This window comes from Bradyrhizobium tropiciagri (assembly GCF_018130545.1).
Lineage (GTDB): Bacteria > Pseudomonadota > Alphaproteobacteria > Rhizobiales > Xanthobacteraceae > Bradyrhizobium > Bradyrhizobium tropiciagri_A.
In genome coordinates this window covers 446,704-669,353 of the sequence record NZ_JAFCKF010000003.1, presented here as the reverse complement: position 1 = coordinate 669,353, position 222,650 = coordinate 446,704, and the positions used below count along the sequence as shown (strand labels likewise).

At 64.8% G+C, this 222,650-nt stretch carries 215 protein-coding genes and 1 riboswitch (2 of these 216 only partly in view); of the genes, 124 read left to right on the top strand and 91 right to left on the bottom strand.

What is annotated here, in order from left to right:
* Positions 1-1,026, bottom strand: partial view of an MFS transporter gene (locus JQ616_RS15915; protein WP_212015742.1) — the 5' portion only. Its footprint begins 312 nt before the window's first position; 1,026 of the gene's 1,338 nt are visible here — the first part of the coding sequence; its start codon is at positions 1,024-1,026; its stop codon lies off the left edge, out of view.
* Between the two features lie 374 nt (positions 1,027-1,400).
* Between JQ616_RS15915 and JQ616_RS15910 the strand changes: the two genes are divergently transcribed.
* The 3 genes from JQ616_RS15910 (at position 1,401) to JQ616_RS15900 (ending at position 5,044) form a co-directional block, all read left to right on the top strand.
* The gene (locus JQ616_RS15910) at positions 1,401-3,098 is read left to right on the top strand and encodes an NAD-dependent malic enzyme (RefSeq protein WP_212015740.1); all 1,698 of its coding nucleotides are present in this window, start codon (positions 1,401-1,403) and stop codon (positions 3,096-3,098) included.
* Positions 3,099-3,295: 197 nt separating this feature from the next.
* On the top strand, positions 3,296-4,642 hold the full coding sequence (locus JQ616_RS15905; RefSeq protein ID WP_212015738.1) for an MFS transporter: 1,347 nt from the start codon (positions 3,296-3,298) through the stop codon (positions 4,640-4,642).
* 24 nt (positions 4,643-4,666) lie between these two features.
* Complete coding sequence (locus JQ616_RS15900; RefSeq protein ID WP_212015737.1) at positions 4,667-5,044, top strand: SPW repeat protein; 378 nt, start codon at positions 4,667-4,669, stop codon at positions 5,042-5,044.
* Here the strand turns inward: JQ616_RS15900 and JQ616_RS15895 are convergent.
* Positions 5,041-5,313, bottom strand: a complete 273-nt coding sequence (locus JQ616_RS15895; RefSeq protein WP_249136806.1) for a hypothetical protein — start codon at positions 5,311-5,313, stop codon at positions 5,041-5,043. The two genes, JQ616_RS15900 and JQ616_RS15895, sit on opposite strands and share 4 nt — an antisense overlap.
* Before the next feature lie 209 nt (positions 5,314-5,522).
* On the opposite strand from JQ616_RS15895, the gene JQ616_RS15890 reads away from it, so the two are divergent.
* The gene (locus JQ616_RS15890; RefSeq protein ID WP_212015735.1) at positions 5,523-5,744 is read left to right on the top strand and encodes a hypothetical protein; all 222 of its coding nucleotides are present in this window, start codon (positions 5,523-5,525) and stop codon (positions 5,742-5,744) included.
* Positions 5,745-5,927: 183 nt separating this feature from the next.
* Positions 5,928-6,194: a hypothetical protein gene (locus JQ616_RS15885; protein ID WP_212015733.1), complete on the top strand. Its 267-nt coding sequence runs from the start codon at positions 5,928-5,930 to the stop codon at positions 6,192-6,194.
* A gap of 59 nt (positions 6,195-6,253) precedes the next feature.
* On the opposite strand, the gene JQ616_RS15880 is transcribed toward JQ616_RS15885, so the two are convergent.
* A complete protein-coding gene (locus tag JQ616_RS15880; protein ID WP_212015731.1) occupies positions 6,254-6,955 on the bottom strand; it encodes a fumarylacetoacetate hydrolase family protein in 702 nt (233 codons plus the stop codon).
* Between the two features lie 147 nt (positions 6,956-7,102).
* Between JQ616_RS15880 and JQ616_RS15875 the strand changes: the two genes are divergently transcribed.
* Positions 7,103-8,296: a dipeptidase gene (locus JQ616_RS15875; protein ID WP_249136805.1), complete on the top strand. Its 1,194-nt coding sequence runs from the start codon at positions 7,103-7,105 to the stop codon at positions 8,294-8,296.
* Positions 8,297-8,302: 6 nt separating this feature from the next.
* Here JQ616_RS15875 and JQ616_RS15870 read toward each other — a convergent pair whose 3' ends face one another.
* Together JQ616_RS15870 and galE are read right to left on the bottom strand one after the other, a co-directional pair.
* The gene (locus JQ616_RS15870; RefSeq protein WP_212015729.1) at positions 8,303-10,114 is read right to left on the bottom strand and encodes an ABC transporter ATP-binding protein; all 1,812 of its coding nucleotides are present in this window, start codon (positions 10,112-10,114) and stop codon (positions 8,303-8,305) included.
* Positions 10,115-10,221: 107 nt separating this feature from the next.
* Entirely contained in the window at positions 10,222-11,235 is a 1,014-nt protein-coding gene (gene galE, locus JQ616_RS15865; protein WP_212015727.1) for a UDP-glucose 4-epimerase GalE, read from the bottom strand.
* Between the two features lie 131 nt (positions 11,236-11,366).
* Between galE and JQ616_RS15860 the strand changes: the two genes are divergently transcribed.
* On the top strand, positions 11,367-12,413 hold the full coding sequence (locus tag JQ616_RS15860) for a glycosyltransferase family 4 protein (RefSeq protein ID WP_212015725.1): 1,047 nt from the start codon (positions 11,367-11,369) through the stop codon (positions 12,411-12,413).
* Here the strand turns inward: JQ616_RS15860 and waaF are convergent.
* Complete coding sequence (gene waaF, locus JQ616_RS15855) at positions 12,395-13,459, bottom strand: lipopolysaccharide heptosyltransferase II (protein WP_212015723.1); 1,065 nt, start codon at positions 13,457-13,459, stop codon at positions 12,395-12,397. The two genes, JQ616_RS15860 and waaF, sit on opposite strands and share 19 nt — an antisense overlap.
* A 137-nt stretch (positions 13,460-13,596) precedes the next feature.
* Here waaF and rfaD point away from each other — a divergent pair, with 137 nt between their 5' ends.
* The 6 genes from rfaD to JQ616_RS15825 all read left to right on the top strand — a co-directional run bounded on the left by rfaD (position 13,597) and on the right by JQ616_RS15825 (position 21,557).
* Positions 13,597-14,577: an ADP-glyceromanno-heptose 6-epimerase gene (gene rfaD / locus JQ616_RS15850; protein WP_212015721.1), complete on the top strand. Its 981-nt coding sequence runs from the start codon at positions 13,597-13,599 to the stop codon at positions 14,575-14,577.
* Positions 14,578-14,595: 18 nt separating this feature from the next.
* A complete protein-coding gene (gene rfaE1 / locus JQ616_RS15845) occupies positions 14,596-16,068 on the top strand; it encodes a D-glycero-beta-D-manno-heptose-7-phosphate kinase (protein ID WP_212015719.1) in 1,473 nt (490 codons plus the stop codon).
* 8 nt (positions 16,069-16,076) lie between these two features.
* A complete protein-coding gene (locus tag JQ616_RS15840) occupies positions 16,077-17,357 on the top strand; it encodes an O-antigen ligase family protein (protein ID WP_212015717.1) in 1,281 nt (426 codons plus the stop codon).
* A gap of 84 nt (positions 17,358-17,441) precedes the next feature.
* Positions 17,442-19,355, top strand: coding sequence for a nucleoside-diphosphate sugar epimerase/dehydratase (locus JQ616_RS15835; RefSeq protein WP_212015715.1), 1,914 nt, complete (start codon positions 17,442-17,444; stop codon positions 19,353-19,355).
* A gap of 49 nt (positions 19,356-19,404) precedes the next feature.
* A complete protein-coding gene (locus JQ616_RS15830) occupies positions 19,405-20,619 on the top strand; it encodes a glycosyltransferase family 4 protein (RefSeq protein ID WP_212015713.1) in 1,215 nt (404 codons plus the stop codon).
* Positions 20,616-21,557: an NAD-dependent epimerase/dehydratase family protein gene (locus tag JQ616_RS15825; protein WP_212015711.1), complete on the top strand. Its 942-nt coding sequence runs from the start codon at positions 20,616-20,618 to the stop codon at positions 21,555-21,557. Before JQ616_RS15830 ends, JQ616_RS15825 begins: the two co-directional genes overlap by 4 nt.
* Before the next feature lie 5 nt (positions 21,558-21,562).
* Here the strand turns inward: JQ616_RS15825 and JQ616_RS15820 are convergent, their stop codons facing one another.
* Together JQ616_RS15820 and JQ616_RS15815 are read right to left on the bottom strand one after the other, a co-directional pair.
* Positions 21,563-22,573, bottom strand: coding sequence for a glycosyl transferase (locus tag JQ616_RS15820; RefSeq protein ID WP_212015709.1), 1,011 nt, complete (start codon positions 22,571-22,573; stop codon positions 21,563-21,565).
* Between the two features lie 10 nt (positions 22,574-22,583).
* Positions 22,584-23,549: a lysylphosphatidylglycerol synthase transmembrane domain-containing protein gene (locus tag JQ616_RS15815; RefSeq protein WP_212015707.1), complete on the bottom strand. Its 966-nt coding sequence runs from the start codon at positions 23,547-23,549 to the stop codon at positions 22,584-22,586.
* A 346-nt stretch (positions 23,550-23,895) separates the two neighbouring features.
* Between JQ616_RS15815 and JQ616_RS15810 the strand changes: the two genes are divergently transcribed.
* The 6 genes from JQ616_RS15810 to JQ616_RS15785 all read left to right on the top strand — a co-directional run bounded on the left by JQ616_RS15810 (position 23,896) and on the right by JQ616_RS15785 (position 32,319).
* A complete protein-coding gene (locus JQ616_RS15810; RefSeq protein ID WP_212015705.1) occupies positions 23,896-25,308 on the top strand; it encodes a mannose-1-phosphate guanylyltransferase/mannose-6-phosphate isomerase in 1,413 nt (470 codons plus the stop codon).
* Between the two features lie 251 nt (positions 25,309-25,559).
* Positions 25,560-26,576, top strand: coding sequence for a Gfo/Idh/MocA family protein (locus JQ616_RS15805; RefSeq protein WP_212015703.1), 1,017 nt, complete (start codon positions 25,560-25,562; stop codon positions 26,574-26,576).
* A gap of 30 nt (positions 26,577-26,606) precedes the next feature.
* On the top strand, positions 26,607-27,758 hold the full coding sequence (locus tag JQ616_RS15800; protein WP_212015701.1) for a DegT/DnrJ/EryC1/StrS family aminotransferase: 1,152 nt from the start codon (positions 26,607-26,609) through the stop codon (positions 27,756-27,758).
* Positions 27,759-27,800: 42 nt separating this feature from the next.
* A complete protein-coding gene (gene murJ, locus JQ616_RS15795; RefSeq protein WP_212015699.1) occupies positions 27,801-29,330 on the top strand; it encodes a murein biosynthesis integral membrane protein MurJ in 1,530 nt (509 codons plus the stop codon).
* Between the two features lie 128 nt (positions 29,331-29,458).
* Entirely contained in the window at positions 29,459-31,768 is a 2,310-nt protein-coding gene (locus JQ616_RS15790; RefSeq protein ID WP_212015697.1) for a xanthine dehydrogenase family protein molybdopterin-binding subunit, read from the top strand.
* A 104-nt stretch (positions 31,769-31,872) separates the two neighbouring features.
* On the top strand, positions 31,873-32,319 hold the full coding sequence (locus tag JQ616_RS15785) for a c-type cytochrome (protein WP_212015695.1): 447 nt from the start codon (positions 31,873-31,875) through the stop codon (positions 32,317-32,319).
* A gap of 107 nt (positions 32,320-32,426) precedes the next feature.
* Here JQ616_RS15785 and JQ616_RS15780 read toward each other — a convergent pair whose 3' ends face one another.
* Positions 32,427-32,849: a CHRD domain-containing protein gene (locus JQ616_RS15780; RefSeq protein ID WP_212015693.1), complete on the bottom strand. Its 423-nt coding sequence runs from the start codon at positions 32,847-32,849 to the stop codon at positions 32,427-32,429.
* Positions 32,850-33,015: 166 nt separating this feature from the next.
* Between JQ616_RS15780 and JQ616_RS15775 the strand changes: the two genes are divergently transcribed.
* A complete protein-coding gene (locus JQ616_RS15775; protein ID WP_212015691.1) occupies positions 33,016-33,945 on the top strand; it encodes a c-type cytochrome in 930 nt (309 codons plus the stop codon).
* Between the two features lie 365 nt (positions 33,946-34,310).
* On the opposite strand, the gene JQ616_RS15770 is transcribed toward JQ616_RS15775, so the two are convergent.
* The gene (locus JQ616_RS15770; RefSeq protein ID WP_016845986.1) at positions 34,311-34,556 is read right to left on the bottom strand and encodes an Lrp/AsnC ligand binding domain-containing protein; all 246 of its coding nucleotides are present in this window, start codon (positions 34,554-34,556) and stop codon (positions 34,311-34,313) included.
* A gap of 193 nt (positions 34,557-34,749) precedes the next feature.
* Between JQ616_RS15770 and thiD the strand changes: the two genes are divergently transcribed.
* The 4 genes from thiD to JQ616_RS15750 all read left to right on the top strand — a co-directional run bounded on the left by thiD (position 34,750) and on the right by JQ616_RS15750 (position 38,775).
* Entirely contained in the window at positions 34,750-35,547 is a 798-nt protein-coding gene (gene thiD / locus JQ616_RS15765) for a bifunctional hydroxymethylpyrimidine kinase/phosphomethylpyrimidine kinase (RefSeq protein ID WP_212015689.1), read from the top strand.
* Between the two features lie 295 nt (positions 35,548-35,842).
* Positions 35,843-36,655 carry a UDP-2,3-diacylglucosamine diphosphatase gene (locus tag JQ616_RS15760; protein ID WP_212015687.1) on the top strand — a complete coding sequence of 271 codons (813 nt, stop codon included), beginning with the start codon at positions 35,843-35,845 and terminating at the stop codon, positions 36,653-36,655.
* Positions 36,652-37,743, top strand: a complete 1,092-nt coding sequence (locus JQ616_RS15755; protein WP_212015685.1) for a glycosyltransferase family 4 protein — start codon at positions 36,652-36,654, stop codon at positions 37,741-37,743. The genes JQ616_RS15760 and JQ616_RS15755 overlap by 4 nt, the downstream gene beginning before the upstream one ends.
* Positions 37,744-37,785: 42 nt before the next feature.
* On the top strand, positions 37,786-38,775 hold the full coding sequence (locus JQ616_RS15750; protein WP_212015683.1) for a threonine/serine dehydratase: 990 nt from the start codon (positions 37,786-37,788) through the stop codon (positions 38,773-38,775).
* A 69-nt stretch (positions 38,776-38,844) separates the two neighbouring features.
* Here the strand turns inward: JQ616_RS15750 and JQ616_RS15745 are convergent, their stop codons facing one another.
* Together JQ616_RS15745 and JQ616_RS15740 are read right to left on the bottom strand one after the other, a co-directional pair.
* Positions 38,845-40,416: a caspase family protein gene (locus JQ616_RS15745; RefSeq protein WP_212015681.1), complete on the bottom strand. Its 1,572-nt coding sequence runs from the start codon at positions 40,414-40,416 to the stop codon at positions 38,845-38,847.
* A gap of 119 nt (positions 40,417-40,535) precedes the next feature.
* Complete coding sequence (locus JQ616_RS15740; protein WP_212015680.1) at positions 40,536-41,876, bottom strand: hypothetical protein; 1,341 nt, start codon at positions 41,874-41,876, stop codon at positions 40,536-40,538.
* Positions 41,877-41,951: 75 nt separating this feature from the next.
* Here JQ616_RS15740 and JQ616_RS15735 point away from each other — a divergent pair, with 75 nt between their 5' ends.
* Complete coding sequence (locus JQ616_RS15735) at positions 41,952-43,151, top strand: MFS transporter (protein WP_212015679.1); 1,200 nt, start codon at positions 41,952-41,954, stop codon at positions 43,149-43,151.
* Here JQ616_RS15735 and dgcA read toward each other — a convergent pair.
* Positions 43,121-44,122, bottom strand: coding sequence for an N-acetyl-D-Glu racemase DgcA (gene dgcA / locus JQ616_RS15730; protein WP_212015678.1), 1,002 nt, complete (start codon positions 44,120-44,122; stop codon positions 43,121-43,123). The two genes, JQ616_RS15735 and dgcA, sit on opposite strands and share 31 nt — an antisense overlap.
* 141 nt (positions 44,123-44,263) lie before the next feature.
* Between dgcA and JQ616_RS15725 the strand changes: the two genes are divergently transcribed.
* From JQ616_RS15725 to JQ616_RS15715, 3 genes are all read left to right on the top strand, one after another.
* Entirely contained in the window at positions 44,264-45,397 is a 1,134-nt protein-coding gene (locus JQ616_RS15725; RefSeq protein WP_212015677.1) for an MlaE family lipid ABC transporter permease subunit, read from the top strand.
* A gap of 2 nt (positions 45,398-45,399) precedes the next feature.
* Complete coding sequence (locus JQ616_RS15720) at positions 45,400-46,170, top strand: ABC transporter ATP-binding protein (protein WP_212015676.1); 771 nt, start codon at positions 45,400-45,402, stop codon at positions 46,168-46,170.
* A 120-nt stretch (positions 46,171-46,290) separates the two neighbouring features.
* Complete coding sequence (locus JQ616_RS15715) at positions 46,291-47,166, top strand: MlaD family protein (RefSeq protein WP_212015674.1); 876 nt, start codon at positions 46,291-46,293, stop codon at positions 47,164-47,166.
* Between the two features lie 164 nt (positions 47,167-47,330).
* Here JQ616_RS15715 and JQ616_RS15710 read toward each other — a convergent pair whose 3' ends face one another.
* On the bottom strand, positions 47,331-53,270 hold the full coding sequence (locus JQ616_RS15710) for a negative regulator of septation ring formation (RefSeq protein WP_212015672.1): 5,940 nt from the start codon (positions 53,268-53,270) through the stop codon (positions 47,331-47,333).
* A gap of 250 nt (positions 53,271-53,520) precedes the next feature.
* Here JQ616_RS15710 and JQ616_RS15705 point away from each other — a divergent pair, with 250 nt between their 5' ends.
* Together JQ616_RS15705 and JQ616_RS15700 are read left to right on the top strand one after the other, a co-directional pair.
* The gene (locus JQ616_RS15705) at positions 53,521-54,027 is read left to right on the top strand and encodes an Hpt domain-containing protein (RefSeq protein WP_433995973.1); all 507 of its coding nucleotides are present in this window, start codon (positions 53,521-53,523) and stop codon (positions 54,025-54,027) included.
* A gap of 151 nt (positions 54,028-54,178) precedes the next feature.
* Positions 54,179-54,499, top strand: a complete 321-nt coding sequence (locus JQ616_RS15700) for a 2Fe-2S iron-sulfur cluster-binding protein (protein ID WP_021078007.1) — start codon at positions 54,179-54,181, stop codon at positions 54,497-54,499.
* 97 nt (positions 54,500-54,596) lie between these two features.
* Here JQ616_RS15700 and JQ616_RS15695 read toward each other — a convergent pair whose 3' ends face one another.
* The gene (locus JQ616_RS15695; RefSeq protein ID WP_212015670.1) at positions 54,597-55,058 is read right to left on the bottom strand and encodes an acyl-CoA thioesterase; all 462 of its coding nucleotides are present in this window, start codon (positions 55,056-55,058) and stop codon (positions 54,597-54,599) included.
* A 162-nt stretch (positions 55,059-55,220) separates the two neighbouring features.
* Here JQ616_RS15695 and JQ616_RS15690 point away from each other — a divergent pair, with 162 nt between their 5' ends.
* Entirely contained in the window at positions 55,221-56,249 is a 1,029-nt protein-coding gene (locus JQ616_RS15690; RefSeq protein WP_212015668.1) for an NAD(P)/FAD-dependent oxidoreductase, read from the top strand.
* Between the two features lie 127 nt (positions 56,250-56,376).
* Positions 56,377-56,940 carry a DUF2147 domain-containing protein gene (locus JQ616_RS15685; protein WP_433995979.1) on the top strand — a complete coding sequence of 188 codons (564 nt, stop codon included), beginning with the start codon at positions 56,377-56,379 and terminating at the stop codon, positions 56,938-56,940.
* A 63-nt stretch (positions 56,941-57,003) separates the two neighbouring features.
* Here the strand turns inward: JQ616_RS15685 and JQ616_RS15680 are convergent, their stop codons facing one another.
* The 7 genes from JQ616_RS15680 to JQ616_RS15650 form a co-directional block, all read right to left on the bottom strand.
* On the bottom strand, positions 57,004-58,047 hold the full coding sequence (locus JQ616_RS15680; RefSeq protein ID WP_212015666.1) for an ABC transporter ATP-binding protein: 1,044 nt from the start codon (positions 58,045-58,047) through the stop codon (positions 57,004-57,006).
* Positions 58,040-59,020 carry an ABC transporter ATP-binding protein gene (locus tag JQ616_RS15675; protein ID WP_212015664.1) on the bottom strand — a complete coding sequence of 327 codons (981 nt, stop codon included), beginning with the start codon at positions 59,018-59,020 and terminating at the stop codon, positions 58,040-58,042. Before JQ616_RS15675 ends, JQ616_RS15680 begins: the two co-directional genes overlap by 8 nt.
* Entirely contained in the window at positions 59,017-59,838 is an 822-nt protein-coding gene (locus tag JQ616_RS15670) for an ABC transporter permease (protein ID WP_212015662.1), read from the bottom strand. Before JQ616_RS15670 ends, JQ616_RS15675 begins: the two co-directional genes overlap by 4 nt.
* A 67-nt stretch (positions 59,839-59,905) precedes the next feature.
* A complete protein-coding gene (locus JQ616_RS15665) occupies positions 59,906-60,841 on the bottom strand; it encodes an ABC transporter permease (protein ID WP_212015660.1) in 936 nt (311 codons plus the stop codon).
* A 59-nt stretch (positions 60,842-60,900) separates the two neighbouring features.
* The gene (locus JQ616_RS15660; RefSeq protein WP_212015658.1) at positions 60,901-62,490 is read right to left on the bottom strand and encodes an ABC transporter substrate-binding protein; all 1,590 of its coding nucleotides are present in this window, start codon (positions 62,488-62,490) and stop codon (positions 60,901-60,903) included.
* 299 nt (positions 62,491-62,789) lie between these two features.
* Positions 62,790-64,751 (bottom strand): hypothetical protein, encoded by a 1,962-nt coding sequence (locus JQ616_RS15655; protein WP_212015656.1) that lies wholly within the window; start codon positions 64,749-64,751, stop codon positions 62,790-62,792.
* Positions 64,752-64,854: 103 nt separating this feature from the next.
* Positions 64,855-65,931: a lysylphosphatidylglycerol synthase transmembrane domain-containing protein gene (locus JQ616_RS15650; protein WP_212015654.1), complete on the bottom strand. Its 1,077-nt coding sequence runs from the start codon at positions 65,929-65,931 to the stop codon at positions 64,855-64,857.
* Between the two features lie 203 nt (positions 65,932-66,134).
* Here JQ616_RS15650 and JQ616_RS15645 point away from each other — a divergent pair, with 203 nt between their 5' ends.
* The 5 genes from JQ616_RS15645 to JQ616_RS15625 all read left to right on the top strand — a co-directional run bounded on the left by JQ616_RS15645 (position 66,135) and on the right by JQ616_RS15625 (position 74,139).
* On the top strand, positions 66,135-66,311 hold the full coding sequence (locus JQ616_RS15645) for a hypothetical protein (RefSeq protein ID WP_212015652.1): 177 nt from the start codon (positions 66,135-66,137) through the stop codon (positions 66,309-66,311).
* Between the two features lie 254 nt (positions 66,312-66,565).
* Complete coding sequence (locus tag JQ616_RS15640) at positions 66,566-67,954, top strand: MFS transporter (protein ID WP_433995978.1); 1,389 nt, start codon at positions 66,566-66,568, stop codon at positions 67,952-67,954.
* A gap of 78 nt (positions 67,955-68,032) precedes the next feature.
* Positions 68,033-70,039, top strand: coding sequence for a S9 family peptidase (locus JQ616_RS15635; protein WP_212015648.1), 2,007 nt, complete (start codon positions 68,033-68,035; stop codon positions 70,037-70,039).
* 147 nt (positions 70,040-70,186) lie between these two features.
* Positions 70,187-72,589: an EAL domain-containing protein gene (locus JQ616_RS15630; protein ID WP_212015646.1), complete on the top strand. Its 2,403-nt coding sequence runs from the start codon at positions 70,187-70,189 to the stop codon at positions 72,587-72,589.
* A gap of 305 nt (positions 72,590-72,894) precedes the next feature.
* The gene (locus tag JQ616_RS15625; protein WP_212015644.1) at positions 72,895-74,139 is read left to right on the top strand and encodes a hypothetical protein; all 1,245 of its coding nucleotides are present in this window, start codon (positions 72,895-72,897) and stop codon (positions 74,137-74,139) included.
* A gap of 110 nt (positions 74,140-74,249) precedes the next feature.
* Here JQ616_RS15625 and JQ616_RS15620 read toward each other — a convergent pair whose 3' ends face one another.
* The gene (locus JQ616_RS15620) at positions 74,250-74,684 is read right to left on the bottom strand and encodes a hypothetical protein (protein ID WP_212015642.1); all 435 of its coding nucleotides are present in this window, start codon (positions 74,682-74,684) and stop codon (positions 74,250-74,252) included.
* Positions 74,685-74,800: 116 nt separating this feature from the next.
* Between JQ616_RS15620 and JQ616_RS15615 the strand changes: the two genes are divergently transcribed.
* The 3 genes from JQ616_RS15615 to JQ616_RS15605 all read left to right on the top strand — a co-directional run bounded on the left by JQ616_RS15615 (position 74,801) and on the right by JQ616_RS15605 (position 76,482).
* Complete coding sequence (locus tag JQ616_RS15615) at positions 74,801-75,379, top strand: hypothetical protein (protein ID WP_212015640.1); 579 nt, start codon at positions 74,801-74,803, stop codon at positions 75,377-75,379.
* 69 nt (positions 75,380-75,448) lie between these two features.
* A complete protein-coding gene (locus JQ616_RS15610) occupies positions 75,449-76,042 on the top strand; it encodes a YdcF family protein (RefSeq protein ID WP_212015639.1) in 594 nt (197 codons plus the stop codon).
* A gap of 83 nt (positions 76,043-76,125) precedes the next feature.
* Entirely contained in the window at positions 76,126-76,482 is a 357-nt protein-coding gene (locus JQ616_RS15605; protein ID WP_212015638.1) for a hypothetical protein, read from the top strand.
* Between the two features lie 49 nt (positions 76,483-76,531).
* Here JQ616_RS15605 and JQ616_RS15600 read toward each other — a convergent pair whose 3' ends face one another.
* Positions 76,532-77,875: a PLP-dependent aminotransferase family protein gene (locus JQ616_RS15600; RefSeq protein ID WP_212015637.1), complete on the bottom strand. Its 1,344-nt coding sequence runs from the start codon at positions 77,873-77,875 to the stop codon at positions 76,532-76,534.
* 182 nt (positions 77,876-78,057) lie between these two features.
* Between JQ616_RS15600 and JQ616_RS15595 the strand changes: the two genes are divergently transcribed.
* Positions 78,058-78,294 carry a DUF1127 domain-containing protein gene (locus JQ616_RS15595; RefSeq protein ID WP_212015636.1) on the top strand — a complete coding sequence of 79 codons (237 nt, stop codon included), beginning with the start codon at positions 78,058-78,060 and terminating at the stop codon, positions 78,292-78,294.
* A 209-nt stretch (positions 78,295-78,503) separates the two neighbouring features.
* Positions 78,504-81,047 (top strand): bifunctional diguanylate cyclase/phosphodiesterase, encoded by a 2,544-nt coding sequence (locus JQ616_RS15590; RefSeq protein ID WP_212015635.1) that lies wholly within the window; start codon positions 78,504-78,506, stop codon positions 81,045-81,047.
* 205 nt (positions 81,048-81,252) lie between these two features.
* Here the strand turns inward: JQ616_RS15590 and JQ616_RS15585 are convergent, their stop codons facing one another.
* Positions 81,253-81,489 carry a hypothetical protein gene (locus tag JQ616_RS15585; RefSeq protein WP_212015633.1) on the bottom strand — a complete coding sequence of 79 codons (237 nt, stop codon included), beginning with the start codon at positions 81,487-81,489 and terminating at the stop codon, positions 81,253-81,255.
* Between the two features lie 399 nt (positions 81,490-81,888).
* Here JQ616_RS15585 and JQ616_RS15580 point away from each other — a divergent pair, with 399 nt between their 5' ends.
* Positions 81,889-82,683 carry an LON peptidase substrate-binding domain-containing protein gene (locus tag JQ616_RS15580; protein WP_212015632.1) on the top strand — a complete coding sequence of 265 codons (795 nt, stop codon included), beginning with the start codon at positions 81,889-81,891 and terminating at the stop codon, positions 82,681-82,683.
* Between the two features lie 256 nt (positions 82,684-82,939).
* Here the strand turns inward: JQ616_RS15580 and JQ616_RS15575 are convergent, their stop codons facing one another.
* Both JQ616_RS15575 and JQ616_RS15570 read right to left on the bottom strand, forming a co-directional pair.
* A complete protein-coding gene (locus JQ616_RS15575; protein ID WP_021077991.1) occupies positions 82,940-83,365 on the bottom strand; it encodes a universal stress protein in 426 nt (141 codons plus the stop codon).
* Positions 83,366-83,519: 154 nt separating this feature from the next.
* Positions 83,520-84,062 carry a SixA phosphatase family protein gene (locus JQ616_RS15570; RefSeq protein ID WP_212015630.1) on the bottom strand — a complete coding sequence of 181 codons (543 nt, stop codon included), beginning with the start codon at positions 84,060-84,062 and terminating at the stop codon, positions 83,520-83,522.
* Positions 84,063-84,157: 95 nt separating this feature from the next.
* Here JQ616_RS15570 and JQ616_RS15565 point away from each other — a divergent pair, with 95 nt between their 5' ends.
* The 5 genes from JQ616_RS15565 to JQ616_RS15545 all read left to right on the top strand — a co-directional run bounded on the left by JQ616_RS15565 (position 84,158) and on the right by JQ616_RS15545 (position 92,153).
* Positions 84,158-85,654, top strand: coding sequence for an NAD(P)/FAD-dependent oxidoreductase (locus JQ616_RS15565; RefSeq protein WP_212015628.1), 1,497 nt, complete (start codon positions 84,158-84,160; stop codon positions 85,652-85,654).
* A 74-nt stretch (positions 85,655-85,728) separates the two neighbouring features.
* A complete protein-coding gene (msrB, locus tag JQ616_RS15560; protein WP_212015626.1) occupies positions 85,729-86,229 on the top strand; it encodes a peptide-methionine (R)-S-oxide reductase MsrB in 501 nt (166 codons plus the stop codon).
* Positions 86,230-86,508: 279 nt separating this feature from the next.
* Positions 86,509-88,341: a flagellar hook-basal body complex protein gene (locus JQ616_RS15555; RefSeq protein WP_212015624.1), complete on the top strand. Its 1,833-nt coding sequence runs from the start codon at positions 86,509-86,511 to the stop codon at positions 88,339-88,341.
* A gap of 46 nt (positions 88,342-88,387) precedes the next feature.
* Positions 88,388-90,265, top strand: coding sequence for a flagellar hook-associated protein FlgK (gene flgK / locus JQ616_RS15550; protein WP_212015622.1), 1,878 nt, complete (start codon positions 88,388-88,390; stop codon positions 90,263-90,265).
* Positions 90,266-90,272: 7 nt separating this feature from the next.
* Entirely contained in the window at positions 90,273-92,153 is a 1,881-nt protein-coding gene (locus JQ616_RS15545; protein ID WP_212015621.1) for a flagellar protein, read from the top strand.
* A gap of 78 nt (positions 92,154-92,231) precedes the next feature.
* Here JQ616_RS15545 and flbT read toward each other — a convergent pair whose 3' ends face one another.
* The gene (gene flbT / locus JQ616_RS15540) at positions 92,232-92,651 is read right to left on the bottom strand and encodes a flagellar biosynthesis repressor FlbT (RefSeq protein ID WP_212015620.1); all 420 of its coding nucleotides are present in this window, start codon (positions 92,649-92,651) and stop codon (positions 92,232-92,234) included.
* A 357-nt stretch (positions 92,652-93,008) separates the two neighbouring features.
* Between flbT and JQ616_RS15535 the strand changes: the two genes are divergently transcribed.
* From JQ616_RS15535 to JQ616_RS15525, 3 genes are all read left to right on the top strand, one after another.
* Positions 93,009-94,175 carry a flagellin gene (locus tag JQ616_RS15535; RefSeq protein ID WP_433995972.1) on the top strand — a complete coding sequence of 389 codons (1,167 nt, stop codon included), beginning with the start codon at positions 93,009-93,011 and terminating at the stop codon, positions 94,173-94,175.
* A gap of 206 nt (positions 94,176-94,381) precedes the next feature.
* Entirely contained in the window at positions 94,382-94,747 is a 366-nt protein-coding gene (gene flaF, locus JQ616_RS15530) for a flagellar biosynthesis regulator FlaF (protein ID WP_212015618.1), read from the top strand.
* Between the two features lie 28 nt (positions 94,748-94,775).
* A complete protein-coding gene (locus JQ616_RS15525) occupies positions 94,776-95,141 on the top strand; it encodes a hypothetical protein (protein ID WP_212015617.1) in 366 nt (121 codons plus the stop codon).
* Positions 95,142-95,164: 23 nt separating this feature from the next.
* Here JQ616_RS15525 and JQ616_RS15520 read toward each other — a convergent pair whose 3' ends face one another.
* From JQ616_RS15520 to JQ616_RS15505, 4 genes are all read right to left on the bottom strand, one after another.
* Positions 95,165-95,551, bottom strand: coding sequence for a hypothetical protein (locus JQ616_RS15520; RefSeq protein ID WP_212015616.1), 387 nt, complete (start codon positions 95,549-95,551; stop codon positions 95,165-95,167).
* Between the two features lie 163 nt (positions 95,552-95,714).
* Positions 95,715-96,212 (bottom strand): hypothetical protein, encoded by a 498-nt coding sequence (locus JQ616_RS15515; RefSeq protein WP_212015614.1) that lies wholly within the window; start codon positions 96,210-96,212, stop codon positions 95,715-95,717.
* A gap of 16 nt (positions 96,213-96,228) precedes the next feature.
* The gene (flgJ, locus tag JQ616_RS15510; RefSeq protein WP_212015612.1) at positions 96,229-96,585 is read right to left on the bottom strand and encodes a flagellar assembly peptidoglycan hydrolase FlgJ; all 357 of its coding nucleotides are present in this window, start codon (positions 96,583-96,585) and stop codon (positions 96,229-96,231) included.
* Complete coding sequence (locus JQ616_RS15505; protein WP_212015610.1) at positions 96,585-97,709, bottom strand: flagellar basal body P-ring protein FlgI; 1,125 nt, start codon at positions 97,707-97,709, stop codon at positions 96,585-96,587. The genes flgJ and JQ616_RS15505 overlap by 1 nt, the downstream gene beginning before the upstream one ends.
* A gap of 266 nt (positions 97,710-97,975) precedes the next feature.
* Between JQ616_RS15505 and JQ616_RS15500 the strand changes: the two genes are divergently transcribed.
* Positions 97,976-98,389: a flagellar assembly protein FliX gene (locus JQ616_RS15500; protein WP_212015609.1), complete on the top strand. Its 414-nt coding sequence runs from the start codon at positions 97,976-97,978 to the stop codon at positions 98,387-98,389.
* A gap of 36 nt (positions 98,390-98,425) precedes the next feature.
* Here the strand turns inward: JQ616_RS15500 and JQ616_RS15495 are convergent, their stop codons facing one another.
* Positions 98,426-98,812 (bottom strand): winged helix-turn-helix transcriptional regulator, encoded by a 387-nt coding sequence (locus tag JQ616_RS15495; protein ID WP_212015608.1) that lies wholly within the window; start codon positions 98,810-98,812, stop codon positions 98,426-98,428.
* A 104-nt stretch (positions 98,813-98,916) separates the two neighbouring features.
* On the opposite strand from JQ616_RS15495, the gene JQ616_RS15490 reads away from it, so the two are divergent.
* Together JQ616_RS15490 and dksA are read left to right on the top strand one after the other, a co-directional pair.
* Positions 98,917-99,528, top strand: coding sequence for an NAD(P)-dependent oxidoreductase (locus tag JQ616_RS15490; RefSeq protein WP_212015607.1), 612 nt, complete (start codon positions 98,917-98,919; stop codon positions 99,526-99,528).
* 222 nt (positions 99,529-99,750) lie between these two features.
* Complete coding sequence (gene dksA / locus JQ616_RS15485) at positions 99,751-100,116, top strand: RNA polymerase-binding protein DksA (protein ID WP_021077973.1); 366 nt, start codon at positions 99,751-99,753, stop codon at positions 100,114-100,116.
* 240 nt (positions 100,117-100,356) lie between these two features.
* Here the strand turns inward: dksA and JQ616_RS15480 are convergent, their stop codons facing one another.
* On the bottom strand, positions 100,357-100,785 hold the full coding sequence (locus JQ616_RS15480) for a winged helix-turn-helix transcriptional regulator (protein ID WP_212015606.1): 429 nt from the start codon (positions 100,783-100,785) through the stop codon (positions 100,357-100,359).
* A 95-nt stretch (positions 100,786-100,880) separates the two neighbouring features.
* Here JQ616_RS15480 and JQ616_RS15475 point away from each other — a divergent pair, with 95 nt between their 5' ends.
* Together JQ616_RS15475 and JQ616_RS15470 are read left to right on the top strand one after the other, a co-directional pair.
* Positions 100,881-101,909, top strand: coding sequence for an SDR family oxidoreductase (locus tag JQ616_RS15475; RefSeq protein ID WP_212015605.1), 1,029 nt, complete (start codon positions 100,881-100,883; stop codon positions 101,907-101,909).
* 108 nt (positions 101,910-102,017) lie between these two features.
* Positions 102,018-102,803, top strand: a complete 786-nt coding sequence (locus JQ616_RS15470) for a 2-keto-4-pentenoate hydratase (RefSeq protein WP_212015604.1) — start codon at positions 102,018-102,020, stop codon at positions 102,801-102,803.
* A 214-nt stretch (positions 102,804-103,017) separates the two neighbouring features.
* Here the strand turns inward: JQ616_RS15470 and JQ616_RS15465 are convergent, their stop codons facing one another.
* Together JQ616_RS15465 and JQ616_RS15460 are read right to left on the bottom strand one after the other, a co-directional pair.
* Positions 103,018-103,410, bottom strand: a complete 393-nt coding sequence (locus JQ616_RS15465; RefSeq protein ID WP_212015602.1) for a ClpXP protease specificity-enhancing factor SspB — start codon at positions 103,408-103,410, stop codon at positions 103,018-103,020.
* Between the two features lie 54 nt (positions 103,411-103,464).
* A complete protein-coding gene (locus tag JQ616_RS15460; protein ID WP_212015600.1) occupies positions 103,465-104,217 on the bottom strand; it encodes a carbonic anhydrase in 753 nt (250 codons plus the stop codon).
* A gap of 466 nt (positions 104,218-104,683) precedes the next feature.
* Between JQ616_RS15460 and JQ616_RS15455 the strand changes: the two genes are divergently transcribed.
* From JQ616_RS15455 to JQ616_RS15430, 6 genes are all read left to right on the top strand, one after another.
* Entirely contained in the window at positions 104,684-105,007 is a 324-nt protein-coding gene (locus JQ616_RS15455; RefSeq protein ID WP_163154645.1) for an ArsR/SmtB family transcription factor, read from the top strand.
* Positions 105,004-105,435, top strand: coding sequence for an SRPBCC family protein (locus tag JQ616_RS15450; protein WP_212015598.1), 432 nt, complete (start codon positions 105,004-105,006; stop codon positions 105,433-105,435). The genes JQ616_RS15455 and JQ616_RS15450 overlap by 4 nt, the downstream gene beginning before the upstream one ends.
* A 38-nt stretch (positions 105,436-105,473) precedes the next feature.
* Positions 105,474-105,686, top strand: coding sequence for a hypothetical protein (locus tag JQ616_RS15445; RefSeq protein WP_212015596.1), 213 nt, complete (start codon positions 105,474-105,476; stop codon positions 105,684-105,686).
* A gap of 33 nt (positions 105,687-105,719) precedes the next feature.
* Complete coding sequence (locus JQ616_RS15440) at positions 105,720-106,166, top strand: DUF1801 domain-containing protein (protein WP_212015594.1); 447 nt, start codon at positions 105,720-105,722, stop codon at positions 106,164-106,166.
* Positions 106,167-106,200: 34 nt separating this feature from the next.
* Positions 106,201-106,692 (top strand): GNAT family N-acetyltransferase, encoded by a 492-nt coding sequence (locus JQ616_RS15435; RefSeq protein ID WP_212015593.1) that lies wholly within the window; start codon positions 106,201-106,203, stop codon positions 106,690-106,692.
* A gap of 144 nt (positions 106,693-106,836) precedes the next feature.
* On the top strand, positions 106,837-107,493 hold the full coding sequence (locus JQ616_RS15430; RefSeq protein ID WP_212015591.1) for a hypothetical protein: 657 nt from the start codon (positions 106,837-106,839) through the stop codon (positions 107,491-107,493).
* A gap of 105 nt (positions 107,494-107,598) precedes the next feature.
* On the opposite strand, the gene JQ616_RS15425 is transcribed toward JQ616_RS15430, so the two are convergent.
* The 6 genes from JQ616_RS15425 to flgF form a co-directional block, all read right to left on the bottom strand.
* The gene (locus JQ616_RS15425) at positions 107,599-107,892 is read right to left on the bottom strand and encodes an antibiotic biosynthesis monooxygenase (RefSeq protein WP_212015589.1); all 294 of its coding nucleotides are present in this window, start codon (positions 107,890-107,892) and stop codon (positions 107,599-107,601) included.
* A gap of 96 nt (positions 107,893-107,988) precedes the next feature.
* Positions 107,989-108,423, bottom strand: a complete 435-nt coding sequence (locus JQ616_RS15420; protein ID WP_212015587.1) for a hypothetical protein — start codon at positions 108,421-108,423, stop codon at positions 107,989-107,991.
* A gap of 272 nt (positions 108,424-108,695) precedes the next feature.
* Positions 108,696-109,448: a flagellar basal body L-ring protein FlgH gene (gene flgH / locus JQ616_RS15415; RefSeq protein ID WP_212015585.1), complete on the bottom strand. Its 753-nt coding sequence runs from the start codon at positions 109,446-109,448 to the stop codon at positions 108,696-108,698.
* Positions 109,449-109,453: 5 nt separating this feature from the next.
* Positions 109,454-110,509, bottom strand: coding sequence for a flagellar basal body P-ring formation chaperone FlgA (flgA, locus tag JQ616_RS15410; protein ID WP_212015583.1), 1,056 nt, complete (start codon positions 110,507-110,509; stop codon positions 109,454-109,456).
* 2 nt (positions 110,510-110,511) lie between these two features.
* Complete coding sequence (gene flgG, locus JQ616_RS15405) at positions 110,512-111,300, bottom strand: flagellar basal-body rod protein FlgG (protein WP_212015582.1); 789 nt, start codon at positions 111,298-111,300, stop codon at positions 110,512-110,514.
* A 16-nt stretch (positions 111,301-111,316) separates the two neighbouring features.
* Entirely contained in the window at positions 111,317-112,081 is a 765-nt protein-coding gene (gene flgF, locus JQ616_RS15400; RefSeq protein WP_212015580.1) for a flagellar basal-body rod protein FlgF, read from the bottom strand.
* 381 nt (positions 112,082-112,462) lie between these two features.
* Here flgF and fliL point away from each other — a divergent pair, with 381 nt between their 5' ends.
* The 5 genes from fliL (at position 112,463) to JQ616_RS15375 (ending at position 119,499) form a co-directional block, all read left to right on the top strand.
* Positions 112,463-112,951: a flagellar basal body-associated protein FliL gene (gene fliL / locus JQ616_RS15395; RefSeq protein ID WP_212015578.1), complete on the top strand. Its 489-nt coding sequence runs from the start codon at positions 112,463-112,465 to the stop codon at positions 112,949-112,951.
* Between the two features lie 18 nt (positions 112,952-112,969).
* Positions 112,970-114,169 carry a flagellar motor switch protein FliM gene (gene fliM / locus JQ616_RS15390; RefSeq protein ID WP_076858773.1) on the top strand — a complete coding sequence of 400 codons (1,200 nt, stop codon included), beginning with the start codon at positions 112,970-112,972 and terminating at the stop codon, positions 114,167-114,169.
* Complete coding sequence (locus tag JQ616_RS15385; RefSeq protein ID WP_212015576.1) at positions 114,166-114,630, top strand: DUF6468 domain-containing protein; 465 nt, start codon at positions 114,166-114,168, stop codon at positions 114,628-114,630. Before fliM ends, JQ616_RS15385 begins: the two co-directional genes overlap by 4 nt.
* The gene (locus tag JQ616_RS15380) at positions 114,627-115,439 is read left to right on the top strand and encodes a MotE family protein (protein WP_212015574.1); all 813 of its coding nucleotides are present in this window, start codon (positions 114,627-114,629) and stop codon (positions 115,437-115,439) included. The genes JQ616_RS15385 and JQ616_RS15380 overlap by 4 nt, the downstream gene beginning before the upstream one ends.
* Before the next feature lie 268 nt (positions 115,440-115,707).
* Positions 115,708-119,499 (top strand): tetratricopeptide repeat protein, encoded by a 3,792-nt coding sequence (locus tag JQ616_RS15375; RefSeq protein ID WP_212015572.1) that lies wholly within the window; start codon positions 115,708-115,710, stop codon positions 119,497-119,499.
* A gap of 12 nt (positions 119,500-119,511) precedes the next feature.
* Here JQ616_RS15375 and JQ616_RS15370 read toward each other — a convergent pair whose 3' ends face one another.
* Entirely contained in the window at positions 119,512-120,357 is an 846-nt protein-coding gene (locus JQ616_RS15370; RefSeq protein ID WP_212015570.1) for a glyoxalase superfamily protein, read from the bottom strand.
* Between the two features lie 267 nt (positions 120,358-120,624).
* On the opposite strand from JQ616_RS15370, the gene JQ616_RS15365 reads away from it, so the two are divergent.
* The 4 genes from JQ616_RS15365 (at position 120,625) to JQ616_RS15350 (ending at position 124,020) form a co-directional block, all read left to right on the top strand.
* Positions 120,625-120,861, top strand: a complete 237-nt coding sequence (locus JQ616_RS15365; RefSeq protein WP_212015569.1) for a hypothetical protein — start codon at positions 120,625-120,627, stop codon at positions 120,859-120,861.
* A gap of 24 nt (positions 120,862-120,885) precedes the next feature.
* Positions 120,886-121,851, top strand: a complete 966-nt coding sequence (locus tag JQ616_RS15360; RefSeq protein WP_212015568.1) for a LysR family transcriptional regulator — start codon at positions 120,886-120,888, stop codon at positions 121,849-121,851.
* Between the two features lie 87 nt (positions 121,852-121,938).
* A complete protein-coding gene (locus JQ616_RS15355; RefSeq protein ID WP_212015567.1) occupies positions 121,939-122,649 on the top strand; it encodes an SDR family NAD(P)-dependent oxidoreductase in 711 nt (236 codons plus the stop codon).
* 129 nt (positions 122,650-122,778) lie between these two features.
* Positions 122,779-124,020: a YbfB/YjiJ family MFS transporter gene (locus JQ616_RS15350; protein ID WP_249136801.1), complete on the top strand. Its 1,242-nt coding sequence runs from the start codon at positions 122,779-122,781 to the stop codon at positions 124,018-124,020.
* On the opposite strand, the gene JQ616_RS15345 is transcribed toward JQ616_RS15350, so the two are convergent.
* The 4 genes from JQ616_RS15345 to JQ616_RS15330 form a co-directional block, all read right to left on the bottom strand.
* Positions 124,017-125,168: an aminotransferase class V-fold PLP-dependent enzyme gene (locus JQ616_RS15345; protein WP_212015566.1), complete on the bottom strand. Its 1,152-nt coding sequence runs from the start codon at positions 125,166-125,168 to the stop codon at positions 124,017-124,019. The two genes, JQ616_RS15350 and JQ616_RS15345, sit on opposite strands and share 4 nt — an antisense overlap.
* 54 nt (positions 125,169-125,222) lie before the next feature.
* The gene (locus JQ616_RS15340) at positions 125,223-126,110 is read right to left on the bottom strand and encodes a hypothetical protein (protein ID WP_212015565.1); all 888 of its coding nucleotides are present in this window, start codon (positions 126,108-126,110) and stop codon (positions 125,223-125,225) included.
* An 85-nt stretch (positions 126,111-126,195) separates the two neighbouring features.
* Entirely contained in the window at positions 126,196-126,948 is a 753-nt protein-coding gene (gene fliP / locus JQ616_RS15335; protein WP_212015564.1) for a flagellar type III secretion system pore protein FliP, read from the bottom strand.
* Entirely contained in the window at positions 126,945-127,886 is a 942-nt protein-coding gene (locus JQ616_RS15330) for a flagellar biosynthetic protein FliO (RefSeq protein WP_212015563.1), read from the bottom strand. Before JQ616_RS15330 ends, fliP begins: the two co-directional genes overlap by 4 nt.
* A gap of 371 nt (positions 127,887-128,257) precedes the next feature.
* Between JQ616_RS15330 and flgB the strand changes: the two genes are divergently transcribed.
* The 9 genes from flgB (at position 128,258) to JQ616_RS15285 (ending at position 136,385) form a co-directional block, all read left to right on the top strand.
* Positions 128,258-128,668, top strand: coding sequence for a flagellar basal body rod protein FlgB (gene flgB / locus JQ616_RS15325; protein ID WP_212015561.1), 411 nt, complete (start codon positions 128,258-128,260; stop codon positions 128,666-128,668).
* 27 nt (positions 128,669-128,695) lie between these two features.
* Positions 128,696-129,121, top strand: coding sequence for a flagellar basal body rod protein FlgC (gene flgC / locus JQ616_RS15320; RefSeq protein WP_212015560.1), 426 nt, complete (start codon positions 128,696-128,698; stop codon positions 129,119-129,121).
* Positions 129,122-129,147: 26 nt separating this feature from the next.
* Positions 129,148-129,468: a flagellar hook-basal body complex protein FliE gene (gene fliE / locus JQ616_RS15315; protein WP_212015559.1), complete on the top strand. Its 321-nt coding sequence runs from the start codon at positions 129,148-129,150 to the stop codon at positions 129,466-129,468.
* Positions 129,469-129,500: 32 nt separating this feature from the next.
* Positions 129,501-129,764, top strand: coding sequence for a flagellar biosynthesis protein FliQ (gene fliQ, locus JQ616_RS15310; protein ID WP_021077937.1), 264 nt, complete (start codon positions 129,501-129,503; stop codon positions 129,762-129,764).
* An 18-nt stretch (positions 129,765-129,782) separates the two neighbouring features.
* Entirely contained in the window at positions 129,783-130,553 is a 771-nt protein-coding gene (fliR, locus tag JQ616_RS15305) for a flagellar biosynthetic protein FliR (protein WP_212015558.1), read from the top strand.
* Between the two features lie 10 nt (positions 130,554-130,563).
* Positions 130,564-131,637: a flagellar biosynthesis protein FlhB gene (gene flhB / locus JQ616_RS15300; RefSeq protein ID WP_212015557.1), complete on the top strand. Its 1,074-nt coding sequence runs from the start codon at positions 130,564-130,566 to the stop codon at positions 131,635-131,637.
* Positions 131,638-131,778: 141 nt separating this feature from the next.
* A complete protein-coding gene (gene cckA / locus JQ616_RS15295) occupies positions 131,779-134,358 on the top strand; it encodes a cell cycle histidine kinase CckA (protein WP_212016318.1) in 2,580 nt (859 codons plus the stop codon).
* Positions 134,359-134,593: 235 nt separating this feature from the next.
* On the top strand, positions 134,594-135,556 hold the full coding sequence (locus JQ616_RS15290) for a Tim44 domain-containing protein (RefSeq protein WP_212015556.1): 963 nt from the start codon (positions 134,594-134,596) through the stop codon (positions 135,554-135,556).
* A gap of 151 nt (positions 135,557-135,707) precedes the next feature.
* On the top strand, positions 135,708-136,385 hold the full coding sequence (locus JQ616_RS15285; protein WP_212015555.1) for a lectin: 678 nt from the start codon (positions 135,708-135,710) through the stop codon (positions 136,383-136,385).
* Between the two features lie 156 nt (positions 136,386-136,541).
* Here JQ616_RS15285 and JQ616_RS15280 read toward each other — a convergent pair whose 3' ends face one another.
* Positions 136,542-136,973, bottom strand: a complete 432-nt coding sequence (locus JQ616_RS15280) for a DUF3606 domain-containing protein (protein ID WP_212016317.1) — start codon at positions 136,971-136,973, stop codon at positions 136,542-136,544.
* 153 nt (positions 136,974-137,126) lie between these two features.
* Here JQ616_RS15280 and JQ616_RS15275 point away from each other — a divergent pair, with 153 nt between their 5' ends.
* On the top strand, positions 137,127-137,834 hold the full coding sequence (locus JQ616_RS15275) for a glutathione S-transferase (RefSeq protein ID WP_212015553.1): 708 nt from the start codon (positions 137,127-137,129) through the stop codon (positions 137,832-137,834).
* A gap of 115 nt (positions 137,835-137,949) precedes the next feature.
* On the opposite strand, the gene JQ616_RS15270 is transcribed toward JQ616_RS15275, so the two are convergent.
* A complete protein-coding gene (locus JQ616_RS15270) occupies positions 137,950-138,309 on the bottom strand; it encodes a GFA family protein (RefSeq protein WP_212015551.1) in 360 nt (119 codons plus the stop codon).
* A gap of 9 nt (positions 138,310-138,318) precedes the next feature.
* A complete protein-coding gene (locus JQ616_RS15265; protein ID WP_212015549.1) occupies positions 138,319-138,993 on the bottom strand; it encodes a methyltransferase family protein in 675 nt (224 codons plus the stop codon).
* Between the two features lie 155 nt (positions 138,994-139,148).
* On the opposite strand from JQ616_RS15265, the gene JQ616_RS15260 reads away from it, so the two are divergent.
* Together JQ616_RS15260 and JQ616_RS15255 are read left to right on the top strand one after the other, a co-directional pair.
* Positions 139,149-139,475, top strand: a complete 327-nt coding sequence (locus JQ616_RS15260; protein ID WP_212015547.1) for an ArsR/SmtB family transcription factor — start codon at positions 139,149-139,151, stop codon at positions 139,473-139,475.
* Positions 139,475-139,915 carry an SRPBCC family protein gene (locus tag JQ616_RS15255; RefSeq protein WP_212015545.1) on the top strand — a complete coding sequence of 147 codons (441 nt, stop codon included), beginning with the start codon at positions 139,475-139,477 and terminating at the stop codon, positions 139,913-139,915. Before JQ616_RS15260 ends, JQ616_RS15255 begins: the two co-directional genes overlap by 1 nt.
* Positions 139,916-140,023: 108 nt before the next feature.
* Here the strand turns inward: JQ616_RS15255 and JQ616_RS15250 are convergent, their stop codons facing one another.
* Entirely contained in the window at positions 140,024-140,512 is a 489-nt protein-coding gene (locus JQ616_RS15250) for a hypothetical protein (protein ID WP_433995971.1), read from the bottom strand.
* A gap of 72 nt (positions 140,513-140,584) precedes the next feature.
* Entirely contained in the window at positions 140,585-140,902 is a 318-nt protein-coding gene (locus JQ616_RS15245; protein ID WP_212015543.1) for a Kazal-type serine protease inhibitor family protein, read from the bottom strand.
* Positions 140,903-141,136: 234 nt separating this feature from the next.
* Between JQ616_RS15245 and JQ616_RS15240 the strand changes: the two genes are divergently transcribed.
* Both JQ616_RS15240 and JQ616_RS15235 read left to right on the top strand, forming a co-directional pair.
* Positions 141,137-142,792 carry a fumarate hydratase gene (locus tag JQ616_RS15240; RefSeq protein ID WP_212015541.1) on the top strand — a complete coding sequence of 552 codons (1,656 nt, stop codon included), beginning with the start codon at positions 141,137-141,139 and terminating at the stop codon, positions 142,790-142,792.
* Positions 142,789-143,463, top strand: a complete 675-nt coding sequence (locus tag JQ616_RS15235; RefSeq protein ID WP_212015540.1) for a DUF429 domain-containing protein — start codon at positions 142,789-142,791, stop codon at positions 143,461-143,463. Before JQ616_RS15240 ends, JQ616_RS15235 begins: the two co-directional genes overlap by 4 nt.
* Before the next feature lie 10 nt (positions 143,464-143,473).
* On the opposite strand, the gene JQ616_RS15230 is transcribed toward JQ616_RS15235, so the two are convergent.
* From JQ616_RS15230 to JQ616_RS15215, 4 genes are all read right to left on the bottom strand, one after another.
* Entirely contained in the window at positions 143,474-143,770 is a 297-nt protein-coding gene (locus JQ616_RS15230) for a hypothetical protein (RefSeq protein ID WP_212015539.1), read from the bottom strand.
* A 77-nt stretch (positions 143,771-143,847) separates the two neighbouring features.
* Complete coding sequence (locus JQ616_RS15225) at positions 143,848-144,402, bottom strand: inner membrane-spanning protein YciB (RefSeq protein ID WP_212015538.1); 555 nt, start codon at positions 144,400-144,402, stop codon at positions 143,848-143,850.
* A 58-nt stretch (positions 144,403-144,460) separates the two neighbouring features.
* Positions 144,461-145,036, bottom strand: a complete 576-nt coding sequence (locus tag JQ616_RS15220) for a hypothetical protein (protein ID WP_212015537.1) — start codon at positions 145,034-145,036, stop codon at positions 144,461-144,463.
* A 297-nt stretch (positions 145,037-145,333) separates the two neighbouring features.
* Positions 145,334-146,737 (bottom strand): carotenoid oxygenase family protein, encoded by a 1,404-nt coding sequence (locus tag JQ616_RS15215; RefSeq protein WP_212015536.1) that lies wholly within the window; start codon positions 146,735-146,737, stop codon positions 145,334-145,336.
* A 112-nt stretch (positions 146,738-146,849) separates the two neighbouring features.
* Between JQ616_RS15215 and JQ616_RS15210 the strand changes: the two genes are divergently transcribed.
* Positions 146,850-147,575, top strand: coding sequence for a TetR/AcrR family transcriptional regulator (locus tag JQ616_RS15210; RefSeq protein WP_212015535.1), 726 nt, complete (start codon positions 146,850-146,852; stop codon positions 147,573-147,575).
* On the opposite strand, the gene JQ616_RS15205 is transcribed toward JQ616_RS15210, so the two are convergent.
* Positions 147,572-148,174: a hypothetical protein gene (locus JQ616_RS15205; RefSeq protein ID WP_433995977.1), complete on the bottom strand. Its 603-nt coding sequence runs from the start codon at positions 148,172-148,174 to the stop codon at positions 147,572-147,574. The two genes, JQ616_RS15210 and JQ616_RS15205, sit on opposite strands and share 4 nt — an antisense overlap.
* Before the next feature lie 163 nt (positions 148,175-148,337).
* Between JQ616_RS15205 and JQ616_RS15200 the strand changes: the two genes are divergently transcribed.
* Positions 148,338-149,060, top strand: a complete 723-nt coding sequence (locus JQ616_RS15200) for an SET domain-containing protein (protein WP_212015534.1) — start codon at positions 148,338-148,340, stop codon at positions 149,058-149,060.
* A 29-nt stretch (positions 149,061-149,089) separates the two neighbouring features.
* Here JQ616_RS15200 and JQ616_RS15195 read toward each other — a convergent pair whose 3' ends face one another.
* The gene (locus JQ616_RS15195) at positions 149,090-149,524 is read right to left on the bottom strand and encodes an RrF2 family transcriptional regulator (RefSeq protein ID WP_212015532.1); all 435 of its coding nucleotides are present in this window, start codon (positions 149,522-149,524) and stop codon (positions 149,090-149,092) included.
* 83 nt (positions 149,525-149,607) lie between these two features.
* Here JQ616_RS15195 and JQ616_RS15190 point away from each other — a divergent pair, with 83 nt between their 5' ends.
* The gene (locus tag JQ616_RS15190) at positions 149,608-150,069 is read left to right on the top strand and encodes a group III truncated hemoglobin (RefSeq protein WP_212015530.1); all 462 of its coding nucleotides are present in this window, start codon (positions 149,608-149,610) and stop codon (positions 150,067-150,069) included.
* On the top strand, positions 150,066-150,224 hold the full coding sequence (locus JQ616_RS15185) for a hypothetical protein (protein WP_212015528.1): 159 nt from the start codon (positions 150,066-150,068) through the stop codon (positions 150,222-150,224). The genes JQ616_RS15190 and JQ616_RS15185 overlap by 4 nt, the downstream gene beginning before the upstream one ends.
* A gap of 59 nt (positions 150,225-150,283) precedes the next feature.
* Here the strand turns inward: JQ616_RS15185 and JQ616_RS15180 are convergent, their stop codons facing one another.
* Together JQ616_RS15180 and JQ616_RS15175 are read right to left on the bottom strand one after the other, a co-directional pair.
* Positions 150,284-150,682, bottom strand: a complete 399-nt coding sequence (locus tag JQ616_RS15180) for a hypothetical protein (protein WP_212015527.1) — start codon at positions 150,680-150,682, stop codon at positions 150,284-150,286.
* A 31-nt stretch (positions 150,683-150,713) separates the two neighbouring features.
* Complete coding sequence (locus JQ616_RS15175) at positions 150,714-150,938, bottom strand: hypothetical protein (RefSeq protein ID WP_212015525.1); 225 nt, start codon at positions 150,936-150,938, stop codon at positions 150,714-150,716.
* A 94-nt stretch (positions 150,939-151,032) separates the two neighbouring features.
* Between JQ616_RS15175 and JQ616_RS15170 the strand changes: the two genes are divergently transcribed.
* The 3 genes from JQ616_RS15170 to JQ616_RS15160 all read left to right on the top strand — a co-directional run bounded on the left by JQ616_RS15170 (position 151,033) and on the right by JQ616_RS15160 (position 153,311).
* Positions 151,033-151,857: a helix-turn-helix domain-containing protein gene (locus JQ616_RS15170; RefSeq protein ID WP_212015524.1), complete on the top strand. Its 825-nt coding sequence runs from the start codon at positions 151,033-151,035 to the stop codon at positions 151,855-151,857.
* Positions 151,858-151,919: 62 nt separating this feature from the next.
* A complete protein-coding gene (locus JQ616_RS15165; protein WP_212015522.1) occupies positions 151,920-152,585 on the top strand; it encodes a DsbA family oxidoreductase in 666 nt (221 codons plus the stop codon).
* An 84-nt stretch (positions 152,586-152,669) separates the two neighbouring features.
* Positions 152,670-153,311, top strand: coding sequence for an NIPSNAP family protein (locus tag JQ616_RS15160; protein ID WP_212015520.1), 642 nt, complete (start codon positions 152,670-152,672; stop codon positions 153,309-153,311).
* A 231-nt stretch (positions 153,312-153,542) separates the two neighbouring features.
* Here the strand turns inward: JQ616_RS15160 and JQ616_RS15155 are convergent, their stop codons facing one another.
* The 3 genes from JQ616_RS15155 to JQ616_RS15145 form a co-directional block, all read right to left on the bottom strand.
* Positions 153,543-154,370, bottom strand: a complete 828-nt coding sequence (locus JQ616_RS15155) for a transglutaminase-like domain-containing protein (protein WP_212015519.1) — start codon at positions 154,368-154,370, stop codon at positions 153,543-153,545.
* Between the two features lie 83 nt (positions 154,371-154,453).
* Positions 154,454-155,638 (bottom strand): GNAT family N-acetyltransferase, encoded by a 1,185-nt coding sequence (locus JQ616_RS15150; protein ID WP_212015517.1) that lies wholly within the window; start codon positions 155,636-155,638, stop codon positions 154,454-154,456.
* A 153-nt stretch (positions 155,639-155,791) separates the two neighbouring features.
* Complete coding sequence (locus JQ616_RS15145; protein ID WP_212015516.1) at positions 155,792-157,363, bottom strand: alpha-L-arabinofuranosidase B; 1,572 nt, start codon at positions 157,361-157,363, stop codon at positions 155,792-155,794.
* A gap of 238 nt (positions 157,364-157,601) precedes the next feature.
* Here JQ616_RS15145 and JQ616_RS15140 point away from each other — a divergent pair, with 238 nt between their 5' ends.
* Entirely contained in the window at positions 157,602-158,351 is a 750-nt protein-coding gene (locus JQ616_RS15140; RefSeq protein ID WP_212015514.1) for an SDR family NAD(P)-dependent oxidoreductase, read from the top strand.
* A 51-nt stretch (positions 158,352-158,402) separates the two neighbouring features.
* Here JQ616_RS15140 and JQ616_RS15135 read toward each other — a convergent pair whose 3' ends face one another.
* The gene (locus JQ616_RS15135; protein ID WP_212015513.1) at positions 158,403-158,855 is read right to left on the bottom strand and encodes a hypothetical protein; all 453 of its coding nucleotides are present in this window, start codon (positions 158,853-158,855) and stop codon (positions 158,403-158,405) included.
* A gap of 160 nt (positions 158,856-159,015) precedes the next feature.
* Here JQ616_RS15135 and JQ616_RS15130 point away from each other — a divergent pair, with 160 nt between their 5' ends.
* The 3 genes from JQ616_RS15130 (at position 159,016) to JQ616_RS15120 (ending at position 162,926) form a co-directional block, all read left to right on the top strand.
* Positions 159,016-159,243 (top strand): hypothetical protein, encoded by a 228-nt coding sequence (locus tag JQ616_RS15130; protein ID WP_050401150.1) that lies wholly within the window; start codon positions 159,016-159,018, stop codon positions 159,241-159,243.
* 139 nt (positions 159,244-159,382) lie between these two features.
* Positions 159,383-160,831 carry a caspase family protein gene (locus JQ616_RS15125; protein WP_212015511.1) on the top strand — a complete coding sequence of 483 codons (1,449 nt, stop codon included), beginning with the start codon at positions 159,383-159,385 and terminating at the stop codon, positions 160,829-160,831.
* A 64-nt stretch (positions 160,832-160,895) separates the two neighbouring features.
* Complete coding sequence (locus tag JQ616_RS15120) at positions 160,896-162,926, top strand: pyrroloquinoline quinone-dependent dehydrogenase (protein ID WP_212015509.1); 2,031 nt, start codon at positions 160,896-160,898, stop codon at positions 162,924-162,926.
* A 540-nt stretch (positions 162,927-163,466) separates the two neighbouring features.
* On the opposite strand, the gene JQ616_RS15115 is transcribed toward JQ616_RS15120, so the two are convergent.
* Entirely contained in the window at positions 163,467-165,422 is a 1,956-nt protein-coding gene (locus JQ616_RS15115) for a serine hydrolase domain-containing protein (RefSeq protein ID WP_212015507.1), read from the bottom strand.
* Positions 165,423-165,545: 123 nt separating this feature from the next.
* Positions 165,546-166,640 carry an AraC family transcriptional regulator gene (locus JQ616_RS15110; RefSeq protein WP_249136799.1) on the bottom strand — a complete coding sequence of 365 codons (1,095 nt, stop codon included), beginning with the start codon at positions 166,638-166,640 and terminating at the stop codon, positions 165,546-165,548.
* Positions 166,641-167,007: 367 nt separating this feature from the next.
* Between JQ616_RS15110 and JQ616_RS15105 the strand changes: the two genes are divergently transcribed.
* The 3 genes from JQ616_RS15105 (at position 167,008) to JQ616_RS15095 (ending at position 169,634) form a co-directional block, all read left to right on the top strand.
* Positions 167,008-167,736, top strand: a complete 729-nt coding sequence (locus tag JQ616_RS15105) for a thermonuclease family protein (protein WP_212015505.1) — start codon at positions 167,008-167,010, stop codon at positions 167,734-167,736.
* A gap of 275 nt (positions 167,737-168,011) precedes the next feature.
* A complete protein-coding gene (locus JQ616_RS15100; RefSeq protein WP_212015504.1) occupies positions 168,012-168,482 on the top strand; it encodes a lysozyme inhibitor LprI family protein in 471 nt (156 codons plus the stop codon).
* Positions 168,483-169,340: 858 nt separating this feature from the next.
* Positions 169,341-169,634: an HdeA/HdeB family chaperone gene (locus JQ616_RS15095; protein WP_028339845.1), complete on the top strand. Its 294-nt coding sequence runs from the start codon at positions 169,341-169,343 to the stop codon at positions 169,632-169,634.
* A 273-nt stretch (positions 169,635-169,907) separates the two neighbouring features.
* Here JQ616_RS15095 and JQ616_RS15090 read toward each other — a convergent pair whose 3' ends face one another.
* Entirely contained in the window at positions 169,908-170,369 is a 462-nt protein-coding gene (locus JQ616_RS15090; protein WP_212015503.1) for a PaaI family thioesterase, read from the bottom strand.
* 44 nt (positions 170,370-170,413) lie between these two features.
* Positions 170,414-171,889: an amidase gene (locus JQ616_RS15085; protein ID WP_212015502.1), complete on the bottom strand. Its 1,476-nt coding sequence runs from the start codon at positions 171,887-171,889 to the stop codon at positions 170,414-170,416.
* 240 nt (positions 171,890-172,129) lie between these two features.
* On the opposite strand from JQ616_RS15085, the gene JQ616_RS15080 reads away from it, so the two are divergent.
* The 3 genes from JQ616_RS15080 (at position 172,130) to JQ616_RS15070 (ending at position 172,983) form a co-directional block, all read left to right on the top strand.
* Entirely contained in the window at positions 172,130-172,261 is a 132-nt protein-coding gene (locus JQ616_RS15080; protein WP_212015501.1) for a peptidylprolyl isomerase, read from the top strand.
* Between the two features lie 86 nt (positions 172,262-172,347).
* Positions 172,348-172,653, top strand: coding sequence for a hypothetical protein (locus JQ616_RS15075; RefSeq protein WP_212015499.1), 306 nt, complete (start codon positions 172,348-172,350; stop codon positions 172,651-172,653).
* Between the two features lie 99 nt (positions 172,654-172,752).
* A complete protein-coding gene (locus tag JQ616_RS15070) occupies positions 172,753-172,983 on the top strand; it encodes a hypothetical protein (protein WP_212015497.1) in 231 nt (76 codons plus the stop codon).
* 17 nt (positions 172,984-173,000) lie between these two features.
* Here JQ616_RS15070 and JQ616_RS15065 read toward each other — a convergent pair whose 3' ends face one another.
* Positions 173,001-173,207 carry a hypothetical protein gene (locus JQ616_RS15065; RefSeq protein WP_212015495.1) on the bottom strand — a complete coding sequence of 69 codons (207 nt, stop codon included), beginning with the start codon at positions 173,205-173,207 and terminating at the stop codon, positions 173,001-173,003.
* A 1,485-nt stretch (positions 173,208-174,692) separates the two neighbouring features.
* On the opposite strand from JQ616_RS15065, the gene recA reads away from it, so the two are divergent.
* Together recA and JQ616_RS15055 are read left to right on the top strand one after the other, a co-directional pair.
* Positions 174,693-175,781: a recombinase RecA gene (gene recA, locus JQ616_RS15060; RefSeq protein ID WP_016848520.1), complete on the top strand. Its 1,089-nt coding sequence runs from the start codon at positions 174,693-174,695 to the stop codon at positions 175,779-175,781.
* Positions 175,782-175,886: 105 nt separating this feature from the next.
* A complete protein-coding gene (locus tag JQ616_RS15055) occupies positions 175,887-176,849 on the top strand; it encodes a hypothetical protein (RefSeq protein ID WP_212015494.1) in 963 nt (320 codons plus the stop codon).
* Positions 176,850-176,854: 5 nt separating this feature from the next.
* Here the strand turns inward: JQ616_RS15055 and JQ616_RS15050 are convergent, their stop codons facing one another.
* The 4 genes from JQ616_RS15050 to gcvT all read right to left on the bottom strand — a co-directional run bounded on the left by JQ616_RS15050 (position 176,855) and on the right by gcvT (position 181,909).
* Positions 176,855-177,292, bottom strand: a complete 438-nt coding sequence (locus JQ616_RS15050; RefSeq protein WP_212015492.1) for an acyl-CoA thioesterase — start codon at positions 177,290-177,292, stop codon at positions 176,855-176,857.
* 191 nt (positions 177,293-177,483) lie between these two features.
* Positions 177,484-180,357 carry an aminomethyl-transferring glycine dehydrogenase gene (gene gcvP, locus JQ616_RS15045; protein WP_212015490.1) on the bottom strand — a complete coding sequence of 958 codons (2,874 nt, stop codon included), beginning with the start codon at positions 180,355-180,357 and terminating at the stop codon, positions 177,484-177,486.
* A 21-nt stretch (positions 180,358-180,378) separates the two neighbouring features.
* Positions 180,379-180,744, bottom strand: coding sequence for a glycine cleavage system protein GcvH (gene gcvH / locus JQ616_RS15040; RefSeq protein WP_212015488.1), 366 nt, complete (start codon positions 180,742-180,744; stop codon positions 180,379-180,381).
* Between the two features lie 19 nt (positions 180,745-180,763).
* Complete coding sequence (gene gcvT, locus JQ616_RS15035; protein WP_212015487.1) at positions 180,764-181,909, bottom strand: glycine cleavage system aminomethyltransferase GcvT; 1,146 nt, start codon at positions 181,907-181,909, stop codon at positions 180,764-180,766.
* Between the two features lie 141 nt (positions 181,910-182,050).
* Positions 182,051-182,143: riboswitch (glycine riboswitch) on the bottom strand.
* A gap of 200 nt (positions 182,144-182,343) precedes the next feature.
* Here gcvT and alaS point away from each other — a divergent pair.
* Together alaS and JQ616_RS15025 are read left to right on the top strand one after the other, a co-directional pair.
* Positions 182,344-185,019 (top strand): alanine--tRNA ligase, encoded by a 2,676-nt coding sequence (gene alaS, locus JQ616_RS15030; RefSeq protein WP_212015486.1) that lies wholly within the window; start codon positions 182,344-182,346, stop codon positions 185,017-185,019.
* Positions 185,020-185,030: 11 nt separating this feature from the next.
* Positions 185,031-186,281: a cyclic nucleotide-gated ion channel gene (locus JQ616_RS15025; RefSeq protein WP_212016314.1), complete on the top strand. Its 1,251-nt coding sequence runs from the start codon at positions 185,031-185,033 to the stop codon at positions 186,279-186,281.
* Between the two features lie 57 nt (positions 186,282-186,338).
* Here the strand turns inward: JQ616_RS15025 and JQ616_RS15020 are convergent, their stop codons facing one another.
* The 3 genes from JQ616_RS15020 to JQ616_RS15010 all read right to left on the bottom strand — a co-directional run bounded on the left by JQ616_RS15020 (position 186,339) and on the right by JQ616_RS15010 (position 189,990).
* Positions 186,339-186,839 (bottom strand): DUF3455 domain-containing protein, encoded by a 501-nt coding sequence (locus JQ616_RS15020; protein WP_212015485.1) that lies wholly within the window; start codon positions 186,837-186,839, stop codon positions 186,339-186,341.
* A 36-nt stretch (positions 186,840-186,875) separates the two neighbouring features.
* On the bottom strand, positions 186,876-188,090 hold the full coding sequence (locus tag JQ616_RS15015) for an NADP-dependent isocitrate dehydrogenase (RefSeq protein WP_212015484.1): 1,215 nt from the start codon (positions 188,088-188,090) through the stop codon (positions 186,876-186,878).
* Between the two features lie 172 nt (positions 188,091-188,262).
* Positions 188,263-189,990 (bottom strand): alpha/beta hydrolase family protein, encoded by a 1,728-nt coding sequence (locus JQ616_RS15010; protein ID WP_249136797.1) that lies wholly within the window; start codon positions 189,988-189,990, stop codon positions 188,263-188,265.
* A gap of 333 nt (positions 189,991-190,323) precedes the next feature.
* On the opposite strand from JQ616_RS15010, the gene JQ616_RS15005 reads away from it, so the two are divergent.
* Positions 190,324-191,523, top strand: a complete 1,200-nt coding sequence (locus JQ616_RS15005) for a TrmJ/YjtD family RNA methyltransferase (protein ID WP_212015483.1) — start codon at positions 190,324-190,326, stop codon at positions 191,521-191,523.
* A gap of 526 nt (positions 191,524-192,049) precedes the next feature.
* Positions 192,050-193,783, top strand: a complete 1,734-nt coding sequence (locus tag JQ616_RS15000) for a serine hydrolase (RefSeq protein WP_212015482.1) — start codon at positions 192,050-192,052, stop codon at positions 193,781-193,783.
* Between the two features lie 94 nt (positions 193,784-193,877).
* On the opposite strand, the gene JQ616_RS14995 is transcribed toward JQ616_RS15000, so the two are convergent.
* From JQ616_RS14995 to JQ616_RS14985, 3 genes are all read right to left on the bottom strand, one after another.
* On the bottom strand, positions 193,878-194,027 hold the full coding sequence (locus JQ616_RS14995; RefSeq protein ID WP_212015480.1) for a hypothetical protein: 150 nt from the start codon (positions 194,025-194,027) through the stop codon (positions 193,878-193,880).
* Between the two features lie 90 nt (positions 194,028-194,117).
* A complete protein-coding gene (locus tag JQ616_RS14990) occupies positions 194,118-195,344 on the bottom strand; it encodes an ABC transporter substrate-binding protein (RefSeq protein WP_212015478.1) in 1,227 nt (408 codons plus the stop codon).
* A gap of 231 nt (positions 195,345-195,575) precedes the next feature.
* Positions 195,576-196,031, bottom strand: a complete 456-nt coding sequence (locus tag JQ616_RS14985) for a PACE efflux transporter (protein ID WP_212016312.1) — start codon at positions 196,029-196,031, stop codon at positions 195,576-195,578.
* Positions 196,032-196,123: 92 nt separating this feature from the next.
* On the opposite strand from JQ616_RS14985, the gene JQ616_RS14980 reads away from it, so the two are divergent.
* Both JQ616_RS14980 and JQ616_RS14975 read left to right on the top strand, forming a co-directional pair.
* The gene (locus JQ616_RS14980) at positions 196,124-197,014 is read left to right on the top strand and encodes a LysR family transcriptional regulator (RefSeq protein ID WP_212015475.1); all 891 of its coding nucleotides are present in this window, start codon (positions 196,124-196,126) and stop codon (positions 197,012-197,014) included.
* 92 nt (positions 197,015-197,106) lie between these two features.
* Complete coding sequence (locus JQ616_RS14975; protein ID WP_212015473.1) at positions 197,107-197,835, top strand: SDR family oxidoreductase; 729 nt, start codon at positions 197,107-197,109, stop codon at positions 197,833-197,835.
* A 5-nt stretch (positions 197,836-197,840) separates the two neighbouring features.
* On the opposite strand, the gene JQ616_RS14970 is transcribed toward JQ616_RS14975, so the two are convergent.
* Positions 197,841-199,058, bottom strand: a complete 1,218-nt coding sequence (locus JQ616_RS14970; RefSeq protein ID WP_212015471.1) for a GGDEF domain-containing protein — start codon at positions 199,056-199,058, stop codon at positions 197,841-197,843.
* Positions 199,059-199,242: 184 nt separating this feature from the next.
* Between JQ616_RS14970 and JQ616_RS14965 the strand changes: the two genes are divergently transcribed.
* A complete protein-coding gene (locus JQ616_RS14965; RefSeq protein WP_212015469.1) occupies positions 199,243-200,277 on the top strand; it encodes a DUF21 domain-containing protein in 1,035 nt (344 codons plus the stop codon).
* On the opposite strand, the gene JQ616_RS14960 is transcribed toward JQ616_RS14965, so the two are convergent.
* The gene (locus JQ616_RS14960) at positions 200,274-200,936 is read right to left on the bottom strand and encodes a TetR/AcrR family transcriptional regulator (RefSeq protein WP_212015467.1); all 663 of its coding nucleotides are present in this window, start codon (positions 200,934-200,936) and stop codon (positions 200,274-200,276) included. The two genes, JQ616_RS14965 and JQ616_RS14960, sit on opposite strands and share 4 nt — an antisense overlap.
* A gap of 267 nt (positions 200,937-201,203) precedes the next feature.
* Between JQ616_RS14960 and JQ616_RS14955 the strand changes: the two genes are divergently transcribed.
* From JQ616_RS14955 to cynS, 4 genes are all read left to right on the top strand, one after another.
* A complete protein-coding gene (locus JQ616_RS14955) occupies positions 201,204-201,746 on the top strand; it encodes an OsmC family protein (protein WP_212015465.1) in 543 nt (180 codons plus the stop codon).
* Between the two features lie 36 nt (positions 201,747-201,782).
* Positions 201,783-202,910, top strand: coding sequence for an acyl-CoA dehydrogenase family protein (locus JQ616_RS14950; protein ID WP_212015463.1), 1,128 nt, complete (start codon positions 201,783-201,785; stop codon positions 202,908-202,910).
* Positions 202,911-202,979: 69 nt separating this feature from the next.
* Positions 202,980-203,858, top strand: coding sequence for a sulfurtransferase (locus tag JQ616_RS14945; protein WP_212015461.1), 879 nt, complete (start codon positions 202,980-202,982; stop codon positions 203,856-203,858).
* A 101-nt stretch (positions 203,859-203,959) separates the two neighbouring features.
* Positions 203,960-204,448, top strand: a complete 489-nt coding sequence (cynS, locus tag JQ616_RS14940; RefSeq protein ID WP_212015459.1) for a cyanase — start codon at positions 203,960-203,962, stop codon at positions 204,446-204,448.
* A gap of 49 nt (positions 204,449-204,497) precedes the next feature.
* On the opposite strand, the gene purB is transcribed toward cynS, so the two are convergent.
* The 3 genes from purB to JQ616_RS14925 form a co-directional block, all read right to left on the bottom strand.
* On the bottom strand, positions 204,498-205,928 hold the full coding sequence (gene purB / locus JQ616_RS14935) for an adenylosuccinate lyase (RefSeq protein ID WP_249136794.1): 1,431 nt from the start codon (positions 205,926-205,928) through the stop codon (positions 204,498-204,500).
* Between the two features lie 201 nt (positions 205,929-206,129).
* The gene (locus JQ616_RS14930; protein WP_212015457.1) at positions 206,130-207,020 is read right to left on the bottom strand and encodes a hypothetical protein; all 891 of its coding nucleotides are present in this window, start codon (positions 207,018-207,020) and stop codon (positions 206,130-206,132) included.
* Between the two features lie 252 nt (positions 207,021-207,272).
* A complete protein-coding gene (locus JQ616_RS14925; RefSeq protein WP_212015456.1) occupies positions 207,273-208,100 on the bottom strand; it encodes an isocitrate lyase/PEP mutase family protein in 828 nt (275 codons plus the stop codon).
* 111 nt (positions 208,101-208,211) lie between these two features.
* On the opposite strand from JQ616_RS14925, the gene JQ616_RS14920 reads away from it, so the two are divergent.
* Entirely contained in the window at positions 208,212-209,156 is a 945-nt protein-coding gene (locus JQ616_RS14920; RefSeq protein ID WP_212015455.1) for a LysR family transcriptional regulator, read from the top strand.
* Between the two features lie 28 nt (positions 209,157-209,184).
* On the opposite strand, the gene JQ616_RS14915 is transcribed toward JQ616_RS14920, so the two are convergent.
* Complete coding sequence (locus tag JQ616_RS14915; protein ID WP_212015454.1) at positions 209,185-209,508, bottom strand: DUF1476 domain-containing protein; 324 nt, start codon at positions 209,506-209,508, stop codon at positions 209,185-209,187.
* A gap of 348 nt (positions 209,509-209,856) precedes the next feature.
* On the opposite strand from JQ616_RS14915, the gene purC reads away from it, so the two are divergent.
* The 6 genes from purC to JQ616_RS14885 all read left to right on the top strand — a co-directional run bounded on the left by purC (position 209,857) and on the right by JQ616_RS14885 (position 214,090).
* Positions 209,857-210,624: a phosphoribosylaminoimidazolesuccinocarboxamide synthase gene (gene purC / locus JQ616_RS14910; protein ID WP_016843454.1), complete on the top strand. Its 768-nt coding sequence runs from the start codon at positions 209,857-209,859 to the stop codon at positions 210,622-210,624.
* A 15-nt stretch (positions 210,625-210,639) separates the two neighbouring features.
* On the top strand, positions 210,640-210,882 hold the full coding sequence (purS, locus tag JQ616_RS14905; RefSeq protein ID WP_029083848.1) for a phosphoribosylformylglycinamidine synthase subunit PurS: 243 nt from the start codon (positions 210,640-210,642) through the stop codon (positions 210,880-210,882).
* A 70-nt stretch (positions 210,883-210,952) separates the two neighbouring features.
* The gene (locus JQ616_RS14900) at positions 210,953-211,477 is read left to right on the top strand and encodes a hypothetical protein (RefSeq protein WP_249136792.1); all 525 of its coding nucleotides are present in this window, start codon (positions 210,953-210,955) and stop codon (positions 211,475-211,477) included.
* A 4-nt stretch (positions 211,478-211,481) separates the two neighbouring features.
* Positions 211,482-212,183 carry a phosphoribosylformylglycinamidine synthase subunit PurQ gene (gene purQ, locus JQ616_RS14895; protein ID WP_212015453.1) on the top strand — a complete coding sequence of 234 codons (702 nt, stop codon included), beginning with the start codon at positions 211,482-211,484 and terminating at the stop codon, positions 212,181-212,183.
* Between the two features lie 5 nt (positions 212,184-212,188).
* On the top strand, positions 212,189-213,151 hold the full coding sequence (locus JQ616_RS14890; protein ID WP_212015452.1) for a tripartite tricarboxylate transporter substrate-binding protein: 963 nt from the start codon (positions 212,189-212,191) through the stop codon (positions 213,149-213,151).
* Positions 213,152-213,352: 201 nt separating this feature from the next.
* Positions 213,353-214,090 (top strand): tetratricopeptide repeat protein, encoded by a 738-nt coding sequence (locus JQ616_RS14885; RefSeq protein WP_212015451.1) that lies wholly within the window; start codon positions 213,353-213,355, stop codon positions 214,088-214,090.
* Between the two features lie 6 nt (positions 214,091-214,096).
* On the opposite strand, the gene JQ616_RS14880 is transcribed toward JQ616_RS14885, so the two are convergent.
* The 3 genes from JQ616_RS14880 to JQ616_RS14870 form a co-directional block, all read right to left on the bottom strand.
* Positions 214,097-215,074, bottom strand: a complete 978-nt coding sequence (locus JQ616_RS14880) for a DMT family transporter (RefSeq protein WP_212015449.1) — start codon at positions 215,072-215,074, stop codon at positions 214,097-214,099.
* A gap of 187 nt (positions 215,075-215,261) precedes the next feature.
* Positions 215,262-215,495, bottom strand: coding sequence for a putative quinol monooxygenase (locus JQ616_RS14875; protein ID WP_212015447.1), 234 nt, complete (start codon positions 215,493-215,495; stop codon positions 215,262-215,264).
* A gap of 58 nt (positions 215,496-215,553) precedes the next feature.
* Entirely contained in the window at positions 215,554-215,928 is a 375-nt protein-coding gene (locus JQ616_RS14870) for a winged helix-turn-helix transcriptional regulator (protein ID WP_212015445.1), read from the bottom strand.
* 107 nt (positions 215,929-216,035) lie between these two features.
* Here JQ616_RS14870 and JQ616_RS14865 point away from each other — a divergent pair, with 107 nt between their 5' ends.
* Entirely contained in the window at positions 216,036-216,749 is a 714-nt protein-coding gene (locus JQ616_RS14865) for a glutathione S-transferase family protein (protein WP_212015443.1), read from the top strand.
* Positions 216,750-216,884: 135 nt separating this feature from the next.
* Here JQ616_RS14865 and JQ616_RS14860 read toward each other — a convergent pair whose 3' ends face one another.
* The 3 genes from JQ616_RS14860 to JQ616_RS14850 all read right to left on the bottom strand — a co-directional run bounded on the left by JQ616_RS14860 (position 216,885) and on the right by JQ616_RS14850 (position 221,136).
* Complete coding sequence (locus JQ616_RS14860; protein WP_212015442.1) at positions 216,885-217,895, bottom strand: methyltransferase; 1,011 nt, start codon at positions 217,893-217,895, stop codon at positions 216,885-216,887.
* A 248-nt stretch (positions 217,896-218,143) separates the two neighbouring features.
* Positions 218,144-220,372: an alkaline phosphatase family protein gene (locus JQ616_RS14855; protein WP_212015441.1), complete on the bottom strand. Its 2,229-nt coding sequence runs from the start codon at positions 220,370-220,372 to the stop codon at positions 218,144-218,146.
* Between the two features lie 272 nt (positions 220,373-220,644).
* The gene (locus tag JQ616_RS14850; RefSeq protein WP_212015440.1) at positions 220,645-221,136 is read right to left on the bottom strand and encodes a PaaI family thioesterase; all 492 of its coding nucleotides are present in this window, start codon (positions 221,134-221,136) and stop codon (positions 220,645-220,647) included.
* A 194-nt stretch (positions 221,137-221,330) separates the two neighbouring features.
* Here JQ616_RS14850 and purL point away from each other — a divergent pair, with 194 nt between their 5' ends.
* A protein-coding gene (gene purL, locus JQ616_RS14845; RefSeq protein ID WP_212016309.1) for a phosphoribosylformylglycinamidine synthase subunit PurL crosses the window boundary here: on the top strand, positions 221,331-222,650 show its 5' portion. Its footprint extends 891 nt past the window's final position; 1,320 of the gene's 2,211 nt are visible here — the first part of the coding sequence; it begins with the start codon at positions 221,331-221,333; its stop codon lies beyond the right edge, outside the window.

Sequence of the window (222,650 nt, the reverse complement as noted above, 5' to 3'; positions counted from 1 at the left end):
GAACAACGAGATCGAGATGAAGGCGATCGCGAGCGCGTTGCTCTCGACATAAGCGGCGGCCACCGTGCAGGCCGCCGTGCCGAGCAAGGCGATCGCGGCCGGATAGCGCCGGCTCCTCAGCGGCTCGACGCCGCGCCGCACCAGGAAATCGGCGATGTATCCGCCGATGACGCCGCCGACGACGCCGCAGGCGAACGGCACCGCGGCGGCCCATCCGGTGTATTTCACGCTCATATGACGTTCGATCTCGAGATAACCTGGCAGCCAGGCGGTGTAGATCCAGGTCAGGTAGATGCAGCCGAAATAGCCGAAGATCATGCCCCAGGTGGTGCGGAAGCGGAACAGCTGTGACCAGTCGCGGAACGTGACCTTGGTGCGCCGGCCGGGCGGATCGCCCTGCGTCCGGTAGGCATTCTCCTGCGCCGTGAGCGCGACCTGTTCGGGATTGCGATAGAGCAAATACCAGCAGGCGGCGACGACGAGGCCGGCGACGCCCATGATCACGAACATGATGCGCCAGCCGAATGTCAGCATCAGGTAGGTCAGCAGCGGCACGGCGATCGCGGTGCCGAGCGATGACGCGCAATTGAATACGCCGGTGGCAAGCCCGCGGTCGCGCTGGTTGAACCAGTCGCGGACCACGCGCGCGCCGGTTGGAAATTGCGGGGCTTCGCCAATTCCGAGCAGGACGCGAGCCCCGAAGAACTGACCGAAATTCTGCACCAGGCCGCCGACGAGCTGCGCCAGCGACCACAGGCTGAGGCCCATGGTGAGCAGCAGGCGCGGGCCGAGCCGGTCGACCATCGCGCCGGTGGGGAGCTGAGAGAACGCGTAGGCCCAGAGGAACGCGGAAAGCAGATAACCCATGTCCGCAATGGACAATCCGAGTTCCTCGCGGATCAGCGGATTGGCAACCGCAAGCGTCGCGCGATCGATGTAGTTGACGACCCCGGCAACGACCAGCAGAGCCAGTGCGACGCGCTGAATCGATTTCAGACGTGGCGTCGCAAATTCCATTCCCGACATGATTCGTTTTTCCTCACCTGTTGTTTTGCCGGACAGTATCGGCGTGTGCGGCGTCGAACCAGAATGGAAGTTGCCCGACCTGCGTTGCGAATTTGACATGGGCGAAATGTTGTCCGGCTCCGATTGCTTCGCCTTCATCGCGCGCTCGCGATGATGTGATCGGTCATGGCACAACGATCCACAGCGGCGACGCGGCCGATGCACGTGATCCGGGCATAGCTGCCGGCTTCATCGCGCTGTCATCAATGGCTGCGAGGCAACCGGCGCGGCCGCGCGGCCTGACAAGAAGCTGGCGAGCAGGGCGCTTCGGGTTCCGGTCGCTGGTGTCGAGGTGCTACAGTGCCGACCGGGATTCCGTATCGAAAGGCCTTCTCATGTCCGAGTCCACTGCAGATTTCGCCACCACCGCGCTGAGCGGCTACGAGCTGCTCGCCGATCCGCAGTTGAACAAAGGCACGGCATTCTCCGAGGCCGAGCGCGAGGCGTTCGACCTGCATGGCCTGCTGCCGCCCAATATCCTGACGCTCGACGAGCAGGTCTCGCGCCGCCTCGAGGCGTTGCGCGGCTACGAGTCCGACATCGAGCGCTATGCCTTTCTGCGTGAACTGCAGGACACCAACGAGACGCTGTTCTACGCGCTCCTGGTCAGCAATCTGGAAGAGCTGCTGCCGATCGTCTACACGCCGACCGTCGGCGAGGGCTGCCAAAAATTCAGCCGGTTGTTTCGCAAGCCGCGCGGGCTGTTCCTCAGCATCCCGCACCAGCACCGGATCGACCGCATTTTCGCCCATCCGCGCTTCGATCATGTCGAGGCGATCGTCGTGACAGACGGCGAACGGATTCTGGGCCTCGGAGACCAGGGCGCCGGCGGCATGGGCATCCCGATCGGCAAGCTCGCGCTCTATACTGGCTGCGGCGGGCTGCACCCGGCGACGACGCTGCCGATCATGCTCGATGTCGGTACCGACAATCCCGACTGCCTGGCCGATCCGCTCTATATCGGCTGGCGCAACGAGCGTGTCCGCGGCCAGCAATATGACGACTTCATCGAGGCGTTCGTCTCGGCGGTGGTGAAGCGCTGGCCGCGCGTGCTGCTGCAGTGGGAAGATTTCGCCAAGAACAACGCGACGCGGATGCTCGAGCGCTACCGCGACCGGCTCCTCACCTTCAACGACGACATCCAGGGCACGGCGGCGGTGGCGACCGGTGCCTTGCTCTCGGCGATCAACGTCACTGGCGTGCCGCTGACCGAGCAGCGCGTCGCCGTGCTCGGCGCCGGCTCCGCCGGCTGCGGCATCGCCAGCCTGATCCGCGCTGCGATGGTCGATGCCGGCCTGTCGGAGAGCGAAGCTGCAAAACGCTTCTTCATGGTCGACCGCGACGGGCTGCTGCTCGAGGGCATGAGCGGGCTCGCCCCGTTCCAGCTGCCGTTCGTGCAGAGCCGGCAGGCGATCGCGGGCTGGCAGCTCAGCCATCCCGACAAGATCGCGTTGCTCGACGTCGTGCGCAACGCCAGGCCGACCGTCCTGATCGGCGTCTCCGGCCAGGCCGGCGCGTTCTCCGAGCCGATCGTCCGCGCGATGGCCGAGTGCAACAAGCGGCCGGTGATCTTCCCTCTGTCGAATCCCACCTCGCGCGAGGAGGCGACGCCTTCCGATATCGAAGCCTGGACCGAGGGGCGGGCGCTGATCGGCGTCGGCAGTCCGTTCCCGCCGATCACCCGTGACGGTGCGCGCTTCAAGGTCGACCAGACCAACAACTCCTACATCTTCCCGGGCGTCGGCGTTGGCGCGCTCGCGGTCGGTGCCAGCCGGGTCAGCGACGGGATGTTCATGGCGGCGGCCAAGGCATTGGCCAGTGTCTCCCCCGCGCGCAACAACCCGAAGCACAATCTGCTGCCGCCGGTCAGCGCGCTGCGCGAGGTCTCGCAGACCGTTGCGCTCGCGGTGGCCTTGCAGGCGCACAAGGAAGGCTTGGCCAAGGATATTCCGATCGACCAGGTCGAGGCGCGCATCCAGGCCAAGGTCTGGACCCCGCGCTACGTGCCGTATCGGCGCGGCGATCGACCGTAGGATTCGCGAGGCGTGGCAACGGGGCGCCGTCCTTGGCGCCGCGTGCGGCAGGCGATGGCCTCACAGGTCACCGCGGCCGACTAAAGTTCTAGGCGCCGCGTTCCATTCTGTTGGAACCTTCGGCGCCGCGATGTCGTTCGTATTCAAACGACCCACACTCAAGAGATCCATCCGGGGGCTTCGAGGGAGACGCTCCCATGACGACATTTGGCCCAACCTCCGGTCTCGACGCCGGTCAACTCGCGCCAGCCGAGCATCAGCTCCAGCTCCGCCGCGCAGTGATCGCCTCCACGGTCGGCACCGCGATCGAGTGGTATGACTTCTTCCTCTACAGCACCGTCACCGGCCTGGTGTTCGCAAAACTGTTCTTTCCGCATTCCGACCCCTGGGTCGGCACGCTGGAAGCGTTCGCGATCTATGCGGTCGGCTTCATCGCGCGGCCGATCGGCGCTGCGATCTTCGGCCATTATGGCGACCGCATCGGCCGCAAATCGACGTTGATCGCGACGCTGCTCCTGATGGGCCTTGCGACCGCGGCGGTCGCATTGGTGCCGACCTATTCCAGCATCGGCATCTGGGGTGCGGTGATCCTCACCGTGCTGCGCTTCATCCAGGGCGTTGGCGTCGGCGGCGAGTGGGGCGGTTCGGTGCTGATGTCGATGGAATGGGCGCGCAACGATCGCTCGCGCGGCCTGATCGCGTCCTGGCCGCAATTCGGCGTGCCCTGTGGGCTGTTCCTTGCCAATCTTGCGGTGCTGGCTTTCAGCCAGATGTCGGGCGAGCAGTTCCTGGCATGGGGCTGGCGCGTTCCGTTCGCGCTCAGCATCATCCTGGTCGGTGTCGGCCTCTACATCCGGCTCGGCATTCTGGAAACGCCTGTATTCAGCAAGCTGCTCGCCGAGCGCAAGGTCGACCGCACGCCGATGCTGACGGTGATCCGCGACCATCCGAAGGAGATCCTGCTGTCCGCCTTTGCGCGCATGGCCGAGCAGGCGCCGTTCTATATCTTCACCGCCTTCGTGTTCTCCTACGGCGTCGGCACGCTGAAGATGTCGAGGGACATGTTGTTGACGGCGGTGCTCGCCGCGTCGGTGGTCTCGTTCGTCTCGATCCCGGTGTTCGGGCATCTGTCGGACCAGATCGGCCGCAAGAACATGTACATGATCGGCGCGGTGGTGACCGGCATCTTCGGCTTCATCTACTTCGCGATGCTGAACACCGGATCGATGCCGGTCATCTTCCTGGCGATCATCCTCTCGCTGGTTCCGCACGACATGATGTACGGGCCGCAGGCTGCCCTGATCGCGGAGAGCTTCACCGGGCGCCTGCGCTACAGCGGTGCCTCGCTCGGCTACCAGCTCGCATCGGTCATCGCCGGTGGTCCGGCGCCGCTGATCGCGGCCTGGCTGTTCGGCACCTATCATTCGTCGACCGCGATCGCGATCTATATTGCGCTCTGCGCCGTCATCACGCTCGTCGCAACCGCGTTGATGACCGACTTCACCGGCAAGGACATCAATGCCGCAGCCGCACATCAGCGGTGAGTTCGAGACAGCAAGGAGGAGACGATGGTGAAATGGCGAAAAGAATCCGCGCTCGATCTCTATAACCTCGTCGCGGCGATCTTCCTGCTCGCTGCGCCGTGGCTGTTCGCACACGCCAACCCCACGGCGGCGATCGATCTGCGGATCAGCGGAGCCGCGATCGCGATCATGTCGCTGGCGGCGATCGCAGCATTCTCGATCTGGGAGGAATGGATCAACCTGGTCGTCGGATGCTGGCTGATCGCCTCGCCCTGGCTGCTCGGCTTCACGCACACCCGCGCGATGCATTTTGCTATCGCCGCGGGTGCAGTGGTCGCGTTCATGGCGCTGCTCGAGCTGTGGCTCGAGTACGAGAAGACGCATCTCGGCCCGGCGGCGCCGCAGCAAAGCATTGGAAGCTAGCAACCGCGGCAAATGCCCCTGATCTTGCGATCGACGATTGCGTCTTCCTGATCGATGAGCTGCTGCGACGTGGATGTCGCCGCCGGAATGTCGGCGGCGCGCGGCTGGCGGTGGCCGACCGGCGCCGACCATGGCCGCGTCGCAGTTTCGTTTGATGCGTAGGCGTTAGGCTCCTGCACCGACACCTGTGCGAAGCAAGACGTCGCCATCGCCGCAGACAGGATTGCAGCCAGACCAACCTGTCTGCCAAGTCGCCGACAATTGCTCATGCGAATCTCCATGCCGTCATCGCCGCGCTTGCGCGCGGCCTCAATGAAATGGAGTGCCTGGGTCGTTCGGCTATTCCCTGACCCGTCTCAGATGATGACGCGCTCGCGGTTCGGTGATCGCGCGTGATGAAATAATGATGGGGCGCTGACGCTCCTTGGTCACAGGAGCCGAGCTTGGTCGGCTTCATGCATCGGGCGGAGAAACCCCAATGACCAAATTGACTTTCGTGACGCTTGCGTTGGTTGCAGCAGCTGCGTATTCGGCTCAGGCATCAGCCGCCAGCAACAATGCTGCGATGCGGCGCGCCCATGCTCAGGCGACGACACCGGTCAGCAGCAAGACCACTGATTGCGTGCGGGCGCCGAACGTCGGATCGTTCGCGACCGCGCCCTTCACCGAGCCGCCCTGCATGCCCGGCACCATGCGCTGACCGCGCCGCGCTGCGAAAAACCCCGGACCTCTGGTCCGGGGTTTTCCCGGCGATGCGAGGTCGTCTCGACGTGGGCAGGATCGAGCGTGACCCGCCTCACAGGCAGGTTGGTGCGGTCATGCGAAGACCACGGTGTCGGAGCTGGCGCGTGGTGCCCCGGCCCGAGATCCAAGGAGACGACGCATGACACGCAATTCGCTTGTTGCTTTCGCTGCCGTTGTCGCGTTCAGCGTGACCGCGCTGGGCTCCGCGCAGGCGGGCAGACTTCCCATGGCGCCGCCGAAAATGGTCGGCGCGAAACTGCCCCCGGGCGGCTCGGGCGGCCCGCATCGCCAGCCGGTCGATCCGTCGCCCGGCCTCGGAAGTGGTTACAGCGGTGACAGCGCGGGTGGCAGCGGAGGCGGCGGATATTTGGGCGATCCCAATCATCCCGGCCACGAGCAATTCTGAAAACGCAAACGGCCCCGAACCAGGTTCGGGGCCGCAGTCTGATGGTAGGGCTCCGGGGTCTATTCCGGCTTGCCGATCGTCACCGCGAGCTTGCCGACGCCATCGACGCCGCATTCGAGCTTGTCGCCCACCTGCAGCTGCGAGACGCCGGCGGGCGTGCCGGTCATGATGAGGTCGCCTGCGGCGAGCTTCACCTGCTGCGACAGCTGCCAGATGATCTCAGGCACGTTCCAGATCAGCTCGGTGAGGTCGCCCTTCTGGGCTTCCTTGCCGTTGACGGTGAGCCAGATCTTGCCCGCGGTCGGGTGACCGATCTTGGAAGCTGGCTGGATCGCGGAGCAGGGCGCCGAATAGTCGAACGACTTGCCGACCTCCCAGGGCCGCTCCTTCTTGCGCGAGGCGATCTGCAGGTCGCGGCGGGTCAGGTCAATGCCGACTGCATAGCCGTAGACATGCTCGAGCGCCTTGTCGGCGGGAATGTTGAGCCCGCCGCTCTTCATCGCCACGACCAGCTCGACCTCGTGATGCAGGTCCTTGGTCAGCGGCGGATAGGGGATCGTCGCACCATCCGGCACCAGCATGTCGGCATGCTTGCCGAAGAAGAACGGCGGCGCACGCTCGTCATTGCCCATCTCCCTGATATGCTCGAGATAGTTGCGCCCGACACACCAGATGCGGCGGACCGGATAGGTGCCGGATTCGCCGACGACGGGAAGCGAGGGCTGCGGGGGAAGCGGAATGACGGTGGAAGCGGCGTTCATGAACGGGTCCCGAAGGGTTGAAGGAAGCAGCGCGGGCCGTGTTTACGCGGTTACGGCGCTGGGGGCTAGGGGCTGCGGCTGCACCAGACGCAGACGTGAGGCGAGCTTTCCGCCGGGCCTGGCGGTCGCTGGCCGGCGAGAGCGGTGATGCCGGTGCGGAAATGGCTTTCGATCGGCCTTGCGCTGCTTGCCGTGGCCCTGGTCTCGGCCGCTGTCCGCTTCTTTGTGATCACCCCGGAACGGATCGACCGCGGACAGAACAGGGTCCAGCATGTGGCCGTGGACATCACGCCCGGCGCACAGGCCTTGCAGGCGACGCTCGACGTGGCGGATATGCATGCCGACAGCCTGTTGTGGAAGCGCGACCTGCTCGCGCGATCCGACCGCGGCCATATCGACCTGCCCCGCCTGATCGAGGGGCGCTACGCGCTGCAGGTGTTCTCATCGGTGACCAAATCGCCGAAGGGGCAGAACTATGACGCCAACGGCGGCGACAGCGACACGATCACGAATCTCGCGATCATCGATCTGCAACCGCCGCGGACCTGGTTCTCGCTGCTGCAGCGCTCGCTGTGGCATGCCGAGAAATTGCAAGACTTCGCCGAGCAGTCCGACGGGCGGCTCCGCGTGATCAGGACACCGGCCGATATCGATCGCCTGCTCGCCGACCGCAAGAGCGGCGTGACCGTGGTCGGCGGCATGCTCTCGATCGAGGGCCTGCATGATCTCGAGGGCAAGATCGACAATCTCGACGTGCTCTACGCCGCAGGCTTCAGGATGGCTGGCCTCGCACATTTCTTCGACAATGATGTCGCGGGCTCGATGCATGGCGTGGCCAAGGGCGGGCTGACGCCGCTCGGCCGCCAGGTGGTGCAGCGGATGGAGGCGATCGGCATGATCGTCGACCTCGCCCATGCCAGCCACGCGGCGGTCGCCGACGTGCTGGCGATGGCAACGCGGCCGGTGGTGTCGAGCCATGGCGGCGTTCAGGCGACCTGCAAGATCAACCGCAACCTCACCGACGACGAAGTCAGGGGCATTGCGCGCACCGGCGGCGTGGTCGGCATCGGCTTCTGGCAGGGCGCGGTCTGCTCGCTCGATCCGAACAATGTCGCGAAGTCGATCGCCCATGTCCGCGACCTGGTCGGGATCGACCATGTCGGCCTCGGCTCGGATTTCGACGGCTCGACCACCACGGGCTTTGATGCCGGCGGGATCGTAGCCATTACCCAGGCTCTGATCTCGCGTGGGTTCTCCGACGACGACATCCGCAAGGTGATGGGCGGCAATGTCCTGCGCGTGTTGCGCGCAGGCCTTGCCGCCAGGGACGCGAAGGGCTGATGAGACCTAGCCGGTGGCGCTGATCGGCGCCAGCGCCAGCGGCGACGGATCGTGATGGTGCTGCAGACGGAAGAACGAGGCGTAGCGGCCGCCGCGGCGCAGCAGCTCCTCATGTCGCCCGCGCTCGACGATCGTGCCACCCTCGACCACCAGGATCGCATCGGCATGCATGATGGTGTGCAGGCGGTGCGCGATCACGATCGTGGTGCGGCCCTGGCAGAGATGCTCGATCGCCTCCTGCACCTGCTTCTCGGACTCCGAGTCGAGTGCGGCAGTGGCCTCGTCGAGCAGGATGATCGGCGCGTTCTTGATCAGCGCGCGGGCGACCGCGATGCGCTGGCGCTGGCCGCCGGACAGCTGCGTGCCGTGCTCGCCGACCGGCGTGTCGTAGCCGAGCGGGAAGCTCATGATGAAATCGTGCGCGCAGGCCGCCTTGGCGGCGTCGACGATCTCGGCCTCGGTGGCGCCCTGCTTGCCGAACGCGATGTTGGAGCGGATGGTGTCGCGGAACAGATAGACGTCCTGGCCGACATAGGCGGTCTGCCGGCGCAGCGACTTGCGCGAGACCGACAGGATCGACTGTCCATCGATCAGGATCTCGCCCTCGCGCGTCTCGTAGAAGCGCAGCAGGAGGGCGAGCACGGTCGACTTGCCGCCGCCGGAGGGGCCAACCAGCGCGGTGACCTTGCCGGGCTCGGCCGTGAAGCTCATGTGGTTCAGCACCGGCTCGCTCGGTCGGTAGGCGAAGCTGACATCGCGCAGCTCGATCCGTGCGTCGGACAGTTTCAGCGCCGGTTTGTCGTCGTCGGCCTGCTCGCTCGCCGGGCTGTCGACGACTTCGAGCAGCATGCGCGCGCCGACCAGCTGGCTGTTGAGATCGATATTGAGCCGCGCCAGCCGCTTGGCCGGCTCGGTCGCCATCAGGAAGGCGGTGAGGAAGGTGAAGAACTGGCCGGGCGTCGAGCCGAGCGCCACCACGCTGTAGCCGCCATAGAGCAGGCAGCCGGCGACCGCGAAGCCGCCGAGCATCTCCATCAGCGGGTTGGAGCGGTTGGCGACATGCGCCATCTTGTTGGCATTGCGCTCGACGATCGCGATGTTCTCGTCGATCCGCTGCTGCATGGCATCTTCCAGCGTGAACGCCTTCACGGTGCGGATGCCCTGCAGCGATTCCTGCATCGTCTCCATGATGTCGGCGGTGCCGGTGAACTGGTTATAGGCGAGGCCCTTGATCCGCTTCACCAGCTTGCGCAGCACCAGCATCGCCGGCGGCACCGCGACGAGCCCGATGAACGACATCAGCGGATCCTGCCAGACCATGACGGCGACCATGCTGATCAGCATCAGGAAGTCGCGGCCGATCGCATTGACCAGCATGTTGAGCACGTCGGTGATCGATTTCGCGCCGGCCGTGAGCCGCGCCAGGAACTCCGACGAATGCCGCTGTGAGAAGAAGCCGATGCTTTCGTTCATCAGCTTGGCGAACAATTGCCGCTGGTTCCACGCAAGGATGGCGTTGCTGATCTTCGACAAGATCACCATGTGGCCGTAGGTCGCCACACCCTTGATGAAGAGCAGGATGACCGTGATGCCGGCGAACATCGCGATGCCGGGGATGTTCTTGTCGACATAGGCCTGGTTGATGACCTGGCCGAGCACGTAGGTGGCGCCGGCCGTCGAACCGGCCGCAACAGCCATCAGGGCGAACGCCGTCAGATAGCGCCGCCAGTAGGTGATCCCCTGTTCCGTGACCAGGCGGCGAATCAGGATCGCCGCGCCATAGGGATCGTCGGTAATTTTCTTTGGAAACTGAGCCATCCGCGTTCCATTGACGGCGGGCAGCGCCGGCCGTCAGGTTGCGGTCCTCCTTGCCCGCTTGGCGGGGCTTTTTCAAGCCCAATAACGGCTTGATAACGGCTTGATTTTTAGGCCGATTCTGCCTGTCGCGCGGCGCCGCCCCGCTCCCGGAACAGCTTCTCCTCCCAGGCCAGCGCGTGGCTCGCGATGGTCTCGAGATCATCATACCGCGGGGTCCAGTCGAGAGCCGAGCGGATCCGCGTCGTATCGGCCACCATGGTCATGATGTCGCCGGGCCGGCGTCCGGCGTAGGCGACCGCGAAATTGCGCATCGAGACCCGGCGCACCGCCTCGATGGTTTCGAGCACGGAATAGCCGCGGCCGTAGCCGCAATTCATCGTCACCGATTGCCCGCCGCCGCGCAGATAGGACAGCGCCGAACGATGCGCCTCGACCAGGTCGCTGACATGGATGAAGTCGCGCACGCAGCTGCCGTCCTGGGTCGGATAGTCGGTGCCGAACACGTCGATCTTGGCGCGCTGGCCGGTCGCGGCCTCGACCGCGATCTTGAGCAGATGGGTGGCGCCGATGGTGGACAGGCCGACACGACCCTTCGGGTCGGCACCGGCGACGTTGAAATAGCGTAGCACGACGTAGCTCATGCCGTGGGCCGAGGCGACATCGTGCAGCATGATCTCGGTCATCAACTTCGATGAGCCATAGGGTGACAGCGGACGCGTCGGCGCGATCTCCGGCACCGGCACCTGGTCCGGATTACCGTAGACCGCTGCGGTCGAGGAGAAGATGAAGCGGTTGACGCCGCCCTTCACCGCCGCATTGAGCAGGCTGCGCGTCGTCATGGTGTTGTTGCGATAATAGCCGAGCGGGTCGCGCATCGAATCCGGCACCACCACGGAGCCGGCGAAATGGATGATGCTGTCGATGCCGTGCTGCGCGATCACGCCCTCGACGAGGTTCTCGTCGCCGGCATCGCCGATGAACAGCGGAACACCTTCGGGCAGGAACGCGGAGAAGCCGGTGGAGAGATTGTCGATCACGACGACGCTCTCGCCGGCATCGACCAGCGCATGAACCATGTGACTTCCGATATAGCCGGCACCGCCGGTCACGAGCACCGTCATGGATAGAGCTCTCCCGATATCTTTAACTGTCGATGCTAGCGGGAGTGCGGTGAAGAGGGGGTTTCGCCGCGGCCGAACTGGCCACTATGCTTAATGTTGCGTATAGGAACTGGCACGAAACGGAGACTTGCGTGCCGATCGAGAACACAGAAGCCGGCGAGCTTGAGCTCATCGTGCCCAACCTGCACCGACGTTATTCCGGTGTCACCGCGACCAACCGCATGGTCGCGCCGAAGCTTGCCAAGATGTTTCGCGCAGGCTGGCTCGGCTCGCATCGCCCCGATGGCATCGACGCGATGGGATTTGCCGATCTGATGCGGCTGTGGCGGCGCGCGCGGCCCGTGATCTGGCACGCGCGGCGCAATGACGAGATGATTGCAGGCCTCGTGCTGCGCGCGCTCGGCTGGCCGCTGAAACTGCTGTTCACGTCAGCGGCGCAGCGCCATCACACCTGGCTGACGCGCTGGCTGATCCGCAACATGGATGCGATCATCGCCACCAGCCCGCTGTCGGCCTCGTACCTGAAGCGCGAGGCGACGGTCGTGATGCACGGCGTCGACACCGATCGTTATACGCCGCCGGCCGATCGCGCCGCGGCCTTCGCCGATAGCGGATTGCCGGGACGCTATGCGATCGGCTGCTTCGGGCGGGTGCGCGCGCAGAAGGGCAGCGATGTCTTTGTCGAAGCAATGTGCCGGCTGCTGCCGCGCTATCCCGATTTCACCGCGATCATCGTCGGCGCCGTGGTGCCGGAGCAACTGGCCTTTGCCAACGAGCTGAAGCGCAAGATCGAGGCCGCCGGGCTGCAATCGCGCATCGTTATCACGGGTGAATTGCCGATCGAGGAGGTCGTGCGCTGGTATCAGCGGCTGACGATCTATGCCTTCACCTCACGCAATGAAGGTTTTGGCCTGACCTTGATCGAGGCGATGTCGGCAGGTGTGGCGCTGGTGGCCGCGCGTGCGGGTGCTGCCGAATTCGTCGTCGAGGATGGCACGACCGGCCTGTTGATCCCGCCCGGCGACGCCGACGCGCTGGCGGCGGCGCTCGAGCCGTTGATGCGCGATCCGGCATCGGCCGCTTCATTGGGGGGGCGGGCACGGCAACGAGTTGTGGATAAGTTCAGCCTCGATGCGGAAGCGAACGCGATCGCTGCGGTCTATCGCACGCTGATCTGAGCCAGCACGCGCTGTGCGATCTCCACGACCTCTTCGGGGGCGATGTCGCGCATGCAGCGATGGTCGTTCATGGTGCAGACCGTGCGCTGGCACGGCTGGCACGGCAGCTTGCTTTTGGTCTGCCGCACCGTCGCGGCGAGGCCGTTGAGGGGCGCCCAGAGATAGGGATCGGTTGGGCCGAAGATGCCCATGGTCGGTGTGCCGATCGCGGCCGCGATGTGCATCAGCCCGGAGTCATTGGTGATGGCGACGCTGGCCGCGGCCATCGCCAGCGCGCCGTTGCGCAAATCGGTGCCGGTGAGATCGCGGACCCGCGGGCCGCCTTTAGCCGCGATCTCCTCCGCCATCGCCTTCTCGCCAGGCCCGCCGACCACCCAGACGTCGAAACCGCGTTCGGCGAACAGCCGTGCGGCCTCCGGGTAATAGGTCCAGCGCTTCGAGACGCCGACCGAGCCGGGGCCGAGCGCGATGGCCGGACCGCTGCCGAGGCCGTTGGCCTGCCGCCAGCGCCCGATCTCGTCTGCGGGAACCCGAAGCTGCGGCACCGGCCATTCCGGTGGGCGGGCGGAGCCGTGAGGCAGCGCCAGGATGGCGTTCTTGTCGATGAAGCGCGGCTGCTGCTTTTCGCCCCAGCGCATCGCGTTGATCAGGCCGAACCGGGCCTCGCCGAAGAAGCCGACCCGCTCGGGGATCCCTGCCAGCGCCGGTGCGATCGCCGCCTTCCAGGTGCGCGGCAGCACCAGCGCGGTAGCATAGTTCCGCTTGCGAAGCTCGGCGGCGAGCGTGCGTTGCCGGCCGAGGGCCAGCTGGCTGCGCGGCAGGTCGGACACGATCCCGGCCCGGACCCCGGGCATGTAGTCGACCAGCGGTGCGCATTGGCGGGTGGTCAGCAGGTCGACCGGCCGGTTGGGCCAGCGCTTGCGCAGCACCCTGACCACGGTGTGACCGCGCACGAAATCCCCGATCCAAACATAGGGCACGACGAGGATAGGTCTGGTATCCTCGGTATCCTGTGTTTCGATATCAGATATTGAATCAATATTCATTTCTAAATGGGCCAAAGCCGGACCGGGGGCGGCCAAGTCGGTAACCGGTTCGCGATGAGAGGTAAAGCCGTCGTTGCCTGTGGCGCGGGACTGGGGCAAAGCTGGCGGCTGGCAAAGGAATCTGGCGGGATTTCATCATGTTTCTGGTAACCGGGGGCGCCGGTTTTATCGGGTCGAACGTCGTGGCCGCGTTGAATGACGCCGGGCGCAGCGACGTTGCGGTCTGTGACATTCTTGGGGACGACGGCAAGTGGCGGAACCTGGCGAAGCGCCAGATCGCCGATTTTGTGCCGCCGGGCGAGCTGATCGCCTGGCTGCAGGGCCGTCGGCTGGATGCCATCCTCCATCTCGGCGCGATCTCGTCGACCACCGCGACTGATGGCGATGCGGTCATGGAAGCCAATTTCAGGACGCCGCTACGTCTCCTCGACTGGTGCACCGCGACCGCAACCCCGCTGATCTATGCCTCTTCGGCCGCGACCTACGGCGACGGGGAGCGGGGGTTCGACGACGATGGCTCGGTCGAGGCGCTCAAGCGACTGCGGCCGATGAACCTGTACGGCTGGAGCAAGAACCTGTTCGATCTCGCCGTCGCCGAGCGTGCGGCGAAAGGCGAGCCGCTGCCGCCGCAATGGGCAGGGCTGAAATTCTTCAACGTGTTCGGCCCCAACGAATATCACAAGGGCTCGATGATGAGCGTGCTGGCGCGCCGCTTCGACGACATCAGGGCGGGCCGCGTCGTGCAGCTGTTCAAATCGCATCGCGAGGGCATCGCCGATGGCGACCAGCGCCGCGACTTCATCTATGTCGATGACGTCGTGCGGGTGATGATGTGGTTGATCGCGACGCCGCGGGTCTCCGGCCTGTTCAATGTCGGCACCGGCAAGGCGCGCAGCTTCAAGGACCTGATCGTCTCGGCCTATGGCGCGCTCGAGCTAGAGCCGAACATCCAGTATGTCGACATGCCCGAGCAGATTCGCGGCAGTTACCAGTACTTCACCGAGAGCCTTGTCGATCGCCTCGCGCGCGCCGGATACAATGGCGGTTTCACGCGGTTGGAAGACGCGGTCGGGGCCTATGTCAAAGGCTTCCTCGATCGTGCCGATCGCTATCGCTAGAGCGGATGACGGTGGCTGATGTTCGATTTTGAAACGATCTCGCATGCCATGTCGGGCCAGACCGTGCTCTGCGTCGGCGATCTCATGCTCGACGAGTTCGTCTATGGCGAAGTGTCGCGGATCTCGCCGGAAGCGCCGGCGCCGGTGATCGCGGTCAGGCGCAGCGAGATCAATATCGGCGGCGCCGGCAACGTCGCGCGCAATATCGCTTCCCTCGGAGGCCGCTGCATCTTCGTCGGCCTGATCGGCGAGGATGCCGCCGGCACGGTGCTATCAGAGGCGCTGGCGAAGCAGGCCGGCATCGAAGCCGTGCTGGTGCGCGACGCCGCGCGTCCGACCACGCGCAAGGTGCGCTTCGTCTCCGAACAGTTCTCGACGCATATGCTGCGTTCCGATTGGGAGCTCGCCGCGCCGGCCGCGCCCGCGATCGAGCAGCAGCTGATCGACGCCATCCTGCCGCGTCTTGTGCGCGCCGACATCGTGCTGCTGTCCGACTACGCCAAGGGCGTGCTCACCGCGCGCGTGATCCGCAACGTGATCGATGCCGCGCGCCAGGCCAGCAAGCGCGTGATCGTCGATCCCAAGAGCGCCAATCTGGCGATCTATCGCGGCGCGACCGTGCTGACGCCGAATCGCAAGGAATTCGCCGAGGCGACCCGCAGCCGCGCCGACAGCCAGGACAGCATCGCACAGGCCGCGCCCGATGCGATGGTCCTCGCCGATTGCGAAGCGATGCTGGTGACGCAGGGCGAGCGCGGCATGACGCTGGTGACGCGGGACGGTGGCTCGATCCATGTGCCGGCGCTGCCGGTCAAGGTGCGTGACGTCTCCGGGGCTGGCGATACCGTTGCCGCGGCGCTGGCACTGGCGCTGGCGGGCGGTGCCGATTGGGAAGCCGCGTTGCGGATCGCGAGCGCCGCCGCCGCGGTCGCAGTCGGCAAGACCGGCACCGCGATCGTCAAGTCCGATGAATTGCGGCGACGGATCCTGCCGCATGCTTCGCTGGTGGCCGAGGAGAAGATCGTTCCGGCCGGCGGTGATATCGATGCGCATCTTGCGGAATGGCGGAGGCAGGACCTACGCATCGGCTTCACCAATGGCTGCTTCGACATCCTGCATCCCGGCCACGTCAAGGTGCTGACCGCCGCGCGCGGCGCCTGCGATCGCCTCATCGTCGGCTTGAACAGCGACGCCTCGGTGAAGCGGTTGAAGGGCGAGGGCCGTCCGGTGCAGAACGAGCGTGCCCGCGCCGAGGTGCTGGCGGGGCTGGAGGCCGTCGACCTCGTCGCCATCTTCGAGGAGGACACGCCGATCAACCTGATCACGAAGGTGCGGCCGAGCGTGCTGGTCAAGGGTGGCGACTATACCCGCGAGCAGGTGGTTGGCCACGAGATCGTCGAGGCCGCCGGCGGCGAGGTGGTGTTGATCGAGATCCTGCCCGGCCACAGCACGACGTCGCTGGTGGCCCGCGCCCGTGAGGGCAAGACGTGAGCGCGAGCGTGGCATCCCCGGCAGGCGCCGCGGCGTGCCCGGCCTGGCGCGATCCGGTGCGCTGGCAGGCCACGACCGACGTGGTCGCGGTGCTCATTGCGCTGTCGCTGCCGTGGTCGACCTCGCTGGTCGGCATCTTCGGCGTGGTGCTCTTGATCGCGATCGCGCCGACGGTCGATCTGAAGGCGTTCTGGTCGCTGCTGCAGCGGCCGGTCTGCGTGGCGCCGATCGCGCTGTTCTGCCTCGCGCTCGTTGGCACACTCTGGTCCGATGCCGCCTGGGGAGCGAGATTGTATGCGGTCGGGCCGACCGCGAAGCTCCTGGTGCTTCCGGTCCTGCTCTATCATTTCCAGCGCTCGACCCGCGGCAACTGGGTGTTCGTGGCCTTCGTCGTGTCCTGCACGCTGTTGATGCTGATGTCCTGGCTGGTGCTTGCCTATCCGCACCTCGCGCTGAGGGCGCCAGCTCCGGGCGAGCAGGGCGTCTTCGTCAAGAACTACATCGACCAGAGCCAGGAATTCACGCTGTGCGCGGTCGGGCTGGCCTATCCGATCGTGATGCTGCTGCGGGCCAAGCGCGTCCTGCCGGCCATCCTGTTGATCGCGGTCGCGCTCAGCCTGTTCGCCAACATGGCGCTGGTGGTGGTGTCGCGGACTGCGATCGTGACGGTTCCGATTATGTTCGCGGTGTTCGCGCTGCTCCATCTGCGTTGGCGCAGCATCGTCGTGATCCTTTGCGCGGCCGCCGCGGCGGCCATGGTGGCGTGGCACGCATCGCCGCAATTGCGCTGGACGGCCGAGTCGTTCCAGCGCGACTACAAGCTCTACATGGAGCGCAACGAGCCGACCTCGCTCGGTCTGCGGCTCGAATTCTGGCGAAAGTCGCTCGGATTCTTCGCCGAGGCGCCGGTCATCGGCCACGGCACCGGAGCGACGCGGGGACTGTTCGAGCGCGTCGCGACCGGCGGTGTGACCCAGGCCTCGGGCGAAGTGATCGGCAACCCTCACAATCAGACGTTGAACGTCGCCGTGCAGTGGGGCATTGTGGGTGTAGCGATCCTGTATGCGATGTGGCTACTGCACCTGTTGCTGTTCCGCGGCGACGGTCTCGTCAACTGGATCGGACTTCTCGTCGTGGTGCAGAATATTTCAAGTTCGTTGTTTAATTCCCACATCTTCGACTTCCACGAAGGCTGGATGTATGTGCTGGGCGTCGGGGTTGCCGGCGGCATGGCGTTGAAGGGGCGATCCGGGACCGATATGGAACCCGGGCCTCCGATCCGTCCATGATCGCTGGCAAGGGCCCTGCAGATAAGCTATCAGCCAGCCAATGTCCCATCGCGAATTCCCAGTTGCCGGCAACCCGTCCATTAGATGACGCGTCTTTCACAATTTACCCTGCGCAACTTCCTGATCCTGGCGCATGACGCTCTGGCGACGACGTTTGCGTTGCTGGCGAGCTTCTATCTGCGTTTCGAAGGCAGCCTCCTGACCGATCGACTGCCGCATTTGCTGCGCATTCTGCCTTGGTTCGTGCTGTTCAGCATCGTCGTCAGCTATTTCTCCAATCTGACCACGGCGAAATGGCGTTTCACCTCGCTGCCGGACGCGGTGAACATCCTGCGGGTCGCGGCGGTGCTGACTCTGGCACTGGTCGTGCTGGACTACGTCTACTTCTTCAAGGGAGCGAACTCGCACAGTCCGGTGTTCCTCGGCAGGATCACGATCGTCCTGTTCTTCTTCCTCGAGGTGTTCGCGCTGAGCGCGCTGCGGCTCGGTTATCGCTATTTCCGCTATTCCCGCACGCGCCTGCATGCCCGCTCCGACAACGCCGCGCCGGCGCTGCTGGTCGGACGCACCGCCGATGCGGAAGTCGTGCTGCGCGGTATCGAGAACGGGGCCATCAAGCGGCTCTGGCCGGTCGGCGTGCTGTCGCCGTCGGTCGCGGACCGCGGCCAGATGATCCGCAACATTCCCGTGGTCGGCGGCGTCGACGACATCGAGGCCGTGATTCGGGACTTCGAGAACCGCCAGCGGCCGATCAAGCGCGTGGTGATGACGCCCTCGGCCTTCGAGCCGGATGCGCATCCGGAAAGCGTGCTGATGCGCGCCAAGCGGCTCGGCCTGATGGTCAGCCGGCTGCCGTCGCTGGAGGGCGGCGACGCGCCGCGGCTCACCAATGTCGCGGTCGAAGACCTGCTGCTGCGCCCGAGCCAGAAGATCGACTACGCACGGCTCGAGACGCTGGTGAAGGGCAAGTCCGTCATCGTGACCGGCGGCGGCGGCTCGATCGGCGCCGAAATCTGCGAGCGGGTCGCGACCTTCGGCGCGGCGCGCCTGCTGGTCGTCGAGAACTCGGAGCCGGCGCTTTATGCGGTGACCGAGGCGCTGGCCGCGCGCGACACCGGCCCCGAGATCGAAGGGCGGATCGCCGACATCAGGGATCGCGAACGCATCACGCGCCTGATGAGCGAGTTCAAGCCGGACATCGTGTTCCATGCCGCGGCGCTCAAGCATGTGCCGATCCTGGAGCGTGACTGGAGCGAAGGGGTCAAGACCAACATCTTCGGGTCGGTGAACGTGGCCGACGCTGCGCGCGCTGCGGGCGCGAGCGCGATGGTGATGATCTCGACCGACAAGGCGATCGAGCCGGTATCGATGCTGGGCCTGACCAAGCGTTTCGCCGAGATGTACTGCCAGGCGCTGGATCATGACCTGATGACCGAGGCCAAGGGCAAGCCGCATATGCGGTTGATCTCGGTGCGGTTCGGCAACGTGCTGGCTTCCAACGGATCGGTGGTGCCGAAATTCAAGGCGCAGATCGAGGCCGGCGGCCCGATCACGGTGACCCATCCGGACATGGTTCGTTACTTCATGACGATCCGCGAGGCCTGCGATCTCGTGATCACCGCCGCGACGCACGCCGTGACGCCGGCGCGGCCCGATGTCTCGGTCTATGTGCTGAACATGGGCCAACCGGTGAAGATCGTCGATCTCGCCGAGCGGATGATCCGCCTGTCCGGCCTGCAACCCGGCGTCGACGTCGAGATCGTGTTCAGCGGTATCCGGCCCGGCGAGCGGCTCAACGAGATCCTGTTCGCGAGCCAGGAGCCGACGCTCGAGATCGGCGTCGCCGGCGTCATGGCGGCCAAGCCGAACCAGCCGCCGATGTCGACGTTGCGCAAATGGCTCGCGGCGCTGGAGGATGCGATCGAGCGAGACGACCGCGTGACCATCCGCGCCGTGCTGCAGGATGCCGTGCCCGAGTTCGGATCGAATGCCGCCTGACCGCGCCGTCCCTGCGGACGATGGGGCAGGACCAGTTCGAAAGCCATTGATGCCTCATTCCCGAAAAGTCGTGGTCGTCAGCCAGCATTATCCGCCGGACCACAGTACGACCGCCGCGATCATGGCCGCGATCGCCGAACGGATCGCGCAGGAGACGGATGTGATGGTGGTCTCGGGGATGCCGGGCTCGGCGCGGGCACCCGCGCCGGGGCGCCCGGTGGTCGTCGAGATCAGGAATTGGCTGCCGGGCAAGGCGGCGCTGGTGAAGCGTGCGCTGGCCGAGGCGCTGTTCACCGGCAGAATCTTTTTCGCGCTGTTGTCGCGGCTCAAGCGCGGCGATGTCGCGCTGACGGTGACCGCCCCGTTTGCGCTGCCCTACGCGGTTGCCGCCGCGGCACGGTTGAAGGGGGCGAAGTCGGCGCTGATCCTGCACGACCTGTTTCCCGACGTGCTTGTGATGGCCGGGCTGCTGCGGCCGGCCTCGCTGGTGGCGCGGGCGATGCGCGCGATCAACGCGCTGATGTTCCGTGCCTTGAACATCGTCATCGTCATCGGCCGCGACGCCGAGAAGCTGCTGCTGCGCTATGGCGGCATGACACAGGACAAGATCAGGTTCATTCCGAACTGGGCGACGCTCGCCCCGGGCAACCGTCCTGTCAGCCCCGACAATCCGTTTCGCAAGGCGATCGGCGCCCGTTTCGTCGTCGGCCTGTCCGGCAATCTGGGCTTCACCCACGATCCGGACATCGTCTTCAACGCAGCGCAGCTGTTGCGGAACGAGAACGACATCCATTTCCTGCTCTCGGGGTGGGGCATGGGCTTTGTACGATTGAAGGAGATGCAGGCCTCAGCGCAGCTCGCCAACGTCACGCTGGTCGAACGCGTCGCCGACGGCGAACTGGATGCGCTGCTCTCCAGTGCGGATGTCTGGCTGATTCCCTATCGCAAGGATGTCGCCGGCGTGTCGGTGCCGAGCCGGTTCTACAACCTGCTTGCCGCCGGACGGCCCGTCATCCTGGTCTCCGAGCCCGAGGCCGAGGCGGCGCTGACCGTCAGCGAAAACCGGCTGGGCTGGGTCGTCGCGCCGGGCAGGCCGGATCAACTCGCCGACGCCATCCGCCTGGCGTCGCGATCGCAGGACGCAGCGATGGCCGAGCGTGCCGTCGCGGCCGCGCGGACCTTCAGTCCGGAGCGGGCGCTGGCGAGCTACGCCGCGCTGGTTGCGGAGCTGCTATCCAATCGCGAAGTGGAGCGGGCGGCATGAGCAATGGTCGCCGGACGGTACTGGTGACGGGTGCCAGCGGCTTTGTCGGTCGCCATGTGGTGCCCGCGCTGACGCGCGATGGCTGGGTGGTGCGCCGCGCGGTGCGAACCACGCCGCAAGACGCCAACGACGTGGCGATAGGCTCGCTCAGTCCAGCCACCGATTGGCGCGCCGCGCTCGATGGCGTCGACGTCGTTGTTCATCTCGCGGCCCGCGTTCACCAGCAGTCGGACGAGCAGGCGATCGAGCTCTACCGCAACGTCAATATCGAAGGCACGCTGCATCTGGCGCGTGCGGCGGCGGCAGCGGGCGTTCGGGATTTCATTTTCGTCAGCACGATCCTGGTGCACGGGCGCAGCAATTACGGGCGCCCGCCATTTCGCGAGGACGATGTCCTGACGCCCCGCGGCCTCTATGGAAACTCAAAGGCCGCGGCCGAAGTCGGCCTGAAGGAAATTGTGCCGGGCAGTGGCATGAGGGTGACCGTGATCAGGCCGCCGCTGATCTACGGGGCCGGCGCCAAGGGAAATTTCGCCTTGCTCAAGCGCGCGGTGATCAATCGCATGCCGCTTCCGCTCGCTTACGTAAAGAATCGTCGCGCGTTCCTGTCGGCGGAGAACCTAGCGTCGTTCATCCTGCACCGGTTGTCGCATCCGGGGAATGACTACGACGTGTTTCTGGTGGCCGATCGCGAGCAGGTCTCGACGCGGGAGTTTGTCGAGCGCCTTGCCCGCGCGGCAGAAACCTCGCCGCGCCTGTTCTGGTTGCCGCCGCCGCTGTTGAAGGTGTCGCTTACGGTGAGCGGGCGCAAGGAGGCCTATGACAGCCTGTTCGCCTCGCTCGAGCTTGATCTCTCCAAGATCGCGGGCACCGGTTGGCAGCAGCCGCTCAGCCTCGATGAGGGCCTGAAGCGCACGCTGCGCCAAACGGAAGTTTGACGTGATCAGAGCGGCCGTGAGAACCGCCGTAGCTGCCAGGTGACGGCGAGTGCGCCGGCCAGCAAAAACGCGATATCCGCGGCGAGGGAATTGAACGCGACCGAAGCGAATGCAAGCAGCGCCAGCACCAGGTTGAGCGCAAAGACCTCACCGACGACGCGCCACACCGTGAAGCCGTTATCGGTCGCACGCTGATAGAAGTGCGAGCGATGCGCGGCCCAGAACGGTTCGCGCCGCGCCATCCGGCGAAACAGCGTGACCGTCGCATCCGCCAAGTAATACAGCGGCAGCAGCAGCGCGGCCGCGAACTGCTGATGCAAGGCGAGCGCGAGCAGGCACCAGCCGAGCAGCAGGCCGATCGGCAGGCTGCCGACATCGCCGAGGAATATCTTTGCGACCGGCCGGTTGAACGGCGCGAAGCCGAGCAGCGCCCCGCACAGCGCCGCCGCGACCAGCGCGGCCGCAGCGGGGACGTGGCCGAAGCAGCCGAGCAGGGCGACCGCGACCGTGATCGGCACGGCCTCGGCTGCCGTCATCAAATCGAGCCCGTCCATGAAGTTGACGAGGTTCACGAACCAGAGGCCGGCGATCAGCAGCAGGCCGCGTTCGAGCCAGAGCGGGAAGGCCGGAACCAGCCTGAGATCGCCGGGTGCCGACAACACCACGGCCGCGACGGCGGCTGCCTGCAGCAACAGCCGCGGGACGACCGGCAGCGAGCGGATGTCGTCGGCAAAGCCCACCACGGCGATGAACAGGCAGGCTGCGAACACGATGACCGGGATCGTCAGGTCGGGCGATCCGGCGAGCGCGATGACGATCCCGCCCGCCAGCAGCGTGGCAAGGGTGACCGCGATGCCGCCGCCCTGCGGCGTTGGAATGCGGTGCGACGAGCGCGCGTTTGGTTTCGCCAGTGCGACACGCAGCAGCAGCGGCCGCGTCGCCCGGATCAGGATGGCCGAGATCGATGCGGCCAGAACCGCTGCGATCAACGACAGGAGGATCTCGAAACTGCTCATTGTGGTCCGGCTATTGCGATCCCGGGACTTCGATCGGCTCGGCGCCTTTGGCGGCCTTTTCCGGGCTTGCGATCCACACCAGACCGCCAAACACGCCGACCACGAATGAGACCGCGCCGAACAGCAGCGAGATGTTGACGCCCTCATTGGCGATCAAGCCGGCATAGCCGAAGGCCAGCGCCATCGTGGCCTCGCGCACGCCCCAGCCGGCGATCGAGATCGGCATCATGGTGATCAGCATCACGGGCGGCAGCAGCTGGAAGATCTCGCCGAAGGTGACCGGGGCCGTGATCGACTTCACCACGCACCAGCCGATCACGACGGTCACCACGTGAATGGCGATCGAGAGGACCGTGACCCGCAATCCACGCGCGCGGCTGAACAGCACCCGGTTGGCGATGACCGCGCAGGCGTGGATGTGATGGGTCGCCCACCACTGCTTGAGCCAGGGCCACGGCAACACGCCGATCAGCAGGAAGCCAAATCCGGCCCCGAGTGCGGCGAGGTCGAGCAGCAGCAAGGCCGTCCAGCCGTGGAAATCGGAAATCAGCCGATAGCTCCAGGGCAGGGCCGCGGCAATGACGACGGCGAGCGCGATCAGTCCGATCGCGCGGTCGACGAAGATCGAATAGGTGGCGGCGCGCCAGCCCGCACCGGCGCGCGCGACCAGCCAGAGCCGCACGGCGTCGCCGCCGATCGAGGAGGGCAGGGTCTGGTTGAAGAAGGTGCCGATCACGTTGTAACGCATCGCCTGCCCGGTCTCCAGCGGCGCGCCGCACTCCACGCTGATCTCGCGCCAGCGCAGCACCCCGAGAAAGATCTGCAGGAAGGTGACCGCAATCGCGAGGCCGAGCCAGCCCAGGCTCTCGACCTGGATACGGGAGGCGAGGTCGTACAGATTAACCTTGCGCAGCGAGAAATACAGCAGCGCAGCCGAGATCAGGATCTTGACGGTCGAAAGCAGGATTCTGCGCATTTCCGTTCGCGCTGCCAGGTTTCAGGAGGTGTCAAAAACAGCGCAAAACGCTTTCGCGCGCCCAAATTCGCCGCCTTGGTATGGTTTCCGCACCGATCTGGCAATACCCGTACTGGTCCCTATTGCGGCAGGCGCGAAGGGATGGCTAAACAGGCCGGAACGGGGGGCGGCCAGCCGCTCACCGGAAGGTTACAAGACCGGTAAAATCCGACCAGACGCGTGGGGGCGCGTGACTGCCCGGATAATGCTTCCCAGGTAACAGGGCCGCCGGCCACGGCGGCCGGGCCAATTTGGCGTCTGTCCGCGGATGGATATGACAGGCCTTGCACACAGGACTGAGGCATCGATGGATCGACGAATTATTCCCCTGATCATGTGTGGCGGCGCGGGCACGCGGCTGTGGCCGGCGTCACGCGAGGTTCATCCGAAGCAGTTCCTGTCGCTGTTCGGGGCGCGCTCGACCTTCCAGGAAACGCTGCTGCGGGTTTCCGATGCCGCCCTGTTCGAGCGGCCGATCGTGATCACCAACGAGGCCTATCGCTTCATGGTGCTGGAGCAGCTGGCCGAGATCGGCCGCGAAGCCGATGTGCTGCTGGAGCCGATGCGCCGCGACTCGGGGCCGGCGATCGCGGCGGGGGCGGCGTTCGCGCAGAGCCGCGACAGTGAAGCCATCGTGCTGGCGCTTGCCGCCGACCATCTGGTGCGGGACACGCCGGCCTTCGTCGCCGCGTGCCGCGGCGGATTGGTGGCCGCAGAGGCCGGGCGCATCGTGACCTTCGGCGTCAAGCCGGAACGGCCCGCCACCGAATACGGCTACATCAATCCGGGCAACGTGGTTGCCGGCGAGGTGCGTGCGGTGGCGAAATTCGTCGAGAAGCCGGATGCCGCAACCGCGGCCGGCTATATCGACGCGGGTTATCTCTGGAACAGCGGCAACTTCATGTTCCGCGCCGGCGTGCTGCTCGACGAGTATCGCAATGTCGGTGCGGACAGCGTTGCCTCGGTGGAGCAGTCGGTTGCGTCCGCGACGCGCGACCTCGGGTTCTACAAGCTTGACGCCGCGGCTTTCGGCGCGGCGAAGGCGATCTCGATCGACTATGCCGTGATGGAGAAGACGGCCCATGCCGCGGTGGTGCCGGTGGCGTGCGGCTGGTCCGACATCGGCTCGTGGCGCCAGGTCTGGGAGCTCTCCGACAAGGACGGCCAGGGCAATGCGGCGCGCGGCGCGGCGGTGTTCGAGGACTCCCGCAATTGCAACGTCTCGACCGATCGTGCGCTGGTCGCGCTTGAAGGCGTCGACGACCTCGTCGTGGTCGCGACCCAGGACGCCGTGCTGGTGTCGCGCCAGAACGACGCCAACGGCCTGAAGCGGCTGGTCGCGAAATTGAAAGTGGCCGCTCCCGGCGTGACCGAGAACCACATCAAGGTGCATCGTCCCTGGGGCTCCTATCAGTCGGTCGACAATGGCGATCGCCACCAGGTCAAGCGCATCATCGTCAAGCCCGGCGGGCGGCTGTCCCTGCAAAAGCACCATCACCGCTCCGAGCACTGGATCGTGGTGCGCGGCACGGCGCAGGTCACCGTCAACGAGCTGATCAAGACGGTGCACGAGAATGAATCGATCTACATCCCGATCGGCGCGGTCCACCGGCTGGAGAATCCCGGCAAGATTCAGCTCGAGCTGATCGAGGTGCAGACCGGCAGCTATTTCGGCGAGGACGACATCATCCGCATCGAGGACGACTATCAGCGCACCTGAGGCGAGTGGGTTCCCGCGCTCAAAAGTGAGTCGCGGGGCGATGTAACTCTTTGAATCAAAACGTGTCCGGATTTCGTTGTTGGCATTCGCCACATTTGTGACGCCGTGCTATAGCGGCTGCCAACGAAGCGGGGTGATTTGCGCCAAGGGCGCAGATCGGGAAGAGGGGCCTAGGTGCTGATTCCCTCGGAGCCGGTGTGGCTCCCCGAGGAGCCGGGACAACCGCCAGAACGTTACTTGGGGTCTACGATATGAATGCAAAAGTGTCCGCAGCCGGCGCGAAGGCCGATATCGGCCGCGCATTGCGCGTCGGCGTGATCGGCGCAGGCGTGATGGGCAGCAACCATGCCCGCGTGCTGGCCGGACTGCCCGGTGTCCTGCTGATCGGCATTGTCGATCCGCTTCCGGAACACCGCACCCGTGCCATCGACCTGGTCGGCTGCCGCGCCTTTGAAACCCTCGATCAGTTGTTCGCCGAGGGCATCGATGCGGTGACGATCGCGGCTCCCACCCATTTGCATCACGAGATCGCGCTCGCCTGCATCGCGCGCAACATCCATATCCTGGTCGAGAAGCCGGTCGCATCCACGGTCGAGGAAGGTCGCGAGATCGTCGCTGCCGCTGAGCGGGCCGGCGTCACGCTGATGGTCGGCCATGTCGAGCGTTTCAATCCGGCGGTCGCCGCGATCAAGCAGGCGATCTCGGGCGAGGACATCCTGTCGATCGGAATCACCCGGGTCGGCCCGTTCCCGCCGCGGATGTCCAATGTCGGCGTCGTGATCGACCTTGCGGTGCACGACATCGACCTGATCCGCTGGTTCACCGAGTCCGACATCGTCGAGGTGCAGCCGCAGCTCTCGAGCGCGGTCGCGGAACGCGAGGACATTGCGCTGCTGCAATTCCGTACCGAGTCGGGCGTGCTCGCCCACATCAACACCAACTGGCTGACGCCGTTCAAGGCGCGCAACGTCACGGTCGCGACCCGCGGCAAATATGTGATGGGCGATTTGCTCACCCGCCAGGTCACCGAATGCTTCGGCTTCAAGCCGGACGGCAGCTATTCGATGCGTCATCTGCCGGTCGGTCATGACGAGCCGCTCCGCGCCGAGCTGATCGCCTTCCTCGATGCCGTGCGCAGCGGCAAGCTGCCGGCGGTGTCCGGCGACGAGGGCGTCGCCAGCCTCGAGATCGCGATCCGCTGCCTGGAATCGCCGGCCCGGCCTGCCGCCTCGACGATCCGCAAGGGGCCGCGCCGCGTCGCCGGCTGATTGTCAACTGAAACTCGCGCGAAGAGCCTCATGAACCAGCACATGCGTCCAGAGCCCGTTCCCTTCATCGACATTGCCGCGCAGCGCCGGCGGCTCGGCAAATCGGTCGATGACGCGGTCGCCCGCGTGCTCGACCATTGCCAGTTCGTCAATGGGCCGGAAGTGTTCGCGCTGGAGAAGGCGCTGGCGGACTACAGCGGCGCCAAGCACGTGGTGAGCTGCGCCAGCGGCACCGACGCGCTTCTGATGGTGCTGATGGCTAAGAATGTCGGGCCGGGCGACGCCGTGCTGTGCCCGACCTTCACTTTCTGTGCGACCGGCGAGGCGGTGGCGCTGACCGGCGCGACACCGGTGTTCGTCGACGTCGACGAGGAGACCTTCAATATCGACGTCAACTCGCTCAAGCGCGGGATCGTCACGGCGCGCACGCGCGGCCTGAAGCCGGTTGCCGTCATCCCGGTGGATTTGTTCGGCCAGAGCGCCGATCACGATGCGGTGGCTGCGGTGGCCGAAGCCGAAGGCCTGTTCGTGCTCGACGACGCTGCCCAGGGCTTTGGCGCCAGCTACAAGGGCCGCAAGCTCGGCACGTTCGGGCTTGCGACGGCGACCAGCTTCTTCCCGGCAAAGCCGCTCGGCTGCTTCGGCGATGGCGGCGCCATCTTCACCAATGACGACGAACTCGCGAACACGCTGCGCAGCATCCGCGTGCACGGTCAAGGCTCGGACAAATACGACAATGTTCGCCTCGGCCTCACCGGGCGACTCGACACCATGCAGGCGGCGATCCTGCTCGAGAAGCTGAAGATTTTTGACGACGAGGTCGCGGTGCGAAATCAGGTCGCGGAGCGCTATGCGCGCGGGCTCGGCAATCTCGTGACCGTGCCGCGGCTGGCCACCGGCTGCACCTCGGTGTGGGCGCAATACACCATTCGCCTGCCGAAGGGGACCGATCGTGCCGCCTTCGCGGCGGCGCTGCAGGCACAGGGCGTTCCGACCGCGGTCTACTACGTCAAGTCGATGCATCAGCAGACCGCTTACGGCACCTTCCCGGTCGCCGACGGCGGACTGCCGACCAGCGAAAGCCTCTCGGACGACGTCATCAGTTTGCCGATGCACCCCTATCTCGACGAGGCGGCCCAGGACCGCGTCATCGCGGCTGTGCGCGGCGCGCTTTCGGCCTGATACGTCATTTTGACCTAGGGTGATGATGCGCTAGAAGCAGCCATGCTTGGGCGCATCTTCACCGTCGGCGGCTATACCCTGCTATCGCGGGTCACCGGGTTCGCACGCGACATCATGCTCGCGGCGATCCTCGGTGCCGGACCGGTCGCCGACGCCTTCTTCGTGGCGCTGCGGCTGCCCAATCATTTCCGCGCGATCTTTGCCGAAGGCGCCTTCAACGCCGCCTTCGTGCCGGCCTACGCCCATGTCCATGGTGAGCGGGGCGAGGCGTCGGCGCGGCTGTTCGCCGACCGCATCTTCACGCTGCTGTTCGCCTCGCAGGTGATCCTGCTGATCGTGGCGATGGCGTTCATGCCGCAGGCGATGAGCATCCTCGCGCCCGGCTTCACCGAGGATGCCGAGCAGCGCAAGCTCGCGATCGAGCTGACGCGGATCACCTTTCCTTATCTGCTCCTGATCACGCTGGTGACGCTCTACGGCGGCATGCTCAATGTGATGCATCGCTTCGCCAGCGCTGCCGCAGCGCCGATCTTCCTCAACCTCGCCATGATGATGACGCTGGCGCTCGCGGCGTTCTTCCCGAGTGCCGGCCACGCCGCGGCCTGGGGCGTGCTGATCTCGGGCTTCCTGCAATTCTTCCTGCTCGCCGGCGACCTCGCGCGCCATGGTGGCCTGCCGCGGTTCGCGCCGCTCAGGCTCGACGAGGACGTCCGCGCCTTCTTCCGCGCGCTGGGGCCGGCGACGCTGGGCTCGATGGGAACCCAGGTCGCGCTGTTCGCCGACACCATCATCGCGACCTTCCTGCCCGCCGGCGCACTGTCGGCGCTTTACTATGCTGACCGCCTCAATCAATTGCCGATCGGGGTGATCGGGATCGCGATCGGCACCGTGCTGCTGCCGGAGATGTCGCGGCGCCTGACCGCCGACGATCACGCCGGCGCGATGGCCGCGCAGCGCCGCGCTTTCGATTTCACGCTGCTGTTCTCGGTGCCGTTCGTGGCGGCGTTCCTGACGGTCGCCGATCCGATCATGCGCGCGATGTTTGCCCGCGGCGCGTTCTCGAAGGCCGATGCCGCCAGCGCCGGCGCTACGCTCGCGGCCTATGCGGTTGGCCTCATTCCCTTCGTGATGATTCGCAGCGCGGTTGCGACCTTCTATGCCCGCAAGGATACCGCGACGCCGGTCAAGGCGGCGCTGACCGGCGTCGCGGTCAATGTCGCGCTGAAGATCGCGCTGGTCGGCTCGCTGGCGCAGGTTGGGCTCGCGCTCGCGACCGCGGTCGGGGCCTGGGTCAATCTCTTGCTGGTGCTGATGTTTGCGGTCCGCCGCGGCTATCTCGCGCTCGATCGCGTGCTGATCCGCTCGTTTGCCACCTTCGCGCTGTGTGGCGTGCTGCTCGCGCTCGCGCTGTGGCTGACCTCGCATTTCGCTTATGTGTGGTTCGCCCCGATGCGGTTCTTCCGCGACGAGATGATCCTGCTGCTGCTGATCGTGGTCGGCGTCTTCGTCTATGCCTTCCTGATCCTCACGCTGTTCGGCCGTGGCTGGCTGTTCGCCCTGCGGCGCGTATAGTTTTACCTGTCAAATCAAATGCATAGGAGCCGGCCGCGGGATAGCGCCGCGTGCGGCGGAAAGCGGTTTGCGCTTCGCGGACAACCACGCCAATATGCGCAAAACACACCAAGGCAATTGGAGAGACGATGGCAGCTCCTATCAAGTTCGGCGTCGGACAAAGTGTACGGCGCAAGGAGGACGACGCGCTGATTCGCGGCAAGGGCCGCTATACCGACGACGTCGCACCGTCTCCCGCATTGCACGCGCTGATGCTGCGCTCGCCGCATGCGCACGCGACCTACACGATCGATGCCGGCAAGGCCCGTGGCATGCCCGGCGTGGCGCTGATCCTGACCGCGGCCGATGTCGCCGAGCTCGGCGGCCTGCCGTGCCTGTTCAATCTCGAAACCGATCCCTTCATCGCGCCGCCTTATCCGATCCTCGCCAAGGATGAGGTGCGCCATGTCGGCGACGCCGTCGCCTTTGTGGTCGCCGATACCGTCGATCACGCCCGCGACGCGATCGAGGCGATCGACGTCAAATGGACGCCGCTGCCGGCCGTGGCAGGGTTGGTCAATGCGGTGAAGAAGGATGCGCCGCAGGTCTGGCCGGACAAGCCCGGCAATCTGCTGTTCGACGTCTCGATCGGCGACAAGGGCGCTGCCGGGGCCGCATTCGCCAAGGCGCATGCGGTGGCCGAGATCACTATCGTCAATCCGCGCGTCATCACCAATTTCATGGAGACGCGCGCCGCGGTCGCCGAATACGACGCCAAGAAGGATCATCTGACGCTGACGATCGGCAGCCAGGGCAGCCATCGCCTGCGCGAGATCCTCTGCGACATGATCCTGAAGATGCCGAAGGAGAACATGCGGGTGATCTGCCCGGATGTCGGCGGCGGCTTTGGCACCAAGCTGTTTCCCTATCGCGAATATGCGCTGATCTCGGTCGCGGCGCGCAAGCTCAAGAAGAGCGTCAAGTGGACCGCCGAGCGCTCCGACCATTTCATGGGCGACGCGCAGGGCCGCGATAATCTCACCACCGCGAAGATGGCGCTCGCCGAGGACGGCAAGTTCCTCGGCATGGATGTCGACCTGATGGGCGACATGGGCGCCTATCTCTCGACCTTTGCGCCCTATATCCCGCATGGCGGCGCCGGCATGCTGCCGGGCCTCTATGACATCCAGGCCTTCCATTGCCGCGTCCGTACTGTGTTCACCAACACGGTGCCGGTCGATGCCTACCGCGGCGCCGGCCGCCCGGAGGCCGCCTACGTGATCGAGCGGCTGGTCGATGCCGCTGCGCGAAAGCTCGGCATGACGCCGGATGCGATCCGGCGGAAGAACTTCATCCCGCCGAAGTCGCTGCCCTACACGACGGCGACCGGCAAGGTCTACGACTCCGGCGATTTCGTCGCGCATATGAAGCGCGCGATGGAGATCGCCAATTGGAAGGAGTTTGGCAAGCGCGCCAAGGCGGCCAAGAAGGACGGCCTGGTGCGGGGCATCGGCATGGCGAGCTATGTCGAGGTCTGCGGCACCATGGGCGAGGAGACCGCCAATGTGGCGCTCGATCCCAATGGCGACATCTCGATCCTGATCGGCACGCAGTCGAGCGGGCAGGGCCACCAGACCGCCTACGCGCAGATCGTCGCCGAGCAGTTCGGCGTGCCGCCGGAGCGCGTCCATGTGCTGCAGGGCGACACCGACAAGATCGCAACCGGGCTCGGCACCGGCGGCTCGGCCTCGATCCCGTCGGGCGGCGTCAGCGTGCAGCGGGCGACGCATGAGCTCGGCAACAAGCTGAAGGAGCTCGCGGCGCAGGCACTGGAAGCCGGCACCGGCGACCTCGAGATCGCTGACGGCCGCATCCGCATCGCCGGCACCGACCGCTCGGTCAGCTTTGCTGATCTCGCCAAGCGTCCCGGCGGCGATACGTCGAAGATGAATGCGAGCGCGACCTTCGCCAGCGCCGACGGCACCTATCCGAACGGCACGCATCTCGCCGAGGTCGAGATCGATCCCGCCACCGGCATCATCAAGATCGTCAGCTATGTCATCGTCGACGATTTCGGCGTCACGCTCAATCCGCTGATGCTCGCGGGCCAAGTCCATGGCGGCGCGATGCAGGGCATCGGGCAGGCGCTGATGGAGCAGGCGGTGTACAGCCCGACCGACGGTCAGCTGGTCACCGGCACCTTCATGGACTATGCGATGCCGCGCGCCGCCGACGGGCCGTCCTTCGTGTTCGAGACCCACAACGTGCCCTGCACCACCAATCCGCTGGGGGTGAAGGGCGCGGGCGAGGCCGGCGCGATCGGCTCGTGCCCGGCGGTCGTCAACGCGATCGTCGAGGGCCTGCATCGCGAATACGGCATCGACCACGTCGACATGCCGGCCACGCCGGAGCGGGTCTGGATCGCGATCCGCGAGGCACAGCGCCGCCATAATCTCTGATAAATTGTCGCAGGCGGAATGAAGATTCCGCCTGCGGTGTTTTGCAAACCAGGCCGGCCGCGTACCTGCGGACCGGGACAGAGCGGAATTGAGGGGTTTTGCCGATGAAGCGGATTGTCGTCGTTGCAGCGATGCTGATGTTGAGTGCCGGTGCGGTCGTGGCCGACCAGGAGCAGGTCAAGCAGACTCAGGCCCAGATGAAGGAAACCGGCAAGAACGCCGGTGCGCTCGGGGCCATGGTCAAGGGCGAGAAGCCCTACGATCAGGCAACTGTCGACGCCGCGCTGGCGAAGTTCGAAGACACCGCCAAGAAGCTGCCGACGCTGTTCCCGGAAAGCTCCAAGGGGCTGAAGACGGATGGCGATTACTCGGCCGGGCCGAAGATCTGGGAAGACAAGGCCGGCTTCAGCGAGCACATCGCCAGCTTTACCAAGGCCGTCGCGGACTCCAAGGGCAAGATCAAGGATGTCGACACGCTGAAGGCGGAGCTCGGCGTCATCGGCAAGCAGTGCGGCGGCTGCCACGAGACCTATCGCCTCAAGAAGGGCTGATCGCCGTCGGTCAATGAAAAGGGCGAACGCCGCGAGGCGTCCGCCCTTTTTTGTGTCGGCCGTTTCTTGTTGAAGTCTTACTTCGTGGCTCGTTATTTCGTGATCTGTTACTTTGTGACTTGGCCGCGGATCTCGCCGCCCGGGTTGGCTGCGGTATGGACGTTGACATAGTACTTGCCGGCGAGCAGATCGGCGGCCTGCGCGTCGGTCAGCGTGGCGCTGCCTTCGACCGGGCTCGACGTCGCGTTAGGGATCGCGACCGCGACACCGGAATTCTTGCCGGCCTCGGCGGGGCCGTGGAAATGCGCGGCGGTGGCCGGCCCCGACAGGCCGGAATAGGTCAGCTTCCAGCTGAGTTTCTTGCTGGCCGCGTCGTAGTCGATATCGGCAGTGCCGGTGCCGGCGCTGGTATTCGCCGGTACTTCGGACTTGCCGTCCAATTTGGCATGCAGCTTCTCGGCGAAGGCCGGACCGGCGAGGGCGACGGCAGCGCCGAGTGTCAGCGTGGCAAGCAAGGTCTTGTTTGGCATGGTTCTCTCCCCTTTGACGTCACAGGACGGTTGCACTTCTTCAACAGCGGCTTTGCCGATTTATTCCCAAAACGATCGTGAGCTGCGGCAAATTTGATGAGAGCTTGTACGACGGGTTGTCATCATACTGGTTGATAGGCTGACGCGACCAATGACGGATCGGTGAATGTTGCGACGAATTCTTCTCCTTGCCGGCCTGGTCGGCATCATCGGCTTCGGTGTGTTCTGGTGGCTGACGATCCCGGCGACCGTTGCTGCGAGTGCGCTGCCGGCCTACCAGCCAAACTTGGCCAACGGCCTCACAACGTTCAATGCGGGGGGATGTTCCTCCTGCCACGCCGTGCCGAAGCAGGACGACCGCACCAAATTGGGCGGCGGGCTCGCGATCCCGTCGCCGTTCGGCACCTTCTACGCGCCGAACATCTCGCCCGATCCGAACGACGGCATCGGCCGCTGGACCGAGGCCGATTTCGTCACCGCGGTCATGAAGGGGACCTCACCGTCGGGGACGCACTATTTCCCCGCGTTTCCCTACACGTCGTATCAGCACGCCAGGGTCAATGACGTCCGCGACCTGTTCGCCTATCTGAAGACCTTGCCGCCGGTTGCCGGCAAGGTGCGCGACCATGATTTGCCGTTCCCCTTCAACATCAGGCGCAATGTCGGGGTCTGGAAACTGCTGTTCATGGACGACAAGCCGTTCATCGCAGACGCGAGCCGCTCGGCGCAGTGGTATCGCGGCGCCTATCTCGTCAACAGCTTCGGCCATTGCGCCGAGTGCCACAGCCCGCGCAATTTCCTCGGCGGCATCATCACCGCGCAGCGCTTCGCCGGCGGCCCGAATCCGGAAGGCGAGGGCTGGGTGCCCAATATCACGCCGCGGGGGATCGCCGACTGGAGCGCAAAGGATGTCGCCTATTTCCTCGAGAGCGGCCAGACTCCGGACGGCGACAGCGCCGGCGGTTCGATGGTGCGCGTGATCCGCAACACCTCGCAGCTCTCATCAAGCGATCGCGATGCGATCGCCGAGTACATCAAGTCGCTACCGCCGGTCGAGGGGCCGCCGAAACCGGTGAAGCCCGAGAAGAAATCCTAGAACCCCGTTCCGATTGAATCGCAACGGGGCTCCAGATCGTTGTTTTGACGCGTTTTCTTTCAGCCAGTTCCCTGGAAAACGCTCTGGCGCAATATGATGCTATCGGGCCGTCACAGGGGCGCTGCCAAAATATCGAAAAACAACCCCATGCAAAGTAGCCGACCGCGTCCGACGTTCGACCAAGCAACTTGACACGTCGGGCAACTCAGGGGTATTCTTCTAATATTCAGAAATTGTGCAGTTGTCCCGCGCGGACCCAAGGCCGTCGCATATGGCACTTGCGAGCGTCTGCACATGACCTCCGCGCCGACGCGTTCCGCGTCTGTCGCGCGGGAAAGCCGCTTCGCAGCTTTCCGGATCATGCCCTACTTCGCGCCGAACGCCTTGAAGGTGATGATAGTGAGGGTGTCCTGGATGCCGGGGATCACCTGAACCTTCTCGTTGATGAAATGGCCGATGTCGGTGTCGTGGTCGACGTAGAACTTGACCAGGAGGTCGTAGTTGCCCGCGGTGGAATAGATCTCGGACGCAATCTCGGCTTCCGCCAGCGCGTTGGCGACGGTGTAGGACTGGCCGAGCTTGCATTTGATCTGGACGAAGAAAGGAACCATCAAAGTCGTCTCCGGGGATTTGGCCGACTATAGGCCAAAAACCGGCGGCCAAGGCAAGGGGACAAGCGCTGGGAAAGACAAGGTCAACCCGCGGTAAAGTCAGGCGAACTTGCTGCCGGTGGGCGGCCGGGCTAGGACAGGCCATGGTCCAATTTGTCACGGTCTCATTCGCCTCAACCGCCGGAGCCGCAAGATGACGCCGGTCGCGCTCACCATTGCCGGCTCGGATTCCTCCGGTGGGGCGGGCATCCAGGCCGACCTCAAGAGCTTCGCAGCGCTCGGGGTCTATGGCGCTTCCGCGATCACGGCGCTGACCGCGCAGAACACCACCGGGGTCAGCGGCATCCATCCGGTGCCCGCTGCATTCGTCACCGCCCAGATCGATGCCGTGTTCTCCGACCTCGATGTCGGCGCGGTCAAGATCGGCATGGTGGCGCAAGCCGAGACCATCGCTGCGATTGCCGATGCGCTGACGCGCTGGGCGCCGCGCCACATCGTGCTCGATCCGGTGATGGTCGCGACATCAGGCGATCGGCTGCTCGCCGCCGAGGCCATCGATGCGTTGCGTAGCTTGCTGTTTCCGCAGGCCTCGCTGATCACGCCGAACCTGCCGGAAGTGGCGGCACTGTTGGGCGAGGCGGTCGCGACGAGCGAGGCAGATGTCGAACGTCAGGGCAAGCGATTGCTGGCGATGGGATGCTGCGCAGTGCTGGTCAAGGGTGGCCATGGACACGGTGCGGAAAGCATCGACTATCTGATCGACGCTGAGCGAAGCATCGCCCTATCAGCGCCGCGCATCGCGACAGCAAACACGCATGGCACCGGCTGCTCGCTGTCGTCGGCGATCGCGGCAGGACTTGCGAAAGGCGAGGGCATGGAGACCGCCGTGCGCAATGCCAAGGCGTGGATCACGGAAGCGATCGCCGCCGCGGATCGTTTTGCCGTTGGCCACGGCCATGGGCCGGTGCATCATTTTCACAAGTATTATTGATTGCCTGTAGCCCGGATGGAGCGCAGCGCAATCCGGGAATGAACCCTTCGCGCGCGAAGGCCTCGGATTGCGCTTCGCTCCATCTGGGCTAACGCATGTGCGTTGTTCCGCTGCGATCTACGCGCAACACAACACCTGTTCCACACAGCCGCGACCGCTGATGTCGCCAGATTGTCGCACGCCGCTGTTATCCGCATTGGAGGGGCGTACTGCTGATTCTCGTTAACTGTTTGTGGGGCCTTGGGTCGCGGGGATCGTCATCGCCTTGTCACAGGAATCTGTTAGGTGCACAGGCATGGGAAGCGACTCCTTGAGTGAAGAAAGTCCCGAGCGGCACTTTCGCACTTTGTTTATCTCCGATGTCCATCTCGGAGCCCGCGGTTCGCAAGCCGACCGTCTGCTGGACTTCCTCCGCTCTCACGATGCCGACACGATCTACCTGGTTGGTGATATCGTCGACGGCTGGGCGCTGAAGTCGAATTGGTATTGGCCGCAGACTCACAACGATTTCGTGCAGAAGATGCTGCGCAAGGCGCGCAAGGGCGCCAAGGTGATCTACGTCCCGGGCAATCACGACGAGTTCCTGCGCAAATATTACGGCACGCATTTCGGCGGCATCGATGTGGTGGAGAACACCGTTCACACTGGCGCCGACGGCAAGCGCTATCTCGTGATCCACGGCGACATCTTCGATCTCGTGGTGCAGAACGCGCGCTGGCTCGCCCATCTCGGTGACAAAGCCTACGACTTCGCGATCCAGATGAATCGCTTCGTCAACTTCTTCCGCAAGATGTTCGGCGTTCCCTATTGGTCGCTGTCGCAATGGGCCAAGCTCAAGGTCAAGAAGGCGGTGAACTATATCGGCGCGTTCGAGGCGACGCTGGCCGGCGAGGCGCGGCGTCACGGTTGCGACGGCGTGATCTGCGGCCACATCCACTACGCGACGATCCATGACGAGCAGGGCATCCGTTACATGAATTGCGGCGACTGGGTCGAGAGCTGCACGGCGCTCGCCGAGCATGAGGACGGCAGCTTCGAAATCATCACCTGGACCGACCCGGTGCGCCGGATCGCGCCAGTTCCGCGAGTGACGGCACGCGCTGCATGACGCATATCCTGGTCGCGACCGATGCGTGGCATCCCCAGGTCAACGGGGTTGTCCGCACGCTGACCATGATGGCGCAGGCGGCGAAATCACTCGGCGTCGAGGTGAGTTTCCTGACGCCGGACGAGTTCCGCACCTTCGCGATGCCGAGCTATCGCGATCTTCGGCTGGCGCTGCCGTACCAGGCAAAGGTCGCCAGCCTGATCGAGGCGGCCAAGCCCGACAGCATCCATATCGCGACCGAGGGCCCGATCGGGCTGTCGGTCCGCCGCTACTGCCGCAAGCACGGCCTGCCGTTCACGACCAGCTTCCACACCCGTTTCCCCGAATATGTCTCGGCGCGCACGCCTGTCCCGGAGGCCTGGGTGTGGCGCGCGCTGCGCTGGTTCCACAAGCCGAGCCGGGCGGTGATGGCGGCGACCCCGGCGCTGGCGGCCGAGCTGCGCCAGCGCGGCTTCCGCAATGTGGTGCTGTGGTCGCGTGGCGTGGATACCGGGCTGTTCCATCCGCGCGACGTCGATCTCTGCCTGCCGCAGCCGGTCTATCTCAGCGTGGGCCGGGTCGCGGTGGAGAAGAATCTCGAGGCATTCCTCGATCTCGACCTGCCCGGCACCAAGGTCGTGGTCGGCGACGGCCCGGCGCGGGCGGCGCTGGAGCGGAAATATCCGGAAGCCGTTTTCCTCGGCGCCCGCCATGGGGAAGAATTGGCTGAGATCTATGCTGCGGCCGATGTGTTCGTTTTCCCGAGCCGCACCGATACGTTCGGTTTGGTGCTGCTCGAGGCGCTGGCGAGCGGCCTGCCGGTTGCCGCTTTTCCGGTCACCGGTCCTCGCGACGTGATAGGCGCGGCGCCGGTCGGCGTGCTCGACGACGATTTGCACCATGCCTGTCTCGAGGCACTCAGCATTCCCCGGCAGGCCTGCGTCGATTTTGCCGCGCTTCACACCTGGCAGGCCTCGGCCCGGGTGTTCATCGACCGCTGCATGAATGTCCGGCCCGCTGCGCCCGACGGCGAGGGGGAAGCGATCGAATTCGGTGCCGAAGAGCATCATTTTGCGGCCCTGCCGGCCACCCACACAAACTCACGCTAAAGCGTCTTGCCGGGCTGCGTCCCGCCGCGATACAAATCGCGGATGACGGACACCACTTTAAATCCACCCGTCGCTGCCGCGGACATCGATGCCGCCGCAAGGGTGGTCGCGCCGTTCGCGGTGCGCACGCCGCTCCTGACCTTTCCCGTTCTCAACGAACGCGTCGGCAGCCGGGTTTTCCTCAAGCCCGAGATGCTGCAGCGGACCGGATCGTTCAAGTTCCGCGGCGCGTTCAACAAGCTCGCCTCGATTCCGCAGGACAAGCGGAGCGGCGGCGTCGTTGCGTTCTCCTCGGGCAACCATGCCCAGGGCGTGGCCGCGGCGGCGAAGATCCTCAACATGCAGGCGACCATCGTGATGCCTGCGGACTCGCCGCTCACCAAGCGTGAGCGGACCAAGTCCTATGGCGCCGAGGTCGTGCTGTACGATCGCGATCGCGACGACCGTGCGGCGATTGCGAGCGGCATCGCCAGCAAGCGTGGCGCGACGCTCGTGCCTCCCTATGACGATCCCTTGGTGATCGCGGGCCAGGGCACCGCCGGCCGGGAGATCGCCGAGGACATGGCCGCGCTTGGCCTCGTGCCCGACATCGTCGTCGCGCCGGCTTCCGGCGGCGGATTGATCGCCGGTGTCGCCACCGCGGTGAAGGTGAAGTATCCGCAGGCCCAGGTGATCGTCGCCGAGCCCGCGGGCTACGACGATCATGCCTTGTCGCTCAAGGTCGGCCATCGCGAAGCGCATGCGGTTGCGCCGCGCACCATCTGCGATGCGCTGATGGCGATGATGCCGGGTGAGCTCACCTTTGCCATCAACAGCAAGCTGCTCGCGAATGGCGTCAGCGCCTCCGATGACGAGGTCGGTGCCGCCGTCGCCTTCGCCTATCGCGAGCTGAAGCTCGTGGTCGAGCCCGGCGGCGCGATCGGTCTCGCCGCGCTGCTGGCGGGCCGGATCGACGCCAAGGGCAAGAATGTCGTCATCGTGCTCTCCGGCGGCAATGTCGACGCCGATTTGTTCGCGAAGCTCGTCGCCTGAGATCAAGCATTTTGAAAGAAGCGGGGGCGGGGCGATGATCGCTCTGCCCCCGTTTCGTTGTGCTGCGGATCAGTGCCTGAAGCCGCCACCGTGGCCGCCGCCCATTGCGCTGAAGTGCGAGCCTGTTGAGCTGGAGTGGAAGGCCGTATGGCTGCCGCCTGATCTCATCCGGTTGACTGGCATGCTCTGCCGCTCGGTGCGGACGTGCTGCCTGCCGTTGCCTTTCATGACCGGGTTCGACGTGGTGCTGACGGTGTTCGCTGCGGGAAGGCTCGCGACCTTGCCCTTGCCGACGGAGCCCGGCATGCCGACCGGTTTTGCGCCCGGTGCGGGCATGGTCACGATCTTGCCGATCGCGCCTTGCGCGCCCGCATTGATCGGCCGGAAGGCCTGATGACTCGACAGCCGCGTGAACTGCATCAGCGGCACGGCCTTCGGCTGCGTCTGCAGCCTTAAGGCCTGCTGCGCGTAGGGGCTGCCGGCGAAATTGTCGTGGAAGGTCTTGTAGGCGAACGGCGTGTTGGCAAGCACCGCCTTGTGCCAGGCCGCGACCTGCAGCCAGTTGGTCAGCAGGAAGCGGATGCGATCGCACAGCGGATCGCGCGGATAGAGCCGGATGAATTCCTCGTAGTAATCCGGTCGGCCTTCCGACAGCACGAAGTCATAGGCCTGGCGCGCCGAGCGGTTCGGCAGGTTCGAGGCGATCTGCACGACCGGGCCATTCGCGGGCGCGCGGGCCGCCGCCATCGCGGTGTCGCCGAAGAAAGTGAAGTCGGAGGTCAACGACGAGCTTTCCCACGGCGTCTGGCGGCCATCGGTCGTCGAGTTGACCTCGAGGCGAACGCGCTTGAACAGCTGCTCGATCGGCAGATTGGGCTCGCGCGCCAGCCGCAGGAAGGCATTGGTGTAGGGGCTGTGGCCGTTGCTGCCGTCCTTGCTGCCATCTTGCGCCTCCATGCCGGGCGCGGTCGAATAGCCGACGATCGAGCCGCTCGGCGCATCGACGACGGCAAGGCCGCGGCCGGCGTCGTTGACGTCAGGAAACGGGTTGTTGCGGCAGGCGTCGAGCACCACGATGCGCATCCGGCTCGGGATGTTCTCGAGCGTCCCCATCACGTCGACGAGGCGCACCGCATTGCCGTCGAGGTCGGACGGCGTTGCGATCTTTGCATCGACCGGAATCAGATAATTCTCGCCGGCGAGCTGCACGCCGTGGCCGGCGTAATAGATCATCGCGACCGTATTGGAGCCGCGCGCGGCGACCTTGTCGGAGAAGTCCTGCAACACCCTGACCATCTCGCCTTGCTTGAGGTCGGTCGCGGAGATCACCTCGAAGCCGGCGGCGTTCAACAGCTCGGCCATCGACTGCGCATCATTGCCGGGATTGGCAAGCTTTGGCGCGTTCTGATAATTGGCATTGCCGATCACCAGCGCGACGCGCTGCTCAGGACTGCGCAACGCAGCCGGCGTCGACGCCGCAGGCGTCGTAGGGGTAGGGGCTTGATCGGCGGATTGTGTCGTCGCCTGCGTTGCGTTGCCGACGCTGATGTTGCTGGTCTCGGCAAATCCTGGGCTGGGCACGCCGAGGCTCAGCAGGCCGAGCAATGCGGCCGATATCATCATGGATGTCAGGCGGGTCATGGCGCGCTCCCAAGCGGATCCCGGTGCGAGACCGGTCGCGGGGAGGTTAGGCGCAGATGCGGCCGCGGTACGTGAGCTGGGTCACGCAGCGGAGGTCGGCAATTGGAGGTCGCCCGCGCCTACGAGAAGAACGCGATCTTCTCGGCCTGGCTCATGCGGCGGATCGGCGCGAGCGGATCGTTGGCCGCGACGCTCGGCTTCTTCAGCAGGCCGCTGGCGATGATGGTCGAGCCGAGCGAGACTTCTGCTGGCGGAGCAGCAGCCGCCTCAAGGGCGGGCGGCAGAGGCGGCGGGACGGGCGCCGGAGCCTCGGCAACCGCCACAGTTTCGGCAAACGACGCTGCCGCAGCAACCATTGTCTGCTCGACCTTGATCTCGACCCGCGCCGGTGCGGGCTCGGGCTGAATGGCTGGCGCAACCATTTCGGGCTCGGCTGCCATCGCCTCCGCGACGCCCATCGCCTCCGCGATGCGCATCTCCTCGGCCACACGCATCTCTTCGGCGATTGCCTCTTCGTCGACCGGATCGGGCGCGCCCATCTCCATCGCGATCAGGTCGAGTACGGCTTCGTCCTGGGCGTCGGCGGCGGCTTCGTCGGTGACGCGGGCGAGCTCTGCGGCTTCAGCTTCGGCCAATGCGGCCTCAGCCTTGAGCCATGCTTCGCTCGGCTGCGGCGCCGCGACCGTAGCGGCATCGGGGCTCTGCGTTGCAGCAGGCATCGTGGCTTCGGCGGCCGGCGCTGCAGCGGCCTCCTGAGGCGGCGTCGGCGGCGTGACAGCGACGATCGCATCGGGCACAGCGCATTCGGCCACTGGTTGCGGCGAGGGAGCAGAGGCGGTCGGTTCCGCGCGAGGTGCTTCCGCCACGGGTGCCGCAGCCACATCAGGTTCGGCCGCAGGCGTCGCCGCCTTGTCCGGATCGAACTCGCTGAGCCGTCGGGCCAGCGCCGCGAAAGCGGCGTCCAGCACGGCCTTGGCGTCGTTCATCGACACCTCGGCGGCGCCGGCCTCGATCGCGCTGGCCTGCGAATCGATGATGTCGCAGATCCGGCCGTCGTTGCCGATCTCGCGCAGCCGCCAGGAGATTTCACGAATCACCCGCACGCCCTTGCGCACCGGCGCGAGGTTCTGTTCGAAGTTGACGCCGTCGAGCGCCGCGATGGCGGAGGCCTGGGCGGCCTCGATCGCGCCACGCAGGGCGTCCAGTGCCTGTGCCAGCTGCTCGTCCCTGATCGCCGCTGCGGCAGCCTGCCGCTGCGCGCTGAGGCTTTCCTCGATCCGCGCCACGGCATCGAGCACCATGCGCGTATCGGCATTGCGGTTGCGCTTGGCGTATTCGCCGAGGAACCAGCGGCCCCGCGAGGTCTCCATGAAGGCCGCGCTGATCGCAGCATAATCCTCCTCGCTCGGCAGGGCCGCGCGAGCGGAAATCGGCGACAGGGCGAATGCTTCTTCGGCCATCACAATCTCTCCGCGCAAATCACTGCGCGTTGGGTTAACGATCACCACGATATCGCGCGAATCGCAATTGAATTGATGTCTTCCGAATCACAAATCCCCATTGCAGCAAAAGTTGCATCGCGGCGATTCGCGCGCAGCCTTGCGGCATTCTACGCCACGCTGTTCGGGATGACCGGGGTTCACCTGCCGTTCTTCACGGTGTGGCTGAAGGCGATCGGCATCGACGCCACCTGGATCGGCATCATCACCGCGGTGCCGCCGGTGACGCGCTTCACCGTGCTGCCGCTGGTCACAGCAGCGGCGGAGCGGCGCCAGATGCTGCGCGGCGCGATCATCGCCACCGGCTTCGCCACCGCGTTCGGCTTTGCCGTGATCGGCACCCAGCACCAGCCATTCGTGCTGCTCGCGATCTATGCGCTGACCTGCTGCGTCTGGACGCCGATGGTGCCGCTGACCGACGCCTATGCGCTACGCGGCGTCAGGCAATTCGGCCTCAACTACGGACCGTTGCGGCTGTGGGGGTCGGCGGCCTTCGCGGTCTGCGCGCTGATCAGCGGATTCCTGCTGCGCTATGTCGCCGAGGTCGATCTGATCTGGATCATCACGGCCGTGACCGTGCTCGGCGCGCTGGTCGGGCTGACGCTGCGGCCGCTGGGCCGCCCGGTCGCTTCAGTCGCGCATGCCGCCGGCGTGCCGCGGCTGCTGCGCAATCCCGCCTTCCTTGCGATCATCGTGTCCTCGGCGCTGATCCAGGGCAGCCACGGCGCCTACTACATCTTCGCATCGATCGCCTGGCAGCAGGCCGGGCTGAGCGGCCTGACCATCGCGGTGCTCTGGGTGCTCGGCGTGATCGCCGAGATCGTGCTGTTTGCGGCTTCGCCGCGCTTCACGCTGCCGCCGGCGGTGCTGGTGATGATCGCGGCCGCCAGCGCCGTGGCGCGCTGGGCGATCACCGCGCAGGAGCCGCCGCTTGCGGTGCTGGCCGTGGTCCAACTCGGACACGGACTGAGCTTCGGCCTGACGCAGGTCGGCATCATGGGCCTGATGGTGCAGCACGTGCCGGTGCATGTGATGGCGCGCGCGCAAGGTTATCTCACCGCCTGTGGCGGCATCGTCGCGAGCACCACGGCGATCGTCAGCGGCATGGTCTATGCGCGCTTCGGCCTCGGCGTCTACGACATGATGGCGGCGATGGCAGCCACGGGCGGGCTCGTGATGTGGCTGGCGCGTGGGCGACTAACCCATCATCCCCAGAGCGCGACGTCGGGCGGATAGACCAGGCTGGCGTCATAGCGCAGACCGTTGTCGCGGTCCCTGGCGAGCAGCAGCGGGCCGTCGAGATCGACGAAGCGTGCGCCTTGCGCGATCAGCATCGCCGGCGCCATCGCGAGCGAGGTCGCCACCATGCAGCCGATCATGATCTCGAAGCCGAGCGCGCGGGCGGCGTCGGCCATCGCGAGCGCTTCGGTCAGCCCGCCGGTCTTGTCGAGCTTGATGTTGACCGCATCGTAGCGGCCGCGCAGGCCTTCGAGCGAGCCGCGGTCATGCACGCTCTCATCGGCGCAGACAGCAACCGGGCGCTTGATCCGCGCCAATGCCTCATCCTTGCCCGCCGGCAGCGGCTGCTCGATCAGCGTGACGCCGGCATCGGCGCAGGCCGCGAGATTGGCGGCGAGGTTGTCATCAGTCCAGGCTTCGTTGGCGTCGACGATCAGCTCGGACGTGGGCGCCGCCCTGCGCACGGCGGCGATCCGCGCGCCATCGCCGTCGCCGCCGAGCTTGATCTTGAGCAGGGCGCGATGGGCGGCCTTTGCGGTGGCCTCCGCCATCGCCTCAGGCGTCCCGAGCGAGATCGTATAGGCGGTGGTGCGGGGTTCCGGGGCGGGCCGGCCGAGCAGGTTCCAGATCCGCTGACCGGCGCGTTTGGCCTCCAGGTCCGCCAGCGCGCAGTCCAGCGCGTTGCGTGCGGCGCCGGCGGGCATGCGGGCCTGCAGGGCGATGCGGCCCATGCCGCCGGCGAGCGGCTCACGCATGGCCTGGATCGCCTGCAACGTCGCCTCGGGCGTTTCGCCATAGCGCGGGTAGGGCACGCATTCGCCGCGGCCGATGAGGCCTCCCGCGCTTACCTCGGCCACCACGACGACGGCCTCGGTCTTGGCGCCGCGGCTGATCGTGAAGGTCCCCGCGATCGGCCAGCGCTCGATCCGCGCGTTGAGGGAAATCGCTCCGGATGGGGTGGAAGTCATTTTAAAGTCTACTATTTCCTGAACCGTAGCTTGCGACGCGCAACCAACTATGGCTGGTTAGTGACAGATTCGACAAGCCGATCCGGCGTCGCCGGAGATCTGCGTGAGCGGCGGCCAACCGGCTTGAGGGGTAGGCAAAAGGTGAGCGGCGACCCGACACTGGAGCGGATAGCCCAAGGCGAAGGACTGGCGCTGTGCGCGGCGGGCAACTGGACCGCCCGCTTTGCGCCCGCGCTCGAGCGGATCGTGTCCGACGCCGAGAAGCTGCGCGGCAGCCGTCCCCACATCTTCATCGATGTGTCGCAGGTCGCGAGCCTCGACACCTTCGGCGCCTGGCTGATCGAGCGGCTGCGCCGCAGCCTCAGCGATGCCGGCGCGGAAGCCGAGATCGCGGGCCTCTCGGCGAATTATTCCAGCCTGGTCGACGAGGTTCGCCGGGTTGGCCCGGCGCCCAGGGTCGTCAGCGATCCGCTGTCGATCACGGGCATGCTCGAACAGATCGGCCGCACCGTGGCGGGCATCGGCAGCACCATCATCGGCCTGGTCGACATGCTCGGCGCGGTGATCGCCGCGGCGGGCAACGTGCTGATCCATCCGCGCAGCTTCCGCCTGACCTCGACGGTGCATCATCTCGAGCAGGTCTGCTGGCGCGCGGTGCCGATCGTGGTGCTGATCACCTTCCTGATCGGCTGCATCATCTCGCAGCAGGGCATCTTCCATTTCCGCAGGTTCGGCGCCGACATCTTCGTGGTCGATATGCTGGGCGTGCTGGTGCTGCGCGAGATCGGCGTGCTCTTGGTCGCGATCATGGTCGCGGGCCGCTCCGGCTCGGCCTATACCGCCGAGCTCGGCTCGATGAAGATGCGCGAGGAGATCGACGCGTTGCGTACCATGGGCTTCGATCCGATCGAGGTCTTGATCCTGCCGCGCATGCTGGCGCTGGTCCTGGCGCTGCCGATCCTGGCCTTCCTCGGCGCGATGGCCGCGCTCTATGGCGGCGGTCTCGTCGCTTGGCTCTATGGCGGCGTCGATCCGGAGGCCTTCCTGCTCCGCCTTCGTGATGCCATATCGATCGACCATTTCATCGTCGGCATGGTCAAGGCGCCTGTGATGGCGGCGGTGATCGGCATCGTCGCCTGCGTTGAAGGGCTGGCGGTACAGGGTTCGGCGGAATCGCTCGGACAGCACACCACCGCGTCGGTGGTGAAAGGGATCTTCTTCGTGATCGTGATGGACGGCGTGTTCGCGATCTTCTTCGCCTCGATCGGGATGTGACCATGGCGGAAGAGGACATCGACGCCATCATCCGGGTCCGCGACATCACCGTGCAATTCGGCAAGACGCGCGTGCTCGACGGCCTCAACCTCGACGTCAAGCGCGGCGAGATCCTCGGCTTCGTCGGCCCCTCGGGCGCCGGCAAATCGGTGCTGACGCGCACCATCATCGGCCTCGTACCGAAAGTCTCCGGCCGCATCGAGGTGTTCGGCGTCGACCTCGACGCCGCGAGCTCGGCGCAGCGCCGCGCCGTCGAACGGCGCTGGGGTATCCTGTTCCAGCAGGGCGCGCTGTTCTCCTCGCTTACGGTGCGCCAGAACATCCAGTTTCCGGCGCGCGAATATCTGCGGGTCTCGCAGCGGCTGCTCGACGAGATCATGGTGGCGAAGCTGGTGATGGTCGGCCTCAAGCCTGAAGTCGCCGATCGCTATCCGTCGGAACTGTCCGGCGGCATGATCAAGCGCGTCGCGCTGGCGCGCGCGCTTGCGCTCGATCCCGAACTTGTGTTTCTCGACGAGCCGACCTCGGGCCTCGATCCGATCGGTGCCGGCGATTTCGACGAGCTGGTGCGCACCCTGCAGCGCACTTTGGGGCTGACCGTTTTCATGGTAACCCACGATCTCGACAGTCTTTACACCGCGTGCGACCGTATCGCCGTTTTAGGGAACGGTAAGATCATTGCTGCAGGATCGATCGCCGACATGAAGGCATCGCAGCATCCCTGGCTGCAGCAATATTTCAACGGCAAGCGCGCCCGAGCCGTTGTGGCCTAGCCCATGATCCGGAGACGAGGAGACCGGTTTTCGGACGAGATCATGCGCCAACAGGAATTCGACGGGCTCGAATGCAGGCCGGCTGCGCGAGAGCCCAACAGTGATTAACGCGAGCAATTGATGGAAACGCGGGCGAACTACGTCTTGATCGGGGCTTTCACGCTGGCGGTGATCGCCGCCGCGTTCGGCTTCGTGCTGTGGTTCCAGAGCCTGCACACCACCAAGCAGCGCAGCCCGTTGCGGGTGATCTTCGAGGGGCCGGCATCGGGCCTGCGCAACGGCGGCAACGTCAATTTCAACGGTATCCGAATAGGGGAGGTCGTCTCGGTCAAGCTCGATAACCCGCGCCGCGTGGTCGCGCTGGCGATGATCGAGAACAACGCACCGCTGCGCAAGGACACCCTGGTTGGCCTCGAATTCCAGGGCCTCACCGGCGTCGCGGCGATCTCGCTGAAGGGCGGCGAGGAGGCCGCCCCGCCGGTGCCGCTGGATGAGGACGGCATCCCGGTTTTGACCGCCGACCCCAACGCGCTGCAGGACGTCACCGAAGCGATCCGCGCCACCCTGCAGAACGTCAACCGCATCGTCGCCGACAATCAGCAGTCGGTGAAGAACTCACTGAAGAATCTCGAGGTCTTCACCCAGGCGCTGGCGCGCAATTCCGAGAAGATCGACAACGTCATGCTCAAGGTCGACGGCGTGATGGGCAAGGCCGACAATCTGATGTTGGGTCTCAACGCGATCGCCGGCGGCAACAATGGCAGCGAGCTGAACCTGATGGTGAAGTCGATCCGCGAGCTCGCCGACAACGTCGACAAGCGCACCAATCTCCTGGTCAACGACGGCCGCCGCACGCTGGCCGACATCAGCCGCGCCGTGAACAATTTCGACCGCAATCCCAGCCGGGTGATCTTCGGCGGCAGCAACAACGCCGCACCCGAGCCCGCGCCGGCTCCGGCCGCAGCACCGGCCGGGCCGCGGCGGCGGCAGCAGTGACATGATGGGCGAATGGTGGAGGGCGAATAGCGAGTAGGGTTCGCTGTTGGCCGCACCGCCATTGTGAGCAGCGATAGCGATCTGCCGGAGACATTCATTTAGCCCAAGCAAAAACGGAGACCTCTCGGTCTCCGTTTTTCATTCGCTATTCGCAACTCGCTAGCTTACCCCAGCCGTCCCGCGGCGTGCGCGAGCAGGGTGTAGACCAGCCCGGTCTCCGAGGTCAGGTGGCCAGCCAGCTCCTGCTGGCCACGGCCGTCGCGGGCGACTTCGTCGAGCAGGCGCTCGAACTCGGCGATGTAGCGGTCGACCGTCTGCTTGAAGCCGCGGTCGGCGCGATACTTGCGGGCCACCTCGTCGAAGGCCTTCTGGCCGGCCGGCGTGTAGAGGCGCTTGCTGAACGCCTTGTTCTCGCCGCGCTGGTAGCGATCCCACATCTCGGCCGCCAGGGTGCGGTCCATCAGCCGGCCGATGTCGAGCGACAGCGATTCCAGCGGATTGGCGGCCGGTTGCTGCGGCTGCTGCTGACGGGGGCGCTGCTGGCCCTGCGAGGCAGGCGGCGGCGCGTCGCTGCGGTTGAGCAGGTCGGACAGCCAGCCATCACCGTTGTTGTTGGGTCCAGCGGGGCTGACCGACGGGGCCTCGGTGCGGCGCGAGCTCGCCATGCCGAGATCAGGCGGCGGCAGCGTCGAAGCGCTGTTGCCATTGTCCCGCATCCGTGCGTCGTCGCGCATCCGAACGTCGGCGCGGCCGCCGGCGGCCGCAGCCATCACCGGTTCCTCGTGGCGGACGCTGGCGCGGTTGGTCGAGACCACGTCGAGCCCGCGGCCGTGATGGGCGACGATGCGGTTCAGCTCGGCGAGTGCCTCGATCTGGTCGACGATCACCTTGCGCATCTGCGCAGTGTTTTCGGCGGCCTCCTGCGGCATCTCGAGCACGCCGCGGCGCAGCTCGTTGCGGGTGGCCTCGAGCTCGCTGTGCATCTCGCTCGCCATCTGCTTCATCGCCGTGACCATCGTGGAGAACTTCTCCGTCGAGTCCTTGAACATCGCATCGGTCTCGGCGTTGCTCTGCTGGTAGAGGTCGTTCATCGCGTCGACTGTTTGCTGACGCTCGTTCTCGGCCGCCTGGCGCACCGCCTCGAACTGCCTGCTGATCGCAGCCGAACCGGCGCCGGCGGTCTCCGCCACCACGCGCGCGATGTCGCGGGCGCGCTCCTCGGCGGCACCGAGCGATTCATCGAGCAGCCCGGTGAAGCGCGACAGCCGCTGGTCGAGATCGGTGGTGCGCAGGTCGATAGTGGTGACCAGCGCTTCCAGCGCCGACTTGCGCTCGCTGACGGAGGCCGTCGTCGAACGGTTGGCCTGCTCGACCACGGCAGCCGCATCGATCAGCGCCTTGCCATGGGTTTCGAACTGGCTCGACAGCGCGCCGAGATCTTCCAGCGCCTTGCCGGTCTTGCTGTTGAACACCGTCAGCTGGTCTTCCAGCGTCTGGGTCGCCACGCCGTTGCGCGAGGTGACGTCGTTCATGGCGGACACGAAGTCGGCCACGCGGGTCACCAGCGCGCGCTCCAGCGAGTTGAGGTTGTCGTGGGCGCCGGTCAACACTTCCTGCAGCAGGATGTTGCCCTCGCGCAGCCGCTCGAACAGCGCGACCGTGTCGGTGCGCAGGATCTTGCTGGTCTCCTGCATTTCGGTGACGGCCGAGATCGAGACCTGGCGCGACTGGTCGATCGCCACGCGCGAGGCCTGCTCGAGTTCCTTGAGCGACTTCGACACCGCGCCGGTCGCCTGATCGCCGGCCGAGGTGATGTTGCGCGCGACGTCGCCGCCATGCGCCGCCATCGATTGCGAGAAGGCGAGGCCGCGGGTTTCGATCGCCTTCAGCGCATCGGCAGTGGCGCGATCCATGTCGTTCGACAGCTGCGTGGTCTTGGCGGTCAGCGCCTCGACCAGCGAGCCGCGGCGGCCGTCGACCATCTGCGACAGCCGCTCGGTCTGCTGCTGCACATAGGTGACGATCTCGTCGGTCTTGCCGGTCATCGCCGAGCCGAACGCGCTGGAGGCCGACAGCACCGAACGTTCGATGTCGGCGGAGGTCGTCTTGACCTTGGTCGAGACCTCGTTGGACATGGTGATCAGTGCAGCCTGGGCGTTCTGCGCCGAGGTCTGGATGTTGTCGGTGGTCTTGGCCGTGACCGAACCCAGCGCGCGCTCGATATCGGTCGAGAGCGTGCGGATCTGGGCGGCCGCATCGGCGGAAGTCGCCGCAAACGAGCTCTGGGCCTCGCGGGCGCTGCCCAGGATGGTCTGCGCGGTTTCCGCGCTCGTCGTGGTCAGCGAACGCTCGATCTCGACGGAGATCGCGCGCATCTGGGCCGCGGCCTCGCTGGACGTGGCCACGAACGAGGTCTGGGCATCGCGGGCGCTGCCGAGGATCGACTGGGCGGTGTTGGTGCCGACCGAGGTCAGGGTGCGCTCGACATCGGCTGCCAGCGACTTGACGTGGTTGGCGGCTTCCGTGGAGGCGGTGACGAGAGTGTTCTGCGCCTCGCGGGCGCCGGCCGTCAGCACCTCGACGGTGCCGGAGCCGGCCATCGACAGTGCGCGCTGAATGTCGGAGGCGAGCGCCGACACCTTGGTTGCAGCGTCGGTCGATGCATTGACCAGCGTGCTCTGGGCTTCGCGCGCACCTGACGTGATCGATTCCGCGGTGGCGGAGCCGGCCAGCGACAGCGAGCGCTCCATGTCGGCCGCCAGCGTCCGGACCAGATCGGTGGCCTCGGTCGATGCGCCGGTCAGCGTGCCCTGGGCCTCTCGCGCCGCGGCGACGACGGCTTCCGCGGTGGCGGAGCCGGCCATCGACAGCGAGCGTTCGATATCGGCCGATAGCGTGCGGACCAGATTGGTGGCGTCGGTCGACGCGCCGGCCAGCGTGCTCTGGGCCTCACGGGCGGAGGCGACGATGGATTCCGCAGTCGCGGAGCCGGCGGTCGACAGCGAGTGCTGCATGTCGGCAGCAAGCGAGCGGACCAGATTGGCGGCCTCGGTGGAAGCGCCGGCCAGCGTGCTCTGGGCCTCGCGGGCGGAAGCGACGACGGCTTCGGCGGTGGCGGAGCCGGCCATCGAGAGCGAGCGCTCGACGTCGCTGGCGAGCGACTTCACCTGGCCCGTGACGTCGCTCGAGGTCGCGATCAGCGTGGTCTGGGCCTCGCGGGCACCGGTCATGATCGCTTCGGCGGCGGCAGAGCCGGACATCGACAGCGACTGCTCGACATCGGCGGCGAGCGACTTGACCTGGCTGGCGGCTTCGACCGAGGCAGAGACCAGCGTGGTCTGTGCGTCGCGGGCGCCCGACAGCACGGAGGCTGCGGTGGCGCTGCCGGCCGCCTGCAGTGTGCGCTCGACATCCTCCGACAGCGCCTTGATCTGCGAGGCGACGTCGCCGGAAGCGGAGACCAGCGACACCTGGGCGTCGCGGGCACTGGTGAGGATCGAGTTGGCGGCGGAGGTGCCGACGGCGGTCAGCACGCCCTCGACCTCGGCCGAGCTCAGCTTGAGCTGGTTGCCGACGTCGGCGGACACGGTGAGCAGCGCCTGCTGCGCGGTGCGCGCGCCGGTCTGGATGGTTTCGCTGGTGTTGACCACGAGGTTGGTCAGGGAGCGCTCGGCATCCTCGACATGGGACTTGATGCTCGACGACAGCAGCTCGGCGCGGGACATCAGGTCCTCGCTGGCCTGGCGGCCGCTGCTCTCGATGCGTCCGGCGACAGCCTCGACGCGCGAACCAAGCAGATCCTCGAACTGCGCGACGCGGGTGTCGATGTCGCCGGCGATGACGCCGACGCTGCTCTCGATGCCCTGCTGGATGTCAGCGAAGCGCGCCGAGATGGTGTCGGTCAGGTTCGAGCTGTGGCCACTGATGGTCTCGACGAGGCGCGAGTTGTGACCATTGATGGTGTCGGCGAGGCGGGTGCTGTGGCCGTTGATGGTGTCGACCAGGCGGATGCTGTGGCCGTCGATGGTCTCGGTGACGCCGTTGATACGATGGTCGACCGCGGCGATCGCCTGCACGGTGCCCTCGGTCAGGGTCGTGGTGAGCAGGCCGAGGCGCGAATCGATCGAGTGGATCGCCTGGGTGGCGCCTTCGGTCAGCTGGGTCGCGAGCGTGCCGAGATGGCCGTCGATGGTGTCGGTGACCGACTTGGCGCGGCTCTCGAAGGTGACTTCGAGCGTCTTCATGCGGCCGTCGATCGCATCATCCAGCGACTGAAGGCGGCCGTCGAACGAGCCGATCCTGTTGGCGAGCGAACTGTCGAACGACGACAGCTTGTCGGTCAGCGAGGCGTCGAGATTGGTGACGCGGCTGCCGAGCGTGGTCTCGAACTGGAGCAGACGCTGGTCGAGCGAGGCGGTGATCTCGCCGCTATTGCTGGTGACGCGATGGTCGAAGGTGTCGACATAGGTCTTCAGGCTGTCGGCGATGTCCTGGGTCCGCTGGCCCATGCGCTCGACGATGTCGCCCCCGAAGGTCTTCACCGTGCGGTCGAATTCCGAGATGTGGCGGGTGATCAGCGCGCCGAGCGTGCCGGAGTCGCGGGCGAATTTCTCGGCGAGCTCGCTGCCGTGGTTCTTCACCAGGTCGTCGAACGCGCTCATCTGCAGCGACAGCGAATCGTGCGCGGTCTCGGTCTGGCCCACCACCTTGGCGACCAGCGAATTGACGGTGACGTCGAGCGCCTCGCTCGCCTTGTCGCCGGATGTCATGATCTGGCCGGCGAGGCGGTTGCCGGCGTCGTCGATCTTGCTGACGAGGTCGTTGCTGCGCAGCTCGAGCTCGAGCAGCAGCGAGTCCGCCGAGTTCTTCAGCGAGTCGTGAACCTCTTCGGTGCGGTCGGAGATGCCGTCCACGATGACGGACGAGCGCTGCTCGAACTCGCCGGTGATGCGGTCGATGCGCTCGTTCAGCATCTCGTGGACGCGATCGGCCAGATCGACGAACTCGTCATGGACGTGGCCGGTCTTGAAGTTGAGGCTGGTGGTGAGGCGCTCGGAGGCATCGAGCACCGCGCGCGTGGTCTCGGCGCTGGCTTCCTCGAGGCGGTCGAGCAGGTCGCCGCCGCGCTCGCCGAGCGCGAGGATCATGTTGTCGCCGGCGTGGCTCAGCGCGGTCGTGATGTGCTGGCCGCGCTCTTCCAGCGCGCCGGTGATGCTCTTGGCGACCTCGTCGACGCGCGAGGCGATCGCGTCCGAGATCAGCGCGATGTCGTGGCGCAGGTCGATCTGCACGCCGGAGATCGCGCTGCGCACCTGCTCGGCCTGGCCGACCAGATTGTCGCGCTGGTGGGCGATGTCCTGCAGCAGCGCGCGGATGCGCACCTCATTGTCGGAATAGGCGCGTTCCAGCGCGGCGACCTCGTTGGCAACCAGGGTCTCGAGTTCGCCGGCGCGCGCGATCGCGCGCTCGACGCCGTCGCCCATCGCCGCGACCTCGCGGCGGATCGCCTGGCCGACCGTCACCATGGAATCGGCGGCGGCATTCTCCGGCTCGGAGAAGCGCATCGCGACCTGCGCCATCGATTGCGCGATCATCTGCATGCGCTGACCGTGCGAGGCGAGGCTGGCGAGATAGTAGAACAGCAGCACCGGAACGGCGAACAGCGCGGCGAGGCCGGCGAGCACCAGCACGCCGGTGCCCTGGGCCATCGAAGCCTGCAGCGCCGGCCAGAACGCGATGGTGAGGATGACGCCGCCGAGCAGCCAGGCGCCGGAGCAGACGAAGAACAGCGTGAAGGCGTTGCGGGCGCGGCCTCCCTGCAGCGTCTGCAGCATCTGGCCGATGCTCTCGCGGTCATCATTGGCGGCGCGGCGCGGCGCGCGCGGTTCCTCGATCGGCTCGAACGCCGAACGTTCGGCAGTCGGACGCTGATCGAACGATGTCGCTGAAAAATCCGGAGTTGATGGCGGCAGGCTGGGCGGCGTGGCGCCTTCATTGTGGAGGCTGCGGTTCTCCGCGCCCTGTTCGCTGATGTTGAGGGCTTCCTGGATGGCAGAAAGCGCGACTTCGGTGGGATCTTTGACCTTCTTGGGAGTGTTCGCCATGTTCAGTCTGAGCCCTCTCACTATTTACGCGTCGGCGAGCCTGCGTTCGTCCCCACGCAAGCTCGAAGCCGGTGCCCACAAGCGGAGCGCAAGCGCCCCCTCGGCGGCTTGTCCGCTACATCCGCAAACATCCTATGGGGAGAGTGATGCGAATGAAATGCTTGCGATTAATACTTTCTTAATCATCGTTAACAGCTTTGCGCCATAAGGCCTTATCGGTACTCGAAATTCCTGTCGCAGGACACCGATTGTGTCCGGAAATTGTCCAGAATCGGGCGGATTTGCCGATCATCCCGACAACAATCCGTTAACCAGTTTCGTGATTGGCTGGGTCAACGATCCGCCGGCCAGGGCCGGGCGGAGACGACAGGGACAGGCCATGCCGCTTCATCTCGAACGGGTTGAATGGACGCAATCGCCGCCGCTCGCCCCCAGCGACGGCCCGATCGACGTCGAGCACCTCCGGCGCATGACGCTGGGCGACCCCGAGCTCGAGCGCGAGGTGCTGGCGATGTTCTCGACCCAGTCGGCCCGGATCCTAGGCGAGCTGGCCGCCCTGCCTGCCGAGGCGGCGACCCACGCCCACACCCTGAAGGGATCGGCGCGGGCGATCGGCGCCCTTGGCGTCGCCGAGGCCGCCGCCCGGCTGGAAACGGCGCTGACGGCTGGTTCCGATCCGGCCCAGCCATTGGCCGCGCTCGGGGCCGCGATTGCCGAGGCGCGCACGGCGATCGAGCTGATTCTGGGCCGGTCCTAGGCTCCAACCACCTCCATGAGCCGGCCAGGAGGCTTGCCGGCCGGCTGGCAGCTTTTCGGTCTCCGCGCTAGCGCTGCGCGGACCGACCCGTTATACGACTGCCGGGACCTTTCCATCCATCGTCCGGCGCATTCCGGCAGCACGAGCAATCATGGCCAAAATCCACTTTATCGACCATTCCGGCGAGAAACGCTCCATTGATATCGAGAACGGCGCGACGGTGATGGAAGGCGCGATCCGCAACGCGATTCCCGGCATTGAAGCCGAATGCGGCGGCGCCTGCGCCTGTGCGACCTGCCATGTCTATGTCGATGAAGCGTGGCGCGAGAAGGTCGGCGCGCCGTCGCCGATGGAAGAGGACATGCTGGATTTCGGCTTCGACGTGCGTCCGAACTCGCGGCTGTCCTGCCAGATCAAGGTCACCGACGAACTCGACGGACTGGTCGTGTCGACGCCGGAGCGTCAGGCCTAGCGTTTTTCGGTTCTGATTGAATCAGAACCGAGCTCTGGCTTTTTGTTTTGACGCGTTTTCTTCACGCGAACCGGCGTCCACTTCGCTCGAGAACGCCCTATTCGCCGTCCGGATTCACACCGCGACGGACCCAGCGGCGGAAGTTCTCCTTGACCTCCGCCGGCAGCGGCGTCGGCCTGCGCGTCGCCTCATCGATCATCACCGTGATCGCCTTCGCCGACGCTACGCAGCGCCCTTCCGAAAACACCACCTGATCGAAGGTGGTCGATGTCCGTCCGAATTTGACGAGACCGAGCCCGAGCTCGATCTGGCCCGGCCAGTGCAGCTCGGCGCGGAAATGGATGTCGAGGCGCACCATGATCCAGCTGAGCCCCGCCGGCATCAGCCCCATGCTGCGGTCCTTCACCAGCGTGACGCGGCCAGTTTCAAAATAGCTTGCATAGACGGCGTTGTTGACGTGCCCGTTGGGGTCGAGATCGGCAAAGCGCACATTGTCGGACAGACGATAGGGGAAGTCTTCCAGGCGCGGCGCATCGTCAGCACGGACAGGGGCATTCACGAGGGGGATCTCCGTCGGTTTCCCGTCCATACAGCCGAGTTGCGCAGGCTCGGCAAGGGGTTGCCGCGCCAGCCGCTGTCCCTATTATGCATGTCCCGATCCGGCCAGCTTGGCTGGACAGGCGAAAGCCGTCCAGTCGATCTCAACTGAAAAGAAGCGGACATGAGCGAAGCGATCAAGACCGATGTGCTGATTATTGGCGCGGGCCCCTGCGGGCTATTCGCCGTGTTCGAACTGGGCCTGCTCGACATGAAGGTGCATCTGGTCGACATCCTCGACAAGATCGGCGGCCAGTGCGCCGAGCTTTATCCGGAGAAGCCGATCTACGATATTCCCGGTATTCCGTTCGTCACCGGCCAGGGCCTCACCGAGCAGCTGCTGGAGCAGATCAAGCCGTTCGGCCCGACCTTCCATCTCAACGAGATGGTGGAGAGCATCGAGAAGATCGGCGATCCCTTGTTCCGCGTGAAGACCGATGCCGGCAAGGAGTTCGAGGCCAAGGTCGTGGTGATCTCGGCCGGCGGTGGTTCGTTCCAGCCGAAGCGACCGCCGGTGCCGGGCATCGAGGCCTATGAAGGTACTTCGGTGTTTTATGCGGTGCGCAAGATGGAGCAGTTCCGCGACAAGAGCATCCTGATCGTCGGCGGCGGCGACTCCGCGCTCGACTGGACGCTCAACCTGCATCCGATCGCCAAGCGCATCACGCTCTTGCACCGGCGCGACGATTTCCGCGCGGCGCCGCACAGCGTCGAGCAGATGCGCACGCTGGTCGCCGACGGCAAGATGGATTTGAAGATCGGACAGGTCACGGGGCTCGAAGGCGCCAACGGTCAGCTCTCGGGCGCCGCGCTGAAGGGCAACGACAATGCGCTGTCGACGATTGCCTGCGATACGATGCTGCCGTTCTTCGGGCTCACAATGAAGCTCGGCCCGGTCGCGAACTGGGGCGTGGCGCTGGAGAACAATCTCGTGCCGGTCGACACCGCGGCGTTCGAGACCAACGTTTCAGGCATCTTCGCGATCGGCGACATCAACACCTATCCGGGCAAGCTGAAGCTCATCCTCTCCGGCTTCCACGAGGGGGCGCTGATGGCGCAGAAGGCGCATCGCTACGTCTATCCGGACAAGCGGCTGGTGTTCCAGTACACAACCTCGTCATCAAGTTTGCAGAAGAAGCTTGGCGTGAACTGATTCCGCTCCAACAGCGACTAATGCCAGGGGCATGGGCCTGTTCCTGCGCGGGGTGGGTACTGGAACACTCCGCGAAATGGCCGTAGTCTGCGGCTATTCGGGTTTGTCGATTGATCAGGTGATGATGATGCGGAACACGCTGTCCAGACTTCGGCTGATCTTTGCGATCGCCACGGCCTTTGCGTTGGCGGCTCCGCTTGCCGCCTCGGCGGCCGAGCTGTCGGCAGCCGGCCTCTGGCAGAAGCTGGAAGACGGCAAGCCGGAGGGCTGGTTCCTGGTGGTCGAGCGCAACGGCGTGTACGAGGGCATGATCGCGAAGATGTTCGCATCGCCCGACGATCCGCCCAATCCGGTCTGCTCGAAATGCACCGACGATCGCAAGGATATGCCGTGGCTCGGCATTCCCCTGATCCGCGACATGAAGCGCAACGGGCTCGCCTATGAGGGCGGCAACGTGCTCGATCCGCGCAACGGCAAGATCTACAAGGCCAAGATGACGCTGAGCGCCGATGGGCAGACACTGACCATGCGCGGCTATCTCGGCATCTCGCTGTTCGGCAAGGACGAGGTCTGGACCCGGCTGCCGGACACGGCGATGGCGCAGCTCGATCCCGCGATCGTCGCGAAGTATCTGCCGGCGCAGGCCGCGGCGATGAAGCAGCCGCCGCCACAGCCGCTGAAGAAGCGCTAAGTCTCGCTTCCAATCCGGTTTGTTGTGTTCGGTGTGCGTGCAAGCCTGCGCGCACGAACGATTTCAGCTCGAGCCATTGAAGGCTGCACTGGGCTCCGCAACAGTCTGACCGGCGATCTCGTCGGCCCGCCAGCAGCGGACGGCGTGTCCGTCGGGACGTACGTCAAGCGATGGCGCGGGCGCGCGACGGCACACCGCCTCGGCATGACGACAGCGCGGGTTGAACGCGCATCCGTCCGGCGGATTGAGCGGACTGGGCGGCTCGCCCCTCGTGGTCGCGAGCGGTGCGCGGCGCAGCGGATCGGGAATCGCCGATATCAGGGTTTGCGTATAGGGGTGCGCCGGCCGTTCGAAGATTTCGCGCCAGTCGCCGCTTTCCACGATACGGCCGAGATACATCACGGCGACGCGGTCGCTCATGTGCTCGACGACACCGAGGTCATGGCTGATCATGATGTAGGAGAGGCCGAGCGTTTCCTTCAACTCCAGCAGCAGATTGATGATCTGGGCCCGGATCGAGACATCCAGCGCCGATACCGGCTCGTCACAGATGACGATCCTGGGATTGAGGATCAGTGCGCGCGCGATGCCGATGCGTTGGCGTTGGCCGCCGGAGAATTCATGCGGGTAGCGGCCGGCTTGCTCGGGCCGCAGCCCGACGTGGCTGAGCATCGCCTCGATGCGTCCGTCGATCTCGCTTTTGGCCGTCATGCCGTGCAGCCGCAGCGGCGCTTCGAGCGTGCGACGGACGCTCTGGCGCGGATTGAGCGAAGCGTAGGGATCCTGAAACACGATCTGGACGATGCGGGCCAAAGCCATTCGATCGAGCGATTGACCGCCGGTGACGACCTGGCCGTCGAGCACGATGCGGCCGCGCGTCGGCGTCTGCAAGCCAAGGATCGACAGCGCGACCGTCGACTTGCCGCAGCCGGATTCGCCGACCAGGCCGAGGCATTCACCGCGCTTCAACTCGAGATCGACGCCGTCGACCGCGCGCAAGAGCCGCCGGCCGCCGCCTCGCAAGCCGCCGCCAATCGGATAATGGACCGCGAGATCCTCGACGCGGAGGATGACATCGTCGGCGGAGCCGTGCGCAGCGTCATGCATGGTGATGGCACCTGACGAGCCCGCCGTCTCCGAGCCGCGTCGTCTCCGGCGCGGTGCTCCGGCAAATCTCGGTTGCCTGCATGCAGCGTGGATTGAACCGGCAGCCCGCCGGGAAATCCGCAATTGCCGGAACGACGCCCGCGATCTCCTTGAGCTTGCTCCGGCCGAGTGCCGCACGCGTGCCGAGCCGCGGCAGCGAGTCGACCAGGCCTTTGGTGTAAGGATGCGCAGATGCGCGGAAAAGCGCGTCCGAGCCGCGCTCCTCGACAATGCGGCCGGCATACATCACCGCGACACGGCGGCAGACGTTGGCGACCAGGCCCAGATCGTGGCTGATCATCAGGATCGCCGTGCCTCGCTCGGCGCATAAGTTGCGCATCAGTTCGATGATCTCCGCCTGCACGGTCACATCAAGCGCGGTGGTCGGCTCGTCGGCAATTAGGAGATCGGGCCCGCATGCGAGTGCGATGGCGATCATCACGCGCTGACGCATGCCGCCCGAAAGCTGGTGCGGGTAATCCTTCACCCTTCGTTCGGGCGCCGGGACGCGGACGCTCGCCAGCGCCTCGACGGCGAGCCGATCGGCTTCACGCCAGCTCTTGCCCTGATGCAACACGAACATCTCCGCGATCTGCCGGCCGATCGGCGAGACCGGATTGAGCGCGGTCATCGGCTCCTGGAAGATCATGGCGATGCGATTGCCGCGTAGCGCGCGTTGTTCGGCCGCCGGAAGGCCCTGGATCTCGCGGCCGTCGAAGCGGATCGCGCCGGCGCCGATCGAAAGCGGCCGGCGCAACAAGCCGATCAGAGCGAGCGCCGAGATGCTCTTGCCGCAGCCGGATTCCCCGACAAGGCCGAATGTCTCGCCGCGATCGATGCGGAATGAAACGCCCTCGACCGCCGCAGTCCGGCGGGACCCATCGTCGAGGTCGATGCGCAGGCCGTCGACTTCGATGAGGGGAGGGGCCGTCATGTACGCCGGCTCCGCGACTGTGGATCGAGGATATCACGCAGGCCGTCGCCGAGTAGATTGAGGCCGAGCACCGTCAGGAAGATGGCGAGGCCAGGGAAAACCGAGAGCCAAGGCGCCGTGGTGATCTGGTCGCGGGCCTCCGACAGCATGCTGCCCCAGCTCGGATAGGGCGGTCGGATGCCGAGGCCGAGGAACGAAAGCGCAGCTTCCGCCAATATCGCGCCGCCCATGCCCAGCGTGCTGATGACGATGATGGGGCCGAGCATGTTGGGCAGCAGCTGGGTGATCATGATGCGGAGATCGCCGTAGCCCAGCACTTTTGCCGCCTGCACATAGCCCTGGCTCTTGAGCGACAAGGCCGATGCCCGTGCGATCCGGCACGAGAACGACCAGTTGGTCAGCCCGAGCGCGATCAGCAGGCTGGTCAGGCCGGGTCCGAGCACCGCCATGATGGCGAGCGCGAAGATCAGCGAGGGGATCGCGAGCATCAGATTGGTCAGGGCGTTGACGACATCGTCCCACCAGCCGCCCCAATAGCCCGCAGTCAGGCCCAACGTCACGCCGATCACGCTGTTGACGAGCTGCGAGACGATGCCGACCGTCAGCGAGATGCGCGCGCCGTGCACGACGCGGGAATAGATATCGCGCCCCTGCGCATCGGTGCCGAACCACCAGATCCAGCTCGGCGGCTCCTCCGCATTCATCAAATTGGCGCCCATGACCGGGTCCGTATGCGCCAGCCAGGGCGCGAACAGGCCGACGAAGATCGCAAGCGCGAACAGCACCCCGCCGATGATCGTGCTGGTGCCAAGCTTCATCGCGGCCGCTCCGGCGTGACGGGCCGCACGGCCGATCGTAAGCTGGCGTGATGAAGCTGACCGCCGCTCATGCGTATCTGATCCTCGGATCGATCACGCCGTAGAGCAGGTCAATCAGGGTATTGACCGCGAGAAAGAACAGCACCACCACGAGAATGGTGCCTTGCACGGCGGGAATGTCGCGCTGCAGGACGCTGTCGACCAGCAATGAGCCGATCCCCGGCCATGAGAACAGTTTTTCGACCACGACCGCTTGCCCCATCACGGCGCCGAATTGCAGGCCGATCACCGTGAGAATGATGACGAGCGCATTGCGCATCACGTGCCAGGTCACGACCCGGGTTTCGCTCATGCCCTTCGAGCGCGCGGTCCGGACAAAATCCGCGGTCATGATCTCGAGGACCGCGGCGCGCGTCGTCCGCGCCAGCAGCGCCATCGGCGAGACGCCGAGTGTCACGGCAGGCAGCAGCAGGTATTTCAGCCCGCCGTCGCCATAGCCGAAACTCGGCAGCCAGCCGAGCTTCAATGCAAACAGATACATCAGCAGCAGCCCGAGCCAGAATTTGGCCATCGAGAGGCCGGACACCGCCAGCACCATCGAGACTGTGTCGACGATACTGCCCGGCCGCAGTGCCGCGACGAAACCGAGCGGGACGCCGACCGCGACAGCAAATGCCAGCGCTGCGAAGATCAATTGCAGCGTCGGCCACATCCGTTTCGCGATCATGGTCGTGACCGGCTCGCGGGTCCGGAACGAGGTCCCGAAATCGCCCATCGTGAGCTTGGCGATATAGGAGCCGAAACGGACGTAGACGGGATCGTCGAGGCCGAGCTGCTTCTTCATGCGTTCCACGACCTGCGGGTCGGTGGGACCGCGGCCGTCGTCGCCCATGCTCGACGCGATGCTGCCCGGCACGATGCTGAACAGCACGAAGATCAGCAGCACGACGGCCAGCACGGTTGGAATGGTCTGGAGGACTCGACGGATCGCGAAGGACAGCATTGGACGTTTTCCTCACTCCCTCCGTCGTTGCGCGCGATGGAGGGAGAGCGATGGTGCGGTCACTTCGCCGGCGAGGTGTCGTCGACCCAGAGGTCTTCGACGTTCTGATGGGTCAGTTCCGTCGCGTCCAGCTGGATGCCCTTGAGCCAGGGCTGCACCGCCATCACAGCCTTGTTGTAGTTGAAGAACCAGACCGGCGCTTCCTCCTGGAGCAGCGCATTGGCCTTTTGCAGCTGCTGGACGCGCTTTGCGGCGTCGTCGGTCTGCCCGGCCTCATCGATCAATTTGTCGAAGTCGGCATTCTTGAAGGTCGTGTAGTTGCAGGCCGATTGCGGCGTCGCCGAGTGGAAGCATTTCAGCGCGGCCTGCGGATCCGGGCCGGTCGCCTGGGAATAGATGAAGGCCTGGAAGTCGCCCTTGCGAATGACCTCGGCCAGCACCGCGGTCTCGACCTGCTTGACCTTCACCTTGATGCCGACCTTGTCCAGCATCGGGATGGCGGCTTCGACGATCGGCAAGCCCCAGCTTTCGTTCTGGCTGGTGGTCCATTCGAATTCAAAGCCGTTGGGATAGCCCGCGTCCGCAAGCAGTTGCTTCGCCTTCGCGGGATCGTAGGGGTAGGGCTTCATGCTCTTGTCGTACGCAGGCGAGGTCAGCGGCAGCCAGCTGGTGGCGCGATAGGCCTTGCCTTTGACCAGCTTTTTGATGATCAGATCGGTATCGATCGCATAATTGATGGCCTGCCGGACCCGCTTGTCGGCGAACGGCTTGAAGGTCGGATTCATCCCCATGTAGCGCGTGAAGACCTCGGCGACCTCGACGATGGTGCCCTTGAGGTCGGGGTCGGCCTGATAGGCGACATACTGCGCGGGCCCGAGCACCGAGGTGTCGATCTCCTTGTTGCGGAAGGCGACGTCACGCGCGGCGGCTTCACCCATCAGCGAGATCACGATCCTGTCGGCGTAGGGCTTGCCGGGCTTGTAGAACCGGTCCCACCGGTCCAGCACGATGCGCGATCCCGGCACGTGCTCGACGAATTTGAACGGACCAAGACCGATCGGCTTCTGGATGAAGCTCTCCTTCGCGGCCTCATCGGCGGGATAGATCGAGGTCAACGCGGTGAAGAAATAGAACGCCGGATCGACCTTCTCGGTCAGCTTCATTTCGAGGGTGAAGTCGTCGATCTTCTTCAGGCCGGAGATTTCCTTGGCCTGGCCCTTCTCGACCTCGGCGGCGCCCTCGATGACGCGGACAAAGCGCGCGCCGGGATAGGCCTTGGTGCCGTCCATGATCCGATTGTAGGACCAGATGATGTCATCGGCCGTCATCTTGCGGCCGTTGTGGAAGTAGGCGTCGTCGCGCAGCTTGAAGGTATAGATGAGACCGCCGCCCGAGACGGTGACCTCCTTGGCCAGTTCCAGAACCGGTTTGCCCTCGGTCGAGTCCCAGATGTAGAGCGAGCGGTGCAGGGCCTTGGCGTAGATCTCGTCCTGGGCGCGCGGGGTGGTGTGGATGTCCATGCTGGTGAAGCTTGAGCCGTAGGGCGCCGTCATTCGAATGGTGCCGCCCTTGCGCGGGGTCTGGGCCTCCGCCGCGCTCGATAGGGCCAGTGCCAATCCGGCCACGATCGCAATCTGCCTGAACATCATGCTTCCCCAACTGGAGTATCGACCAGCGAGTTGACCACCCGCAGCACATCGAGCGCAAGGCGCACGTTTGCTGTTGATGGCGATCGGGTCCAATAGGTGTGGAACGCTCGACGCGAGGGCAGGATGACCATCAGGAGCCCGGCGCATGAAAAGCGCAGGGCGAGGACCGTGCACATCCAGAGTTGCAATGGCAGAACGCGCGCTGCAGTTGAATTGGCCGCGCTCACATCTTCGGTCTGCAGGTGCGCGGTATTTAAGTGATTGCTATTGAATGAAATTTGGCTCGGCGGATCGCCAGTTCAGCGCTGTTCCGGCGCAGTCGGCAGCGGGGCCACCGGCTCGGAAATCACCTCGGGCACGGCGGTGTTCAACTGCAGAACGGTGGCGGCGGCCGGCACCGCGGCATCGGCCATCGCTGCGTGGCCTTCCGCGGTGGGGTGCACCGCGCCGCCATACACCGCCGATAGGATGCCCCATGTCGCGTCGTGGATGTCGGTTGGCTGCATCGAGGACGGCAGGCCCTGCGGGTAGGTCATCGCGGCGAAATAGCTGTCATTGGCGTCGCGGATCCAGCGTGCGCGCGGCAGATAGGCGCGGTACTCGCCGGCACTGCGGCCGCATTTGAGCGGCTGGTTGGCCGCGGCGACGATGTCGGATTCGAAACTGTCGCCATTCGCGGCGAAGCAGTCGCGGTCGAACTCCGGATCGGTCGAGGCGCGCGCGCAGAAGCCGTGGCTTGCGAACGCATCCTGATGCGCATCGACGAAGGTCATGCGGTCGGCGCGCGGATTGCGGCAGATGATGCCGGACTGGCACTGCGCGAGTGCCTTGATCTGCGGCAGGAACTCGTTCTGCACGAAGGTCGAGACCTCCGCGAGCCGTCGCGGATCGGCCTTGAAGGCGGGATGGATCTCGAAGCCGGCGCGGCCGCCGGGGCACGGCGTGCCGCCATTGGCCAGCGCCGGATTGGCGTAAGCCGTGTAGATCACGTGCGAGAGGTCGCCGCCGACCAGCGGCTTCAGCGCCTCGCGCAGCTTGGCAAAGCCGGCCGGCAGGTCGCGCGCCAGTGCCGAGCGGGCATCGTCGACGCTCGCCAGCGAGCCGCCTTGGCTGAACAGCGCGCGTTCGGTCGGGGTGTCGACGATCACGTTGGAGACGAGGCCGGAGAAGTAGATGTCGTTGGCGCCGATCGACAGCAGCACGAGGTCGAGCGTGCGGTCCGGCTGTCGGCGCTTGGCAGCGGCGAGCGCTGTGCGCAACTCCGCGATCTGGCCGTTGACGGTGCCGGAGCAGGTGTTGGCGGTCTTGGTCGGCAGGCATTCTCGCGCCTGCTGCGAGCCGAGCAGGCCGTCGGCGATGCTGGCGCCGGTGCAGGCCAGCGGCAGATAGGTCACCGCGATGTGCGGGTATTGCACGGCGAGCGCAAGCGCGGTGCGGGTCTGGTAGCTGTACAGCGAGCGGTGACACGCCGAGTTGAGCCACAGCGCGCTCTGGCGCTGCCAGTTGGTCAGGGTATCCGGCGCCTCGCAGGCGCGGCCGCCTTTGTAGCCGGCGCGGCTCGGCCGGTAATATTGCGCGCCGCCGAGATAGGAGCGGAAGCAGAACCCCTCGTCGGAGAGCGCGATCGCGCGGTCGGGATTGCCCTCGCCGGATGCGATGCTGTCGCCGAGGCCCGCGATCAGCAAGTCACGCACCGCGATCTGGGTCGTGACGCGCTGGTTGGACTCCGCGCCGCTCGCGACGTCGACGGTCGCAACCGTGGTGCGGCCGTAGCGAACGCGCAGGTTGACCGGCTCGGCGCAATCGAAGGTCTGGGATTGCGGCCCGTCGCCGTCGTCGAACGACCAGGCGCAGGTGGCACCGACCGGAACCGGGCCGGTGAGCCGCACGGTGATCGGGTGATCGATCGGCGTCAGATAGCTTTCCTTGACGTTATCGCGGGTGCAGGGCTCGTTGACGCGACCTTGCAGGTCGATGCAGAGCCGGTTGACCGTGTTGCGGGCCCAGCCGCGGCCGTCGCTCTGCAGTTCCAGCGCCTGTTCCGAGGCCAGCACGCTGCGGCCGAGCCCGCTTTCGACATGCAGGCGGAAGTCGCGTTCCTCGCGGAACAGGCGGAAGCGGTTGCGGACCTCCCAGGAGATCTGCATCTGGCTGTCGTCCTGCGCCTCCGCGGCCGAGGCGAATACGGCCGCCAGCGCGCTGCCGAGCAGCACGCTGCAGACCGTCACGCGAAACGAAAATCGAACCAAAAAGCCAATCATGGCGCGGTTTGACGCGAGTGGTACGGCGAAAATAAGAGAAGCGGCTGCGGGGATCGAAAATCCGGGACCGAAAGACCGGGGCGAGGCGCCGAAGCGTTGCCTGTTACCGTTTCAGCTGCCTGATCCGCTGCTGCCGGCTTTCGATCGGCTGCCGCACGGTCGCCGAGGCCGTGCAGGCCTGGCTTAATCGTTTTCGCTCCTGCCACGGCTGCACCACGTTGAGCCACAGCTCGCGCATACCCATGATCGAGATCGAAATCCCGAACGGGATCAGGAAATAGAGGATACGGAACACGACCAGCGTTGCCAGCAATTGTTCCTTGCTGAACTCCGGCAGCGCCACCAGCATCGCTGCGTCGAACACGCCGATCGAGCCCGGGGCGTGGCTGGCGAAGCCGAGCAGCGTCGCCAGGATGAACACGACCGCCAGCGAGACGAAGTCGATATGCGGCTCGGTCGGCATCAGCAAGTACATCGCGAGCGCGCAGAAGCCGAGATCGACGACGCCGATCATGATCTGCAGCAGCGTCAGCTTGGCCGACGGCAGCACCACCTTCCAGCCGTTCTGGCCGAGCTCGCGGCGCTTGTCGCCGGTCAACAGCCAGACGAAATAGGCGCCGATGCCGGCAAGGCAGCCGAGCGCGATCAGCCGGTTCATCGCCGGCGGCAGCAGGTCCATCGCCGATGCCGCCGCGGGGTGCCAGGCCATGCCGAAGCCGAGCACGAACAGATTGCCGAGCCAGAAGGTCAGGCCGGACAGAAAGCAGATCTTGGCGACGTCGATCGCGGAGAGGCCGTAATCGGAATAGATCCGGAAGCGGATCGCGCCACCCGTGAAGACGGTGGCGCCGATATTGTGGCCGATCGTGTAGCTGGTGAAGCTCGACAGCGCTGCGATGCGGTAGGGGACGTGGGTCTTGCCGATCGTGCGCAACGCGAAGAAGTCATAAAAGGTCAGCGTGCAGAACGCCCCGACCACGCAGAGCGCTGCCAACGCGATGCGGTGCGGCGCGATGTCGGTCAGCGCGGTGAGGATGACACCGGTATCGACGCCCTTCAGGGTGTGGACGAGCGAAGTGATCGCAAGCGCGATGATCAACACACTCGCGGCGATCCCAAGCCGTTTCCAGCCGATCTTTTCCTTGAAACCACGCCCAAGCGTGGTCAGCAGCCGAAGCATTCATCCTCCCGGCGGGGCGGCAATTTCAGTGAGACCCGATCACGGACGGCGACGGGTGACGGGCAAACGCACCGTACGCGATGACCCATAAGGCAAAACCGATGCGTTGTGCAGCCCTTGACAAGCCAAGCTTCGGCCCCCGTCCGGTGTCTTTGTCATATTGGGTACATATGTTCTCGCTCTGCGGAATGTGAGTCGCAGCCATGCCGTCCATCGTCATGGGACAACTGCATGTTCCGCCATTCCCAGCGATTTCATCGGCATTTTGCCAATTTTGTGGTCGTTCCGGCACCGGCGTGGGCAAGCTGGCGCACAGCGAATGGACGATATGCATCGGCATGGGGACGAGGGACGCCGCGTTGGCGTTTACCAAAGTGTGAAGTCGATCCGCGCCTGCGCATGATCCGGCTGCGGACCGCGGTTCGGGCCAGGATACGGCGCCCCGAGCCGGTCTGTAGGTCTATTGAGGCAAAACGCCGCGCAAGTGGCTACGGCCAAACGGTCCAGCCAGCGTCGATCATGACACACTTCGATCTGTGGCGAAGTGTTCTATCGAAACGAAGACCTATGTCTCGCATTGGTTGCCCAGAGCGAGGACACGAGCATGCAACAGACATCCCTAAAGCTCCGGCGCATGCCGGACCGGCGCGCGGCGTCCCATCGACAGTCGACCGGGCTGGCGGCCACGCTGACGCTCGCCGCGATGAGTCTCGGTTACGGCGTGGTCCAGCTCGACGTCACCATCGTCAACACGGCGCTCAACGCCATCGGGGCCTCTCTCGGTGGCGGCGTGGCCGAGCTGCAATGGGTGGTCAGCGCCTACACCATCGCCTTTGCCGCCTTCATTCTGACTGCGGGTGCGCTGGGCGACCGGATCGGCGCCAAGCGCATCTTCATGACCGGTTTTGCGATCTTCACCGCAGCATCGGTTGCCTGCGCGGTCGCGCCCGACGCGGTGACGCTGATCGCTGCGCGCTGCGTGCAGGGGCTGGCCGCGGCCATTCTGGTGCCGAATTCGCTGGCGTTGTTGCGCCACGCCTATGCCGACGAGAAGGCGCGGGGGCGCGCAGTCGGCGTCTGGGCCGCAGGCGCGAGCCTCGCGCTGACCGCGGGCCCGTTCGTCGGCGGCGCATTGATCACGCTGGTCGGCTGGCGCGCGATCTTCCTGGTCAACCTGCCGATCGGCCTCGCCGGCCTGTGGCTCGCCTGGCGCTTCGCCGGCGAAACCACGCGCAATCAGCAGCATCAGCTCGATCTGCCGGGCCAGCTCGCGGCGATCGCAGCACTCGGCACGCTGGCCGGCGCGCTCATCGAGGGCGGCGCGCGCGGCTGGGATAGCCCGTTCGTGGTCGCGGGCTTCGCGCTGGCCGCAATCTTCTCAGTGCTGTTCATCTGGCGCGAGGCGCGCGCGGCGCAGCCGATGCTGCCGCTCTCGCTGTTCCGCCACAGGATGTTCGCGCTGACGTCGATCGTCGGTCTCCTCGTCAACGTTGCGTTCTATGGCTTGATCTTCGTGCTCAGCCTCTACTTTCAGCGCGTCAACGGGCTGTCGGCGTTCGCAACCGGGCTGGCGTTCGTGCCGATGCTCGGCGCCGTGCTGCCCGCCAACCTGATCGCGCCGCATGTCGCCGAGCGGATCGGCGCGCCCCGCACAATCGCGCTCGGCGCGGCGCTCTCTGCCGCCGGATGTGTGGGGATGCTGTTCATCGGCACCGGCACAGGCTATGGCGCGATCTGCCTGCAACTCGTCGCAATCAGTGCCGGCCTCGGCCTGCTGGTGCCGCCCTTGACATCGACGTTGCTCGGCAGCGCCGAGCCGCAGCATGCCGGCATTGCGGCCGGCGTGTTGAATGCGACCCGGCAGACCGGCAGCGTGCTCGGTGTCGCGCTGTTCGGCGCGATGGTCAGCCGATCCGCGGCCTTCATTGCCGGCCTGCACGTGGCACTGGTGATCTCCACCGGCGTACTGCTTGCCGCCGCCGCGCTGATCTGGACCGGCGCATCATCACAAGCGCGGCAATGAGCGAGGCCGTCGTTGCGCGGTCGCAGCGCGGCATTTAACCTCGCGCCGTCGGGGGCCGTCGCCGAGGGGGCCGATCAGATGCCTGCGCCAATCGACCGTCGTCTGTTGCTGCGCCGCGCCGCCATGTTCGGCGCCTCGCTGCCATTTGCCAGCCTGATCGGTTCGGCTCGCGGAGAGGCACCCGGTCTGATCGCGCGCAGGGTATTCTTCGACAATCCCGATTACATCAATGTCCGCCTCAGCCCGGACGGCACGCAACTGTCCTGGGTCGCGCCGCTCGACGGCGTGAACAATCTCTGGATCGCGCCGCTGTTCGACCTCAAGGCCGCGCGGCCGGTCACGCGCGTCACCGACCGCAACATCTCGTCCAACTATCGCTGGGCTCACACCAACCGTCATGTGGTGTTCTTCCGCGATCGCGACGGCGACGAGAACTGGCGAGCCACCAGTGTCGACATCACCGACGGGAAGCTTGTGCCATTGACGCCGGAGGCGGGCGTTCTGGCCTTCTTGCAGGAGTCCGATCGCAAATTCCCCGAGGAGATGCTGCTGCGGCACAACCAGCGCGACAAGCGCTACCACGACATGTACCGCGTCAACATCGTGACCGGCACCAGCGAACTCGTCTACGAGAACCACGACTATACCGGGTTGATCACCGACAGCACGTTCCGGCTGCGGCTGGCATCGCGCCTGATCGCCGACGGCTCCGCCGAAGTGTTCGAGCGCCGTCCGGAAGGCGGCTGGGCTCCGTTCATGACGGTGCCGATCGCCGAGACCGATACGACCCAGCTGCTGGATTTCAGCGCCGACGGCAAGACGCTGTACCTGATCGACTCGCGCGGCCGCGACAAGGCGGCGTTGTTCGCCCTCGACATGGCGACGCGCCAGACCACGCTGCTTGCCGCGGACGACGATGCCGACATCGTGCGGGCGATCTTCGACGAGAATCGCCGGCCATTGGCGGCGCTGGCGATCACAGACCGGATGCGCTGGCACGCCGTCGATCAAAGTGTCGCCAACGACCTCGCCGATCTGGGCCGTTACGGCGCCGGCGACATCAGCTTCGTCAGCAACAGCGACGATCTCCGGCTCGGCACGGTCCATTTCGAGCGCGACACCGCGAGCGGTGAATACGCGCAGCTCGACCGCAAGACGCGCGAGGTGCGCAAGCTCTTCACCCAGCGCCGCGCCCTTGACGGCCTGGCGTTGCGCCAGCTGGAACCGGTGGTGATCCCCTCGCGCGATGGCCTGCGTCTCAACTGCTACCTGACCCGGCCGGTCGAGGCCGAAGCCGGCCGCGTGCCGCTGGTGCTGGTGATCCATGGCGGCCCGTACTACCGCGACACCTGGGGCTTCAGCCCGGTCCATCAATGGCTGGCCAGCCGCGGCTATGCGGTGCTTGCCGTCAACTACCGTGGCTCGACCGGCTTCGGCAAAGCCTTCGTCACTGCGGCCGATCACGAATGGGGCGGCAAGATGCATGACGATTTGATCGACGCGGTCGATTGGGCGATCGCGCAAGGCATCGCCGATCCAAAGCGCGTCGGCTTCTTCGGCGGCAGCTATGGTGGCTATTCGGCGCTGGTCGCTGCGACCAAGACGCCCGACACCTTCGCCTGCATCGTGGATCTGTTCGGCATCTCCAATCTGGTCACCTTCATGGCGACGATCCCGCCCTACTGGGGCCCGTGGATCAGCGTCTGGAAAAACCGGCTCGGCGATCCCGACACCGAGGCCGGCCGCGCGTTCCTGGTCGAACGTTCGCCGCTGACCCACATCGACCGCGCCGTGAAACCGATCCTGATCGCCCAGGGCATGCGTGACGTGAGGGTCGTGGCCGCCGAGTCCGAGCAGATGGTCAATGCGCTCAAGCAGCGTGCCGTGCCGGTCACCTACATCACATTCGCCGACGAGGGGCACGGCTTCGTGCGACCGGAAAATCGGCTCGCCTTCTATGGCGTCACGGAAGCGTTCCTCGCCACACACCTTGGCGGCCGTTGCCAGCCGATTGGCAATGATTTCGCGGGTTCATCGCTCAAGGTCGAGACCGGAGCCGAACTGGTGCCCGGGCTGCGCGGCTGAGACGAATTGCGCCGCCAGGTCGCCGTTGTCCGCAACTGCATCGCGTGCATTCAAGGCTTCTTCACCATGCGTGGAGCGGTGCTGCACTGCGGTTACCGTTCGTACACCAATGCGCTTGCTTTTATGGGTCCATAACTGGGGCCTATAATGTATCGCGTTTTGACTTGTCTCACCTTGGAACATGACTGGCGATTGGTCGTCCTTGGTGGGGTGATCTGCCTGCTCGCCAGCGCCGTCACGATCAGCCTGTTTCACCGCGCTCGCGCCGCAGAGGGGCGTGCCCGCGAGGTCTGGATCGGACTGGATGCGGCGATCGGCGGCTGCGGCATCTGGGCCACCCATTTTGTCGCGATGCTCGCTTACGACCCCGGCATTGCCGCGGGCTACAACATTCCGATCACGCTGCTGTCGCTGGTGCTGGCGGTTGCGATCCTGGCCGTCGGATTGGCCGTCGCCTCGCTTGACGAACGCTGGTCGATGGCTGCGGCCGGTGGCGCGATCGTCGGCGCCGGTGTCGCGGCGATGCATTACACCGGCATGCTGGGGCTGGAGCTGCCGGCGCGCATCGTCTGGTCGCACGGCATCGTGTTCGCCTCGATCGCGTTCGGAGGCCTGTTTGGCGCACTCGCGCTTGTCGTCGCCACCCGCGGCGAACGTCTTGGCATCACGGCCGCCGCGACGGTTCTTCTGACCATTGCGATCGTCTCGCATCACTTCACCGCGATGGGCGCGGTGACGCTGGTCCCGGATCCGACGATCGTGTCCGACAGCGTGTCGGTCTCGCCGCGCGTGCTCTCGTTCATGACCGCGGTTGCGGCCTTCACGATCCTCGGCCTCTCGCTGATCGCCTCCATCCTCGATCGTCGGGCCAAGACCGAACTCCACAAGCAGAAGGTGGTGCTGGATACCGCGCTCGAGAACATGTCGCAGGGGCTGTGCATGTTCGATGCGGATGGCCGCATCATGCTGTACAACGAGCGCTACAGCGAGATGATGGGACGCAATGGCGTGCCGCTCAAGGGACGCCTGCTGATCGATGTCCTGCAGGATCTGCATTTCGTCGGCGAGTGGGATGGCGATCCCGAGGAGCTCTGCGATGCCCTGATCGCCGAGGCAAAGGCCGGCAACAGCGGGACGCGGATCATCAGCCGCAATGACCGCGCGATCCGCGTCGTCGACCAGCCGATGAAGGGCGGCGGCTGGGTCGCCACCTTCGAAGACATCACCGAATGGCAGCAGGCCCAGGAACAGATCTCGCACATGGCGCGGCATGACGCGCTGACCAACCTGCCGAACCGGACCTTGTTCCGCGAGCAGCTCGAGAAGGCTTCGCGGCTCGCCAAGCGCTCCGACCAGCTCGCGGTGCTCTGTCTCGACCTCGATCATTTCAAGGAGATCAACGACACGCTCGGGCATCCGATCGGCGATGCGCTGCTCCGCGAAGTCGCGCGCCGGCTCGGCGAATGCGTGACCGAGCACGACACCGTGGCGCGGCTCGGCGGCGATGAATTCGCCATCGTGCAGTTCTGCAGCAACTGCGAGCCGTCGGTCGTGTCGTCGCTGGCAAGTCAGGTGGTCGAGCGGATCGCGGCGCCCTATGAGATCGGCGGCCATCAGCTCGTGATCGGCGTCAGCATCGGCATCTCGCTGGCGCCCGAGGACGGCAAGGATCCCGACGAATTGCTGCAAAAGGCCGATCTTGCGCTGTACCGCGCCAAGGCCGACGGCCGCGGCACCTATCGCTTCTTCGAGGCCGGGATGGATGCGCGTGCGCAGGCACGGCGCCTGCTGGAGCGCGATTTGCGGCTCGCGCTCGAGCGCGACGAGTTCGAGGTCTATTATCAGCCAATCCGCGACGTGGAGGGCGATCGGGTCGTCGCCTTCGAGGCGCTGGCGCGCTGGAATCACGCGTTGCGCGGACTGATCGCGCCCAACAATTTCATTCCTGTCGCCGAGGAAACCGGACTGATCGTTCCGCTCGGCGAGATCGTGCTGCGCAAGGCCTGTCTGGAGGCCGCGCGATGGCCCGCGGACATCGCGGTGGCGGTCAACCTGTCTCCGGTGCAGTTCAAGAACCCGAACCTGGTGTCGTCGGTGAAGGCGGCGCTGCAAGCATCGGGCCTGTCGGCGGACCGGCTCGAGCTCGAGATCACCGAATCGGTGCTGCTGCAGAACAGCGAGGCGACGCTTGCGGTGCTGCACGAGCTGCGCGGTTTCGGCGTCCGCATCTCGCTCGACGATTTCGGCACCGGCTATTCCTCGCTGAGCTATCTGCGCAGCTTCCCGTTCGACAAGATCAAGATCGACCGTTCCTTCGTGATGGACCTGGCGACCCGTGAGGACTCGATGGCAATCGTGCGCGCGGTGACCGGCCTCGGCAAGAGCCTCGGCATCGTCACCACGGCCGAGGGCGTTGAGACCGACACTCAGTTCGACCTGCTGCGTCAGGAGGGCTGCACCCAGGCACAGGGCTATCTGTTCAGCCCCCCGCGGCCGGCGGCCGAGATTGCCAGGATGCTGCACCGGGCGCCGGAGCGGTCAGTGGCCTGACTGGATTCTTGCCGGACGCGTCTTCTTGACGCGAACCGGCGTCCGCTTGGCTCGGGCGTTGTTCACAAATTGGTAGCGTCCGCTTTGCACTCGAACGGCGACGCTGAAACCGAGATGGCGGCATGTCGGCCTTGGGCCATTACCAGACCAGCGCCTCAAGAGCCGCGCCGTCTTCAAACTGGCTAACAATTGGTGAAAGCGAAGTAAGAAGGTATCAGTAGACGCTGATTAATCGTGCAACCTCTGTTTGTTATTGGACCGAAATGCTATGCGGTCAAAGCCGCGACTGCTGGAAGTGGTTTAACATGAAAACAATCGCTGCATGGCTCAGCGCCATCATCTTCCTCGTGTTCTGCACGAGGCTCATACTGGTGCCCCGGGAATTCCGGGCTCTCGGCGGCTGGAGTTTCACGAAGTCGGTCGAGGTCACCACTCCCGGCCAGGATCGCGGCTACTATTACCGGTTCAAGGCCAGCTTCGCTTACAAGGGCGATCCGCTCGATTTTGATATCGTGGTTGGCTGCAATGTCAGGGTCACGACCTACAAGGATAGTGATCGGACCGTCGAGATCGACATCGCGCCGATGGTGTATGGCCTAAAAATGAAAGACGGCCGGGGCGTTGTGGTGCGTCCACCGGAAGCTTGCCAGGGAGAGACGACGGAAAACGGCAAAGTGCCCGCTACGCTGCTTCCGCTGGTTGTGACCTACGAAAATGCGGACGCGCCCTGGCTCGGTCTCGCCTATGTCTCGGAGGACGCCTACGCAAGCCCGATTTCCGAACTCAAATTCTTCGGCGCCACAGTTAGCAGAGCTACGCGCGAGGAATGGCAGGAATGGCGCCGCACCGAGGCGGCGAAGAATTTCGTTACCTATGAGGTTCTGGGAATAAATAGAAAGAACATATGGGATCACGTGCATTGGAGGCCGGGCTATCGGGCCATGCCTTCCAACTGCAAGGGCTTTTCTTGGGTCAAGCTGCCCGAGCCGGTGCGCGAAGCCATTCGTCCCTATTGGCCTGCGAGCAAGCCCAGGTATTGGCATCCAAATTCCGACGCGCAGCGCGCTTTCCGAACGGTGGGGGCGTATGAAGGGTATCACGACAAAAATCTAAAAGCAGTGCTCTTTGACGGCCATCCGCTTTACTCATACTTCCACGCGGAGCCCAGCAAGCCGGAAGTCAAATTTTTATCAAAAGAAAGCGCGGTTGGTGCTCTCTACCCCGCGAGGTCTGACGTCTCTTTCAATCGCCTTGATGATAGTGGCGATTTGTCGGTGGAGATCAAGGCGAAGTCGAGAAAGAGTTGGGCGGATGGCAACACTGATCCGCAACTCAAAGGCTTCGCTTATTGCGATCTCGTGGACAATGTCGCCGATACGCCGTCTGCCGTTTCGTATGCCCAACTCCTCGACAGTCGAGTCAATGGCGAACCGATTAGTGAGGATGCACTGACCTGGCACGAATCACAGTTTAGCTTCGCTTTTGAGCGGGATGAGTACGTCTTCATCTTCCGGACTTATCCGCTGGTGAGTGCCTTTGGAGGGTTGTGAAGTTATCGACTTCGCGAGACATGTCCGCTTTGGGTCATAAGCCGTCTGCGGCGACCGAGCGGAGCGACGTCCGCTTTACCTCGGAGTCCGGACGTTTACGAATAGACGCGCTAGCTCTTCCTCAGCGCAAAATAGGCGCCGCAGAACGCCATCACGGCGCCGAGGCACAGTGCGGCGAGACCGGCGACCACGGCGGAAATGGTCGAGACCGTGCTCGGCGCCGAGGCGGCCTGGCCGGCGCCGGCCAGCATCAGCACGCCGACGACGATCAGGAACTGCCGCATCCGCTGCGGGATCTGGCCGGCCACCGCGCTGTGCATCAGATTGGCCGTGAAGTAGCCGCCCGAAAACCCGACTGATGCGATCAGCCACCAGGCGATCGCCGCGCCGGCCGGCATGAATTCGTGGGTATCGGAGCGCCACAGGCCGCCGAGATCGAGCCCGTAGCGCGCGCCGAGCATATGCACGGCAAGCGCCAGCAGCACGCCGGATATCATCGCGCCGCCGAGGATGAGGTAACGCGGAAAATAGGTCGTCTCGGGCATGGCTCGCTTGTAGGATAGGCACGACAGTCCGCGCAAGCGTGCGGATGTGTCTGAACAGGTGGAACGGCGGATTGCCAACAACGTTGCAGGACCGGTCGGAGGCAGGCGAGGGCGCAATGCGCTATGCGTACAAGGCCTCGTTGGTCGGCTCGGCGCACCAGTTCGAGCTGACCGAGGACGGGCTGTCGTGGCGGATCGCCGGCCGGTCGGGCGTCTGGGACTACGCCGATATCTCCGCCGTCAAACTGTCCTATCGCCCGGTCTCGATGCAGCAGCAACGATTCCGCGCCGACATCGACAATGCCAAGGGCGGTCGGATCGCGATCCTTTCGACCACCTGGCAGACCGCGACGCTGGTCGCGCCGCAGGGCCATCTCTACCGCGACTTCATCGTCGAGCTGCATCGCAGGATGCAGGCGGCGGGCAGCACGGCCAGGCTGGTCGGAGGCCTCGGGCCGAAGACATACACCGCCGCGCTGGCGCTGCTGGCCTGCCTTGCGGTGGCCATGCTCGGCTTGCTGGTGATGGCGCTGTTGACCGCGAACTGGATGGGCGCGCTGTTCCTGGTCGGCTTTGCCGCGCTGTTCACGTGGCAGGTCGGCGGCTTCGTCACCCGCAACCGCCCGCGGCGTTACAGCTTCGATCAATTGCCCGAAGCGCTGTTGCCGAAGATCACCCGCAATCAAGCGCAATGAAATGTGACTTCGTGCGCAGGCCCGCACGCGGCATCGTCGCAGCGACGTTATGGCCGGGGAGAGCGGGGCGTGCAGGATCGAAGTTTGCGGATGCCGTCTGACGACGAGATCGCCGCGATCAATGCGCAGCACCTGATCGAGACCCCGTTGAGGCCCGCCGATCTGCTGTTCGTGTTCGGCACACGCGACGATGCGGCCGAGCGGGCCGATGCGGCTGTCCGCCTCTGGCGCGACGGCTTTGCGCGATGCTCGATCGTGAGCGGGGGCATTACGCCGGGCGATGACCGCTCGGAATGCGAAATCATCAAGGCTGCGATGGTCGCGGGCGGCGTGCCCGCCGAGCGGATCCTCGAAGAACATCGCGCGCAGAACACCGGCGAGAATGTGATCTTCTCGTTGCCGGTGATCGAGGCGGCGCTGGGGCTGGCAAATATCAAAAGCGTGATCTGCCTCGGCAATAGCTGGACCGCACGGCGCTATCCGATGACGCTGCAACGGCACTGGCCGGAGGTCGAGAAGATGCTGGTGATGGTGGATAGCTTTGCGGTCCCGCGGGCGCACTGGCACACCGTTCCCGAGTTTCGCCGCCGCGTCCTCACTGAATGGGACAAGATCGAACCGTACAGAGCGAGGGGATTCATCGCGGAGTGGCCGGTCGCTTGAAGGCAGCGGTTGGGGCGATGTAAGCGGGCTGTAAGCAACACGCTGTAACATTGGCGCCTGATTTGCTTACAGCGGAGTGTCAGATGACAATCCGGACCCCCATTCTCGCTCTATGCCTCGTCCTCCTGAGCATCTCACCGGCTCTCTCCAAGGGCAGCGTCGGGAACAAGCACGATCCGGTTGATCCCAATCATATCGACGACCTGCCCCTCGATGTGCGGCAATACGTTGCCGGAATTTGCCGGGGAACGCCGGTCGCGCAGCACGACTTCGCGACCTACTCACCACAGGAAAGGCGCTGGCGGATCAACCTCGAATATCTGCAGTGCGGCGTGATCGGAGAGTATCGCAGAGGCAACCAGTGCCTCGATGTCGACTTCGTTGCGGAGGGCGCGCATTTTCGTCTCGCTCGAAAGACGTATGCCGCCTGCGGTTATTGATGTTGGTGCTGCGTTCCGAAGGCCGGCAACTCGGAGTGAATGCGCGACGTCACTCCGTCGAGTCGAAATCCTCTTCGGTCGCGCTCAGCATGCCCGCAAGCGTGCGCAGGCCGAGGTCGAGCTGCTCCATTGGCGGCGCGGCAAGCGCGAGCCGCACCGCATTGGGCGCGTGCCCCGGCGTGGCGGCGAAGGTGGTCGATGGCGTCAGCGCGATGTCGCGGCGCGCTGCGGCTGCGACCAGGGTCTGCGAGCGCCAATGCGGCGGCAAGGTGAGCCAGAGGTGATAGGACTTCGGGTTGGTCTGGATCTGGAAATCGGCCAGATGCTTCGCCGCGATCTGCTGGCGGCGGCTGGCGTCGATCCGCTTCAGCCGTGACAATTCGGCGGCGGTGCCATCGGCCATCAGGCGCTGCCCCGCGGCGAAGGCGTAGCCCGACGCGGTCCAGCCGCCCGAGCGTACCGCGGCCATGACGCTCTCGCGCAGCCGCGGCGGCGAAACGATGAAGCCGAGCGCGAGGCCCGGCGCGACCTTCTTCGACAAGCTGTCGAGCACGATGCAGTTGTCCGGCGCGAGCGCGGCCAGCGGCACCTCGTCGTCGAGGAAGCCGTAGACGCCATCCTCGATCACGACGAGGCCGAGCTTTTCCACCACGCGCAACAGCTCGGCGCGGCGCTCGGCCGGCATCGTGATGCTGAGCGGGTTCTGGATCGTGGGCTGCACATAGATCGCGGACAGATGCGCCTCGCGGTGCGCCTTCTGCACCGCGTCGGGGCGGACGCCGTGCTCGTCCATCGCGAGCGGCACCAGCGAGACGCCGAGCCGCGCGGCGATGCCCTTCACGAAGGGATAGGTCAGCGCCTCGACGCCGCAGCGTCCGCCGGGCGGCACCACGGCAGCGAGCGCGGCGGCGATGCATTGCCGACCATTGGCGGTGAATACGATCTGGTCCGGATTCGGCGTCCAGCTCTTGCGTGCCAGGAATTCGGCGGAGATCGTCCGCGCCGCCCGCGTGCCGTAACTGGTTGCCGGCCGCAGCGCGCCCTCGAGCACCTCCGGCCGCTCGAGCCCTTCGAGGCTTTTGGCGATCATCGTCGCCTGGTGCGGCAGCAGTGGATAGTTGAATTCGAGATCGATGCGGGCGCCGCGCGGCTCGGGTGGGGCCACGTTACCGCGGCGCGCTTCGCCGGACACGAAGGTGCCGCGACCGACTTCACCGACCACCAGCCCGCGCCGCAACAGCTCGGTGTAGACCCGGCTCGCGGTCGACACCGCGATATTGCGGTCATAGGCGAAATGACGCTGCGGCGGCAGGCGGTCGCCCGCCTTCAGCGCGCCGCTGGCGATCTCGGCGGCCACCGCATCCGCCAGCTTCAGATATTCGAACCGGGACATTATTGCACCGAGAGCAATGTTTTGCTTGCTCCGAGCAATGTACCGGATCATTTAAGAGGGAACAAGCCCATGATTGTACCGAGGACTGCGCACGCAATCCGAGGTGATGAAGGCGCAGGTGCCGAAACGGCATTTGCGTCAACGGCATAGCTTTGCCGTCTGGGCATCGAAGGAGATGGACGATGACGACGATATCCTCAACCGCCGCTGCGCCCGAGCGGCCCAGTATCTTGGGCGGATTGCTCCGATTGCTCCGACTGACGGGCGATGCGCTCGTGGGCCATTGGATGCGCCGCGAGGCGATCAAGGCGCTGCGCCAGCTCGATGATCGGACGCTGCGCGACATCGGAATCTCGCGCTGCCAAATCGAGCCCGCCGTCGCCGGCGATCTCGATCTGGAACTGGTGCGGATCCGCTAGGCCGCTGTTGCGGCGTTGGAGCATGATCCGGAAAACTACGCATCGGTTTTATCATGCTCAAACAACGAGCTCGGCGCCGGTTTGCAGAATTCACCGAAACTACACCAAAGAAGCGGAAGAGCCCCGGTTTGTGATCTGCGTCGCTCCAAGGTTGTGACGCTCTATGCTAGCGTATTGGTCGCGTACGCTAGCGTGGTAGTTGGGGACCGATGGCCGCTCGCAAATTGTCGCAAGGGCAGGCCCCGACCCGGGAAGCGCGTCGTCGCTGGCACGAGGAGCGGTCGCTGCGCTGTGCCATCAGGCTGGCCCGCATGGGCTACTGGGAAGCGCAAAGCGCTGCCGCGACCGAATTCTGGATATCGCCCGAGCTAGCCGCCTTCTACGAATTCGAGACGAGCGACGGCTTCGTCTCCATCGCCAAGGTGCGCGAGCGCTATCTGCCCGAAAGCCGCAAGGTCCTGGAGTCGCATTATGCGGCCTGCTGGGCGGAGGGGCGGCCCTATGCCGTGCAGACGCGGCTCCGCGGCTCCGACGGCAGCGTGCTCGACTGCGTGGTGCATGGCGAGCCGGAATTCGACGCGCGCGGTCAGGTCCGGCGCGTATCCGGCATTGTCCGCGACGTCACCGAGGAGACCTCCGCACTGCGGCGCCTGGCGGAGAGCGAGCAGCGGCTGGCCGATTTTGTCTCGACCGCCTCGGACTGGTGCTGGGAGACCGACGCCGACCATCGGCTGCTGCCCTATCCCAAATCGCTTGCCGGCAATGCGGCCTTCCAGACGGTGGCCGCCGGCAGGAAGGCGCGCTGGGAACTGGCTTATGCGCCCGAGGACGCGGAGACCATGGCGCAGCACCGCGCCGACATGGAGGCTCGTCGCCCTTTCCGCGACTTCATCTACACGCTGGTCGGCCAGGACGGCTCGCGCGTCAGCATCTGTACCAGCGGCAAGCCGATCTACGCCGATGACGGCAGCTTTCTCGGCTATCGCGGCACGTCCAGCGACATCACCCAGCTCAGGGCGGCCAAGGCGCTGCTCGACCAGCGCACACGGGCGCTGGAGGAAGCCCATCGCCTCGGCAAGATCGGCACCTGGAGCTACCGGCTGGACACCGGCCGCACGGTCTGGGCGCCCGAGCTCTACCAGCTGCTCGGCTTCGCGCCCGACAGGTTCGAGCCGACCGATGAGAGCATGAAGCCCTATTTCCTGGACGGCGACGCCGAACGCTTCCGCGACGTGCAGAAGCGGGTGCTGCGCAGCCGCAGGACCGAGGCCACCGACCTGCGTGTGCTGCACGCCGACGGCACGGCCCGCGATCTGGCCGTGATCTGCAAGGCGGAGGTCGCCCACGACAAGGTGATCGGCATCATCGGTACCGTGCAGGACGTCACCGAGCGCAAGGAGGCCGAGCGTCAGCTCGAGCAGCTCGCCTACAGCGATCCCTTGACCGGTCTTGCCAATCGCGCGCTGTTCAAGCGCCAGCTCGCGACCCTGATCGAGGGTTGCGCGCCGGGAGGCCGGGGCGGCGCGTTGCTCCTGATCGACCTCGATCGCTTCAAGGAGGTCAATGATTCTCTCGGTCATGCGGCCGGCGATGAATTGCTGATCCGGGTGGCGGCTGCGTTGCGACAGGAATTGGGGCCGCGCGCCTTCATCGCCCGGCTCGGCGGCGACGAATTCGCCGTGTTAGCGGAAGGATACGGATCGTCCGACATTGCACTGACCGGGCTTGCCGATCGGCTCATCGGCAAGCTCTCCGGCCCGGTCGATCTCTCCGAAGGCGAGGCCTCGGTCGGCGCCACCATCGGCATCGCCCGCCTGCCGGAGCATGGGACGACGGCGGAAACCGCCATGCGCAATGCGGATCTGGCGCTCTACATGGCCAAGGAGTCCGGGCGCGGCCGGTCGCAATTGTTCGAGCCGGTCTATGCCCAGGCTGTTGATGAGCGGCTCGATCTCGGCCGGCATCTGCGCCACGCCGTGGAGGCGGGCGCGCTCAAGGCCCATTACCAGCCGCAGCTGGATTTGAAGACCGGCCGCGTCACCGGCTTCGAGGCGCTGCTGCGCTGGACCCATCCCGAGCGCGGGCCGATCTCGCCGGCGGAGTTCATCCCGATCGCCGAAAGCTCCGGGCTCATCGTCGATCTCGGCCTGTGGGTGCTGCGCGAGGCCTGCCGGCAGGGCCGCGCCTGGCTCGATGCCGGGCTGCCGCCGCGCTCCGTCTCGGTCAACGTCTCGCCGGCGCAGATCTGGAACGTGGATTTCGAGGCGGCAGTCGCGTCCGCGCTGGCAGAGACCGGCTTTCCGGCGAAGCTGCTCTGCCTGGAGCTGACCGAGAGCCTGTTCGTCGATCATACCGAGCAGCGGATCAGCCGCACGCTGACGGCGCTCTCCGGCCTCGGCGCCCGGTTGGCGCTCGACGATTTCGGCTCGGGCTATTCATCGCTCGGCTATCTGACCCGGCTGCCGTTCGACTGCCTCAAGGTCGACCGAGCCTTCGTGGATGGTATCTCCACTGCTGCTGAAAAGCGCAAACTGCTCGGCGGCATCATCGCGCTGTCGCACGGGCTCGGCATGACCGTCGTGGCGGAGGGCGCCGAGTTGCCGGCCGAAGTGGACGTGCTCGGCAGCCTCGATTGCGACCTGGTGCAGGGCTTCGTGTTCTCGCCGCCGATCGCCGCCGACCAGGCGCCGCTGGTCGCCGCCTCCATCGAGCGCGAGGCGTGTCGGATGCAGCCAAAACGGAATCGCGTCTAGGCGAGCAACGCTTTGCAGCATTCTTTTGCTCGTGGCTTTGCCCTGATGGGGGCAGCTGACCATAGCTGTGCCGAGTGCTCATCAATCGGAGTTGGGTGAGGGTGGCTTGACGTCCACTCTCACCCTAAGAGCGGCGAGAAAGCGGACCTCGCCGGAGGTTCGAGAAGGGCCCAAGAGCGGACATGAGGCCTATCCGCTCCAGCGGTCACAAAGGCTCTTTTGGTTCGTTGTAGAACGGGCCATGTTTGCGTTTTTGCCACCATCCAACAATGAACGGTGGAACGCCGAGCCCTGCCACTACCACGACTATCGCGAAGTTTCGTGGAACGAGATGGTAGTACAACAACACTTGAGATGCACTGGCTCCGGCAAAGAACCCGGCGGCCGCCGCCGTGTATTGCGAGGTATTCCAGCCCGGCCCTTTATTGATCGGGAAACCCATGGATGCTCACTGAGGCAGCCGTCGCGGCCACGAACTTGCGCTCCAACTGTTGATACTTGCTGAACATGTATGCCTGCTCTGGGTCACTCGCGTCGTTTTTGGCCCGCACCCCAGATGTCCGCTTCTCCCCTGACAACTGCGAAATAGCGGAAATCCCCGACCGCCACTTGGCGCCAACAGGCGACCCAGTGCCATTCCTTCACTTGCGGCGCGGATAGGTGATTGACACCAATCCGCCTCTAGGCGAGATTCTGTGGCGGTTGATACGACCTGCTGGTTGCACCCTCACGGGAACGGTGAACGTATCGAGCCCTTTATTGGCTTTCCTTTGCCCGAGCGACCGGGTCAGCAACGCAACCGCCTGACACGCCTGGTTCGCTCCAGTCAAAGGACTAAGTCATGCGCGATTTTCGCGATGCAAAGGCCATGGCGCAGACCTTACGCGCCTCCCTAACTGTGAAAGCGGTCACCATCAGCCACAGCGAGAGCTTGGAGTTGGTCTCAAAAATGTTCGGCGTTGCCGACTGGAACACGCTGTCGGCGCAGATCGTCCAGGTGGGCCGTGAGGGCGCAGCCCCAAGATGCGCCACGGAGGCGGGGCGACTTCCCGCCATGCCGCTCCGGCATTTCGTGCCGTTCCCCGGCGGGATCGTGCCGCTTTACGCCAACTGCGCCAAAACCATTCAAGTGCTTGACCGGGGCTTTCAAGGTGCGCGGCAGATTATAGTCGCGATCCAAAGAAGCTCCAACGACGAGCTCGGACTTAGTGATGTCCATGACGTCGGTGTTCTTGGTAGCATTCTCACTCTGGACCAACTGGCCGATGGCAGATGGAAGGCACTGACCCAAATCCATCGGCGCGTCATGATCAAAGACTTCGTCGGCGAGGCGGAGAGCTACGTCGCTGATTTCGATGTGCTCGACGAACAACCTGCTCCGCATGTGCCGGACCTGATCCTGAGGGTCAAAACGTATTTCATGATCCATTCATTTCGGGATACGATAAAGCAAGGTTATCCGAGTGCGCCGCAACTCAAGCCGCCGTTCGAACGGGTCCGCGATCCTGGCCGACTCGCTGACATGATTGCTTCGCATACCGAGTTTTCGATCCCGGACAAACAGGCGCTGCTCGCGACCCTCGATCCCGTCAAGCGGCTCGAAAGGGTTCGGGACCTTCTGCAAGGTAACGCTTGAGGTTACCAATTTCTGAATAATAGAAAAACATCCCTGAGTTGCCCGACGTGTCAAGTCGCCTGGTCGAACGCCGGCAGCCGCCGGCTACTTTGCATGGGGTTGTTTTTCGATATTTTGGCAGCACCGCCTGCGACGGCCCCACACTCATCCCGCTTTAGAGCGTTTTCGAGCGAAGTGGCTACCGGTTCGCGTGAAGAAAACGCGTCAAAACAAGAATCTAGAGCCCCGTTCCGATTCCATCGGATCGGAAAAGGCTCTAGTGCCGCACCACCAGCACCGAGCATTTGGCATAGCGCACCACGTGCCCGGCATTCGAGCCGAGGAAGTAGGTGCGCATCGCCGGCCGGTGCGATGTCATCACGATCAGGTCCGCCTTCATCGTCGCGGCCTCTTCGAGGATCTCGTGATAGATGCCGCCCTGGCGGACCACGCCCGAGATGCGCCCGGGCGCGATGCCGGATTCCCGCGCGACGATGGCAAGCGCTTCTTCAGACGTTTCGCGCTGCTGGCTATCGAAATCCGCCGGCACATATTCGGCGAGCATCACCGGTGTCATCGGCAGCACGTTGAGAAGGCGCACCGCGCCGTTCCATGTCTGCGACAGCGTCGCAGCGGTTGCGATCGCAGGCTTCGCCAGATCGGTATCTGCGAGGTCGATCGGCACGAGAATGGACTTGTACATCAGCGCCTCCTGTCCGCGATTGGTCTGGAGCCGTTTGGTCCCTGTGCCGGGACGCGCGCCTTCTTTTTCTTGTAGTTCGTGGTGTCGACGCGAACCGGTCCCCCTGTCGCGCAAAACTCAATATAGCATGGCGGAGCGGCGATGTCCGCTCGCGTCAGTTGCGCGAGGCCCGCTTCAACAGTTTCGGGCTGACGAACAGGACGAGCTTGCCGCGCCGGAAGGAGACGTCATTCCAGTCGTCGGTCGCGAAGTCGAACACGGCAAGGCCCGAGGTCGGCAGGTTGTCGGCGAGCGCGCGCTTGGCAGCCTCGTCGCCGCTGCCGGTCAGCGTCAAGGCGAGCTCGTGCATGCCGGGATTATGGCCGATCAGGATCAGCCGCTTCGGATCGGTCACGGAAGCCATCCGGATCGCGGTCAGGAGTTGCGCAGGATCGGCGCCGTAGAGGTCCGGCACGAATTCGACTTTCGGCGCAGGTCCCGCGCCCTTCAACGCGTCGCGTACGATCTCCCAGGTCTGGGTGGTGCGGACCGCCGGCGACACCAGCGCCAGATCGGGCAGGGGCGGGTGGCGGGCGATCCAGCCGCCGATCTCCGCCGCATCGCGGTGGCCGCGCTCGTCGAGGCGACGGTCCTGGTCCTGCCCCGATGGCGAGTCGGCTTCGGTCTTGGCGTGACGCAGCAGCAACAAACGGCGCATGAACTTCCATCTCGATTCGGTCTGGTCGAATTAATTCTACAAGCTCATGCCCTGGACAAGGTGACAAGCGCCGCAGCGGTTCGTAAGAAAACGCTATGAGCGAGACTTCCACAAGTGCGGCAGACGGCCCCGACGAGGCGGCATCGCAGTCCCGTGACCGCCTGGCGTTCGACCTCGATGTCGACATTTGCGTGGTCGGGGCGGGGCTGGCCGGCCTGACTGTGGCGCGCGAGGCGGCGCGGCTTGGTGCCAGCGTCGCCGTGCTCGAGGGCCGCCAGGTCGGCTGGAACGCCTCCGGTCACCATCTCGGAACCGTGATGCCGGGCTACGGCCTGCCAATCGCAGATGTGATCGAGCGCGTCGGCCTCGACGATGCCCGCGAATTGTGGGCGCTGTCCAAGGAAGGCGCCGACTATGTCCGCGCCACCGCCACCGAGGATCTGATCCCAGGCATCAATCCGAGTGACGGCGCGCTGGAAGTGTCCAACGTCGATATCGGCGAGGCGCTGATCAGTCGGCTGCAGACGCTGGGTGAGGATTTTGCGGCCGAGGTCGAAGGCTGGCAGGTCGATCGCGTGCGCAGCGTGCTGCGGACCGGCCGCTACTTCCACGGCATCTATTACCCCAGGGCGTTGCAGATCGACGGCCGCAAATATGTCCATGGGCTCGCCGCGCTGGCTGTGCGGACAGGCGTGCGGATCTTCGAGGAGACGCCGGTCGTCAGCATCGATTTCTCGGGTATCCGCAAGCGCATCGTGACGCCGACGGCGCGGCTGCGCGCCAACCACATTGTCCTCGCCGGCAATATCCATCTCGGTTCGCCGCTGAAGCGCCTGTCCGATACGCTGCTGCCGGTGTGGCGCTACGCGGCGTTGACCGAGCCGCTCGGTGAGCGGCTGGCAGAGGCCGTCGCCTTTACCGGTTCGGTCGTCGACAGCGACGGCATCGACCATTTCCGCGTCGTCGATGGCGATCGACTGTTGTGGGCCAGTCCCGAAACCACCTGGGATGCACGGCCGAAGCGGCTTGGTGCCGCGGTGCAGCGCCGCATCGCCACCGTCTTTCCGCAACTCGGCAAGGTTCCGATCGCAGACACGTTCGGCGGCGCGGTCGGCGTCACCGTGCATGGCATGCCGCAGATCGGGCAGTTGCGCCGAGGCCTCTGGGTGGCGAGCGGCTTCGGCCGGCAGGGGCTCAGCACCTCGGCGCTCGCGGGGCAAATGATCGCACGCAGCATCCTGTGGGGCGACGACCGCTGGCGGCTGTTTTCGCCGTTCGAACTGGTCTGGGCCGGCGGCGCCACCGGCCGCGTCGCCGGTCATTTCGTCAGCCTGTGGGCGAGGGGAGCTTCCTCCGCAGCGGGCGTTCTGGCGCGCTACCGCGAGGGGGCACGCGCCAGGGAGCAGGCCCGCGAGGCGCGGCTCGCCGAGGCCAATCTCAAGGCGGGAACCCGGGGACCGGCGCCCCGTCGCCCGCCGGGGGCGGCCATGCGGCCGGTGGCCCCGCCTGCGCCCCGGCCGGTCGAGGACGGTGCAGCGCCGCATCGTCACGCCTCGCAAGAAAGTGAGCGGATCTCCGACGGGCGGATGTAACGTCCAGCCGCGGGGTTCGTATTTGTTGGCGAGCCTGTTCGGCCTGACTTGGCCGCCCGCACCGGAGATGATTGATGATCGATCGCCGTATCCTGCTTACTTCCGTCGCCAGCCTGCTGAGCTTCGCTGCCTTCCGCTGGCTGCGCGCCTCGCCGGCACAGGCCGCCGAGAAATTCGAGATCGAGAAGACCGACGCCGAATGGAAGGCGCAGCTGACGCCGCAGCAATATGAGATCCTGCGCAAGGAGGGCACCGAGCGGCCGGGATCGAGCCCGCTGCTCAAGGAGCACCGCAAGGGCACCTTCGCGTGCGCCGGCTGTGACCTGCCGCTGTTCTCGTCCGAGACCAAATATGAGAGCGGCACCGGCTGGCCGAGCTTCTGGAAGCCGCTGGACAATGCGATCGGCACCACGTCGGACCGCACCTTCGGCATGGTGCGCACCGAGGTACACTGCCGCCGCTGCGGCGGCCATCTCGGCCATGTGTTCGACGACGGCCCGAAGCCGACCGGGCTGCGCTACTGCATGGACGGTTTTGCGCTGGTGTTTCACCCGGCCGCGCCGTCAGCGACCTGACGCCCGCAGCGTTATCGAGCGAAGTGGGCACCGGTTCGCGTTAAGAGAACGTGTCAAAAAAAGAGGCGTTTTCGAGCCAGGGAGCGCGGTCAGAATTGCGCTGCGTCCCGGCAATTGTTGCCTGCCCGGCAATTGTGCCCCGGTTAAACGGCCGGGGCATTTTTTTCAAGCGCATGATTTTGTTAAGTTTCGTTTCGTGGCACGACCTTTGCGACATGCTCCGCCGATGCGGCCCTCTGCTGATTGCCAGCCGCCGGGAATCGAATTGGAGAACATGTCATGGGTATCTTCGGCGCTCTTACGACTGCGGTCGGTGGCTTGCGCGCAGGGTCGTACGCGCTTGAGAACATCTCCGGCAACATCGCCAACTCGCAGACCACGGCCTTCAAGCGCATCGATACCTCCTTTCTCGACCTCGTCCCGCAGACCGCGCTGACCGCGCAGCTCGCCGGCGGCGTCACCGCGCAGTCGCGCTCGACCAACTCGGTGCAGGGCGACGTGCAATCGGCGTCGGTCGCGACCTTCATGGCGATCAACGGCAACGGCTTCTTTGCGGTGCAAAAGCCCGGCAGCTTCACCGATGGCTCGCCGGTGTTCGACGGCGTCGACCGCTACACCCGCCGCGGCGATTTCCAGCTCAACAAGGATGGCTATCTGGTCAACGGCGCCGGCTATTATCTCGAAGGCGTGCCGATCGACCCGACCACCGGCAACCCGTCGGGCTCCTCGCCGCAGGTGCTGCGCTTCAAGAACGACTTCCTGCCGGCGCAGCAGACCACCAAGATCGATTATCGCGCCAACCTCGCGTCCTATCCGCTGACCACGTCGCACGACACGTCGGTGCCGGGCTCGGAGCTGCTCCGGCCGGGCGCGTTCAGCACTGGAAACAATCCGTTGGTGCTGGGCACGCCCGCCGCGCCCTATACCGATTCCTCTGTCACCGGCACCGCGCAAAACAACAAGGCGACGCCGTCGGTAGCCAATACGGCCGCGACCCTGCTTTCAGGCGCGGCCGGCAGCGATTCGATCAACGCCAGCTTCAGCGCCGGCTCGGCCGGTCCCCCGGTGGTGCCCGCCGATACGATCACGGTCAACGGTACCGTCATCACGTTCGTGGCTTCGGGCGCGACCGGCAACCAGCTCAATGTCACCGACAGCATCGGAACGCTGCTCGCCAAGATCGACGCGATCACCGGCACGGCGACGCCATCGACGATCAGCGGCGGCAAGATCACACTGCACTCCGGCACCGCGTCGGACCTGCAGGTGACGAGCTCGAACTCGACCGCGCTGGCGGCGCTGGGCTTCACCGGGCAGGCGGCTGCGACCCGCGGCGGCGGCGGCACGGTCGGCACCGGCCAGGTGGTCGGCAACGACAACTCGACCTTCCTGAACGAATCCGTCTCGGGCGGCGCCGTCACGGCCTACGACGTTTCGGGCGCGCCGGTGAACCTGCAGTTCCGCTGGGCCAAGAGCGACAGCTCCTCGCTGGGCGCTGGACATACCGACACCTGGAACCTGTTCTATCAGGTCAATCCCAATGCGACCGGCACGCAGGTCTCCTGGCAGAACGCCAACGTCAATTTCACCTTCGCGGCGAACGGCCAGATGTCGCCGGCGATCTCGTCGGTGACGCTCAACAATGCCGTCGTCAACGGTGTGTCGCTCGGCAACCCCGTGATCAATTTCGGCTCCGGCGGCGTGACCCAGTTCGCGGATGCCAACGGCAACGTCCAGGTCAACCAGATCCAGCAGGACGGCTTCCCGGCCGGCCAACTGCAATCGGTCAGCGTCTCGACCAACGGGCGGATCGTCGGCAACTACACCAACGGCCGCAACATCGACCTCGCCGAAATCTCGGTGGCGACCTTCAACGGCACCAACTTCCTCAAGCGCATCGACGGCGGTGCGTTCGAGGCGACCGACGAATCCGGCGCGGCGTTGTTCGGCAAGGCCGGCACCATCGTCGGCTCGTCGCTCGAGAGCTCGAACACCGATATTGCCGACGAGTTCACCAAGCTGATCGTGACCCAGCAGGCCTATTCGGCAAATACCAAGGTGATCACGACGACCAATTCGATGGTGCAGGACCTCCTGAACGTGGTGCGCTGATCGCATCGTTGATGCCGCTGTGAAGCAGTAAAGGCGAGTACACATTATGGGTTTGAGCCAAGCCCTTTCCACCGCGATGTCGGGCCTGCGCGCCACGCAGGCCTCGCTCTCGCTCGTCTCCTCGAACGTCGCAAACGCTGAGACGCCCGGCTACGTCAGGAAGACGCTGAACCAGACCACCGGCACCACCGGTCAGTTCGGCTCGAGCGTCCTGATCACCGGCGTCAACCGTCAGCTCGACGAATTCCTGCAGACCCAGCTTCGCACCGAAACCTCTGGCGCCTCCTACGCAGACGTCCGCTCCGAGTTCCTCGCCAATCTGCAGGGCGTCTACGGCAATCCCGACTCCACCGGTACGATCGAGGATGCCTACAACAAGTTCCTGACCGCGCTTCAGGGGCTGTCGACCAGCCCAGACTCGCAATCGGCGCGGATCGGCGTCGTCAACGCCGCGCAATCGATGGCGCAGCAGCTCAATGCGACGTCGCAGGGAATCCAGACGTTGCGCGCCAATGCCGAGGCCGGCATCAGCGACTCCATCAACACCGCCAACAACGCGATGCAGCAGATCGCGCGCCTCAATGTCCAGCTGGCGGCCAATAGCGGCACGACCGATGCGTCGACCGCGGCGCTGCTCGATCAGCGCGATCGCTACGTCACCCAGCTTTCGCAGCTGATGGACATCCGCACCGTCACCAACAGCCAAAACCAGGTGACCGTGTTCACCAATTCCGGCGTGCAGCTGGTCGGCACCGAGGCTGCGACGCTCAGCTTCAATGCGCAGGGCACGATGACGCCCAACACGCAGTACAATACTGACCCGACCAAGAGCACCGTCGGCACCATCACCATCACGTTCCCGCACGGCGGCACCTACGACATGGTGTCGACCAACTCGATCCGCTCCGGCAAGATCGCAGCCTATCTCGAGCTGCGCGACAACACGCTGGCGCAGGCCCAGACCCAGATCGACCAATTCGCCGCCGCGATGTCGAGCGCGCTGTCGGACAAGACCACCGCGGGCACCGCGGCGACGGCGGGCGCGCAGTCCGGCTACGATCTCGATCTCTCGGGGCTGCAGAGCGGCAACACCATCCATGTCTCGTACAAGGACAACACCACCGGGCTGACGCACAATCTGTCGATCATTCGGGTCGACGATCCGAGCGTGCTGCCGCTCAGCAATACCGCGACCGTCGATCCGAACGACGAGGTGCTGGGCGTGGATTTCTCCGGCGGCATGAGCTCGGTGCTGGCACAGCTCAACGGCGCGCTCGGCGGAACCGGCCTGCAATTCTCCAATCCATCCGGATCGACCCTGCGTGTGCTCGACGACGGCGCCGCCAACAAGGCCGACGTGACCGCGGCCTCGGTAACGACAACCGTCTCGTCGCTGACGTCGGGCGATCCGCAGCTGCCGTTGTTCACCGACAATGGCGGGCTCTACACCGGCGCGATCACCGCGAACGGCACCCAGTCGACCGGCCTTGCGGCGCGGATCAGCGTCAACACCGCACTGGTCGGCGATCCCTCGCGCATGGTCGTGTACTCGACCAATCCGCAGACCCCGGCCGGCGACACCACGCGCGCCAACCTCATCCTGAACCAGCTGTCGAACGCATCGTACAGCTATTCGCCGCAGACCGGCCTCGGCACGTCAGGCGCGCCGTTCACCGGCACGCTGCTGAATTTTGCCAAGCAGTTCATCAGCCAGCAGGGCGAGTCGGCGACGGCCGCCAAGCAACTGGCAGACGGCCAGGACGTCGTGCTGAATACGCTGCAGACCAAGATGGACTCGACCTCAGGCGTCAACATGGACGAGGAGATGGCGCATCTGCTCTCGCTCCAGAACGCCTATTCGGCCAATGCGCGCGTGATGTCGTCGATCAAGCAGATGTACGACGCGCTGCTGCAGATCACGTGAGGGTAACATGTCGATCGACGGCGTAAGCGGCAGAACATCCTACATCGGTACTACGATCCTCAACCTGCGCAGTCAGCTCAACGACCTGACGACGCAGCTTGCGACCGGCAAGGTCTCGACGACCTATGCGGGGCAGGGGCTTGATCGCGGCTTTGCGCTTAGTCTGCGCGCCCAGATCAGCAGCATCAACGCGTTCTCCGACACTGCCACCAACCTCAATACGCGTCTGAATGTCGCCAACCTCACGCTGCAGGGGCTGTCCGACGTCGGCACCCAGGTGAAGAACGCGGCGACGACGGCGACGCTGACGCTTAACAACAGCGGCCAGACCTCGGGCCAGATCACGGCGCAGGCCGCCTTCGCCAACGCGGTCGCGATGCTCAACAGCCAGTCCGGCGACCGGTATTTGTTCTCCGGCCGCGCGATGGATACGCCGGCCACGGTCTCCGCCGACACGATGTTGAAGGGCACGGCAACCCAGGCTGGCCTCACGCAGCTCATCAATGAGCGCAAGCAGGCCGATCAAGGCGCCAATTTGATGGGGCGCCTGAGCGTCTCGTCGCCGCCGGCGACCACGACGGCGACCAGCGTCGCCGAGGACGGCTCGCCGTTCGGGCTGAAGCTGCTGTCGGTGCAGTCGTCACTGACCGGCGCCACCGTGACGCAGCCGACCGGCACGCCAAAGTCGACCTCGGTCGATCTCGGCGCCGTCAATCCGAAAGATGGCGACAAGATCACGTTCAATTTCACGCTGCCCGACGGCACCACCGATGCGATCGAGCTCACCGCGACGACGACGAACCCGCCGCCGACCGGCTCGTTCCTGATCGGCGCCGACACCACGGCGACGACGGCCAACCTGCAGTCGACGTTGACGTCTTCCATCAAGACGTTGAGCGACACGTCGCTGGTCGCAGCCTCAGCGGTCGCGGCGTCCAACAATTTCTTCAATCCGGTCGCGACCGTCTCAGGCGCCGCCGTCAACAACCAGAACACCCCGCCGGCGCCGATCTCAGGCGCCACGGCGCTTTCGGGGACGGCCGGCACCGACTCGCTGTCGACGAGCTTTGCTGCCGGCGACACCATCACGGTGAACGGTACCCCGATCACCTTCGTGGCCTCGGGTGCCACCGGCAACCAAGTCAACGTCACCGACAGCGTGCAGACGCTGATGGCGAAGATCGACCAGATCAGCGGCACCAAGAACCCGTCGACCATCAGCAATGGCGTCATCACCCTGCATGGCGCCGACGGTCAGAACCTCTCGATCTCGAGCTCGAATACCGCGGCGCTCGGCGCGCTCGGCATCGCCAACAACACCACCGCGACCCCGGCGCCGCTCAGGGTCGGCGGACCGCCGTTCGACACCGCCACCAGCCTGGTCGCGGGCACGCCCGACAACACCGTGTACTGGTACACCGGCGAGAACGGCCCGGGATCGGCACGCGGCACCGCGGTCGCGCAGGTCGATCAATCGATCACCGTGCAGTATGGCGCGCGCGCCAACGAGCAGGCGTTCCGCTATCTGCTGCAGAACGTCGCGGTGTATGCTGCGGTCACCACCAATGCCAGCAACCCGAATGCGAGTGCGCAGGTGACGGCGCTGGCGCAGCGCGTCAGCGGGAACCTTGCCCCACAGAACGGCCAGCAGCAGATCCAGGACGTGCAGGCCGAGTTCGCCGGTGCGCAGACCGCGACCAAGGCGGCCACCGATCGCCAGACCCAGCTCAAGGGCATGGCGGAGACGATGCTGGACTCGGTCGAGGGCGTCAATCAGGACGAGGTCGCGACCAAGATCCTGGCGCTGCAGACCAGCTTGCAGGCGTCGTACCAGACGACGTCTATGCTGTATCAGACCACGCTGCTGAAATATCTGCCGATCAGCTGATCGCGCGCCGTCCCATCTCCAGCCAGCAAAAAAGGCCTCCTCGCGGAGGCCTTTTTTTCAATTCGGGCGAGGGACTAATTACGCGCTCTTGCGGGTGTCGTCCTGATTGGCGCGCGCCGTTTCCAGCAGCTTCTCCTCGTGCGCGATCAGCTTCTTGGATTCCTTCAGCGCGTGATAGAGATCGCCGTTGAGGATGAAGTTGTTGACGCTCTCGATGAACGGCCAGGCGCTCGGCATCGCCGTGATGATGTCGCGCACCAGGCTGAAATAGGTCGGGTGGTGCGCCATCGGGTCCGGCGACAGATACATCAGCTGCACCGCGAGATAGATCAGCTTCGCCGGCGTGTCCGCGGTCTCCGGCGTCAGGATATCCTTCTCGCGCAGGATCGGGATGCGGTCGCCGTCGATCAGCAGGCGGGCCCGCTGATCGGTGTTGGTGATCACGCAATTGCCGACGATGATGCGCTCGTTCGGCTTGAGTTCGACCTTCAAGGCCATGACCGTTCTCCTTTGCCGGCAGTCGCGCGATGTCGCAGCTAGCGGAACATGTTCGGCACTGCATAGCAGCCGCCGTCGCGGCCCGGGGCCGATGCGACAGCGATCCTTTCCCATGATGGTTAATGCTTGGTGAACGAGGGGCGGGCGCTGGCATGGCCATTCGGCCGGAATCGGCAGTCGCCTCAGTAGTTTTCGCGGCGAACTTCGCCCAATGGCGACAATTTTATTCTTCTGCATTTGCCTCAAATGCAGCTCGGGAGATTTCTGTTTCCTTCGCGGGCTCGAACGCAGGATCGGCCATCCGCCCGATCAGAAAGGATTGGCGCGGCATTTTCCTCAGTTTCACACCAGAAAGGTATGAAAATGTCCGATATCATTCTCTCGTCCTCCGTTCGTCAGAACCTCCTCTCCCTCCAGTCCACCGCCGATCTGCTCTCCACCACGCAGAACCGCCTTGCCACCGGCAAGAAGGTCAACACGGCGCTCGACAACCCGACCAACTTCTTCACCGCACAGTCGCTCGACAACCGCGCCAGCGACATCAACAACCTGCTCGACGGCATCGGCAACGGCGTGCAGGTGCTGCAGGCTGCCAATACCGGCATCACCTCGCTGCAGAAGCTGGTCGATACCGCGAAGTCGATTGCCAATCAGGTGCTGCAGAGCCCGACGGGCTACACCACTCGCTCGACGGTCAGCTCCGCGGCGGCGCTCGGCGGCACGGCGGCGAACCTCGTCGACGGCACCACCATCAAGAGCGGTGACACCCTGGCGATCGCAGCCGCTGCAGGCCAGCCCGCCTTCACCTTCACCTTTGGAGCCAACACGTCGCTTGCGCAGCTGAACACGTCGCTGGCGGCCAGCAACCTGACGGCGAGCCTCGACAGCTCCAACAAGCTCGTCATCAGCACGACCAATGACGCCGCGTCGACGACGATCGGTGCGGTGACCTACACCGGCACCGGCACCGCGACGTTCGGCGCCGCGACGGCTCCGGTTGCCGATGCGGCCTCGCAGTCGGCGCGCGCCGCCTTGGTGACCCAGTACAACAACACCATCTCGCAGATCACGACCACGGCGCAGGACTCGTCGTTCAACGGCATCAACCTGTTGAGCGGCGACAGCCTGAAGCTGACCTTCAACGAGACCGGCAAGTCCACGCTCAGCATCACCGGCGTCAAGTTCGATGCCGCAGGCCTCGGCCTGAAGTCGCTGGCCGCGGGCACCGACTTCCTCGACAACAACTCGGCGAACAGCGTCATCGCATCGCTAAGCACGGCGAGCTCCTCGCTGCGCAGCGAAGCCTCGACGCTGGGTTCGAATCTCTCGATCGTGCAGATCCGTCAGGACTTCTCGAAGAACCTGATCAACGTGCTGCAGACCGGTTCGTCGAACCTGACGCTGGCCGACACCAACGAGGAAGCGGCCAACAGCCAGGCGCTGTCGACCCGCCAGTCGATCGCGGTCTCCGCGCTCGCGCTCGCCAACCAGAGCCAGCAGAGCGTGCTGCAGCTGCTCCGCTAAGCGCGCTGACAAGCACTTCAGGAACGGCGGGGGAAACCCCGCCGTTTTTGTTTGTCTCCGGGATATTACGGTATCTTTCCGTATCGCTGGAATGACGCATTTCGTAACGGCTGCTAACCATATTTAAAGGCGCCGGATGCATAAATATCGAGCGCTAGAATTGCGTCTCCGCGGCTCGAGAAATCCGCATCCCACCGAGGTCATTAATGTCGAATGCAGCCCAGGCTTACGCCCGTACGTCCACGACGACGGCGTCACCACGTGAAATCGAGGCGCAGGCGCTCCTGAAGGCAGCCCGTCAGCTGCAGGAAGTCCAGACCAACTGGAACGGTCCCGACAAGGCGCTCGATCACGCATTGCTGTTCAACCGCCGGCTGTGGTCGATCTTCCTCAGCGCAGCGCAGGGCGACGACAATCCGCAGCCACTCGAGGTGCGGCAGAACATCGCGAACATCGGCGTGTTCGTGATGAAGCAGACCGTCGACATCCAGATGAATCCGGACCCGGCGAAGCTGAAGTCGCTGATCGACATCAACTGCAATCTCGCCGCCGGCCTCTCCGGCCGCGCCTGATCGACCGGTTCACGCGGGAGGCCACGGCATGGCCGACGTATTGAGCATCCTGTCGGCCAACTACAAGGCCGTCGGCCTGACCGTTCCTTCGAACACGCCCTACGTGCCGGTCGATCCGAACCTCTATCAGGGCAGCTGGAGCGGCAAGTACGCCAACAACAAGTCGTTCAACATCTCGGTGTCGAACGTCGATGGCTTCCGCGCCAAGGTGCATTACCAGAGCGACGGCACCAGCAAGTATCAGGACGTGCTGATCAAGGACGGCGCGTTCCGGATCGGCGATACAAAGTTCTCGCTGGTGCAGCAGGGGACGGCGCTGATCGCCAATGTGGTCACCGATCCGGCCACCGGATCGACCTATCTCGACAAGGCCTACGCCACGCAGAAGACCTGAGCGTTCATCGGCTCGCGCGCGTTCTAAGCGCGGCGGTCGGTCGCGTTCGCGCGCGTCGGCGCGTCCTTGCTGAGATCGAGCGTGTGGAAATAGGCACGGCGGCGCAATACGGCTTCTTCCGGAAATTGCCTCACCACCAGGTTGGTTCGATTGTCGACCACCTGATAGACCACGGCGCGCGCGTCGCGGTCGATGATGACCTGGTCGGTGACCGATGGAGCCTGGTTCGAGAGCGACGCGTTGACGGCATTGGGGTCGATCGTGACGCGCACGCTCGGCTCCGGAGCGGTGACGCTCTGGCTCGCGGGCAATTCGGTCTTCACCGCCTTCTGCGCCGTATCACTCACGGGAGTGATCATCGGCGCTGCGACCGGTGCCCCCACCGGCTTGATGTTGAAATCTGTACTCATGGCAGCCTCGTAGTGCACAGGCACTAGTTTGCTTGAGTCAAATCCCAACCCCTCACGATCCGCAACTCTACGGGGAACCTCTCAACAGGCTGTTAGGGAACACGCTGAATGCCGCGCTGCCGGAAGCGCATCGAATTGAGCTAAATTGTCCGCGTCGAGCGCGTCAGAGCGTGCGGCTGACCGCGATCGGCGTCATGTTGCGCGGGCCTGGCGCCGCGCGCTGTCCGTTCGCGGTGTAGGTGTTCGGGATGTTGCGGCGCTGCACCTCGGCATTGACGCCGCGCACGATGCCTTCGGAGACTGCATGCGCGGTCGCAAGCACGGTCAAATTGACCTGCAGCATGGCGCGGAACGTCTCGTGATGCCGCCGCAGCGTCGCCAGCAATTCGGGATCGGTCTGCGCCAGCATCTTCTGCATCGATTTCAGATGTTCGACCGCGAGCATGTAGCGCCGCGACAGCTCCGACTTCTGCGCCTCGAGCCGCATGCCCTCGCGGATCTTGCCGGCGCGGACGAATTCGGTTTCCTGCTCGACGACGGCGAGCAACCCGCTCATCACTTCGGTCAGCTCGTTGGCGAGCCGTGCGACGTCGGGCGGCGTCGACGTTGCGGGCCGCGCGGCGGGCGCGGACGCTGGCCGCTGCTGTGGACGCTGGTTCATCGCGCTGCTCCTCGAGTTAGCTCTTGCCCGCCTGCTGCAGGATCAGCGAGCGGAACACTTCGTTGGAAATGCCGACGCCGCCGGACTTGGCGAAGTTCTTCGAATATTCGTCTGTCAGCATCGAGCGCCACGGTCCGGTGCCGACCGTGTCGCCGTACGGGCCTTCGCCCTTCAGGCCGGTGGTCATCTGCGAGAACATCGAGTTCAGGAACATCGATTCGAAATCGGTCGCCGTCGCCTTCGCCTTGGTGATTTGCTGCGGCGTGACTTTCTTCATCGCATCCTGCAGCACAGGATCGGGACGGCCGTTGAACATCGGCATCAAGGCCTTGTTCGGCATGCTGCCGGTGGTGCTGTTGATCAGGCTCGCCATCACATCACCTCGATGTCGGCTTCGATGGCGCCGGCGGCCTTGATCGCCTGCAGGATGCTGATCAGGTCGCGCGGTCCGATGCCGAGACCGTTGAGGCCGTCGACCAGCTGCTGCAGCGAGACGCCGTTTCTGACCAGCGCAAATTTCTTGCCGTCCTCGCTGACGCCGACGCTGGTGCGCGGCGTCACGACCGTTCGGCCGCGCGACAGCGGATTGGGCTGGCTGACCTGCGGGGCTTCCGAAATCGTGACCGTGAGGTTGCCCTGTGCCACCGCGACGGTCGCGACGCGCACGTCGCGGCCCATCACGATGATGCCGGAGCGCTCGTCGATCACAATCTTGGCGGTGAGGTCGGGATCGACCTGCAACTGCTCGATCTCGGTCAGGAAGGCAACGACGTTGCCCTTGAACTCCGGCGGGACCGAGAGCTGTACGGTGGACGGATCGATCGGCTCGGCAGTCTTGACGCCGAGATAGTCGTTGACCGCGGCGGCGATCCGTTTCGCGGTGGTGAAATCGGCGTTGCGCAGCGCGAGGCGTACATTGGGCAGCCGATTGAGCGCGAACTCGATCTCACGCTCGATGATGGCGCCGTTGGCGATCCGGCCGACCGTCGGCACGCCGCGCACGACGCTGGCGGCGGCACCTTCGGCCGCGAAGCCGGCGACCGCGACCGATCCCTGCGCCACTGCGTAGACATTGCCGTCGGCGCCGAGCAGGGGGGTGACGAGCAGGGTGCCGCCGCGCAGATCCTTGGCATCGCCGAGTGCGGAGACGGTGACGTCCATCCGCGTGCCCTGGGTGCCGAACGCCGGCAGGTTGCCGGTGACCATTACAGCGGCGACGTTGCCGGTGCGGATGGTGGCGCCGCGAATGTTGACGCCCATGCGCTCGAGCATCGCTTGCAGCGATTGCTTGGTGAACGGGATGTTGTTGAGCGTATCGCCGGTGCCGTTGAGGCCGACCACGAGGCCGTAGCCGATCAACTGGTTCTGGCGCACGCCCTCGATATTGGCGAGATCCTTGATCCGCGACGTCGCGGCCGCCGGCATGACGGAGGCCGCCAGCGCCAGCAACGCAGCGCAGGCCACTCCGACTAGATTTACGATGCGGATGCCGGGCATCCCGATGCTCCCCTCGAACTTCAACGCGCGGACCGCGCGACACTCCCATGACGGCGATCCGGCATTAACCATGCGAGCTGCGTGCCACTTCGTTTCGTTCGGGCAATGTATTGATATGTTTATCGAAATTCTTGGACCGCCGTTTGGCTCGGGTTGGCCAGGCAGCGCGAAACTGCCGTGCGGCGGCAGAAATTGCCGGGTCGTTTACGTGTCGTTAACCATAAAACGGTGATGCTCGGCCCATTCAGGCCTGCGGGATCACCCAGATGCGCATCTACGGACCGAACGGCACCACGCTTGGCACGTCCACCAGCTCGACGCGGCGGACCTCGTCGAGCGGCTTCGCGCTGCCGGATGCAACCACCGCGCAGGAAGAGGTCCGCTCCACCACCGCGCCGAAGGCCGCTGCCAGCCTCGATGCACTGCTCGCGCTGCAAGGTGTCGAGGACCCGACCGAACGCCGCAAGCGCTCGGTCGCGCGCGGCAAGGGGGCGCTCGACGTGCTCGACGCACTGAAGCTCGGACTGCTCTCCGGCAATTTCGATTCCTCCACCGTGAACCGGCTGCGCGATGCTGCGGCGAGCCTGAAGGAATCCTCCGGCGATCCCGGCCTCGATGCCGTGCTGAGCGAGATCGAGCTGCGCGTCGAAGTCGAGCTCGCCAAGGCCGGGCAGTACTAGGCTCCGCTCGATCGACTATCTCAGGCCGCTAGTGCCTCACGCCGCCAGCGCCTTGCGCTGCGTGTCGTAGCGGCGTTGCGCGGCCAGCACCTCCTTCAGATTCTGCTCGGCCCAGTCGCGCAGCGGATCGACCGCTTCGGCGAGCGTCAGCCCGAGCGGCGTGATCGAATACTCCACCGTGACCGGAACGGTTGCGATCGCACGGCGGCGCAGCAGCCCGTCGCGCTCCAGGCTCTTCAGCACCTGTGACAGCATTTTCTGCGAGATGCCCTCGATGGCGCGGCGCAGCTGGTTGAAGCGCATCGGCTCGTTGCGCAGCAACAGCAGGATCAGCACCGCCCATTTGTCGCCGACCCGGTCGAGGATCTGGCGCGTCGGGCAATTGGCGGCATAGGCGTCCGGCTTGAGGCTGGCGGCTTTCATCGGGGTTACTCCGGCGTAATCAGGTGAGACAAGAGTGCCTTCTTCACACCTACATCCATTTCGCTATCTAGTCACCATTGGAAACTATCAGTCGGAGACTTGAGATGAAGATCGCCATCGCCGGCGCGTCCGGCCAGGCCGGCTCGCGGCTAACCGCGGAACTGGCCCGCCGCGGCCACGCCGTCACCGCCATCGCCCGCAACCCGGAGAAGATTGCGGCGCTGCCGAACGTGACGGCCGTCAAGGGCGACGTGAACGACCAGGCCGGGCTGGCGGCGCTGTGGGCCGGCCACGATGCCGCGATCAGTTCCGTCCATTTCTCGGTCTCTGACCCGGTCAAGCTGATCGGGGCGGCCAAAGCGTCCGGGGTCGGCCGCTATCTCGTGGTCGGCGGTGCCGGCAGCCTCGAAGTGGCCCCCGGCGTCCGCCTGGTGACCACCCCGAACTTCCCGGCTCAATACAAGGCCGAGGCAACGAAAGGGGCCGAATTCCTTGACCTGCTGCGCCAGGAAAAGGACCTGAACTGGACCTTTTTGTCGCCCTCGGCGCTGTTTGTGCCCGGTGAGCGGACCGGCAAGTTCCGCATCGGCACCGACCAGCTTCTGACCGCAGCCGACGGGAAAAGCTCGATCTCGTTCGAGGATTTCGCAGTTGCACTCGCCGACGAAATCGAGCGCCCGGCCCATATCCGCCAGCGCTTCACGGTCGGCTATTGAGGGGCCGGGACCAGGGATAATACGGCCCCCAGGGAGGGCGGATAAGTTTGCCTGTGCAAGGCCTTGGGGGCCCCCCGCCTTTCGTGGTGGCAGATATTGTCTGTCACATGACGTGGCTATATAAGGCGCCGCGCGGAGGGGTCCTGTTCCCTCCGCCTCACAGGGACATGGCTGCCTTTGGAAAAGCTGAAGAACTACCGGCCGACTGAAAAAGAGCCTTTCATGAATGAGCGGCAGCGCGACTATTTCCGCGCCAAGCTGCTGGCCTGGAAGGATGAGATCCTCCGCGAATCGAAGGTCACGCTGCAGACGTTGCAGGAAGAGAACGTCAATCACCCCGACCTCGCGGACCGAGCTTCCTCGGAAACCGACCGCGCGATCGAACTCCGTGCCCGGGATCGTCAGCGCAAGCTGATCTCCAAGATCGACGCGGCGCTCCAGCGCATCGAAGACAACACCTACGGCTATTGCGAAGAGACCGGTGACCCGATCTCGCTGAAGCGGCTCGAAGCCCGCCCGATCGCGACGCTGTCGGTGGAGGCGCAGGAACGCCACGAGAAGCGCGAGAAGGTCTATCGCGACGAATAGTGGTGGGGTGACCACCACCGATTGATTCCGGCGCGCACCGGTTGCAGGTTCGCGCCGCCATGATGACACGCATTCTCAACGTCGCCTCGGTGTTCTTCCTGGGCTGATCTGGTTCCGCAAGGAAACACGCTTCCAACGGGGAAGCGCTGATCGTCGCTGCGAGCCCGCGCTCGTGGGATTCCAGTGAACCGAGTGTCGGGAGAGGGGCCGAGCCCCGATGCTTCGGCAACTCGAGATCATTCAGCCGGTTGCCACTCCGACCGTCGTCTCGCTCGTCTCCGCCTGACGGCGCGGGCCGAACGCCTTCGACCACGCCAGCAGTTCGCGGAACGCCGGCGTCAGGTTCCACGCCGAATCCGTCAGCTCGTATGCGACCTGCAGCGGCTTCTTGGCGAGGACCTTGCGCGACACCAGGCCGTCGCGCTCGAGCTCGCGCAGTTGCGCGGTCAGCATGTGCTGGGTGATCGGCACCAGCGCGCGGCGCAACGCGCCGAACCGCACACCGCCATTCATCAGCGTGAACAGGATCTCAAGCTTCCATTTTCCTCCGAGCGCGTGGATCGCGTGCTTGAACTCGATCAGCAGGCTCGGGTCGGTCGGGCAGCTCTCGCATTCACCGCCGTCACACAGTTCGCTGGTATTGTTTTCCATACCGGTCTCGAATTTCATTCTACTTGTCCAACGTCAGATAGTGACCAGATGCGGGCTGTGCAGGGTGGGCGGCGCACTGTCCGATCCCGCCGAACCATCAAGAGGGCGAGGACATGAGCACGGTTTTGGTCACGGGCGGCTCGGGCTTCATCGGCGTGCATACCATTCTGCAGCTGCTCGCCGATGGGCACGCGGTGCGAACCACGGTGCGCAATCCGGATCGCAGCAGGGACGTGATTGCGATGCTGCGCGAGGGCGGCGCGCTGACGGCCGACCAGGTCGGCTTCGTCACTGCCGACCTGCTGCGCGACGACGGCTGGCGCGAGGCGGCCGCTGGGTGCGACTACGTGCTGCATGTCGCATCGCCGCTCGGTGCTCACGTGCCGGAGGACGAGAACGAGCTGATCGTTCCGGCGCGGGAAGGCACGCTGCGGGTGTTGCGCGCGGCGCGTGATGCCGGCGTCAAGCGTGTCGTCGTCACATCGTCGTTCGCCGCGATCGGCTATGGCCACCCGCCGCAAGCCAAACCGTTCGATGAGACCGTGTGGTCCAATCTGGATGGCCCCGATGTGCAGGCCTATCCGAAATCCAAGACGCTGGCCGAGCGCGCCGCCTGGGATTTCATCGCCCGCGAAGGAGGTGGCCTCGAGCTTGCGGTGGTCAATCCCACCGCCGTGTTCGGCCCGGCGCTCGGCGCCGACTTCTCGGAGTCGATCGGCATCATCAAGGCGCTGCTCGACGGCGCGATGCCGGCGGTGCCGCGGATCCATTTCGGCCTGGTCGACGTGCGCGACGTCGCCGACCTGCATCTGCGCGCCATGACATCGCCCAAGGCCAAGGGCGAGCGGTTCCTCGCGGTCGCCGGCGAGACCATGTCGGTGCTGCAAGTGGCGCGGGTGCTGCGCAAAAAACTCGGCAGCAAGGCGCGGGGAGTGCCCCGGTTCCAGGCGCCGGACTGGATGACGCGGCTCGCCGCGCGGCGCAACCCGTTGGCCCGCGCTGCGCTACCGCTGCTCGGCAAGGTGCGCCGCGCGACCAGCGCGAAGGCACAGAGCCTGCTCGGCTGGCGCCCGCGCGGCAATGAGGAGATGCTGGTCGCCACCGCCGAGAGCCTGATTAGGCTGGGCTTGGTCAAGGCCTGACGGCCGCTCCCGTCCAGCGTGCTTGCCAGACGCGTCGGCGAGTGCTGAATTGCCGTGAGCAGACGCTGGCGCCACCGCGCTGGCGAGAACTTCAGGGAGGCTGCGCAGATGGATCGGGTCCTCGCGGCCGCAAAGGCGATCGCCAGTGCGCGTCGCAATCGCGCGCCGCTCAAGGCGCTTCCCAAGGACGTCGTGCCGCTTGACGAGGCCGAAGGCTATCAGGTGCAGTACGCGCTGCACGATCTGCTGCAGCCGCAGGTCGGTAGCCTGGTCGGCTACAAGATCGGCTGCACCAGCGCGGTGATGCAGGAGTACATCAACATCCCGCATCCCTGCGGCGGCGGCATATTCGAGAAGGTGGTGCATGACAGCGGCGTGCGGCTGCCGGCAGCCGATTTCGTCCATGTCGGCGTCGAGTGCGAGATCGCGGTGCGGCTGGCGCGCAACCTCGCGCCGAGCGAAGCGCCGTTCACCGCTGAATGGGTCGCGGAGGCGATCGAGGCCTATCATCCCGCGATCGAGATCGTCGACGACCGCTACGTCAAATGGGAGACGCTGGGCGCGCCGACGCTGATCGCCGACGACTTCTTCGCCGCCGGCTGCGTGCTCGGCGAAGCCGTGCCGCGCATCACCGTGCCCGATCTGCGCGCGGTCACCGGGCGCGCGATTGTCAACGGCAAGGAGGAAGGGCGCGGCACCGGCGCCGACGTGCTGGGCCATCCCCACAACGCGCTCGCCTGGCTCGCCAATCATCTCGCCACCGAGGGCCGCGGCCTGCATGCCGGGCAGATCGTGATGACCGGCAGCCTGGTCAAGACGATCTGGCTGAACGCGGGCGACGCGGTCGTGATGGAGCTCGATGGTCTCGGCAAGGTGGAAGCGACGTTCACGTGAGGGGGCGTTAGGTGGCGAGCCTGCCTGCAAATAAAGCCGTCGTCCCTGCGAAAGCAGGGACCCATAACCACGAACTTTGATTGTTGTGCGCCGCTGGAACGACGAGCGTCTTTGACAACAGCCGCTGCGGCGTATGGGTCCCTGCTTTCGCAGGGACGACACTGAATGTGCGGAGCAACCTTCGCCTGATTTTCCAAGCTCTGCACGTCGATGGTCACTGCTCCGGCTGACCGTCCGCGCACATCTGAACCGTGCCGTCCCACAGGGCCCTGACCGCGTCGAACGGCACCGTCACCCTGGCATATTTGCGGTTGAACCAGATGCCGACCTCGAAGCCGTCGTCCGTCACCACGAGGCGATCGAATTCATGTTGCAGGATGATCGTGATCTCCTCGGGGTATGTCTCGATCACGGCGGCAGGCAGTTTCACGCCACGCGCTTTGGTCGCGAAGGTGATGTTGACGGGCCGGTCCTCCGCGGCACGGCGCAGCGACGCCGTCATGTCGATCCGCTTCGCCGCGGTGCTGCACGGCTCGGCGCCGGCGTGCGTCGTCAATGAACCCGCCAGCAACAGCACCCCAGCAATCCCGGCGCGCCGGCGCCACATCCGCCTTCTCCATGTTGATCACATGGTTTCAGTGGCCGCGGGCCGCGCCGAGGTTCAAATCGCCGGTCGCTTGGCGTCCGCCACCAGTTCGACCTTGCCGTTGACCAGCCGGTAGACTGCGCCGACGATCCTGAGCTTGCCCTGATCGACCGCGGCGCTGAGGATCGGCGTCGCCGCTTTGAGCTTCGCGACGTTGTCGATGACGTTCTGCCGGATGGCGCTGGCGAGGTGGTCGCCCGGGCCGCCTTCGGTCGCCTTCACGGCGGGCGCGATCGCAGTGACCAGCGAGGGCAGATGACCGGGCAGGGTGGTGTTGTCCTTCAGCGACTTGATCGCGGCGTCGACCGCGCCGCAGCTGTCATGGCCGAGCACCATGAACAGCGGCACGCCGAGCACGGCCTGTGCATATTCGAGGCTCGCGATCATCTCATCGCTGGCGAAATTGCCGGCGACGCGGCAGACGAACAGATCGCCGCGGGCGGTGTCGAAGGCATATTCCGGTGCGATGCGGGAGTCGGCGCAACTCAGGATGCCCGCGAACGGATTCTGTCCGCCGGCTAGCGCTTCGCGCTCGTGCTTGAAATCATGCCGCCGCGACACGCCTTCGACATAGCGCAGATTGCCCTTCAGCAGCCGGTCGAGCGCCGCATCGGGCGGCACCACGTTCTGCGGCTTCGGCGGCGGTTTTGTCTCCTTGGCTGTCGCAGGCGGCGCAAAGGCAAAACTGGCGGCGGTGCAAGCTGCGGCAGCGAGGAAACGGCGTCGGGAGGTTTGGCTCGGAGGAGTGACGTCGCAGAGTTGGCACATCAAGGTTCTCCGTGAACAAGGACCGCATCCGCGCGATATTTGTAGGTCATGCGCGGTGCCGTCGCAACGAGCCGCTATGTCCACAACCGTCGTCCTGGCCTAGTGCGCAATTGCGCACGGGGGCAGGACCCATAACCACTGCGTTCGGTGATGCATGGGATGGTGGCCCCGGCGTCGTGCAACAATTGAGAATTGGGGTAATGGGTCCTGGCTTTCGCCAGGACGACGATTGGAATGGTTTAGTGCTTGAGCCGATAGCCCGCGGCGTACTGGATCGCCTAGTTAGCCTACGACCGGTTCGCTGCCTTAGATAGCCGTTTGGCTATGGGAATCCGACGAGGACAGTTCGGGGTTGATTTGCCCGACTCGCGAAAAATCGAGCATTTCCTGCCAATGTAAGTTCCTAGTTGACTTACCCATAGCTGGTTGGTTATACGTAAACCCATAGCCAATGGGTTATAGATTGATGCCAGATGCTCATGACGTGCTGTTTCGAACGCTTGCAGACCCGACCCGCCGGGCGATCTTCGAGCGCCTGTGTCGCGAGGGCGAGCAGACCGTCGGCGCGCTGACGGCGCGGGCCAGAATCTCGCAGCCGGCGGTGTCGAAACATCTCGGCGTGCTGAAGCAGGCGGGGCTGGTGCGCGATCGCCATGAAGGGCGGCAGACGCATTACAGCGCACAACTCGGCGCGCTGGCGCCGCTGATCGACTGGACCAGCCAGATGGCGGGCTTCTGGCAGAACCGGTTCGACCACCTCGAAGATCTCCTCAAAAGGATGGACCAATGAACAACACCAGCCGTGAAACGCGCTCCGCGATCGTCGAGCGCGAATTTCCTCATCCGCCGGAAAAGCTCTGGCGCGCGCTGACGCAACCACATCTGATGGAGGAGTGGCTGATGAAGAACGATTTCAAGCCGGAGGTCGGGCACAGCTTCAATCTGCGCGGCGAGTGGGGCGGCGTGCTCGACTGCAAGGTGCTCACTGTCGAGCCGCACCGGACGCTGTCCTACACCTGGAATTTTGCGCATGAGGATGCCGCCTACAATCTCGAGAGCGTAGTGGTGTTCACGCTGACGCCGACGGCGAAGGGCACCCATCTGCGCGTCGAGCAGTCCGGCTTCCAGCCGCATCAGAAGCAGGCCTATGGCGGCGCCCATGCCGGATGGAAACAGTTCTTCGAGAACCTCGATCAGCTGATGGCGCGGCCGGAGTGAGGTTGGCGCTCGTCGCACACCATCCAACAGGAGATCACATGAACTGGAACAACTGGATCAGGCAATTTCACCGCTGGCTCTCGATCGTCTTCACGGTCGCGGTCATCATCAACATCGTCGCCATGCTGCTGCAGCTGCAGGCGGTCTGGATCGGCCTGCTGGCCTTGTTCCCACTGATCCCCATGCTGCTCAGCGGCCTGTATCTGTTCGCATTGCCCTATCTGGCACCGCGGCGCGCATCCCGAGTATGATCGCATAGGGCAGGCAGGGAACGCGAGGCAGACATGACGGCATCGGAACAGATCGACCGGATGATCGAGGATCTCACCGACTGGCGCGGCAAGACGTTGGCCAGCCTGCGCAAGAGCATCCTCGCCGCCGACCCTGAAATCATCGAAGAGTGGAAATGGATGGGCAGCCCGGTGTGGTCGCGCGACGGCATCATCGCGGTTGGCAACGCCCACAAGGGCAAGGTGAAGCTGACCTTCATGTATGGTGCGCAGCTGCCGGACCCGGACAGGCTGTTCAACACCGGCTTCGAGGGTAATGTGCGGCGCGCGATCGATTTGTTCGAGGGCGACAAGATCAACGCCCCTGCGCTGAAGGCGCTGATCCGGGCCGCGATCGAGCTCAACCAGGGCAAATCCAGGAAATCTGGGAAGAAGCCGGCGAAGAAATCAGCGAACAAGCCGGCCGCCGGCGTCCGCGCGGTCGCAAAGAAAAAGGCGTGAGCCGCGGCGGTATGCTGCTCGTGACCCATCCCAGATGATCAGGACCAGCCTCGCCACGGCGTCGGATGCCGATGCCATTTCCGCGCTGCTGGAGGCCAATAGCGGCGAGCGAGGCGGCATGTTGCTTGGGCAATGGCCGCGCGAGGCGATCGAGGCGCACATTGCACGCGGGCACCCGATCGTGATCGCGGCCGACGAGCAAGGCAGCTTGCTCGGCGCGCTCCTGACGTCGGAAAGGGGCTTCGACGATGCGCCACCCGTGCAGGCCATGCTGAAGGCGTGGCCGGGCGGTCCCGACGCATATGTGTATGGTCCCGTGTGCGTCTCCCAGGACGCACGCGGTCTCGGCGTCCTCGAGGCGCTGTACGCGAAGCTTCAGGCGACGTTCCCCGGCCGCGATGCGATCCTGTTCATCAGGGAGGACAATCCGCGTTCGCTCAAGGCGCATCTGCGGCTCGGCATGCGCGAGGTCGCGCGATACGAGTTCGGTGGCAAGATTTTCATTGTCCTGAGCGACGGGCCTTAGGTCCGGCCCCCGCTGGCCTCGCGAAGAGCGTACAATGCACACTGTGGTGATGACCAAGTCTTAGGAGTTCTGCCGGCAGATGATCTGGGCTCCTTGGACAGATCGGCGTTGCCATCGGGCTGCTTTCCGGATGAGACGATAAACATGGCGGATCGTGAGCAGAAGCTGAGGCTAGCCCTTGAGGCGATAACGCGCCGATATCCGCACTTTCATGATGCGAAGGCGGTAAGCCGGCTTATTGCGGACAAGGGCGTGCCTCACCGCGAGCAAATGATGCTCGCCGCTGTCGTCGAAGCGGTCCTGCAGTGCTTTGACCGCTACGAAGATCGTCATGCCTTGCTGCTGGATGATGAACGGCTGACCATACTATCCGACGAGGAAATGCTGGTACTCCCCCAGGTGCCAGCGATGCCCGTGGCTGTGGACGCGGTCAATGCGCTCGCTGAGTTCGGGCTGATGAAGGTTCATCCGCGCTCCGACGGTTCGGATCGAGCCCTCCGCGACGGTATCGCTCAACACGGCGAAACGGTCCTGGTGATGGCTCCAGCCGCGGACCCGTTCGTGGGGCCAGCTCCCATGGCCTTCTGTCTCGCGGAGTGGACCGAAATGGGCAAGGCGTTTCTTGCGGAGAACATGCAAGCGTGGGGCGCGTGGGAGGATCCGTTCGTGGTCCGCGCCGAGAAGAACCGCAAGATCACGGCAATCTTCGTTGACTGGACAAATAAGGGTGCGATCGCCGCCGCCTATTTTCTTGCCTTCCTCTTCATGGCCTGGATTGTCGACCACGGCTTTCATCGATAGCGGGCAATCGCAGCCGGGATGTGCGCAGCGATTTTCGGTTACCACATGTCGCGCGGCGCTCATGCGGGCTACAAGACCACGAACTCGCAACCCGGTTGCGGCCCGTCAGGCTTTCGTATGCACGATCACCGGACCCGCAACCGCGGTGGCTTGCCCGATCAGCAACGGGCCGAGATTGTCATCGATCCAGGCCAGCGCGCGGCGGTTGGCTTCCTCGGCGCCGGCATGGTTGTTGAAGACGCTGATCGCGGTGACGGTATCGTCGCCGGCATAGACGACGTAATAGGCCATGAAGCCTTCGACGTCGCTGATGATCGGAATTGCGCCTTCCTTGATCCGGCGCGCGAGTTCTTCGGCGCTACCGGATTTCGCCTTGGCGTGACGGATGGCGGCATACATGCGTTCCTCCTTCCGGCTGCATCGATCGTGCTGCGCTTCGCGCATGCGCGATCGTACGCCTGACCGGGCGGAGATGCCATCGGGATTGCGGCTACATCAGCTGAAACGGCGGGTCACGATCGGCGCGCGGCGGTCGGTGAGCTTCGGCAACCGCGCGACATCCGCGCGCGTCGTCGTGGTCCTCGGCCCGGGGGCGGGCTCCGGCTCGTGCTGCTGCAGAAACAAGGTAGCTTCGAACACCACGCCCGGGGCCTCTTTGGCCGTGCCCGAGCACACCGCCCGGTTGCCGTTGAAAATGCCGGTCAGCTGCGCCTCGACCTCGTCGCATCCGAACACGGTGGTGAACGGGCCGTCGGCATATCGGTGCGTCGTCAGCACCGCCGTGAAGCGGTCCTCATCGAGCTGATAGCTGCCGCCATAGGTGAACATGGCGTCGCCGCCACTGATCTTGCCGTTTGCCAGCTGGACTATTCCGGTGCCTTCGCCGTTCGGCGTGCGGAACCACGCCGCATATTGTCCGTCTCTTTGCATGACTGTCATACAAATAGAAAACCCTGCGTTGTCCCCTAGCTACGTTGCAAGCAGCGGGACTTCTACTGCGGGTTGCTGCAAGGGTTAACGAACCGAGAAGCCGATCGCGCGACTTGCGCGCAGAGGTATCGGACTGGTGGGCGACGATTGTTCGCGTGCACGGCACCGGTCACAACAAGCCACGGCCCTCGCCAGGGGAGCTGACGAGGGCCGTGTTGGTACACCGCGCCGCGCCTAGGTTCGCGACGAGATGTGGGAGCTCAGAAAGAAAGTTAGAACGGCAGCAGCACGTCGAGGACCTGTTGACCGTAGCGCGGCTGTTGGACGTCGGTGATCTGACCGCGGCCGCCATAGGCGATGCGGGCCTGGGCGATCTTCGAGGAGTCGATGGTGTTGTCGCTCTGGATGTCCTCCGGGCGGACGATGCCGGCCACGACCAGCTCGCGGATCTCGTAGTTGACGCGGATCTCCTGTTTGCCCTCGACCACCAGATTGCCGTTCGGCAGCAACTGGGTGACGACGGCGGCGACGTTGGTCTGCAGCGCTTCCTGGCGGTTGACCGAGCCCTTGCCGTCGCTGGAGGCGGTCGAGTCGGCGGTCAGGATGCGGCCCGGCAGGATCTTGTTCGCCTGTGTGATGGTCTGCGATCCCAGGAAGTTGGTGACCCCGGAGTCTTCCGAGTTGGTGCGGCTGCGCTGGGTTTCGTTGGCGATTGCGGCCTTGTCGGTGATGTTCACCGTGATGGTCAGAATGTCGCCGACGCGCGAAGCGCGCTGGTCCTTGAAGAAGGCGCGCGAGCCACTGCGCCACAGCGAGTTCGGGCTGTAGGAGGCGACCTCGGGCTTCGGCATCGGCATCTGGACCGGCTTGTAGCCGGGCTGCGTCGTCGGATTGTCGATCGACGTCAACTTCGGCTGCTCGCCGATCTGGGAGAGACGGTCGATCGACGAGCAACCGCTGGCGATCGTTCCGAGTGCGAGCAGCGCACCGGTCAGGACGAGGCGGTTGATACGGTACTGGGACATGAACTTTACTCGGCGTTTGGTGCGACTGAACTCAGCTTGACGGGAGCAGAAATTGAAGAGGTGGCGTCGGCGTCAGGCGCTGCGCGCGGGGTCGCGACCGAGATCGAGACCTCGCCGCGGCCGGTGACGACGCCGGAGATGGAGCGCTTGGACTGCAAATTCATCACGTTGACGACGTCGCCCTCGGCGCCGCCGTCGATCGCCTTGCCGCGGATCGTGAGATAGATGCCGGCGGTGCGGTAGATCAACGTGACGTTCTGGTCGCGGGTGACGAGATCGGGTTTCGCCATGTCGGCGACGCGCAGCGCCTGGCCGGCGCGGACCTGGCGGCGCATCTGCATGCCGATGGTGCCGTCGCGCGTCGCCGCGTCGTTGCCGATGTCGGCCTTCGGACGGCGTTCGATCGTCACGTCGGAGGCCTTCAGCACGTCGCCGCGCTCGACACTGCGCGTCAGCACGGCGGCCTCGATGGTCTCGATCGCGGTGCCGGTGAGCCGCATCTTGTAGGGCGCCGTGCCGGCGTCGTTCCCGATCTCGAAGGTCACGTCGAAGCGCGTCGAGCGCGCGTCGTAGCGCACGGAGACCGGCTGCATCGTGCCGGTATTGGTGGCCTCGAGCCTGATGTCGCCGGGATCGCGGTCGAAGGTCAGCGCAATGTTGCCGGCCCTGCCGAGCCCGTGACGGCCCTCCAGCGCGCGCGACACCTGCTGCTCGATCTCCTTGTTGTCGATGGTGCGCGCCAGCCGCGTGACCGTGATTTCCTTCAGCTCGCGGGTGTCGACGCCGATGACCTGGTGCGTGCGGAGCACGTTCAGCACCTGCGCGACCGGCAGCGTGCCTGTGGTGCCGAGATCGGGGGCGCGGTAGATCGCGATACTGCCGGCGCTGCCGGCATTGTCGATGAGGTCGCCGACCCGCACGATGTCGTCGGCGACCGTGATGCTGGCGCGCAGCGTCGGTACCGCGATGGGCTCGCTGCGGCTTTGCGCGGCGGCCGGTGCCACGGTGAGCGCGAGGAGCGCGGCTGCGATCAGGAGAGGGCGGGCGATCATCGCGATCATCCTCAGCGGAACAGGTTGGAGGTCGACTGCATCATCTGATCGGCCGCGGAGACCACCTTCGAGTTCATCTCGTAGGCGCGCTGCGCTGCGATCAGGTCGGAGATCTCCGAGACCACCTCGACATTGGCCTGTTCGAGGTTGCTCTGCTGCATGTCGCCGTAGCCGTCGGTGTTGGCGGTGCCGTCCTGCGGCTGGCCGGAGGCCGGCGTTTCCTGGAACAAATTGTCGCCGATCGGCATCAGGCCGGCTTTGTTGATGAAGCGGGTCAGGCCGATCGTGCCGATCGTGGTCGATGCGGTCTGGCCCGGCAGCGTCACCGAGACCTGGCCCTGCGCATTGATGGTGAGGCCGGAGGCGTTCTGCGGGATCGTGATCGTCGGCTGCAGCAGATTGCCCTGCGCGTTGACGATGCGGCCCTGGTTGTCCATCTGGAACGAGCCGTCGCGGGTGTAGGTGAAGGTGCCGTCCGGCATCAGGATCTTGAAGAAGCCTTCGCCGCGGATCGCGATGTCGAGATCGTTGCCGGTCGGCGACAGCGTGCCCTGGGTCATCATGCGCGGCGTGCCGACGGTCTTGACGCCGCCGCCGAGGTCGATGCCCATCGGCATGATGGTGTTCTGGTCGGATGCCTGCGCGCCGACCCGGCGCACATGGTCGTAGATCAGGTCCTGGAACGCGGCGCGCTGCTTCTTGTAGCCCGTGGTGCGCAGGTTCGCGATGTTGTTGGAGATCACCTGAACAGAGAGTTCCTGTGCCGCCATTCCGGTCGCTGCAGTATAAAGTGCGCGCATCAGTCAATCCCCCGGATCAGTTCGGCACGTCGGCGAGCTTCTCGATCGCCGATTTGTGCAGGTCGCTCTGCTGCTGCAGCAACGAGGCGATTTGGGTGTAGGTCCGCGTGATCTCGATCATGCGGCTCATCTCGACGACGGAATTGACGTTCGACTTCTCGATGAAGCCCTGGCGGATCTGGGATTTGGTGTCCGCCAGCGGCTGTGTGCCTTCGCCCGGCGCGTAGAGATTGGAGCCTTCCTTGAGCAGGCGCTGGGCCTGCGCGAACGACACCAGGCGCAGCTTGCCGCGGATCGAATCGAGCCGGGATGTGCCCTCGAGCACGCTGACGTTGCCGTCGGGGGCGATGTTGACGTCGTGATCGGTCTGCTGAAAGGTGATCGGGCCGGAGGTGCCGAGCACCTGGTAGCCGGATGCGGTGACCAGCTGGCCGCGATTGTTGATCTGCAAATTGCCTTCGCGGGTGTAGCGCTCGCCGCCCGGCGTCTGCACCACCAGGAAGGCGTTGCCGTCGATCGCGACGTCGAGCGGGTTCTTGGTCTCTTCGGTCGGGCCCTGCGAGAAGTCGTGGAACGTCGCTCGGTCCTGCACGAACGAGACGCGGCGGTCGGAGGACGCGAAATTGTCCTCATGCGCGTTCGAGGACAGATATTCCTCGAACAGCGACCGGTCGGCCTTGTAGCCGTTGGTGTTCATGTTCGCGATGTTGTTGGAAACGACATCCATCTGCCGTTCCAGCACCATCTGCTTCGATAGTCCGACCAGAAGCGTATTCTGCATCGGTGGTTCTCCCCTGTGAGGTGATCCGGATGCAGGTTCTCCCAAACCTTCACGCCGGACCGTCGGTAACCATTGGGTTCTCCCAAACCCGCTCGTTACGCCATCCTCTCAGCGAAAGTCGTGCCAACTCGGAATGTGTAGATATTTGAATGGCTTAGGTGTTCATCCGGGGGCGCCGCGGGGCGGCAGAAAGGTCTTGTTGACCATGTTTGCCCGGCAGTTTTTTCCTAGTGGATGGTAAATCCTAAGCTTCCGTTAACCATTATGAATCTAGCGTTGCCGGCAGTGGGGCGCGTGTGCGCCGGCGGCATTTGTATCGCGTCTTCAGGCCAAAGCTGGGGCAAATCGCGTTCGCATCCTTCAGAGTGAAGCGAGCGGACGATGGCGGACGAGGAAAAGACGGAAGGCGGCGAAGGCGCGGCCGCTCCGAAGAAGGGCAAGCTCAAGCTGATCATTGCCGTCGTCGGCTTCCTCGTCGTGCTTGGCGCGGGCGCCGGCGGCTGGTTCTTCTTCATGCGCGGCCACGGCGAGGAGCAGCACGCCGAAGCGCCGCCACCGAAGCCGCCGAGCTTCGTCGACATCCCTGACATGCTGGTCAATCTGGTCGGGGCGCCCGGCGAGCGCGTGCAATATCTCAAGCTGAAGCTTGTGCTCGAGGTCAAGGAAGAGAAGCAGGCCGAGGCGATCAAGCCTTCGCTGCCACGCGTCACCGATATCTTCCAGACCTACATGCGCGAACTGCGCCCGAGCGATCTCAACGGCTCGGCTGGCCTGTTCCGCCTCAAGGAAGAGCTGACCAAGCGCGTCAATCTCGCGCTGGCGCCCAACCAGGTCAACGCGGTGCTGTTCAAGGAAGTCGTGATCCAGTGACGGGGTGGATGTAAAGCCATGGCCGGCAACGACCAGATGGACCAGGACGCCATTGCGGCCCAATGGGAAGCCTCGCTCGATTCCGAGGATCCCGCGGCGGCCGCGGCGGAAGCTGCCAAGAACGAACTCACCGAGAACATGGCGCTGCAATGGGCCGCCATGGTCGAGGACGGCAGCCGCGACTTCGGCGGTAAAACCAATGGCGAGCGCGTGCTGTCGCAGGAGGAGATCGACAATCTCCTCGGCTTCACGGTCGGCGACGTCAGCCTCGACGATCATTCCGGCATCCGCGCCATCATCGATTCCGCGATGGTGTCCTACGAGCGTCTGCCGATGCTCGAAATCGTGTTCGACCGCCTGGTGCGGTTGATGACGACATCGTTGCGCAATTTCACCTCCGACAACGTCGAAGTCTCGCTCGACCGCATCACCTCGGTGCGCTTCGGCGACTACATGAACTCGATCCCGCTGCCGGCCGTGCTTTCGGTGTTCAAGGCGGAGGAGTGGGAGAATTTCGGCCTCGCCATGGTCGATTCCAACCTGATCTATTCGATGATCGACGTGCTGCTCGGCGGCCGCCGCGGCCAGACCCAGCTCAAGATCGAGGGCCGGCCTTACACCACGATCGAGACCAATCTGGTCAAGCGGCTGGTCGAGGTGGTGCTGTCGGATGCCGAGCAGGCGTTCCGGCCGTTGTCGCCGGTGACCTTCACCATCGACCGGCTCGAGACCAATCCGCGCTTTGCGGCGATCTCTCGCCCGGCCAATGCCGCGATCCTGGTGCGGCTGCGCATCGACATGGAAGACCGTGGCGGCAATGTCGAATTGCTGCTGCCCTATGCCACCATCGAACCGATCCGCAACGTGCTGTTGCAGATGTTCATGGGCGAAAAATTCGGCCGCGATCCGATCTGGGAAGGCCATTTCGCCACCGAAGTGGCGCAGGCCGAGATCTCGGTCGACGCGGTGCTGTACGAGGCCGACATCCCGCTGAAGGAGCTGATGAAGCTCAAGGTCGGCGACACCTTGCCGCTGGACATCCGCTCCGACGCGCTGGTTTCGGTCCGGTGCGGCAACGTCACCCTGACCGAAGGCCGCATGGGCCGCGTCGGCGACCGGGTCGCGATCCGCGTCACCAAGAATTTGCGCAAACCCCAAACCACCTTCGCGATGTTCGAGAAGGCGGATGAGCGGACCAAGATGATGGAGGCACCATGAGTCATGTGCTTGGACTAGCGATCGAGAGTCTGGTAGCCATGCTGCTGATGCTCACCATCGGCTATTGCTGGCTGCTCAACAAGCGGCTGCAGCGGCTGAAGGCGGACGAGCATTCGCTGAAGGCGACGATCGCGGAATTGATCACCGCGACCGAGATCGCAGAGCGGGCAATCGGCGGGTTGAAGCACGCGGTGCGCGACGTCAACGAGAATCTCGGCAACCAGCTCGACGCGGCGACCCAGATGTCGGCGCAGTTGAAGAACCAGCTCGCCGAAGGCGATGGCGTGGTGCGCCGGCTGTCCAAGATCGCGATGGCCGCGCGGCCGCCGGAGCCCGTGCATGCGCCGGCCCAAGCAGCCGCGCCAGTGGCGCCGGCGCCCAGGGTTTCTGCCGCCCGCGCGGTTGCCGCGGCGGCTGAAGCCTTCACCGAGCGCAGGAGGGCCGGCGGTCTCGCTGCATGAAGTTGCTTCGTGACATCAGAGTGATGCCCGTGGTGCTGGTCGCGATCTTCGGCCTGATGGTGCTGAAGGTCGCGGGCCTCGTGCTCGATGGCGGTTACGTCTTTGCCGAGGACGCGCCGCTGGCCGCCCCGGCCGGCCCCTCTTGGGCGCAGCAGAATTTCAACTTCCCCGGCGCGAGCAAGGCGGTTGCTGACAGCAAGCTCAAGGCCGATCCCGGCGATATCACGGGATCAGTCGAGCACAAGGACGCCAAGAAGGACGAGGCACCGAAGCCGGCCGCCCCGGCCGCAGAGGCGCCGAAGCCGGACGGTGTGGTGGTCAATCTCGATGCGCCGCCGCAGGTGTCGGCATCCGAGCGCGCCATCCTGGAACGACTGCAGGCGCGCCGTCAGGAGCTCGAGACGCGCGCGCGCGAGGTCGATATCCGCGAAGGCCTGTTGAAGGCGGCCGAGAAACGCATCGAGGCCAAGGTCGAGGAAGCCAAGGCCAACGATGCCAAGGCCAATGCCGATGCTACGGCAAAGGCGGAAGCCGAGGCGGCGCGCTTCAAGGGCATCGTCACCATGTACGAGAACATGAAGCCGAAGGACGCCGCCAAGGTGTTCGATCGTCTGGAAATGGGAGTGCTCTACCAGATCGCCTCGCAGATCCAGCCGCGCAAGATGTCCGACATTCTCGGCCTGATGCAGCCCGAGGCCGCCGAACGCCTCACCGTCGAACTCGCCCGCCGCGCCGGCGGCGACAAGTCGGCCTCGACCGACGATCTTCCCAAGATCGAAGGCAAGATGCTCGCGCCGAAGACGAATTGAGGGGGCGTTGGCCCTTCACGATCGTCATTCCGGGGCTCGCGGAGCGAGAACCCGGAATCCATTCATCCAGAGAGCCTGTGGACCCATGGATTCCGGGCTCGCGCCAAGAGACGCGTCCCGGAATGACCGACCTCCAAAACATTGCGTAACCTCGCGTTCGCAATCCGTTGACGTTAACAGCTCCTTAACGCCGCCCGATCCAAGATCGGGACGCGTGGGCGAGGGCGCTTCGCGCTGATATGGCTTGAGTCCGAGAAGACGTTTCGAGATGGCGCGAACGGCTGCCGCTGAAACATGGTCGCTAGGCCGCGCCTGGGCGCGGACCGCGCGTCTGTGCCTGCTCGCCACCGGCCTTGCTCTCACGACACTGACATATTCGACCGCGGCGCGGGCCGAAGACCCGGTGCCGGGTGAGGCGACATTCTCGGCTGCGAACGGCTATGCCCGGCTGGTGCTGAAGCTGAAGGAGGATGTCGAATCGGAGGTCACGACCGCCGGCTCGATCATCGTGATCCGCTTCAAGCGTCCGGTCGATATCCCCGTCGAGCAAGTGTCGGATGCGGTGCCCGATTACGTCGGCGCCGCCCGCCGTGATCCGGATGGTTCGGCGATCCGCCTGTCGCTGGCGCGCCGCGTCACCATCAACACCATGACCGCCGGCGAACGCATCTTCGTCGACTTCCTGCCCGACAGTTGGACCGGTCCGCCGCCGTCGCTGCCGCAGGAGGTGATCCGCGAGCTGGCGGAGCGCGCCCGTGCCGCGGAGCGGTTGCTGCGCGTCCAGCGCGCGGCCGACGCCGCCAAGAAGAAGCCGCCGATCCGGGTCCGTGCGCTGGTGCAGCCGACCTTCGTCCGCTTCGTGTTCGAGGTTCCCGACGGGGTCAGCGTCTCCTCGGTGCTGAACGAGCAGAAGCTGTCGCTATCCTTCAATTCGGTGCTGAGCTTCGATCTTGCCGATGCCAAGGTCGCCGCGCCGCCGAATGTTGCTTCGATCAGTTCGCGCTCCGACACGGACACCTCGGCGGTCGACGTGACGCTGATCGGCGATGTCGACGTGCATTCGTTCCGCGACGAGAAGAACTACATCGTCGATGTCGCATTCCAGCAGAACGAGCAACAACAGGCGGCAAAGCCCTCGCTGAGCTCGCTGTTGCCGACGCCGCGCGGTAAGAAGGGCACAGCCGGGATCGCGCCGGTCACATCGGAAAGCATCGCGCAGCAGGCCAAGATCGAGATCAAGCCTGAGCAGCCCAAAGCGGAGCCGGCCAAATCCGAGCCGCCGCAATCCGAGCCGGTCAAATCAGAGCAGGCTACGCCGGAACAGCCGGCCGCAGCACCCGCCAAAACCGAAGCACCGAGATCCGAGCTGCCGAATGCCGAACTGCCGAAGATCGTGGCGGTTCCGGCGGCTGAGGTCGAGAATGCGGCTACACCGGCCGCACCACGTGAGGGCAGCGCCGGCGCTGCGCAGGAGCAGGCCAAGCCGACCGCGAGCGAGGCGCCGAAACCTGCGCCTCCTGTTGCAACCGCGCCGGCAATGGACGCGCTGAAGCCCGCCGCTGCGCCGTCGCCTGCCGCGGCCCGCGCTAGCGGTAGTCCTGCAGTCGACGCCCAGCGCGACAGCGATGGGCTGCGGGTGACATTCTCATTCCCGGGTGCGACGCCGGCGGCTTTGTTCCGGCGCGCTGACACGGTGTGGATGGTGTTCGACACGGCCGATCCGATCGATGTCGATCCGATCCGCGCCAAGGGCGGCGCGCTGATCTCGGATGTCAGCCGGATTGCGCTGGACAAGGGGCAGGCGGTGCGCTTCCGCCTCAACCGGCCGCAGATGCCGTCACTGGAAAGCGACGACCGCTCGCGCGGCGTGAGCTGGACGCTGACCTTTGCCGACCGGGTGCAGAAGCCGCCGCTGCCGCTCACCGTGGTGCGCAACATCTCGGAACCCTCGCTCGCCAATGTCAGCGTGCCGCTCGCCAATCCCGGCCTGCTGCACAAGCTTGTCGATCCCGATGCCGGCGATACGCTCTGGGTCGTAACCGCGCCGCCGCCGACCCGCGGCATCATCAAGCGGCAGGATTTCGTCGAGCTGTCGCTGCTGGAATCGATCCACGGCGTGGTGGTTCATCCGAATGCGGATGACATCAAGGCGGAGGTCGGCGCCGACAAGGTGATGCTGGGCCGGCCCGGCGGCCTGACGCTGTCCTCGGCCGACATGGCCGCCGAGCGCGCCACCGCGGCGGTGAAGCCGCTGTTCGATCGGGACGAATGGCGCAGGAACCAGTCGGAGAATTTCCTCAAGCAGCTCGACGGCCTGATTGGGGCGGCATCGACCGCCAACGCCGAGCAGCTGCCGCAGGCGCGGCTCGATCTTGCCGAATTCTACATGGCGCGCGGCATGTACCAGGAAGCACACGGCGTCACCAACCTGATCCTGTCCGAGAGCAAGCGCGGCAGCGAGACAGCGTCCGTGGTGATGGTGCACGCGGTCGCCAGCATCCTGATCGGGCATCCGGCGCGCGCGATCAAGGATCTCGCCAATCCCGTGATCGGCAATGGTTATGATTCTCAATTGTGGAAGGGACTCGCCTTCGCCCGCGAGGGCAAATGGCCCGAGGCGCGCGAGAAGTTCAAGAACGCCGAATTCGCCGTCGCGACGCTGCCGCCTGACCTGCAGCGCATCGTCACCATGGACTCGATGAAGGCCTCGCTCGAGGTCAAGGACTATGCCGGCGCCGCACGGCGCAAGAGCGATCTCGATGTGGTCGGCGTTCCCGATGAGCTGAAGCCTGCGGTCGCCGTGCTGCGCGGCCGGCTCGCCGAAGCGCTCGGCCAGGAGAAGGACGCGCTCGACGCCTACCGCTTCGCCGCCAATTCGACCGACCGCCAGGCCGCGGCCGAGGGCAAGCTGCTCGAGACGCTGCTCAAGCAGAAGCGCGGCGAGATCGGCCGCGACGATGTGCTGAAGGAGCTCGAGCTGTTGTCGATGATGTGGCGCGGCGACAATATCGAGCTGAAGACGCTCTATGAGCTGTCGAAGATCTACTCCGAGACCGCACGCTATGCCGACGCCTTTGCGGTGACGCGTGCGGCGACCCGGCTGCAGCCGAATGCGCCGGAATCGCGCCAGGCGCAGGATGCCGCTTCCGCGCTGTTCGTGCAGCTCTATCTCGGACCGAAGGGCGACGAGATGGCGCCGATCGATGCGCTCGGCACCTTCTATGAATATCGCGAGTTGACGCCGATCGGCCGCCGCGGCGACGAGATGATCCGCCGGCTCGCCGACCGTCTCGTCGGCGTCGATCTGCTCGACCAGGCTGCCGACCTGCTGCAATACCAGGTCGACAAGCGGCTCGAAGGCGCGGCGCGCGCCCAGGTCGCCGCGCGGCTTGCGATGGTCTATCTGATGAACCGCAAGCCCGACCGCGCCATCGGCGCGCTGCGCTCGACCCGGATCGCGGACCTCTCCGGCGAGCTGCGCCAGCAGCGGCTGCTGCTGGAGGCGCGCGCGCAGAGCGATGTCGGCCGGCACGACCTCGCGCTCGACATCATCTCGAACATCACCGGCCGCGAGGCGATCCGGCTGCGCTCCGATATCTATTGGGCGTCGCGGCACTGGCGCGAGGCCTCCGAGCAGATCGAGCTCTATTACGGCGACCGCTGGCGCGACTTCACCCCACTCAATCCGGGCGAGAAGGCCGATGTCATCCGCGCCGTGGTCGGTTACGCGCTCGCCGAGGATGCCATCGGGCTGTCCCGGTTCCGCGAGAAATACGCGCCGCTGATGTCCGGCGATGCCGACAAGCTAGCATTCGATGCGGCCAGCAAGCCGGTCGCGACCTCGAGCGCCGAATTCGCCCAGATCGCGCGGATGGCCGCCAGCGTCGACACGCTCGACGGCTTCATCCGCGAGATGAAGACCCGCTTCCCCGACGCCACCGCCCGCGCGCCGCTGCCCGATCCGGTCTCGACCGGATCGGTGCCCGACAAGCCGCAGGCCGCGCCGGTGAGCGTGTTACCCGCCATCAAGGGCGAACGCCGCGCCAGCGCGGCGCAGTAACGGCGCAGCGACTTACGGTCCGGGTGTCACCCATGCCGTCGAAATGATCCCCTTGTCATCGAGCGCGATACGCCAGTGTGCGGCGCCGTTGGCGTGCCTGACGCTGTAGACGTCTTCGCCTTGCTCGCCGACACCGAGAAAGCGGATCGACCGGATGTTGCCGAGGTCCGCGAGCGGCTGAAGCCACTGCATCTGCTTGCGGGTGGCCGCCGCTAGCGCCGGGCTCATCTCGTTGTAGTCGGGATTCCCCGATGCGATCCCATCGATCAGGCGATGAAGCGCAGCCTCGGTTCCAGGACTGGCCGACTGGTCCTTGACGCGCTCCGCCGTCTGATCGGCGATCTTCGTTGCCGTCGCGGCGTCGATGCGCGCCATCGGAATATCGCTACCGTTCTGATGCAGAACCAGCGAGTTGGCGCGTCCGTCCGGTCCGACAACGAAGCTGACCTGCGCATCGACAATCTTGGCGAAGAATTCGGTTGCGCTCTCCGCAAAGAACCGCACCGGGCGCTGTCCGGTAAGTTGCATCACCAGATGAAGTCCGTCGGACGTCACCGTGAATACGGCGCGGTCGTTGAGCTGGTAGAACCCGGAATAATTATCGAGCGCGACTGGATCGACGGCGATCTCCTGCCGCGCCGTGATCGGCGGTGATTCCGCAGCGGGGTCCGCTGCCTGGGCCGACATGCTCGGCGGCCCGGCGGCCTGGATCCGCGCCGCCAGCGTGTTCCAGTCGCGTTGACCGAACAATCTGGCGATCAGCTCCAGGCTGTCGCTGTGGGTGAGGGGGATCGATTTGGCGGCGAGCGCTTCGCGCAGCGTCTGCGCCATGGCCTTGGCATCACGGAAGTCGCGCATGGATCAACCTTTGCATCGACGAACGGAAAGCGTCAGGGGCTTGCGTTGCTGACCCGTTCGTGCGGGCAAAGGAAGCCTGAAATTGGCTTGATACATTCACCGTCCCCGGGCGGGGTGCAAGCGGCAGGTAGTATCGACCTGGCCAAATGTTCGCCGGAGCGGTGCGATTTGTCAATTGCAAGAGGTCGTGATCGCGTACGTCCTCTCGACATTCCGCTGCCAAATCGGCAACCATGGCGGAAGTGCCAGCCGGGAGGACGTCGTCACATGAGCAAGTCGATCAAGACCGAAGCCGAACTCATCGCGATGGCGCGGGCCGAATTGAAGGTGCATGCCGATTGCCCCGACGGCATCGACATCTCCGTGCTGCGCGACGGCGATAGCTGGGAATTCCGCGCCAGCGCCAACGAGGCCACGGTGGCAAGGCCCGGCTATCCCGAATGCGTGGCGATGCTGGTGCAGATCGGCGACCACCTCAGCAAGCAGTATGACGTGAAGGAATAGCCGCGGACGCGGAGCGGGGGATCGATGGACCGCATCGACGCCATGAAGGTCTTCGTCGCGGCGGTTGACGAGGGGAGCCTTGCGGGTGCGGGGCGGAAGCTGCGGCGCTCGCCGGCTGCGGTCAGCCGGGCGATCGCGTTCCTCGAACATCACGTCGGCGCCGAGCTGCTTCATCGCACCACGCGGTCGCTGAAGCTGAGCGATGCCGGGCAGCGCTATGCGGCGGCGTGCCGACGCATCCTCAGCGAGCTCGAGGAGGCGGACATCTCGGCCGGCGGCGAGCGGTCGGCGCCGCGCGGCACGCTGACCATCACCGCGCCCATCGTCGTCGGTGAGGACGTGCTGCGACCGGTGCTCGACGCCTTCATGACGGATCATCCGGCGGTGTCGGTGCGACTCGTGATGCTCGATCGCACCGTCAATCTGATCGACGAGGGCATCGACGTTGCGCTGCGCATCGCCCATCTCGCCGATTCCAATTTCATCGCGATCAAGATCGGCGAGGTGCGCCGCGTGGTCGCGGCCTCGCCGGGCTATCTCGCGCAGCATCCGGTGATCGGAGAGCCGCCTGATCTGGCGAAACATCAGATCATCGCGATGACGCATTTCGGGCTCGACTCCTGGAGCTTTCCGCCGGCCGCGAAGTCGAAGGTCGCGCGCGCGGTGCAGTTCGCGCCGCGGCTGGTCGTCAACACGGTGCGGGCCGCGGTCGCCTCGGCCAGCGAAGGGCGCGGCATCACGCGGCTGTTCTCGTATCACATCGCCGAGGAAATCCGTGACGGGCGGTTGCAGATCCTGCTTGCCGGCGACGAGCCCCCGCCACTGCCGGTGCATCTCCTGGCGCCGCAGGGCCGCTTCGACGTGCCGAAGGTGCGCGCCTTCGTCGATTTCGCGACGCCGCGGCTGAAACGCTACTTCGAGCGGCTGTCGCGCGAGGCCAGCAAGGCTGTTGCCAGTCGTTCGCGCCGCGGAAGAGTGTCTGCCGAATAGCGGGCATTCGCGCGGAATGCGGATGTATCTAGTTTGCTCTCCATCGAGGCGGCGCTGGGTCGCTTCAGCAACTGTTGGAGAGTCATCATGGGTGCAGAGCAGAAGGTCGCAATCGTCACCGGTGCATCGCAGGGCCTCGGCGAGGCCATCGTCAGGGGTTATCGCGACCGCAACTATCGCGTCGTCGCCAACTCGCGCAGCATCAAGCCGTCGTCGGACCCGGACGTTCTGGCCGTGGCGGGCGACATCGGCGATCCAGAGGTTGCCGAGCGCATCGTCAAGCAGGCGCTTGGACGCTTCGGCCGCATCGACACGCTGGTCAACAATGCCGGCATCTTCATCGCCAAGCCGTTCGCCGACTACACCGATCAGGATTACGCTTCGATCCTGGCGACCAACCTCAACGGCTTCTTCTACATCACCCGCCGCGTCGCCAAGGAGATGGTGAAGCAGGGCTCCGGGCACATCGTGCAGATCACGACCAGCCTGGTCGACCACGCCAACAGCAACGTTCCTTCGGTGCTGGCCTCGCTGACCAAGGGCGGTCTGAACGCGGCGACCAAGTCGCTCGCGATCGAATATGCCGCCAAGGGCATTCGCGTGAACGCGGTTTCGCCCGGCGTGATCAAGACGCCGATGCATGCTCCGGAGACCCATGATTTCCTCGCCAAGCTGCATCCGGTGGGACGCATGGGTGAGGCAAAGGACATCGTCGACGCGGTGCTGTTCCTGGAAGGCGCGGGCTTCGTTACGGGCGAGATCTTGCATGTCGACGGCGGCCAGAGCGCCGGTCACTGAAGCACGATCCGGAACTTGTCGTACCAATCGTCACCTCTCCCGATCGGGAGAGGTGGGCCGAGATCGCTGTGAACGATTGCTCCGATCGCAACTAATCATTTGTCCCGAACGGCCGGAGGGCCTACTGCGATGTCCATGTCAGCCAATGTCGATCATCACGGATGTCATCACGCCGCGCCGCATCGCGATGCAGGCGGGCCGCTGTGGCTGTTCGCGGTCGCGGGGCTGTGCGCCTCGCTGGTCGGGCTTGGGCTCGCGCGTTTTGCCTACACGCCGCTGATCCCGGCGCTGATCGCTGCCAAGTGGTTCACGCCGGCGGAAGCGGTCTATCTCGGTGCCGCCAATTTGGCCGGCTATCTCGCCGGAGCATTGATCGCCCGCGATCTCGGCGCGCGGATCGGCTCGGTGTGGGCGCTACGCGGCATGATGCTGCTGGCTGCCGTCACCTGCTTTGCCTGCGCGGTGCCGATCTCCTTCATCTGGTTCTTCGGATTCCGTTTCCTCGCGGGCATCAGTGGTGGCGTGATTATGGTGCTGGCGGCGACCGCGATCCTGCCGCACACAGTGCCGAGCAAGCGTGGCCTGATCGGTGGCGTGATCTTCGCCGGCGTTGGCCTCGGCGTGGCTGCATCAGGCACGCTGGTGCCGCTATTGCTGCAGCAGGGCGTCAAGCAGGCCTGGTACGGCCTTGGCGTGCTGTCGGCGGTGTTGACCCTGATCAGCTGGAAGGCGTGGCCGGCGGACGTGCCTGTCGCGCATGCTGCAGCCGAGCCGCACGTCGCGTCGCACGGCGTGCGCTCACCGCTCGTGATCGCGCTGTGCCTGGAATACGGCCTCAACGCGCTGGCACTGGTGCCGCACATGGTGTTCCTGGTCGATTTCGTGGCCCGCGGCCTCGGGCAGGGGATCGCGGCAGGTTCTTATTACTGGGTGCTGTACGGCATCGGCGCCGTGGTCGGCCCGCTGTTGACCGGACATCTCGCCGATCGCTCCGGCTTCGCTGCGGCGCTGCGCGCGGCTTTCCTGATCGAGGCCATTGCGGTCGCGCTACCCGCCGTGACCACGTCGCCCGTCGCGCTGATCGTGTCGAGCTTGATCGTCGGCGGCTTCACGCCCGGCATCGTGCCGCTGGTGATCGGCCGCATCCACGAGCTGATCCCGCATTCGGCCGCGAGCCAGCGCTCCGCGTGGGCGCAGGCCACCACGACCTTCGCACTGTTCCAGGCGGCGGGCGCGTACGGCCTCTCTTACCTGTTCGCGCAGAGCGGTGGCAATTACGCGCTGTTGTTCGTGATCGGTGCGGCCGGCGTGGCCGTCGCACTGGCGATCGAACTGGTCAGCGTCGCCGCGCTGGGCCGTAAGCCGAGCTAATCGCGCAGCGATTTCGTCAACACAGCGACGAGGCGGTCGACATCGGCCTCGTCGTTGAAGACATGCGGCGAGATCCGCATCCGCCCCAGCCGCAGCGCGACGTGGATGTTCTCGGCGGCAAGCCGCGCGATCAGCTCCTTCGGGATGCCGCCCGCCATGCCGAGGCTCAGGATATGCGGCGCGCGCACGCCCGGCGCCGGCATGTTGAGCTTGAGATCACCGACACCGTCGGCGATCCGTTGGTTCAGCATAGCGACCCGCGCGCTGACGGCAGCGGCCCCCCATTCCGCCATCATCTCCATGCCGATCGAGGCCATCTCCAGCGTGATGAAATGATCGCGCTCGCCCATGTCGTAACGCGTTGCGTTGTCGACATAGCCGAGATCGCCGAAATAGACCGGGTTCTCGGAGTTGACGTTGCGGCGGCCGGCCGAGGTCTGCTCCAGCGGCACACCGTTCTGGTGGCGTTTGGCAACGTAGAGGAAGGCGCGGCCGTAGGGGCCGATCAGCCATTTGTAGGTCGGAAAGATCACCGCGTCCGGATCGAGTTTTGTCACGTCCATCGCCACGACACCGGCGCTCTGCGTCGCATCGATCACGAAGACAGCGCCGTGCCGCCGCAGCGCCGCCTGCACCTTGTCGACGTCGATCAAACCGCCGTCCGACCAGTGCACCGAGGAGATCGAGGCGAGGCCGACCGGCGGCGCGCCTGATCGCTCGATCGTTGCCAGCACCGCCGACGTCCAGTCGCCGTCGGCGGGCTGGCGTACGGTGTCGACGACAAAACCCTGCGCCTCGGCGCGGGTGTGCCATTCCAGCACCGGCGAGGAGTGATCGTTCTCCAGCACGATGACGCGCGTGCCGCGGGGAATGGTCAGCGCCTTCGCCATTGTCGCGACGCCGTAGCTGATCGACGGGATCAGCGCGACGTCGTTCGCGTCGGCGTTGATCAGGCGCGCTGCCGAGTTGCGGGCGCGTTCATGCTGGCGGCCGGCGAAACCGGCGTCGATCGTCCAGGGCTGGCCCTTGCGTCCGACCGCCATGCGGCCGGCGTCGAGCGTCTTCAGCGGCAGGGGGCTGTAGGACGCCGAATTCAGGTAGCAGACCTCACGGGGGATCTCGAACAGATGGCGCTGGGAGGGAAGCATGTCGTCTCGTGGCTGGCATTGCAGATGATGTCGTGATGCGGACGAGCGTGCGGCTCATCCATCATACTGGTCAGGCCCCATCGCCCATGGCGCCTGATCGTAGCCATTGGCGAAGGTGCGGTTGGTCTGTGCTGGATTGCGGTTGACCAGCGGCCGCAGATACATCGGATGGGTGGCGCTGCGCACCTCGTGCTCGACGGTGAACAGGTGCCGGCCATTGGCGGGATCGACGATGTCGCAGAAGCGATACTGGTACTGATTGTCCTCGCGCGAGACCAGATTGCGTTCGCGCAGGCGCTTGTAGGGGCCCGAGAAGTCGGTGATGTAGATCTGGACGTGATGGCCGTCGAACTCGCCTTGCGCTTCATCGGTCTCGCGGAATTGCAGATACTGATCCTTGCCGACCTTGGCGCGCGCGACGACGCCGTCGCCGTTCACGACGCTGGCCGGGATGCCCATGATCTCCGGATAGAACCGGCTGATCGCTTCAGCGGTGCCGCGCGGTACGGCGAATTCGACATAGGGCATGCCGAGCGCGATGCGTCCGAAGCGCTCGGCGTCGGGTTCGTAGCAGCGCAAGCGGTTGCCCCAGGGACAAACAGCTTCGACGTGATCATTGTGCTCACGATAGCTGAACGCGGTGCCTTCGAGCTTCGGCGCGACCGCGGCAAGGCGCGCGAGCAGCGCCTGCCGTCCGGCGATCACGATTGACGTATGGCCGCGCAGTACCTGCTGCTTGCCGCTCGGCAGATGAAACTGGCTGCGGCCGGCATTCACCCACATGTTGCTGTCGGAGACCATCAGATAGGGATCGCGGGTCAGCCCGATGCCGGCGACATAGAACAGCGTGGCGAGGCGCTGGTCGGGCACCTGCACATTGACATGCTCGAGATGGATGGCGTTGCCGAGATCTTCTGCGGCGCGGTCGAATGGCTGCTGCACGGCACGGCTCCCTGGATACGGTGCTGCGCATGATAGTGCAACGGCACCGCCGATCCAGCAGAGAGCCTATGAATGTTTCGCGGGGCTACCCCCCGTAACTCTGCACCAGGCTGCCGGCAACCAAGGCCCAGCCGTCGACCAGCACGAAGAAGATCAGCTTGAACGGCAGCGAGACCACCACCGGCGGCAGCATCATCATGCCCATCGACATCAGGACCGAGGCGACCACGAGGTCGATGATCAGGAACGGCAGGAACAGCAGGAAGCCGATCTCGAAGGCGCGTTTCAGCTCGGAGATCATGAAGGCCGGCACCAGGATGCGCAGCGACATCTCCTCGGGCGTCGCCGGCGGCGGTTCGCCGGAGAGGTCCATGAACAGCTTCAGGTCCTTCTCGCGGACGTTCTTCTGCATGAAGCCGCGCAACGGCACCGAGGCGCGCTGCAATGCCTCCTCGACGCCGATCTGGTTGGCGACCAGCGGCTTGATGCCGTCGTCATAGGATTTCTGCAGTACCGGCCCCATCACGAAGGCGGTGAGGAACATCGCCAGCGCGATCATCACCGAGTTCGGCGGCGCGGTGGCGGTGCCGAGCGCGGTGCGCAGCAGCGACAGCACCACCACGATGCGCGTGAACGACGTCATCATGACCAGGATCGACGGTGCGATCGACAGTACCGTGAGCAGCGCGATCAGCTGGATCGCGCGCTCGGTCACGCCGCCATTGCCGCCGCCGAGGTTGATGCTGATGTCCTGCGCCATCGCCGGATCGGCGAAGGATCCGGCGGCGATCAGGACAGCGATGAAAAAAACTCTACGCGGGACTGTCCCGAACCTCACGAAGGATTCTTCGGTCGGCCGAGCAGCGAGGCCATCTCGTCTTCGAGATTCTCGAAGCCGCTCTTCTGTCCGCCTGGGGGCGGGGCGGGCGGCTCGCTGCGCGGGGCGCGGACCGGCGGCGCCTCGGGGGCAACCGGTGGCGCGACGGTCTCGCCTGCGCCGGTCGGGCGGCGCAATGCCGCCTCGAGCCGCTGTGCCATCTCGGCGAGATTGGCATCGGCGTTCGATGCCGGCGGCGGGGGCGGAGGCGTCTGGGCTGCGATCGGCGGCGGAGCCGGGGGAGGCGGTGGCGGCGGCGTCACGGCACGCTCGGGCGCGCGCAGCGGCGGCGGTGCCTTCGGCGGCTCGGCGGCACGCGGCGGACGCGGAATGGCGGGTTCAGAGCGCTGCGGCAGCCGCGGCGGCATCGGATCGGGCCGCGGCTCGCCGCGCTCGGGCGTGAAGCCGGCCAGCGGATCGCTGCGACGCTCGGCGAGCGGCGGCGGGGGCCGGCGCAGCTCGTCGGCAAAGGAGGGACGCGCCTGACGCGGCGCCGGCTCCGGTTCGGGAAGCTCGAACGTGTCGGAGCGGGCGGCTTCGCTCTCGTTCCAGGCGGCATCCGGCAGCGGTGCCGCGCGCGGTAGCGCAGCCTCGGGCGCAACTGCGGGGCGGCTCGACATCTGATCGCGGCCGGGCATGGCGCGGACGATGTTCGGCTCAACGACGATGTCGGTCGGGCCGCCGATCATCAGGAGATGCTCGATATTGTCGCGGCGGACCAGCACGAGGCGGCGGCGGCCGTCGACGGCGGCGGCGTCGATCACCGCCAGGCGCGGCATGCGTCCGCGGTTGGCATTGGCGCCGAGGCGGTTTCCGGCGAAGCGGCGCACGAGCCATGCGGTGACGCCGATCAGCGCCAGCACGACAACGAATGCCAAGACGAATGTAATGACTTGCATATTGGAGTCCCCGGCCATCGTGGCCTTCCTCAGCTTCCGCCATCAACGAGCGCGGATTGATAGGTGCGGTTTTGCCCAGCGAATCGCGCCCGAGATTCGCCTTATTTCTTAATTCCCAGAGGCTTGTAGCCCACTGTTCTATTAATAAACCAAGAATCGCTTGTCCCAAAACGACTTCTCAGCGCCCCACGCTGTCTTGGTTTGTGCTGGTTAACGCAGCATTCGTGGCGAAAATGCGCTCGCGGGCCGCTGTTGCGGCGTTCTCCACGGCTCCGTCCGATATTTTAACCACCCGTTAACCATACACCGGGCAAATTCTGCCTACCTCGGAAGGCCCATGGGGCGTCCAAGAGGTTAACGGAGCCGCCGCGATGGCCATGAACGATCTCCCGATCCTGTCGGCGTTGCGCACCAAGATGCAGTGGCATCAGGAGCGCCAGCGAGTGCTCGCCGAGAACATTTCCAATTCCGACACGCCGAACTTCCGGCCGCGCGACCTGGTCGAGCCGAAGTTCGACAAGGGCGGGACGGCCGTCGGCGCCGGCATGGGAACGCTGCCGATGATGCAAACCAGCGCCACCCATATGGCGGCGTCCGGCGCGCCCGACAGCTTCGACAATGATCGCGGCAAGAGCGGGTTCCAGACCCGCCCGGCCGGCAACGCGGTCAATCTCGAGGAGCAGATGCTGAAAGTGTCGGCCAACCAGATGGACTTCGCCGCCGCCACCTCGCTCTACAGCAAGAGCCTGCATCTCCTCAAAACCGCGATCGGCAAGGGCTAGGCCATTTAACGGTGGCAGGAGGATCCCATGGCAGATGGAACAAGCGATTTCGCCCGCTCGATGAGCATTGCGACCTCGGGCCTGCGCGCGCAGGCGGGGCGGATGCGGGTGATCTCGGAAAATATCGCCAACGCCGATTCGACGGCGCAGACCGCGGGCGGCGATCCCTACCGCCGCAAGGTGCCGACCTTCTCCTCGGCGCTCGATCGCACGCTGGATGCCCAGGTCGTGACGCTCGGCCGGATTCGCCCCGACCAATCGTCATTCCGGATCAAGCACGAGCCGGGCAATCCGGCGGCGGATGCCTCCGGCAACGTCAAATATCCGAACGTCAATGCGATGGTCGAAATGACCGACATGCGCGACGCCCAGCGCTCCTATGAGGCGAACCTCAACATCATCAGCGCGACGCGGCGGATGATCCAGCGCACGCTCGACATCCTCAAGTCCTGACGCAACAAGAACAGGGAACGTAACTCATGGCTACACCGACAGTCGCCGCCAACGCCTACGCCAGCCTCGCCAGGATGATGGAGCGCGGCGGCGCCGAGAAGGCCAGCCTGGGCGGGCAGGCCGCCGCCGGTCCGTCGTTCAGCGCGCTGCTGAAGGATTCCGTCGGCAGCGTGCTGGAAGCCGGCAAGAAATCCGACGCGCAGACCATGGCGATGGCCTCGGGCAAGGCCAACGTGATGGACGTGGTGACCGCGGTCGCAGACACCGACGTTGCGGTGTCGACGCTGGTCTCGGTCCGCGATCGCGTGATCCAGGCCTATGAAGACATCATGAAGATGCCGATCTGACGCAAACAACCAACCAGCAAGCGAGAACAACAATGACCGGCCCTGAAACTCTCGACGTGGCGCGCGATGCAATCTGGACGATCGTGATCGTGTCGTCGCCCCTGATGGTGGTCGGCCTGGTGGTCGGCGTCGTGGTGTCGCTGTTCCAGGCGCTGACCCAGATCCAGGAACAGACGCTGGTCTTCGTGCCGAAGATCCTCGCGATCTTCGTCACATTGCTGCTGGCGCTGCCGTTCATGGCGGACTCGCTCTCAAGCCACATGATGCGGATTTCGTCGCGAATCATCGGCGGTTGATGCACTAATGCCGCGGTCATGCGCATCGATGTCTCCCTGCTGCCGGCGCTGGCCGCAATCTTCGTGCTGGTCTTCGCGCGCGTGGGCGCGATGGTGATGCTGTTGCCCGGTTTCGGCGAGAGCAACATTCCGGCGCGGGTCAAGCTGTCGATCGCGCTGCTGCTGACGCTCATCATCCTGCCGCTGCATCGCAATGCCTATCATGTCGACCTGACGTCGATCGCCGCACTCGGCGTCCTGATGGTGCATGAGCTCATCATCGGCATCGTGCTCGGCGCCACCGCGCGGGTGACGCTGTCGGCGCTCAACGTCGCGGGCTCGGTGATCGCACAGCAGCTCGGCCTCGGTTTCGTCACCGCCGTCGATCCGACCCAGGGGCAGCAGGGCCAGATCGTCGGCAATTTCCTCACCATCCTCGGCCTGACGCTCCTGTTCGCCACCGACAGTCACTACCTCGTCATCGCGGCGCTGAGCGAGAGCTACCGGATCTTCTCGCCGGGCGAGATCATGCCGACCGGCGACGTCGCCGCGCTCGCGACCTCGGCGTTCTCCGCCGCCTTCAAGATCGGCCTGCAACTGTCGGCGCCGTTCCTGGTGTTCGGCCTGGTCTTCAACATCGGGCTCGGCGTGCTGGCGCGGCTGATGCCGCAGATGCAGGTCTATTTCGTCGGCGTTCCGCTCTCGATCATGGTCGGCTTCCTGATATTCGCCGCCGTGCTCGCGGCGATGATGAGCACCTATTTCGACTACTTCAACGGCGTCATGCGCCAGCTCGCTCCGATGAACTAGGGAGAGAGAGATGGCCGAGGATACCGAAGACAAAACAGAAGACCCTACGCAAAAACGCCTCGACGAAGCCCTTGAGAAAGGCGACGTCGTCAAGAGCCAGGAGGTCAACACCTGGTTCATCATCGCCGGCGCCACGCTGGTGCTGTCGACCTTCTCCAGCTCGATCGGCGGCGGCATCTTGATGCCGCTGCGCAATCTGATCGCCAATTCATGGATGATCCGCACCGACGGTGCGGGCCTGCTCCAACTGACCCAGACGCTCGGCTATGCCGTGGTCGCCGCGATCGGCGTGCCGTTCCTGATGCTGGCGCTGGCCGCGATCGCAGGCAACATGATCCAGCATCAGCTGGTGTGGTCGGGCGAGCAGCTCAAGCCGAAATTCTCCAAGATCTCGCCGGCGGCCGGCTTCAAGCGGCTGTTCGGCAAGCAGGCGGTGGCGAACTTCCTGAAAGGCATCTTCAAGCTGATCGCGCTCGGCGTCGTGATGGTCATGGTGCTGTGGCCCGACCGGATGCGGATGGAATCGTTCCTGCGGGTCGATCCGGCTGAGCTGTTGCCCGCCGTCACCGGCATGACGGTGCACCTGATGGCGGCGGTGGTCGCGATCCTCGCCGCGGTCGCGATTGCCGACTACTTCTTCCAATATCGGACCTGGTACGAGCGTCACAAGATGTCGCTGCAGGAGATGAAGGAGGAGTTCAAGCAGTCGGAAGGCGACCCGCACGTCAAGGGCAGGATCAAGCAGTTGCGGGTCCAGCGCGCCAGGAAGCGCATGATGGCCCAGGTTCCGAAGGCCTCGGTGATCATCACCAACCCGACCCACTTTTCGGTGGCGCTGGCCTACGACCGCAGCATGTCGGCGCCGATCTGCGTCGCCAAGGGCGTCGACGTCCTTGCGTTCAAGATCAGGGAGATCGCCAAGAAGCACGACATTCCGATCGTGGAGAACGTGCCGCTGGCCCGGGCGCTCTATGCGACCGTCGACATCGACAAGGAAATCCCGGTCGAGCACTATCATGCGGTTGCCGAAATCATCGGCTACGTGATGCGGCTGAGGCGCGGCCTGTCCGGCCAGCGTCAGTAAAGGGCGGAAAACCGCTTGAAATGCGCGTAACTTGCGAAATTGCCGCCTGATGGCCTTGCGTTTTCGGGTCCGATTCAGGCACTCAGGGGCAAGGTGGCCGGCCGGTCGCCTTCGTGATGCAGACGAGCCATGTCTCTCCAGATGACCGCCGATAGCAACGATACTCCCGCGGCCGAGCCGTTTGTGGCCCACGGGCCAGCGCGGCGCAGCGGCAGCATCCTGCTGGTGGTCCTGATCGCCATCGGCATCGTCGCTCTGGCGGTCTGGCTGATGACGATCGGCCGCACCCAGGCACAGCCCTATATCCTCGCCGTGCTGGCGCTGCTCGCCACCGTCGGCCTGTTCAACCTGTTCGCACTGGCCGCCGGCATTATCCGCTTCTCCGACCGCACCGCCGACGACCCGGTGATGGCGCGGATCGCCGACCAGGCCCAGGAAGGGCTCGTCGTCACCGACTCCCGCGGCCATGTGGTCTATTCCAATGCCGCCTATCTGACGCTGACCGGCGCGGCCGGGCCGCAGGACGTCCGTCCGGTCGAGCGCGTCTTCATCGGCAATCCCGATGTCTCCGAGGCGGTGTTCCGCCTCCTGAAGGCGGCGCGCGAGGGCAAGCGACAGCAGGAGGAGGTTCGCATCGCCGGCCATGAGGCCGGGCAGGGTGGTGGACAAGGCCGCTGGCTGCGGCTGCGGGTCCGCCCGCTCGGCGAGGGCAAGCGCGATGCGAGATACGCGGTGTGGTCGATCGCCGACATCACCCGCGACCGCGAGCGCCAGGAAGACGTGTTCCAGGAGCTGCGGCACGCGATCGAATATCTCGATCACGCGCCGTGCGGCTTCTTCTCGGTCAATCCGGCCGGCGAGATCGCCTATGTCAACGCCACGCTCGCCAACTGGCTGGACTACGACCTGGCCGAGATCGGTTCGGGCGGACTGAAGCTGACCGACATCGTCTCGGGCGATGGCGCGGCCTTGTTGACCTCGATTGCGGCGGTGCCGGGCGAGGTCAAGACCGAGGTGTTCGATATCGATCTGCGCATGCGCGGCGGCAAGACCGTGCCGGTGCGGCTCTATCATAAGCTCGCCTTCGGCGCCGATGGCGCGGCGGGCGCCTCGCGCACGCTGGTGATCAGCCGCGCCCGCGACGAGCGTTCCGATCCGGAGCGCGCCGCCGAGGTGCGCTTCATGCGCTTCTTCGACCACACGCCGATGGCGATCGCGACCGTCGATCGCGGCGGCAATGTGGTCGGCGCCAATGCGCGCTATGCCAAGCTGGCACAGGGGCTCAATGGTGACGGCGGGGCCGCCAAGTCGATCTTCCGCGCAGTCAGTCCGCGCGACCGCGGCCTCCTGATCGCTGCGATCAACCAGGCCGCCGAGGGCCAGGGCGATATCGCACCGGTCGAGGTGATGCTCGACGGGCCCAAGGAGCGTTTCGCCCAGTTCTTCGTCACGACCATCGAGAAGGACGAGCGCGACGCCGAGACCGCGATCGTCTACATGCTCGAGATCACCGAGCGGCGCGCGCTGGAAAACCAGATCAACCAGTCGCAAAAGATGGAGATGGTCGGCCAGCTCGCCGGCGGCATCGCGCACGACTTCAACAACGTGCTGTCGGCCATCATGATGGCCAACGACTTCCTGCTGAACGCGCACAAGCCGACCGATCCGTCGTTCCAGGACATCATGCAGATCAAGCAGAACGCCACCCGCGCTGCGACGCTGGTGCGGCAGCTGCTCGCGTTCTCGCGTCGCCAGACGTTGCGGCCGCAGGTGCTCGATCTCGGCGATGCATTGAGCGACCTCACCATGCTGCTGCGCCGGCTGATCGGCGAGAAGGTCAAGCTCGATCTCGTGCATGGCCGCGATTTGTGGCCGGTGAAGGTCGACGTCTCGCAATTCGAGCAGGTGGTGGTCAACCTCGCCGTGAACGCGCGCGACGCGATGCCCGACGGCGGCAAGCTGATCATCCGCACCGCCAATGTGTCGACCGAGGAAGCCGCCCAGCTCGCCAACAAGGGCATGCCGGCAGCGGACTATGTGAAGATCGAGATTGCGGACACCGGCACCGGCATTCCGCACGAGATCATCGACAAGATCTTCGAGCCGTTCTTCTCGACCAAGGAGGTCGGCAAGGGCACCGGTCTCGGCCTGTCGACGGTCTACGGCATCGTCAAGCAGACCGGCGGCTTCGTCTATGTCGATTCCGTGCCCGGCGGCGGCACCACGTTCCGGATCTATCTGCCGCGGCACCACCAGGAGCAGGAGGTCGCATCGGAGGCGCAGGCCGGTAACGGCGCGGCAAAGGAAGCCTCCGCTGCCGAGGCGGTCAAGCCGAAGCCCGATCTCACCGGGCAGGGCACCATCCTGCTGGTCGAGGACGAGGACGGGCTGCGCTCGCTGAATGCGCGCGGTCTGCGCTCACGCGGCTACAGCGTGATCGAGGCGGCCAACGGCGTCGAGGCGCTGGAGGCGTTCGAGGAGAAGAACGGTGCCGTCGATCTCGTCGTCTCCGACGTCGTGATGCCGGAGATGGACGGGCCGACGCTGCTGAAGGAAATGCGCAGCCGCAACGCTGAGCTGAAGATCATCTTCGTCTCCGGCTATGCCGAGGATGCGTTCGAGAAGAGCCTGCCGGAAAACCAGCAGTTCGCGTTCCTGCCGAAACCGTTCACACTGACCCAGCTGGTTGCCGCGGTGAAGGAGACCATGACGGCGAACTAGCCGCGCAGCACGGGCTCGTTTCCTCGCAGCTGCGAGGCGAAGTTCCGCTGCGGCTGCGGTTGAAATTGGGCCTCATCTCGCGCTAGGACGCCCCGTCGCATTCTCAAGGACCATAGTGTCACATCGCCGCGACCGAGGGCCGCAGCCGCGGTTCCCGTTTCCCGCTTCACTTTTATCAGGCCCTGCCCATCTTAGGGGCGTTTCCCCATGCCGGGGAATCCTTGAGGAAACCAACATGAATTTCTCGCAACGCACGCGTGGAATTGTTCGGGCGATCGCCGTCGCGATGGCGCTGGCGCTGCCCGTGATGATGACCGTTTCGGCGGCCGACGCCCGCGTTGGCGGTGGCGGCTCGCGTGGCTCGCGGACGTTCTCCGCGCCGCCCTCGACCAACACCGCGCCGGGCTCGGTCGCGCCGATGAACCGGACCTTCAGCCAGCCCGGTAGCCCGGGCATGAGCTCGCCGGCGGCGGCGAATTCCGGCGGCCTGTTCGGCCGCGGCGGAATGGGCCGTGGCCTGCTCGGCGGCCTGGCTGCGGGCTTCCTTGGCGCCGGCCTGTTCGGCATGCTGTTCGGCGGCGGCCTGTTCTCGGGTCTCGGCGGGTTGTCGTCGATGCTCGGCCTGCTGCTGCAGATCGGTCTGATCGTGCTCGTGGTCCGGCTCGCGATGTCGTGGTGGCAGCGCCGCAATCAGCCGGCTGCCGCGTACGCGAGCGGACCCGACGTCGGCCCCGGTCCGCAGGGCAACGCTCGCTCGGGCTTCGGCTTCGGCCTGGGCGGCGGATCGAACGCGCCGGTCGAGATCGCGCCCGCCGACTACGAGACGTTCGAGCGGCTGCTCGGCGACATCCAGGCCGCGTGGTCGAACGAGGACATTGCGAAGCTGCACACGCTCGCGACGCCGGAGATGGTGTCGTATTTCTCGAAGGATCTCGAGGAGAACAAGGCGCGCAACGTCACCAACAAGACGTCCAATGTGAAGCTCTTGCAGGGCGACCTCGCGGAAGCCTGGCGCGAAGGCGACAGCGAATATGCGACGGTTGCGATGCGCTATTCGCTGGTCGACGTCATGCTCGAGCGGGGCACCGGGCGCCAGGTCTCCGGCACCGGGCAGCCGGAGGAGATCACGGAGGTCTGGACCTTCGTCCGCCAGCGCGGCGGCAATTGGGAGCTCTCGGCGATCCAGCAGACCAACTGATCGATTGCCTGAGATGACGAATACAAAGCGCCGCGGCATCAACCGCGGCGCTTTTGCTTTGTGCGCCTCATTCGCGGGGCGCTGCGCCGGAATATCCGGACGGCCGGCGGGTTGATGTCAGCGGGCCAAAACAACCATCGGGAGGATTGAGATGAAGTTCATTACGCCGTTCGCGATTCCCGCCTGTCTTGCGTTCGTCGTGCTGGCCGTGCCGCCGGCAGCGGCGCAGACCGCCGACACCAGTTTCTTCGTCACCAGCAACGGTATCGGCAATGGCGGCAATCTTGGCGGCCTCGCCGGTGCCGACAACCATTGCCAGACCCTGGCGCAGGCCGCGGGCTTCGGCGCGCCCAAGACCTGGCGCGCCTATCTCTCGACCCAGGCGGCCGACGGCAAGCCCGCGGTGAATGCGCGCGATCGGATCGGCAAGGGACCGTGGAAGAACGTGAAGGGCGTCGTGATCGCCAAGGACGTCGCCGACCTGCACAGCGCCGGCAACAATCTCACCAAGCAGACCGCGCTGTCGGAGAAGGGCGAGGTCCTCAACGGGGCCGGCGACACGCCGAACCGTCACGACGTGCTGACGGGATCGCAGGCGGACGGGACGGCGTTCGCGGCCGGCGAGGATCGCACCTGCAAGAACTGGACGAGCAGCACACAGGGTGCGGCCATGGTCGGACATTTCGACCGCAAGGGCCTGCGCGACGACGAGCCGTCGAAATCCTGGAACACGTCGCATCCCTCGCGCGGCCCGGACGGCGGCTGCTCGCAGGCTGATCTGAAGAGCACCGGCGGCGACGGTCTGCTGTACTGCTTCGCGGCGAATTGACGGGGAGCGGGAACTTGCGTCTGCTGCGTCATTGCGAGGAGCAATAGCGACGAAGCAATCCATCTATCCGCGCATGCGGTGCGATGGATTGCTTCGCGGAGCCTGTCATCGGGCGCGCGTTCGCGCGACCCGTTGGCTCGCAATGACGGAAGTCGCTCAGCCCTTTTTGCGCTTGGCCGTCTTCTTGGCGGTCTTCTTTGCCGTCTTCTTCGCGGTTTTCTTCGCCGCCTTCTTTTTCTTGGCGGTTTTCTTTTTCGCGGCGAAGTAGGCCTCGACCTTCTTCGAGGAATGTCCGACCTCGTCCACCGCCGCCTTCAGCCGGGCAGGGGTCACCTTGAACTTCTTCGACCAGTAGCGGACCTCGTAGGGCTGGCTCATCGCGATCAGCGCGCGGTCGGCGGCCTTGTGGCGCTGCTCCTTGAAATAGGCTTCCACTTTCCTGGCGGAATGCCCGACCTTCTTGACGGCGGCCTTGAGCTTGGCCGGCGTGACCTTGAACTTCTTGGACCAGTAAGCAACTTCGTAGGACTCGCTCAATGCGATCAGGGCGCGATCCTGTGCGCCCCGCTTCTTCTTGTTGTCGGCCATCAGATGATCCTTCATCGAAGATTCCACGCTGGAACCTTAGCAGTCGCCGCGAGGTTCGCACAGACGGACTGCGTGAGGTGGACGATCTGACGACGGCATGGTTACGATCGACGTTGCGCGAAGCGATGCGGTGAAGTTTTTGGAGATAAGTGCATGCACTATCAGCTTTACTACTGGCCGATGGTCCAGGGGCGCGGCGAATATGTCCGCCTCGCGCTCGAGGATGCGGGCGCGGATTATACCGATGCCGCGCGGGCTAAGGGCGGCACGGGTGCGATGATGAAGATGATGGACGCGCACAAGGGCACGCCGCCGTTCGCGCCGCCGTTCCTCAAGGCCGGCCAACTCGTGATGGGGCAGACCGCCAACATCCTGCTCTATCTCGGCGCGCGCCACGGGCTGGCACCGAAGGCCGAGGCGGGAAAGCTCTGGGTGCACCAGCTGCAGCTGACGATCACGGACTTCGTGCTGGAGGTCCATGACACCCATCATCCGCTCGGTCCGTCGCTGTACTACGAGGACCAGAAGGCGCCGGCGAAGAAGCGCACCGCGGAGTTCTGGGATTCGCGGGTGCCGAAATATCTCGGCTATTTTGAGGATCTGGTGCAGGCCAATGGCGGCGCCTTCGTCACCGGCCGCCGGCTGACCTATGTCGACCTGTCGCTGTTCCAGATCGTGGAAGGCCTGCGCTACGCGTTTCCGAAGCGGATGGCCGCGTTCGAAAAGAAAGTGCCGCGCCTGATCGCGCTGCGCGATCGCGTCGCCGAGCGGCCGAACATCAAGGCCTATCTGGCGAGCGCGCGGCGGATTCCGTTCAACGAGGAGGGGATCTTTCGGCGCTACAAGGCGCTGGATTTGTAGGTACCGGTGCTCGAGCTCGTTGCCTCGTCATGCCCGGGCTTGACCCGGCCATCCCTGTCTTTGCCTCCAGATGATGGATGCCCGGGTCAAGCCCGGGCATGACGAGGAGAGAGCGCTATCTGCTTCGCCCATCCACCGGGGTCATCGCGATCTTCGACAGATCGACGCCGTCGATGCAGCTGACATTGAGGGCCACGATGTCGCTGCCATCGGGCTTGTTGCCGCGCGCGAACACGTCGACGCCGCAATCGACGCAGAGCTGGTGGCGGATCGCATGGCGGTTGAAGAGATATTCCTTCAGGTTCTCGGCGCCGGCGCGGAGCTGGAAGCTCGTCGGCGGCATGAACACGAAATGCAGGCCCTTTTTGGTGCAGATCGAGCAATTGCAGGCGGTCACCATGGCCATGTCGGTGGTGCATTCGAAGCGGACCTGGCCGCAGTGGCAGCCGCCGGTGTAGGTCTTGCTGTCTGCCATGATGGTCCCTCACCACAGTCCAGGCACGAGGCGATAGCGCACCCGTGCCGCATAGTCGGCATAGCCCGACAACCCCGCCACCAGCGTGCGTTCCTCGATCCCGGTGCGGAACGCGAACATCGCGAAGAACACCGGCACGAAGGCGAGGCCCCACCATGAGCCGAGCGTCAACGGCACGCCGATGAAGAACAGCATCACGCTCGTATACATGGGATGGCGGACCAGCGCGTAGGGACCGGTTGAGATCACGTGATGGTGGCGCTCGGTCTGCACCTTCACGACCGGTGCTGCGAACGAATTGGTGCGGAACACCCACAGGATCAGCACGGTCGAGAGCAGATACAGCGCAAGCCCGAGCACGATCAGCGCCACGCCGGCATTGGCGCCGCCAAAGCGGCGATCGAGCCCCATCGCGACGAACCAGAGCACCGCAACGACCAGGAACACCAGCATGAAGCGCTTGTCTTCAGTGGGTTGCCCCTCACGCGCGGTGAGCCGCATGCGCTCGGCCAGCAAGCCGGGATCGACCTTGGCGAGCCACAGTCCGCAGGCCGGGCCGATCAGCGCCGAGGCGATCAGATAGGCCCACGCGCCGGGCCAGTGCAGCGTGCCGGCGAAGGTAAACAGCAGCGCGGCCATCGCGATCACGAAGAAGGTGTTTTGCAGGAGGAGCTTAGCGATCATGGTCGCCTCCGCGATTCCAGCAGCGATTATCGCACTGTTTCCCGGCAAAACATGCGGCCGCGATCATCAACTTTCGGAGCAGGCGAGGCGTTCCCGCGGCGCGACCGCATCGCCTCTGCATTGACAATCGTATAAGCAATTGCTTATATATTGCCATGACCGCGGCCATGCAGCTGACCAATGTGCTCAAGACCCTCGCCGACCCGACGCGGCGAGCGGTGTTCGAGCGGATCATCCGGGAAGGCGAGATCGCCGCGACCGGGCTGGTGCAGGGCTCAAAGGTGTCGCAGCCGGCAGTGTCGCAACATCTGCGCGCGCTGCGCGACGCCGGGCTCGTCGCCGAGCGGCGCGAGGGCCGGCATATCCACTATCGCGTCGCGCCGAAGGGGTTGAGCCCGCTGATCGATTGGCTCGGCCATTACGAATCGTTCTGGGCGGAGCGCTTCGCAAATCTGGAAAAATTGTTGAAGGAGAGTGAGTGATGGGTGAGACGCACGCGATCACGGTCGAGAAGGTGCTGCCTTACGCCGCCGACAGGATCTGGCGGACGCTGACCACGAGCGAGCTGCTGATGAAATGGCTGATGCCGAACGATTTTCAGCCGCGCGTCGGACACCGCTTCAACTTCCGCACCAAGCCGATCGGCGACTGGGACGGCGTCGTGTATTGCGAGGTGCTGGATTGCGATCCGCCGCGCCTGCTGCGCTATTCCTGGAAGGGCGGCGCCGACACCAATCCGGACTACGGCTCGAAGCTCGACTCGGTGGTCACCTGGACGCTGACGCCGGTCGAGGGCGGCACGCAGGTCCGCATGGTGCATGACGGCTTCGTGTTCCCCGGCAACCGCTTCGCCTTCGACATGATGAGCCCAGGTTGGGGCAGGATCGTCGACGCGATCGGGCGGGTCACCGCGGAAGCCTAGAGCACTTTCCGTTCCGATTGAATCGGAACGGAGTGCTCCAGATTCTAGTTTTGACGCGTTTTCTTCACGCGAACCGGCATCCACTTCGCTCGAAAACGCTCTGACCGATCACTCGTTGTTGCCGCGACGGACCGTGATCGAGGCGTCGGTCCGGGTGCGCGTGCATTCGAGATTGAGGCGGCGATAGCGCATGTTGATGGTGTTGCCGCGCAGGATCCCCATCCGTTTCAGGCAGCGCGAGGTGCCGGTGGTGGCGTCGTCCTTCGGCACGGTGAAGATCAGCGCGGTGGCCGCGCCCACCAGGTTGAAGAATTCCGGCTTCATCTTGCGATCGGTCTTGGCATAGAGCTCGATCGAATAGTCCTTGCCGCGGCAGCCGAGCGACAGTTCCTTGGCGGCCGGGTGTGTGAGGTATGTGATGTTGGCGGCGCTGAAATTGACCTTCAGCCCGTCGATCTGACCGGCGAGCTGCTTGGCGATGTCCACGCAGGGATCCGCATGAGCGGGTGCGGCGGCGAAGGCGGTCGCCAGCGCGATCAGTGCGGCAGGCAGGGTGGGGCGGATGCTGAAAGAGCGTCGGCGCAACGGTGCTGTCACGAAATACCCCCGCGGTATGAAAATACGCGAAGCTACATGCAGGCTCTCGCGCAGCGCGTCAATACGGCCCCGTCAGGACGGGCACTTTCCGTCCTGTGCCTTGGAGGCGCCGGCGGCGCGGCGCTCGCAATCATTGCCGTAGGTCTTGCCGTCACAGCCGCACACCGGCTTGAAGATCTTGTTGCAGATCGTCGGCCGGAACGCGCAGCTGCCGGACTGGTCGGCACGGCCGCAGCTGCCGGGTTTGAACTGGCAGAACTGGCCGCGACTGCTGCATTGCAGGCCGGCGATGCCGCCGCACACCCTGCCGAGGCGGGCCGCATCGACGGCGCTCGGGAGCGCGATCAACAAGGCCAGCGCCGCAAACCGGATGAAAAGCGCTGTCTTCATATGAAGGCCTCCTGACGGCTTCGCTGGCCGGTTGGTGGTGTGCTGCGCGTTGTGGCAACCCAAGATTACCGTGGCATGAAACCTAGCACGTGGATTGCCGGTCCCGCGCATGGCTGGAAGGCAGCCGGCTTCCCTTTCCTTTGCCCGAAAAAGGCTTAGAACGGCTCTACATTGCCGGCGGCCTCACGGCCGGACCGGCCTTCGAACCCGGCCTGCAAGCCCAAAGAGCAGCTCATGAACGCCCCCTCCGCCTTCCCCGACCAGCAGAAGCCCGTTCCGCCCTACAAGCACACGCCGTTGTTCCCGCTGGGTGCCGACACCACGCCCTACAAGAAGGTGACGAGCGAGGGCGTCCGGGTCGAGAAGGTCTTGGGCAAGGACATGCTGGTGGTGTCGCGCGAGGCGCTGCGGGCGCTCTCCGAGGCGGCCTTCGGCGACATCAACCACTATCTGCGGCCAGGCCATCTGAAGCAGCTGCGCTCGATCCTCGAGGACAAGGAAGCCAGCGACAACGACAAGTTCGTCGCCTTCGACTTCCTGAAGAACGCCAACATCGCGGCCGGCGGCGTGCTGCCGATGTGCCAGGACACCGGCACCGCGATCATCATGGGCAAGAAGGGCTGCAACGTCATCACCGACGGTGAGGACGAGGCCGCGCTGTCCGAAGGCGCGCGCGACGCTTATCTGCGCCGCAACCTGCGCTACTCGCAGGTCGCTCCGCTGTCGATGTATGAGGAGAAGAACACCGCCAACAACATGCCGGCGCAGTGCGAGATCTACGCCGAGGGCGACGACGCCTACAAGTTCATGTTCATGGCCAAGGGCGGCGGAAGCGCCAACAAGAGCTTCCTGTTCCAGGCGACGCCCTCGGTGCTGACCAAGGACCGGTTGCTGGCGTTCCTGAAGGAGAAGGTGCTGACGCTCGGCACCGCGGCGTGCCCGCCGTATCACCTTGCGATCGTGATCGGCGGCACCTCGGCCGAGCTCTGCATGAAGACCGTGAAGCTCGCCTCGGCGCGCTATCTCGACGCGCTGCCGACCCACGGCTCGCCTGACGGCAACGCGTTCCGCGATCTCGAGATGGAGCAGGAAATCCTCAAGATGACGCAGTCGCTCGGCGTCGGCGCGCAGTTCGGCGGCAAGTATTTCTGCCACGACGTGCGCGTGATCCGCATGCCGCGCCACGGCGCCTCGCTGCCGATCGGTCTCGGCGTGTCGTGCTCGGCCGACCGTCAGGTGCTCGGCAAGATCACCAAGGACGGCGTCTATCTCGAGGAGCTCGAGCATAACCCGGCGCAATATCTGCCGGCGGTCGAACAGTCGCTCGGCGGCGAGGTCGTCAAGATCGACCTCAACAGGCCGATGAAAGAGATTCTGGCGACGATGTCGCAATATCCGATCAAGACTCGTGTCTCGATGACCGGCACCATGATCGTGGCGCGCGACTCCGCCCACGCCAAGCTGCGCGAGCGGCTGGAGAAGGGCGAGCCGCTGCCGGATTATTTCAAGAACCATCCGGTGTACTACGCCGGCCCCGCCAAGACGCCCGACGGCTACGCCTCCGGCGCGTTCGGCCCGACCACCGCGGGCCGCATGGACTCCTTCGTCGATCAGTTCCAGGCCGCCGGCGGATCGATGGTGATGGTCGCCAAGGGCAACCGCGCGGTCGCGGTGCGCGAGGCCTGCAAGAAGCACGGCGGCTTCTATCTCGGCTCGATCGGCGGCGCCGCGGCGAACCTCGCCGAGCACTGCATCAAGAAGGTCGAGGTGGTCGAGTATCCCGAGCTCGGCATGGAAGCGATCTGGCGCATCGAAGTGGTCGACTTCCCGGCCTTCATCATCATCGATGACAAGGGCAACGACTTCTTCAAGGAATTGAACCTGGGTTGATTGCGGTCGGCCTCGACGGGTTCTCCAAAGGCTGGGTCGCCGTCACCATCGACGGCGACCAGCGCACGATTTCCTTTCATAGCGACATTGCGGATGCGCTTTCGCGTCCGTTCGATCGCGCCGGGATCGATATCCCGATCGGCATGACCGACGACGGCCAACGCGGTTGTGACCGTCTCGCCCGCGAGCAGCTTCGTCCGCACACCTCGCGCGTCTTCACCGGTGCGCGGCGTTGGCTGTGGCAGGAGTTTCGCGATCCCGACAAGGCCAATGAGGAAGCGCGGCGCCGAGGGCAGACCTGCGTCTCGCGCCAGCTCTGGCACATCGGGCCGAAGATCATGGAGGTCGATGCGTTCGTCCGCGCCAATCCCGCGCGCGACATCCGCGAGGTGCATCCCGAACTGGTGTTCCTGCGGCTGAACGGCGGCACGCCATTGCCGCGCAAGAAGTCGGAGGAGGGCGACGCGCTGCGTCGCAGGCTGCTGAAGCGAGCAGGTTTTCGCGAGATCGATCGCTGGCTCACCGAGGTGCGGATCGGTACCGGCGCGAAACGCGACGACGTGTTGGATGCCTGCGCGGTGGCGCTCGCGGCCCAAAAACCAAGCGGCTGCGTTCCCGGGGGATCGCAGCCGCTGGATGCGCATGATCTGCCGATGCAGATCTGGTTCTAAAAAAGGGCGGTTACGCCCGCGAGCCGGTGAAGGGGAAGCTGCCCATCGGGCCGATGCCCATCTCGCCGGAGATGCCGTCGCCGGCGACCTTGCCGGTGAATTCGAGCGTCAGCGGCATCGGGTTGGTGATGGAAACTTTCCAGGTGACGTCGTCGCCGTTCACGGTGCCGTCGAAGATGTCGGTGGAGTTGCCCTCGGCGCCCTGCGTGCCGGTGAGCGTGCCGCCGGAGCTTGCCAGCGACAGCGTCGCCTTGCGCTCGCCCATCGGCGTCGTCATCGTCAGATTCCAGTTTCCGTCCACCGCCATTGATGTCTCCCTCCAGTTAACAGCGTGCGCGGGTATAGCTCATCTTGCCGCGCGCGCCTAGTTCGTGGCTGCGGCGATCAGGCGCGGGCTGTGGCGCGCAACCGGCTTCCGACCAGGAAGCGGAAGGCGACATACTGGATGGCGAAGGCGGCGATCTTGGCGCCGAGCAACACCACCGAGACGTAGAAAGCCCACAGCTTCATGTCGCCGGTTGCAGCGACCGCGATGGTGCCGGCAGCCAGGATGAACATCAGCCCGGCCCAGGCATAGCCGGCGAGGGTGGCATATTCCGGAATGGTCTCGGTCACGATCGGCGGCAGGTAGCGCAGCATCCAGCCACGCTTCAGCATGATCGCGCCGATCGCGATGTGACCGATCGCAGGCTTCGCCAGCACGAAGCGCGGATCGTTGGTGACGAGCGTCGCGCCGCCCAGCACGATCACCAGCCCAAGGCTCGCCCAGGTCATGTAGCCGAGCGCCTGTCCCTTGACGCGGGCATAGATCACTTGCGCAATCGCACCCGCGATCGCAACGCCGGTGGCGATCAGCACATTGTCGGTGGTGAGATAGACCACCAGGAACACGATGGTGGAGAGGAAGTCGCTCGCGAGCCTGGCAAATACGCTCTTCATCGTGGTGGGTTCCGTTTCCTCGGGTGCGGTGATCGTTCTTGTGTTGTGTCAGCAGCGTTCAGTGCGACGGGAGCGCGCTCGCCGGCGGCACGCCGTCCTTGGCCATGCGATACTGCGGATACCAGCGGGTGAAACCGACAGCGGCGTTGCGCGCGGCAAAGGCGATCAGCAGGCCGGTCCACAGTGGCAGGGCGGGCACGTAGAGCACCGCGACGTTGCCGATCAGCATCAGCAGCGTCGCGGCGGTCCAGGCGCCGGTGATCAAATAGTTGGCGGTGAGGAAGCCTGGCTGCTTCGCGATCTCGGCGTCGACTTGCTCGAGCGCATATTGCCGCGTGAAGGGACGGCCGATCAGGATCGAGCCGAGCGACACCACGAGGATGCCGGCATCGACGGCGATCTTGACCGCGATGCTGCTCGCCGTTGCATCGATGAAGGTGAGATAGAGACCGACCGCGGTGAACACGACCACCGAGCCGACGCCGAGGATCTTGATGCTGCGGCCGCGCGCGATATCGAATGCGATGACGGCAAGGCAGATCAGTGCGGCACAGAGCAGGCTCACCGTGGCCGAAGCCACCAGCATCAGCGTGGCGAAGGCGCCGTATGGAGCGAGGATCAGGAAGATCGTCATTGGAAGCCTCGATGGCTGATCTTTACACCGTAAAGATACCGTAGAGGCGGGCAAGAAGAGCGTCAAGCGAAATCTTTACAGTGTCAAAATCGTGATGTGATGGAGAAAAATAGAGATAAGGCAATAATCTAGGCGTTAGCTGCACACGGCATTCACTGTCCGGCACCGCCATGGCCGGGCTTGTCCCGGCCATCAACTTCTTTTCCCACCGGCGGCGAGAAAGACGTGGATGCCCGGCACGAGGCCGGGCATGACGATTGGAGAGGTTGATGCTCTTGCGTCTGAGACGATCGGCCGTTACTGCGCCCCGACCCAATTGCCGTGGAATCCATCCGGCACGCGATGGCCGAGATGGACCAGCGCGGTCGGGCCCGCCTCGACATCTTGTGCGTTGAACACGGCGAGGTCGCTACGATTTTCGCGGGCGCGCCAGACCACCGCGAGCAGCCAGCCGTCGCCTTCCGCGGCGTCGGCACTGCGCTCGACGAACACAGGCTCGGAGATGGTGTCGCCGGCGGGCAGGAGATAATGGCCGAGCCGCTTGCCATGGCCGTCGACATGCACGATCCCGGAGAGCGCGCCGAACATCGGTAGGTCGGGATTGGCGCAGGCGTACCAGCCGTGATTGCTGGCGAAGCCCGCGCGGCGATCGTCGACGCGGGGGAATTCGCCGGTGAGGTCGTCGAGATAGGTTTGCGTGAAGCGGTCGGTATTCCCTGAGAGGTCGAAGGTCCAGCGGCAATACCGCGCACGGTTCTTCTTCGGGTCGGTCTGCGAGCCGTCTGGGTGGTTGAACAGCGGCGCTTCCTCGAACTGCATCACGTCGGCGATGATGCGGTTGCCGTCTTCCCAGGCGTTCATGACATGAAAGACGTAGCAGGTCTCGGCGCGGAACCAGACGATGTCCTTTGACGAACCGCTGCGCTTCATCACGCCGACATAGGCGCCTTTCTCCGGCTCCCAGGCGTAGGGCGCCTGTCCGCGCATCGCGCGCTGCATGCTGCCGGTGATCGGCAGGATCGGAAACAGCACATGGTTCTCGGTGACGATGAAGTCGTGCACCATGCTGGCATAGGGCGCCTCGAAGCGTTCGAACCGGCTCACCACGCCGGATGAGCTCACCGCGCCGAACGACAGCGCGGGCGTCAGCGGACCCGCGGCGTTGTAGCCGAAGAACACCATCTCGCCGGTGACCGGATCGATCTTGGGATGTGCGGTGAACGGGCCTGCGATCGCGCCCTTGTAGTCGCAATAGCCAAGGCGATTGAGCGTGCCGGGCTCGATCTCGGTCGGCAGATGGCCTTCCTCGAGTGCGAGCAGGCGGCCGCCATGGAAAATGATGTTGGTGTTGGCGACCCCGCCGTCGGTCGTGGTCGTTGCCGGCGCATCCGGGATCTTGCGACCGAAGCCGCCGAACAGCGCGCGGCCGGCATCGTGCTCGGCCTGCCATTTCGGGGTGCGGACCCAGCGGTTGCGGTAGCTGGCGCGGCCGTTCTCGAGGTGGAACGCGTGCAGCATGCCGTCACCGACGAACCAGTGCGCGCCCGGTGCCTCGAACTGCGGATTGGGACCGTTGCGGTAGAGCGTGCCGTTCAGCTCGCGCGGCAATTCGCCCGTGATCTTCAGGAACGGCGCATCGGCTTCGAACGGGATCGGCGCCAGATTGGTGCGCGCCGTGGTGGTTGTGACCTGGTCGAGCATTCCGGTCTCCCTGCATTATGATCTTTACATCGTAAAGATATCAGTAGGGATGACGCCACCGATCGTCAAGCAAAATCTTTACAGTGTAAAAATTGCGACCTATAAGGGCCGCATGACAAGATTGTCCAAGGAAAACAAGGCGACTCGCGCGACACCGGCGCGGACCCGCCGGATTGCGCGCCCAACCGCCGATCGTCCGGCACAGCGACGCCGCGCCCATGACACGCCGTATCATCATGGCGATCTGCACGAAGCGCTGCTGAAAGCCGCCGAGCGCGTGCTCGAGCGCGACGGACTGGCGGGACTGACATTGCGGGCGGTGGCGCGCGAGGCCGGCGTGTCGCACGCCGCGCCCACGCATCACTTCGGCGATCTCACCGGTTTGCTCAGCGAACTCGCCGCGATCGGTTTCCGGCAGTTCGGTCAGGCGATGGCGGCGGCGGACGCGTCGGCGGCGACACCGCCCGAAAAGGGCGTGGCGAGCGCCAAGGCCTATGTCGCCTATGCGCAGGCACATCCCGGCATGTATGGGCTGATGTTCCGCAGTGAGCGGCTCGATCATGCGCGGCCGTCGCTGCACGAGGCGTCGGAGGCGTCGTTCGCGGGGCTGACCCGCGGCGTCGGCGCCAGCCGCCATGAGCAGATTTCCAAGGAGCAGCTGACGCTGGAGCAGGCGGCTGCGATCGCGTCGGCCTGGTCGCTGGTGCATGGCTTCACCATGCTGCTGCTCGACGGACGCCTCAAGACGATTCTGGATCGGTCGCCGGAGGGCACATCGGTGGAGACGTTGTTGACCGCGATGCTGCGATTGTCCGCGGGCCGCTCGGCGCGGCCCTAACGGTTCGTCAGCGACGTGGTGCGGCCGCTCTGTCCGATCGTCTTGACCTTGTCCGCGCCGCATTTGAAATCGCGGGCGAAATCGTCGGCGGCCTGCCGCGCCAGCTCGTTGGCGTTGGGATTGGCGGCGACATCGACATAGGCGACATGGCAGACATCGCCCGGCGGCAACCGCGTCACGGCGAGCATCGCCCGTGAGACCGGGCCGCCGCGCTTGTCCTGCTCGCTGTTGTCGGCAATCTGCCAGCGCTGGATGATCGCAAACGGCTTGCTGCCGGCTGCCCGCCATTCGAGTGTATCGCCCGTCGAGCTGAACGGACCAAACCAGGCCTGCGCCGCAGGTTCCCGCGCTGCTGCTTGGCGGTTGCGGCCCACCGAGACCACTTCGCGCAGATCGCCCTCGCTGATCAGCACCACAAGACCGGATTTTCCCGGGCAGACCCGCGTGGTGCTGCCGTCCTCTTCATTGGGCTTGCCGATCATGCGGCAGGCCTTCGGCGCGGTCGAGGTGTAGCTGCTGCTGATCGTCTCAGCGCCAGCCTGACCAGGATTTGCGCAGGCGAGCGCCATAATGATTGTTGCAAAAGCAAGGTATTTCATTGGGAAAACCTGCGATCCGGACGTTACTTTGTGTCTGACATATGCAATCTGGGGAAGGTTCAATAGACACGCGGGAAACACCTGACAGGCGCGCGGAATCGTCCTAGAAGGGCGGCTTCGCAACTTTGTCGCGTGCACCCAGCGTGCCGTAACCTCGATCGTCATGACCGCATCATTATCGCACAAGCCCTATCGCGTCGGCCGCTCCCGTACCGGCCTCGGCCTCTTCGCCACCAAGCCGATCAAGAAAGGCACCAAGATCATCCGCTATTTCGGGCCGTTGCTCGACTCGAAGAAGAAGGATGAGGACGCGATCGAGAACAAGTATCTGTTCGAGCTCACCAACCGCTGGACCATCGACGGCTCGATCCGCGAGAATGTGGCCCGCTACATCAACCACGCCTGCCGGCCGAATGCGGAATCCGACGTCAAGCCGCGCAAGCGCAAGGTGTTCATCCGCGCTATTAAGGACATCGAGCCGGGCGACGAGATCAACTACGACTACGGAACCGACTATTTCAAAGCCTATCTGAAGCCGATCGGCTGCAAGTGCGACGCCTGCGAGAAGAAGCGCAAGAAGCAGCGCGCGGAGGCGAGGGCGGAACGGGTGCGGCTGAAGGAAAAGGCCGAACGGAAGGCCAAGCGCGAGGCCGAAAAGCTCGCTGAGACGCGCGCCAAGGAGCGGAAGGCCAAGGCGAAGAAGGCTGCCAAAGCCAATGGCAAGTCCGGCAACGGCCAGACGCTGAATGGCAAGGCACTGAATGGCAAGGCACTGAACGGCAAGACGCTGAACGACAAGCACCTCAACGGCCATAGCGTGACGGCTGCGGCCAGCAAGCGTGCGGCCCCTTCAAAGCGTGCCGCCACACGCGTGCTGCAGGCCTGAGTTACGAAACCGATCCGGTTCGGCGATGATCATGACACGCGCGCCGGATGGCGCGCGGGACGTGGCAGGTAAGCGCAGTCGGCGAGCGTGGTCCCGTCGAGCTCGCGCATGAAGGCCTCGCGGGCTGCCGCGAGCCTCGCCTTCAGCCGGCAGCGCGGCAGCAGCACACATTCTCCGCCATCATCCCTGAAACACTCGACCAGCGCGCTGCCGCCTTCCAGCGCGCGGACCACTTGTCCGAGAGTGATGGTCTCTGCCGGCCGCGCCAGCGAAAAACCGCCGCCGGCGCCGCGCTGGGTCGCGATGAAGCCGGCGTCGGCGAGGTCGCGCACCACCTTGGCGAGGTGATTGCGGGAAATGCCGAACTCGGCCGCGATCTCGCCGGTGGCAAACGACCGGTCCGGCTCGCCGGCCAGCCGCATCAGGGCGCGGAGCGCAAAATCCGTGAACGAAGTCAGGCGCATGGAAGCCCTTCGCAATCAGCACTTGGCGGATCCGCTATAGCAGTCTAAATAGGCATTTAAAATGCTTATTTAGGATGTAAGCGATGAGTGGAGCAGAGCGCCGCGAGCAGATCACCACCGAGATTGTCGCGCGCACCGGGATCACTGAAGCCATGATCGAGCAGTTGGTGCACGGGTTCTACGCCAAGGTGCGGCAGGACCCGATGATCGGGCCGGTGTTCGAGGCCAGGATCAGCAACTGGGAGCCGCATCTGGCGCAGATGTGTGCGTTCTGGTCCTCGGTCGCGCTGATGACCGGGCGCTATCACGGCACGCCGATGGTCAAGCACATGCCATTGCCGATCGATGCCGCGCATTTCGACCGCTGGCTCGAACTGTTCGAGGCGACCGCGCATGAGCTATGCCCGCCGGTTGCCGCGGTCCATTTCATCGAGCGCGCGCACCGCATCGCCTCCAGCCTCGAGATGGGCGTCGCCAGCGGGCAGGGCGTGATGCTGGCGGTCGGCCAACGCTACAGGCGAAGCGAAACAGGAGCAGTGCAATGAGGAGCAAGGCGAAAGCGGTCGCTCGGGCGATCGACGGCACGTGGTTTAGACAGGATCAGGCCGATCCTTTGTCCGGCAGCAGCCTCGTGCCGATGCTGATCATCGGCCTGGCGCTGACCTTCGCGGGCATGATCGTCGCAGTGGTCCTGAGCTGACAGAAGAGAACGGCCGCCGCATTTGCCGCGACGGCCGCCCGGCACCTCTCGCGTTCGGCTTACGTCGCGACTGTGTCGCCGCTTCGGCGCATCCCGACATATTGCAGCTCGGCAAACACGCCGGTGGCGACCGCCTGGGCGAGGATCACGATGGTCCCGAGCAGGTTCGGCGACACCGCGCCCGAGAGCAGCAGCGCGATGCTGGCCAGCGTCCAGGCTGCGTTGCCGGCGACCACGAGGATCACAGGTCCCTTCGGCAGCAAGGTTCGCGATCCGAGCCAGCCGACAAGCGCGGTATAGGCGATCAGGAACAGACCGGTCTCGCGCAAGAGCGCTTCCGGCAGGCCGAGCAGCGATGCCAGCGCGCCGGCATCGAGCACCATCGCGATGGCGGAGATGCCGCTGAACACGGCATCGGCAAGCAAGGCGCGGCGCAGCAGTTGGGACGAATGGATCATGGCAGTATCTCCTCTGGTTGGCATGGGGTGGTCAGCGGAACAGGGCCTGCAGCTGACGCCACAGGCGGAGCGGGCACAGCGCCTTGCCGACCCTCATCTCGACCGCATAGACCTGAGCGAACACGAACACGCCGGTGTCGTGCACGATCGGCTGCGGCATGTTGAGCGAGCGCGCGAGGAGCCAGGTGGTCAAATGGACCAGCCACGGGAGCAGGACGGCGAAGGCGCGGATAAGGGACAGCATCAGCATGGTCATCTCCTGTGCCGTGGAAGATGAGCCGGCCTGCGCACCAATTCGATTACCTCAGGCGTAATGGAACGGGCGAATTCCGCATGGTAGGTTTTGCAGCATGAACGCACATGCATCCATGGCGCGGGCCGAGCCCGCAAAACCCGTCCTGATCGGCGAGCACCTGCGCGAATGGCGGCAGCGCCGCCATCTCAGCCAGCTCGACCTTGCCGTCGATGCCGAGATCTCGGCGCGGCATTTGAGCTTCGTCGAGACCGGCCGCTCGGCGCCGTCGCGCGACATGGTCCTCAAACTGGCGGAGCGCCTCGACGTGCCCCTACGCGAACGCAACGTGCTGCTGGTCGCCGCGGGCTTCGCGCCCGCATTCCCGCAACGCTCGCTGGAGGATCCCGCGCTGAAATCGGCACGCGAGGCGATCAACCTGGTTTTGAAGGCGCATGAGCCCAATCCGGCGCTGGCCTATGACCGGCACTGGAATCTGGTCTCCGCCAACCGCATGGTGGCGCCGTTGCTCGAGGGCGTGCCGCAGCGGCTGCTCGGCCAGCCCTTCAACATCCTGCGGCTGGCGTTCCACCCCGAAGGCCTGGCTCCGCGCACCGTGAATCTCGCGGAATGGGCCGCGCACCTCCTGGAGCGGCTGCACCGGCAATGCGAGGCGACCGCGGATCCGGAGCTGCTCAAGCTCTACCAGGACCTGAAGTCCTACCCGATCCCGGCGCGCTCGGCGCCGATCACGACCGACAACAACGTCGCGCTTCCGTTCAAGCTCCGCCTCAATGGCGAGATCCTGAGCTTCATCTCGACCACCATGGTGTTCGGCACACCGGTCGACATCACGCTGCAGGAATTGGCGCTGGAGACCTTCTTCCCGGCCGATGAGCTGACCGCCGAGCGGATGCGGCAGATGGCAGCCAGTATGAAATAGCGGCTTGTCTCGGGGCGCTTTCAGCCTACCTTTGGGGTTCCAATTTTGCCGGGAACCCTGCCATGAGCGATCTGAAGCCGCTTCGCCTCGACATCGTCTCCGACGTCGTCTGCCCCTGGTGCTATATCGGCAAGCATCGCATCGAGGATGCGCTGAAGCTGGTGCCCGATGTGCCGGTCGAGGTGCACTGGCGGCCGTTCTTCCTCAACAATTGGGTGCCGCGCGAGGGCATCAGCCGCGACGAGTATCTCACTGCCAAATTTGGCTCGGTCGAGGCCTATAAGGGCATCGCCGGCCGCGTGGTCGCCGCCGCCAATGAGGAGGGGCTGACCTACCATCCCGAGCTCGTCAAGCGGCAGCCCAACACGATCGACTGCCACCGCTTGATCCATTGGGCCGAGGCCCAGGGCAAGGCAGCCGAGATGAAGCAGCGGCTGATGGAGCTGTATTTCCGCGACGGCGGCGATCTCACCGACACCAACGTCCTCGTCCAGGCGGCGGCCGATGTCGGGCTCGATGCCGACGACGTGCGCAAGCGTCTTGCCACCGACGAGGATGTTGCCTTGGTCTCGGCGCAGGCCCAGGAGGCCGCCGAGAAGGGCATCTCCGGCGTGCCGACCTTCGTGTTCGCACAGAAATACGCAGTGTCCGGCGCCCAGCCGGCCGAGCAGCTCGCCCGCGCCATCCGCGAGGTCTCGGCGGAGATCAACGCACAGGCGGCGGAGTAGTCCGCAATCATTTTCAGAAGCCCGGCTCGCGCCGGGCTTTTTCGTTTGCCCACATCGTCAATCCAAACAATCAGGGAGACCATCATGATCTATGAGCTGCGCACCTATACAGTTCGTCCGGGCACCGTCGGCGAGATGGTGAAGGCCGCGAGCACAATCTCGCGCGATATCCGCGGCGACAATTTCGGCAAGCTTGAAGGCTACTGGATCACCGAGATCGGTCCACTCAATCAGGTCATGCACATGTGGAGCTACGCCGATCTCAACGAGCGGACCCGGCTGCGCGCCGAGCTTTCCAAAAATCCGCGCTGGACCGGCGAGTACATTCCGGCGATCCGTCCGCTGCTGGTGCGCCAGGAGGTCCGGCTGCTGAATGCGATCATTCCGCCGGTGGCGCCGGCCACCAACAAGGGTAACATCTACGAATTCCGCAACTATCGCGCCAAGCCGCTCGGCGGCGTCAAGCAATGGCTCGATCTGATCACTGGCGTGATGCCGGAGCGCGAGAAATATTCCAAGATCGTCGGCCTCTGGCACACCGATTCTGGACAGCCCAACGAGGTCTGCCACATCTGGGCCTATCCCGATCTCAATGCCCGCGCTGCTGCGCGCGGCGGCGCGATGAAGGATCCGGCCTGGCTGGAATTCCTGGGCAAGGGCACGCAGCTGCTCGAGGAGATGCACTCGACCATCATGCTGCCGGCGCCGCATTCGCCGCTGCAGTGAGGGGCGTGCGGCTCGCGCCGGGTGCACAATGGCAGAAAGCCTCAACCGATGTTTCCATCGGATGAGGCTTTCCAGGCAAGGGCATGCGCTGCCTGAGAAACAGCGCGCCGCAACGCTAGTAGGGCCAGCTGACGTCAACCTGACGGCGAGGTTCAATTGTTTCTCGATGTATCTGTATGGCTACGAAAAGGTAAACCGCTTCCGTGGGTGAGCGAGGCCGGCTCGATCCGCTTACCAGCGCGGCATCAGATGGCCTGATGCCGCCTCATCCAGCACGGCAAATTGCTGCGAGCCATTCTCGAATGCCGTCACCATGTCGGCCAGCCGGTCGAGCTCGGCGAGGGCGTTGACCGTCAACACCTTGCTGGCCGGTGCAGCGTCGCGCCAGCTATCCCAACCGGACATTTGCCGGTTCGTGAGCGACAGCAGGTCGCGGTAGACGTTGACGTGCAGAAACCACAGACCCGTGGCTGCGCCATGTCCGAAGGCGCCAGCAGCAACCGCGTTGCTTCTCGCAAGCCGCCAGGCTTGCGACGCCGTCAGAAACGCATCGCGCGGCAGGTTAGCGCTGTCGAACGCGATCTGCTGCTGGTCGATTTGCAGTCGATCGAGCTGTGCGTCGGCCTGCAGCCAGCGCCGGTCGTCCGGCGACCAATACTCGCAAATCCAATGGTCGTGATAGATGTCGTCGCCGATGTAGGTGGCGAAGCCGCAGCGGACCCGCGCCGGGATCGACCGGTGTCGGAGCATGCTGCAGAGCAGGAGCGCGTAGTCGCGACAGGTGCCGAACGTGCGGCTGCGCGGCGGACGTGCCGCGGTCAACGGTCCGGCGAACGCCGCCTGGATCAACTTCAATCGATCTGCGACCGGTTGGGTTTGCCTGACCATCGCGACATCAGGCGGGATGCCGTAACGCTCCGCCCAAGCGACATGGATGATCAGCCCCGAGACAATGCCGCACAGCCCGGAGATCGTCTCGGGCAAATCATCATAGGTGCCGACCAACGCGCCCGGGTCGGTCAACGCGTCCTGCCGGAGGTAGAATTCCTGCGTCGTCATGTCTGCACCGGATCACGACATCATCGGCTCGAGGCCATCATGTGCAGCCTATCGATCCGCGCGGCCTCATGTAAGGGGCGGTGTTATCCGGGGTTGCCGCGCCGGCTGCGGATCAAGCGGACGGCGCCGCGCGCGGCTTCATAGCCGAGCCTGTTCAGGGTCAGCGCGGCATGGATGGCGGTGACCAGCGGATCGCGGCGTCGCAGCGGCAGCAGCACGTCGCCGATCGCGAACCGGCCGCGCCAGAGCGGGTCGATCATCGGGTGGCCGGGCGCCGCGGTGGAATCCGCCGAATTGATCGCGGGATCGGCGCAGAGATGGCGTGTCAGCTCCAGCGTCAGTTGCGTACCGGGCGAATGCCTGGCAAAGCGCTCGTCGATACCGATCTTGAAGAAGAAGGCGCGGTCCTGGTGGCGCACCACAATGCCGGCTGCGACCGCCGTGCCGCCGGCATGCAGCGTGACGATCTCGCAGCGGCCGCTCTCGGCCATAGCCAACGTCGCGCGGCGGATGAAGGTCGCGTCGCCGGCATGCTGGCTGAGCGCCGTGCCGCGCTGGCCCTTCCAGCCGCTGGCTTCGAGGGCAAGGAAGGTCTCGAGCGCCGCGGCAATTGCGCGCGGCGTGCGGGCGACATCGAAGCGCACCGCGCCGTGGTCGGTCAGGCGATGGCGCTGGCGGCGCAGCTCCTTCAGCTTCTTGGGTCCGAGCGCGTCGCGCAGCAATTCGTCGGCATCGCGCGTCGCATCGAGCTGTGCGCGCTGCCAGGCGCTCAGCAGGCGCGGCTCCAAACCGTCTTGCGCGAGCGCCGCGCGGATCGCCGCCATAGCCGGGCCTTCGAGCGACATGGTGCGGAGGATCAGCGCATGTGCGCCCGCATCGCGGGCCTGCTGCAACATCTTGGCGACGGCCTGCTCGGCGGCGTCGCGGTCGAGCAGCGGCGTGCACAGCGTGCCGTAGGGTTCGGCGCCGACCAGCGCGGGCAGTGGAACGTGGTAGATCCGTCGCATGGGGATGACCGGCAACAGCCCGATCAATTGCCCGGCATCGCCGGTGGCGCTGAGCAGCAACGCGCCGGTGCGGCCGCGCGCCGAGGCATCGACCGCCAATTCCCAGTCCGCCTGGTAGTAGCCATTGGGCTCGATCGCGCGCTCGGCAAGCGCACGCCATGCGCCGACCGGTGCGGCCGCCAATGGCGGCAACGCACGATCGTCCGTGGCATCCTGGCGCGATGCACGGCGGATCATTGCCTGGTCAGCTATATCGGCCACGTCCCTGTTTCCCCGGCGCGTCCGCACGGCAGATCAGCCTGCGTTCGTCAGAGGCAACGCTAGGGCAAAGAGATGGAAAATGCCGTTGAGGCTATCGGGCAATTTGAGCGGTCATGTTAACGCATCGTTCAGCATGTGGCCGAGACCGTCCGCCTATGGCGACCAGGGCGGGCCGACGATGAAGCTGACGTCGTCGGTCCAGAGCGCCTTGGTGTCCCAGGGATTCCCACTGTCGCCGTCGCCCGCGACATAGACCTTGCCGTAGAAGTGACGGATGTATTTCGTCGGGTAGTTCAGGGCGTGGAATGAATTTCCCTTTCCGTTTTTCCCCGGCTGCGCGCAGAAGGTTGCGTCGGACCGGTTGAGGGCCGTGCCGTCAAACGATTGCAGATGCAGCGCCGAGTTCTGGTGCCGCAGGAAGTCGCCCGGACTGCCCTTCGCTTCGAAGGAGACGCAGGCGCTATCGGCGAGCCCCCGCCGGACGATCCACGTCGCGTCGCGCCGGTCTTGCGCGGTGCTGCGCGCCGTGATCGGCGCGATCACGGCGGCGCCGTTCTGGTTGCGGACATAGTCTGCCGTGCAGCATGCGGTGGTCGCCTGCAGCGAGATTTCCGATCCCGGCGCCATCGTTCCGGACAGTCCGGTGGGCGCACCATAGCCTGCGGCAACAATGTCGGACTGGACCGCGTTATCGGCGCTGTCGGCTGGAAAGCCTGACGTCATCACGCCTTCGAAGAAGGAGCCCGCGGAGGCATGGCTGTTGTCTCCTCCGATGCCGAGGATGATGGCGCCTTCCTGGCGCATCGGCGCATAGCCGCGGGGCAGGGCGCCGGCATAGATCGTGCTGAGCCCGCCCGATTGGGCATCGCCCCATTTCAACGCAAACCGCGTCCGGCTGTTGTTCTTCAGCCAGGTGGAGATGAACGGACGTGGCACGCCGCCGATGACCGCCGCCGGATTGCAGCTCCGCTTGTCCCAGTGGAATATCCCGTTCTCGAGATCGGCGTGCACGCCGGGTCTCGCTTCATTGCGGCAATTCGGCCATTCCAGATCTCGGCTGACATTGAGCGCATCCATGTGGCCGGCACCGGTGTCGGTGCTGCTCGTTTCGGCATTGCCATAGTCGAAACAGCATCCCGAATTGAAGTGGGTTGCGGAGGAAACCATGTACATGCCTTCCGGCTCCCCGTTCACTGCAACGCCGGTCGTCCTGATGTCGTGATAACCCATGCCGGGCGAAATCGAGACGCCATAGACCTGATGGCCGCCGGCCGTGATCGGTAGCGCGTCGGCCGCGGCGCCGAGGTCGGCCCCGCCGGGGCCGGGGCCCTTGTAGTGTCCACCGCCGGCGATGGTGAGGTCGTTATGCCGGGACGACTGATCGTAGATCCTGGTGATGATGCAGCTGGTGTTGGCGCAGAATGCATCCTGTGCCGCCGCGTTGGCGTAGCCGTCCGAGAGCACGCCGATGTTCTCGGCGGCGTTGTCCGAGCTTCTCTTCACTTGATAGAGCGGGCCGGCATATTTGGCGTAGAGCGATCTCACCGTGCTGTGCGCGGCGACGCAGGGGGTATTCGCGGCTGCGTAGATGTCGCAGGGCCGCTGCTTGATCGTCGCGCCATGCGCAGCGCCGGGGCCGATCAGTCCGCCCGCCACCAGGCCGACGATAAGCGCCAACGCCGTGCGAATATCCTTCGGTCTCAATGAGAATAGCAGTGCGCTCATCGCCGATATGATCCTCCCATCGCCGCGACAAGGTAGCTGCGGAGATCGCAAGGGCTCATAACAATCCGGTGACAGCGTTGCGGTCAGCTGCGCGTCTAGAACGCGCCACCTTGAACGCCTGTCGTCCGGATCATTTCTGCACCACCGGTGTGCGCGCATGCGCACTGAGCGGCCGATGCGGGCGCGCCTAGCTGCAAGGTCTCCGGACGATCCGGGTGCGCAAATCAAAGGAACTGACATGTCGAGATTGGAAGGCAAGGTCGCGGTGATTAGCGGCGGCAACAGCGGCATCGGGCTCGCCATCGCGCAACGCTTCGCAAAGGAAGGCGCGGATGTGTTCATCTTCGGCCGGCGCCAGGACGCGCTCGACAAGGCGGCGAAGCTGATCGGCGGCGGCGTCACCGCGATCCAGGCGGATGCGTCCAGGCTCGATGATCTCGACCGTGTCGCCGGGACGGTTCGCAAGGCGAAGGGCAGGGTGGACGTGGTGGTGTCCAACGCCGGCTTCACCGAACAGGTACCGCTGCGTGAGATCACGGAGGAGCACTACGACCGCACGTTCAACCTGATGGCCAAGGGGCCGCTGTTCCTGGTGCAGAAGATGCTGCCGATGATGGCTGGCGGCGGATCGATCATCCTGGTGTCCTCGGCCATGCACTATATGGGCCTCGCGAACCACTCGACCTATGCCGCAACCAAGGCGGCGGTGCGCTCTTACGTGCGGACCTGGGCAGCCGAGTTCAAGGACAGCGGCATCCGCGCCAACCTGCTCAGCCCAGGGCCCGTCGACACGCCGATCATGGATTCCCAGGCGTCGACGCCCGAGCAAGCCGCCGCGATCCGCAAGATGTATTCCAACTACACGCCGATGCTGCGGATCGGCCGTCCCGAGGAATTGGCGGCGGCAGCGGTCTTCCTGGCCTCGGACGAGAGCTCATTCATGACCGGCTCGGACATGGTCGTCGACGGCGGCGTCAGCAACGTCTGAGCTGCCATGGCATGCGCGATCAGGCTGGCCGGCGCATGTCGACGTCTCAGCCTAAGGTTTGGCGCTTCGTTGCGCTTCTGCCGTAACGGCGCCCTCGACCGGCTCGTAAGTCTCGGTCACGCAATTGTCGTCGGCCTCGACCTGCCGGCGATCGAAGATCGCGCCGTCACTGATGAAGACGCGATAGGTCTGCGTCCCGAGTGGCTTGCCGATCACAGATGTCAGCTCGGCGCGGACGCAGGCGGTCCAGCCGGTGCCGCGCGGATCGTGCAGCGGGGTGGAGACCCGCACATGGGTGGGCTGCGAGCCGGCGGTGAACACCGAGTCCAATTTGCCGGCAACCAGCCGTTTGACATCCGGAGGGGTCTCGAGCGGCGCCGGCTCGGTGGCCTTGACCTTTAACATCTCAGGCCACACCGCGTGGCTGTCCGCGAGCCCGCAGCCACTCAAAATCAAGGCGGCGCCTGCCAGCAGCGCCGCCAGTTTTACTGGTCCCTGTCCCATCCCGCGAATTTAATGTACCGCTGCCAAGATTGCGCCCCCCTGGTGGGGCTGTATTCACGTCACGTGACGCTTTGTCGATCAACAAATGTCGAGCGACAAGTTATCTTCGGGGTAGAGGTATTGCCGGATGTTTCCACGGCTGCGGGGGAGAGAGATGGACATGAAAAGCTTCACGGTCGCTGCCGTCGTCCTGGCGCTGATCGCGACACCGACCCTGGCCCAGGGCCGGCGAGGCGGCGGGGGCGACGACAGGAAGACGGAGCAGAAGCCGAAGGTCGACGAGAAGGCCTACAAGGCCGCGCTCGATCGTATCCCTGAGCCCAAGGAAAAATACGATCCCTGGGGCGTCACCAAGCCGGCTGCCGATCCCGCCAAAAAGCCGAAATAGTCAGCCGAACGAGCCGGACGCAGCGGGCGGCTTCAACAGTTCCATCAGAACGTGTGTCCGTAGCCGCAGATTGCCGCACGGCGTGAACCTTCACCTGATGGCATCAGACCCATCTCCGATGTCATTGTCGGAGGCCGCCATGTTGCGCCGTTCGCTCCTCAGCCTGCTCGTTCCCGCTGCGATCCTGTTCAGCGCCGCGCCGGCATCGGCGGAAAACCGGCTGGCGCTGGTGATCGGGCAGTCCGCCTACAAGTCGGTGCCCGCGCTCCCCAATCCGGCCAACGATGCCAAGGCCATGTCGCAGATGCTGACCGATGCCGGATTTGCAGTGACGACGGCATCGGATCTGTCCCAGGATGAGATGCGCGCCCGGATCAGCGACTTCGCCGGCCAGGTGGCGGCGAAGGGGGCCGACACCGTGGCGCTGGTGTTCTACGCCGGGCACGGCCTGCAGATCGATGGCGAGAACTATCTGGTGCCGGTCGACGTCGATCCGAAGCGCGAGGCCGACATCCCGATCCAGGCGGTTCGCCTCAACGACATCCTGAACACGCTGACCTCGGTGCCGAGCCGGATGCGCATCGTGTTGCTCGATGCCTGCCGCAACAATCCGTTCCCGGAACTCAGCAAGACCGCGGGGCATGGGCTTGCCATTGTCGATGCCAGGATCGGCGCGCCCGGTACCTTCGTGTCGTTCTCGACCTCGCCGGGGTCGGAAGCCGAGGATGGCAGCGGCGCCAACAGTCCCTATACGACCGCGTTGCTGGCGACCGCGAAGGAGCCGGGAATTGCGATCGAGGACACCTTCAAGCGGGTTCGGCTTGCGGTGAACAAGGCGACCGACGGCCGCCAGACGCCGTGGGACTCCTCGTCGCTCACCGACGACTTCCGCTTCATCGCGGCAACGGCGGCCGCGTCAGCGCCAGTGCCCGCGGCCACTCCGACGCCGGCGCCGGCTGCGGCCAACCGCACCGTCGACGAATGGAAGCGCGAATTCCAGGGCAAGCCGATCGAGGTCGCGAACGAATTGATGGTGATCGACGGCACCGATGAATCCTATGAGGCCTTTGCCGCGATCTTCGCCGGCACGCCGCGCGGCGTGCAGGCGCGCGACTGGCTCGACCGGCATCGCCGCATGGTGGCGTGGAACAACGCCATCATCGCCAATACGGCGGCGGCCTATCGCAGCTTCCTGGTGCAATATCCTGACAGCGACCTGACGGCCACCGCGCGCAAGATGATCGAGCGGTTGCGCTACCGTCCCGACCTGACGCCGGCCGCCGTGGTCAGCGTGCCCGCGACCAATGTCGCGCTGGCGGCGCCGACCTGTCCTTGCAACGCGGCGCCGCCAGCACAGCAGAAGGCCGCTATCGCGCCGGCGAAGAAGCGTGCCGAGCCCGATCCACCGCGGCGCGCCGGCAAGCGGCCGCCGCGCGTCGTGGTCGAGGACGACGTCGTGGTGGTGCGTCGTCCGCCGCCGGCCGTGGTCTATGAGCCCGTCGGACCGCCGATCGGAATCGGGATCGGCATCGGCGGCGGTGGTTATCGCGGCAATTATGGTGGCGGCTATCGCAGGGGTGGATACTGACGCGCCGATCGCGTAAACGCATCCCGGCATGAGATGCGCCGTTCGCATCTCGCGGGAGGACGCAATGCGATCCCTGTTTGGCCTGCTCGCTGCGCTGCTGTGCGTACAGCCGGCGCTCGCCTGGGAGTACTGGGGCGGCGACCGCGGCGGCACACGCTTCTCGCCATTGACGCAGATCACGACCGACAATGTCGGCACGCTGGTGCGCGGCTGGGAATTCCGCACCGGCGATCTCGGCGCCCGCCCGCCCGAGGTCATGAAACGCACCAAGTTCGAGGTGACGCCGCTGTTCGTCGAGGACAGCCTGATCCTCTGCACGCCGTTCAACGAGGTGATCGCGCTCGATCCCGGCACCGGCGCGCAGAAATGGCGGTTCGATCCGCAGATCAGCATGAAGCAGCGGCCGGCCAACCGCTTTGTCTGCCGCGGCGTCGCCCACTGGACCGATGAGCGTGCAGCCGAAGGCGCGGCCTGCAAGTCACGCATCTTCACCGGCACCAATGACACGCGCCTGATCGCGCTCGACGCCAAAACCGGCAAGCCCTGCGCCGATTTCGGCAATGGCGGCGAGATCAAGATTGACGCCGGGATGAAGCTGGAATGGCCGGGCGAGTTTCAGATCACCTCGGCGCCGGTGACCGGACATGGCGTGGTCGTGGTCGGCTCCGCGATCGGCGACAACCGGCGGGTCGATGCACCGCTCGGCGCGGTGCGCGCGTTCGATGCGCGGACCGGCCAGCCGCGCTGGACCTTCGATCCGCTCGTGCATAGCGGGATCGAGGCCGGTCACAGCAATGTCTGGGCGCCGATGTCAGTCGACGAGGAGCGGGGCCTGGTGTTCCTGCCGACGACATCGCCCAGTCCGGATTTCTGGGGCGGCAAGCGCCCCGGCAATGACGAGCACGCCAATTCCGTCGTCGCGCTGCGGATCGAGACCGGCGAGCTGGTGTGGGCATTCCAGACCGTGCATCACGACGTCTGGGATTACGACCTGCCGGCGCAACCGACGCTGGCGCGGATCGATACCGGTTCGGGCATGCGCGACGTCGTGATCCAGCCGACCAAGCAGGGCTTCGTGTTCGTGCTCGATCGCGACACCGGCAAGCCGGTGTGGCCGGTCGAGGAGCGCGCGGTGCCGCAGAATGGCGCCGAGGGCGAGAAGCTGTCGCCGACGCAGCCGTTCCCGACCCATGTGCCGCCACTGCTGACGCAGCGCATGACGGCCGACGATATCGGCGGCATGCTGCCGGGCGTCGGGAGCCCGGCTTGCGAGAAGCTGCTTGCGCAATCCCGCAATGAGGGTCTGTTCACGCCGCCGTCGACGCAAGGCACGATCGTCTATCCGATGACCGGCGGCGGCGTGAACTGGGGCAGCGCGGCGTTCGATCCGGTCAACCAGATCCTGTTCGCCAATGTCAGCCATGCCGCGCACGTCATCACGTTGATTCCGCGCGACCAGGCCAAGGGCTTCAATCCGCCGCCCGGCCATGATTTCGGTCAGCAGGAGGGCGCGCCTTTCGCGATGTCGCGGGCACTGGCGAACTCGGAGGTGGGATCGCCCTGCAACAAGCCGCCATGGGGCGAGACGGTGGCGGTCGATCTCAAGGCCGGCAAGATCCTCTGGCATTCGTCGGTCGGCACCAGCGAGGATGTCGCGCCGCTCGGCATCGCACTCAACACCGGCACGCCGCTGCTCAGCGGCGTGGCGATCACCGCGGGCGGACTGCTGTTCACCGGCGCGATGGACGCCTATCTGCGCGCGTTCGATGTCAAATCGGGACAGCAATTGTGGCTCGGCCGGCTTCCGGTGCCGGGCGTCGCCAATCCGATGACCTATCTCTGGAAGGGCGAGCAGTATGTCGTGATCGGTGCCGGCGGCCATTCCGAGGCCGGCACATCGATCGGCGACAGCGTGGTGGCGTTTCGCCTGCCGCGCCAGGGCGAGGGTGCTTCGCTGTGGACGCGCCTGATCGATCGTCCGGGCGGACGCTTCGTGCTCAAGGTGATCGAGGTGGCACTTGTGCTGATTGCGCTGTCTGGGCTCGTCGCGCTGCTGTGGCGCCGGCGACGCGCGCGCCGCTCGCGATCCGCTTAGGTACTCCCTCCCGCAGGCGCGCGCCGCCAAAATATCGAAAAACAACCCCATGCAAAGTAGCCGGCGGCTGCCGGCGTTCGAAAAGCAGCTTGACACGTCGGGCAACTCAGGGGTATTTTTCTAATATTCCGAAATTGTGCAGAACGTCGCCTCGTGCCGTTAGTCTTACTGCGTCACGATCCTGTCTCCGTCGTCATTGCGACGAGCTCGCGACAAGATCGCAAGGCAATTTTGCGCTGAAGCGACGAAGCAATCGATCCAACCGCATTTGCGGACAGATGGATTGCTTCGCGTCGCTCGCAATGACAGCCGGATTCGTTCGTAGCCTCACGGGACCTGCAAGAACGACGATTGTGGAAATGCCGCCTTGTGGACCAACTTCGCCGCCTCCGACTGGTCCGGTGTTGGGTGCAGTCCGGACTTCTCATCAACGATCCTTGACCGCCGCATTTGACCCTGAGCGGAAGTCGAGACCGCCGCCGGACACCTGATGTTCGAGCAACGCAAGCTCCCGCCAATTTCATCGGCTGTCAGTGTGCCTTATTGTGCGAGTACGCCGCGTTGCTCCCATGGTCCCGGATTGAGAACCGCGCCGTTGACTTTGCCGGCTGCGTCTCGGACGAAGGCGATCCGCGTGTGATCGCCACTCTCGACCTGGAATTCATCCTTTGAGCGAACCGCCACCGATGTCGGCTGGCCTTTGTCGAAATCAAGGATCGACCACCCGCCTGTTGCTTCAACGACCAGCTTGCCATCTGCGACACGAATTCGAAGCTGGACGCTGTGCGAAGGGACAGCCTCTCGGGTAAAGGTGACAATGATCGGATCACTTTGGTTTTGGCGGAAGATTTTGAGCTTGATCGCGGCGTTGACCGGACCTGAAATCCGGCGAAAGGCCGCTTCCAGGGTCAGGCCCCTGATAGAGCTGTCGCCGACCGCGGCGATGAGATCTCCCGCCATGACGCCTGCCTTAGCGGCAGGGCCTGCGTCGACCAATTTGATCACCCTCAGGCCGCCGGTCTCGGCGACGACGGACTCGAGCCCGGTCCAGCCATTGCCGTCGGCGACCAGGACCTGTCTGTCCAGCGAACTTGTCGACCCGCCGAAATCGTAGCGTCCGACATAGTCGGTGAGGGTGTCGGCCGTTCCTTGCTCCGACGCGACCGGCGCGGGGGCTTCAGGGACCTTCAGCGCCGTGTAGGGCAGACGCCGGATGGCATTGAAATAGAATCCGTTCTCACTGTACTCCCTTCGCTGCATCATCATGATGAGGATCAGCTTCTGTGCCGGGTCGACCGAGAAGAACGTGCCCCAGCTTCCCTGCCAGTTGAAGCTTCCGACTGCGCCCGGAATGTAGCTGAAATCCGGGCTGGTGCGGACTGCGAAGCCGAGCCCCCAGCCCGTACCGAAAGCCGGACCGACTTCATGTCCTGCGATGTGCATGCCGGGCGGCAGCGAATTCGTCGTCATCAGCCGGACCGTTTCAGGCTTCAGGATGCGCACGCCGTCAAGCTCGCCGCCGTTGAGCAGCATCTGGCAGAAGCGCAGAAAATCAGGAACCGTGGAGACGATGCCTCCGCCGCCCCAGAAGAGCGTTTGCGGCTTGCCGACGTCGCCTTCCGAAAGGGGTTGGGGCTGCGCGCCCGGCACGGCGACGAGACGGACAAGCTTGTCCTGCGGTACCGAGAAGCCGCTATCGACCATGTGCAGCGGCGCGAACAGGCGGCTTTGCAGAAACTGATCGAAAGGCTGTCCCGACACGACTTCAATGACGCGGCCGAGCACGTCGTAGCCGATGGCATATTCCCAGACTTCGCCCGGCTGGTGCGCGAGCGGGAGGGTGCCGAGGCTTGCGACGAAATCGGCGATCGGCTTGTCGCGCCGAAACGGGGCCTTGATGCCGTAAAGCAAATGCACCGCCGCATTCTCAAATCCGGGATCGCCGTAATCCCCCGTGGCATAAACCAGCCCGGACGTATTGCGCAGCAGGTCACGGATAGTCATCGCGCGCTTCGCCGGTTCAAAATTTCTCTGCGCAAGATCCGAGAGGATCGGATTGCCGGTGGCCGGATCCTTCCTGACGACCTGCATATCCCTGAGCTCCGGCAGATACTGCGCCACGGGAGCATCGAGGTCGAGCTTGCCGTCATCGACCAGTATCATGGTGGCGACGCTGGTGATCTGCTTGGACATCGATCCGATGCGAAAGATCGAATCCGGCCGCATCGGCGTTTTCTTGTCGTGGTCCTCGAAGCCGGTGGCTTGCAAATAGGCGAGCTTGCCGCCCCGAGCGATCCCCACGACAAAACCGGACGGATCGCCTTTTTCGCTCTGCGCCTCGAACCAGGAGGTCATGCGCGCCAGCCGTCGCGCCGAAAACCCGAGGCTGTCGGGGTCGCCGACGCTCTGCAAGTCGTCGGCACGCGCCGCGCCTGCCGGATAGAGTGTAAGCGCCGCCAGCGCGGCCAATAGAACGACAAACCGCTGATTTCGCATGGGGAGCCCCGTTGGCGCAACGACTGCGAGGAGGGATCGCCATCAGTCTGTCGAATGTTTTCGATTCCTTCTCGCCGATTCCCGCAGTTTGGCTGGCCGATTTCTAAACGACTGGCCGATTCTTCAATCGGTCGTGCCACGGGCTGCATTTCCCGCCATTGAGAGACGGCGGAATTCGGTTGGGGTCAAATTGGTCGCCGCCTTGAAGGCGCGGTTGAACGGCCCGATCGACTGGAAACCTGCGTCCATGGCAATTGTCAGCACCGGGACTTCTACTTGTTCAGGGTCGACCAGCGCTGCCTTGGCTTCCCCGATCCGGTAATGATTGAGGAACGCATTGAAATTGCGATAACCGAGGCCCTCGTTGATAAGTTGCCGCAGCCGGTACTCCGGCACGCCAAGCTCGACGGATAGCAATTTGATGGTCAAGCCCTCACGCCGGTAGATGCGCTCGACGGTCATGAGCTGTTCCAACCGGCGCAGGAGAGCCGGTTCAATCGTGGCAGGCTTGCTCTGATCGTCAGACGCCTTGGCTGGCGCGCCGAAGCGGACATTTGTCGGGGGCAACAGGATTGAACCTTCTCGCGTCCCCGCTTCCAGCAGATTCCATGCGCTCAAGCCGACCAACACGAACAGAGAAAGAACGTTGGCGACGCTAGTCATGGAAAAAGTGGGATACGAGGGCTGCTGCAGGAAGCTCAAGTAAGAGTTGAGAACGATTTGGGCCGACGCCCCTATCAATACGACCAGCCGGAGCCGACGCCGGCCCTGCACCAGGTCCGCCGGCCAGGTGACAAGCGTCTGGGCCACCGCCAACAGGGCCAAGCCGGGAAAGGCAAACGACAGCGTGCGTTCGATCGCAACCTCGAGCGCGGCCGATCGTGTGATGCCGCTGGCGTCCAGCCATTGCGCGACGACGACGGCTGCCCACAAGACGCCATGCCAGGACCGCGGGACGAAATCGTCGTCGAAGGCAGCACGCGCCCATAGCCAGAACACGACACAGTTCGCGCTGGACAACGCCAGTAGCAACAGGCCCCACCACGCAAACGGCCGCGGGAATGTCGGCGTCGAGCAGATCGTTGAAGCCGCAACGCCGATCGCGAGCGCGGCGCCCAGCAGTGCGGCCCTGCTATCGCGGCGATCGCGCAGCGCCATGGCTGCGATCAGCAGGCACAATGCGACAACGGCGCCCCGTAACCCTAGGTCGATCGACATCAAGCCGCTGGTGCCCACTATCGGAAATGCTCCAAACGCCATTGTCGAGCCGCGTAGGCTCGCTCATACGCCCTGGGCGCAACTGATGTCGAGTCGTCAGACAATCTCGAAGCGGCTACGAACTGAAAGAGCCCCGATCCGGCTCAGACGTTGATGTCCGAAAGCCAGCCCGCAATGGCCACTTCCGGTTTTGGCCCTTAGCGGACGTGTCCGCCGAAGCGCTGGACATCCGCTTTGCCCCAAAGCTGACGATCTGAGCTATATATCCGTCCGGCTTTCCGTGGCGGAGACTCCCATATTTTCCTAACATTTCGATCTCAGGCCAGCAGGTCGCGGCGCCCGATCCCAAAGATGATGAGGAATTGACATGCGTGCTCTCATTGCGGCGTTGTTGTTGGCTATCGCCGGGCCAAGCCTGGCGGCCGAAATTGTTGTGACTAATGGCGATACGCTCCAACTGGACGGTACGATCTATCGGCTGGAAGGTGTCGATGCGCCCGAAATCGACCAGATGTGCCTCGACCAAACCGATGACGTCTGGCCGTGCGGGGTTGCGGTGCGCGATCGATTGAGCGCGCATATTGGAAGTCGCGCCGTTCGCTGCGAGGACAAGGGGCCTGACCCGATCTACAAGCACCGGCGGATCGCAGTTTGTTCGATCGAAAACGAAGCCACAACGCTCAATGAGTGGCTGGTTCGTGAAGGATGGGCGATTGAGTTCGAGCCTTCGGCAAAGGGCCGTTACTCGGCAGAGGAAGCTGACGCACGCGAGAACTCGCGCGGACTGTGGAAAGGATGTTTCGCAGAACCGCGCGAGCTGCGAGGATGGAATCGCAATGGAGCGCGGCTCGTCGGCGGCGGTTGTCACGTTGGCCATGAAAACCGAACACGCGACAAGCTATTCCGCGTCGACACCCCCATGCCGCCGGGATGCCCGATCAAGGCTAAGCTGGCGCTGCGGGCGGTGGGCTATGAAGGCATTTATCACCTGCCACGTTGCGGAAGCTATCAGCGCCTGAAGCGGGCTCAACGCTGGTTTTGCTTTGAGCAAGATGCATTGGCGGAGGGATTTCGCAAGGCGCTGACTTGCCGATAGATGATGCGGCTTTTCGCTTCGCTCGCAATGACGGCCGGATTCGTTCGCAGCCTCGCAGGATCTGCAGGAAGGACGATTGTGGGGATGTCGCCTTGTGGACCAACTTCGCCGCCTCCGACTGGTCCGGTGTTCGGTGCAGTCCGGACTTCTCATCAACGATCCTCGACCGCCGCATTTGACCCATTACAGACATCGGTCATGTCATTAGCGCCTCATTCACTTGAACGCTCAGCAAGCTACTGCCTGTTGTTGCCCACCGTCGCCCCGGACTAGCAATGCGTGCTTTAATCGTTGCGTTTACCCTTGCTCTCGCACCGCTCACCGCTCAGGCGGAAGACGCGTTAAATCCACCGCATCCAGCGCTTGCACCAATTCAAGCCGAGCTTAATCGGTGCAAGGAGGCAAAGCCGGGGAATATACCCGAAATGCTTTGCACGATTGACGCCGACAAAGCCGTCGATGCGGTATTGAATGCCCTATACGGCGAGATTGTTGCGAAACTCAAACAGGCGGGTGGGCCGGATCAGGACGTCGAAGATCGAAAGGAGTTGCTTAAGCGACTGATTGCCTCGGAGCGGGCGTGGATTGCCTATCGAGAGGCGGAATGCTCACACGCGGCCGCCGAGATGTTAGGCGGCAGCGGGGAGAAAACCTTGCTGGCGGAATGCAGCTTGTCGATGAGGCTGGATCGTGTGAACTCGCTCTTTGGGCTCTACCGACAAAGATTTCCAGAAATCGCCAAATGAGAAACAGGAGCCATGGCTACGCAGACCGTGGGTCTGTTTCTAGCCCAAATGCGAAGTCTGGAAGGGCTGCTCGATCGTCTGCTTGAAGGGTGCAGAGCGGAAACGGGAGGACGAGCCATGCTGCGAAAGATATTGCACGTCACTTCGATCGGCCTAACTGTCGTAGTTCAACTGCCGTCAGCTTATGGACAGTGGCCTTCGGCTCGCGACGTGAACGGACAATGTGTCCGCTATATATGCGAGCATCCGCCCGATCTTAGGTGGTGTGATAAACCGCTGAATGGAGCGACGTTGTTTTCTGGACGAGTGGTCGCGCTCGCGTACGAATGCCAACATATGACTGTTTCGCTACGGGTCGATGACGCACCGGCAAATGACTTGCCCGTCGATATGGAAATCGAGGTGGGCCCGTGCGTAAGGTTCTACGGAAAGCTTGGAGAGAGCATTCGGGTCGCTGTAGCAGAGCCGCATAGTTTTGACCGGCGACGGTACAAACTTTCCTGCGATTTCCGGTGATCGCCATTGCATCCGTTGCAAACCGCCAGTTTTGCTTCTGGCCCTGACGGACATTCTCCACAAGCATCGCCGCTGTCGGCTTTTTGAGAGCGATGCGGACCTCGCTATCCCTCTCGCATACACTGGATTTTGAGCACACACGCGGTTCTCATCACGTCTATGCGCGGCGCCGTCACAAATCAGAAGCACGAGTTCTCAATGCGTGCACCGAAACGACGTGCAGGCAAACGCGCGCGATGTCATGCTTGCGTTCGCCGCGACGCTTCGCCTACGAGGTCGCGAGCGGACGCGCTGGGCCTCCAGCGGCCTGTTCATTTCAGATCATTTGCCTTGGAGATTGCAATGAAGATCACTGCCTCGATCATGCTTGCCGCCGCGCTCGCGCTGTCGTCCGCGCCCGCCAACGCCACCGTCCTCGATCTCTCGACCATGACCTGCAAGCAGTTCGTCGAAGGCGGCGACGACACCATCAAGATGGTGCTGGTCTGGATGGACGGCTGGTACAAGGGCGATTCCGACGAGGCGATCATCGACACCGACGTGTTCACCGAGAACGCCAAGAAGTTCGGCACCTATTGCGGAAAGAATCCGACGATCAGCATCGTCAACGCCGCCGAGGCGGTGCTCGGCAAGTAAACTTGCAGCGTGGTTGGTCTGAACCCTCATGGTGAGACGCGCAGTACGCGCGTCTCGACGGAGTTTCGTTTATTCAGCTTGCTCAGTGTCATCACCCGCGCATGCGGGTGATCCAGTATTCCAGAGACGGTCGTGCTTGAGCCGATAGGCCGCGGCGTACTGGGTCGCCCGGTCGAGCCGGGCGACGACAACAGTAGATGCGGACAAAGCCTCACATCTCTCGGGATGACGGTGATGGCAGCGTAGTTCATTCACGCGCGTCGCCTCGGTGTCCTATCCCGGCAGCATCGCGAACGCGCTCGACACCATTGCCACCGGCTTGTTGTCGGTGGCGGAGAGCAGCGTGACGCGGCCGAAGCTCATGGTGCGGCCGAGCCGCACCACGCGGGCGTCGGCCAGCACGTCGGAGGCGGTCACCGCGCGCATGAAATGCGTGGTCTGGTCGACCGTCGTCATCGGCCGATAGCCCTTGTTGGCGGCGAGATTGGCCAGCACCATCGCGGTGTCGGCGAACGCCATCAGCGCCTGGCCGCAGACGATGCCGCCATTGCGACACAACCGCTCGGAAAACGGCATGCGCAGGATGGCGCCGGGCTGCCAGTCGGGATCGCCGCCGGCGGGGGCTGCGATGTCGAACTGCTCGATCGACAGATTGAGGTCCTGCACCCATGGCGCAAAGACGTCGCCGAGCACGCGCTTCGCGTCGTCGATCCCGAATTCACTGGCCTGCTGCATGACGTCCCGTTTCCTCCGCTGATGTTCTTGCTGTCATCTATGACCTAGTTGGCCGTGACATGCACGCCAGGCCGCTTGCCGTCATTCCATTTGCCGTCGATCGCGCGTTCGATCTGGGCGGCGAGCTGGAGCAGGAGGCCATCATCGGCCTGCTTGCCGATGGCCTGGATGCCGAGCGGCAGGCCGTGCTCGTTGGTCGCGAGCGGCAGCGAGATCGCCGGGATGCCGCAGAGATTGGCCAGCGGCGTGAAGGCGAAATTGCGCCAGAGATTGCCGAACCAGTCCAGCACCGACGGATTGTCGCTGATGGTGAGATATTCCGTGGTGCCGACCTTCGGCGTCGGCAGCGCCGTGACCGGCGTCAGGATGATATCCCAATCCTCGAAGAAGGCGCCGAAGCCGCGAGACGTCGTATTGAAGACAGCCTGCATGCGCGCGCGATCGGCGAAGCTGAAATGCCTTCCGTGCTCCCAGATCCGGATGTTGATAGGCTCGATCAGCTCCGCCGGCGGCCGCTCCAATCCACGCGCGGCGAGCATGTTGCCGATCACGACGGCGAAATTGCTGATGTAGCAGCTGGTCTGCGCCGCGAAAGCTTCGGTGTAGTCGATCGCCGGCAGGGCGTAGTCGACCTGATGGCCGAGGCCTTCGAGGAAGCGTCCGACCCGCTCGAGTTCGGCTGCGATATGCGGCGTCGCGCGATAGTCGCCCCATGTGTGCGACAGCGCGATCCTGAGCCGACCGGGGTCGCGCGCGACCATCGTGGTATAGGGCTCAGCCGGCGTCCAGAACGGCATGAACTCGCCGGGCGCGGGGCCGCGGCAGGCGTCGACGAAGGCCGCGGTATCGCGCACCGTGCGCGACTGGCAGCCCTGGATCGAGACCAGGCCGGTGAGATCGGACAGGTGAGGTGCGAGCGAGAACACGCCGCGCGACACCTTCAGCCCGATATTGCCGTTGACGCCGGCCGGAATCCGGATCGAGCCGCCGCCGTCGGTGGCATGCGCGATCGGCACCGCGCCGGCCGCGACCATCGCCGCGCTGCCGGCCGATGAGCCGCAGGTGGTGTAGTCGGTGTTCCAGGGATTGCGCGTGACATAGACCGCAGGGTTCTCGGCCGAGCTGCAGACCCCGAACTCCGGCGTCGTGGTGCGGCCGATCAGATTGAGGCCGGCCTTGCGCAGCTTGGTCGTCAGGAAGGTGTCGGCTGCGGCACGATTGCCGCGCATCATCAGCGAGCCCATCTCCTGCAGCCGTCCCTTCATGGTCGGGCCGAGATCCTTCATCAGGAAGGGCAGGCCGGCGAACGACCCGTTGAGATCGGCGCCGTCGCGCGCGGGATCGGCGATCACGTCGTCGAACAACTCGACCACGCCGGAGAGCGCGGGATCGACCTTGGCGACCGCGGCGGCAGCCTGTGACGCCAGCTCCCGCGGCGTCAGCTCGCCGCGCCGGACGCGGTCGGCGAGCGCCGTTCCGTCATGCCGCGTCCATTCGTCCCAGCTCATCGCCAAAGTCATTTCGTCGATTCCTTTTCTGCTTTGTTGCGTAGTGTAATTTGCGCGGCCGCCCGGTCAAATCATCACACGGCCGCGGCGCTCGGGCGCGCTCGCGCTGCGTTCCGACGCGCTTGCGCTGCGTTCCGACGCGCTTGCGCTGCGTTCCGACGCGCTTGCGCTGCGTTGCAAACGCCGTGCCCGGCATGAAAATGCCCCAGTTTCGGCGCCCAATTGCCCTTCGTCAGCGGTGTGGGGGCGTACATGGTCCGCAGGTTGGTGTTGCTCGGCGGCGTGATTGTGATCGGGTTGGCGCTCAGTGGTTGCACGCGCTGCGGTCCGGTCTGGGACGACTGGATGCAGTCGCCGAAATCCTGCAAGTCGGACAACCTCTAGGGCCGCGACAGCCCGCCTGCCAGACATGCTTGGCGACAGCTTTGCGGCGGTGATATACCGCGGACGAAAATGCAAGGAGCGTTCTCATGAGAGTTTTGTGCGCAGTCGCGGTTGCGGTGCTGCTGTCGGCGCCGGCCTATGCGCAGATGCCGAACATCAATTTGATGCCTGAGGTCAAGTCCAAGACCCAGGAAGAGAAGGACCAGGACGCGGTCAATCAGAAGGCCTACAAGGATTCGCTCAGCAAGATTCCCGACGCCAAGGGATCGTCCGATCCCTGGGGCGTGGTGCGCAGCGACGCGCCGAAGGCGGCGGCCCATCCCCCCGCCAAGCCGAAGACCAAGACCGGCAGCTCCGCGCAGCCCGGCAGTCCTACGCAGCGCAGCCAGTAAGCGCCGTTCGGGTCGGCCTCGACGGCATGGCGCAGACTCGGATTCTCCCGGCACCGCGCCTATATTGGGGGTGTCGTCAGTTGGTCCGGAGTTGCGGCAATGGTGTTTCGTCCGCGCGATCTCGCCAGCCGGATGGCCGCGCGGCGCAAGCCGGATGACGGCTTTCTGCGCGAGACCTTCAGCCTGCCACGCGATCAGGCTCGCCTGCGCGCGCGTGACTTTCTCGAGCGCTACCCCAAGGCCGCCTATATGAGCGCGGTCGAGAGCTGGCGCGAGCTGCCCGGCGGCGACATCGAGTTCACGATGCGGCGGCTGGCCAGCGCGGACTGAATCCGTCCGAGCCGTCCTCAATCCTCATTGTTGCGGCCGCGGGTCTGCCCCCGTCCGAGATTGTTCAGCTCGCGGTCGATCCGCAACTGCACGCGGCGGATCGCCAGGAGGTCGAGCTTGGCTTCGGTCTTGCCGGTGAAGACCCGGTCGCCGATCTGGAAACGCCAGGTCCAGACGCCGGCCGCGAGCTGCGTGACGCTAAATTCGACGCCTCTGTGAATCATCTGGAACGGTTCCGCAAAATGGATGGCGGTCGTTGATAATTAAACCAAAGGTTGTAACTATAAATAACACGCGTCAAACTTTTTAATGGAATGGGCTGCGCCCGTGCGGGCGAAGCATAGGATCCCGGTTGGGAATCCGTTGGCTGGCGGCATCGCCTGAGCCGCGCCGGGCGAACGGCGGTGGTTGGGCCGGCCAATGTTACGAACACTGGTGGAACCCGAGTCTTCCCTGGAACGCTACGTAGTTTTTTTGGGCGTCAGGAGGGGTACCAAGGTAGTATGCAGATTGTGCCAATGCGTTGCCGGGCGCGCATATAACGTTTTGATGTTGGAGTTATTTTCCAGGCGCGCCTGCGTTGCATGCATCCGGAACTTTGTTCTTGCCCGGAGAACTACGGATCACGGCCAGGGCGGGATTCTTCCGACGCCGATCCGGAGGCGTCTCAGTCGGTCGCGCGGGCGCCACAGAGAGCGCGGCGTCCACAAGCTGCGAATGGTCCACGCCTTTTCCGTCACGCCCAGCGCCTTCGCTTAAGGACGATTGCGTTGAGTTGGCGGCGCTGCCGTATGATCAGGCTGGCGTTCAGAAGGTGATTGATCGATTGAATGGCGTGAAGGCGCTTCTGCCTGAGAAGCCGGTAGCGGCTCCGCAAGCCGATGATACGAGCGCGCAATGAAAGAGGCCGCCAACTGAGGCGGCCTCTGTGTTGAGTGGCCCCAGCAACATGGGGGCCTTGTAGGGGAAGGCTCGTTGCTGGGGCCGTCTACCGGCCCGCGTGGCGCGTGCGGGCCAGGTTCAAACGAGCAAAGCAGCGGCGGCTATGGCGATAGGGCAAAGACCCAGTGCGACATAGCCTATGCGGACAAGTACTTCGGCCATGGCACATCCCCGGTAGTCACTGCACTTATCCTAAGTTAATCGGGGAACTATTCCCGCGCAAAGTGCAGTTTGTGCCACCACTACCCAGCCCCGTATTTCTACGGCCTTACGCTGCGAACAGGAGAAGGAGAGCCAGCACCCCAAACGCTATTGAAGCGTATCCTGCGATGGTGATGGCGCGGTCCCGGGTCATGCTCGGCATGTTTCCGAACATTGCCGATGCGCCCGTTGATCTGGGTCAAACCCGTGCGCTGAATGCGAAAGGAACTCCGTTCACCCACGGAGAACCCCGGTAACCCTTGTAGAGAACGGTTGGCGGACCATAACGATTGCTATGGGCAGAACATTAGCCATCCCGACTCAGTAGTCCTACCGAGAACAACGGCTAAGCATTGGTTTCCGTTCGCTTAATCCGAACTAGGATACTTCAAAAATCAACTTGGGACACTGAGCCTTAAATACGGACAGCACCTACCAGCCAGAAAGAACATATTGCGAACATAGAACAAACGTGGTACGAGGTTTCCTATCAACAACGCATTCCATTCGACCTCATCGCCCGTTTGTCCCGCTAGCGAATCCCCGCCATAAGGAGCACATCCCAAATGTCCGCCACTGCACTGCGTATCGTCGAAGGATCCTCCATGGACAAGTCCAAGGCCCTCTCAGCCGCGCTCTCCCAGATCGAGCGTCAGTTCGGCAAGGGCTCGGTGATGAAGCTCGGCAAGAACGACCGCTCGATGGATGTCGAGACGGTGTCATCGGGGTCGCTCGGGCTCGATATCGCGCTCGGCGTCGGCGGCTTGCCGAAGGGCCGCGTCGTCGAGATCTACGGGCCGGAATCCTCGGGCAAGACCACGCTGGCGCTGCACACGGTGGCGGAAGGCCAGAAGAAGGGCGGCATCTGCGCCTTCATCGACGCCGAACACGCGCTCGACCCGGTCTATGCGCGCAAGCTCGGCGTCAACATCGACGAGCTCCTGATCTCGCAGCCGGACACCGGCGAGCAGGCGCTTGAGATCTGCGATACGCTGGTGCGCTCCGGCGCGGTTGACGTGCTGGTGGTCGATTCGGTCGCGGCGCTGGTGCCGAAGGCCGAACTCGAGGGCGAGATGGGCGATGCGCTGCCCGGCCTGCAGGCCCGCCTGATGAGCCAGGCGCTGCGCAAGCTCACCGCCTCGATCAACAAGTCCCACACCATGGTGATCTTCATCAACCAGATCCGCATGAAGATCGGCGTGATGTACGGCTCGCCGGAGACCACCACCGGCGGTAACGCGCTGAAATTCTATGCCTCGGTCCGTCTCGACATCCGTCGCATCGGCGCGATCAAGGAACGCGACGAAGTGGTCGGCAACACCACCCGCGTCAAGGTGGTGAAGAACAAGCTGGCGCCGCCCTTCAAGCAGGTCGAGTTCGACATCATGTACGGCGAGGGTGTCTCCAAGATGGGCGAGATCCTCGACCTCGGCGTCAAGGCCGGCATCGTCGAGAAGTCGGGCGCCTGGTTCTCCTATGACAGCCAGCGGCTCGGCCAGGGACGCGAGAATTCCAAGGCCTTCCTGAAGGCGAACCCCGACATCACCGCCAAGATCGAAGCCGCGATCCGGCAGAATTCCGGCCTGATCTCCGAGCAGATCCTCGCCGGCACGCCCGAGCGCGACGCCGAAGGCGAGGAGCCGACGGAGGAGTAATCTCCCGGTTTATATGATTTCGCTGCAAGCGGGCGCTGAGGACGTTGAGTTGCCGACGTCTTCGGCGCCCGTTTGGTTTTGTGCGTCGTCGAGAAAGTTGCGCCGATGAAGCGTCTCATTTTGACTGGTTCCGGCTCCCGCCTCGCACGGTCGGGTCTGGCAGAGGTCGTTATTGCCTTTCGCTTTCGCTTCGTTCGGGGGCCGCTGCCTCCGGCAGAAGAGCTCGAAGATTATTTTGGCGCGCGTTCCGGCCAGGGCCCGGGTCGTCATTGGTCGGATTGGTGTTCATGGAGATTGTTCTCCGATGAAGCCCGGGCTCGCAGGCACCTTTCGTTTATCGGGTATTGCGAACCATATGATGCTATCGAGCTGTGGTTCGAAAGGTATCCAAACGACCAGCTAGAGCTGATTTTTCTACTGGATTTTTTCAGGTCTCATCCCGGCACTGCAGCCAGATTGAAGTTGGCTCTTGTTGATTTCGATCTGATGATGCCACCCGAACAGATGCCTGAGCTGGAGAATGTGCTGACGGTCGACGTCACCGCAGCCGAGCTCAATACCGGAAGCGCGGCATGGCGAGCCTATTGCGCGGCAACTCCGAAGCCCTTCCTAAATTGCTTGCGGAGCGATCTTAGTTCGCTGCCGTTTCTGAGGTCGGCCATGCTTGCCGTTGCTGCAGAATTGCCCTCTTTCGCGACCGGGCTGGGGGCGACTGAGATGCGACTTCTTGAGCTGATCGCGCGTTACGATGGCTTTTCAGCGCTTGGACTGCTCCATCGTTCCTGGAGTCCCGAAAATGTATTCGGGGAACTTGAGATTTTTTCATTGCTCGACGGCCTCGCGGACGGTCCGTCGCCTGCAGTGACCGATCTCGAACGACCGCAGAGCAAAAGGAGCTGGCACGCGCGCTACGCCGCAAGCTATCCGCGGCTGACCGAGTTCGGCGAAGCGATCATCGCGCACCAGGAAGACTTCAGCAGCTATAACCCGATCGATCGCTGGTGGGGCGGCACGCACCTCACCAACGACAATCTCTGGCGCGTTGCTCCGACGTTGACCAAGCCGTAGTCAACTCAACCTGGCGCCAGCGCCTTTTCCCGGCTCGCGATCAGCGCCCGCAAGTCTTCCGTCACGGCGACGGATTGATGCGTCTTCTGGTCGGTCGCGACCCAGATGATCTCGCCGGTGGCGCGTAGATCGTCGGAGCCCTTGGCGAAGATCGCGAGTGCAAGGTTGATCGAGGAGCGGCCGATCCGCGCGACGCGGACGCAGACCTCGATGTCCTCGTCGAACCGGATCGGGGCCTTGTATTCGACGACCGATTTCACGGTGTGGAAGTCGATGCCGGTCCGCGCCACCTCGCCGAGATAGTCGTAACCGAGCGCGCGGAAGTATTCGGTGATCGCGGTATCGAAATAGGTCAGATAGTGGGCGTTGAACACCACGGCCTGCGCGTCGACCTCGGAATAGCGGACGCGGAACGGGAAATGAAACCAGAATTCCTCGCGCATGTTTCCTCCTGCCGCAAGCGGGGCCTGTTTCTTATCGTTCTTCCCGCGATCCGCTCCTGCGAGCGCGGCGTGCTAGCTGCAGCTTCGGCCGATCGGCGAAGTCTTTTCGATGCAGCTGACGGGTTGAGCCACAGGGCTCAACCCAGATTTTGACATCCCGAACGGTGCGCTTGTCCGGGAATTCGCCGCGGCTATTCCGCCGCCTGCGCGTAATCCTCGATCGGCGGGCACGAGCACACCAGATTGCGATCGCCGTAGACGTTGTCGACGCGGCCGACCGGGCTCCAGTATTTGTCAGACCGCGACACGCCCGCCGGGAAGCAGCCCTCGGTGCGGGTATAGGCCCGGTTCCAGGCATCGTCGGCGATGTCGTGCACGGTGTGCGGGGCGTGGCGCAGCGGCGAGGCCTCGATGGTCCAGCGGCCCTTCTCGACCTCCGCGATCTCGTTGCGGATCGCGATCATGGCATCGCAGAAGCGGTCGATCTCGAACTTCGACTCCGATTCCGTCGGCTCGATCATCAGCGTGCCGGCCACCGGGAAGCTCATGGTCGGCGCGTGGAAGCCGTAGTCGATCAGCCGCTTGGCGATGTCGTCCACCGTGACGCCGCTGGTCGTCTTCAGCCCGCGCGGGTCGACGATGCACTCATGCGCGACACGGCCGCGCTCGTTGCGATACAGCACCGGGAAGTGCGGCTGCAACCGTGCGGCGATGTAGTTCGCGTTGAGGATCGCAATCTCCGTGGCGCGCGTCAGGCCTTCGCCGCCCATCATCAGGATGTAGATGTAGGAGATGGTCAGGATCGACGCCGAGCCGAACGGCGCGGCCGATACCGGGCCGATCGCATGCGCCGTCGCGCCGTCGGTCGCAGGATGCCCGGGCAGGTAGGGCGCAAGATGCGCCTTGACGCCGATCGGGCCCATGCCGGGGCCGCCGCCGCCATGCGGGATGCAGAAGGTCTTGTGCAGGTTGAGATGGCTGACATCGGCGCCGTAATCGCCGGGCCGCGACAGCCCGACCTGCGCATTCATGTTGGCGCCGTCGAGATAGACCTGTCCGCCATGCGCATGCACGATGTCGCAGATCTCGCGGATATGCTCCTCGAACACGCCGTGGGTCGACGGGTAGGTGATCATGACAGCGGCGAGATTGGCCGAGTGCTTCTCGGCCTTGGCGCGGAGATCATTGACGTCGACGTCGCCGCGCGCATCGCACGCCACCACCACGACATCCATGCCGACCATCGCGGCCGAGGCCGGATTGGTGCCGTGCGCGGAGGAGGGAATCAGGCAGACCTTGCGGTGCGGCTCGCCGCGCGCCAGGTGATAACCCCGGATCGCAAGCAGCCCGGCATATTCGCCCTGCGCGCCTGAGTTCGGCTGCAGCGACACCGCGTCATAGCCGGTGATGTCGCACAGCCACTGCTCGAGCCGCTTGAACAGCGCGTGATAGCCCTTGGCCTGATCCGCGGGCGCGAACGGATGCAGATTGCCGAACGCCGGCCAGGTCAGCGGGATCATTTCGGTGGTGGCGTTGAGCTTCATCGTGCAGGAGCCGAGCGGGATCATCGCGCGGTCGAGCGCCAGGTCGCGATCGCTGAGCTTGCGCATGTAGCGCAGGAGCTCGGTCTCGGAGCGGTGCGTGTTGAACACCGGATGGGTGAGGAAGGCGCTGGTGCGCCGCAGCTCCTTCGGCAGCGCCTCGCGTGCGGCGGCCTCGATCTCGGCAAAGCTGAGCTTGCCGCCGAACACGCGCCACACCGCCTCGACGGTCTCCGGCGTCGTGGTCTCGTCCAGCGCAATGCCGAGCGTGGTCGCACCGATGCGCAGATTGATCCGCTCCGCCTGCGCGCGCGTCACGATCTCGATCAGCTTCGGTCCGACCTCGACGGTCACGGTGTCGAAGAACGCCTCGCTGGTCGGCGCAAAGCCGAGCTTGCGCAGGCCTGCGGCCAGCACGGTGGCGCGGCGGTGCACGCCGCGTGCGATATGGGTCAGGCCTTCGGGGCCGTGGTAGACCGCATACATCGAGGCGATCACGGCGAGCAGCACCTGCGCGGTGCAGATGTTCGAGGTCGCCTTCTCGCGGCGGATATGCTGCTCGCGGGTTTGCAGCGCCAGCCGATAGGCCGGTGCCCCACGCGAATCCACCGAGAGGCCGACGATGCGGCCGGGCAGCGAGCGCTTCAGCGTGTCGCGCACCGCCATGTAGGCGGCGTGCGGCCCGCCATAGCCCATCGGCACGCCGAACCGCTGCGCCGAGCCGATCGCGATGTCGGCACCGAGCTCGCCAGGTGAGGTCAGCAGCGTCAGCGACAGCAGGTCGGCGGCCACGATCGCCAGCGCACCCTTGGCGCGCAGCGACGCGATCGCAGGCTTGAGGTCGCGCACGGCGCCAGATGTGCCGGGATATTGCAGGAGCGCGCCGAGCACGTCGGCCTTGTCGAGCTCGGTGAGGGGATCGCCGACCAGCAGCGCCCAGCCCAGCGGCGCGGCGCGGGTGCGCATCACCGCCAGCGTCTGCGGATGCACTTCCTTGTCGACGAAGAACACCTTCGCCTTCACCTGCGAGTGGCGCTCGGCGAGCGCCATCGCTTCGGCCGCCGCGGTCGCCTCGTCGAGCAGCGAGGCGTTGGCGACGTCGAGCCCGGTGAGGTCGCAGATCATGGTCTGGTAGTTGAACAGCGCTTCCAGCCGGCCCTGGCTGATCTCCGGCTGATACGGCGTATAGGCAGTGTACCAGGCCGGGTTCTCCAGGATGTTGCGCTGGATCACCGCCGGCAGGATGGTGCCGGAATAGCCCTGGCCGATCAGCGACGTGAACACCTGGTTCTGCGCGGCGAGCTCGCTCATATGGGCGAGCGCCTCGGTCTCGCTCAGCGCGCGGCCGAGATCGAGCGGCGCCTTCTGGCGGATCGACGCCGGCAGCGTCTCATTCATCAGCGCCTGCAGGCTCGCGGCGCCGACCGTTTCCAGCATCGCGTTGACGTCGCGCGGCGACGGTCCGATGTGGCGGCGGACGAAATCGGTGGCGGCTTCGTTGATCGGCTTGAAGGGCGCGTTCATGGGCTGATCCTCGGATGATCCTCAGGCGGTGTGCGCGGCGTAGGCGGCTTCATCCATCAGGCCGCCGAGTTCGCTCTTGTCAGCAATCCTGAGCTTGAAGAACCAGGCCTTGCCGCCGGCATCCGAATTGACCAGTGCGGGCTCGGCAGCGAGGTCCTCGTTGACCTCGATCACCTCGCCGGTGATCGGCGCGTAGACGTCAGAGGCGGCCTTGACGGATTCGACGACGGCGGCGGCCTCGGCCTTCTTCAGGCTGCGGCCGACCTTGGGCAGTTCGACGAACACGACGTCGCCGAGCTGCGACTGCGCGTAATCAGTGATCCCGATCGTGGCGACATCGCCCTCGATGCGGAGCCATTCGTGGTCGGACGTGTAGAGCGTCGTCATGGGATCGATCCTTCAGCGTTTAGCGTTTGTAGGTATTGGGGACGAAGGGCGTGGCGGCGACCTTCAACGGCAGCCGCTGGCCGCGCACTTCGGCGAAAACGGTGGTGCCGACCGCGGAGAGGGCGGTCGGCAGATAGCCCATCGCAACCGGCGCATTGAGGCTCGGGCCGAAGCCGCCTGAGGTCACCTTGCCGATTGGCTCGGCCGAGGTGGCGTCGGCAAACAGCGGGGCGCCTTCGCGCACTGGCGCGCGGCCGTCGGGCCTTAAGCCCACGCGGCGGCGGGCGGCGCCATCAGCGAATTGCGCGAGTATCTTGTCGGCGCCGGGGAAGCCGCCGGCGCGGGCGCCACTGTTGCGGCGAACCTTCTGCACCGACCATTCCAGCGCGCCTTCGACCGGCGTCGTCGTGGTGTCGATGTCATGTCCGTAGAGGCAGAGCCCGGCCTCGAGCCGCAGGCTGTCGCGCGCGCCGAGCCCGATCGGCAGCACGTCGGGATTATCCAGCAGCGCCGTGACCAGCGCCTCCGCCTTGTCCGCGGGCACGGAAATCTCAAAGCCGTCCTCGCCGGTGTAACCGGAGCGCGAGACGAAGCAGTCGATGTCGGCGACGCGGCGCGGGCCGGCGTCCATGAATTTCATCGAACTGACATCTGCACACAATTTCGCCAGTGCCGATTCGGCTTTCGGCCCTTGCAGCGCGATCAGTGCGCGGTCGGCCAGCGACACGATCTCGCAAGCATCGGAGAGATTCGCGCGCAGATGCGCCTCGTCCTCTTCCTTGCAGGCGGCATTGACCACCAGGAACAAATGGTCGCCGAAATTCGCCACCATCAAATCGTCGAGCAGGCCGCCATCATTGTTGGTGAATTGCGCGTAGCGCTGCCGACCTGGCGCGATGCCGACGATGTCCTGCGGCACCAGTTTTTCCAGCGCGAGCGCCGCATCGCCGACCTTGCCGGATTTGGCCTTCAGCACGAGCTGTCCCATATGGGACACGTCGAACAGGCCGGCGTCCTTGCGGGTGTGCAGATGCTCCTTGAGCACGCCGGCCGTGTATTGCACCGGCATGTCATAGCCGGCGAACGGCACCATCTTGGCGCCGCGCGCCAGATGCAGCGCGTGCAGCGGGGTCTGTTTCAGCGGGGAGTTTTCGTGCGCACGCATACAGGGCCCTCGCGGTTCCCGCCGGGGACCTATTTCCCCTTGAGAAACCTGCAGAAAGCCCCATCTGTCGCTGTGCCTGAGAGTATTATCCCGTCGGCGGACGCAATCGGGGAGAACCCCAGCGCCTCTTTCCAGATGTCAGACGTCACGCGGTCCTTTTGCCTGAGAGTTTCCGGGGCGGTTGCTCCTTCGGCGCCGGCCCAGGACAGGGCCAGTCTCTCCCGACGTGACTACTTACAAGTAGGACCAAAACACGGCCCCGCCAAGGCTGTCAACGCACCCGGACGACTATCAACGGGCTTTGTGCTGTTGCGGCAAGCCCATGATCCGCCTGCACAGTTTCTGGACACCGCAGCTGGCAATGTCTAAAAGCGTTCGGCCGGAAAATGACGCCTTTTTGCGGCTGGCCGGCCCCTTTTTCCGATTGGATGAACATGAGCAGCGTCAACGACATCAGGTCGACATTTCTGAACTTCTTCAAGGAGAACGGGCACGAGATCGTGGCCTCGTCGCCGCTGGTGCCGCGCAACGACCCGACCCTGATGTTCACCAATGCCGGCATGGTGCAGTTCAAGAACGTCTTCACCGGCGTCGAGAAGCGCGGCTATCAGCGCGCCACGACGTCGCAGAAGTGCGTGCGCGCCGGCGGCAAGCATAACGACCTCGACAATGTCGGCTACACCGCGCGCCATCTCACCTTCTTCGAGATGCTCGGCAACTTCTCGTTCGGCGACTACTTCAAGGAGCGCGCGATCGAGCTCGCCTGGAATCTGATCACCAAGGGGTACGGGCTGAAGAAGGACAAGCTGCTCGTCACCGTCTACCACACCGACGACGAGGCGGCCGGCTACTGGAAGAAGATCGCCGGCTTCTCGGACGACCGCATCATCCGCATCCCGACCTCGGACAATTTCTGGGCGATGGGCGACACCGGCCCGTGCGGACCGTGCTCCGAGATCTTCATCGACCGCGGCGAGCACATCTGGGGCGGACCTCCGGGCAGCCCCGAGGAGGACGGCGATCGCTTCCTCGAGTTCTGGAATCTGGTGTTCATGCAATACGAGCAGGTGACGAAGGAGGAGCGCGTGGCGCTGCCGCGTCCCTCGATCGACACCGGCATGGGCCTGGAGCGCATGGCCTGCATCCTGCAGGGCGTCGAGAGCGTGTTCGAGACTGATCTTTTCCGTCATCTCATCGATGCGGCGGCGTCGGCGCTTGGCCATGGGCCGAACGAGCAGAACGTCGCGTCGTATCGTGTCATCGCCGATCATCTGCGTTCGTCGGCGTTCCTGATCGCCGACGGCGTGCTGCCGTCGAACGAGGGCCGCGGTTACGTGCTGCGCCGGATCATGCGCCGCGCGATGCGCCACGCGCAGCTCCTGGGCGCGAGCGAGCCGCTGATGCATCGTCTGGTCTGGGCGCTGGTCCGCGAGATGGGCCAGGCCTATCCGGACCTGGTGCGCGCGGAGAAGCTGATCGAGGAGACGCTACAGCTCGAAGAGACCCGCTTCCGCAAGACGCTGGTGCGTGGCCTGTCCATCCTCGACGAGAAGAGCGCCGGCCTCAAGAAGGGCGACATGTTCGACGGCGACACCGCCTTCACGCTGTACGACACCTACGGTTTCCCGCTCGACCTGACTCAGGATGCGCTGAAGTCGCGCGGCATCAGCGTCGACCAGGCCTCGTTCACCGACGCGATGAACCGTCAGCGCGAGAAGGCGCGCGCCTCCTGGGCCGGCTCCGGCGAGGCGGCGACCGAGACCATCTGGTTCCCGCTGCGTGAGAAGCTCGGCGCAACCGAATTCCTCGGCTATGAGACCGAGAGCGCGGAAGGCGTGGTGACGGCGCTGGTCAAGGACGGCGCGGAAGTCGACGGTCTCAAGGCCGGTGAGAGCGGTGCGATCGTGCTGAACCAGACCCCGTTCTATGCGGAGTCGGGCGGCCAGGTCGGCGACGTCGGCATCCTCACGGGCGAAGGCGTCAAGTTCCGCGTCACCGACATGCAGAAGAAGGCCGGCGATCTGTTCGTGCATGTCGGCACGGTGGAGCAGGGCACGCTGAATGTCGGCACCGCGCTGCAGCTCGAGGTCGATCACGCCAGGCGTTCGTCGATCCGCGCCAACCACTCGGCGACGCATCTGTTGCATGAGGCGCTGCGCCAGGTGCTCGGCGATCACATCGCGCAGCGCGGCTCGCTGGTCGCGCCCGATCGGCTGCGTTTCGATTTCGTGCATCCGAAGCCGATCACGCCGGAAGAGCTCGCTCGCGTCGAGGACATCGCCAACGATGTCGTGCTCGAGAATGACGAGGTGACGACGCGCGTCATGGGCGTCGACGATGCCCGCGAAGCCGGTGCCCGCGCGCTGTTCGGCGAGAAGTACGGCGACGAGGTCCGCGTCGTCTCGATGGGCAAGAGCGCCCGCGAGCACGGCCAGAATGCGCTCGGCTGGTCGGTCGAGCTCTGCGGCGGCACCCATGTTCGCCGCACCGGCGACATCGGCCTGATCTCGGTGACCAGCGAGAGCGCGGTCGCGTCCGGCGTGCGCCGCATCGAGGCGCTGACGGGGCGTCACGCGCGCAAGCACGCCAACGACACGATGGCACTGGCGAAGACCGCGGCGGCCGAGCTGCGCACCACGATCGAGGACGTCCCGGCGCGCATCACGGCCCTGATGGAAGAGCGCAAGAAGCTCGAGCGCGACCTGTCTGATGCTCGCAAGAAGCTCGCGATGGGCGGCGGTAGTGGTGCGTCGAACGGCGCTGCGTCCGGCGTTCGCGAGGTCGGCAACGTCAAGCTGCTGGCGCGTGCGGTCGAGGGCGTCGAGACCAAGGACCTGAAGAGCCTGGTTGACGACGGCAAGAAGCAGATCGGCTCGGGCGTGGTCGCTATCGTCGGCGTCACCGAAGATGGCAAGGCCGGCATCGTGGTCGGCGTCACCGCCGACCTGACCTCGCGCTTCAACGCGGTCGAGCTGGTGCGCAAGGGCTCTGAGGTGCTCGGCGGCAAGGGCGGCGGCGGCCGGCCCGACATGGCGCAGGCCGGCGGACCCGACGGCGCCAAGGCCGACGCCGCGCTGTCGGCGATCGAACAGGCGATGGCCGGCGCCTGACGGAGAGGCTGATCGTGGCGACGGCTCCGCTCAAGCCCACGATCAGCGATCCCGGACTGCGCGACCGTCTCTACGAGCTGCTCGAACGCGATGATCTGCCGCATTCGGGCGGCTCGCGGTTTGCCGGGATTATCGTTGCCATCATCGCGGTCGACGTGCTGGCGGCGATCCTGGCCTCGGTGCCCGAGATCGATGCGCAATTCGGCTGGCTGCTGACGACGATCGAGATCGCGGCGGTGGCCGCCTTCGCGCTGGAATATGCCGCGCGGCTCTGGAGCGTGGTCGGCCACTCCCTGCGCGACGTGACGCCGCTACAGGCGCGGCGCGAATACGCCTTCTCGGCGCTCGGCATCATCGACCTGCTCGCCTTCCTGCCGTCAGCCGTCGCGCTTGCGATCGGTGACAAGACCGCGCTGGTGCTGTTCGGCATGCTGCCGTTCCTTAAGCTGGTGCGCTATTCGACCGCGATGCGCTCGCTGCTGGCGGCGCTGCATGCCGAGCGGCGCACGCTGTTCGGCTGCGTGGTGATCCTGACCGGCGCGGTGCTGCTGTTTGCCTCGCTGCTCTATGGCATCGAACACAAGGTGCAGCCGGACAAGTTCGGCACCATGCCGCAGGCGATGTGGTGGGCGATCGTGACGCTCGGCACCGTCGGCTACGGCGATGTCGTCCCGGTGACGCCGCTCGGCCGGATCGTCACCGTGGTTGCGATCGTGGTCGGCTTTGCGATGATCGCGCTGCCGGTCGCGATCATCTCGACGGCGTTCGCCGACGAGGTCCGCCGCCGCGACTTCGTCGTGACCTGGGGCATGCTGGCGCGGGTGCCGCTGTTCTCACATCTCAACGCCGCCGATATTGCCGACATCATGCGGCTGTTGCGGTCGCAGACCATCGAGGCCGGCGAGGTGCTGGTGCGGCGCGGCGATGCGGCGGCGTCGATGTATTTCATCACCGCCGGCGAGGTCGAGATCGACCTGCCGAACCAGCGGGTGCGGCTGGCCGACGGCACGTTCTTCGGCGAGATCGCGCTGCTTCGGCGCACCAACCGCTCCGGTACGGTGACGGCGACGCGCAAGACCAAGCTCTTGCTGCTCGCCGCGCAGGACTTCCATGCCTTGATCGAGCGCATGCCGGCGCTCGCCGCGCATGTCCGGGAGACCGCAGAGGCCCGACTTGCCGATCCGCTCACGGCCGGCGGCGACCTTGCCGCCGCGGAGATTGCGCAAGCGCCGCGCGAGACCGACGGCGGAATCCGGGATTAGTTTTGACGCGTTTTCTTCACGCGAACCGGTACCCACTTCGCTCGAAAACGCTTTGGCCTAGTCGCGGCGCAGGAAGACGTAATCCGCCGAATACGCCGCGCTCTTCAGCAGGCCGGCCTTGTCGCAGGCGCCGCTGAGCTCGCCGCCCGAGGTGTTGATCCGCTGCACGGTGGCGACGCTGGAGAGCAGGCCATTGCCGCGGTGGGCGATCACCTCGAGTTTCAGCCAGGGAATATCGGCGGCGGTGGTGCCCGGCGCGCTGCCGGCAGTGCGGGCAGTCACGGCGCTGCCGTCGACATGCTCCCAATTCGGACCCGCATAGTGCCGGCCGACGGTGCGGCCATCGGCGATCAGGGTCGCGACCGGCTCGCGGAACGACCAGGCGAGCTTGCCGTCGGTGACCGGCTTGCACTCATAGACCTGGACGCCTTCGGCATGGACCGACAGGACGGGAGACTCAGCCGGCGCCGCGACGGCGTCGGGCAGGGGATCGGCGGCGAGTGCCGCCGACCCGGTGAGCAGGAAAGATGCGAGCGCAACGGCTCTGACAAGGGCCATGATATGCGCTCGCTGCTGTGTCCGGAAACGGCGGCCTTAGGCCGCCATCGCCTTGCCGAGGTTCTCGGCAACCTTGTCGAGGAAGCCGGTGGTGGAGAGCCAGCGCTGGTCGGCGCCGACCAGCAGCGCGAGGTCCTTGGTCATGTAGCCGTCCTCGACGGTCGCGACGCAGACCTTCTCCAGGGTGGTGGCGAACTTCGCCAGCTCCGGATTGTTGTCGAGCTTGGCGCGGTGGGCGAGGCCACGGGTCCAGGCGAAGATCGACGCGATCGAGTTGGTCGAGGTCTCCTTGCCCTTCTGGTGCTCGCGATAGTGGCGGGTCACGGTGCCGTGGGCGGCTTCGGCTTCCACCGTCTTGCCGTCCGGGGTGAGCAGCACCGAGGTCATCAGGCCGAGCGAGCCGTAGCCCTGGGCCACGGTGTCGGACTGCACGTCGCCGTCATAGTTCTTACAGGCCCAGACATAGCCGCCGGACCACTTCAGCGCCGAAGCGACCATGTCGTCGATCAGGCGGTGCTCATAGGTCAGGCCCTTGGCCTCGAATTCCTTCTTGAACTCGCGGTCGTAGATGTCCTGGAAGATGTCCTTGAAGCGGCCGTCATAGACCTTGAGGATGGTGTTCTTGGTCGAGAGATAGACCGGGTAGTTGCGCAGCAGGCCGTAGTTCAGCGAAGCGCGGGCGAAATCGATGATGGAGTCGTCGAGATTGTACATCTCCATCGCGACGCCGGCGCCGGGCGCCTTGAACACTTCGCGCTCGATCACGGTGCCGTCCTCGCCGACGAACTTCAGCGACAGCGTGCCCTTGCCCGGGAATTTGATGTCGGTGGCGCGGTACTGGTCGCCATAGGCGTGGCGGCCGATGATGATCGGCTTGGTCCAGCCGGGAACCAGGCGCGGCACGTTCTTGCAGATGATCGGCTCGCGGAAGATCACGCCGCCGAGGATGTTGCGGATGGTGCCGTTCGGCGACTTCCACATCTGCTTCAGGCCGAACTCCTTCACCCGGGCCTCGTCGGGGGTGATGGTGGCGCATTTGACGCCGACGCCGACCTTCTTGATGGCTTCGGCGGCGTCGATGGTCACCTGGTCATTGGTCTCATCGCGGTATTCCATGCCCAGATCGAAATAGAGCAGTTCGACATCCAGGAACGGGTTGATCAGCTTGTCCTTGATGTACTGCCAGATGATCCGGGTCATCTCGTCGCCATCGAGCTCGACGACGGGGTTGGATACCTTGATTTTTGCCATGACGGGGAGGCCCTCTTGGGAACGGCGCGCTTTTGACGGCGGGGGGTGGAAAATACGCCTGCGCTATAGCACCGCCCGGGGACGGGCGGAAGCGCACCGGTTATGCACTTTCAGCCCATCTTTTCACCGAGAACCGCCATCTCCGGGACGGGTTTTCCTCAACTGAACCCCTCTAAAACGGGACCTGGGTCGCGGTCCCGGCCACGATGTACCAGGTCACGAACAGGCCCGCGATCAGGGCCCCCGGCAGGCTCGATCCGGTCCGCCGCCAGGTGAAGGTCGCGATCACGGCCACGATCGCCAGCAGCGGCACGAACTGGATCGCGACGATGGTCGAGAGCGGCACGAAACCGGGGTCGGGGATCGGGTTGAACAGCTTTCCGGTCAGCCACAGCGTGCCGTATTGCAGCACCAGCAACACGATGAAACCGAGCGTCAGCGCCAGGATGTTGGTGAGGTAGAGCGCCCCGCGCGGCGCATCCATGGTCGAGAAATTCCGGTGCAGCACGTGCAGCGCCACGACGAAAAACGCCGTGAACGGAATCAGATAGATCAGGAAGATGAGGAATTGCTTCGCGCTCATCAACTTGAGTGCGACGATCCAGAACCGGAAGTCGATCTTGAAGGCGAGGTTGGCAAGCCACAGCACGGCGTAACCCACCGCAACCGACGCCAGCGCGATCACGATGGATTGACCGACGAGGCCGGCCCGGCTGGTCCGCTTCGGCGCGAACCGCATCAGGGCCAGCGTGATCAGGAGGTTGATGATAGCCCAGACCAGGATCTGGTTGGTGATGCCCTGCGGCAGGAATGCACTCGGGGTCACGAAGGTGCCGCCCAGCGCAAAGGCCGGGTAGTAGGTCAGCGCCGGGATGAAGGCTGATAGGATGAAGGCCGCGGTCCAGCGCCGGCCGCTCGCAGCCTCGTGCGGCGGCATGGTGCCGTCCGCCACCGCCGGCAGCCGCAGCCGGGAGAACGCCGGTGCTTCCAGCAGCCCGTCGAACGTCCCGATTACAAGCGCGACGAAACCGATGAGGGCGATGAGCGTGCCGATCTCCTTGCGGAACCAGATCTGGTCATCGACCGGGCGCGGCGTGCCGCCCTTCAAGGTCTTGGCGAACCAGTCGAGGCTGTAACCGATCGCTTCATGCGAGATGTGTTCGGCCGGATGGGTCATCGCCGGCGTGTACAGCACCCTTGCGGTGCCGGCGGCCGGATCGCCATAGACTTTGCTCGGCTCGACCGCACCCTGGGTGCCGAACAGCGCCCAAAGCTTCGGGCTCTTGGTGACGTCGCGGGCGAGGTCGACGCCCCACATCAGGGTGGAGAATTCCTCATACTGCGCGAACACCAGTGCGGTGTTGCGCGGCCAGCTCGCGGTGCCCTCGGCGGCGAAAGGCTTGCCGGTGGACGAGCCTTCCAGCACCATCGACTTGTAGTCGTTGGGCATCGCGGCGGCTGCCGCCAGCACGGTCCAGCCGCCCATCGAATGGCCCTCGAGCCCGATATTGTCCTTGTCGACGAAAGGCAGGCTGCGGAGATAGGCGAGGCCGTCAGGTCCGCCGAAGCCGTTGGCGAAGGACGGCGGGTCGCTGTAGCCGTGGCCGGTCTGGTCGAGCGCCAGCACGACATAGCCGCGGCGGGCGAACTCGATGGCGAAGCCGTCCTGGGTCTCGCGCGAATTGATGTAACCGTGGACCGCCAGGATGCCCGGCGCCGGGATCTGCGGCGTGGCATTCGCCGGGACGTAGAGCAGGGCGCTCATGGTGTTGCCCTTGGCGCCCTTGAACCTGACATCCTCGATCCGGATGCCGCCCGCAGTCTGTGTGAAGTGGGCGAGCAGGCCCCCCGCCACGATCAAGATCAAGCCCACAACGGCCAGCGTCCATCTGCCCCGCATCGTCGTCCCCCCAAGTGCTTCGCGACCCAAGTGCTTTGACCAAGTGCCCCGCCGTTCAATCGGCGTCTCAAGCGTGCCTTTACAGCTTCGCTTTGGTTGTGGTTGATAGCCTATCCGAAGGCGAAGCGCGCGCAAGCGGCGGCCTTCGCATTGTGCGATCGGGATTCCGATTGAGGATTCGCAATCGCCGCTAACCCTGTTATCTGCTTGGAGAAATTGGTCCCGCGCAAAACCGGTGCAAAGCTGGTTGCGGGCCCCTCGATGAGACTTTGAATCAGCCGCTTCGGAAGCTGATTCAAAATCTTCAGATGTTGAATCAGAAAGTGAAGTGAGATGTCCGGCACCGACAAGACCAAGGCAGGGCACGACCTTGCCGGTCCCGTCGTCATCCTGGTCGAGCCGCAGCTTGGCGAGAACATCGGCATGGCCGCGCGCGCGATGGGCAATTTCGCGCTGACGAGGATGCGCATCGTCAACCCGCGCGACGGCTGGCCGAACATTGCCGCCGAGCGCGCCGCCGCCGGTGCCGACCACATCATCGGCTCCGTCGAGCTGTTCGACACCGTCGAGCAGGCGATCGCCGACCTCACGCTGGTGTTTGCGACCACCGCGCGCGCCCACGACCAGGCCAAGCCGGTGGTCGGGCCCGAGGGCGCGGCCCGCGAGATCGTCAGCCATGTCGCATCCGGCGGCGGCGCCGGCATCCTGTTCGGGCGGGAACGTTCCGGCCTGACCAATGACGAGGTCGCGCTCGCCAACCGCATCATCACCTTTCCGGTCAACCCGGGCTTCGCCTCGCTCAACCTGGCGCAGGCGGTGCTCCTGATGGGGTACGAATGGTTCAAGCTCTCGACCGCCGGCGCGCTGCCGTTCGCGATGCCCGAGCGGTCCGAGCCGGCCTCCCAGCACCAGATGCAGGCGTTCTTCGACAACCTCGTCGCCGAGCTCGACAAGGTCGAGTTCCTGCGGCCGGCCGAGAAGCGCGACACCATGCTGGTCAACCTGCGCAACATCTTCACCCGGATGGATCCGACCAAGCAGGACATGCACACGCTGCACGGCGTGGTGATGGCGATCGCCGAGGGCCGCAAGGGCCCGGCCAAGGGCGGCGTGCTCGACGGCGCCCAGGCGACAAGGCTCCGCGCGCTGCTTGCCGAGCAGGGCGGCGGCGGCGCGACCGCCGACAACTCCAGCACGGTACGCGGGCTCGCCCGGCTGCTCCGCCGCAACCCGACCGACGCCGAACGGATCCTGTGGCAGGCCTTGACCCGGGACCGCCGCTTCGCAGGCCACTTCAAGCGCCAGACCCCGGTCGGCCGCCACATCCCCGACTTCGTTTCCTTCGTGCACCGGACCGCGATCGAGCTGGTCAATCCGAACGAGAGCGAGGCCATCGGCACGGATCGCGCCAAGCGCCGCGCCTGGCTCGAGGCGCGCGACTACCGGGTGGTCGACATGCAGGTGGCCGACATTGAGCGCGACCTCGACGCCGAGCTGGCGCGGCTGGAGGCGGGGCTGCAGCAGGGGCGGTAGCTCGCGCAGCTGCTCCGTCCGCGGGGCAACAATGAGTTCGGGTGTACGGCTCTCTCCACATGTCGTCCCGGCGAAGGCCGGGAGCTATGCGCCGCGGCTTGTGTTGCGGGTAGGACTCGTCGTTCTCTTGTCGCAAGACAATTGGCACTCGTGGTTGTGGGTCCCGGCCTGCGCCGGGACGACAGCGAATCTGTGGCGCGGTCCGTAAGTCATACAGTCGCGTTCTCGCGACATGATTGTTCGAGCCTTGATTGTCGTTTCGTCACTCTGGAGACAGCTCAGCGCCTGTCGAAACCACCTCACATTTTGATGAGGTCGGCAGCGCGAACTGCCTTTGTGCTAGTTTGCAGGGCGAAGGTCGAAGAAGGACCATGGCGTGGCGGGTTTTCGTGAGCGTTTCGATTGCCATCGCGACCAAACCGGGCGGCATCCGCTCTGCTGTCGTGAGCTGACGTGATCATGGTCGCGCGGCACGGCCAATTTTCCGGTATCGGCGCACTGCGCAGCGTGATTTGGGGAAACCGTTATGCTTTTTAGAGTTGTGGCGGCCGCCTTTGCGGCGCTGTGTCTTTCGGCGCCTGCTGTCGCCGGCGCTCAACCGGAGCCATCGCTCTCCGCGACCTCAAGCAATGCAACCATGGAGCGCGCGGTCGATCAGCTATTCGCCCGATGGGCCGAACCGAACTCTCCCGGCGCCGTGATCGCCATCCTTCAAGACGGCAAGATCATCTACAGCCAAGGTTATGGCGCAGCCAATCTGGAGCATGGCGTGCCTAACACGCCCGCAACCGTATTCCACCTGGCATCGGTCTCCAAGCAGTTCACCGCCTTCGCGATCTACCTCCTCGCCCACGACGGAAAATTGTCTCTGGACGACGATGTTCGCAAATATGTTCCGAAGCTGCACGACTTCGGCAAGCTGATCACGATTCGCCAGCTGCTTCATCACACCAGCGGCGTTCGAGACCAGTGGAATCTTCTGGCGCTGGCAGGGTGGCGGCTCGACGACGAGATCACGGACGATGATGTCGCGCGCCTGCTGTTTCAACAAGCCGAGCTGAACTTCGCGCCCGGCGATCAGTTCCTCTATAGCAACAGCGGCTATACGCTGCTTGCGATGGTCGTGAAGCAGGTGTCCGGTAAAACGCTGCCCGAGTTCGCGAAGGAGCACATCTTCGACCCTCTCGGCATGTCTCACACTCACTTCCAGGACAAATACGGTATCGTCGTCAAGGACCGGGCCTATTCCTACGGGCGTCAGCCGGACGGCAAGTACCAATATATTGCGCTGACCTATTCGACGGTCGGGCCTTCGAGCCTGTTTTCAACGGTCGGCGACCTGGCGCGCTGGGATGAGAACTTCTACACCGGCGAAGTTGGGGGCCTGGCGCTACTCGCCGAGATGCAGCAGAAGGGTCAGCTCAACAACGGCAAGGACATCAACTACGCGTCGGGCCTATCGATAGGAAAGTATCGCGGGCTCAGGACGGTCGAGCATGCCGGCGGCGATGCCGCATACCGGACCAATATTCTCAGATTTCCAGACCAGCATTTCTCCGTCGTGGTGCTGGCAAACGCGGGAGACCTGAATCCCACAGCGCTCTCATTCAGGATCGCCGACATCTATCTCAAGGAGCTGCTCAAGCCTGCGCCTGACAAGCCGACCCTTGAAGACAAGCCGGAAGTCGCCGTCGATCCCAAGATCCTTGACGCCTATGTTGGCGATTACGAACTCAGACCGGGGTTCATCATTTCCATCACCAAGGACAATGACCATCTGGTCACGCGCGCGACCGGCCAGCCATCGTTTCCAATGTACGCGGTGTCCAATACCGCTTTCCGCCTGAGGGTGGTTCCCGCCGAAGTCGTCTTCGACGAAGTCGCGCAGGGCGGAACGGCCCAGAACGCAGTTCTGCACCAGAACGGCGCCAATCATCCTCTGAAGCGGATCACCATCACCAAGCCTGCGGCAGACCGGCTCAAGGCGTACGAGGGCCACTATTACAGCGCAGAACTCGGCGTCATCTACCAGGTGTTCGTTCGCGAGAACGCGCTGATGGTGCACTATCCGCGAGGAGAGCTCGATCTGCAGCCGGTCGGGACTGACGCGTTCACGACGGGCTTTCCGATCGGCAATCTGAAGTTCGTTTGCGCAGACGATGGCAAGTGCAATGCACTGTCGATCGATGACGGCCGCGTCAAGCGGCTGAGGTTCGACAAGATCTCGCTCGATCCGATCGGTTCGAAGTCGTCGCAATGATCAGGGATGCGCTGCCCGGAATGCGAGCGGGAAGCGCGTGCTTGGCCGCTGGCGCCACGACGTCCGGTCGTCGGCCACAAGCAGACAATCGCCATCATTCACCGGCAGGCGCGCCACCACGTTGCGGAAACAGCTGAACTGCCCCCTCGGGAAGCAGCCCGTAGGCCTGAAGCACGCCGTAGACGAGTGCTGCTAGTATCATGAAACCGATGATGAGATTGAGCTTGAACACCTCGTCACGCACTCCTTCGTTCGAGCGCAACGTCCCCAGTGCCCTCGATACCAGACCAGCGGCAGCTGATGTCCGCGACTGACGAAGCACGAACCCGGACGATCACGCCTTCGAGATGCCGCCGTCGATCACGGGCCCCAGCGGCTCGTAGCGTTCGCCACTGAAACGCGTCAGTTGCAACTGTTCGAGCGGATAGTAGTCGGTCGACGAGGTGTTGATCTTGATGCCCGGCAGCAGCATGTCGGATTCGACGTTCTTGAGGTTTGCCGCCTGCTTGATGATGCTTTCGGACGAGACGTCGTCGCCGCACTGCTTGAGCACCTGAACCAGGATCTGGCTGGTGAGATAGCCGGTGACCGCGTAGATGTCGTTCTTGGCGGCCGCCGGATCGTATTTGTCGAGGAAGGCGCGCCATTTCTGGATGGCGGGATCGCTGTCCCAGGCGGCATCGACGGGATCCTTCAGATAGGCGCTCGAAATGATGCCCTTGGAGACGTCGAAGCCCGCGGCCTTCAGCGTCGAGCCGGCGGAGGAGGCGTTGTTGCCGATGTAATGTGCCGGTTGCCAGCCGAGCTCGGCGATCTTCTTGATGCCTTGGGCGGCGAATTTCGGCGTGGTCATGCTCATGAACACGTTGGCGCCGGCGGATTTGCAGCGGACCACCTGGCTGTCGATGGTCGGGTCTGATGTCTCATAGGACAGCTCCGCCACGATTGCGGAGGTCTTGGCGCCGAGGCCGTCCTTGAAACCCTTCAGCACGTCGCGTCCGAAATCGTCGTTCTGGTAGACGATGCCGATCTTCGGATCGTTCTGTGTCGACAGGACGTGCTGCGCGAAGGCGCGGCCCTCGATCTGGTAGCAGGGCTGGAAACCCATCGTGTACGGGAAATTCTTGTAGTCGCCGAACTTGGTGGCGCCCGAGGCGATGAAGAGGTGCGGGACCTTCTTCTGGTTCATATACTTCATGATCGCGGCATTGGTGGGCGCGCCGAGCGGCGCGAACAGCACGTCGATCTCGTCGCTCTCGACCAGCTTGCGTGCCTGTTCCACCGTCTTGGCCGGGCTGTAGGCGTCGTCATAGGTGATGTACTTGATCATGCGGCCGTTGATGCCGCCTTGCTCGTTGATCATCTTGAAATAGCCGCCGGGCGTGCGGCCGATCGACGAATAGACCGCAGCCGGTCCGGAATAGGCGTCGATGTTGCCGATCACGATCTCGGTCTTGCCCTTGGCAATCGCGGGCCTGCCGAGCAGCAGCGCGGCTGACGTGGCAGTGGCGCCCTTGATGAGATGACGGCGGGTGAGCTGGGGTGAACGGTTCCTTGTCATTCTTATTCCTCCGCTTCTTCTTGTTGGCCGTTTGGCATTGTTGGCCGTTTTGGCAGCCTCTGACGGGCATGTCGGCTCAGAGCATTCCATGGTGCTTGAGCTCGATCAAATCAGTTTAAGAGCGTGGCGCGGCGGAACTTGTGCGCAGTCGCTACCATCAGGAATATTGGCGCGGTGTCGGGATGCGGCGCGGCGGATCAGGCGATCCACCGCGCCGCGTGTCGAGATCGATCAGGCCGGCAGGGCGCGGGTTGCCGCGCGGCCGTTCGTCTTCAACTCGCGCAGCGGAAACACCCGATCGTAGGCGATGTTGAACACGAACGCGTAGACCAGATAGAACGCGACGATCGAGATATCCATCATCAGCGCGGCCCACAGCGAGACGCCGAGATACCAGGCGACGAACGGGATCAGCAGCACGATCAGGCCAGCCTCGAACAGCATCGCGTGCGCGACGCGGATCGGCATCGTCTTGGCGACGCGGCCGGTGAGGCGGACCAGCGCATGGTCGAAGCCGAGATTGAACAGCAGGTTCCAGACCGTCGCCACCGTCGCCGAGACGACGCCGATGACGCCCATATGGGCGACCGTCTGATTGAACAGCCAGGCGGCTGCCGGCGTGAAGATGGCGATTCCGATCAGTTCGAACAGGACTGCGTGCCTGATCCGGTCGGAGAAGGAACGCATGGACATAACAAAACCCTTTCTTGTCGTTGTGACCGGGTTTCTATCTGATATTGTGCCAGTACAAAGTTAGATAATATCTGGAAAAGAGATAGATGACCGTCTCCATGGAGCAGCTCGAATCCTTCGTGGCGGCTGCCGAGCAGGGCTCGTTCTCCGGTGCCGCGCGGCTCTTGAAGAAAGCGCAGTCGGCGGTCAGCACGCACGTCGCCAATCTGGAAACAGACCTCGGCATTGCGCTGTTCGACCGCGCCGGTCGCAACCCGGTGCTGACCGAAGCGGGGGCGCGGCTGTTGCCGGAAGCGAAACTGATCCTCGATCGCCGCGAGCATCTGATCGGCGTTGCCAGCAGTTTCGAGGCCCATGTCGAGAAGCGGTTGGTGGTGGCGATCGACGAACTCTATCCGGAGAGCGCCGTTGGCGAGCTGTTTGCGGAATTCGCGGGGCGCTTTCCCCATGTCGAGCTGGAGCTGCTGTTTCCGATCATGGAGGACGTCAGCCGCCTCGTGCTCGACGGCAAGGCGGATGTTGGCGTGATGTGGCGGCAAGAGCAGCTGCCACCCGAACTCGGCTTCAAGACCATCGGCTGGGTGCCGCTGCAACTGGTCTGCGGCAAGAACCATCCGCTGGCGAATGGCCGGGTGGATTGGGAGGAGCTGAAGCGGCATCGCCAGATCATGGTCACGGTGCGCAACGAAGGCACCGAGCGGCACAGGTTGCGTGTCGCAGCCGAGGTGTGGTGGGTCGAGAGCCATTGGGTGATCCTGCAGATCCTCAAGCATGGCGTTGGCTGGGCGCTGATCCCGGCCCACATCGTGGCAAGTTCGCAGGTGGCCGGGGAGTTGGCGATTCCCGAACTGGAGTTCGACGAGGGCGCGCATCCGGTCGCGCTCGAAGTGGTCTGGCACAAGCAGAGGCCGGCCGGGCCGGCGGCAAAATGGCTGCGCCGCCGTTTCGCCACGCGGCCGCCGATGCTGCGCATGTGACAGGACAGGCGCGTCGCTCAGCGCATGGTGAGCTGACATCGCGGCCGTGATGTGTTGCGATGCGTCACGCACGGACTGACAGGGTGGAGACGATGGCGAAGCAATTGGAAGGCAAGGTCGCGGCGGTGACCGGGGCAGCATCGGGCATCGGGCTTGCGAGCAGCGAGGCGATGCTGGCGGCCGGCGCGCGCGTGGTGATGGTCGACCGCGACGCGGCCGCGCTGCAAGCGCTCGTCGCCAAGCATGGCGATGCGGTGATCCCGCTGGTGATCGACCTGCTCGACCCCAGGGCCTGCGCGAGCCTGCTGCCGCAGGTGCTCGAAAGGGCCGGCCAGCTCGACATCCTGCACGCCAATGCCGGCATCTATGTCGGCGGCGACCTCGTCGAGGCGGATACCAATGCGATCGACCGGATGCTGAACCTCAACGTCAATGTCGTGATGAAGAACGTACACGACGTGCTGCCGCACATGATCGCGCGCGGGACCGGCGACATCATCGTGACCAGCTCGCTCGCCGCGCATTTCCCGACGCCGTGGGAGCCGGTCTATGCGTCGTCGAAATGGGCGATCAACTGCTTCGTGCAGACGGTGCGGCGCCAGGTGTTCAAGCACGGCATCCGCGTCGGTTCGATCTCGCCGGGGCCCGTGATCAGCGCGCTGCTCGCCGACTGGCCGGCGGAGAAGCTTGCCGAGGCCAAGGCGGCGGGCAGCCTGCTGGAAACGAACGAAGTCGCCGAGGTCGTGATGTTCATGCTGACCCGGCCGCGCGGCATGACCATCCGCGACGTCGTGATGTTGCCGACGAATTTCGATCTGTAAGGACCTCAGGCGGCGCCGCGATCGAGAGCAGGCGCGGGCGCCTGTTTGGTCAGCCGGCGCAGCGCCGCGACATTGGTGGTGGCGGAGGCCAGGCGGCACTGGGCCTTGCCGGCGGATTTGGCCTCATAGAGCGCGGCATCGGCGACCGCCAATAGCTCCTCGGCCTCAGTGCCATGCTCGGGCGACACAGCGACGCCGACACTGACGCCGACCTTTGCAAGAGTGCCGTCGGCCAGCCGGTAGGGCATGGTGACCGCCTGGATGACGCGTTGGCCGACCGCAAGCGCCTGCTCGGCGCTGACGCCGTTTGCCAGCACCACGAACTCGTCGCCGCCGAGCCGCGCGATCACGTCGGTCTCAGGCAAAGCGCGCCGCAGCCGTTCGGCCGCCAGCATCAGCACCTGGTCGCCGGCCGCGTGCCCGTAGGTGTCATTGACCGGCTTGAAATTATCGAGGTCGAAGAACAGCAGCGCGAACGGCGCGCCGTTTCCGGCCGGGGCTGCGAGCTTGGCGTTCAGCGCGGCGACGAAACCAGCGCGATTGCGCAGGCCGGTCAGGGTATCGTGATGGGCAAGATGGCCGTTCTCGCGCTCGGCGCGCATGGTTGCGATCAGCATCTTGTTGAGGCGGAAGGCCGCAACCGTCATCGCCGTGAGATAGAGCGGCACCTGCAGGAAGACGATGAACAGCAGAGGCTCGCCGGCAAGCGCCGCACCGGGCACGATCGGGCCGAGGCTGAGCAGGATCATGGTTCCGGCCAGCCGTGGCGCGCTGAAATTGCGGAAGCAAATGCCGCCGACCATCGCTGCCGCCGACAGCGAGGCCAGCATCGCAACCACCCAGTCGCCGCTTGCGAGGCTGATCAGGATACCGAAGCCGACACTGGCGCTCCAGGCGACCGCCAGCACGAGGTGCAGATCGGTCGGCGTCGGCCGCCGCTCGCGCGCCGCGCGATGCGCGGTCACCAGCACCGCCAATCGCGACAGGCAGATCACGACTTCGAGGATAACCCAGGTGATGAAGGGTGCAGTCGGCTCGCGGATCGCGATCGCGGCGGCCACCGCGACCGTGTTGACGGCGCCGGCTGCGAACACCGGCAGCGAGCCGTAAAGGTCTCCGATCAGCGCCGTGCGGATGTCGTCCGGTACACCCGGTCCGGCGTCGGCGAGCCAGCGCGTCACGCCCCAGCGCGGCTGGCTGTATCGTCCTTTTTCGGACTGCATTGTTCTTGCCTCGTACTTTCGGCTGGCAAGAAACCTGACCGGCCCTAACAGGTCTCTAAGGCGGGCTCCGATCCACGCAACGTGATTGACGAGCCGTAAATCCGGGGTCAACAGGCGGTCATTCGGGTGTCACCTCGCTCGACTGTGATGGCGCCCGGAAAATCGCAACGGCGAGGCGGGCGCTATGACCACTCTTGGGATCATCCCGACCTGGATCGGGATTGCCGCCTGCATTGCGCAGTCGGCGCTGTTCTCCGGTCTCAATCTTGCGGTGTTCAGCCTCAGCCTGCTGCGGCTGCAGATCGAGGCGGACAGCGGCAACGCCAATGCAATGCGGGTGCTGGAGCTGCGCAAGAGTTCGAACCAGATCCTTGCCACCATCATCTGGGGCAATGTCACCACCAACGTGCTGCTGACGCTGTTGTCGGATTCGGTGCTGGCCGGTATCGGCGCCTTCGTGTTCTCGGCCTTTGCCATCACGCTGCTGGGCGAGATCTTCCCGCAGGCCTATTTCTCGCGCAACGCGCTGGCGATGACCGCACGGTTCCTGCCGTTTCTGAATTTCTATCGCGTCGTGCTGTTTCCGCTGGCGAAGCCGACCGCGATGGTGCTCGACTGGTGGCTCGGATCGGAAGGCATCACCTATCTGCGCGAGCAGGATATCCGGCAGATGATCGCCCGCCACGTGATCGCCGGCGGCGACATCAGCAGGGTGGAGGCGACCGGTGCGCAGAACTTCCTCGACCTCGACGACATCTCGGTCTGCGACGAGGGCGAACTGATCGATCCCGACAGCATCCTGAGCCTGCCGCTCGCGAATCAGCGCTGCGTGCTGCCGAAATTCGACCGCGTCCCCGACGATCCGTTCCTGCGCCGGATCGATGCGTCGGGGATGAAATGGGTGATCGTGACCGATCTCGCCGGCGAGCCGGTGTTCGTGCTCGACGCCCATCACTTTCTGCGCGATGCGCTGTTCAACCAGCTCGAGAGCGATCCGACCGCCTATTGGCACCGGCCGATCATCGTGCGCGACGCCAAGGCGCGGCTCGGCGATGTGATCGGGCTGATGAAGGTCGTGCCGGAGACGCCAGGCGACGACGTGATCGAACACGACCTGATCCTGGTGTGGGGCGCCCAGAAGCGCATCATCACCGGCTCGGACCTGCTCGGGCGGCTGCTGCGCGGGATCGCGACCGTGGAGAAGCGAACGGCGGCCTAGACGGCGACAAGTTGCTCCGCGGTGGTCGCTGCGCGCTTCGGCTTCTTTGCTTTCGCCGGCGCGAACAGATTGCCAGCGGCGAGGCCCGCGGTGTCGGCGACAGCGGGATCGCACGACACCATGGCGGCGACGATGGCGCCGTCGATCAGCAGCGCGAGCTGGTGCGCCAGCACGGCCGGCTCCGTCGCGCCCATCTCGCCGGCGAGCTTCTCGATATGCGCCAGCACCACCTTCTTGTGCTTCAGCGCGATATTGCGGAACTGCTTGGCGTCCTTGTCGTGCTCGGCGACCGCATTGATGAAGGGGCAGCCGTAGAAGCGCTCCTCGGCGAACCATGTCTTCAGGGCAGGGAAGATCCGCGCAAGCTTGGTCTGCGGATCGCCGCCGCCGGCCTCGATCGCGCCGATGAACCATTCGCGCCACTGCTTGCCTTCGCTCTCCAGCACGGCGTGCACCAGATTGGTCTTCGAGCCGAACAATTTGTAGAGCGTGGTCTTGGCGGTTCCGGCCTCGTCGATGATCGCATCGATGCCGGTGGCGTTGATGCCGTTCTTGCAGAACAGATGCGTGGCCGCGTTGAGCAGGCGCCCGCGCGCGGATTCATCGTCGCCGGCGGCGAACGCAGCGGCAGGTTTTTTCTTCGTGAGCGATTTGGCCATGCGCGGCAGTAAATCGGAGCGCGGCAAAATCATCAAGCCGCATCTTCACGGGGGCGGTGATGTGCGCAGTCTTGCGCCGAAAATAATCGCTGCCGCGCAGCATTTGCTTGGCGATTGAGCAGACCGGCGCTGATCAATCCGCAGGCAGGCGCGCTTAAGCGCCTGCGCAATTTCACCTTTTGATTTGGCGGGGGACTGGCACGCTTCGTGCAGGAAACAGACCGTTCGGTATCCTGACCATTTCCATCGCTCCCAGGGAGAAAACTGATGACCGCTGTCGCTCAAAAAACCGCTCTGACCGGCTGCCTCGCGCCGATCGACAAAGGCGGGCTCGAGCAGCTCATTGCCAACGGCAAGGCCAATCCGAAGGTGATCAAGACCTTGAAGTGCAAGACGGTGGCCGAGGGCAAGTTCCGCCATGCCAACTACATCCGCAACCTCGCGCCCTACATCGTCGACGAGCCGCCGGGCCTGCTCGGCGACGACACCGCGCCCAATCCCTCCGAAGCCTCGCTCGCCGCGCTCGGCTCCTGCCTTGCGGTCGGCCTGCACGCCAACGCGGTGCATCGCGGCTGGATCGTCAACAAGCTCGAGCTGGAGCTCGAGGGCGACCTCAACATCACGGCGGTGTGGGGCACCGGCGACGTCAGCGAGAAGCCGGTCGGCTTCACCGATGTGCGCGTCAAGGTCGACATGGATTGCGAGGGCGTTCCGCAGGCCGAAATCGATGCGCTGGTGGCGCATGTGAAGAAGTGGTCGCCGGTCGCCAACACCTTCACCCGCCCCGTCAATCTCGAGGTCAGCGCGTAGTCGCTGAACCGGCAATTCAAGGTGCGGAGACCATCCATGGGTTCACTGGCTTTATCGCGGGTCGCAGCTCAAGATCCCGCACCGACGATTGCGGACGAGGTCGCACGCCTCGCCCGCCAGGAGCTGACGCCGCTCGCATCCGCGATCGATGCCGGCTCGGTCTATCCCGCCGAATTCCTGCGCCGGCTCGGCGAGGTCGGTGCGTGGAACAGCCACGTGCCGCAGGAGGGCCCCGCCGACCTGCGCTGCGCCATCCAGTCGATGGCGGCGATCGGCGAGGTCTGCGGCGCCACCGCCTTCATGGCCTGGTGCCAGAACACGCTGGTCTGGTACGCGGCGAACTCGACCAACATGAAGCTCGCCACCCGGTTCGGCGATTGCTTTTCCAGCGGGCGCCGGCTCGGCGGCACCGGGCTCTCCAACCCGATGAAGAGCTTCTTCGGCATCGAGCGGCTGAAGCTGAAGGGCCGCAAGGTCGACGGCGGTTACATCGTGCGCGGCGCGTTGCCCTGGGTGTCGAACCTCGGACCCGACCATTACTTCGGCACGATCTTCGAGCGCGAGGATGACGACGGCACGAGCGAGCAGGGGCGGACGGTGATGTTCCTCGCCGACTGCGCCGATCCGGCGATCACGCTGACGCCGTGCAAGCCGTTCCTGGCGATGGACGGCACCGGCACCTACGGCGTCCAGTTCCGCGATGCCTTCGTGCCGGACGAATTGATCCTGGCCGAGCCGGCCGCGCCGTTCGTCAAGAAGATCCGCGCCGGCTTCATCCTGCTGCAAGTCGGCATGGGCCTCGGGCTGATGAGGGACTGCATCAACATCATGGACGAGGTCCATGCGCCGCTCGGCCATGTCAACCGCTATCTGCCGCAGCAGCCGCTGCAATTCCGCGAGCTCTATGCCGAGCTCGAGAAGGAGGCGATGACGCTGGCGCGTGATCCCTACAATGCCGATGACAGCTACTGGCGCCGCGTCGTCGCGCTGCGGCTGCGGATCGGCGACGCCAGCGTCGCGGTCGCGCATGCCGCGATGCTCCATTGCGGCGCGCGCGGCTATCTGATGAGCCACCGCGCCCAGCGGCGGCTGCGCGAGGCCTATTTCGTCGCCATCGTCACGCCCGCCACCAAGCAGCTGCGCAAGATGCTGGCAGACGCGTGAAGCGCGGAGATCATGCTCAAACAAGTTCGGGACCACCAAGACTAGCAACCACAGACAGGAGAGGCTGCCATGACGGACGTTCTGATCACCGCCGGCGAACTTGCCGAGCTCGTCAAGAAAGAACCGTGTGTCATCATCGACACGCGGAATCCGGATGCTTATGCGGCGGGCCATCTGCCCGGTGCCGTCAATGTGCACGACGTCTTCACGTTCCTTGCGACCTCGACACCGGAGGGCATCCACGAGCTGAAGACCAAGTTCGCCGATGCGTTCGGTGCGGCGGGTCTCTCCGGCAACGAGACCGCCGTGATCTACGAGCAGTCGATGAATTCCGGCTTCGGCCAGTCCTGCCGCGGTTACTATCTGCTGACGATGTTGGGCTATCCCAAGATCAAGGTGCTGCATGGCGGATTCGATGCCTGGAAGGCGGCGGACCTGCCGGTCACGACGGATGTTGCCGTGCCGCTCAAGGCCGGCTTTGCGATCGTGCCGGAGGCCGGCGAGATCATGATCGATGCCAAGGCGATGCTGGCGGCGGTCGGCAAGCCGGGCGTTGCGATCCTCGACGTGCGCGATGTCGACGAGTGGATCGGCGAAAGCTCTTCTCCGTACGGTAAGGACTTCTGCCCGCGCAAGGGCCGCATCCCCGGCGCGGTGTGGCTCGAATGGTACCGCATGATGAAGCCGACCGGCGAAGGCCCGCGCTTCAAGTCGAAGGACGAGATCCTTGCGGAGTGCGCAACTGTCGGCATCTCGCAGACCACGCCGGTCTATCTCTACTGCTTCAAGGGCGCGCGTGCCTCGAACACCTTCCTGGCGCTGAAGAATGCCGGCGTGAAGGACGTGCGGATGTATTTCGGCTCCTGGAACGAATGGTCGCGCGACCCCGCGCTGCCGATCGATGAGGGCTTGCCGAGCACGGCCGTCGTCACAGGCAAAGCGGCATAAAACGTGCATAATTGCGAGCGTCCGGTGGCGCAAGACACGGCCGGACGCCGATCAATACCGGCGTCGGCGCGCTGCGCGCCGATCCTTCAGGAGGAAACCTCATGAAACGCGAAGACCTCACCGAGAAGCTGCTCGACATCAAGCGCGAGAAAGGCTGGAGCTGGAAGTACATCTGCGAAAAGATCGGCGGCTATTCCGAAGTGCTGATCACGGGCGCGATCCTCGGCCAGATGAAATTGACAAAACCGCAGGCGGCGAATGCCGGCGAGCTGTTCGGGCTATCGAAGGCCGAGATCGCGATGCTCAACGAGGTGCCGATGCGCGGCACCGGCACGCCGATGCCGCCGACCGATCCCTTGATCTATCGATTCTACGAGATGGTGATGGTCAACGGGCCGGCGTGGAAGGCGCTGATCGAGGAAGAGTTCGGCGACGGCATCATGTCGGCGATCGACTTCGACATGGCGATGGAACGCGTTGCCAATCCGAAGGGCGATCGCGTCAAGATCACCATGAGCGGCAAGTTCCTGCCGTACAAATATTACGGCGCCAGCGGCAACGTGCCGGAATACGGCTTCAAGGAGGAGTGAGAAGGGCGCGAGCGTTCCACGCCGCGCGCCCCTCGGTGTTTCGCCAAGGCTACAGGATCGTGCCCGGCGTGTAGCTCGCGGCTTCCGGCTTGGCCTTGGCCAGCGCCTCGACTTGCTCGGCGAAGAAATCCACCTGCGCGGCGGCGTCGCCGGAGTTGGCGCGGCCCTGGTCGAGCACGGCCTGCAGCTCGGCTGCGCTCAAGCCGAGACGTTGATCGGCGGCGAGACGTTGCAGCAGGTCGTTCTGCACGATCTTGCCGGTGCGCAGGTCGCCGATGGCCGCGACGGCATGCTCCTTGATCGCCTCATGCGCGCCTTCGCGGCCGGCGCCCTTCTTGACCGCTTCCATCATCACCGTGGTGGTCAGCAGGAAGGGCAGATAGCGGTTCAGCTCGGTCGCGACGACGGCTTCGAACACCTCCATCTGGTCGAGCACGGTGAGCAGGGTTTCGAGCAGGCCGTCCATGGCGAGGAAGGCGTCGGGCAGCATGACGCGGCGGACCACGGAGCAGGAGACGTCGCCTTCGTTCCACTGATCGCCGGCGAGCCCTGCGGCCATCGCGAGATAGCCCTTCAGGATCACATGCAGGCCGTTGATGCGCTCGCAGGAGCGGCTGTTCATCTTGTGCGGCATCGCCGAAGAGCCGACCTGGCCCTTGGCAAAACCTTCGCTGGCGAGTTCGTGGCCCGCCATCAGGCGGATGGTCTTGGCGAAATTGCCGGGACCGCTGGCGAGCTCGGTGAGCACGCTGACCGCGCGGAAGTCGAGGCTGCGCGGATAGACCTGGCCGACGGCATCGAGCGCCTTCGGCAAGCCGAGATGAACCAGGATGCGCTGCTCCAGCGCGCGCGCCTTGCCGGCATCGCCGTTGAACAGGGTGATCTGGTCGAGACGGGTGCCCACCGCGCCCTTCAGGCCGCGCGCGGGATAGGTCTGCAGCACGTTGGCCAGGCTCTGATGCGCAATCAGCATCTCCTCGCCGGACATGGCGATGCGCTTGCCGAGCGTCGTGACCTGTGCGGCCACGTTGTGAGTGCGGGCGGTGAACGGGATGTCGCGCAATTGCTTCGCGCGCTTCGCAAACCGGATGAGCGCGGCGATGCTCTTGGTCTCGACCAACTGCATGGCGCGGTAGACCTGGAGCTGCTCGACGTTCTCGGTGAGGTCGCGGCTGGTCATGCCCTTGTGCAGGTGCTCGTGCCCGGCCAGATCGCAGAACTCCTCGATCCGCGCCTTGACGTCGTGGCGGGTGATCCGCTCGCGCTGCATGATGGACTTGAGGTTGATCTGGTCCTTGACCCGCTCGTAGCTTTCGATCACGCCATCCGGAACCGGAATGCCGAGATCGCGCTGGCCCTTCAGCACGGCGATCCAGTAGTCGCGTTCGAGGCGCACCTTGCCTTCGCCGCTCCAGATGGCGCGCATGGCGGGTGAGGCGTAACGTTCGGCGAGGACGTTGGAAATGTGATCTTGGGACATGATCCCGCTCTCTTGGCATTGCCTGAGGCTGGCCGCAAGTCGCGAGCTGTCATGAATCGTCAGGTCTGATAGCGCCTTGGTCGGACTTGCGGTGCTGGCCCCACCATACCAGATTCTCCAAAGCGCCGCCTCAGGCGATCCGGGGCGGCGCTGGTCGCAATGCCGGTCGGGGACTGGGCAGTTGATTGCCGCCCAGCGGCCTTAGAGCGTCAACGCCACGGCAGCCGGTCCGCAACTGATGCCCGCGCTGTTCGACACGGCGACGTCGGCCGTCCAGTTGTCCTCGCCGTCGGTCGTCTTGTATAGGAACTGGCCGTTGGGTCCCTGGTGCAGGATGTACAGCGTATCGTTGAACACCACCGGCGCGGCATTGCCGAAATTGCCCGGCGTGTCGGGGACCTGGCGGTCCGCTCCCCAGCCTTCGTTGCCGTCGAACCTCTTGAAAAAGAAGAGCCCGCTGGGGTCGTTGAAGAACAGGTAGATCAGATTCTTGTACGGCGCGGCGCCCGGGCCGTTGCTGATGCCTTCCGTGCCGGCAACCGGATTGCTGCGCCAGGTGCTGCGGTCGAAGGTCGCGTACCAGAAGCGGTTCACATTGCCGGGTTCGCTGGAGCCGGGGCCACGGCCGAACACGTAGAGCGTATCGCCAAGCACGACGGCGGCCGGCGTGTCCACATTCTGGTAGGCGACGGAGTTGAGGTGGTTGGTGCCGGAGGCGTTGACCTCCGACGCGAAGTCCGTCCCGTCATACGTCTTGTACATCAAGTCCGTGCTGCCGGGATTTGAATAGATCAGATAGATCAGGCCGCCATACACAGCGGCGGCAATTCCTGCGTTCACGCCGGCGGTGCCAGGCACCTGGGCTGCCGCGGTCCACACCTCGCCGTCATAGACCCTGTAATAGAGGGCCTGGTAGAGCGGATAGAACACGTACAGGTTGGCGTTGTACACGACGGCGGCGGGTGTGTTGCTGATCCAGGTGTTGCCCGGCACCGGAACGTCGCCGCCCCAGGCCTGACCGTTGAAGACGTTCGAAAAGAACATCAGATTATTTCCAACGGCCTTGTGGAAGGAAAACAGCCAGCTCGGCATTCTGAAAATCCTCCATGGCGACGAGACGCCGCCTCTGATGATCGGTGCGGGGATCGACGTGCGCGGGACGGACTCGATTGGATTTGAACGTGCGCGTGCGAGCGTAGTCTTCTACGCCCGATTCACACAAGGGTTGTGTGAGGCAGTTCACTCGCCCAAGAGGGAAGGCACCGGGTTTTGATGCGCAGACTGAGAAGCGGGTGAATGGCGAACAGCGAATGGATGCTTTCCCCATTCGCTGTTCGCCGCTCCCTATTCGCTCTTTGCGGCAGTAAACGCGTCACGCACATCCTTGACCGGTGCCATGTCGCGCACGAAGCCGAAGGAGCCCTGATCCTTCATTTCGCGGGCGCAGCGTAGGAAGGCAGCGAGCGCGTGGCGCTCCATCGCGCCGCCGACGCTGATGCGCTTGACGCCGGCGGCCGACAGCTGCTCGAGCGTCAGGGTCGGGTCGGCAAAGCCCATCACGAGGTTGAACGGCCGCTTCAATGCGGAGACCACGGTCTTGATGGTGCCGAGGTCGTAGAGGCCCGGCGAATACAGCACGTCGGCGCCGGCGGCCTCGAACGCCTGCAGCCGCTTGATGGTGTCGTCGAGGTCCTTGCGTCCCCAGAGAAAGTTTTCCGCCCGCGCCGTCAGCGTGAACGGGAAGGGCAGGGACCGTGCTGCCTCGACGGCGGCCTGCACCCGCTCGACCGCGAGCGAGAAATCGTAGATCGGATGCTCGCGATTGCCGGTCGAATCCTCGATCGAGCCGCCGACCACGCCGGCCTCGGCGGCACGCGCGATCGCCTTCGCCGCGGTCTCGGGATCGTCGGCGCCGCAATTCTCCAGGTCGGCGTTGACCGGCAGGTCGGTGGCCTCTGATATCACCCGGCAATTGTCGATGATGGCATCGAGGCTGACGGCGGACTGCCCGAGCGTGTTGGCGAGGCCGAGGCTCGTCGTCGCGAGCGCCTCGAACCCCATCGCCGCCAGCAGCTTCGCCGTTCCGGCATCCCACGGATTTGGAATGATGAAGGCGCCGGGCCGCTGATGCAGCTCGCGAAACCGTGCTGCCTTGTCCGCCTGGGTGCGCATGTGAACTCCTGATGGTTGGAAAGCGACTGAGACCAGCGATAGGGCGGTTTCGGCCATCAGACAAATTTGTTATTTCTCTCGATATCATCAGTTTTTTGCATGAGGCCGGAGATGGACAGCGACGCGCTCAACACGTTCCTGGTGGTGCACCGGCGCGGCGGGATCTCCAACGCCGCGAAGGCGCTACATCGTTCGCAGCCGGCGATTTCCCGGCGCATCGCGCTGCTCGAGCAGGAGCTCGGCGTGCCCTTGTTCGAGCGGATCGCGGGCAAGACGCGGCTGAGCGATGCCGGACGGGTGATGGTGCCTTATGCCGAACGCGCGGTGGCGGCGGCGCAGGACGCCGAGAATGCGGTGCGGGCGCTCTCGCGCGACAATTCCGGCCCGGTGGCGCTGGCGGTGACCGGTACGCTGGCCGGCGAGCGGCTGTCGAAAGTGCTGAAGCGCTTTGCACGCCAGTATCCGGATGTCGCGCTGACGCTGCGCACCGCAACCAGCGCCGAGGTCAGCGATCTGATCCGGCGCGGCGAGGCGACGATCGGGCTGCGCTACGACCGCGACCGTTCAAGCGAGCTCGATTGCGAGGTGCTGTTTGCCGAGCCGCTCGGAGTGGTCTGCGCGCCGGATCATCGGTTGGCCGGACGCAGGGTCGGCAAGCTCGCCGGTCTCAGGGATGAGCGCTGGATCGCCTTTCCCGAAGTGCCGGGACGCCGCGAGATCACCGCCTCGCACGTGTTCGCATTGTTCCTGACGCACGGGCTCGGCGAGGTGGCCTGGACGCCGATCGACAGCCTGACGGCGCAGAAGCGGCTGGTCGAGGCCGGGCTTGGGATCGCGCTGCTGTCGCAGAGCAATGCAGCGGAGGAATTGCGCGCCGCGACGCTCGCGACGATCCGCGTCGGCAATCTCACCGCCAGTCACGAGGTGGTCGCGGTGACGCGGCATGGTGGCTTCCTCAGCGCCGCATCGCGCCGTCTGCTCGACATCATCCGCGCCGACTTCACCAAAGCGAGGGGCACAAACACGTCGCGCCGGAACGGTGTCCGGCGCGCGTAAAGGCTGATCGGGGCGAGGTAGCGGGAACTCAGGTTCCCGCCTTGACCTGCGCCGCGGCGACGGCCAGCAGCTCGTCCATCTTGGCGCGGACGTCGCGCTCGGTGACGGCCTGGTCCTTGGCGGTGAGGTCCTTCAGCACCTTGTGCAGCACGTCGTTGTCGCCGGCTTCCTCGAAGTCGGCGGCGACGACTTCCTTGGCATAGGCGGAGGCGGCATCGCTCGGCATGCCGAGCTTCTCGGCGGCCCACAGGCCGAGCAGCTTGTTCCGGCGCGCCTCCGCCTTGAACTTCAGCTCCTCGTCGAGGGCGAACTTCTTCTCGAAACCTTCCTCGCGCTTGTTGAATTCGTTCATGGCTGAAGTTCCAGTTCCCTGCTGAATGGCGGGCTATCCGCTCGTTGCGGCAGCCCCGATGCCTGCCTAAATAGGAGGGAGGAATCGGCAAGACAACGAGCCGTTAAGCCGCAGGCAAAACAGGCGGAATCGGCCCTTTTTGATAGGGCGGTATAAGTGCCCCGAAGCGGGCACAATCGATTGTGCTGGATGGCTCAATCGGATAGGTTGCCACCAGGCATGGTTCTTGTTCTGTTTCCAGTGGATTGTTCGGGTTCCAGGCCTCCGCGGCAGCTCCGTCGTGGGTCGTAACCCAAGTCATCCGGAGCACCCAAATCCATGGATTTCAACAAAACTCGGTACATCCCCATGAGCCGTCGACGCCGTATCTATGAAGGCAAGGCCAAGGTGCTTTACGAAGGCCCCGAGCCGGGAACCCTGATCCAGCACTTCAAGGATGACGCGACCGCGTTCAATGCCAAGAAACACCAGGTGATCGAGGGCAAGGGTGTCCTCAACAACCGGATTTCGGAGTACCTGTTTCAGCACCTCAACGACATCGGGGTGCCGACCCACTTCATCCGCCGCCTCAACATGCGCGAGCAGCTGATTCGCGAGGTCGAGATCGTGCCGCTCGAGGTGGTGGTGCGGAACGTCGCCGCCGGCTCGCTGTCGCAGCGGCTCGGGATCGAGGAGGGCACCCAGCTGCCGCGCTCGATCATCGAGTTCTATTACAAGAACGACCAGCTCAACGACCCCATGGTGTCGGAAGAGCACATCACCGCCTTCGGCTGGGCCACGCCGCAGGAGATCGACGACATCATGGCGCTGGCCATCCGCGTCAACGACTTCCTCACCGGCCTCTTCCTCGGCATCGGCATCCGCCTCGTCGACTTCAAGATGGAGTGCGGCCGGCTGTTCGAGAACGAGATGATGCGGATCATCGTCGCCGACGAGATCTCGCCGGATTCCTGCCGGCTGTGGGACATCAAGTCGAACGAGAAGCTCGACAAGGACCGCTTCCGCCGGGATCTCGGTGGCCTGCTCGAGGCCTATACCGAAGTGGCGAAGCGCCTCGGCATCCTGATTGAAAACGAACGGCCGGCCGGCAGCGGCCCGGTGCTGGTGAAGAGCTAGACTGAAGGGACGACCGTGAAGGCACGTGTGACTGTGACATTGAAGTCGGGCATCCTCGATCCGCAGGGCAAGGCGATCGAGGGCGCGCTGAAATCGCTCGGCGTCGACGGCGTCGCCAGCGTTCGCCAGGGCAAGGTGTTCGACATCGAGCTCGCCGCGACCGACAAGGCCAAGGCGGAGGCGGCGCTGAAAGCCGCCGCCGACAAGCTGTTGGCGAATACCGTGATCGAGAACTACCGGGTCGAGGTCCTGAGCTAGCCGGGCGAGCCAAATGATGTCAGCCGCTCCCGTCTCTCCTGGCCGTGACCGTATCCTTGTCCGATCGTTGTTGGTTGCGCTGCTGACCGTTGCCGGGATCGGCGGTGTCTCGGCGCAGTCGGCGCCGCCACCACCGTCCGCCACGACGCAGCCGCCGCCATTCACGGTCAGCGGCTGGAGCTATGAACGCCGCGGCGCCGATGTGCACATGTTCCGCTGTGCGCAAGCGTCCTGCGGCGCGGGCTCCAAGGTGAGTTACCGGTTCTATACTGGCGGAAAGCAGATGACACTCGACCAGTTCCGCGAGGGGCAGGAGCAGATCATCAAGGCGCTGGAGCAGCGGACACCGGGACAGCGCATCACGCTTCTCGGTGTAGATGGCGACAAGGGCACCAAGTTGCCGCGCATGTTCAAGGCCCGGCGCGTGAGCGTGACGTCCGGCGGCGCAAACGAATATCAAGTCAGCGGCATGCTGTTTGGCGCGCAAGGCACCGCGAGCCTGATCAGTTCGGCGCATGACGAAAAGGTCAGCAACGACAATTACGCGAAGTTTGCGGTCCCAGTTATGCTTGTTCTGGCGCCCAAAACCAGGTGATGCAATGAAATCAGCCGTCCTCGTCTTTCCCGGCATCAACCGCGAGCGCGACATGGCGCGCGCGCTCAAGCTCGCATCCGGCAATGAGACCGCGATGGTCTGGCACGCCGAGACCGCGCTGCCGAAAGGCACCGACCTCGTGGTGGTGCCCGGCGGCTTTTCCTATGGCGACTACCTGCGCTGTGGCGCGATCGCAGCGCGCGCGCCCGTGATGGATGCGGTGCGCGACTTCGCAGCCAAAGGCGGGCTCGTGCTCGGCGTCTGCAACGGCTTCCAGATCCTCTGCGAGTCCGGCCTGCTGCCGGGCGTGCTGATGCGCAATGCCGGGCTGAAATTCGTCTGCCGCGACGTGCATATGAAGGTCGAGCGCTCCGACACGCCGTTCACCCGCGGCTACAATGCCGGCCAGGTGATCCGCGTGCCGGTGGCGCATGGCGAGGGCAATTACGAAGCCGATGACGAGACGCTGAAGCGGCTCGAAGGCGACGGGCGGGTGCTCTACCGTTACTGCTCTGCCGATGGCGTGGTCGACGAAGCCTCGAACTTCAACGGCGCCGCGCATTCGATTGCCGGCATCGTCAACGAGCGCGGCAACGTGCTCGGCATGATGCCGCATCCGGAAAACCACGTCGAAGAGATCATGGGCTGCACCGACGGCCGCGGCCTGTTCGCAGGCCTGGTCCAGCAGTTCGAAAAGGCGGCGTAACGGAAATGCTGGGGCGGTGGTGTCTTGCCGCGGCCGCGGCACTCGTCTTCGCGACAGCAGCTAACGCGCAGGACTTCCCGAAGCGTCCGATCACGATGATCGTGCCGTTCACGGCCGGCGGCACCTCCGACGTGATCGCCCGCGCGGTCGCCGACCAGATGAGCGCGGCCCTCGGCCAGACCATCATCATCGAGAATGTCGGTGGCGCCGGCGGCTCGACCGCGCTGACCCGCGCGGCGCGCGCCGAGCCGGACGGCTACACGATCGCGATCGGCAACGCCGGCACCAATGCCGCGACCTATACGATCTATCCGAAACTGTCGTTCACGCCTGATTCCTTCGCGCCGATCGCCGTGGTGGCGAAAACCTTCGGCATCGTCGCGCTGCGCAAGGATTTCCCGGCCAAGGACCTCAAGGAATTCATCGACTACGCGAAGAAGAATCCGGGCAAGGTCAATCTCGGCCACGCCGGCGTCGGTTCGTCGAACTACCTGATCTGCAAGAGCTTCGTGCATGCCGCAGGGATCGACGTGCAGCTGGTCGGCTATCGCGGCGCCGCGCTTGCGCTGACGGACGCGATCGGCAGCCAGATCGACGGCGTCTGCGATGCCGCAGCCTCGGTGTCGCAGGCGATCGACGACAAGCTGGTGAAGGCGGTCGTGGTCGGCTCGACCGTACGGCTGGCCTCGCTGCCGGACTTGCCGACCTCGGCTGAAGCCGGCCTGCCCGAGTTCGAGGCGCAGGGCTGGAACGGCCTGTTCGCGCCGAAGGGCACCCCGCCCGAGATCATCGCCAAGCTCAACGCCGCCGCGCGCACCGCGGTCGCGAGCGAAGCGGTCAAGAAGCGCTTCGTCGATCTGTCGACGGTTGCGCCCGATGCCGATGAGCTCGCGCCCGAGGTGTTGCAGCAGCTGGTGACCCGCGACGTCGCGAAATACCGCGCGCTGCTCGCGGACGACAAGAAATAGCCGCCACGCGACGCGCCGGCGGCGACGCGGATCATGAACCCGATCCGTTCGGGCGGCGACCAATGCAGGGATAGTTGCTGCCGCTTCACGATCTCTTCACGCTAGCGATGCCGGAATAACAACCTGGGATTGTCGCGGCTTGGCGAGCGCGTTATGACGGTGGCGACTTGGGTGGTCTGTCAGGCTCGCTGGGATCCTTGAATGCCTGTTGCATTGGTCATACTGCTGCTCGACATCTCGCTGATCTATCACGCCTCGCGCACCGGGCGCTTGCAGCCCTGGGCTTACATCATCCTGATGGTGCCGCTGATCGGCGCACTCGCTTACATCGTCGTCGAACTCATTCCGGAATGGTGGGGCGGGCCGGGGGCCGCGCAGGCACGCAAGCGCGTCGCCAACCGCCTCGATCCGGAGAAGCGCTATCGCGAATTGTCGGACAAGCTCGCGACGTCGGATACGATCGCCAACCGCGCGGCGCTCGCCGCCGAATGCCACACTATCGGGCGCTTCGAGGAGGCGGAAGGCCATTACGACCACGTGTTGGGCCTGCCGCAGGGCGACGATCCAGCCTATGCGTTGGCCAAGGCGCAGGCCCAGTTCGCCCGCAAGCAGCCGGCCGAGGCGCTGGCGACGCTTGATGCCTTGCGCGAGCGTTGGCCCGATTTCGAGTCCGCCGAGGGACATCTGCTCTATGCCCGTTCGCTCGCCGAACTCGGCCGGCTCGACGAGGCGCTGGAAGAATACCAGGCGGTGTCGCAGTATTTTCCCGGCGCCGAGGCGCGGGTGCGCTATGGCCTGTTGCTGCAGCTGGTCGGCCGCACCGCCGAGGCGCGCATCGTGTTCAACGAGCTGCTGATCCAGATGCGGCGCGCGCCGAAATATCTGCGCGACGCGCAGGCCGAATGGCTCTCGATCGCTGAGAAGCAGTTGTCGACCTGAGAAAGGTTAGGATTTTCCCAGCCAGCGCTTCACCGCCTCGGCCGGCACCGTCATCGCGGCGACGCCGGCCATGACCAGCACAAGGCCGAGCACCAGGTTCGACGGCACGGATTCGCCGAGCAGGATCACCGACAACGCGACGCCGATCGGAATCCGCAGATAGCCCTGCGCGTTGGTGGTGAGCGTGCCGAGCCGCGTCAGGCACATGTAGAACAGCATCAACCCGAAGGCGCTGGAGAAGATGCCCATCACGACGGTGGCGACCAGGGCCTGCGGCGTCGGGTGCAGCGTCCAGGGATGGTCGACGATCAGAGCGACCGGCAGCAGCAGGGTGCCGCCGAACAGCAGCGAACCCGCCGCGACCACCATCGGATCGTAGTCCGATAGCCTGAGCCCGAAGATCGTGGCGCAGGCGAACGAGATGGTGGCGAGCAGGATCGCGATCTCGGCGACAATCTCCTTGCCGAAGCCTGAGAGTGCGCCGAGGCCGATGATCGCGACGGTGCCGGCGAGGCCGAGGATCGCGCCGACCAGCTTGAGCAGCGAGGCCGGCTCGTGGCGCGTGATCGTCCAGGTGATGAGGAAGGCGAAGATCGGCGTGGTCGAGGCCAGCACCACGGTGTTGGAGGCCGGCACATAAAGCTGCGCCCAGGTGATTACCAAAAACGGGATCGTGGAGTTGATGGTCTGCTGGAAGGCGAACAGCTTCCAGGCCTTGATGTCGGTCGGGATGCGGATGCCGCGGATCCGCAGCACGATCAGCAGGAAGGCGGCCGCGACCAGCGAGCGCGCCGAGATGAAGGTGACCGGCGGGATCGAGCCGAGCCCGATCTTGGTCAGCGGATAGGTCGAGCTCCAGCAGCAGGCCAGCGCCAGCAGCAGCGCATAATCGCGCCAGCCGCGCGCACCCGGCGCCGAGGTGGATGGAGTAGGCGTGATCGCGGGAGCCGACACGCTACCCGCGTTGGATCTTTTTTTGAGCATGATCATTTCGGAAAACCGCTGCGCACTTTTCCGGATCATGCTCTGGCTGTGCTCTTCGGCACCTTGAATGGCTCCCTGCCAGGACATTGATACTTCGGGATTGCAGCGGAGGCCAGCGGAGAGTCTTCGGCGCCTCACACGATCATCTCGCTGCGGCACAGGTCCGGCGGACGATCGACAAGCCGGTTTACCGTGGCGAGGAATTCGTATGCGGCAGCGTGGCGTGCAAATCGAATGCTGCTTCATCGGCCCAGATCGAGTGAATGACGAAGCGGGTACGGTCGCGGCTGCCGCGGAAGACGTGGAAATCCCTGCATCCGGCCTCTGCGAGCGAGGGCGCTGCGACCTTGCGCAGCGCCGCTTCGACGGCGTGTTCCTGTCCCGGAGCAGCGTGAAACTGAGCGAAAAAGTAAAACGGCATCGGCTACTCGCAATTCTGCCCTGCGGCATATTCGACACGACGCGTGCGTGCAGCAGTATCAATCAGGCCGCGAGACTTTCGCGACCGCGCTTTCGCCATTGGCGGTGTTGGCTTGCATGTCCGCTTCAGACGTTGCCTCCCACCATGCGCCGAGGGCATCGATCAGTGGCACCAGCCGATGGCCGGCCGGTGTGAGCTCGTACTCGACGCGCAAGGGATATCCCTGGAATTCGGTGCGCTCGACGATGCCGGCGTCCTCCAGCTTGCGAAGCTCGAGGCTGAGCATCTTGTGCGAGATGGTCGGGTTGTCGCGGCGCAGGTCGCTGAAGCGCTTGGTGCCCTGCTTCAGATAGTAGATCAGAAGTGTCGGCCAGCGGCCGCTCAGGAGCTGCATGACCTCTTCGATCGGGCAGCGGGAGACGAGAGATTTCATGGCGCCTCGTGGTTACAAAAAGGTGCGTAATTTACTTCACGGATGTGGCGAATAGGGTCCGGCTCCGCTGCGCAGCGTGATCGTCAGACATCACCGGAGACCACATCATGGAACCTATCCTCATCTATGGCTTCCCGCTGGGAAGCTCCATGGGGCTCGTTGCAGCACTCGAATGGTTGCGCAAGCCCTACCGCCTGTGCCGTGTCGACATGCTCGGCGAAATGCGCGATCCCTCCTACGCCCGGATCAATCCGCGGCATGAGACGCCGGCCTTCGTCACGGACCAGGGCAGGGTGCTCACCGAGAACATGGCGATCGCCAGCTGGCTCGCGGTCCGCGATACCGAGCGCCGCATCAGCTTCGACCCTCTGTCGCCGCAGGCCGACCGGATGCGTCAGCTGATGGCGTTCGTGAACACCGGCTTCACCGCCGCGTTCAGTCCGCTGTGGGCGGCGCTGGAGATGCAGACACCAAACCCCGCGATGCAGTCCGTGCTGCGGGAGTGGGGGAAGGGCATTGTCGCGCAGCGGCACGACCGGCTCGAGGAGTTGATCGGCGATGCGCCGTTCCTGCTCGGCGAGCACCCGACATTGGCGGATGGGCTGCTGATCGGTGTCGCGCGCTGGCTCGATTTCCACGCCGTCGCCGATCGCGAGCGGTGGCCAAAGTTGGCCGCACTGCGCGCCCGGCTGGAGGCTGATCCGGCTGTGATCTACGCCACGGCGCTGGAGAACGGTGAGAGCAGCCCGGGGTCCGGCGTCTGCGCCGGTCACGTTCCGCTTGCCGAGGTGATCGAGCGGTTCGGCACGCCGCATGCGTGAGGATTAAGGGCCGCGAGCGGGCCGGAGTCCCGCCGTTCGGGGCTCCGGCTTCCGCTACAATTTAGTGACACAGCCACACGCAGCTGCCGCTCGCACTGTTAGGCTCCGGCCGTGACGGCAGAGCGCTCCGATCGGCTACTTGAAGCCGATCACCATCGAGTCCGGGCCGACGAGCGGCTCGACCCGGGTTCTCGAAAATCCGGCGTCGCGCATCCAGGCCTGACAGTCTTCGCCTGTGTAGTCGAACCCACCGGCAGTTTCGATCAGCATGTTCAAGCTCATCAGCAGCCCGAACGCGTTCTCGTGACGATCGTCATCGATGACGGCATCATAAACAATAACCGCGCCACCTTTCGGAAGCGCATCGAATGCCTTGCCGAGCAGTGCCTTCTTCCCGGCAAGGTCCCAGTCGTGAAGGATGTGACCCATGATGATGACGTCGACATTCGGCAGAGTGTCCTCGAAGAAGTTGCCTCCTCGAAACTGCACGCGGTCCTTCACTCCGCGCTGAGCGATGAATTCCTCGAACACCGGCTTGACCACGGGAAGGTCGAAGCCGATGCCGGTAAGGTGCGGATGGGCGTGGGCGAGCGTGGCGGGCACCATGCCCTGAGCCGAACCGAGATCCATGAACGTCTTGTACTCGCTCCACTGGAACTTGCCGGCAATTGCGTGGGCCGCACCTGCGCTGATTGCGCTCATCGCGCTCAGAAATCCCCGCAACCGGCCCGGATCGGCATACAGTGCCGCAAAGAAGTTATCTCCTCCGCCCTTGCCTTCGTTCTGCAATTCGCCGCTGCGCAGCGCCTCCGTGAGCGATCCCCAGAAGCCATAGAGCCGGCCATTGGCCATTTCCAGAACGCCGCCGATGTAGGATGGCTTGGCTCGATCGAGATACAGGTCCGTGTCGGCCGTGTTGCGATAGATGCCATTCTCGCGCTCCAGCAATTTGAGCGCCACCAGCGCATCGAGGAAGTCGCGGGCCGATCGTTGATGCAACGCAAGCTTCGTTTGAAGCGTCGGCAGGTCGGCCGGGCCGTTGGCCAATGTACTGAACACGCCTAGCTCGACGGCGCTCAGGAGGGTTTTGGATGCCCAAAAGCCCAGACCGATTTGCATGATATGTTCTGGAGTTGGCGCGTTCATGACTGGGTCCCAAATTGGTTGTCACGGCTGATGCAGCCGGGTGAACATGTTGCCCTGTTGCGGGCCTGGAACGCCGGGATCGTGGCAGCGGTGCGCCACGGCGTCATTTCAAATAACGGCGAATAAGTTTGATCTTGGCATATCGGCTTGGTGAACGCCATCGGCATCGAAGTGGCGGAAACCAAATGAGCGATGGACGCCGATCGGCGTCCATCGCGTGACATTTGCCTGAACTTCCCCTGCGAGATCTAGCGCAGCACCTCGCTCAGTACTTCGCCATCGACGTGATGCGGCGTCGTGCCGAGAATCCGCATGATGGTCGGCGCGACGTCGATGTTGCGCATGTGCCGCACCAGGGTATCCCGGCGGATCTGCGGGCCCGCGGCGATGAATGTCGCGCTCATCACCGGGAGCTCGGGATCGTGACCGTGGGCGCCATAGAAGTTCGGCATCGACAGCGCAGTAGTTGCCGAATTGAACGGGGCGTCGCCCTGGCGCGCGACGCCGGGGTTCTGGATGCCGTCGAAATTGTAGCCCGGCGCCATCAGTGCGAACACGTCGCCATAGTCCTGGCCGACGGTCTTGCTGATGCATTGTCCAGTACCGGCGTCGCATTGCAGCGGCCGGGTCTCGACGACGGTGAAGATGCGCTGATCCCTCAGCGTGTAGTTGAAGCGCGCGTTGGGATCGACCGCGTTCTTCACCGCATCGGTGATCTGCGCCACCAGGGCCCGATAGGTCGCGAGATCGACGGTGCCGCCGAGCTCGCGGTTCTGCAGATTGACATAGATGTCGGCGGCAGGACCCGAGGTGCGGATGCCGACCTTGCTGGTATCGATGCCGGCGTTGCGCAAGATGCTGGTGAGATTGACCGAGGTATGGAACGGCGCGAAGCCGTGATCCGACACCACGACGACGTTGCTGTCATGGCCCGCGGCCTCGGCGATCTGCTTCACCGCCTTGTCGGCAGTCTGGTAGGCGAAGCGGATGTAGGAGGCGTAGCGCTTGACCTTGGCCGCATCCTGGTTGCCGCCGATCGAATTCGGATCGGTCGGGTTGGTGCCCTGGCGCGGATCGGTCAGCAAGAACTGGTGCTCGGAGCCGTCGGGCTGCTCGATATAGACCATCACGAGGTCGGCGTCGGGATGGGTCTTGATCGCGCGCTCGCCGATATTGGCCTGGTAGCGCACGAAGGTCTTCACCATGTCCTCGAACATGGTCTCGATCTCGACGTCGGGGAAGCCGGTGAAGCCCGGGCTCAGGCGCTCCGGAATGCGGAAGTCGGCCTGCGGACGCCAGAACCCGATATTGTTATTGATGTCGTCGACATCGGCGAGGACAGGCGTGTTGCGCGGAATGTAGTTGGCGCCGTAGCGGGCGAAGCGCACGACTGAAAGATCGGGCGACAGCGCCGAGACGAAGTAGGCGGCACCGACCTTGGCGCCGCTGCCTTCGAAGAAGAACGGCGCGTTCTCGCCACCGAACTTGACGTAGGCCGGGCCGGTGGAGGGCGCGTGGAATGGCCCCGCGGTGATACCGCGGTTCTCGTCGAAGAACACCAGCGTGTCGTAATTCACCTTGCGGTCGTTGGTGGTGTCGATCGCGGCGGCGCGGATCGAGTATTTGACGTCGAGCGTCGCCGCATTGGTGCAGGTCGCGGTCGCCGCCGCCGAGCACGAGAACGTTTCGATCGGTGCGGAGGTCACCAACACCGGGCTGAACGAGAAATGGCCGGCAGCCTGCAACGCGGCGACGATGCCGGGATCGGCCGTGAAGTCGCTGCGCGATAGCGTGAAGCCCTGGGCGCCGATGCCGCCGAACGCGCCGAACGGCACCGTGAAGTCGGTCACTCGGGTCGGCTGTGCCGGCTGCACCACGGTCTTGTTGATGGAGATGTCGGCGCCGTCGCCGCCGGGCCAGGTCGCGGTGACGACCTTCTTGCCCTGCTGGCGCAGCTGCACCCACAGAGGCTGCGCCGTCGGATTTGCCGACGGTCCGAGTGGGCTTTCATTGTAGCCGCCGATCGGCGCCGCAAAGCCGCTGATGCTGCTCGAGATCGGTCCGACAATCGGCTGGAATGTGTTGGAGGGGATGTCGTTATGGACTGCCGTCGAACCGGTCGCGATCGCAATATGCGAGACCGCGGTGAGTGACGGTGATGCTGTCACGTTCTGCAACGCCACCGCGCCGCGCCGGCTGAGCCGGGCGAGGCCGCCGTCGCGCGGCAGCACGCCTTCCTCGATGAATTTCTGAATGAAGTCGGGCTTGGCGCCATCGAGTGAGATCATCACCACGCGCGGCTTGCGGCCGTGATGATCGCCGTCATGGTCGTGATCCTGATCGTGACCGCGGGACTCGCCAGCGCCGCGATCGCCATTGTCGCCGTCCTCGCCGGCGCGCGCCGGAGTGGCAGTCCACGCCAGTGATGCGACAAGCGTCATCGCCGTCGTGACGGAAACAAACGTCTTCAATTTCATGAGATTGCCCCAACTTCGCTGCGCGAATGCACAAACGGAAACTGTTCAGCAATCTACGGAGGCTTGGCTGACGGGCATGTGACGCATGCGCGACGACGCAACGACAGCACGTCGTTGCGTTACAACCAGCGTTTGCATGGCTTCACGCGAAGAACGCGCGTGAGCACAAACGCGCTAAAGCTGCGTGTTCGATTCAATCCGTGCCGAAGTAACGGCTGGATGACGGCGCGTGTCCACAGACCTCGCGCTTCATGCGAAGTCGCTTGCGAACTCTACGCAGTTGGCTGCGCCGGCGCCTTGCGCTTCACCCGCTTGATGGTGCCGGAGAAGGTGAACAGCGGCCGCTCGGCCGAGGTCAGCATGCCGCGCACGAAGATCAGCGACATGCCGGCGCGGGTGACCTCGCCGGAGCATTCGATCAGGTCGCCCTCGCGGGCCGCGTCGAGGAATTCCGAGGCGAACGACACCGTGACGCCGGGGCCCTGGAGCACCGAGCCGGCGAGCGCGAACAGGCAGTAATCCGCAAAGGTCATGAAGCAGCCGCCGTGGACGTTGCCGCCGCCGTTGAGGTGCTTCTTGGCGACCCGGAACGCACAGGCGATGCGGCCGTTCTCGTCCATGCGGTGGTAAAACGGGCCGGAATGGCTCTCGAAATTGTCCCGGGTCCAGGTTCGCCAGCCGGCGAATTCGCCATCGGTTTCGACGTGCAGGTCGGGGCGGCGGTTGAATGCGGTCTCTAGCGCGGTCTTGGCGAGCTCGTTCACGAAATTTGGCCTTCAATTATCGGGTTCGGGTCCTTAAATCCGATCCATCCCCATTGTGCAAATCCCGGGAGCGAATCCCGGGCCGCGTCCAACCGCCGCAAAGCTCTGGACAGGCCGGAAATGGGCCGTAAAAGGCCTTTTCGCCCCCGTTCGATCTACCTATTAAGGGTCCCATGACCGCGCCCAAGAACGAACTGAAGAACGAGCCCCAGATCACCCCCGAACTCGTCGCCGCCCACGGGCTGAAGCCGGACGAGTACGAGCGCATCCTCAAGCTGATCGGGCGGGTTCCGACCTTCACCGAGCTCGGCATCTTCTCGGCGATGTGGAATGAGCATTGCTCGTACAAGTCGTCCCGAATCCATCTCCGCGGCCTGCCGACCAAGGCCCCCTGGGTGATCCAGGGCCCCGGCGAGAATGCCGGTGTGATCGATATCGGCGACGGCCAGGCCGTGGTCTTCAAGATGGAGAGCCACAACCATCCGAGCTACATCGAGCCGTACCAGGGCGCGACCACCGGCGTCGGTGGCATCCTGCGCGACGTCTTCACCATGGGTGCGCGCCCGATCGCCTGCCTGAATGCGCTGAGCTTCGGCGCTCCGGAGCACCCCAAGACCCGGCACCTGGTGTCCGGCGTGGTCGCGGGCGTCGGCGGCTACGGCAATTCGTTCGGGGTGCCGACGGTCGGCGGCCAGGTCCGTTTCCACACCCGCTACGACGGCAACATCCTGGTCAACGCGATGGCGGTGGGCCTCGCCGACGCCGACAAGATCTTCTACGCGGCGGCCTCCGGCGTGAACATGCCGATCGTCTATCTCGGCTCCAAGACCGGCCGCGACGGCATCCACGGCGCCTCGATGGCCTCGGCCGAGTTCGACGATGCCTCCGAGGAGAAGCGCCCGACCGTGCAGGTCGGCGATCCCTTCGCCGAGAAGCTGTTGCTGGAAGCCTGCCTCGAGATCATGGCTGCCGATTGCGTGGTCGCGATCCAGGATATGGGTGCGGCCGGCCTGACCTGCTCGGCGGTCGAGATGGGCGCCAAGGGCGATCTCGGCGTCGATCTCCACCTCGACGCGGTGCCGACCCGCGAGACCGGCATGAGCGCCTACGAGATGATGCTCTCGGAGAGCCAGGAGCGCATGCTCATGGTGCTCAAGCCCGAGAAGGAGAAAGAGGCCGAGGCGATCTTCCGCAAATGGGGGCTCGATTTCGCGATCGTCGGCTACACCACGCCGACCAAGCGCTTCGTCGTCAAGCACGGCGGCGACGTGATGGCCGATCTGCCGATCAAGGAACTCGGTGACGAGGCGCCGGTCTATGACCGTCCGCACGTCGCCTCGGCGGCGCTGCCGGTGATCCGCGGCCAGGACGTCAAGCCGCCGCTCGGCATTGCCGACGCGCTGACCAAGCTGATCGGCACCCCCGAACTGTGCTCGAAGCGCTGGGTCTGGGAGCAGTACGACCACGTCATCCTCGGCAATACGATGCAGCGCCCCGGCGGCGATGCCGCAGTG

Excerpts from the sequence above, each read along its gene's own strand:
- JQ616_RS15590 (WP_212015635.1), top strand. The coding sequence starts at position 78,504 with ATGGCCGCTCGCAAATTGTCGCAAGGGCAGGCCCCGACCCGGGAAGCG.
- flgC (WP_212015560.1), top strand. The coding sequence starts at position 128,696 with ATGGCAGATGGAACAAGCGATTTCGCCCGCTCGATGAGCATTGCGACC.
- JQ616_RS15575 (WP_021077991.1), bottom strand. The coding sequence starts at position 83,365 with ATGTACAAGTCCATTCTCGTGCCGATCGACCTCGCAGATACCGATCTG.
- flbT (WP_212015620.1), bottom strand. The coding sequence starts at position 92,651 with ATGGCCTTGAAGGTCGAACTCAAGCCGAACGAGCGCATCATCGTCGGC.
- purB (WP_249136794.1), bottom strand. The coding sequence starts at position 205,928 with ATGTCCCAAGATCACATTTCCAACGTCCTCGCCGAACGTTACGCCTCA.
- JQ616_RS15195 (WP_212015532.1), bottom strand. The coding sequence starts at position 149,524 with ATGCGCCTGACTTCGTTCACGGATTTTGCGCTCCGCGCCCTGATGCGG.
- JQ616_RS15780 (WP_212015693.1), bottom strand. The coding sequence starts at position 32,849 with ATGCCAAACAAGACCTTGCTTGCCACGCTGACACTCGGCGCTGCCGTC.
- JQ616_RS15880 (WP_212015731.1), bottom strand. The coding sequence starts at position 6,955 with ATGAACGCCGCTTCCACCGTCATTCCGCTTCCCCCGCAGCCCTCGCTT.
- flgJ (WP_212015612.1), bottom strand. The coding sequence starts at position 96,585 with ATGGCGAGCCTGATCAACAGCACCACCGGCAGCATGCCGAACAAGGCC.
- JQ616_RS15095 (WP_028339845.1), top strand. The coding sequence starts at position 169,341 with ATGAAGATCACTGCCTCGATCATGCTTGCCGCCGCGCTCGCGCTGTCG.
- JQ616_RS15260 (WP_212015547.1), top strand. The coding sequence starts at position 139,149 with ATGACCGCGGCCATGCAGCTGACCAATGTGCTCAAGACCCTCGCCGAC.
- JQ616_RS15760 (WP_212015687.1), top strand. The coding sequence starts at position 35,843 with ATGGGAAGCGACTCCTTGAGTGAAGAAAGTCCCGAGCGGCACTTTCGC.
- JQ616_RS14985 (WP_212016312.1), bottom strand. The coding sequence starts at position 196,031 with ATGCGTTCCTTCTCCGACCGGATCAGGCACGCAGTCCTGTTCGAACTG.
- JQ616_RS14945 (WP_212015461.1), top strand. The coding sequence starts at position 202,980 with ATGACGGACGTTCTGATCACCGCCGGCGAACTTGCCGAGCTCGTCAAG.
- JQ616_RS15365 (WP_212015569.1), top strand. The coding sequence starts at position 120,625 with ATGAGCAAGTCGATCAAGACCGAAGCCGAACTCATCGCGATGGCGCGG.
- flgK (WP_212015622.1), top strand. The coding sequence starts at position 88,388 with ATGGGTTTGAGCCAAGCCCTTTCCACCGCGATGTCGGGCCTGCGCGCC.
- JQ616_RS15670 (WP_212015662.1), bottom strand. The coding sequence starts at position 59,838 with ATGAAGCTTGGCACCAGCACGATCATCGGCGGGGTGCTGTTCGCGCTT.
- JQ616_RS15280 (WP_212016317.1), bottom strand. The coding sequence starts at position 136,973 with ATGGCCGACAACAAGAAGAAGCGGGGCGCACAGGATCGCGCCCTGATC.
- JQ616_RS15890 (WP_212015735.1), top strand. The coding sequence starts at position 5,523 with ATGACCAAATTGACTTTCGTGACGCTTGCGTTGGTTGCAGCAGCTGCG.
- JQ616_RS15465 (WP_212015602.1), bottom strand. The coding sequence starts at position 103,410 with ATGTGGCGCCGGCGCGCCGGGATTGCTGGGGTGCTGTTGCTGGCGGGT.
- JQ616_RS14870 (WP_212015445.1), bottom strand. The coding sequence starts at position 215,928 with ATGAAATCTCTCGTCTCCCGCTGCCCGATCGAAGAGGTCATGCAGCTC.
- dgcA (WP_212015678.1), bottom strand. The coding sequence starts at position 44,122 with ATGACTTCCACCCCATCCGGAGCGATTTCCCTCAACGCGCGGATCGAG.
- JQ616_RS15785 (WP_212015695.1), top strand. The coding sequence starts at position 31,873 with ATGAAGCGGATTGTCGTCGTTGCAGCGATGCTGATGTTGAGTGCCGGT.
- flaF (WP_212015618.1), top strand. The coding sequence starts at position 94,382 with ATGTCGAATGCAGCCCAGGCTTACGCCCGTACGTCCACGACGACGGCG.
- JQ616_RS15620 (WP_212015642.1), bottom strand. The coding sequence starts at position 74,684 with ATGCCCGAGACGACCTATTTTCCGCGTTACCTCATCCTCGGCGGCGCG.
- JQ616_RS14960 (WP_212015467.1), bottom strand. The coding sequence starts at position 200,936 with ATGGCCAAATCGCTCACGAAGAAAAAACCTGCCGCTGCGTTCGCCGCC.
- JQ616_RS15265 (WP_212015549.1), bottom strand. The coding sequence starts at position 138,993 with ATGATCGCTAAGCTCCTCCTGCAAAACACCTTCTTCGTGATCGCGATG.
- JQ616_RS15200 (WP_212015534.1), top strand. The coding sequence starts at position 148,338 with ATGACCGCATCATTATCGCACAAGCCCTATCGCGTCGGCCGCTCCCGT.
- JQ616_RS15645 (WP_212015652.1), top strand. The coding sequence starts at position 66,135 with ATGCCGTCCATCGTCATGGGACAACTGCATGTTCCGCCATTCCCAGCG.
- JQ616_RS15680 (WP_212015666.1), bottom strand. The coding sequence starts at position 58,047 with ATGCATGACGCTGCGCACGGCTCCGCCGACGATGTCATCCTCCGCGTC.
- flgH (WP_212015585.1), bottom strand. The coding sequence starts at position 109,448 with ATGTCCCAGTACCGTATCAACCGCCTCGTCCTGACCGGTGCGCTGCTC.
- JQ616_RS15835 (WP_212015715.1), top strand. The coding sequence starts at position 17,442 with ATGACGCGTCTTTCACAATTTACCCTGCGCAACTTCCTGATCCTGGCG.
- JQ616_RS14950 (WP_212015463.1), top strand. The coding sequence starts at position 201,783 with ATGGGTTCACTGGCTTTATCGCGGGTCGCAGCTCAAGATCCCGCACCG.
- JQ616_RS15430 (WP_212015591.1), top strand. The coding sequence starts at position 106,837 with ATGGCGGATCGTGAGCAGAAGCTGAGGCTAGCCCTTGAGGCGATAACG.
- JQ616_RS15450 (WP_212015598.1), top strand. The coding sequence starts at position 105,004 with ATGAACAACACCAGCCGTGAAACGCGCTCCGCGATCGTCGAGCGCGAA.
- fliQ (WP_021077937.1), top strand. The coding sequence starts at position 129,501 with ATGACCGGCCCTGAAACTCTCGACGTGGCGCGCGATGCAATCTGGACG.
- purQ (WP_212015453.1), top strand. The coding sequence starts at position 211,482 with ATGAAATCAGCCGTCCTCGTCTTTCCCGGCATCAACCGCGAGCGCGAC.
- JQ616_RS15490 (WP_212015607.1), top strand. The coding sequence starts at position 98,917 with ATGAAGATCGCCATCGCCGGCGCGTCCGGCCAGGCCGGCTCGCGGCTA.
- JQ616_RS15255 (WP_212015545.1), top strand. The coding sequence starts at position 139,475 with ATGGGTGAGACGCACGCGATCACGGTCGAGAAGGTGCTGCCTTACGCC.
- JQ616_RS14930 (WP_212015457.1), bottom strand. The coding sequence starts at position 207,020 with ATGCCGAGCTGGCTGTTTTCCTTCCACAAGGCCGTTGGAAATAATCTG.
- JQ616_RS15275 (WP_212015553.1), top strand. The coding sequence starts at position 137,127 with ATGCACTATCAGCTTTACTACTGGCCGATGGTCCAGGGGCGCGGCGAA.
- JQ616_RS15625 (WP_212015644.1), top strand. The coding sequence starts at position 72,895 with ATGAAAACAATCGCTGCATGGCTCAGCGCCATCATCTTCCTCGTGTTC.
- JQ616_RS15005 (WP_212015483.1), top strand. The coding sequence starts at position 190,324 with ATGTCCGGCACCGACAAGACCAAGGCAGGGCACGACCTTGCCGGTCCC.
- JQ616_RS15595 (WP_212015636.1), top strand. The coding sequence starts at position 78,058 with ATGACGACGATATCCTCAACCGCCGCTGCGCCCGAGCGGCCCAGTATC.
- JQ616_RS15870 (WP_212015729.1), bottom strand. The coding sequence starts at position 10,114 with ATGGCTCAGTTTCCAAAGAAAATTACCGACGATCCCTATGGCGCGGCG.
- JQ616_RS15580 (WP_212015632.1), top strand. The coding sequence starts at position 81,889 with ATGCGCGATTTTCGCGATGCAAAGGCCATGGCGCAGACCTTACGCGCC.
- rfaE1 (WP_212015719.1), top strand. The coding sequence starts at position 14,596 with ATGTTCGATTTTGAAACGATCTCGCATGCCATGTCGGGCCAGACCGTG.
- JQ616_RS15420 (WP_212015587.1), bottom strand. The coding sequence starts at position 108,423 with ATGCAAAGAGACGGACAATATGCGGCGTGGTTCCGCACGCCGAACGGC.
- JQ616_RS15715 (WP_212015674.1), top strand. The coding sequence starts at position 46,291 with ATGGAAACGCGGGCGAACTACGTCTTGATCGGGGCTTTCACGCTGGCG.
- JQ616_RS15205 (WP_433995977.1), bottom strand. The coding sequence starts at position 148,174 with ATGAAATACCTTGCTTTTGCAACAATCATTATGGCGCTCGCCTGCGCA.
- JQ616_RS15345 (WP_212015566.1), bottom strand. The coding sequence starts at position 125,168 with ATGCTTCCCTCCCAGCGCCATCTGTTCGAGATCCCCCGTGAGGTCTGC.
- JQ616_RS14970 (WP_212015471.1), bottom strand. The coding sequence starts at position 199,058 with ATGCAGTCCGAAAAAGGACGATACAGCCAGCCGCGCTGGGGCGTGACG.
- JQ616_RS15735 (WP_212015679.1), top strand. The coding sequence starts at position 41,952 with ATGTCTTCCGAATCACAAATCCCCATTGCAGCAAAAGTTGCATCGCGG.
- JQ616_RS15805 (WP_212015703.1), top strand. The coding sequence starts at position 25,560 with ATGAATGCAAAAGTGTCCGCAGCCGGCGCGAAGGCCGATATCGGCCGC.
- JQ616_RS15000 (WP_212015482.1), top strand. The coding sequence starts at position 192,050 with ATGCTTTTTAGAGTTGTGGCGGCCGCCTTTGCGGCGCTGTGTCTTTCG.
- JQ616_RS15660 (WP_212015658.1), bottom strand. The coding sequence starts at position 62,490 with ATGATGTTCAGGCAGATTGCGATCGTGGCCGGATTGGCACTGGCCCTA.
- JQ616_RS15700 (WP_021078007.1), top strand. The coding sequence starts at position 54,179 with ATGGCCAAAATCCACTTTATCGACCATTCCGGCGAGAAACGCTCCATT.
- gcvT (WP_212015487.1), bottom strand. The coding sequence starts at position 181,909 with ATGCGTGCGCACGAAAACTCCCCGCTGAAACAGACCCCGCTGCACGCG.
- JQ616_RS15440 (WP_212015594.1), top strand. The coding sequence starts at position 105,720 with ATGACGGCATCGGAACAGATCGACCGGATGATCGAGGATCTCACCGAC.
- JQ616_RS15170 (WP_212015524.1), top strand. The coding sequence starts at position 151,033 with ATGAACGCACATGCATCCATGGCGCGGGCCGAGCCCGCAAAACCCGTC.
- gcvP (WP_212015490.1), bottom strand. The coding sequence starts at position 180,357 with ATGAACGCGCCCTTCAAGCCGATCAACGAAGCCGCCACCGATTTCGTC.
- JQ616_RS15740 (WP_212015680.1), bottom strand. The coding sequence starts at position 41,876 with ATGGCCGAAGAAGCATTCGCCCTGTCGCCGATTTCCGCTCGCGCGGCC.
- JQ616_RS15210 (WP_212015535.1), top strand. The coding sequence starts at position 146,850 with ATGACAAGATTGTCCAAGGAAAACAAGGCGACTCGCGCGACACCGGCG.
- JQ616_RS15055 (WP_212015494.1), top strand. The coding sequence starts at position 175,887 with ATGAAGCGTCTCATTTTGACTGGTTCCGGCTCCCGCCTCGCACGGTCG.
- JQ616_RS15370 (WP_212015570.1), bottom strand. The coding sequence starts at position 120,357 with ATGCGCGACTTCCGTGATGCCAAGGCCATGGCGCAGACGCTGCGCGAA.
- JQ616_RS15820 (WP_212015709.1), bottom strand. The coding sequence starts at position 22,573 with ATGAGCAGTTTCGAGATCCTCCTGTCGTTGATCGCAGCGGTTCTGGCC.
- JQ616_RS15015 (WP_212015484.1), bottom strand. The coding sequence starts at position 188,090 with ATGGCAAAAATCAAGGTATCCAACCCCGTCGTCGAGCTCGATGGCGAC.
- JQ616_RS15810 (WP_212015705.1), top strand. The coding sequence starts at position 23,896 with ATGGATCGACGAATTATTCCCCTGATCATGTGTGGCGGCGCGGGCACG.
- JQ616_RS15475 (WP_212015605.1), top strand. The coding sequence starts at position 100,881 with ATGAGCACGGTTTTGGTCACGGGCGGCTCGGGCTTCATCGGCGTGCAT.
- JQ616_RS15885 (WP_212015733.1), top strand. The coding sequence starts at position 5,928 with ATGACACGCAATTCGCTTGTTGCTTTCGCTGCCGTTGTCGCGTTCAGC.
- JQ616_RS15665 (WP_212015660.1), bottom strand. The coding sequence starts at position 60,841 with ATGCTGTCCTTCGCGATCCGTCGAGTCCTCCAGACCATTCCAACCGTG.
- JQ616_RS14965 (WP_212015469.1), top strand. The coding sequence starts at position 199,243 with ATGACCACTCTTGGGATCATCCCGACCTGGATCGGGATTGCCGCCTGC.
- JQ616_RS15135 (WP_212015513.1), bottom strand. The coding sequence starts at position 158,855 with ATGGGACAGGGACCAGTAAAACTGGCGGCGCTGCTGGCAGGCGCCGCC.
- flgF (WP_212015580.1), bottom strand. The coding sequence starts at position 112,081 with ATGCAGAATACGCTTCTGGTCGGACTATCGAAGCAGATGGTGCTGGAA.
- JQ616_RS14860 (WP_212015442.1), bottom strand. The coding sequence starts at position 217,895 with ATGAACGCGCCAACTCCAGAACATATCATGCAAATCGGTCTGGGCTTT.
- JQ616_RS15565 (WP_212015628.1), top strand. The coding sequence starts at position 84,158 with ATGAGCGAGACTTCCACAAGTGCGGCAGACGGCCCCGACGAGGCGGCA.
- JQ616_RS14890 (WP_212015452.1), top strand. The coding sequence starts at position 212,189 with ATGCTGGGGCGGTGGTGTCTTGCCGCGGCCGCGGCACTCGTCTTCGCG.
- fliE (WP_212015559.1), top strand. The coding sequence starts at position 129,148 with ATGGCTACACCGACAGTCGCCGCCAACGCCTACGCCAGCCTCGCCAGG.
- JQ616_RS15520 (WP_212015616.1), bottom strand. The coding sequence starts at position 95,551 with ATGAGTACAGATTTCAACATCAAGCCGGTGGGGGCACCGGTCGCAGCG.
- JQ616_RS15100 (WP_212015504.1), top strand. The coding sequence starts at position 168,012 with ATGCGTGCTTTAATCGTTGCGTTTACCCTTGCTCTCGCACCGCTCACC.
- JQ616_RS15070 (WP_212015497.1), top strand. The coding sequence starts at position 172,753 with ATGGTGTTTCGTCCGCGCGATCTCGCCAGCCGGATGGCCGCGCGGCGC.
- JQ616_RS15425 (WP_212015589.1), bottom strand. The coding sequence starts at position 107,892 with ATGTATGCCGCCATCCGTCACGCCAAGGCGAAATCCGGTAGCGCCGAA.
- recA (WP_016848520.1), top strand. The coding sequence starts at position 174,693 with ATGTCCGCCACTGCACTGCGTATCGTCGAAGGATCCTCCATGGACAAG.
- JQ616_RS15480 (WP_212015606.1), bottom strand. The coding sequence starts at position 100,785 with ATGAAATTCGAGACCGGTATGGAAAACAATACCAGCGAACTGTGTGAC.
- murJ (WP_212015699.1), top strand. The coding sequence starts at position 27,801 with ATGCTTGGGCGCATCTTCACCGTCGGCGGCTATACCCTGCTATCGCGG.
- JQ616_RS15130 (WP_050401150.1), top strand. The coding sequence starts at position 159,016 with ATGAAAAGCTTCACGGTCGCTGCCGTCGTCCTGGCGCTGATCGCGACA.
- JQ616_RS14975 (WP_212015473.1), top strand. The coding sequence starts at position 197,107 with ATGGCGAAGCAATTGGAAGGCAAGGTCGCGGCGGTGACCGGGGCAGCA.
- JQ616_RS15050 (WP_212015492.1), bottom strand. The coding sequence starts at position 177,292 with ATGCGCGAGGAATTCTGGTTTCATTTCCCGTTCCGCGTCCGCTATTCC.
- JQ616_RS15350 (WP_249136801.1), top strand. The coding sequence starts at position 122,779 with ATGTCCATGTCAGCCAATGTCGATCATCACGGATGTCATCACGCCGCG.
- JQ616_RS15075 (WP_212015499.1), top strand. The coding sequence starts at position 172,348 with ATGAGAGTTTTGTGCGCAGTCGCGGTTGCGGTGCTGCTGTCGGCGCCG.
- waaF (WP_212015723.1), bottom strand. The coding sequence starts at position 13,459 with ATGAATATTGATTCAATATCTGATATCGAAACACAGGATACCGAGGAT.
- JQ616_RS15120 (WP_212015509.1), top strand. The coding sequence starts at position 160,896 with ATGCGATCCCTGTTTGGCCTGCTCGCTGCGCTGCTGTGCGTACAGCCG.
- JQ616_RS14990 (WP_212015478.1), bottom strand. The coding sequence starts at position 195,344 with ATGACAAGGAACCGTTCACCCCAGCTCACCCGCCGTCATCTCATCAAG.
- JQ616_RS14855 (WP_212015441.1), bottom strand. The coding sequence starts at position 220,372 with ATGAAATTGAAGACGTTTGTTTCCGTCACGACGGCGATGACGCTTGTC.
- JQ616_RS15895 (WP_249136806.1), bottom strand. The coding sequence starts at position 5,313 with ATGAGCAATTGTCGGCGACTTGGCAGACAGGTTGGTCTGGCTGCAATC.
- JQ616_RS15125 (WP_212015511.1), top strand. The coding sequence starts at position 159,383 with ATGTTGCGCCGTTCGCTCCTCAGCCTGCTCGTTCCCGCTGCGATCCTG.
- JQ616_RS15470 (WP_212015604.1), top strand. The coding sequence starts at position 102,018 with ATGGATCGGGTCCTCGCGGCCGCAAAGGCGATCGCCAGTGCGCGTCGC.
- JQ616_RS15355 (WP_212015567.1), top strand. The coding sequence starts at position 121,939 with ATGGGTGCAGAGCAGAAGGTCGCAATCGTCACCGGTGCATCGCAGGGC.
- JQ616_RS15675 (WP_212015664.1), bottom strand. The coding sequence starts at position 59,020 with ATGACGGCCCCTCCCCTCATCGAAGTCGACGGCCTGCGCATCGACCTC.
- flgB (WP_212015561.1), top strand. The coding sequence starts at position 128,258 with ATGGCCATGAACGATCTCCCGATCCTGTCGGCGTTGCGCACCAAGATG.
- JQ616_RS15755 (WP_212015685.1), top strand. The coding sequence starts at position 36,652 with ATGACGCATATCCTGGTCGCGACCGATGCGTGGCATCCCCAGGTCAAC.
- JQ616_RS15790 (WP_212015697.1), top strand. The coding sequence starts at position 29,459 with ATGGCAGCTCCTATCAAGTTCGGCGTCGGACAAAGTGTACGGCGCAAG.
- JQ616_RS15900 (WP_212015737.1), top strand. The coding sequence starts at position 4,667 with ATGGTGAAATGGCGAAAAGAATCCGCGCTCGATCTCTATAACCTCGTC.
- JQ616_RS15090 (WP_212015503.1), bottom strand. The coding sequence starts at position 170,369 with ATGCAGCAGGCCAGTGAATTCGGGATCGACGACGCGAAGCGCGTGCTC.
- dksA (WP_021077973.1), top strand. The coding sequence starts at position 99,751 with ATGAATGAGCGGCAGCGCGACTATTTCCGCGCCAAGCTGCTGGCCTGG.
- JQ616_RS15180 (WP_212015527.1), bottom strand. The coding sequence starts at position 150,682 with ATGATCCATTCGTCCCAACTGCTGCGCCGCGCCTTGCTTGCCGATGCC.
- JQ616_RS15455 (WP_163154645.1), top strand. The coding sequence starts at position 104,684 with ATGCCAGATGCTCATGACGTGCTGTTTCGAACGCTTGCAGACCCGACC.
- gcvH (WP_212015488.1), bottom strand. The coding sequence starts at position 180,744 with ATGACGACGCTCTACACGTCCGACCACGAATGGCTCCGCATCGAGGGC.
- JQ616_RS14880 (WP_212015449.1), bottom strand. The coding sequence starts at position 215,074 with ATGCTCAAAAAAAGATCCAACGCGGGTAGCGTGTCGGCTCCCGCGATC.
- JQ616_RS15185 (WP_212015528.1), top strand. The coding sequence starts at position 150,066 with ATGAGGAGCAAGGCGAAAGCGGTCGCTCGGGCGATCGACGGCACGTGG.
- JQ616_RS15635 (WP_212015648.1), top strand. The coding sequence starts at position 68,033 with ATGCCTGCGCCAATCGACCGTCGTCTGTTGCTGCGCCGCGCCGCCATG.
- JQ616_RS15650 (WP_212015654.1), bottom strand. The coding sequence starts at position 65,931 with ATGCTTCGGCTGCTGACCACGCTTGGGCGTGGTTTCAAGGAAAAGATC.
- JQ616_RS15445 (WP_212015596.1), top strand. The coding sequence starts at position 105,474 with ATGAACTGGAACAACTGGATCAGGCAATTTCACCGCTGGCTCTCGATC.
- JQ616_RS14865 (WP_212015443.1), top strand. The coding sequence starts at position 216,036 with ATGGAACCTATCCTCATCTATGGCTTCCCGCTGGGAAGCTCCATGGGG.
- JQ616_RS15655 (WP_212015656.1), bottom strand. The coding sequence starts at position 64,751 with ATGATTGGCTTTTTGGTTCGATTTTCGTTTCGCGTGACGGTCTGCAGC.
- JQ616_RS15585 (WP_212015633.1), bottom strand. The coding sequence starts at position 81,489 with ATGGGTTTCCCGATCAATAAAGGGCCGGGCTGGAATACCTCGCAATAC.
- JQ616_RS14915 (WP_212015454.1), bottom strand. The coding sequence starts at position 209,508 with ATGAACGAATTCAACAAGCGCGAGGAAGGTTTCGAGAAGAAGTTCGCC.
- JQ616_RS15385 (WP_212015576.1), top strand. The coding sequence starts at position 114,166 with ATGAGTCATGTGCTTGGACTAGCGATCGAGAGTCTGGTAGCCATGCTG.
- JQ616_RS15155 (WP_212015519.1), bottom strand. The coding sequence starts at position 154,370 with ATGACGACGCAGGAATTCTACCTCCGGCAGGACGCGTTGACCGACCCG.
- JQ616_RS15640 (WP_433995978.1), top strand. The coding sequence starts at position 66,566 with ATGCCGGACCGGCGCGCGGCGTCCCATCGACAGTCGACCGGGCTGGCG.
- JQ616_RS15825 (WP_212015711.1), top strand. The coding sequence starts at position 20,616 with ATGAGCAATGGTCGCCGGACGGTACTGGTGACGGGTGCCAGCGGCTTT.
- JQ616_RS15555 (WP_212015624.1), top strand. The coding sequence starts at position 86,509 with ATGGGTATCTTCGGCGCTCTTACGACTGCGGTCGGTGGCTTGCGCGCA.
- JQ616_RS15775 (WP_212015691.1), top strand. The coding sequence starts at position 33,016 with ATGTTGCGACGAATTCTTCTCCTTGCCGGCCTGGTCGGCATCATCGGC.
- JQ616_RS15905 (WP_212015738.1), top strand. The coding sequence starts at position 3,296 with ATGACGACATTTGGCCCAACCTCCGGTCTCGACGCCGGTCAACTCGCG.
- JQ616_RS15515 (WP_212015614.1), bottom strand. The coding sequence starts at position 96,212 with ATGAACCAGCGTCCACAGCAGCGGCCAGCGTCCGCGCCCGCCGCGCGG.
- JQ616_RS15375 (WP_212015572.1), top strand. The coding sequence starts at position 115,708 with ATGGCGCGAACGGCTGCCGCTGAAACATGGTCGCTAGGCCGCGCCTGG.
- cynS (WP_212015459.1), top strand. The coding sequence starts at position 203,960 with ATGAAACGCGAAGACCTCACCGAGAAGCTGCTCGACATCAAGCGCGAG.
- JQ616_RS14885 (WP_212015451.1), top strand. The coding sequence starts at position 213,353 with ATGCCTGTTGCATTGGTCATACTGCTGCTCGACATCTCGCTGATCTAT.
- JQ616_RS15750 (WP_212015683.1), top strand. The coding sequence starts at position 37,786 with ATGACGGACACCACTTTAAATCCACCCGTCGCTGCCGCGGACATCGAT.
- JQ616_RS14980 (WP_212015475.1), top strand. The coding sequence starts at position 196,124 with ATGACCGTCTCCATGGAGCAGCTCGAATCCTTCGTGGCGGCTGCCGAG.
- flgG (WP_212015582.1), bottom strand. The coding sequence starts at position 111,300 with ATGCGCGCACTTTATACTGCAGCGACCGGAATGGCGGCACAGGAACTC.
- JQ616_RS15910 (WP_212015740.1), top strand. The coding sequence starts at position 1,401 with ATGTCCGAGTCCACTGCAGATTTCGCCACCACCGCGCTGAGCGGCTAC.
- alaS (WP_212015486.1), top strand. The coding sequence starts at position 182,344 with ATGAGCAGCGTCAACGACATCAGGTCGACATTTCTGAACTTCTTCAAG.
- JQ616_RS15535 (WP_433995972.1), top strand. The coding sequence starts at position 93,009 with ATGAAAATGTCCGATATCATTCTCTCGTCCTCCGTTCGTCAGAACCTC.
- msrB (WP_212015626.1), top strand. The coding sequence starts at position 85,729 with ATGATCGATCGCCGTATCCTGCTTACTTCCGTCGCCAGCCTGCTGAGC.
- galE (WP_212015727.1), bottom strand. The coding sequence starts at position 11,235 with ATGACGGTGCTCGTGACCGGCGGTGCCGGCTATATCGGAAGTCACATG.
- JQ616_RS15165 (WP_212015522.1), top strand. The coding sequence starts at position 151,920 with ATGAGCGATCTGAAGCCGCTTCGCCTCGACATCGTCTCCGACGTCGTC.
- flhB (WP_212015557.1), top strand. The coding sequence starts at position 130,564 with ATGGCCGAGGATACCGAAGACAAAACAGAAGACCCTACGCAAAAACGC.
- cckA (WP_212016318.1), top strand. The coding sequence starts at position 131,779 with ATGACCGCCGATAGCAACGATACTCCCGCGGCCGAGCCGTTTGTGGCC.
- JQ616_RS15085 (WP_212015502.1), bottom strand. The coding sequence starts at position 171,889 with ATGACTTTGGCGATGAGCTGGGACGAATGGACGCGGCATGACGGAACG.
- JQ616_RS15570 (WP_212015630.1), bottom strand. The coding sequence starts at position 84,062 with ATGCGCCGTTTGTTGCTGCTGCGTCACGCCAAGACCGAAGCCGACTCG.
- JQ616_RS14955 (WP_212015465.1), top strand. The coding sequence starts at position 201,204 with ATGACCGCTGTCGCTCAAAAAACCGCTCTGACCGGCTGCCTCGCGCCG.
- JQ616_RS15460 (WP_212015600.1), bottom strand. The coding sequence starts at position 104,217 with ATGTGCCAACTCTGCGACGTCACTCCTCCGAGCCAAACCTCCCGACGC.
- JQ616_RS15240 (WP_212015541.1), top strand. The coding sequence starts at position 141,137 with ATGAACGCCCCCTCCGCCTTCCCCGACCAGCAGAAGCCCGTTCCGCCC.
- JQ616_RS15720 (WP_212015676.1), top strand. The coding sequence starts at position 45,400 with ATGGCGGAAGAGGACATCGACGCCATCATCCGGGTCCGCGACATCACC.
- JQ616_RS15690 (WP_212015668.1), top strand. The coding sequence starts at position 55,221 with ATGAGCGAAGCGATCAAGACCGATGTGCTGATTATTGGCGCGGGCCCC.
- JQ616_RS15330 (WP_212015563.1), bottom strand. The coding sequence starts at position 127,886 with ATGCAAGTCATTACATTCGTCTTGGCATTCGTTGTCGTGCTGGCGCTG.
- flgA (WP_212015583.1), bottom strand. The coding sequence starts at position 110,509 with ATGATCGCGATGATCGCCCGCCCTCTCCTGATCGCAGCCGCGCTCCTC.
- purC (WP_016843454.1), top strand. The coding sequence starts at position 209,857 with ATGAGCCGTCGACGCCGTATCTATGAAGGCAAGGCCAAGGTGCTTTAC.
- JQ616_RS15615 (WP_212015640.1), top strand. The coding sequence starts at position 74,801 with ATGCGCTATGCGTACAAGGCCTCGTTGGTCGGCTCGGCGCACCAGTTC.
- JQ616_RS15145 (WP_212015516.1), bottom strand. The coding sequence starts at position 157,363 with ATGAGCGCACTGCTATTCTCATTGAGACCGAAGGATATTCGCACGGCG.
- JQ616_RS15745 (WP_212015681.1), bottom strand. The coding sequence starts at position 40,416 with ATGACCCGCCTGACATCCATGATGATATCGGCCGCATTGCTCGGCCTG.
- JQ616_RS15140 (WP_212015514.1), top strand. The coding sequence starts at position 157,602 with ATGTCGAGATTGGAAGGCAAGGTCGCGGTGATTAGCGGCGGCAACAGC.
- JQ616_RS15800 (WP_212015701.1), top strand. The coding sequence starts at position 26,607 with ATGAACCAGCACATGCGTCCAGAGCCCGTTCCCTTCATCGACATTGCC.
- JQ616_RS15525 (WP_212015617.1), top strand. The coding sequence starts at position 94,776 with ATGGCCGACGTATTGAGCATCCTGTCGGCCAACTACAAGGCCGTCGGC.
- fliL (WP_212015578.1), top strand. The coding sequence starts at position 112,463 with ATGGCGGACGAGGAAAAGACGGAAGGCGGCGAAGGCGCGGCCGCTCCG.
- JQ616_RS15830 (WP_212015713.1), top strand. The coding sequence starts at position 19,405 with ATGCCTCATTCCCGAAAAGTCGTGGTCGTCAGCCAGCATTATCCGCCG.
- JQ616_RS15010 (WP_249136797.1), bottom strand. The coding sequence starts at position 189,990 with ATGCGGGGCAGATGGACGCTGGCCGTTGTGGGCTTGATCTTGATCGTG.
- JQ616_RS15270 (WP_212015551.1), bottom strand. The coding sequence starts at position 138,309 with ATGGCAGACAGCAAGACCTACACCGGCGGCTGCCACTGCGGCCAGGTC.
- JQ616_RS15505 (WP_212015610.1), bottom strand. The coding sequence starts at position 97,709 with ATGCCCGGCATCCGCATCGTAAATCTAGTCGGAGTGGCCTGCGCTGCG.
- JQ616_RS15285 (WP_212015555.1), top strand. The coding sequence starts at position 135,708 with ATGAAGTTCATTACGCCGTTCGCGATTCCCGCCTGTCTTGCGTTCGTC.
- JQ616_RS15110 (WP_249136799.1), bottom strand. The coding sequence starts at position 166,640 with ATGTCGATCGACCTAGGGTTACGGGGCGCCGTTGTCGCATTGTGCCTG.
- JQ616_RS15220 (WP_212015537.1), bottom strand. The coding sequence starts at position 145,036 with ATGACGATCTTCCTGATCCTCGCTCCATACGGCGCCTTCGCCACGCTG.
- JQ616_RS14925 (WP_212015456.1), bottom strand. The coding sequence starts at position 208,100 with ATGCGCACCCAGGCGGACAAGGCAGCACGGTTTCGCGAGCTGCATCAG.
- JQ616_RS15360 (WP_212015568.1), top strand. The coding sequence starts at position 120,886 with ATGGACCGCATCGACGCCATGAAGGTCTTCGTCGCGGCGGTTGACGAG.
- JQ616_RS15495 (WP_212015608.1), bottom strand. The coding sequence starts at position 98,812 with ATGAAAGCCGCCAGCCTCAAGCCGGACGCCTATGCCGCCAATTGCCCG.
- JQ616_RS15160 (WP_212015520.1), top strand. The coding sequence starts at position 152,670 with ATGATCTATGAGCTGCGCACCTATACAGTTCGTCCGGGCACCGTCGGC.
- JQ616_RS15500 (WP_212015609.1), top strand. The coding sequence starts at position 97,976 with ATGCGCATCTACGGACCGAACGGCACCACGCTTGGCACGTCCACCAGC.
- JQ616_RS15215 (WP_212015536.1), bottom strand. The coding sequence starts at position 146,737 with ATGCTCGACCAGGTCACAACCACCACGGCGCGCACCAATCTGGCGCCG.
- JQ616_RS15020 (WP_212015485.1), bottom strand. The coding sequence starts at position 186,839 with ATGGCCCTTGTCAGAGCCGTTGCGCTCGCATCTTTCCTGCTCACCGGG.
- JQ616_RS15875 (WP_249136805.1), top strand. The coding sequence starts at position 7,103 with ATGCCGGTGCGGAAATGGCTTTCGATCGGCCTTGCGCTGCTTGCCGTG.
- JQ616_RS15710 (WP_212015672.1), bottom strand. The coding sequence starts at position 53,270 with ATGGCGAACACTCCCAAGAAGGTCAAAGATCCCACCGAAGTCGCGCTT.
- JQ616_RS14875 (WP_212015447.1), bottom strand. The coding sequence starts at position 215,495 with ATGCCGTTTTACTTTTTCGCTCAGTTTCACGCTGCTCCGGGACAGGAA.
- JQ616_RS15105 (WP_212015505.1), top strand. The coding sequence starts at position 167,008 with ATGCGTGCTCTCATTGCGGCGTTGTTGTTGGCTATCGCCGGGCCAAGC.
- JQ616_RS15380 (WP_212015574.1), top strand. The coding sequence starts at position 114,627 with ATGAAGTTGCTTCGTGACATCAGAGTGATGCCCGTGGTGCTGGTCGCG.
- JQ616_RS15600 (WP_212015637.1), bottom strand. The coding sequence starts at position 77,875 with ATGTCCCGGTTCGAATATCTGAAGCTGGCGGATGCGGTGGCCGCCGAG.
- JQ616_RS15605 (WP_212015638.1), top strand. The coding sequence starts at position 76,126 with ATGACAATCCGGACCCCCATTCTCGCTCTATGCCTCGTCCTCCTGAGC.
- JQ616_RS15245 (WP_212015543.1), bottom strand. The coding sequence starts at position 140,902 with ATGAAGACAGCGCTTTTCATCCGGTTTGCGGCGCTGGCCTTGTTGATC.
- JQ616_RS15230 (WP_212015539.1), bottom strand. The coding sequence starts at position 143,770 with ATGGCGGTGGACGGAAACTGGAATCTGACGATGACGACGCCGATGGGC.
- JQ616_RS15190 (WP_212015530.1), top strand. The coding sequence starts at position 149,608 with ATGAGTGGAGCAGAGCGCCGCGAGCAGATCACCACCGAGATTGTCGCG.
- JQ616_RS15630 (WP_212015646.1), top strand. The coding sequence starts at position 70,187 with ATGTATCGCGTTTTGACTTGTCTCACCTTGGAACATGACTGGCGATTG.
- JQ616_RS15435 (WP_212015593.1), top strand. The coding sequence starts at position 106,201 with ATGATCAGGACCAGCCTCGCCACGGCGTCGGATGCCGATGCCATTTCC.
- JQ616_RS15115 (WP_212015507.1), bottom strand. The coding sequence starts at position 165,422 with ATGCGAAATCAGCGGTTTGTCGTTCTATTGGCCGCGCTGGCGGCGCTT.
- JQ616_RS15815 (WP_212015707.1), bottom strand. The coding sequence starts at position 23,549 with ATGCGCAGAATCCTGCTTTCGACCGTCAAGATCCTGATCTCGGCTGCG.
- JQ616_RS15770 (WP_016845986.1), bottom strand. The coding sequence starts at position 34,556 with ATGGTTCCTTTCTTCGTCCAGATCAAATGCAAGCTCGGCCAGTCCTAC.
- thiD (WP_212015689.1), top strand. The coding sequence starts at position 34,750 with ATGACGCCGGTCGCGCTCACCATTGCCGGCTCGGATTCCTCCGGTGGG.
- fliM (WP_076858773.1), top strand. The coding sequence starts at position 112,970 with ATGGCCGGCAACGACCAGATGGACCAGGACGCCATTGCGGCCCAATGG.
- JQ616_RS15175 (WP_212015525.1), bottom strand. The coding sequence starts at position 150,938 with ATGACCATGCTGATGCTGTCCCTTATCCGCGCCTTCGCCGTCCTGCTC.
- JQ616_RS15685 (WP_433995979.1), top strand. The coding sequence starts at position 56,377 with ATGCGGAACACGCTGTCCAGACTTCGGCTGATCTTTGCGATCGCCACG.
- JQ616_RS15080 (WP_212015501.1), top strand. The coding sequence starts at position 172,130 with ATGGTCCGCAGGTTGGTGTTGCTCGGCGGCGTGATTGTGATCGGGTTG.
- JQ616_RS14920 (WP_212015455.1), top strand. The coding sequence starts at position 208,212 with ATGGACAGCGACGCGCTCAACACGTTCCTGGTGGTGCACCGGCGCGGC.
- rfaD (WP_212015721.1), top strand. The coding sequence starts at position 13,597 with ATGTTTCTGGTAACCGGGGGCGCCGGTTTTATCGGGTCGAACGTCGTG.
- JQ616_RS15065 (WP_212015495.1), bottom strand. The coding sequence starts at position 173,207 with ATGATTCACAGAGGCGTCGAATTTAGCGTCACGCAGCTCGCGGCCGGC.
- JQ616_RS15225 (WP_212015538.1), bottom strand. The coding sequence starts at position 144,402 with ATGAAGAGCGTATTTGCCAGGCTCGCGAGCGACTTCCTCTCCACCATC.
- fliR (WP_212015558.1), top strand. The coding sequence starts at position 129,783 with ATGCGCATCGATGTCTCCCTGCTGCCGGCGCTGGCCGCAATCTTCGTG.
- JQ616_RS15290 (WP_212015556.1), top strand. The coding sequence starts at position 134,594 with ATGAATTTCTCGCAACGCACGCGTGGAATTGTTCGGGCGATCGCCGTC.
- JQ616_RS15545 (WP_212015621.1), top strand. The coding sequence starts at position 90,273 with ATGTCGATCGACGGCGTAAGCGGCAGAACATCCTACATCGGTACTACG.